The organism is Paraburkholderia sp., assembly GCF_024281035.1.
Classification (GTDB): Bacteria; Pseudomonadota; Gammaproteobacteria; order Burkholderiales; family Burkholderiaceae; genus Paraburkholderia.
Genome location: NZ_JAMXLH010000016.1, coordinates 1 through 184,159 on the forward strand (window position 1 = coordinate 1; position 184,159 = coordinate 184,159).

147 protein-coding genes, 5 pseudogenes and 1 riboswitch are annotated in these 184,159 nt (G+C 61.2%); of the genes and pseudogenes, 85 read left to right on the top strand and 67 right to left on the bottom strand.

The features are described from left to right. The 3 genes and pseudogenes from Q0L30_RS03555 to folE2 all read left to right on the top strand — a co-directional run. Window positions 1-126 (top strand): annotated as a pseudogene (locus Q0L30_RS03555) (geranyl transferase); the annotation flags it as partial. Window positions 127-210: 84 nt separating this feature from the next. Beyond that, window positions 211-2,118, top strand: a complete 1,908-nt coding sequence (gene dxs, locus Q0L30_RS03560) for a 1-deoxy-D-xylulose-5-phosphate synthase (RefSeq protein WP_296651256.1) — start codon at window positions 211-213, stop codon at window positions 2,116-2,118. Window positions 2,119-2,289: 171 nt separating this feature from the next. Next, window positions 2,290-3,099 (top strand): GTP cyclohydrolase FolE2, encoded by an 810-nt coding sequence (gene folE2 / locus Q0L30_RS03565; protein ID WP_296651259.1) that lies wholly within the window; start codon window positions 2,290-2,292, stop codon window positions 3,097-3,099. A gap of 101 nt (window positions 3,100-3,200) precedes the next feature. Here the strand turns inward: folE2 and tsaD are convergent, their stop codons facing one another. Beyond that, window positions 3,201-4,226 (bottom strand): tRNA (adenosine(37)-N6)-threonylcarbamoyltransferase complex transferase subunit TsaD, encoded by a 1,026-nt coding sequence (gene tsaD / locus Q0L30_RS03570; protein WP_296651262.1) that lies wholly within the window; start codon window positions 4,224-4,226, stop codon window positions 3,201-3,203. Between the two features lie 174 nt (window positions 4,227-4,400). Here tsaD and Q0L30_RS03575 point away from each other — a divergent pair, with 174 nt between their 5' ends. The 5 genes from Q0L30_RS03575 (at window position 4,401) to rpoD (ending at window position 11,136) form a co-directional block, all read left to right on the top strand. Further along, entirely contained in the window at window positions 4,401-5,630 is a 1,230-nt protein-coding gene (locus tag Q0L30_RS03575) for an NAD(P)/FAD-dependent oxidoreductase (RefSeq protein WP_296651264.1), read from the top strand. 69 nt (window positions 5,631-5,699) lie between these two features. Then, window positions 5,700-5,912 carry a 30S ribosomal protein S21 gene (rpsU, locus tag Q0L30_RS03580; RefSeq protein WP_296651267.1) on the top strand — a complete coding sequence of 71 codons (213 nt, stop codon included), beginning with the start codon at window positions 5,700-5,702 and terminating at the stop codon, window positions 5,910-5,912. A gap of 331 nt (window positions 5,913-6,243) precedes the next feature. Next, window positions 6,244-6,690, top strand: coding sequence for a GatB/YqeY domain-containing protein (locus Q0L30_RS03585; protein ID WP_296651270.1), 447 nt, complete (start codon window positions 6,244-6,246; stop codon window positions 6,688-6,690). A 67-nt stretch (window positions 6,691-6,757) separates the two neighbouring features. Then, entirely contained in the window at window positions 6,758-8,632 is a 1,875-nt protein-coding gene (dnaG, locus tag Q0L30_RS03590) for a DNA primase (RefSeq protein WP_296651273.1), read from the top strand. 113 nt (window positions 8,633-8,745) lie between these two features. Further along, window positions 8,746-11,136, top strand: a complete 2,391-nt coding sequence (gene rpoD / locus Q0L30_RS03595; RefSeq protein ID WP_296651275.1) for an RNA polymerase sigma factor RpoD — start codon at window positions 8,746-8,748, stop codon at window positions 11,134-11,136. Between the two features lie 931 nt (window positions 11,137-12,067). Here rpoD and Q0L30_RS03600 read toward each other — a convergent pair. Continuing rightward, the gene (locus Q0L30_RS03600; protein WP_296651278.1) at window positions 12,068-12,310 is read right to left on the bottom strand and encodes a gamma-glutamylcyclotransferase; all 243 of its coding nucleotides are present in this window, start codon (window positions 12,308-12,310) and stop codon (window positions 12,068-12,070) included. Window positions 12,311-12,952: 642 nt separating this feature from the next. Here Q0L30_RS03600 and Q0L30_RS03605 point away from each other — a divergent pair. From Q0L30_RS03605 to Q0L30_RS03620, 4 genes are all read left to right on the top strand, one after another. Continuing rightward, window positions 12,953-15,043, top strand: coding sequence for a filamentous hemagglutinin N-terminal domain-containing protein (locus Q0L30_RS03605; RefSeq protein ID WP_296651282.1), 2,091 nt, complete (start codon window positions 12,953-12,955; stop codon window positions 15,041-15,043). Window positions 15,044-15,060: 17 nt separating this feature from the next. Then, window positions 15,061-16,845: a ShlB/FhaC/HecB family hemolysin secretion/activation protein gene (locus Q0L30_RS03610; RefSeq protein WP_296651619.1), complete on the top strand. Its 1,785-nt coding sequence runs from the start codon at window positions 15,061-15,063 to the stop codon at window positions 16,843-16,845. Window positions 16,846-16,929: 84 nt separating this feature from the next. Then, window positions 16,930-17,826, top strand: coding sequence for a peptidyl-prolyl cis-trans isomerase (locus Q0L30_RS03615; RefSeq protein WP_296651286.1), 897 nt, complete (start codon window positions 16,930-16,932; stop codon window positions 17,824-17,826). Between the two features lie 124 nt (window positions 17,827-17,950). Next, window positions 17,951-29,422 (top strand): filamentous hemagglutinin N-terminal domain-containing protein, encoded by an 11,472-nt coding sequence (locus Q0L30_RS03620; protein WP_296651289.1) that lies wholly within the window; start codon window positions 17,951-17,953, stop codon window positions 29,420-29,422. A 453-nt stretch (window positions 29,423-29,875) separates the two neighbouring features. On the opposite strand, the gene Q0L30_RS03625 is transcribed toward Q0L30_RS03620, so the two are convergent. Next, window positions 29,876-30,091 (bottom strand): hypothetical protein, encoded by a 216-nt coding sequence (locus tag Q0L30_RS03625; protein WP_296651292.1) that lies wholly within the window; start codon window positions 30,089-30,091, stop codon window positions 29,876-29,878. A gap of 224 nt (window positions 30,092-30,315) precedes the next feature. Between Q0L30_RS03625 and Q0L30_RS03630 the strand changes: the two genes are divergently transcribed. Then, on the top strand, window positions 30,316-30,633 hold the full coding sequence (locus Q0L30_RS03630; protein ID WP_296651294.1) for a hypothetical protein: 318 nt from the start codon (window positions 30,316-30,318) through the stop codon (window positions 30,631-30,633). A gap of 241 nt (window positions 30,634-30,874) precedes the next feature. On the opposite strand, the gene Q0L30_RS03635 is transcribed toward Q0L30_RS03630, so the two are convergent. Then, complete coding sequence (locus Q0L30_RS03635; protein ID WP_296651297.1) at window positions 30,875-31,666, bottom strand: hypothetical protein; 792 nt, start codon at window positions 31,664-31,666, stop codon at window positions 30,875-30,877. Between the two features lie 124 nt (window positions 31,667-31,790). Here Q0L30_RS03635 and Q0L30_RS03640 point away from each other — a divergent pair, with 124 nt between their 5' ends. After that, window positions 31,791-32,009, top strand: a complete 219-nt coding sequence (locus Q0L30_RS03640; protein WP_296651300.1) for a helix-turn-helix domain-containing protein — start codon at window positions 31,791-31,793, stop codon at window positions 32,007-32,009. A gap of 83 nt (window positions 32,010-32,092) precedes the next feature. On the opposite strand, the gene Q0L30_RS03645 is transcribed toward Q0L30_RS03640, so the two are convergent. From Q0L30_RS03645 to Q0L30_RS03670, 6 genes are all read right to left on the bottom strand, one after another. Beyond that, on the bottom strand, window positions 32,093-33,391 hold the full coding sequence (locus Q0L30_RS03645) for a TniQ family protein (RefSeq protein WP_296651304.1): 1,299 nt from the start codon (window positions 33,389-33,391) through the stop codon (window positions 32,093-32,095). Beyond that, on the bottom strand, window positions 33,388-34,428 hold the full coding sequence (locus tag Q0L30_RS03650; protein WP_296651306.1) for an ATP-binding protein: 1,041 nt from the start codon (window positions 34,426-34,428) through the stop codon (window positions 33,388-33,390). The genes Q0L30_RS03645 and Q0L30_RS03650 overlap by 4 nt, the downstream gene beginning before the upstream one ends. Before the next feature lie 8 nt (window positions 34,429-34,436). Continuing rightward, complete coding sequence (locus Q0L30_RS03655; RefSeq protein ID WP_296651309.1) at window positions 34,437-37,136, bottom strand: DDE-type integrase/transposase/recombinase; 2,700 nt, start codon at window positions 37,134-37,136, stop codon at window positions 34,437-34,439. A gap of 287 nt (window positions 37,137-37,423) precedes the next feature. Next, window positions 37,424-37,678 carry a hypothetical protein gene (locus tag Q0L30_RS03660; RefSeq protein WP_296651312.1) on the bottom strand — a complete coding sequence of 85 codons (255 nt, stop codon included), beginning with the start codon at window positions 37,676-37,678 and terminating at the stop codon, window positions 37,424-37,426. Window positions 37,679-37,762: 84 nt separating this feature from the next. Then, a complete protein-coding gene (locus Q0L30_RS03665) occupies window positions 37,763-38,749 on the bottom strand; it encodes an AAA family ATPase (protein ID WP_296651315.1) in 987 nt (328 codons plus the stop codon). A 580-nt stretch (window positions 38,750-39,329) separates the two neighbouring features. Further along, window positions 39,330-39,659 (bottom strand): hypothetical protein, encoded by a 330-nt coding sequence (locus Q0L30_RS03670; protein WP_296651318.1) that lies wholly within the window; start codon window positions 39,657-39,659, stop codon window positions 39,330-39,332. Between Q0L30_RS03670 and Q0L30_RS03675 the strand changes: the two genes are divergently transcribed. From Q0L30_RS03675 to Q0L30_RS03700, 6 genes are all read left to right on the top strand, one after another. Further along, window positions 39,658-40,563 (top strand): DUF4007 family protein, encoded by a 906-nt coding sequence (locus Q0L30_RS03675; RefSeq protein ID WP_296651321.1) that lies wholly within the window; start codon window positions 39,658-39,660, stop codon window positions 40,561-40,563. The two genes, Q0L30_RS03670 and Q0L30_RS03675, sit on opposite strands and share 2 nt — an antisense overlap. After that, a complete protein-coding gene (locus Q0L30_RS03680) occupies window positions 40,556-43,987 on the top strand; it encodes a hypothetical protein (RefSeq protein WP_296651324.1) in 3,432 nt (1,143 codons plus the stop codon). Before Q0L30_RS03675 ends, Q0L30_RS03680 begins: the two co-directional genes overlap by 8 nt. Beyond that, the gene (locus Q0L30_RS03685) at window positions 43,980-44,816 is read left to right on the top strand and encodes a phosphoadenosine phosphosulfate reductase family protein (RefSeq protein WP_296651327.1); all 837 of its coding nucleotides are present in this window, start codon (window positions 43,980-43,982) and stop codon (window positions 44,814-44,816) included. Before Q0L30_RS03680 ends, Q0L30_RS03685 begins: the two co-directional genes overlap by 8 nt. 8 nt (window positions 44,817-44,824) lie before the next feature. Continuing rightward, window positions 44,825-47,197, top strand: a complete 2,373-nt coding sequence (locus tag Q0L30_RS03690) for an ATP-binding protein (protein WP_296651330.1) — start codon at window positions 44,825-44,827, stop codon at window positions 47,195-47,197. Continuing rightward, window positions 47,194-49,158 carry a hypothetical protein gene (locus tag Q0L30_RS03695; protein ID WP_296651333.1) on the top strand — a complete coding sequence of 655 codons (1,965 nt, stop codon included), beginning with the start codon at window positions 47,194-47,196 and terminating at the stop codon, window positions 49,156-49,158. The genes Q0L30_RS03690 and Q0L30_RS03695 overlap by 4 nt, the downstream gene beginning before the upstream one ends. A gap of 156 nt (window positions 49,159-49,314) precedes the next feature. Next, on the top strand, window positions 49,315-49,863 hold the full coding sequence (locus tag Q0L30_RS03700; protein WP_296651335.1) for a hypothetical protein: 549 nt from the start codon (window positions 49,315-49,317) through the stop codon (window positions 49,861-49,863). 556 nt (window positions 49,864-50,419) lie between these two features. On the opposite strand, the gene nhaA is transcribed toward Q0L30_RS03700, so the two are convergent. Then, a complete protein-coding gene (gene nhaA, locus Q0L30_RS03705; RefSeq protein WP_296651338.1) occupies window positions 50,420-51,652 on the bottom strand; it encodes a Na+/H+ antiporter NhaA in 1,233 nt (410 codons plus the stop codon). A 137-nt stretch (window positions 51,653-51,789) separates the two neighbouring features. On the opposite strand from nhaA, the gene Q0L30_RS03710 reads away from it, so the two are divergent. Beyond that, window positions 51,790-52,209, top strand: coding sequence for a MarR family winged helix-turn-helix transcriptional regulator (locus tag Q0L30_RS03710; protein WP_296651339.1), 420 nt, complete (start codon window positions 51,790-51,792; stop codon window positions 52,207-52,209). A gap of 139 nt (window positions 52,210-52,348) precedes the next feature. Next, window positions 52,349-53,587: a chloride channel protein gene (locus Q0L30_RS03715; RefSeq protein WP_296651621.1), complete on the top strand. Its 1,239-nt coding sequence runs from the start codon at window positions 52,349-52,351 to the stop codon at window positions 53,585-53,587. 1 nt (window position 53,588) lies between these two features. Here Q0L30_RS03715 and Q0L30_RS03720 read toward each other — a convergent pair. Continuing rightward, a pseudogene (locus Q0L30_RS03720) lies at window positions 53,589-53,840 on the bottom strand (NrsF family protein); the annotation flags it as partial. Window positions 53,841-54,190: 350 nt separating this feature from the next. Here Q0L30_RS03720 and Q0L30_RS03725 point away from each other — a divergent pair. After that, entirely contained in the window at window positions 54,191-54,694 is a 504-nt protein-coding gene (locus tag Q0L30_RS03725; protein ID WP_296651342.1) for a DUF4262 domain-containing protein, read from the top strand. Between the two features lie 174 nt (window positions 54,695-54,868). Here the strand turns inward: Q0L30_RS03725 and Q0L30_RS03730 are convergent, their stop codons facing one another. Next, window positions 54,869-55,246 carry a hypothetical protein gene (locus Q0L30_RS03730; RefSeq protein ID WP_296651346.1) on the bottom strand — a complete coding sequence of 126 codons (378 nt, stop codon included), beginning with the start codon at window positions 55,244-55,246 and terminating at the stop codon, window positions 54,869-54,871. A gap of 501 nt (window positions 55,247-55,747) precedes the next feature. Between Q0L30_RS03730 and Q0L30_RS03735 the strand changes: the two genes are divergently transcribed. Continuing rightward, window positions 55,748-56,002: a hypothetical protein gene (locus Q0L30_RS03735; RefSeq protein WP_296651348.1), complete on the top strand. Its 255-nt coding sequence runs from the start codon at window positions 55,748-55,750 to the stop codon at window positions 56,000-56,002. 98 nt (window positions 56,003-56,100) lie between these two features. On the opposite strand, the gene Q0L30_RS03740 is transcribed toward Q0L30_RS03735, so the two are convergent. Continuing rightward, window positions 56,101-56,607 (bottom strand): hypothetical protein, encoded by a 507-nt coding sequence (locus tag Q0L30_RS03740; protein WP_296651351.1) that lies wholly within the window; start codon window positions 56,605-56,607, stop codon window positions 56,101-56,103. A gap of 299 nt (window positions 56,608-56,906) precedes the next feature. Between Q0L30_RS03740 and Q0L30_RS03745 the strand changes: the two genes are divergently transcribed. Both Q0L30_RS03745 and Q0L30_RS03750 read left to right on the top strand, forming a co-directional pair. After that, a complete protein-coding gene (locus Q0L30_RS03745; RefSeq protein ID WP_296651354.1) occupies window positions 56,907-57,725 on the top strand; it encodes a hypothetical protein in 819 nt (272 codons plus the stop codon). 82 nt (window positions 57,726-57,807) lie between these two features. Continuing rightward, window positions 57,808-57,942 (top strand): annotated as a pseudogene (locus tag Q0L30_RS03750) (integrase core domain-containing protein); the annotation flags it as partial. Between the two features lie 60 nt (window positions 57,943-58,002). Here Q0L30_RS03750 and Q0L30_RS03755 read toward each other — a convergent pair. Continuing rightward, window positions 58,003-58,263, bottom strand: coding sequence for an AbrB/MazE/SpoVT family DNA-binding domain-containing protein (locus tag Q0L30_RS03755; RefSeq protein ID WP_296651357.1), 261 nt, complete (start codon window positions 58,261-58,263; stop codon window positions 58,003-58,005). Window positions 58,264-58,569: 306 nt separating this feature from the next. On the opposite strand from Q0L30_RS03755, the gene Q0L30_RS25745 reads away from it, so the two are divergent. Continuing rightward, complete coding sequence (locus Q0L30_RS25745; RefSeq protein WP_367277767.1) at window positions 58,570-58,977, top strand: Arm DNA-binding domain-containing protein; 408 nt, start codon at window positions 58,570-58,572, stop codon at window positions 58,975-58,977. Between the two features lie 53 nt (window positions 58,978-59,030). On the opposite strand, the gene pqqD is transcribed toward Q0L30_RS25745, so the two are convergent. Together pqqD and pqqA (Q0L30_RS25750) are read right to left on the bottom strand one after the other, a co-directional pair. Further along, complete coding sequence (pqqD, locus tag Q0L30_RS03765; protein ID WP_296651359.1) at window positions 59,031-59,321, bottom strand: pyrroloquinoline quinone biosynthesis peptide chaperone PqqD; 291 nt, start codon at window positions 59,319-59,321, stop codon at window positions 59,031-59,033. 69 nt (window positions 59,322-59,390) lie between these two features. Then, entirely contained in the window at window positions 59,391-59,465 is a 75-nt protein-coding gene (gene pqqA / locus Q0L30_RS25750; RefSeq protein WP_085228737.1) for a pyrroloquinoline quinone precursor peptide PqqA, read from the bottom strand. Window positions 59,466-59,849: 384 nt separating this feature from the next. Between pqqA (Q0L30_RS25750) and Q0L30_RS03770 the strand changes: the two genes are divergently transcribed. The 6 genes from Q0L30_RS03770 to Q0L30_RS03795 all read left to right on the top strand — a co-directional run bounded on the left by Q0L30_RS03770 (window position 59,850) and on the right by Q0L30_RS03795 (window position 65,732). Beyond that, complete coding sequence (locus Q0L30_RS03770) at window positions 59,850-61,289, top strand: HAMP domain-containing protein (RefSeq protein WP_296651361.1); 1,440 nt, start codon at window positions 59,850-59,852, stop codon at window positions 61,287-61,289. Beyond that, window positions 61,286-61,933: a response regulator transcription factor gene (locus Q0L30_RS03775; RefSeq protein ID WP_296651364.1), complete on the top strand. Its 648-nt coding sequence runs from the start codon at window positions 61,286-61,288 to the stop codon at window positions 61,931-61,933. The genes Q0L30_RS03770 and Q0L30_RS03775 overlap by 4 nt, the downstream gene beginning before the upstream one ends. A gap of 166 nt (window positions 61,934-62,099) precedes the next feature. Next, on the top strand, window positions 62,100-63,245 hold the full coding sequence (pqqE, locus tag Q0L30_RS03780) for a pyrroloquinoline quinone biosynthesis protein PqqE (RefSeq protein WP_296651367.1): 1,146 nt from the start codon (window positions 62,100-62,102) through the stop codon (window positions 63,243-63,245). Between the two features lie 104 nt (window positions 63,246-63,349). Next, window positions 63,350-63,859 carry a urate hydroxylase PuuD gene (locus Q0L30_RS03785; protein ID WP_296651368.1) on the top strand — a complete coding sequence of 170 codons (510 nt, stop codon included), beginning with the start codon at window positions 63,350-63,352 and terminating at the stop codon, window positions 63,857-63,859. Next, the gene (gene serC / locus Q0L30_RS03790; RefSeq protein ID WP_296651371.1) at window positions 63,856-64,992 is read left to right on the top strand and encodes a 3-phosphoserine/phosphohydroxythreonine transaminase; all 1,137 of its coding nucleotides are present in this window, start codon (window positions 63,856-63,858) and stop codon (window positions 64,990-64,992) included. Before Q0L30_RS03785 ends, serC begins: the two co-directional genes overlap by 4 nt. Beyond that, window positions 64,989-65,732 (top strand): hypothetical protein, encoded by a 744-nt coding sequence (locus Q0L30_RS03795; protein WP_296651373.1) that lies wholly within the window; start codon window positions 64,989-64,991, stop codon window positions 65,730-65,732. The genes serC and Q0L30_RS03795 overlap by 4 nt, the downstream gene beginning before the upstream one ends. 241 nt (window positions 65,733-65,973) lie before the next feature. On the opposite strand, the gene pqqC is transcribed toward Q0L30_RS03795, so the two are convergent. The 3 genes from pqqC to pqqA (Q0L30_RS25755) form a co-directional block, all read right to left on the bottom strand. Then, on the bottom strand, window positions 65,974-66,699 hold the full coding sequence (gene pqqC / locus Q0L30_RS03800; protein ID WP_296651376.1) for a pyrroloquinoline-quinone synthase PqqC: 726 nt from the start codon (window positions 66,697-66,699) through the stop codon (window positions 65,974-65,976). A gap of 2 nt (window positions 66,700-66,701) precedes the next feature. Then, entirely contained in the window at window positions 66,702-67,625 is a 924-nt protein-coding gene (pqqB, locus tag Q0L30_RS03805; RefSeq protein WP_296651378.1) for a pyrroloquinoline quinone biosynthesis protein PqqB, read from the bottom strand. 66 nt (window positions 67,626-67,691) lie between these two features. Next, on the bottom strand, window positions 67,692-67,853 hold the full coding sequence (pqqA, locus tag Q0L30_RS25755) for a pyrroloquinoline quinone precursor peptide PqqA (protein WP_367277769.1): 162 nt from the start codon (window positions 67,851-67,853) through the stop codon (window positions 67,692-67,694). A gap of 484 nt (window positions 67,854-68,337) precedes the next feature. Here pqqA (Q0L30_RS25755) and Q0L30_RS03810 point away from each other — a divergent pair, with 484 nt between their 5' ends. Continuing rightward, the gene (locus Q0L30_RS03810) at window positions 68,338-69,336 is read left to right on the top strand and encodes an alpha/beta fold hydrolase (RefSeq protein ID WP_296651381.1); all 999 of its coding nucleotides are present in this window, start codon (window positions 68,338-68,340) and stop codon (window positions 69,334-69,336) included. Window positions 69,337-69,370: 34 nt separating this feature from the next. Here the strand turns inward: Q0L30_RS03810 and Q0L30_RS03815 are convergent, their stop codons facing one another. From Q0L30_RS03815 to Q0L30_RS03845, 7 genes are all read right to left on the bottom strand, one after another. Then, window positions 69,371-69,586 (bottom strand): YXWGXW repeat-containing protein, encoded by a 216-nt coding sequence (locus Q0L30_RS03815; protein WP_296651383.1) that lies wholly within the window; start codon window positions 69,584-69,586, stop codon window positions 69,371-69,373. An 88-nt stretch (window positions 69,587-69,674) separates the two neighbouring features. Beyond that, window positions 69,675-70,832, bottom strand: coding sequence for a DUF1501 domain-containing protein (locus tag Q0L30_RS03820; protein WP_296651386.1), 1,158 nt, complete (start codon window positions 70,830-70,832; stop codon window positions 69,675-69,677). A gap of 3 nt (window positions 70,833-70,835) precedes the next feature. Then, window positions 70,836-72,386: a DUF1800 domain-containing protein gene (locus tag Q0L30_RS03825; RefSeq protein ID WP_296651388.1), complete on the bottom strand. Its 1,551-nt coding sequence runs from the start codon at window positions 72,384-72,386 to the stop codon at window positions 70,836-70,838. A gap of 117 nt (window positions 72,387-72,503) precedes the next feature. Next, window positions 72,504-73,043, bottom strand: coding sequence for a periplasmic heavy metal sensor (locus Q0L30_RS03830; protein ID WP_296651393.1), 540 nt, complete (start codon window positions 73,041-73,043; stop codon window positions 72,504-72,506). After that, complete coding sequence (locus Q0L30_RS03835; protein ID WP_296651396.1) at window positions 73,040-73,528, bottom strand: hypothetical protein; 489 nt, start codon at window positions 73,526-73,528, stop codon at window positions 73,040-73,042. The genes Q0L30_RS03830 and Q0L30_RS03835 overlap by 4 nt, the downstream gene beginning before the upstream one ends. Next, the gene (locus Q0L30_RS03840; protein ID WP_296651398.1) at window positions 73,525-74,379 is read right to left on the bottom strand and encodes an RNA polymerase sigma factor; all 855 of its coding nucleotides are present in this window, start codon (window positions 74,377-74,379) and stop codon (window positions 73,525-73,527) included. The genes Q0L30_RS03835 and Q0L30_RS03840 overlap by 4 nt, the downstream gene beginning before the upstream one ends. Window positions 74,380-74,522: 143 nt before the next feature. After that, window positions 74,523-74,822 carry a YXWGXW repeat-containing protein gene (locus Q0L30_RS03845; RefSeq protein WP_296651399.1) on the bottom strand — a complete coding sequence of 100 codons (300 nt, stop codon included), beginning with the start codon at window positions 74,820-74,822 and terminating at the stop codon, window positions 74,523-74,525. Between the two features lie 365 nt (window positions 74,823-75,187). Here Q0L30_RS03845 and Q0L30_RS03850 point away from each other — a divergent pair, with 365 nt between their 5' ends. Then, complete coding sequence (locus Q0L30_RS03850) at window positions 75,188-75,667, top strand: carboxymuconolactone decarboxylase family protein (RefSeq protein WP_296651401.1); 480 nt, start codon at window positions 75,188-75,190, stop codon at window positions 75,665-75,667. A 4-nt stretch (window positions 75,668-75,671) separates the two neighbouring features. Further along, window positions 75,672-76,076, top strand: coding sequence for a cupin domain-containing protein (locus Q0L30_RS03855; protein ID WP_296651404.1), 405 nt, complete (start codon window positions 75,672-75,674; stop codon window positions 76,074-76,076). A 96-nt stretch (window positions 76,077-76,172) separates the two neighbouring features. Here the strand turns inward: Q0L30_RS03855 and Q0L30_RS03860 are convergent, their stop codons facing one another. Further along, the gene (locus Q0L30_RS03860) at window positions 76,173-76,673 is read right to left on the bottom strand and encodes an Ohr family peroxiredoxin (RefSeq protein ID WP_296651407.1); all 501 of its coding nucleotides are present in this window, start codon (window positions 76,671-76,673) and stop codon (window positions 76,173-76,175) included. A gap of 339 nt (window positions 76,674-77,012) precedes the next feature. Next, window positions 77,013-78,498: pseudogene (locus Q0L30_RS03865) on the bottom strand (PLP-dependent aminotransferase family protein). Between the two features lie 192 nt (window positions 78,499-78,690). Between Q0L30_RS03865 and Q0L30_RS03870 the strand changes: the two are divergent. The 5 genes and pseudogenes from Q0L30_RS03870 (at window position 78,691) to Q0L30_RS03890 (ending at window position 83,034) form a co-directional block, all read left to right on the top strand. Beyond that, a complete protein-coding gene (locus tag Q0L30_RS03870) occupies window positions 78,691-79,434 on the top strand; it encodes an SDR family oxidoreductase (RefSeq protein ID WP_296651409.1) in 744 nt (247 codons plus the stop codon). 82 nt (window positions 79,435-79,516) lie between these two features. After that, complete coding sequence (locus tag Q0L30_RS03875; RefSeq protein WP_296651412.1) at window positions 79,517-80,554, top strand: LysR family transcriptional regulator; 1,038 nt, start codon at window positions 79,517-79,519, stop codon at window positions 80,552-80,554. Between the two features lie 47 nt (window positions 80,555-80,601). Next, window positions 80,602-80,772, top strand: a pseudogene (locus tag Q0L30_RS03880) (transposase); the annotation flags it as partial. Window positions 80,773-81,100: 328 nt separating this feature from the next. Continuing rightward, a complete protein-coding gene (locus Q0L30_RS03885; protein WP_296651413.1) occupies window positions 81,101-82,177 on the top strand; it encodes a DedA family protein in 1,077 nt (358 codons plus the stop codon). Window positions 82,178-82,599: 422 nt separating this feature from the next. Further along, on the top strand, window positions 82,600-83,034 hold the full coding sequence (locus tag Q0L30_RS03890) for a hypothetical protein (protein WP_296651416.1): 435 nt from the start codon (window positions 82,600-82,602) through the stop codon (window positions 83,032-83,034). A 127-nt stretch (window positions 83,035-83,161) separates the two neighbouring features. Here Q0L30_RS03890 and Q0L30_RS03895 read toward each other — a convergent pair whose 3' ends face one another. The 4 genes from Q0L30_RS03895 to Q0L30_RS03910 all read right to left on the bottom strand — a co-directional run bounded on the left by Q0L30_RS03895 (window position 83,162) and on the right by Q0L30_RS03910 (window position 85,032). Further along, entirely contained in the window at window positions 83,162-83,368 is a 207-nt protein-coding gene (locus Q0L30_RS03895) for a hypothetical protein (protein ID WP_296651420.1), read from the bottom strand. A 184-nt stretch (window positions 83,369-83,552) separates the two neighbouring features. After that, window positions 83,553-83,960: a carboxymuconolactone decarboxylase family protein gene (locus tag Q0L30_RS03900; protein WP_296651422.1), complete on the bottom strand. Its 408-nt coding sequence runs from the start codon at window positions 83,958-83,960 to the stop codon at window positions 83,553-83,555. Then, on the bottom strand, window positions 83,894-84,379 hold the full coding sequence (locus tag Q0L30_RS03905; protein ID WP_296651425.1) for a MerR family transcriptional regulator: 486 nt from the start codon (window positions 84,377-84,379) through the stop codon (window positions 83,894-83,896). Before Q0L30_RS03905 ends, Q0L30_RS03900 begins: the two co-directional genes overlap by 67 nt. A gap of 365 nt (window positions 84,380-84,744) precedes the next feature. Then, window positions 84,745-85,032: a YciI family protein gene (locus tag Q0L30_RS03910; protein ID WP_296651427.1), complete on the bottom strand. Its 288-nt coding sequence runs from the start codon at window positions 85,030-85,032 to the stop codon at window positions 84,745-84,747. Between the two features lie 312 nt (window positions 85,033-85,344). Here Q0L30_RS03910 and motB point away from each other — a divergent pair, with 312 nt between their 5' ends. The 8 genes from motB (at window position 85,345) to Q0L30_RS03950 (ending at window position 95,729) form a co-directional block, all read left to right on the top strand. After that, the gene (gene motB / locus Q0L30_RS03915) at window positions 85,345-86,334 is read left to right on the top strand and encodes a flagellar motor protein MotB (RefSeq protein ID WP_296651428.1); all 990 of its coding nucleotides are present in this window, start codon (window positions 85,345-85,347) and stop codon (window positions 86,332-86,334) included. Between the two features lie 245 nt (window positions 86,335-86,579). After that, window positions 86,580-87,269 carry a response regulator transcription factor gene (locus Q0L30_RS03920; protein WP_296651624.1) on the top strand — a complete coding sequence of 230 codons (690 nt, stop codon included), beginning with the start codon at window positions 86,580-86,582 and terminating at the stop codon, window positions 87,267-87,269. Then, window positions 87,259-88,539 (top strand): HAMP domain-containing sensor histidine kinase, encoded by a 1,281-nt coding sequence (locus Q0L30_RS03925; protein ID WP_296651626.1) that lies wholly within the window; start codon window positions 87,259-87,261, stop codon window positions 88,537-88,539. The genes Q0L30_RS03920 and Q0L30_RS03925 overlap by 11 nt, the downstream gene beginning before the upstream one ends. Window positions 88,540-88,674: 135 nt before the next feature. After that, on the top strand, window positions 88,675-90,075 hold the full coding sequence (locus Q0L30_RS03930; RefSeq protein ID WP_296651431.1) for a TolC family protein: 1,401 nt from the start codon (window positions 88,675-88,677) through the stop codon (window positions 90,073-90,075). Next, window positions 90,072-91,136 (top strand): metal transporter, encoded by a 1,065-nt coding sequence (locus Q0L30_RS03935; RefSeq protein ID WP_296651433.1) that lies wholly within the window; start codon window positions 90,072-90,074, stop codon window positions 91,134-91,136. The genes Q0L30_RS03930 and Q0L30_RS03935 overlap by 4 nt, the downstream gene beginning before the upstream one ends. A 41-nt stretch (window positions 91,137-91,177) precedes the next feature. Beyond that, window positions 91,178-94,291 carry an efflux RND transporter permease subunit gene (locus Q0L30_RS03940; protein ID WP_296651435.1) on the top strand — a complete coding sequence of 1,038 codons (3,114 nt, stop codon included), beginning with the start codon at window positions 91,178-91,180 and terminating at the stop codon, window positions 94,289-94,291. Between the two features lie 239 nt (window positions 94,292-94,530). Further along, entirely contained in the window at window positions 94,531-94,893 is a 363-nt protein-coding gene (locus Q0L30_RS03945) for a hypothetical protein (protein ID WP_296651437.1), read from the top strand. A 259-nt stretch (window positions 94,894-95,152) separates the two neighbouring features. After that, window positions 95,153-95,220, top strand: a riboswitch (Fluoride riboswitch). A gap of 170 nt (window positions 95,221-95,390) precedes the next feature. Further along, the gene (locus Q0L30_RS03950; protein WP_296651439.1) at window positions 95,391-95,729 is read left to right on the top strand and encodes a DUF190 domain-containing protein; all 339 of its coding nucleotides are present in this window, start codon (window positions 95,391-95,393) and stop codon (window positions 95,727-95,729) included. A gap of 147 nt (window positions 95,730-95,876) precedes the next feature. Here Q0L30_RS03950 and Q0L30_RS03955 read toward each other — a convergent pair whose 3' ends face one another. After that, on the bottom strand, window positions 95,877-96,047 hold the full coding sequence (locus tag Q0L30_RS03955) for a hypothetical protein (protein ID WP_296651442.1): 171 nt from the start codon (window positions 96,045-96,047) through the stop codon (window positions 95,877-95,879). 352 nt (window positions 96,048-96,399) lie between these two features. Between Q0L30_RS03955 and Q0L30_RS03960 the strand changes: the two genes are divergently transcribed. After that, window positions 96,400-97,926 (top strand): PocR ligand-binding domain-containing protein, encoded by a 1,527-nt coding sequence (locus Q0L30_RS03960; protein ID WP_296651444.1) that lies wholly within the window; start codon window positions 96,400-96,402, stop codon window positions 97,924-97,926. Window positions 97,927-98,078: 152 nt separating this feature from the next. On the opposite strand, the gene Q0L30_RS03965 is transcribed toward Q0L30_RS03960, so the two are convergent. The 5 genes from Q0L30_RS03965 to Q0L30_RS03985 form a co-directional block, all read right to left on the bottom strand. Further along, on the bottom strand, window positions 98,079-99,782 hold the full coding sequence (locus Q0L30_RS03965) for a bifunctional diguanylate cyclase/phosphodiesterase (protein WP_296651447.1): 1,704 nt from the start codon (window positions 99,780-99,782) through the stop codon (window positions 98,079-98,081). A 287-nt stretch (window positions 99,783-100,069) separates the two neighbouring features. Continuing rightward, on the bottom strand, window positions 100,070-100,795 hold the full coding sequence (locus tag Q0L30_RS03970) for a GGDEF domain-containing protein (protein ID WP_296651450.1): 726 nt from the start codon (window positions 100,793-100,795) through the stop codon (window positions 100,070-100,072). 2 nt (window positions 100,796-100,797) lie between these two features. After that, a complete protein-coding gene (locus tag Q0L30_RS03975) occupies window positions 100,798-101,193 on the bottom strand; it encodes a DUF1987 domain-containing protein (RefSeq protein ID WP_296651452.1) in 396 nt (131 codons plus the stop codon). A gap of 19 nt (window positions 101,194-101,212) precedes the next feature. Then, a complete protein-coding gene (locus Q0L30_RS03980; protein WP_296651455.1) occupies window positions 101,213-101,776 on the bottom strand; it encodes a SiaB family protein kinase in 564 nt (187 codons plus the stop codon). Window positions 101,777-101,788: 12 nt separating this feature from the next. Further along, on the bottom strand, window positions 101,789-102,904 hold the full coding sequence (locus Q0L30_RS03985) for a SpoIIE family protein phosphatase (protein ID WP_296651628.1): 1,116 nt from the start codon (window positions 102,902-102,904) through the stop codon (window positions 101,789-101,791). Window positions 102,905-103,081: 177 nt separating this feature from the next. Here Q0L30_RS03985 and Q0L30_RS03990 point away from each other — a divergent pair, with 177 nt between their 5' ends. Next, complete coding sequence (locus tag Q0L30_RS03990) at window positions 103,082-103,750, top strand: hypothetical protein (RefSeq protein ID WP_296651458.1); 669 nt, start codon at window positions 103,082-103,084, stop codon at window positions 103,748-103,750. Window positions 103,751-103,792: 42 nt separating this feature from the next. Here the strand turns inward: Q0L30_RS03990 and Q0L30_RS03995 are convergent, their stop codons facing one another. The 10 genes from Q0L30_RS03995 to bcsB all read right to left on the bottom strand — a co-directional run bounded on the left by Q0L30_RS03995 (window position 103,793) and on the right by bcsB (window position 121,916). Next, window positions 103,793-106,537 (bottom strand): EAL domain-containing protein, encoded by a 2,745-nt coding sequence (locus Q0L30_RS03995; RefSeq protein WP_296651461.1) that lies wholly within the window; start codon window positions 106,535-106,537, stop codon window positions 103,793-103,795. Between the two features lie 329 nt (window positions 106,538-106,866). Continuing rightward, on the bottom strand, window positions 106,867-107,661 hold the full coding sequence (locus Q0L30_RS04000; RefSeq protein ID WP_296651464.1) for a hypothetical protein: 795 nt from the start codon (window positions 107,659-107,661) through the stop codon (window positions 106,867-106,869). A gap of 500 nt (window positions 107,662-108,161) precedes the next feature. Beyond that, entirely contained in the window at window positions 108,162-108,377 is a 216-nt protein-coding gene (locus tag Q0L30_RS04005; protein ID WP_296651467.1) for a hypothetical protein, read from the bottom strand. 33 nt (window positions 108,378-108,410) lie between these two features. Then, a complete protein-coding gene (bcsG, locus tag Q0L30_RS04010) occupies window positions 108,411-109,994 on the bottom strand; it encodes a cellulose biosynthesis protein BcsG (protein ID WP_296651470.1) in 1,584 nt (527 codons plus the stop codon). Between the two features lie 22 nt (window positions 109,995-110,016). After that, window positions 110,017-112,602 (bottom strand): UDP-forming cellulose synthase catalytic subunit, encoded by a 2,586-nt coding sequence (bcsA, locus tag Q0L30_RS04015; protein WP_296651474.1) that lies wholly within the window; start codon window positions 112,600-112,602, stop codon window positions 110,017-110,019. Beyond that, a complete protein-coding gene (gene bcsQ, locus Q0L30_RS04020) occupies window positions 112,599-113,405 on the bottom strand; it encodes a cellulose biosynthesis protein BcsQ (protein WP_296651477.1) in 807 nt (268 codons plus the stop codon). The genes bcsA and bcsQ overlap by 4 nt, the downstream gene beginning before the upstream one ends. Then, entirely contained in the window at window positions 113,402-113,605 is a 204-nt protein-coding gene (locus Q0L30_RS04025; protein ID WP_296651479.1) for a hypothetical protein, read from the bottom strand. The genes bcsQ and Q0L30_RS04025 overlap by 4 nt, the downstream gene beginning before the upstream one ends. 224 nt (window positions 113,606-113,829) lie before the next feature. After that, window positions 113,830-115,407, bottom strand: coding sequence for a cellulose biosynthesis protein BcsE (gene bcsE / locus Q0L30_RS04030; protein WP_296651482.1), 1,578 nt, complete (start codon window positions 115,405-115,407; stop codon window positions 113,830-113,832). A gap of 69 nt (window positions 115,408-115,476) precedes the next feature. Then, on the bottom strand, window positions 115,477-119,544 hold the full coding sequence (locus tag Q0L30_RS04035) for a cellulose synthase subunit BcsC-related outer membrane protein (RefSeq protein ID WP_296651484.1): 4,068 nt from the start codon (window positions 119,542-119,544) through the stop codon (window positions 115,477-115,479). 2 nt (window positions 119,545-119,546) lie between these two features. Beyond that, a complete protein-coding gene (bcsB, locus tag Q0L30_RS04040) occupies window positions 119,547-121,916 on the bottom strand; it encodes a cellulose biosynthesis cyclic di-GMP-binding regulatory protein BcsB (RefSeq protein ID WP_296651487.1) in 2,370 nt (789 codons plus the stop codon). A gap of 1,415 nt (window positions 121,917-123,331) precedes the next feature. On the opposite strand from bcsB, the gene acpS reads away from it, so the two are divergent. The 18 genes from acpS to Q0L30_RS04130 all read left to right on the top strand — a co-directional run bounded on the left by acpS (window position 123,332) and on the right by Q0L30_RS04130 (window position 142,108). Continuing rightward, complete coding sequence (gene acpS, locus Q0L30_RS04045) at window positions 123,332-123,700, top strand: holo-ACP synthase (protein WP_296651490.1); 369 nt, start codon at window positions 123,332-123,334, stop codon at window positions 123,698-123,700. A 28-nt stretch (window positions 123,701-123,728) separates the two neighbouring features. Continuing rightward, window positions 123,729-124,484 (top strand): 3-oxoacyl-ACP reductase FabG, encoded by a 756-nt coding sequence (gene fabG, locus Q0L30_RS04050; protein ID WP_296651492.1) that lies wholly within the window; start codon window positions 123,729-123,731, stop codon window positions 124,482-124,484. 16 nt (window positions 124,485-124,500) lie between these two features. Then, window positions 124,501-125,097, top strand: a complete 597-nt coding sequence (locus Q0L30_RS04055) for a 3-hydroxyacyl-ACP dehydratase FabZ family protein (protein ID WP_296651494.1) — start codon at window positions 124,501-124,503, stop codon at window positions 125,095-125,097. Window positions 125,098-125,120: 23 nt separating this feature from the next. Next, complete coding sequence (locus tag Q0L30_RS04060) at window positions 125,121-125,459, top strand: acyl carrier protein (RefSeq protein WP_296651497.1); 339 nt, start codon at window positions 125,121-125,123, stop codon at window positions 125,457-125,459. Window positions 125,460-125,508: 49 nt separating this feature from the next. Further along, complete coding sequence (locus Q0L30_RS04065; protein ID WP_296651499.1) at window positions 125,509-126,786, top strand: glycine cleavage T C-terminal barrel domain-containing protein; 1,278 nt, start codon at window positions 125,509-125,511, stop codon at window positions 126,784-126,786. A gap of 161 nt (window positions 126,787-126,947) precedes the next feature. Beyond that, entirely contained in the window at window positions 126,948-129,512 is a 2,565-nt protein-coding gene (locus tag Q0L30_RS04070) for a beta-ketoacyl-[acyl-carrier-protein] synthase family protein (protein ID WP_296651503.1), read from the top strand. Further along, complete coding sequence (locus tag Q0L30_RS04075; protein ID WP_296651505.1) at window positions 129,512-130,768, top strand: beta-ketoacyl synthase N-terminal-like domain-containing protein; 1,257 nt, start codon at window positions 129,512-129,514, stop codon at window positions 130,766-130,768. Before Q0L30_RS04070 ends, Q0L30_RS04075 begins: the two co-directional genes overlap by 1 nt. 32 nt (window positions 130,769-130,800) lie before the next feature. Next, window positions 130,801-131,883, top strand: coding sequence for a hypothetical protein (locus tag Q0L30_RS04080; RefSeq protein WP_296651508.1), 1,083 nt, complete (start codon window positions 130,801-130,803; stop codon window positions 131,881-131,883). Next, complete coding sequence (locus tag Q0L30_RS04085; protein ID WP_296651511.1) at window positions 131,876-132,643, top strand: hypothetical protein; 768 nt, start codon at window positions 131,876-131,878, stop codon at window positions 132,641-132,643. Before Q0L30_RS04080 ends, Q0L30_RS04085 begins: the two co-directional genes overlap by 8 nt. Further along, complete coding sequence (locus Q0L30_RS04090; protein ID WP_296651514.1) at window positions 132,640-133,350, top strand: ABC transporter ATP-binding protein; 711 nt, start codon at window positions 132,640-132,642, stop codon at window positions 133,348-133,350. Before Q0L30_RS04085 ends, Q0L30_RS04090 begins: the two co-directional genes overlap by 4 nt. A gap of 19 nt (window positions 133,351-133,369) precedes the next feature. Next, window positions 133,370-134,020 carry a hypothetical protein gene (locus Q0L30_RS04095; RefSeq protein WP_296651516.1) on the top strand — a complete coding sequence of 217 codons (651 nt, stop codon included), beginning with the start codon at window positions 133,370-133,372 and terminating at the stop codon, window positions 134,018-134,020. Then, complete coding sequence (locus tag Q0L30_RS04100; protein WP_296651519.1) at window positions 134,017-135,345, top strand: ABC transporter permease; 1,329 nt, start codon at window positions 134,017-134,019, stop codon at window positions 135,343-135,345. The genes Q0L30_RS04095 and Q0L30_RS04100 overlap by 4 nt, the downstream gene beginning before the upstream one ends. Before the next feature lie 14 nt (window positions 135,346-135,359). Then, entirely contained in the window at window positions 135,360-136,118 is a 759-nt protein-coding gene (locus Q0L30_RS04105; RefSeq protein WP_296651521.1) for an SDR family oxidoreductase, read from the top strand. A gap of 61 nt (window positions 136,119-136,179) precedes the next feature. Beyond that, window positions 136,180-137,001 (top strand): outer membrane lipoprotein-sorting protein, encoded by an 822-nt coding sequence (locus Q0L30_RS04110; protein ID WP_296651524.1) that lies wholly within the window; start codon window positions 136,180-136,182, stop codon window positions 136,999-137,001. A 53-nt stretch (window positions 137,002-137,054) separates the two neighbouring features. Beyond that, entirely contained in the window at window positions 137,055-138,455 is a 1,401-nt protein-coding gene (locus tag Q0L30_RS04115; protein WP_296651526.1) for a hypothetical protein, read from the top strand. Further along, window positions 138,430-139,371 carry an ACP S-malonyltransferase gene (locus Q0L30_RS04120; RefSeq protein ID WP_296651529.1) on the top strand — a complete coding sequence of 314 codons (942 nt, stop codon included), beginning with the start codon at window positions 138,430-138,432 and terminating at the stop codon, window positions 139,369-139,371. The genes Q0L30_RS04115 and Q0L30_RS04120 overlap by 26 nt, the downstream gene beginning before the upstream one ends. Before the next feature lie 55 nt (window positions 139,372-139,426). Further along, window positions 139,427-140,482, top strand: a complete 1,056-nt coding sequence (locus Q0L30_RS04125; RefSeq protein ID WP_296651532.1) for a hypothetical protein — start codon at window positions 139,427-139,429, stop codon at window positions 140,480-140,482. Window positions 140,483-140,506: 24 nt separating this feature from the next. Then, a complete protein-coding gene (locus Q0L30_RS04130; RefSeq protein WP_296651535.1) occupies window positions 140,507-142,108 on the top strand; it encodes a fimbrial protein in 1,602 nt (533 codons plus the stop codon). A 132-nt stretch (window positions 142,109-142,240) separates the two neighbouring features. Here the strand turns inward: Q0L30_RS04130 and Q0L30_RS04135 are convergent, their stop codons facing one another. Both Q0L30_RS04135 and Q0L30_RS04140 read right to left on the bottom strand, forming a co-directional pair. Next, entirely contained in the window at window positions 142,241-142,657 is a 417-nt protein-coding gene (locus Q0L30_RS04135) for an organic hydroperoxide resistance protein (protein WP_296651538.1), read from the bottom strand. 105 nt (window positions 142,658-142,762) lie between these two features. Continuing rightward, window positions 142,763-143,803, bottom strand: a complete 1,041-nt coding sequence (locus Q0L30_RS04140; protein WP_296651541.1) for an alpha/beta hydrolase — start codon at window positions 143,801-143,803, stop codon at window positions 142,763-142,765. A 149-nt stretch (window positions 143,804-143,952) separates the two neighbouring features. Here Q0L30_RS04140 and Q0L30_RS04145 point away from each other — a divergent pair, with 149 nt between their 5' ends. Together Q0L30_RS04145 and Q0L30_RS04150 are read left to right on the top strand one after the other, a co-directional pair. Next, on the top strand, window positions 143,953-144,444 hold the full coding sequence (locus tag Q0L30_RS04145; protein ID WP_296651544.1) for a MarR family winged helix-turn-helix transcriptional regulator: 492 nt from the start codon (window positions 143,953-143,955) through the stop codon (window positions 144,442-144,444). Window positions 144,445-144,568: 124 nt separating this feature from the next. Continuing rightward, window positions 144,569-145,717 carry a hypothetical protein gene (locus Q0L30_RS04150; RefSeq protein WP_296651546.1) on the top strand — a complete coding sequence of 383 codons (1,149 nt, stop codon included), beginning with the start codon at window positions 144,569-144,571 and terminating at the stop codon, window positions 145,715-145,717. 20 nt (window positions 145,718-145,737) lie between these two features. Here Q0L30_RS04150 and arsB read toward each other — a convergent pair whose 3' ends face one another. Genes arsB through Q0L30_RS04170 form a run of 4 tightly spaced genes read right to left on the bottom strand, consistent with a single transcriptional unit; the run spans window position 145,738 to window position 148,106 of the window. Further along, on the bottom strand, window positions 145,738-146,817 hold the full coding sequence (gene arsB / locus Q0L30_RS04155; RefSeq protein WP_296651548.1) for an ACR3 family arsenite efflux transporter: 1,080 nt from the start codon (window positions 146,815-146,817) through the stop codon (window positions 145,738-145,740). Further along, entirely contained in the window at window positions 146,804-147,325 is a 522-nt protein-coding gene (locus Q0L30_RS04160) for an arsenate reductase ArsC (RefSeq protein WP_296651549.1), read from the bottom strand. The genes arsB and Q0L30_RS04160 overlap by 14 nt, the downstream gene beginning before the upstream one ends. After that, entirely contained in the window at window positions 147,322-147,777 is a 456-nt protein-coding gene (locus Q0L30_RS04165) for an ArsI/CadI family heavy metal resistance metalloenzyme (protein ID WP_296651551.1), read from the bottom strand. Before Q0L30_RS04165 ends, Q0L30_RS04160 begins: the two co-directional genes overlap by 4 nt. Next, entirely contained in the window at window positions 147,774-148,106 is a 333-nt protein-coding gene (locus tag Q0L30_RS04170) for a helix-turn-helix transcriptional regulator (RefSeq protein ID WP_296651554.1), read from the bottom strand. Before Q0L30_RS04170 ends, Q0L30_RS04165 begins: the two co-directional genes overlap by 4 nt. A 140-nt stretch (window positions 148,107-148,246) precedes the next feature. Here Q0L30_RS04170 and Q0L30_RS04175 point away from each other — a divergent pair, with 140 nt between their 5' ends. Then, a complete protein-coding gene (locus Q0L30_RS04175; protein WP_296651555.1) occupies window positions 148,247-148,894 on the top strand; it encodes a hypothetical protein in 648 nt (215 codons plus the stop codon). Between the two features lie 43 nt (window positions 148,895-148,937). On the opposite strand, the gene glcC is transcribed toward Q0L30_RS04175, so the two are convergent. After that, window positions 148,938-149,702: a transcriptional regulator GlcC gene (gene glcC, locus Q0L30_RS04180; RefSeq protein ID WP_296651558.1), complete on the bottom strand. Its 765-nt coding sequence runs from the start codon at window positions 149,700-149,702 to the stop codon at window positions 148,938-148,940. Between the two features lie 221 nt (window positions 149,703-149,923). Between glcC and glcD the strand changes: the two genes are divergently transcribed. The 5 genes from glcD to Q0L30_RS04205 are packed head-to-tail and all read left to right on the top strand — an operon-like array spanning window position 149,924 to window position 156,373. Further along, window positions 149,924-151,423 (top strand): glycolate oxidase subunit GlcD, encoded by a 1,500-nt coding sequence (glcD, locus tag Q0L30_RS04185; protein ID WP_296651561.1) that lies wholly within the window; start codon window positions 149,924-149,926, stop codon window positions 151,421-151,423. Continuing rightward, complete coding sequence (glcE, locus tag Q0L30_RS04190) at window positions 151,423-152,490, top strand: glycolate oxidase subunit GlcE (protein WP_296651562.1); 1,068 nt, start codon at window positions 151,423-151,425, stop codon at window positions 152,488-152,490. The genes glcD and glcE overlap by 1 nt, the downstream gene beginning before the upstream one ends. Before the next feature lie 18 nt (window positions 152,491-152,508). Continuing rightward, window positions 152,509-153,765 (top strand): glycolate oxidase subunit GlcF, encoded by a 1,257-nt coding sequence (gene glcF, locus Q0L30_RS04195; protein WP_296651565.1) that lies wholly within the window; start codon window positions 152,509-152,511, stop codon window positions 153,763-153,765. Window position 153,766: 1 nt separating this feature from the next. Continuing rightward, window positions 153,767-154,171: a heme-binding protein gene (locus tag Q0L30_RS04200; RefSeq protein ID WP_296651567.1), complete on the top strand. Its 405-nt coding sequence runs from the start codon at window positions 153,767-153,769 to the stop codon at window positions 154,169-154,171. Between the two features lie 39 nt (window positions 154,172-154,210). Then, entirely contained in the window at window positions 154,211-156,373 is a 2,163-nt protein-coding gene (locus Q0L30_RS04205; RefSeq protein WP_296651570.1) for a malate synthase G, read from the top strand. 148 nt (window positions 156,374-156,521) lie between these two features. On the opposite strand, the gene Q0L30_RS04210 is transcribed toward Q0L30_RS04205, so the two are convergent. Then, window positions 156,522-156,788, bottom strand: a complete 267-nt coding sequence (locus tag Q0L30_RS04210; RefSeq protein WP_296651639.1) for a hypothetical protein — start codon at window positions 156,786-156,788, stop codon at window positions 156,522-156,524. On the opposite strand from Q0L30_RS04210, the gene Q0L30_RS04215 reads away from it, so the two are divergent. Continuing rightward, entirely contained in the window at window positions 156,754-156,987 is a 234-nt protein-coding gene (locus tag Q0L30_RS04215; protein ID WP_296651631.1) for a BON domain-containing protein, read from the top strand. The genes Q0L30_RS04210 and Q0L30_RS04215 overlap by 35 nt on opposite strands. A gap of 109 nt (window positions 156,988-157,096) precedes the next feature. Here the strand turns inward: Q0L30_RS04215 and Q0L30_RS04220 are convergent, their stop codons facing one another. Continuing rightward, window positions 157,097-158,326, bottom strand: coding sequence for an MFS transporter (locus Q0L30_RS04220; RefSeq protein ID WP_296651572.1), 1,230 nt, complete (start codon window positions 158,324-158,326; stop codon window positions 157,097-157,099). Window positions 158,327-159,146: 820 nt separating this feature from the next. Here Q0L30_RS04220 and Q0L30_RS04225 point away from each other — a divergent pair. Continuing rightward, the gene (locus tag Q0L30_RS04225; protein WP_296651575.1) at window positions 159,147-161,321 is read left to right on the top strand and encodes an EAL domain-containing protein; all 2,175 of its coding nucleotides are present in this window, start codon (window positions 159,147-159,149) and stop codon (window positions 161,319-161,321) included. A 389-nt stretch (window positions 161,322-161,710) separates the two neighbouring features. After that, window positions 161,711-163,555 (top strand): methyl-accepting chemotaxis protein, encoded by a 1,845-nt coding sequence (locus tag Q0L30_RS04230; protein WP_296651578.1) that lies wholly within the window; start codon window positions 161,711-161,713, stop codon window positions 163,553-163,555. Between the two features lie 110 nt (window positions 163,556-163,665). Here the strand turns inward: Q0L30_RS04230 and Q0L30_RS04235 are convergent, their stop codons facing one another. After that, window positions 163,666-164,172: a hypothetical protein gene (locus Q0L30_RS04235; protein ID WP_296651581.1), complete on the bottom strand. Its 507-nt coding sequence runs from the start codon at window positions 164,170-164,172 to the stop codon at window positions 163,666-163,668. Between Q0L30_RS04235 and Q0L30_RS04240 the strand changes: the two genes are divergently transcribed. Further along, window positions 164,171-165,739, top strand: coding sequence for a PAS domain-containing methyl-accepting chemotaxis protein (locus Q0L30_RS04240; protein ID WP_296651583.1), 1,569 nt, complete (start codon window positions 164,171-164,173; stop codon window positions 165,737-165,739). The two genes, Q0L30_RS04235 and Q0L30_RS04240, sit on opposite strands and share 2 nt — an antisense overlap. Before the next feature lie 558 nt (window positions 165,740-166,297). Further along, on the top strand, window positions 166,298-167,794 hold the full coding sequence (locus Q0L30_RS04245; RefSeq protein ID WP_296651585.1) for a methyl-accepting chemotaxis protein: 1,497 nt from the start codon (window positions 166,298-166,300) through the stop codon (window positions 167,792-167,794). 147 nt (window positions 167,795-167,941) lie between these two features. Here Q0L30_RS04245 and katG read toward each other — a convergent pair whose 3' ends face one another. The 8 genes from katG to tssK form a co-directional block, all read right to left on the bottom strand. Next, a complete protein-coding gene (gene katG / locus Q0L30_RS04250) occupies window positions 167,942-170,107 on the bottom strand; it encodes a catalase/peroxidase HPI (protein WP_296651588.1) in 2,166 nt (721 codons plus the stop codon). A gap of 614 nt (window positions 170,108-170,721) precedes the next feature. Then, a complete protein-coding gene (locus Q0L30_RS04255; protein WP_296651590.1) occupies window positions 170,722-171,999 on the bottom strand; it encodes an MFS transporter in 1,278 nt (425 codons plus the stop codon). Window positions 172,000-172,281: 282 nt separating this feature from the next. Next, on the bottom strand, window positions 172,282-172,713 hold the full coding sequence (gene tssE / locus Q0L30_RS04260; RefSeq protein WP_296651595.1) for a type VI secretion system baseplate subunit TssE: 432 nt from the start codon (window positions 172,711-172,713) through the stop codon (window positions 172,282-172,284). Window positions 172,714-172,726: 13 nt separating this feature from the next. After that, window positions 172,727-175,453 carry a type VI secretion system ATPase TssH gene (gene tssH / locus Q0L30_RS04265; RefSeq protein ID WP_296651598.1) on the bottom strand — a complete coding sequence of 909 codons (2,727 nt, stop codon included), beginning with the start codon at window positions 175,451-175,453 and terminating at the stop codon, window positions 172,727-172,729. Between the two features lie 162 nt (window positions 175,454-175,615). Then, window positions 175,616-176,101 carry an Hcp family type VI secretion system effector gene (locus Q0L30_RS04270; protein WP_296651603.1) on the bottom strand — a complete coding sequence of 162 codons (486 nt, stop codon included), beginning with the start codon at window positions 176,099-176,101 and terminating at the stop codon, window positions 175,616-175,618. A 69-nt stretch (window positions 176,102-176,170) separates the two neighbouring features. Further along, window positions 176,171-177,901, bottom strand: a complete 1,731-nt coding sequence (locus tag Q0L30_RS04275; protein WP_296651634.1) for an OmpA family protein — start codon at window positions 177,899-177,901, stop codon at window positions 176,171-176,173. 83 nt (window positions 177,902-177,984) lie between these two features. Continuing rightward, entirely contained in the window at window positions 177,985-178,716 is a 732-nt protein-coding gene (locus Q0L30_RS04280; RefSeq protein WP_296651605.1) for a DotU family type IV/VI secretion system protein, read from the bottom strand. After that, window positions 178,713-180,065: a type VI secretion system baseplate subunit TssK gene (tssK, locus tag Q0L30_RS04285; RefSeq protein ID WP_296651608.1), complete on the bottom strand. Its 1,353-nt coding sequence runs from the start codon at window positions 180,063-180,065 to the stop codon at window positions 178,713-178,715. Before tssK ends, Q0L30_RS04280 begins: the two co-directional genes overlap by 4 nt. A gap of 571 nt (window positions 180,066-180,636) precedes the next feature. Here tssK and tssB point away from each other — a divergent pair. From tssB to Q0L30_RS04300, 3 genes are all read left to right on the top strand, one after another. Further along, window positions 180,637-181,149 (top strand): type VI secretion system contractile sheath small subunit, encoded by a 513-nt coding sequence (gene tssB, locus Q0L30_RS04290; protein WP_296651611.1) that lies wholly within the window; start codon window positions 180,637-180,639, stop codon window positions 181,147-181,149. 73 nt (window positions 181,150-181,222) lie between these two features. After that, a complete protein-coding gene (gene tssC, locus Q0L30_RS04295) occupies window positions 181,223-182,782 on the top strand; it encodes a type VI secretion system contractile sheath large subunit (RefSeq protein WP_296651613.1) in 1,560 nt (519 codons plus the stop codon). An 89-nt stretch (window positions 182,783-182,871) separates the two neighbouring features. After that, the coding region (locus Q0L30_RS04300; RefSeq protein WP_296651616.1) for a type VI secretion system Vgr family protein at window positions 182,872-184,159 on the top strand (1,288 nt) is incomplete at its 3' end.

The window sequence follows — 184,159 nt, forward strand, 5'->3', positions numbered from 1 at the left end:
CTTGATGCCTCGCGAGCGCTCGCGCAGCAGTTGCGCGCAGACGCGCACGCGGCGCTCGAACCGTTTGGCGCGCGCGCTCAGCGCCTCGCCGAACTCGCTGACCTGGTGGTGAACCGGGTGAGCTGACCGCGCAACCCGCCCACGCGCATGAAACGGAAGTAATGCGCAGAAAAAGTGCGGGAGCGCCAGTTTTCCTACAATGGAACGACGATGTACGACTTGCTGAAAACCATTGACGACCCGGCGGATTTGCGCCGCCTTGATCGCCGCCAGTTGCAACCGCTTGCCGACGAACTGCGTGCCTTCGTTCTCGAGAGCGTCTCGCAAACGGGCGGCCACCTGTCGTCCAACCTCGGTACGGTCGAACTGACGATCGCGCTGCACTACGTGTTCGACACGCCGCGCGATCGCATCGTCTGGGACGTCGGTCATCAGACCTACCCGCACAAGATCCTGACCGGCCGCCGCGACCAGATGCACTCGCTGCGTCAGTTCGGCGGCATCTCGGGTTTCCCGCGTCGCGACGAGTCGGAATACGACACGTTCGGCACCGCGCACTCGAGCACGTCGATTTCGGCGGCGCTCGGCATGGCCATCGCGAGCAAGCTCAAGGGCGAGAACCACCTGGGCATCGCCGTGATCGGCGACGGCGCGATGACGGCCGGCATGGCCTTCGAGGCGCTGAACAACGCGGGCGTCGAAGACGATGTGCCGCTGCTCGTTATTCTCAACGACAACGACATGTCGATCTCGCCGCCGGTCGGCGCGCTGAACCGTCACCTCGCGCGACTGATGTCGGGCCGCTTCTACGCCGCCGCGCGCGCGGGCGTGGAGCGCGTGCTGCGCCATGCGCCGCCGGTGCTCGACCTCGCGCGCAGGCTCGAAGAGCACGCGAAGGGCATGATCGTGCCGGCCACGCTGTTCGAGGAGTTCGGCTTCAACTACATCGGGCCGATCGACGGTCACGATCTCGATTCGCTGATCCCGACGCTGCAAAACATCAAGGAACTGCGCGGCCCGCAGTTCCTGCACGTCGTGACGAAGAAAGGCCAGGGCTACAAGCTCGCCGAAGCCGACCCGGTTCTCTACCACGGCCCCGGCAAGTTCAACCCGGCCGAGGGCATCAAGCCGTCGACGACGCCTTCCAAGAAGACCTATACGCAGGTCTTCGGCGAATGGCTGTGCGATGCGGCCGAGCTGGATGCGCGCGTGGTCGGCATCACGCCGGCGATGCGCGAAGGCTCGGGTCTCGTCGAGTTCGAAAAGCGCTTCCCGGATCGCTACTACGACGTCGGCATCGCCGAGCAGCATGCGGTGACGTTCGCGGGCGGTCTCGCGGCTGAAGGCCTCAAGCCCGTCGTCGCGATCTACTCGACCTTCCTGCAGCGCGCCTACGACCAGCTGATCCACGATGTGGCGCTGCAGAACCTGCCGGTCGTGTTCGCGATCGACCGCGCGGGCCTCGTCGGCGCGGACGGCGCGACGCATGCGGGCGCCTACGATCTCGCGTTCATGCGCTGCATCCCGAACATGATGATCATGTGCGCGTCGGATGAAAACGAGTGCCGCCAGATGCTCTACACGGGGCTGCAGCAGGATTGCCCCACGGCCGTGCGTTATCCGCGCGGCGCAGGCACGGGCGTCGCAACCGTCAAGCAGATGGCCGCGCTGCCGGTCGGCAAGGGCGAAATCCGCCGCGAGAGCAACGCAGCAGCAGGCAAGCGCATTGCGATCCTCGCGTTCGGCACGATGGTGCCGCCGTCGCTCGCCGCCGCCGAGGAGCTCGACGCCACGGTCGCGAACATGCGCTTTGTGAAGCCGCTCGACGCCGAACTCGTACGCGAGCTGGCGGCAACCCACGACTACCTCGTGACCGTCGAGGAAGGCTGCATCATGGGCGGCGCGGGCTCGGCCTGCGTGGAAGCCCTGCTTGCCAGCGGGGTTATCAAGCCCGTACTACAATTGGGCCTCCCCGACCGCTTCATCGACCACGGCGACCCGGCAAAATTGCTGGCGCTTGCCGGGCTCGACGCGGCAGGGATTGCGAAGTCGATTCGCGAGCGCTTCCTCGATCACGTGACGAACGCGTCCGGCAAGTCGGTGATGCGCGTCGCGTAAGCGCCTCGCGGCGCACGGCCCGGTGTCGTTGGCGGCACCGGCTGCCACGATTGCCCACTTTCCGTATGAACCGGCGGCCGGGTTTTCGGACCTGGAACCGCCAGCCTGCGCCGGCTTTTGCCGGCGCTTGTCATTGCGCGCTACGTTGTGTGCAGCCCAAAGGATAAGAACATGAACCAGATGAGCACGGATTTCCTGATGCCGGACGTGCAAAGCTCCGTCGATCTCCGCCAGATCCCGATCCAGCGCGTGGGCGTGAAGTCCGTTCGTCATCCGCTGCTCGTGAAGACCGGCAGCGGCGACGTGCAGCCGACGGTCGGCACGTGGAACCTCGACGTTCATCTGCCCGCCAACCAGAAGGGCACGCACATGTCGCGCTTCGTTGCGCTGCTCGAAGGCAACAAGGCGCCGCTCGAGCCCGCGACGTTCCGCACGATGCTGGCCGCGATGCTCGACAAGCTCGAATCGCAGGCAGGCCGTATCGAGGTGTCGTTCCCGTACTTCGTGAAGAAGGTTGCGCCGGTATCGGGTGTCGAAAGTCTGATGGACTACGAAGTGACGCTCGTGGGCGACATGCGCGAGGGCGCGGCGCGCCTGTTCCTGAAGGTGGTCGTGCCGGTGACGAGCCTGTGCCCGTGCTCGAAGAAAATCTCGCAGTACGGTGCGCACAACCAGCGCTCGCATGTGACGATCGATGCCGAACTCGCGGACGATCTGCCGGTGGAAGACCTGATCCGGATCGCCGAGGAAGAGGCTTCGTGCGAGCTGTGGGGACTGCTCAAGCGTCCGGACGAGAAGTTCGTGACCGAGCGTGCGTATGAAAATCCGAAGTTCGTCGAGGATCTCGTACGCGACGTGGCCGTTCGCCTGAACAACGATCGCCGCATCGTCGCGTATGTGCTCGAAGCCGAGAACTTCGAGTCGATCCACAATCACAGCGCGTATGCCGTCATCGAGCACGACAAGCGCATGCAGGGCTGATTGCTGCTGGAATCGGCGCAATGAAAAGCCGCCCGGAGGGGCGGCTTTTTTACGTCGTCAAACCGCCGATGCGGCAACGGAAACTACAGCGGCAGCGACCGTCAGCGCGCGAGCGACGATAAGTCCCAGCGAGGCTTGACCGTGAAGGCGTAATCGCGCGTAGCCTGCTCGGGCCAGCGTTGGAGCCGCATCGCGCCCGCGAGCGCGATCATCGCGCCGTTGTCGGTGCACAACTGCAGGTCCGGGTAATGCACTTCGAAGCCGCGCTTTTGCGCCGCTGCCGACAGCGTCTCGCGCAACTGCCGGTTCGCGCCTACGCCGCCCGCCACCACGAGCCGATTGAGTTTCGTTCGCTTGAGCGCGGTGATGGACTTCGCAGCCAGCACCTCGACGGCCGCATCGACAAACCCGAGCGCGATGTCGGCCTTGCCCTGTTCGCAGATGTTCGTGCCGATCCGCTTCACGTGCGTGAGCACGGCGGTCTTGAGTCCGCTGAAGCTGAAGTCGAGGTCGCCCGAGTGCAGCATCGGCCGTGGCAATTCGATGGCGCCGGGCACGCCGAATTCGGCGAGCCGCGATACTTCCGGCCCGCCAGGATAGCCGAGTCCGAGCAGCTTGGCGGTTTTGTCGAAGGCTTCGCCGGCGGCGTCGTCGAGCGTTTCGCCGAGTGTTTCGTAGACGCCGACGTCGGTCACGCGCATCAGTTGCGTGTGGCCGCCCGAAACGAGCAGCGCGACGAACGGAAACGGCGGCGGCGCATCGACGAGCAGCGGCGAGAGCAGATGCCCTTCGAGGTGATGGATGCCGATGGTCGGCAGATCCCATGCCATCGCGAGCGCATTGGCGATGCTCGCACCGACCAGCAGCGCGCCCGCGAGACCCGGGCCCTGCGTGTAGGCGATGGCGTCGATGTCGCTGCGCGCGGCGCCGCTCTTGTCGAGCACCTCTTCGAGCAGCGGCAGCGCGCGGCGGATATGGTCGCGCGACGCGAGTTCGGGCACGACGCCGCCGTACTCGCGGTGCATGGCGATCTGGGAATGCAGTGCGTGGGCGAGCAGGCCGCGCTCGGTGTCGTAGAGCGCGAGGCCGGTTTCGTCGCAGGAGCTTTCGATGCCAAGAACGAGCATGGTGGGGCGTGCAACGGTGCCGGTTGGGTACGAAACCACCACCGAAAACCGTTGTAAATTCGAAATGTAAAAGTAGCTTGGGAGTATAGCAGTGCGGGCGATGGGCGGCTGACGGGCCCAGGGGCTGGAGTCAAGCGCAGCGGCGTGCCGCCGCGCGCAGGTAGAATGCGCGCCATGGAATCATTCGACATCGCCGTGATCGGCGCAGGCGCGGCCGGCATGATGTGCGCGGCGGTCGCTGGGCAGCAGGGACGCCGCGTGGCGCTGATCGATCATGCGCCGCGGCTCGCGGAAAAGATCCGCATTTCGGGCGGTGGGCGCTGCAACTTCACGAATCTGCACGCGAGCCCGGCCAACTATCTCTCGAACAATCCGCACTTTTGCCGCTCGGCGCTCGCGCGCTACACGCCGCGCGATTTTCTCGCGCTGCTGCGTCAGCATCGCGTGACCTGGCACGAAAAGCACAAGGGCCAGCTGTTCTGCGACCAGTCGAGCGACGCGATCATCGACGTCTTGCGCGCCGAGTGCGACGCCGGGCGCGTCGCATGGCGCAGGCCGCTGCCGGTCGAAACGGTGAGCCATGCGGACGGCGCCGGCTTCACCCTTGGCACGCCGCACGGGACGATTGGCGCACGCGCGCTCGTGATCGCGACCGGCGGACTGTCGATTCCGGCGATCGGCGCGACCGATTTTGCGTACCGCGTCGCGAAGCAGTTCGGCCACAAGCTCGTCGACACGCGTCCGGCTCTCGTGCCGCTCACCTTCGCGCAGCAGGACTGGGCGCCCTATGTGCCGCTCTCCGGCGTGTCGCTCGGGGTCAACGTGGCGACCGGCGAGCGCAAGACGGGCGGCGCATTCGACGAAGACCTTCTGTTCACCCATCGCGGGCTGTCCGGCCCGGGCGTACTGCAGATTTCGAGCTACTGGCAGCCGGGGCAGCCGATCCGCGTGAACCTGCTGCCGGAGCACGATGCCGCGGCTGCGCTGGTCGAAGCCAAGAGCACGACGAAACGCCAGATCGGCAATCTGCTCGCCGATTGGGTGCCCGCGCGGCTTGCACACGCCTGGCTGGAGGCCCACCAGGTGCCGATCGACACACGCCTCGCGGATCTGCCGGACAAGACCTTGCGCCGCGTGGGCGAAGGTCTCTCGCAATGGACGCTCACGCCCACCGGCACCGAAGGCTACAAGAAGGCCGAGGTGACGCGCGGCGGCGTCGATACCCGCGAGCTTTCGTCGTCCACGATGATGAGCCAGCGCGTGCCGGGGCTGTATTTCATCGGCGAGGCCGTGGACGTGACGGGCTGGCTCGGCGGCTACAATTTTCAGTGGGCCTGGGCCTCCGGCGTGGCGGCGGGCGAGGCCGCTTCGGCGTTCGCTCTGGCGGGCTTCGGCCGGGCTTGACCGGTTCCTTTATTTGTGAATTAGCTCTGCTATACTCAGTTTTCTTTAGCCCAGATCCGTTATTGGAAAATGACGACCATCCGCTTAAAAGAAAATGAACCCTTTGAAGTGGCCATGCGCCGCTTCAAGCGCACGATCGAAAAGAATGGTCTTCTGACCGAGCTTCGCGCGCGTGAGTTTTACGAGAAACCGACGGCTGAACGCAAGCGGAAGAAGGCGGCAGCGGTCAAGCGCCACTTCAAGCGCCTGCGCAGCCAGATGCTGCCGAAGAAGCTGTACTGATTCTGGCGGCGCCGCGGCTCGCGCCCCCGGGCGCCACGGCGGCCAGGCCTGTCCACCAGTCGGCAGCGCCGCCGCGGCTAGTTAAGCTGGGTAAAAGCGCTGAAAAAAGCGCTGAAAAAAGCGCTGGGTAAGGCGCCGGGTAAAGCGGCTGTTGCTGCCTCTCTGGTGTGGTCGCCACCGTCAAGCATTTGCGCCGACCCGCCTGGAAGCGTTTCCAGGCGGGTTTTTGCATTTGATATGATGTTTGCTCGCGCACGCTGAGCGAGGCATGCAGCCCCAGCGTCTGGGTTTGCCCAGGTATTCGAAACCCTCAACGTATTTCAGGTGAGTAATGAGCCTCAAGGACCGAATCAACGACGACATGAAAGCCGCGATGCGCGCGCGCGAAACCGGGCGCCTCGCCACGATTCGTCTGCTGCTCGCCGCGATCAAGCAACGTGAAGTCGACGAGCGCGTGACGCTCGACGACGCCGCCATCACGGCGGTCATCGACAAGATGATCAAGCAACGCAAGGATTCGATCAGCCAGTTCGAGGCGGCCGGCCGCACGGACCTCGTCGATAACGAAACGGCTGAGCTGAAGGTGCTCGCCGGCTACATGCCCGAGCAGCTCTCGGAGGCCGAGATCGCCGCCGAGGTGCAGGCCGCCGTGGCCCAGTCCGGCGCCGCCGGCCCACAGGACATGGGCAAGGTGATGGGCGTACTCAAGCCGAAGCTCGCCGGCCGCGCCGATATGACGGCCGTGTCCGCGCTGGTCAAGGCAGCGCTCGCGAAGTAACGGGGCGCGGCCCGGCAACGGGCAACGCCCATCGTGCCCCTCGCGCAGCCGGAGTGCCTCTGTCCCGATGATTCCGCATTCGTTTTTGCAGGATCTGCTGAACCGCGTCGATATCGTCGACGTGGTGGGACGTTACGTGCAGCTCAAGAAGGGCGGCGCGAACTTCATGGGCCTGTGCCCGTTCCACAACGAAAAGAGCCCTTCATTTACCGTTAGTCCAACGAAGCAGTTCTATCACTGCTTCGGCTGCGGCGCGCACGGTACCGCCATCGGCTTCCTGATGGAGCATGCCGGTTTCACGTTCCCCGAGGCCGTCAACGAACTCGCGCAATCGGTTGGACTCACGGTGCCGCAGGAGCCGTCGCCGATCCGTGGCGGCGGCGCAGGCGCAGCGGGCGGCTACGCGCCGGGTCCGTCGAAGGCCGTGGCGACCGCTTTGTCCGACGTCATGCAGACGGCGTGCGATTACTACCGCAAGCAGTTGCGCGGCGCCCCGAATGCGATCCAGTACCTGAAAAAACGCGGTCTCACCGGTGAGATCGCGGCGCGCTTCGGCCTGGGTTACGCACCCGATGGTTGGCAGAACCTCGAATCCGCATTTTCCGACTATCGCGACGAGTCGCTTGTTGAAGCGGGGCTCGTGATCGTCAGCGAAAAGCAGGACGCCCAGGGACAGGCGCGCCGCTACGACCGCTTCCGCGACCGGGTCATGTTTCCGATCCGTAATGTCAAGGGCCAGGTGATCGGCTTCGGCGGGCGGGTGCTGGACGGCGGCGAACCCAAGTATTTGAATTCGCCGGAAACGCCACTATTTAACAAGGGCAGCGAATTGTATGGGCTGTTCGAGGCGCGTCTTGCGATCCGCGAGCAGCAATATGTGCTGGTGGTCGAAGGGTATATGGACGTGGTGGCGCTCGCGCAACTCGGGTTCCAGAACGCCGTGGCGACGCTCGGCACCGCGTGCACGCCGATCCACGTGCAGAAGCTCCTTCGTCAGACCGATACGGTGATCTTCAGCTTCGACGGCGATGCGGCGGGCCGCCGTGCGGCGCGCCGGGCGCTCGACGCGTGCCTGCCCCATGCCGCCGACAACCGCACCATCCGGTTCCTGTTCCTGCCCACGGAGCACGACCCGGACAGCTACGTCCGCGAGTTCGGCGCCGAGGCATTCAAGGAGCAGGTCGACCGGGCGATGCCGCTGTCGCAATTCATGCTGAATGAAGTGCTGACGGGCAAGGAGCTGGATCAGCCGGAGGGGCGCGCCCGCGCGCTCTTCGATGCCAAGCCGCTCATGCAGGCGCTGCCGGCGAACGCGTTGCGTGCGCAGATCATGCATATGTTCGCGGACCGGCTCGACGTGCCGTTCGAGGAAGTGGCGGCGCTGTGCGAGGTCGACGCGCGGATCGCCCGGGCGGTGCGTGGGGCGCCCGCCCGCAAGGACCGGCATCTCGTGACCGGGATCGAGCGCAAGGCGCTGCGCAACCTCGTGATGCACCCGCGGATCGTGGTGCAGCTCGGCGAGGAGGCCGAACAGGCGCTGATCGCGCTCACCCGGCACGGCGAACTGTTCGAGGAAGTCACGACGCATGCCCGCGCGCTGGGCGATGCGGCGGAATTTCAACTGCTTTCAGACCTCTTGCGAAACGGGGTCAATGCCCCGACCTTTGAAGAGATTTTTCGTGAAATTCTGGACTATGATGAAAACGTCCGGGATTTACTGATGAAAAATCCAGAAGATGGCGCGGTGGTGGAGGAGCGGCGCGAGCAGGAGCGGCTGGTTGGCGAGGAGCTGATGGCGGCGATCCTCAAGATGCGTTACGACGCGTGCTGCGACCGGCTCGATGTGCTGTCGCGTCAATCGCGGCATACGCCTGAAGAACTGGCGGAACTGATGAGACTGAATCAGACACGGGCTGACATGAAACGTCAGCTCGGTTTGTAAGGAGGACCGCGCGGAAGGGCTGGTGCCCCACGTGCTATAATAAAAGGTTCTCAGCGGTTTGTTTTTGTTTTTTTCCGGGCGGTTACCCAGCTTCCTGCAAGGACGGAATGGCAATGGCAAAGACTACAGGCGAAAAGAAGGCGACGGTCACGGGCTCGACGGAGCCGTCCACGAAGGTCACAGAGACCAGTGCCGCCCGTTCCGCCAGAACGACGTCCGCTACCAGCACCGACCCTGCTGCCCCAAAGAAAACCAGGTCTGCTTCGGCCGGGCGAGCGGCGCCGACACGCGCGGCGAAAGCTGCAACGCCGGCCACGAAGCGATCCGGTTCGAGTAGTGCAGCGCAAGCGCCCGCCGACGCGGACGATTCGGTCGAGCGCGAGGCTCCAGTATCCACGGTTCAAGAGGCTGTTGTCCCACAGCCGCGAGTCGAGACTAAAGCCGGTACGGCCACCTCCATGACGAAAAAGCTGAACGAAGTATCCGTCGATGACGACGCGAGCCAGAGCGAAGAAAGCGCGCCCGTCACGGGCAAGGTCGAAAAGGCCCGCGCGCGCGACCGGCGAGCGAAGGAAAAGGCGCTGCTGAAAGACGCGTTCGCGTCGTCGCAGCCCGGCACCGTCGAAGAACTCGAGGAGCGCCGCTCGAAGCTGCGCGCGCTCATCAAGCTGGGCAAGGAGCGCGGCTTCCTCACGTATGCCGAAATCAACGATCACCTGCCGGACAACTTCACCGAAACCGAGGCGATCGAAGGCATCATCAGCACCTTCAACGACATGGGCGTGGCCGTGTACGAGCAGGCGCCCGATGCCGAAACGCTGCTGCTCAACGACAACGCGCCGAACGCTTCTTCGGATGACGAAGTAGAAGAAGAAGCCGAAGTCGCGCTTTCAACTGTCGATTCCGAATTTGGCCGCACGACCGATCCGGTGCGCATGTATATGCGCGAAATGGGCACGGTCGAACTGCTCACGCGCGAAGGCGAAATCGAAATCGCCAAGCGCATCGAGGACGGCCTCAAGCACATGGTCATGGCGATCTCCGCGTGCCCGACCACGATCGCCGACATCCTCGCGATGGCCGAGCGCGTGGCGAACGACGAGATTCGCGTCGACGAACTCGTCGACGGTCTGATCGATCCGAACGCCGAAGACACCGACGGCTTCTCCGCGCAGGAAGCGGAAGAAATCGAGAACGAGGCCGAAGAAGCCGAAGAGGAAGAAGAAGAGGAAGAGGAAGAGGAAGAAGACGAGGGCACGGCGCAGGCGACGGCCAACGCAGCCCAGCTCGAAGCGCTCAAGCGTGCGTCGCTCGAAAAATTCGCGCTCATCAGCGAATGGTTCGACAAGATGCGCCGTGCGTTCGAGAAGGAAGGCTACAAGTCGAAGTCCTACCTCAAGGCGCAGGAAACGATCCAGAACGAACTGATGTCGATTCGCTTCACGGCGCGCACCGTCGAACGTCTGTGCGACACGTTGCGTGCGCAAGTAGATGAAGTGCGCCAGGTCGAGCGCCAGATCCTGCACACCGTCGTGGACAAGTGCGGCATGCCGCGTTCGGAGTTTATCGCGCGCTTCCCGGGCAACGAGACGGACCTCGACTGGAGCGACAAGATCGTCTCCGAGAGCCACGCGTATAGCGGAATTCTTTCGCGCAATATCCCGGCGATTCGCGAGCAGCAGCAACGTCTGCTCGACCTGCAGGCGCGCGTGGTGCTGCCGCTGAAGGATCTGAAGGAAACCAACCGCCAGATGGCGGCCGGCGAACTGAAGGCGCGCCAGGCGAAGCGCGAGATGACCGAGGCCAACCTGCGTCTCGTGATCTCGATTGCGAAGAAGTACACGAATCGCGGCCTGCAGTTCCTCGACCTGATCCAGGAAGGCAACATTGGCCTGATGAAGGCGGTGGACAAGTTCGAATATCGTCGCGGCTACAAGTTCTCGACGTACGCGACATGGTGGATCCGCCAGGCCATCACGCGCTCGATCGCGGACCAGGCGCGCACGATCCGCATTCCGGTTCACATGATCGAGACGATCAACAAGATGAACCGCATTTCGCGGCAGATTCTGCAGGAAACCGGCCTCGAGCCGGATCCGGCGACGCTGGCCGAGAAGATGGAAATGCCCGAGGACAAGATCCGCAAGATCATGAAGATCGCAAAGGAACCGATCTCCATGGAAACGCCGATCGGCGACGACGACGATTCGCATCTGGGCGACTTCATCGAGGATACGAACACGGTTGCGCCCGCGGACGCCGCGCTGCATGCGTCGATGCGCGACGTCGTGAAGGACGTGCTCGATTCGCTCACGCCGCGCGAGGCGAAGGTATTGCGCATGCGCTTCGGCATCGAGATGAGCACCGATCACACGCTTGAGGAAGTGGGCAAGCAGTTCGACGTCACGCGTGAACGGATTCGCCAGATCGAGGCGAAGGCGCTGCGCAAGCTGCGCCACCCGAGCCGCTCGGACAAGCTGAAGTCGTTCCTCGAAGGCAATTGATGTGCATCCGGTGCACGCACTCTAAGCGTGTGCCGTGACCGGGCCGGCGTTGTTTCGCGCTGTTTCGTATATGATGTCGGCCGGTCGTCGCAGTCGTCAGTCGAATAAGGCCCGGCCTTTTGATAGACCGGGCTTTTTTGTCGATCAGGGCGGCCAGGACGATGCACAGGTAGCAAGCTGGCTGCAAGTCGGCTACAAGCTAGCCTTGGTCGCATATGGCCAAATGCAGTAAAATCGCAGGTTTTGGGCCTCTAGCTCATGCTTGGTTAGAGCAGCGGACTTGGCAAGTGTCATCCTGCAACTCGCAAGAGGATGGACGGCACTGATTGGGTTGCCTTGGGGTAAGTTCGCTCTGCCCCCTGGTAGAACTGCTCAAATTCGGGGAAACCTCTGCTGCCTCGGTAGCGTGGCAATCCCGAGCGAAGCTCTCTTTGAGAGAACGTGTAGAGACTGTACGGGCAGGTCGTAAAGACAAGAGACAGTCCAGACCACAAACCCGAAAGGGGTGGCGAAAGCCATAGCTGGTACGCATAATCCGTTGGTGCCGGGTTCGACTCCCGGGGGGCCCACCAGAATTCTGTCCGAGGAAATCCTCTGAAGTTGTGCCGTTAAGCATAACGTGTCGTAAACGACAGGTTATGCTTGATTGCACGATGCGCCATCTTATGGTTGATTGCCCGTTTGGCGGGCTTTTCGGCCAATCAGTGTAATTAACTTCCTCAATCTTGCTGCTAAATAGGCTGCTTCTCCGGACAGGTTATGCTTGATTTTGAGTCGTTGCGACAGGTTATGCTTTACGGCTTCTAATGAGGTCGTTGGGACGGCGTGGCTGCGGACGGCCGCGTCGGGCCGCAGTCGGTCATGAAGCCATTCACTGTTCGTTTGCAAGTGACTGTTGACCAGCCGGGAGCGGCCAGTTGCGGTTCTCTTGTCAGCCTTGGCGCGGCGATTCCACGTCCACATACACCCATGTCGAGACACCCGAAGCGAACCCGAGGCTGTCACGCCGGTATGCGTCGACTTTGCAATCGTCCGCATGCTCAAACTCTTTTGGCGTGATCGCGAACACCATTCCGGTTACCTGGCCGCCGGGATTGCCGGTATAGGTGACAACGGGGTGATGTGTTTGCCCGCTCGTCACGATGACTTTGAGGTCGTTAATATTCAGTATCACTGAGCGAATAGCTAGGCATGGTCTCGGCGTGGACGTCGAGCTTTGACTCTCCGCCGGTTTTAGCGCGAATCGCAGTTAGAGCACGGGGTCAAAAATTCCTTTGCTTCGTGCGCCTGCACGAACTGCACCGACACCAATTAGCCGGGCGAGCTGTGGGGCTCCTCGGTGTTGTACTCGATACGCGATTCGGCAAACAAACGCCTGGCATGGTGTACAGAAACGAATCAGTGCTCGTTCAAGCATTCGTCGCAGAATCGACCGTTGAAGTGCCCCAGCTCCTTCCGATGCTGTGCGTCCGAAACTCATGCTGGCCAGACTTCACCTTCCACTTGAAGTACGTGGCATGCGTCGATCGCTATCTCTGGAATTTCGATCTGTGCACGCCATTTTCTTTCGATATCCTTTCGTTATCCCGCTGTGCGTTGCCACGTGATTGCCCGTGACTGGCCGCGCCAGTCGGGACTGACTGGCGCGCAAACGTTTTCGGCTATGCGGGATAAATTAACTGGGGCCAATACCTAAAGATTTCTCCCGATGGGCCGACATGCTTCTGGTGAACGGCGCGCGGGGACATCAACGCGCCGCAGAAGAACAGCTGCAATGCGAACGGTCGGCGACCGGATCGCCGATCCATAACAACAAATGAAAACCCGCGTTTTTCCGTACCGCGCCGGCGAGCGATCTCGGCGCGTTGAGATTCTGTTTGTCTGCATCGTTGCACTGGTACCCCTCTGCGTACGGGCGGCAGGCGTCGTGCCGGACGGTGGCACGGCGACCACGGTCACGACCGCATCGAACGGCCAGCAGAGCGTCAACATCGCACCGGCGTTCGGCGGCGTATCACACAACACCTACAGCTCCTTTAACGTCGGGGCGGCTGGCGTCGCGCTGAACAACAACGGCATCAACGCAAGAACGATCGTCAACCAGGTCACCAGCACGAACCCCAGTCTCATCGAAGGGGCCCTGTCGGTCAGCGGTCCACGCGCCAACGTCGTGCTGGCCAATCCGAACGGCATCACCGTCAACGGCGGTTCATTCATCAACACCGGCCGGGTTGCACTGACGACCGGCACAGTGAGTTTCACCGACCTGCAGATTGCGCCCGGCGACGTCCAGCGCAACGTCAACCTCAACACGACGGGCGGCACGATCATCGTCGGCCCGCAGGGGTTATCGAGCGCGCTGGTGGACCTCGATCTCATCGCCAAAAACATCCAGATCAACGGGCCGCTCGAGAATACCTTTACGTCCGCCACGGCCATCACGCGGGCCGTTGCCGGCACGAGCGCGGTAACGCTCAATACGGGCCTCTCGCCCACGGACAATGCGAATGACTGGCTCTCCGTTCAGGCCGGGCAGCCGGCGTCGACGGCCACGTCCTTCGCGCTCGACATCACTGCGGCCGGCAGCATCACCAGCGGCCGGGTCGAGCTGATCGTCACCGACAAGGGGCCCGGGGTGCGTAGCGCCGGGCCGATGAATGCTTCACTCGGGGACTTCACGCTTGCGTCGAACGGCAGTGTCGTCTTCTCCGATGCGAGCGTGAGCGCTGCGGGCCGCGTGAATTTCCAGGTGCAGGATGCGATCACCCTCACCGGAAGCAGCATCATCGGGAACGGGGGCGTCACCCTGAGCGCTGCGGGCATCACGCTCAATCCCGACAGCAACGCAACCGGATCGACAATCGCATCGTCGGCAGCTGGCGTGGTGCTTGTGAGTAGCGCCGGTATCACCAATATCGGGTCCCTCATCCAGGGACAGGCGCGAACAGCCGGCGATCCAGCCTCCCTGGGGGCGGTTACGCTGTACGCCGCGGGCACGATCCTGAACCAGACGCTGCCTGGCACGGGACTCGGGGTGCTCTTCGGCGTAGCCGACGACGTCGTGCTGGGCGCAGGTGGCAATGTGGTCAACGAGAACGCGCGCATTCTCTCCAATACCAACGTGAGCATCGCGGCTGCGGGTGACGTCGACAACATCATCGACCGGACCGGCGTGGTCAACAATGGTATCGCGTCGAGCTACGCCGACAGCCATCTCACGCTGCTGCTGTTCTCGCGGCGCGAGAGCGGGTTCTCCGTGAACTATGGAGAACTGACCAACCCGGCCGCGCTGTCGTACATCACCGCAGAGGCGGGCAACGTGTCGATCAGCGCGAACAACGTGTCGAACGTGGGCGGTTCGATCCTTTCCAACGACGGCGCGATCGATATTGCCGCGCGAGGCGCACTCCTGACGCAGGGTGTACCCACTGGCCAGGCCGAGTTCCATGAGTCGTGTTTTATCTTCTGTCGTGCCAGTGCGTCGAGCAACGTACAGATCTACGGCGGGGCGATTGAGGCCGGCACCGACATCGCGCTGTCGGCAGGTACGCAGATCACCAATCGCGGTGGCATGGTGCTCGCAGAGGGCAACCTGAGTCTGAGCGCGCCCAGGGTGCTCGCGCAGGGTGTGCCCGGCTACAGCGCGGTGAATGAGGATCACAACTTCAAGGCGTGGTTCGGCAACGCGTGGGCGGCGATCTACGCCGCGGACATGGGCGGGGCATTCGAGGGTGGGTCCGGCGAAGTCCAGATCGCAGGCGAGGGCGATATCGACGGGGGCACGTTCAGCGCGCCCGGTGGCGTTCATGCGACCAACGGCATCGTCACCATCCGCTCGCCCAACCTGGGACGGGTCACCAGCGGTTTCCACAACAGCATCGGGCTCATCTCATGGATGGGTCTGTGAGACGGCCCGTGACGCTCATGCGGGAAGTGACACGCCTGGCCGCACTGATGGCGGGCGCTGCCGTATTGCCCGTATACGCCCAGTCTGTGGCAGGACTTCCCGTGGCGGTGCCCGACCTTCCCCGGCCGACGCAGGACCCCGGCCAGCGCCTGCTGCAGAACCAGCGCGACCAGCAACGCAGCAACGAAATCGGGCAGGCGCCGGCGCAGATTGGCGGTGCGCCGTCTGCCGTGGCGCCGAACCTGCCTGAAGGGGCGGACGTCGAATCGCTTCCCGACGTGGCGCCGATGTTCCGCATCACGCGCATCGAGTTTACGGGCGACACGGTACTGAGCCGCCGTCAGCTGGATGCGCTCGCCCAGCCGTTCCTTGGCAGGGAACTGGGCCGCAACCGTATCAACCTGCTGCTCAGGCGTGTGACTGAAGCATTCATCGCGCACGGCTATATCACGACGCGCGCCTATCTCGGCGCCCAGAACCTGTCTTCAGGCACGCTCACGATCCGGGTGGTAGCCGGGCACGTCGCGGCGTTCACGCTCAATGGCAAGCCGCTGCGGCCGGGCGACCCGAAGGCCGGACCGTTCGGGACACACGGCGGCGGCCTGCTCACGGATGCCGGCACCGCGTGGGCATTTGGCGAGCGTCAGGGCGACGTGCTGCGCCTGCCGGACCTCGAGCAGGGCGTGGACCAGATCAACCGGCTACGCCGCAATCAGGCCGAAATCCAGATCATGCCAGGCGAAGCGGCCGGAGATTCGATCGTCGCCATCACGAATCACTACGGCGACCGGCTCTCCTACAACCTCGGCATCGACAACTACGGCAGCCCGCAGACGGGCACGGTGCGCTATCGCGCGGGGGTGGAAGCGGACAACGTGATCGGCCTGCAGGAGTCGCTGCTACTGAACTACGTGGGCAGCCAGAACAGCAATGCGCTCGTGTTTTCGGCGGCGGTCCCGTTCGGTTACCAGACGTTCAGTTACACGACGTCGGTCTCGGAGTACCAGCAGACGATCGACGACACCGCGCTGCTCGACGGACGCACCTTCAGCCAGATCCTCGGCTGGAACAGCGTCCTGACCCGCTCGGCTTCAGGACGGCTGAGCGTCGATGTGACGCTCACAAAAATGCGCACCGAGCGCAGCATCAACGGCATCTTCCTGTCGCCGGAGGACCTGACCGTGCTGCGCGCAGGCGTGAACGGCCTGCGCCGCTTCACGGCGGACGGCCAGCCGGCTGCCGCGACCTGGGACGTCGGCATCTCCGAGGGCGTGCCTTGGCTTTCGGCAAGCCGCAACGCACCGGACATCGACAGCACCGAGGCACACAGCCAGTTCACGATGGCCGATGCGACCGGCACGCTCCAGTGCCAGATCGGTCAGCTGGGCCCCACCACGTGGCGCTATCAGGGGACCCTGCGTGCTCAGTACAGCCCGGTCGCCCTCTTCAACAACGACCAGATCTTCCTCGGCGGGATGGACACCGTGCGCGGCTTCACCGAAGGCGGGGTGAGCGGCGACAGCGGCCTGTACCTGCGCAACGAGGCCGTCTGGGCAAACGTGCCGGTCTGGCACGACGCACGGCTTGAGCCCTACGTGTTTCTCGACGGCGGCAAGGCGCATCTCGTGGCCCAGTCCGGCTGGCCCACGCTCATCGGCACGGGCGCAGGCGTTCGTGCCGCGTGGAAATTCAGGACGCAGACCATCTCGAGCGAAGTCCTGCTCGGTCGTGCGCTTGTACAACCGGCGGCACTGGGCAGGAAGGCCACAGTGCTGCTCGCAACACTTAACTGGTCTGAATAGGGAGGTGCAATGAAGATGCAGTCGAAACCCGCACATATCGGGCTTTACCCATCCGCTGCCGGTCGCAGGGCCGCTCGCGTCAGAATGCGCGCTGCCGTGGCGCTGGTGGCACTGTGCTCGATGCTCGGCGTTGCTCACGCGTCCGACGCGGCTGTGAAAAAGAAAAGCCAGCAGGTCAAGGCTGCAGTGGCCAGTACCGCGTCTGGCACACAGGCCAATGCGGGACCGTTGCCTGCCGGCACGATCGCGCGGGTCAATGGCGTAGCCATCACCCAGGAGCAGCTGGATCAGGTGGTGCTGGCCACGAAGGCGCCCGACACGCCCGCGTTGCGCGCCACGCTCAAGAACGAGCTGATCGCGCGCGAGCTGTTTCGTCAGGCGGCCGAGCAGGGGCACTACGCGTCCCATCCGGATGTGGTGGCTGCGCTCGATCAGTGGCGTACCAACGTGATCGTGCAGGCGTACCTGCGTGACCAGATCAAACCCGCGCCTGTAACCGATGCGGACGTGAAGGCGGAGTACGACCGTGTCATCGCGACCCTCGGCGAGAACGAATACCAGCCCAGCGTCATCGCGGTCAAGGATGCGGACACGGCGCAAAAGATTCTCGACCAGCTGAAGAAGGGCGGAGACTTCGCCGCACTCGCGAAGCAGTACAGCACCGGACCCGATGCCGCACAGGGCGGCAAGCTCGGCTGGATCTCGTTCAAGACGCCGATCGAGCCGGGCCACACGCAGAACTGGCCGCAGCCGCTGGCTGAAGCACTCGTGAAACTGCCGCAGGGCGGGGTATCTGCGCAGCCCGTGCAGATCAACGACGCGTTCTGGATTCTGCGCGTCGACCAGAAGCGCCCGACCCAGATTCCGCCGTTCGAGCAGACGAAGGCAGCGCTGCGCCAGCAGCTCGAAAAGGTGGCTGCCACCCGGGCGACGACCGAACTCGTGGCGAACCTCGTGCGCAACGCACACATCCAGCAGTAACGCTTCATGCAGTAGCGACTCACGCAGTACGCGTACGCGAGGGGCAATGACCCCTTGCGACGCCATTCCGGCAGGCCACCGGAACGCGATCGCGCAGTGAACACCAAGAAAGATCGGATGCGATATGAACACGTCAAAACGGGAACTGGCACGACGACTGGAACGTGCACACGCGCTGCGGGATGAATTCCGCAGCCGGCAGCGCACGCCGGTGTGGCTGACGCTTCACCGACCATTGCGTTCATATCGCGTCTGGCAGCGCGCGCTCGCAGCACTGGTCGCAGTGACGCTCTTTACCGGCCCGCTGACCGTGACGTTCGAGCAGGGCGAATCGGCTGCGGGGGTGCTGGCTGCCGGAAGCCGCCGCCTTGACGACGAGGCGTGGCAGGTCATGCGCGACCTGGCTTCGGTCAGGGTGAGCTTTGCGATGGAGCTTGCGCACGCCACCCCGATCGTGGACCCCACCGCACCGATCTCGTTCCAGCCGAAAGTCACGCAGTCCACCGGCGCCGGAGGCGGCGTGCCCGTGGTGAACATCACGGCGCCGAATGCGGCGGGCATCTCGCTGAACCAGTACCAGAGCTTCAACATCGATCCAGTCGGGCTGATCCTGAACAACAGCCTGATGGCGGGCACGTCGCTCACGGGTGGCAACGTGCAGGCCAATCCGAATCTGGCGGGCCGCGCGGCGGGCGTGATCGTCAACCAGGTCACGTCGACCGGCACCGCGAATGCGAGCCTGCTCAACGGTCCGCTCGAGGTGTTTGGTGCGCCCGCAACGGTCATCATCGCGAACCCGAACGGGATTACGACGCAGGGTACGAGCTTCACCAACACGATCGGTGTCACGCTCACGACCGGCACGCCGCAGTTTCTCGATGGAGTCGGCGGCGCACCGACGGGATTCGCGGGTGCGCAGGCGATCGGCTTTAACGTCACGGGCGGACACATCCAGATTGAAGGCGACCCGGGCGTGAACGGCCCCGGTGCGGGTATCGAAGGCACCGTCGGCAGCATCGACCTCATCGGTGAAACGATTGGCGTGAACGCGCCGCTCTATGCCGGTACGCGCATCAACGCGATCGCGGGTGACCAGTTCGCGATGCCGTCCCGGCTGGATGCGACTGGCACCACGTATGCGACATCGTCGAACGGTACCGCCAACACGGCGGCGGCGATCAACGCAGCGAACGGCAGCGCGAACAACGGTCTCGCGATCGACGCGACGGCTTTCGGTGCGATGACTGCCGGCCAGATCCAGGTGGTCGCGACCGCCGCGGGCATGGGCGTGCGCTCGGACGCGCAGCTTGCCGCGAATGTGGGCGACCTCACGCTCTCGGCCAACGGCGACGTGACGGTCGCCGGCAGCGCGGCCCAGCAGCAGGCGAGCGTGAGCTCGGGCGGCAACGTGTCATTCACGGGCATGCACATCGGGGTGGGCGGCTATTCGATCAGCGCAAACGGCGATGTCACGTCCACGGGGAGTATCCAGTCCGGCGCGAACCTGTCGATCAACGCGGGCGGCAACATCAATGTCGCCGATACCCAGTCCGCAGGCGACACGACCATGGTCGCCTCGTCGAACGTATCCACCGGGAGCGTCCAGAGCGGTGGTGCGCTCTCGCTTACCGCACAGGGCAATGACGGCACGGGTGACGTGACGCTTGCCGGACCCACCGTGGTGACCGGCGCGACCACGCTTGCGGCCGTGCGCGACATCAACGTGAATGCCGCCCTCAGCAGTGGCACGCTGCAGGCGGGTGCAGGGCGTGACGTCAATGTGAATGCGGCCATTCAGGGCGCGGGCGACATTGCCCTGAGCGCCGCGAACGGCAACCTCACGACAGGCGCGAGCGTGAATAGCGGCGGCAATCTCGCCCTGTCGTCCGGGCTGGCCACGACGATTGCCAACCAGGCAACGGCCCAGGGTACGGTGACGGTGAACGCGGGCCAGGGCATTGCGGTGAGTGGGTCGCTCGCGAGCGGCACGAGCCTCGCTGCCACGACACAGGGGGTACTCAGTGTCACGGGCTCGATGCTGGTCGGCACGGATGTCTCGGTCAACGCCGCCGGCATTGACGTGCCGGGCGTGCTGATCGCGCAGAACAACGGGACGCTGAACGCGGGCGTCGACATCACCAGCAGCGGCTCGATGGCGTTCGGGCAGAACGGCACGCTCACCGCAGGGCACGACGTATCGCTCACCGGACAACTGCTTGCCAACGGTCTGCAGGTGAGTGCCGCCAACAGCGTCACGCTTGCGGATGTACAGGCGGGCGGTGCGTTTGCGGTCATGGCCAGCGGCAGCGCCGGCAACGGCAACGTCACGTTCAATGGCAACGCTGCCGTGGTCGGCGCGACGGGCGTGCAGGCCGCGGGCGACGTGATCGTGAACGGCACGCTTGCCGGGGGCGCGCAGGTCGCGCTTGCGGCACAGGGCAATGTGACGGTGGCCGCGACGGCCACCGTGCAGTCGGTCGGGGATCTGTCGCTCGCAGCGGCGAACGGCAGTGTCACCTCGACTGGCACCCTTGCCAGCGCAGGGAAGCTCAGTGCAAACGCGGCGCAGGACGTCGCGCTGACGGGCTCGACCAGTGCGGCGGGCGATATGACGCTCACCACGGGCAACGATCTCACCCTGGGTGGCACGGTAGCGGGGCAGGGCAATGCCACGCTTACGGCCGGTCATGACGTGAACCTCGGCGGTACCAGCGGCTTTACGATTGATGCGAACGTGACCTCCGGCCACGACATCGTGATGACGGGGGCGCTGCAGGCGAACAACGTGACGTTGAACGCGGGCAACTCGGCGACCCTTCAGGACGTGCAGGCCAATGCGGCCCTTGCGGTCATCGCGAACGGCGCGGCCGGTGGCGGCGACATCACGGTCAACGGGACGGTTGCCTCGCTCACGACTGGCGCCCTGAACGCGGCGCACTCGGTGAGCGTGAACGGCACGCTCCAGACGGCTTCCACGCTCGACGTGACGGCCGAAGCAGACACCACGGTTGCCGGCACGGTCCAGTCCAATGGCGACATGACGCTCACGAACCAGGCCGGTTCGCTCACGAGCACCGGCCAGATCGCCTCGGGCGGGAAGCTCACGATCAACGCAGCGCAGTCGGTCGATCTCGGCACCAGTGCCACACCTGCGACGACCTCCGTGCTGGGCGACCTGTCGGTGAACGCTGGCCAGAATCTCACCCTGAACGGCACCGTTGTTGGCCAGGGCAACGGTACGCTCGTCGCAGGCGGAGCGATTTCCGGTGCAGCGTCGATTGCATTCGGTCTTGCGGCCAGTCTCACTTCGGGCAGCGATACGACGCTGACCGGGTCGCTGCGCGGTGCCACGATCCAGACGAACGCCGGCGGATCGGGCACGTTCGCCGACGTACAGGCCGGCTCGACCATTGCACTTGCGGCGAACAACGACCTTAACCTGACCGGAACGCTCGCAGGCGGCTCGAGCGTGACGTTCACGGCCGGCCATGACATCAACGTCAGCGGCTCGCTGCAGTCGGCGAGCGATACCAGTCTCACCGCGCGCGCCGGCAACGTCGGCGTGACGGGCACGATCAACAGCAACGGCGCGCTGAACGTTCTGGCCGGGACCGACATCAATCTCGGCGGCACGACCACCGTGGCGCTCGATACGACGCTCGAGGGCGGGCGCGACACCAACGTCACGGGCACGGTCAACGGCCAGGGTAACGGCTTCGTGATTGCCGGCAGGAATATCGGCGGCGCGGGAACGCTCGCATTTGCGCAGTCGGCGGTGCTCAATGCGGCGGCGAACATCGATCAGGCGGGCCTCGTCCAGGGCCAGACGGTGCGGGTCTCGGCGAGCGGCGACGCTGCGCTGAACAATGTCGAGTCGGCAACGACCCTCGCGCTTGCCGCGGGCACCTCGGGCAGCGGCAGTCTGAGCGTGAACGGTGCAGCGGCCGCCGCGGGCGCGATAACTGCCACCGCTTATGGCGACGTGACGGTCGCTGCTACCGGCCAGCTGGCTGCGGGCACAACGGTCGGCGTTGCGGCGCTGAACAGCATCAATGTCGCCGGTGCGATCGAGTCGAACAGCGACGCGGTGCTCAACGCGCAACTGGGCAGTCTGAACGCGACGGGGGGCATCAACAGCGGCGGCAACCTGACCATCACGACGGGCCAGGATCTGTCGCTGGGCGCGAGCACCAGCGCAGTGGGGGACGTGACGCTGACAGCCGGAGGCAGCATCGGCCTGAACGGCGTGCTGGTAGGCACCAACGGCTACGTGAGTGCCGGACAGGATATCGGCGGGCCCGGCACGCAGGCGTTCTCCGGAGCGGCGCTGCTGGCTGCGCAGGGCAGCATCGCGCTCGCCGGTACGCTTGAAGCCAACGTTGTGCAGGCGGGCGGGGGCGATAACGCCGCGCTCAATAACGTCGTGTCGAACACGACGATCGCGCTGGTGGCCAACGGCAACGCCGGCAATGGCGATGCGTCCGTGACCGGCACCGCAACGGCACAGGGCGCCATCACGGTGACTGCGGCGCGTGATGTGCTCGTCAGCGGCACGCTCGGCTCGGGCGATGCGGTGACGCTCACCGCACAACGCAACGTGTCGGCAACGGGGGGCGTGCAGTCGGTTGGGGACCTCGATGTGACGGCCACGGGCGGCACGGCGACGCTGGGCGGCACGACCGCGACGCTCGCGGCGCTGAATGTCGTTTCCGGACTGGATACCCGGTTGGGTGGCCAGATTGCCGCCCAGGGCAACGTCAATGTCCAGGCAGGCACAGGCATAGAACTGGACGGCACGCTGGCCGGGCAGATGGCGGGGACCTTCGCTGCCGGGCAGGACATCAGCGGCGCGGGATCGGCGGCCTTCGCCCAGACCGCGGTCCTGACGGCAGCGCACGATCTGGCGCTCACCGGCGCCTTGCAGGCAACGGGCGTCACCGTGACGGCCGGCAACACTGCCGGGCTCGGGTCGGTGCAGGCGGTCAGCGGGGATCTGGACGTTACCGCGCAGGGCAATGCGGGCGGAGGCGATGTCACCTTCACGGGTACAGCCATCGCGGCAGGCAACGTGAACCTGGTTGCCGCGCGCGATGTCAGTGCAGGTGGCGCAATCGGCAGCGGCGGAACGACCACCGTGACGGCCGCCCGCAACATGACGCTCGCGGAGGTGAATTCGACGGGGGACCTCGTTCTCAACGCGACGGGCGGCATCGTCACCGGCAACGCGACGACCAACGGCAACCTGACGGTGAGCGCAGGCAACAGCCTCGCGATGGGCTCGGCGCTCGCGAGCGGCACGGTGAGTCTCGCGGCGTCTGGCCACGACGGCACCGGCGACGTCACGCTCGCCGCCGAGCTTGGTTCGGGTGGCGTCATGGCCGTTACGGCCGCGCGCGACATCACGGTCGGCGCCGGTGTGCAGAGCGGTGATGCCCTTGCGTTGAGCGCAACGCGCAGTCTGGGTGTTGGCGGCAATCTGGTGGCGAATGGCAACGCGGCGCTGGTCGCGACGAATGGCAACCTCTCGGTGGGGGGCACAACCGTCGCCGTGGGCAGTCTGGCGGCGAATGCCGGTGGCGCGCTTGCGCTGAACGGTGGACTGGTCAACGGAGTCACGACACTGGGTGCGGGTGGGGCGATGACGCTCACCGGCGCCCTCTACGGGCTGGGGGCCGCGACGATCACGGTCGGCGGGTCGATTGACGGCGGTGGTGCGCTCACCTTCGGCCAGGATATCAATGTCAGCTCGGGCGGTAGCGTGGTGCTTGGTGGCGTTCAGGGCGCGGGACAGCTTACTGCGAACTCGGTGGGCGACATGTCGTTCGGTGCGACGACGACCGTGGGCAACGTCAGCGCGACCTCGACGCTCGGCAGTGTGTCCTTTAACGGTGCGCTGACGTCGGGCGGGAACGTCCAGATCCAGGCGGCCAATGGTGCAGCGGTAACGGGTGGCATCGCGTCGATGGGGACGGTGAATGTCACCGGCACGAATGGCAACGTGACGGTGGGCGGCGTGTCGTCCAACGGCGATGCAACGCTCACCGCGGGCCAGACGCTCACGCTCAACGGCAGCAGCACCGTGGCTGGCGAGTTCACGCTCGCGGGCGGCAACGTTACGGTCAGCGGCACGCAGGCGGGCTCGAAGGATATTGCCGCTACGGCTCAGGGCACCCTGGATGCAGGCCAGGCGTCGTTCATTTCGACCGGGAACCTGCAGCTTGCCGGCGCGGACGTGGTGGTGGGCAGTGCGCTTGTGGGCGGTGTGCTTAACGTGCAGGCGTCGGACCACATCGCGACTGCTGCGGGCGGCCAGGTGGACGTGGTGGGTGCAGCGTCGTTCACTGCGCAGAATGGATTTACCAATGCCGCGAGCGTTCTTGCGGGCGGCAACCTGCTGGTGTCGGCAGCGAATGTGACGAACACGGCGACGGGCTCGCTCGTGTCGACCGCCACGACGACGATCGACGGGACGAACTTTGCAAACGCGGGTCTCGTGAACGGCACGGACACCGTCGTCAACCTTGCCGGCAGCCTGACGAATGCCGGCGGTGCGCTGATGGGCCTGAATACGCTCACGATCAGCACCGCAAGCCTGAACAACCAGAACGGGCTGCTCTTTGCGGGGAACTCGTCAGGGACAACTACCGCGGCCGGCAATCTGTCGCTGGCGATCACGGGCGGCGCTGGGTCCTTCAGTGACACTGGTGGCCAGATACTCGCGCAGGGTAACCTCACGATCAATGCGCCGAACACGTCGGTCGACATGTCGCAGGGGACCATCAGTCAGGCGGGGCTGCTCTCGCTGACGGTCGGCACGCTCGACGTGGCAGGGACGTGGAACTACGGCGGCACGGGCGTCACGGTCGATGCGCTGAACGGGATGACGAACAACGGCACCATCACGGGCACCACACCGTTCACGGTCACGACCGGCGGAATCTTCACGAACAATGGTCAGGTGATCGGCAATGACGTGACGTTCACCGGCTCACTGATCAATCAGGCAGGGGCACTCCTGCATGCGTCGGATACGCTCAGCATCACCGGCGATACGATCAATCGCGGCACGGTCGAGGCGGGCAATGTACTGAACGTGTCGGGTGGCAACTACGACAATCAGGGAGCCACGACGCAGTCGCAGGGGGACGTTAACTTCAACCTGGGCGGCGTACTGCAGAATACCGGCGGGTCGATCTTTGCTGGCAACAACATCAATATTTCCGCGGGCGCGGTCGTCAATGACCAGACGGCACCCAGCAGCGCAACGGCCACCACGACGATCAGTGATCCGTCGCTGCTCCTTTCCGGTGTAATCGGTTCGGAAACCGAGTATTGGGAGAAAGCCTCGCGAGGTGACGAGGATTTTCACGACTACACAACAACATTGACTGCTACGCTGCAATCACTCCCGGGTGTTGATGGTACCAGTGGATCGGCTATCGGCTTCGTGGTGGACACGAACGGGCGCTGGTTACCCGTCGCTGCTACCAGTTATGGCGTCCAAGCCACGATTGGCCTCCCCACCGTGTACGAGACCATAACCACTGAGGTATCGGGCAAGGCCGGGATAATTTCCGCGGGCAATTCGATTCAGCTTGTTACGAACTCCCTTTCGAACCAGGGCGGTGAAATTGCTGCGGCCGGCAGCATTTCCCTGAATATCGGTTCGCTAAGCAACGGCGCAACTGCGCCGACGTTGACTGCGACAACAACGCAATACGTCAATCAAAGCGATTACACGGCTTTTCTCAATCAACTGAAGTCGCTAGGGGTGATAGAAGGAGTTGCGGCCGACACGATATGCGTGTTAACGCAATCCTGCCAAACTAACGGTACTTACTATACTTCTCCGCCGACGATCTCCATCAATACAAGTGAGCCTGCGCCTTCCGCGATATCGTCTATAACAACCTTCGGCCCGACCGGAATGATCGCTGCCGGCGATAACATCAGCATTTCCAGCGGAGGAAGCCTTGTAAACGCTGGTCTGATCTACGCGGGCAACAACGTTATCGTCCAATCCGGAATCCTGACAAATCAGGGGGGTAATTCGCAGAACTATTCGTCATCGGTGGGCTGTGCATCAGGCGTACCGAATTCGGCGTGCGGAAATGGCGGTTCTCCGCGCGGCAACAACCCGAACACCACGACCTTCAGCTACAGCCAGAATGACGCGACGATCTACGCAGGCAACGACCTTGTGATCGCGGCCGGCCAGGTCGATAACACCTTCGGCAACCTGCTGGCCGGGCATGACATTGTCATTGGCGGAGTGGGCACGACGGCGACCTCGACCACGCCCGCGCAGAGCCTGAACAACACCTCCGGGAACATCGTTGCAGGCAACGACATCACGCTGAATGTCTCGGGCGCAATCACGAACAACCTGCCTCCGCCCGTACCAGTCCACCAGAACTACGGCACCAAGCAGGAATACGCAGGCTGCATGACCGCCGGGGGCTACAAGGAAAGCTACTGCGAAGCGTACGTCGACCAGCAGTCGGGCAGCTCGTCGGTGATCAGCGCAGGCAGCAATCTGCAGATCACCGCAGGCAGCCTGACCAACATCGGCAGCCTGATCTCGGCCGGCACGAGCGCGACGATCAATGTGGCCGGACCGGTTGTCAACGAGGCACAGACGCTCAATGCCTACTGGCACTCCGAATGGGTGCAGGAAACGGGGATGTTCAGTAGTGACATCCGGCACAACACGTGGGCATGCGGTTCGCCCGCGGAATGCACGGCGCTCTATGGCAACGCGTATACGCGCGTGGGCGGGGCGATTGACCCGCCCACGCCTGTCGGCAATATCGCAGCGACCATCCAGGCGCCGAACCTGACGATCAGCTCGGGCGGCCAGATCCAGAACGTGGGCAATGTGGTCGGTACAACGGTGTCGCTCACGGGACAAAGCCTCATCAACGGGATCACCACGGCCAATACCTACACCCCGCTGGTGAACGCACCGTCGCAGGTGATCTCGCTGAGTCCGGTGAATCAGCCGGGGTTGAACCTGTCGACACCGAGATCGGTCGGCACGCCGTTGCCGACAGCGGTGGCAGGTACGGCGTCCTACGTGGACGGGGTACTCGGCAGCACGCATACGGCAAGGCTCGGGCCACAGCAACTGATCGACAACCTGCCGGCGAGCCTGCAGCCCGGCTCGACACTGTTCTATTACAACCCGCAGGAAGAGAACCTGCTGCTGCAGCAGGCAGCGCTCGCGCAAACGGGGAAAGCCAGCTTCGTGAGCGGTCTGTCGCCTGACAGCACAACCGGATTGTCGGTTGCCGACCAGGAGAAGGCCGTCCTGTACGGGAACGCGGTCAACTACGCGGAGCAGAACAACATCCAGCTGGGCACGGCGCTCACGCAGACGCAGATCAATGCGCTCACGGCGCCGATGCTCTGGTATGTCGAGCAGACGGTGCCTGACCCGGAATGCAAGGCGACCGGGACTGCGACGTGTCCGACGATCACGGCGCTCATGCCGCAGGTGTACCTGCCGGCAAATTCGAGCGCCCTGTCGGCCGGGGGCAACATCGAGGCGTCCAGCAGCCTGACGCTGGACTTCGGCAGTGCCGCCACGGGCGGCAGCATCACCAACACGGGCAACATCACCTCGGGCGGCTCGCTCACGGTCAATACCGGTACGCTGACCAACGAGGCGAACCAGGTCAACGTTGGGCAGATCTGGAACAGCGTGAAGGGCGGCTACACCGACACGACGGGCACGGTGGTGCAGCCCGGCGGGTTCATGAGCGCGGCGGACATGAGCCTGAACGTTGCGACTCTGCAGCAGATTGGTGGTGCGTTGCAGGAACTGGGCAGTAATGGGTCGGTGGATCAAGCCGGCACGCAGCAGTTGATCGCGCAGTTGCAGCAGCAACTGGGCAGCGATTTCACGCAGACCTCGGTGAGCGACAACCTCCATACCGGCTTTACGAAGCAGGGCGGAGGGTTGCCCACCTTCATGGTCATGGCAATTGCGCTTGCCGCATCCATTGTTACTGCAGGTGCTGCTGCGGCGGCTATGGGGGCGACCTTGGCCACCATGACGCTGGGCGAATCTATTGTGGTCGGCGCGGTTTCGGGTATGGCTGGAAGCGCGGCTAGCCAGCTCGCGTCTGGCAACGGACTCGATCTGGGCGCAATCCTGGAGGCCGGGGCGGTCGGGGCCATTACTGCGGGCCTGACAAACGGCATCACCTATAACAGCACGACGGGTGAGCTGGGTATTGGTAACCTGGATCAGGGGCTGAACAGTCTTCCCCAGAACGTGAGCACGCTGGGACAACTGGCGGGACTGGGGAACCTGGGCAATACGCTCGGGCAGGTGGCGCAGGCCGGTTCGGGCGCGGCAAGCGCCTTGCAGGGTGAGCTGGTTGCGCTGGGCGCGACTGCGACGATCAATGCCGGAGTAACGACGGCGATCGAGGGCGGCAGTTTCCTGAACAACCTCGAATCGGTCGGCACGAGCGATCTGGCTGCTGTTGGGGCGAACTTTATCGGCAGTGAGCAATCGTCCGTGACGCAAGGGTTGACGCAGGACCTGGGGCCGGGTTTGGGGCAAGCAGCAGGTGAGCTCGCGTATCTAGCGGAGCACGCAGCGTTGGGGTGCGCGGCTAGTTCGGCGGAGGGAACCGGATGCACTGGAGGGGCCATTGGCGGGGCGGTATCGGCAGCAGCGACGCCGTACATCGGAGCTGCGATCGTAGGGAGCGATGGCGCGGCTTCGCCGGATCAAGGTGCGGCGATTGCCGGGATCTCGATGTTGTTGAGCGGTGCGGCGGCGGGTGCCTTGGGGCAGAACGTTACCGGCGCGGCGACGTCCGCGGAAAACGAGGCGCTGAACAACTGTAACCTGCACGATTGCTGGCAGAAGGTGGTAGATGCGTGGAATAGCGCCAGCAGTACAGCGACGAATGCATTAAACAGCGCCGGGAGCGATGTCGCGGCGTGGATCGCTTCGCCAGCGGGTATGACGACGCTGGCCATGATGTCGACGAATGCCGATATTGGAGGTGTGGCGGGCGAGGAAGGGGGGGCCATCGAAGGGGCCGAGGGTGCGTTTGCTGCCGAGGAAACTTCGCTCTTGACGAACGCGGCCACTGCCACAGGTAGCGCAACGGAAGGTACGGCTCTTTTTAGAGGGACTACTGACGGATATCCAGGAAGTCCAGGCTTACAACAAATCGGCATCACTCCGACGTCGACGAGTCCGGTCATCGCAACGGTATTTGCCACAGGGAGCGGCACAGCATACGGCAACGGAGTGCTGCAAATTGCTCTGCCATCCGATCTGGCTGGTATCGAGGTGTCTTCGCTAGGAAACGCAAGTACGCCGTCGCTTGCCCAAATCGAAAATGAATTTGCTGTTTCGGTTGCGCCGACTCAGTTCGCGAATCTGGCGTCAACAACTATCACGGCGTCTCAAGCTCGATCAATCTTGTCTGGCATGGGCATCAATATTCCGAATACCATTACTTTGCAAGGATCGGAACTTACGGAATATCTAAGCACACTGCCGACAATGAGCCAGGCTCAGATAAGCACGTTCTTGCAGAAAGCGGCTCAAATTGCGAGTGGGAAATAGCTATGGTCGAGTTTGGGGTTGCGCACGAGCCTTTAAAGGTTGGCGAAGAATGGCACGTGATTGGCCGATGCGTGACTGACATCCATGTGGGGGCACGATTCACGGAATTCGTTCCGCATCATAAGAGGGCGGGGGGCGAAGTCGGGTCCGAATACGTTTGTGATGATGCGAGTCCTGTCGATCTGACGATTGTGCGTATCTTGGCCTACGGAAAAGAGCTGGAATCTTGGTCGGCCGGGCTGACGGCAAAGCTTGTGTTACGTGGAAGCGGGGATAACTTGGGTACGTTTGGATCGCTTTGCGGATAGCTTGTGCACAAGAATCGAGTGGCAGTTGCAGTAACTCAAACCTGGCCTGAGCGCTGGGTTTGTGCTTTATAGCGTCGGCGAGTGCTGCGGCGTCGCTGATCGATTTGCTGCGCTCGTCGTCGGCCGCGTGCTCGATGCGCGCTCGCTAGAAAAGCCCCTTCGCGACCTTGCGGCGGAAGGCTTCGTCGCGGTGCATCTGCGTCGAAGCCAGCGTCGCGCGCTGTATCCAGCTGGAGCCGAAATCCTGCCTGATGTCCTGCTGCGGATCGGGTGGCGGCGCCGTGGAAATCCCCGAAATGCCGTCCGGCCTGGAGCCGTCGCGAACCGGCTCAATTGCCGCTGAGTCGTCATTACCTGACATCAAAGCCGCCCCCGTAGAAGAGCACACACATGACGCACGCTCGCGTGCAACGCCGAAACCGCCCGTAAACCTACGCCCGGCAAGGGTTTCGGGCGTATCACAAAGTCGATTCGTTTTGGTGCCCGGTTGCGCTCCATAGTGCGCTTCGCCCAGACTGGGCAGGGATTTGGGCGTGTGGCACAAAGTCCACGAATCATTCTAGCGGCGCTTTTGGGGAAGAGAAATTGAATAAGGACAGAACGATCAGGACCCGGGTCGATCAGGCGACCATGGAGGCGCTCGCGGAACGGCTCAATATTTCTGTGAGTGCGGCAGTCAGAAGCCTGATTGAAGGCCGGATGGCGAGCGACGATTACCGCTTCGACATGCTGACGGAGCGGCTGGAGTGGATGGAGCAAATTCACGAGTACTACTTCGCCGAGCTACGTGAGCGTCTGGGGCCGTTGGGGGCGGCCGGACCACTCCTAAATACGACCGTAGACGCGAACCGGAATATCCCTGCGCCTCTCGACGTTGCCATGACCCGTTGGAGAGCGGGCTGATCGCCGGGGCTTTAGGGGCCAATGCACAAGGTGTCGTGACGGCAGCAGAGAATGAGATGCTGAATAACTGGCTGAATCACGTTTCGCAAAACCCGATGCTCCGGTCGAAACAGCAGCAATTCGACAATGCGGTTGCTGAGGGAGCATGCGTCAGCTGCCCGGCGATTCCATGCGCTGGCGCTACTGACTAGTCTGATTGCCGATCGGGCCACTTGACGTGTCACGTTGCGCGCGCTCGTGGTTATCGCGTGTCTTTGAGCGTGCCAATGACGCTTTGTTGGGCATCGAGTACGTCCATCCGCACCATCTGCATTTTCACGAGATGGGAGTCGGCATCTGTGCCTTGAGCGAAAAGATACATATCGGCCGAGAACGGGTGCATCTGTGAAATCGCATTTTCAATTTTCCGGGCTGTGGCCTGGTCGGTGATTTTGAGTGCCGAATACGGTGCGCTATTCGTGATGGAGTACGAGTACTGGGTGCCGTCCATCCATCTACCAGTCTGGCTCCCCAATGGAAGGTTGTTCAACGGGAATGACTGGCTCGTCATGTCGTAGTGCCCCGGAACGAGACTGGTCCAATGAACCTTGAGGTACGGACTCATTCGGAAGGCCGATATCTGAGCATCGATTTTCGGTTTCAGCGAATCGACAATATCCTTGCGCTTGAATGCGTCGGACGTGGTCCTGTATGCGGCCGACATGTGCTGGGTGAGCTGCTCGTAGTCGACGGGCGTATCAGACACGGCGTAGTACACCAGTGCTAGTTCCGCACCCGAATTGATGCTTCGATACTGGCTGAACGGGGTATTGATGTTCGCTTGAGGCAGGCTGGATGCCTGGGATGTCGGCGTCGAATCGGGTTGTGATGCGGAGGGATCGGACTGGGGCACAGGCGATACAGTGCCGATCTCACTGATCTTCGGGGAATAGATTGCGCTATTATTGACTGGTGATGGTTCTTCTTTTTTCCCGCACGCTGAAAGCGAAAGAATCGAAATCGCTGCAATGAGAGGCAATCTGAATTTCTGCATTACTTCCCCGAATTGAATATGTTGGTCAACGGCTGAAACCGTGTTTGTGCAGGCCCGTTCTTTGGACGGCCTTCACAGATTAGTCTCAAATCGAATATTCCGGAGTGGAATATAGCATGGGCCGATGCTATATGCCCAACGGTACGAAGCCTTGCGCAAGGTGCTGCGAGATACGCGACGCAAGGCGGGTCTTACGCAGGTTGGACTTGCCCAGAAACTGGGCAAGGGGCAGAGCTATGTCTCCAAGATCGAGCGGGGTGAGCAGTACTTGGACGTACTGGAATTCATATTGTGGTGCGAGGCATGCGGTACGCCGTCTGGCAGGGTGATTGCCAAGGTGTGACGTTTTTTTTTCGATAGTGCCGAGAGTTATAAAGCCGACCTCGCGGCCGGCTTTGACGGATACATAAGTCCTGCGCTACAACCTCACCCGAGGCTGCCTTTCGCTTCCTGCATCAGGCCGATAACTTTCCTTACACCCCCGAGAATCTCTGGCGATATGCGTTGCGTGACCTCGCGCAGATTGATGCCCTTTCCGTCGGATACGATGGCGTGGCAGGCCGTCTCAATGGCTTGTGTTGCGATCTCCCGATGGTGCTCGCTTCGGTCGCGCATATGTTGCCTCCAGCGCTCGGCCAGTACACGTGTTTCGGTGTTCGCGTTCTGGTAGAGCAGCCGGGGATCGATATCGAGCTGCCGGGCCGCTTCCAGCACGCTAACAATCTGCGGCGTGTGGGCCATATTCGAGAGATCCTGCCGGATACGGATCCAGTCATGCGTGCGCGGCGTCGCGCGTTTGCCGCGATCTGGAAACAGCAACGCCAGCTGACCCAATTCGACGGAGTCCCGCGACCAGCCCGTCAGGTCTCCTGTTAGCAATCTGGGTAATGCGAGTCCCGTTTGCGAGGCGATATGCAGATGAGCCGTCAGCGTTGGTAGCCCGCCTTCCTTTAGCCAGTGGTGGACGGTCGTCTTGCTCAGGCCGATACGGCGTGCGAATACAGCACTCTTTCCGTGATCGAGCCGGGTGATTAGTGTCCGGATGGCGTCGTGCAGAACATCGCGGGTTGGCAAGGGGCCGAGTGTTTGCTGTGCTGCCATCATCGCGGCAACCTGATCCGCCTTCCAGAGTTCTCCCGGTGCTGGGGAAGCCTGCTTCTCGACGTCCCCAAGAAATGCACCACAGCGCACATGAGTGCACCACCCGGGGATGACATACGCCGATTTATGACGTGTGTTGGCGCGCCCGCACCCCGGGCAGGCATTGATCAGCTTTACCCGATGCCGGACGCAGGCGGACACGGCACCAATGTCCCAGGCGAGCCGGAAGTATGGGACACCGGTGGCTTTCAGGTCTTCCCGCAGACATGCCGGACACCAGCGAGAGGATGTTGCGGCGAGGCCGGTCTGGGCGATGACTCCGCGCCACGGCAGCAGCGCCAGTCGATCCAGCTGCGGGACGCCCGTAAGTGCCGACAGCGCGGCAGTCCAGGTATGCGCAGCTTCGCCGATGCCATTGATGCTGGCCAGGTGCCAGTCATACTTTTCGGAGAACTCGTACCCGGCCATGGTCGCAATGCTGCGTGAGAATGACGACAGGGAAATGCTGTGCGAGACTGCTAGCCTGCAAAGATAGCTGAGCAGGCTCTCGACCTGGGATGTTCCGGTGCCGATCGGAGGTAGCGCATGCAGCGTCGATCGCGGATTCGATAGTCGCCAGTTCATGCGGCACTCCTGGGACGGGTCGATTCCGTACGTCGGCGCGGTTCCCAAACGCGCGTCTGACTTGGGCCGATGGCTGCTTCGCCGTCGTTGATTTCTGACAGGATTGGCAGGCGCTGGGCTTCGCTTAACAGTGCGCGTTTCAGCGCACTGTCGTCCCATTTCCCGGTGGTTTCGGCATAGTGTGCTGCACGCGTCAGTACGCCGCTCAGCGTACCGATACAACCCAGCGTATTGTGATGAAGGGCATCGGTGTGCCTCATTAATTTTCCGTCCCAAAGCTCCGGCAGCGCTCGCTCAAACGCCCGGACACATGTGGCGAATGCTTCGAGGTCTTCCGGAACATCCACTCGATACCGCTCGAAGTGCAGCACGTGAATGCGCCGTGCGAGCTGGCCGGATAGCGACACGAGCGGGTAGAGATCGTAGGCTCCGACGAGGACTATCTGCGTGCCGCATTCGTTGGCAAGCGATTTAAGCGTATCCAGCTGGGCCTGGAGCCTGCCTCTGCTGTGAGCATGGCGAATGATCTGTGCCGCCTCATCGATAACGAGAAATCGAACCCACCTTGCACGCAAGCCGCGCTCGACAGCGGTACGCAACGAGGCCAGATTATTTCGGCCAGCGCCGTACGGGCGTACCATGCGGCTGGATTCCGGATCGATACCGTACACCGACCTGGGCGTGTCGAGGTGGTCGCCAAGTGCATCGAGAATCCGCTCATAGAGCAGTCGCCACGAGAACTCGTTCTCCCCGGAATTGGGGGCTTCGACATAGACTGCAGGAAGCAGGCCTGGATTGGCTTCCATCTGGTCGGCTGCCTGCTCGTTTTCCGTTTCGACGATGCGTCTCGCCAGCGTGGATTTTCCTGTTCCGGTCGGTCCGCAGATCATCGGGACACTGGTCTGGCTGCCGGGATAGATCAGGTATTTCAGTTCCCTCTCGATCTGGTCGACGCGCGGATGCCTGAAGCACCGGGTATGCAGTGTCGAGGAGGATGGGTTGACCGGCGACGTGCGTGTTTTATTTTTTTCTTGCATGCCTGACCTCAGAATTCTTCGAGATTGGGGAGGTTGTTCCATGTCACCTGGCTGCACAGCAGCTCAGCCCGGTTGAACGCTTCAGCTTCGACTGGTGCGTCGAACGCCTGGACCTTTTCAGGGTTGAGGCTGAGATACGGATCCGGTGGTGTGACGGGTGTGACACTTGTGCATTGCAGACGTGTATAGAGCGCACGGTTTTCGGCGTGCCTTTCCATATCCGTGGCGATTGCGCCTTCTGGCGTGAACGTCTGCATGAACTCGGCAAGTCGTTGATCAGCACGTGCGTCGTTGATCGGTGTGCGGAATCGTCCGGCGTACTCGGCGCTCAGGGCTTTGCGTTCCGCATGTGTTATCTGACCGAGTGCAGCCAAAGTGCGGCAGATGGCATGAAGCCATTCGCTGTTTACGCGGACATAGACTGACGATGCGTCCCACGGGTCGTAACGGACGGACAGATGCCGTCCGGCAATCAGTGGAGAGGCGAATTCCGGATGCCAGTAGAAGAGGTCGTGGACCTTGACGCCGCGCTGGCCGTCAACCTGCCTCGTGCCTTTCCGGTCTGCCGGTGGACAGGTCGCGATCAGGAAATCCTGATTGAATTGCAGATGGACGTGCGCGCGCGCTCCACTTTGCTGGAGACCTCGCCGGAAGGCATCGCGTGGTGCCTCGTCGAGTGCCGGATGTGGCAACTGGTCGTAGTACTCCGTTGCCCAGAACTGGATCCCGTAGTACAGCGGCTCGAGCGTCCATCTGGCCAGTTTTTTCGGGAGATGGGATCCTGAGACCATCCGGACGTGCTTCATGACCTTGGTATTGCCATCCAGATTGTGGATGTAATCGAGGTTCAGACGCCCGAACATCCGCTCAAGCACGGCTCCGTGACGTGGCCGGCCAGCCGGCCGGAAGCGCAGATGTGTTCCCATTGTCATCAGGAACGACTCGAAGGCCTCGGACATGAAATCCCGGCCGTTGTCGACGACGATGAATTCTGGAAGCCGGTGATGACGGCGCACCATATCGCGCACAACCATCATGACCGAGCAGTACGAAGGCGGGTCGTAGGTCAGGTAGAACCCGACAATGCGTCGTGACCACGCATCGACGGCGAGAGACAGCCACGGCTTGCCAAGGTTGCTGCCGTTCCGGCTGGACACGAGCTCGATATCGAGTTGTGTGTGATCAATGTGGACGTATTGGAGCGGCCGGCTACCATGCACCTTGGTGTCGTAGTGGAGCGTATCGACGAAGGTGTTCTGCTGGTAGGCCATGCGCTTGCCGAATCGTGTGCGCACGTCGCGGTTTGTTTCCTGGGCCTTGATGTGGGTGATCAGGGTTGGATAGGACGGCGCCTTGATGTCCTCTTCCAGACAGGTGTCCCGCAGCTTCCTGTAACACGCGCTGTAGCTGATGGCCTTGCTGTTGCGCCAGTGTTCGTTGATGGTGCGGTCCATCACGTCAATCTGGCACTGGTCCAGTCTGGCAGTGCGGTTGCCGCGTGCACTGATACGCGGTACCAGCGCCAGGATCTCATGACCGCCGTTTTCCCTGATAACGTGTTGCCGCGTCGTCCAGCGTTGCAGGGTGCGTTTCGATAAGATGTCGTTCGCCGGTTGTGAGTCAAGAATCGACTGCCGCCGGAGTGCCTCCCTGTACTGCTCGGTGGTGTATCTGCTCAGATGTAGACATGGCGTGTCAGGTGTTTCCACGATTTTGATCTGTCCGCTTTCATGCGCGTTGACCAGCCACTCCCGCTCAAGGCGGACGGTCTTTCCCCGCGGGTCATTGCAGACGACCGTTTGTTCTCCGGGCACTTCGACGGTCAGTTCTTCCCCTTCGAATTCGAATCGGGTGCCGACAGCAATGGTGAAGGCAAAACGGTCTACGCCTGGTACCCTGCAGATGCGGTGGTGCGAAAGGGTGAAATCGCGCAGATGCCTGTCGCGGTAGAGGCGGAATTTGCGCGGCTCGGTGAGCAATTCCTGATCGAGTGCGGTCACGATCCGATGATCGGCAATCGCCTGGTTAAGCTGGTCGGCGGTGAAATCGTAGGGCTCTTCAAGCAGCTCGGTAAAGAACAATGCGCCATGCTCTTCCAGGGCGGAGCGAAGCCGGGTGATCACGCCGTCCGGGCAGGGTTCGGCTTCCGGGCGAAAATAGTCGGCGAGATACAGCAGGTTTTCGACGCGGCATCGCGGAATCGTTGCGTCGGTATGAATCCGGTAGCGGATGCCGAGGTCAAGGATCTGTTTTTCGATCTGGGGTGCGTGCCACAGGCCGTTACGGTCCCTCGAGTACCGGTACGGATATTTCTCGGCAAGGCCGGTCAGCTTCTGGTCGGACTTCCACTCTTCGAGCGTGATGTCACCCTCGCGGATGACGAGGAAATCCGGCGTGTGGCGGATTTCCTGGACTTTTTGCCTGGCCGGATCAAACAGCTCGAGCTTCAGCTCGCAGGGTTGCGGGTAGTACTCAAGCACGTCCGGATCGAATTCGTGGTCGATCGCCGCCGGGAATTCAATATGGCGGCTCTCGGTCGCGATATCGCAGCCCATCTTCCGGCTGGCGACGATAGTGATGACGTTTCCGCCTCTGGATTTGACATCGCGTACAGGTGCCGCGATGCGTGCCTTCCGGATGAGCTGACGCCCCCCGGGTGGTGTTCCCAGACGGTCGAACAGGTCCGTCAATGTTGGTGTGTCCAGCATGGTGTTCCGATCTCCAACTGGCCATCGCAGGGCGATGGCCGTCCTGCCGCAAATTTGCGGCAAAAATCGGAAAAAGCACTCCCCCAACGACCTTGAAGAAGGTTGTTGACACGTGGGGTCACGGGGAAGATACTGTGTACATCAAGGGCGTCTCAAAGCCTCGATGCACACCGATAAAGCCTGACTTCCGCGCCAACGGAATTCAGGCTTTTGTGCTTTTCCCGGACGAATTTCGACCTACTTCACGATTTCACAGGTACATCGGGATCTCCTTTTCTGGTTGGTGATTAGGTGCGTCGTTCCCACACGGGAACCATGGAATTCACCCACGCCTGCCAGTCCTCACGAGATGCCAGCAGCAGCCTCGATCTGGTGAGGCAGGCAGAACTGCGGAACGTCAACAGGTACTCGCGGCGCATGACGGCGGGGATTGCGGCGAGCAGTACGAACTCCTCATCGTCGCCGAGGTGCACGATGGCTTCGTCGATTGCGACCAGAGATTCAGGTCCGTCAAGCAACGCATTGATCACGACTTGCTTCATGGATGCGATCGATGAGAGCGATGGCTCACTCCTTTCCCTGCGTGTGCGAACTGATTCCATCAGATCCTTCATCGCGATCTCCAGTTAAACGAAACCAACGGTTGAGTGGCGACGACTCGGGATGGCCGGTAGATGCTGGGCCGTGATCGTTGACTGCCCTGTCTTGAGCGCGTGGCCGATCAGCATTCTCAGTAGCCGGTCGACGTCACGGCCGTTCTCCAGCAATCCAAGTAGCACGTGCGTTGCGTGATCCGGCAGTTCGACGTCCATGCGAGCCCTTACCGCTGGATGTGCGTCGAGTAGTTCCCGGTACATGCGCGAGATCATCGCGGCCATCTCGTCGCGATTCAGCTTGCGCACGGAAAACACAGTAAAGCGCGACGTCAGTGGTGTACCCAGCATGTCCATCGAATTGGCCGTAGCGATCCAGTTCACGCGCGATGCGTTGAAGTGAACATCAGGCAGCGCCGTATCGGCAAATCTCTGCGCCGTGCGTCGTTCCAGCAACGTGTACAGTGCATTCAACGGATCACGTCCGCTGTAGCCCTGTACCTTGTCTATCTCGTCCAGCACCATGACCGGATTAATGACCGGGCTGCGGGCGAGTAGCCGAAACACTGCTCCGGGTTCGCTGTTTGCCCAATGTCGCTCGGTTCCGGCCAATGCCGCTGCCGTCTGCAGGTTGTTCATGCAGATGACTTCGGCGGGCAGCGACAATACCTTCGCGAGCTCAAGGCTGAATGTCGTCTTGCCGGTGCCAGCCGCGCCGACTAACATCGCGCGGACAAACGACAGTCCTTCGCCTGCGGCGTGAGCGAACGCCAGCTCCGCCGAGATCCAGTCGATCACTTCGGCGAAGTTTGGGTGGCGTTCGGCCAGCGTCTGCAGGCGCTCGTCGATCAAGTGGGGCTGATGGGCTCCGAACCGCTTGACTGAATGTTCAAGCAGGAGCGAAGCCCAACGCTGAATCTTCTGCCGGTCGTCCCTCGCCGGACTGCTGCGTTTAGCCAGTCCGAGAAACTCGCCGATATTCAGGAATGGAACGACCCGTGCGTGAGGTAAGGCAGACATGATGTACTCCGGCTGGATCTTCGTGCGTTCGCACGAGGAGGCAATGCCGGGTACAGCGTCGTGGTCAACACGCGAGCACAGTTCCGCTCGTCCCGGCGCTCAATGGGCGCGGGTAGCGGTATGTGCAGTCAGCAGTGAAGACGGATGGGTTCATGTCGTTACCTTAGCATGGCTTTACAGCAAATCAAGCGGACATATATTGCGAATTCAGGTTCGACAGTAGCTGTTTGTTGCATTGTTGGTTACGAGCCCAGTAAAGCACGACAGAATCACCTCACGCCACAAATTCTAGAAAAAACTCAAGCCATCGCTGCCCGTGTCCGCGACATGACATCGACTAGCCCGCCGGGGTACGCGCGGTAGATTAGTTTGGTGGTGGCGAGGTTCTTCGCCAGGTAGGCATTCGTTGCCGCATTTGGGGGGGCACCGGTCATCCCATGGGCCACCTCTGAAGTGTGCTGCGAACGATTAAGGCAGCCGAAAAGATCCCTGAAAATTCTTACCTTGGGTCGCTGTGCTCTCCAGCCCCGCCATTGGGGATGGATGCAAGCGAAAAATTTGGTCTGAAATTGGTTTTGATTTACCTTACAAAAGGTAATTTTTTGGGCATTTTTTGACAAAAAGACGCCAAAAACATGCCAAATTTCTGCGCGATATGCTCTTGAAAGCGGCGTTTGCAGGTATCATGCGTGCCATGGCTGCGTATCTCGACAAAATCAAAGTTACCTCCAATGGGCGCATTTCCCTTGGGGGAGCTGCTATGCGGAACCTTGGGTTGCAAGAGGGGGATCTGCTTGAGGTATTTTTTGATGAGCGAGACATGAGCCTCGTCATCAAGAAGTCGCTGAAAGAGCCAGAGTCGGCTAAGCCAGACATAAACAAGCCAGTACGCAGAAGGAAGAAAGATCATGGCGCTCGATGAAATTAGAACGGAACGCTTTTCGGGCCATGAGTCGTTTTCATGCCGTTACGGTTGGTTGCCCAAAATCTACGAGGCAGTGACTAATTCTCCCGCTCAGCTCGAGACCGATGACCTGGCAACTCAGTGGTTGGGGATCGGGCGCAACATGGTCCGCTCAATCTGGTTCTGGGCTGAAGCGACAGAGATCATCAACATCGACGGCCAAAAGCGAACGCCAGGCCGGTTAGGGCGCCGCCTTTTGGATCCCAAACGAGGTTGGGATAAGTATCTCGAAAGGCTGGAGTCGACGTGGATGCTGCACTGGGCATTGTCTTTTGGTGCGAACCTGGCAGCTTGGAACTGCGTTTTCGGGACTCGCCGTTTGACTTATTTCACGCGCAGCAGCCTGAGGGGCGAAATTCGGCATCGAGCACGGTCGTTGGGAAAGACATTGGTTGACTCGACCATCGATCAGCATATTGCAGTGTTCTTGTCTTCATACGTCGCGCAGCCGGACGATGGCAAAGGCAGCGACGATAGTGTGTGGAGTCCTTTCCAGGAATTGAACCTGATCCAGCAGCGTGGTTCCGATAACGGTGAAATTATTTATAGTGCTGAAGACACGAGTCCGCTTGGCCTGACTGCGCGGGCCTACCTGTACTGCGTCCGTGATTATTGGTTGAGGCATTTCCTTGGGCAGCGGGTTGTGGCGATGTCTGCACTGACCTCAGTCGATGGAAGCCCTGGGTGTATTTTCAGATTATCGGATGAGGATTCTCGGCAATTGCTGTACGGTGCATCTGCGCTGACGGGCGGAGAAGTGGCATTGCAGGACACAATGGATACCCAGAACGTAATTGCAGATTGGAGCAACCCCGAAGTTACGGCACTCATCGGAGTTTGCCATGACTAATAAGTCGAAAATGCTGTCTGATGTTGTCCACGCGGCTGGTCGATATACGCGATCTGTTTCGATCGTCCGCGACTACTTTGACCCGTCCGCTTTGAATGGCTACATTGTTACGCCGACGGTAAACGAGGTTCTGGCGCGAGTCGGTGAGTCGCTTCGGGGCAAGGCTGTCCAGCGGGCATGGAAAATTATCGGCCCTTACGGGTCAGGAAAGTCGGCGCTTGGCCTGTTTATCGCTCATTTGGTTAACGGTAAGACCAGGGAGGCCAAGCAGGCACTGCAGATTTTGCGGGCGGCAAACGCATCTACGGCGTCCATTTACAGCCCTTCGCTTAATCTTCTGCCCATTTTTGTATCGGGCACGCGCGGAGCTTTTGTATATGAGGTGGCCAAGGCACTGTCAGCGACAGGAGCGCGAGTGTCTTCCTTGGGAAAACTTGACTTACAGGCCGGCACGTACAGAAAGGAAAGCCTGGCTGTGGCATTTCCCCGTTTGGTGGCAGACTTTGCAGCGGACGTGCAGAAGGCTGGCTATGCCGGAACGCTCTTCGTCGTCGACGAAATGGGTAAATTCATTGAGTACGCCTCCCTTAATCCTGAGGCCGGTGATCTGTATGCTTTCCAGCAGCTCGCCGAAATGACTTGTGGCACCGGCACGGAGAATATCTCTGTCTTGGCCATGCAGCATCAGCAATTCGAGGATTACGCGAATGCAGTTGGTCGTACCCTGTCGGATGAATGGGGCAAGGTGTCGTCCCGGTTCGAAGACATTGTATTTGAAGAGCCACTGGAGCAATGTGCCACGCTGATGGCTGACACTTTGATCCAGGATGTTTCCTCCCTAACGAAGTTGGGCATTCCAGCGGCATCCAAGTTACTTTACAAGGAATACTTCAAGCGTCAACGTATCGGTGGCGTTTCCGATGAGGCGGCTGAAACACTGGGACCGCGTCTGTATCCGCTCCATCCGGCAGCATTGATTGCAATTGCCTATATCTCAAAGCGCCTAGGCCAGAGCGAGCGCTCAATTTTCGCCTTCCTGAACGGCTCAGAGCCCTTCGGCTTCGGTGACTTCACTCGACATACCACGGCAAGCAAGGACAACTGGTTCCGCTTGTCCAATCTCTTCGACTATTTGGTGAGTGGGGGAGCGCTTCGCTTCCGGCATTTAGAGGCTAGTCGTCGTTGGGAATACACCCTAGCTCGCATTCATGCTTCGGTGTCCTTGTCAGAACGTCAAATTGACGTTGTTAAGACTATTGCCTTGGAGGAGTGCTTCGGGCCGTTCTCCCAATCCGGCTTGACGGCTGAAGGGTTGATGCTGACCATCGGCGCCGCGAACGGTGGCGCGATGGCCGAGGAGTTGGATGCACTGGTCGACATGGGTATTCTTCTGCGTCGCCAGTCCACCGGTGAATACGTACTACAGACGGATCGTGAGCTCAACATCGAGGCCCTGTATCAGGAAGCCATGCATAGCGTGAACCGCCATGCAGCCGCTATCAATGGTCTCCGGGATATCATCGCTCGCGCACGGACGGTGGCACATCGCCATTACCAGTCGACCGGCACTCTGCGCACGGCTCGTACCACTATTTGCCAGTTCGGCGACGTGGATTCGCTCCCCAATGTCGCCGATACGTCTGATGCAGATGGCGAGGTTGTACTCATACTATGCGACTCCAAACAGTTCTGTGCCAACCCTGAAAAGGCACTCAAGAAGCCTCAACTGCAGGATCGATTCCGCATGGTCCGGTTCGTTCTGGCTGATGAGAAGACGATGGAGCATTTGTTCCAGTTTGCATGCTGGAACTCCGTGTATGCCGGGATTTCCCGGCGCCAAGTGGATCCATGGGGGATCCGTTTTGTGGAGCAGCAACTTTCTGCCGCACGTCGTTATATTGAAGTGACTTTGGTATCCCAGCTTGAAGCCGATTCGTTCAAGATTTGCTCCCCTTGGTACTACGGAGGCGAGGAGATCAAGAGTTCGGACGCCCTGAATGCCAGCCAAGTTTGCTCCATTGTTTTTGATAAGCTCTATAGCGATACACCTGTTCTTAAGAACGAGTTAATCAACCGCAGGAAGCTATCCTCGGCAATCGTATTGGCTCGGCAGCGCCTGATCGAGATGGCTTTGGCAAATCCGAAGGATGCCATCTTCAGCATTGATGGCTATCCGCCTGAGCGGTTGATTTATGCATCTATCGCAGCCGCATCAGGATTGCACAGGGGAGGCGATGGATTTCAGTCTCTCGATGCGATAGACAAGTCTTGGAAGCCGGTTTTCTCGCTAATTTATGAGCGCCTCCAAGGTCTGGGTCGTGTAAATGTACAAGACTTGATCGCCGAATTGGCGGCACCGCCTATTGGTCTCAGAAATGGTCCTGCGGCCGTTGTGATCTCGTTATATATCGTGGGGTTCCAGCAGTCGATTGCGCTATTTGAGCGCAACACTTTCATCGCTGTGGTCACCATCGAGCATTTCACACGTATGTTCCGGAATCCAAAAAATTTTGAATTCCGACAGTTCTCGGCTGATCATAAAATCACTTCTATGCTGCAGACTTATGCGGCTATGCTGAATTCGGTGGGAGTTCAGACCACGGATGACATCGGCACTGCGGCGATCGCTCGAGAAGTCGTTCGTTGGTATTTGCGTCTACCTCAGTACGCCAAGGTGACCTCTTCCGCGTCACCATTGGCGAAGGATATTCGGGATGTAATTCGTAAGGCCGCCGATCCATCGGTCCTCCTCTTTGAGTCACTTCCAGATGTGGCTAAGCAACATGCGTCTACCGGTGTGGCTGATCCTATGCGGGCGATTCGTCAGGCCATGGCTGAGCTATCTACTACAGAGCGTCATCTAAGGAATCGCATCGTTGGCATGCTGGGTGTGGCGTTCTCCATCTCGGGGGATTTGGTCGCCGTACGACACCAGTTGATGCGGGAGTGCTCGGACAGAACCAATGAGCTGATTGACTTCAAACTCAAAGCCTTTGTGCTTCGTTGTGCAGATGCGGGACTGACCGATGAGCGCTGGCTTGAGTCCATTGCCAGCTTGCTGACCCAAAAGCCTCTGGATTCGTGGGAAGATACGACGCCTACGCTTTTCGAGAGTGAGGCTCGTGCCATGGCGACCCGCTTCCGCAAATGGGTCGGTTTGATGCTGCATAAGGGAAAGCAAAATGCGGCACCGTTTGCCCGCTTCCTGAGTGTAAGTGTTCTTGATGGCTCTGGGCAGGACAGGACCGAGATCGTTCCGACGACACCTCAGCTCGTAGAGGAAAGTGCCATCTTGGCGAAAGCAGTTCTCTCTCAGGCCCATGGAGATCCGGAGCGGGCGGTTGCGTTGCTGGCTACTGCACTGGCAGCTTTGGCAGAGGAAACTGACAAGTCTATGGATCAGGGGAAACTTAAACATGCCTGATACGCCCGAAGAAAAACCGGCACGCCACATTTTGAGTTTATCGGGTGGGAAAGACAGCGCGGCGTTGGCTATCTATCTGCGCGACCGAGTCGAGAACATGGAATACATGTTCAGCGATACGCAGAAAGAGCTCCCCGAAACCTATGAATACTTGGATCGGATCGAGGCATATCTGGGCAAGCCGATTGTCAGGCTGAACGCACTCGTTGGTTTCGATCATTGGTATGAGATGTATGGAGGCATGATCCCGTCCAATCACCGCCGGTGGTGCACTAGGGCATTGAAGCTGAAACCCTTCGAGGATTATGTCGGAGAAGACCAAGTGTTCAACTATGTTGGCCTTCGTGCTGACGAGGATCGTCAAGGCTACATTAGTCACAAGCCGAACATCACGCCTGTTTACCCATTTCGCGAGCATGGACTGAAGCTGAAAGACATTGAGGGAATTCTCCGCGATTCGGGTATCGGCATGCCCCCATATACGAAATGGGGACGCACTCGATCGGGATGCTACTTCTGCTTTTACCAGCAGAAAATCGAATGGGTTCGGCTGAAGGAAACGCACCCCGGCCTCTACGAGCAGGCGAAAGCGTATGAGCGCCCCTATGAAAAGACCGGTAATTTTTTTACCTGGAGCAATGGCGAGAGCCTTGCCGAGCTAGAGCAACCGATCCGGATGGAGCAGATTAAACGCGAGCATGCTATTCGCATTGAGCGAAATTTGCAGCGACGAGAGAATGCTACGCTTCTGGAGGTTTTTGGGGAGCACGAGTCTGTGGATCAGCCGGATGATGACGAAGATCAAGGCTGTCTTGTTTGCCAACTTTAGAGGGAAAAATGGCATTTAAGATAACAGCTAGAACCATATTGCACCTTGGGGCCGATTTAATATCTTCCGATGCGGTAGCTCTCTACGAGCTTATTAAGAATGCAATTGATGCAAAATCGAAGAATGGCGTTGATATTTCATTTGAAATCCTAATCAAAGAATCTGATTTTTCAGCTTTTATAGCGAAAGCTGAAGATGCTGCGGATGAGGACATTCCGCAATTGAAATTAGAACTCTTCGATCAGTTACTGCCTGATGCGCCTGATGAGTTGATCAGCCAATTCTCAGAGATTGTAAGCAAAGCAAGAACCACAGAGGAATTTATTTCGGCCGCACGAGTCGGATACCGGGATTGCAACCGAATTATTGTTTCTGACACTGGTCACGGCATGACCTTGGATGAGTTGTCAGATATTTATCTGACCATCGGGACGACTCACCGTACCAACGAAGTCAAAAAAGCCCTTGCTTCAAGCATGGAGAAAACCCCTTATCTAGGCGAGAAAGGAGTCGGTCGGCTTTCCGTGATGCGATTGGGCCGCTGTGTGCGGATTGAAACGTGTTCGGAACGCGATGACCGTTGGAATATTCTCGATATAGATTGGGATCGATTCGCGGATGCATACGATAAGCCCGCGAGCAGCGTTGAGCTGGTGCCTACTAAAGGACAGAAGAAAACCATTAGTTCTGGAACTCGGATCATTATCACGAATCTCAGTTCTTCTTGGACGCAGCAGCGTCTTGCAGGCATCGCTCAAGAGCAGATATCCAAGATTGCGGATCCTTTTTCCATAGCCGAGAAACGTAAATTCAGCATTCGGTTGAAGTTCAATGGAATGCCTATTGACCAGTCGCGGAACATCGCAGATCTGTTCCTCAAGAGTGCCCATGCCGTTTGTACTGGCGATTACACATTGCAAAATGGTATTCCCCAGTTGAGAATCACGATGAATTCGGACTTGTACGAGGGGCCGCCGACAGAATATATTTTTGATCTCAACGATCTTAAAGGTATGGCTGGTTTGAGAGATTTGGGCCAACCAAGTTCAGTTCTTCGCAGTCTTGGTCCTTTTAAATTTCAGCTCTACTGGTTTAATCGACAACGCCTGAAGGCAGTTCCTGATCTGGGGGAGCGTGAAGCAGTCCGCAAACTTGTGAAGGCTTGGGCAGGTATTTGTTTATTCCGAGATGGTTATCGTGTGCTCCCATACGGCGATGAGGGAGATGATTGGCTGGGATTGGACCGAGAGGCGCTGGCGGCGGGGGGATACAAGCTTAATACCAAGCAGCTAATCGGTCGTGTCCAAATCGGTCGCATTACCAATCCTGCTCTTTTGGATCAGACAAATCGTCAAGGTCTTACTGATTGCCCTGAGAAATCGGCGCTTATCAAATTACTGTGGGATGTGATTTCAGAAAAATGGCATACCTACTTAAATGATTCTGGTGCTGCCCAAAAGATGAAGGATGCCTTGGGTTTCGATCCCCAGAAGGAATCTGCGGTAGTTTCGTCGCTGGAATCCAGAACGAAAGTTGCATTAAAGGCAATACGGAAGAATTTCTCTGGCGATACTGCGCTTCTCCAGCAAGTTACGGAGGCTTTAACCGAGATCAAGGATGCACATGAGAAAGCCGTTGCTCGAATAGGCGCGATAGAGGAAGAAAAGGAGCGTCTCACGCAACTGGCAGGCATTGGTTTGATGATCGAAGTAATTGCCCATGAGTTAGCTCGTTCAACGGAGTTAACCCAGAAGACATTGAAATCGGTCAAGCGTCGAAAAGTGGATTCAGAGACAGCATCGGCGTTTCAAGTGTTGAGCACGCAAATCAAGATCATTCAGAAACGCCTGCAAACGCTGGAACCCCTTTCTATCACTGCTCGCCAAAGACGAAGTGAGCATCGCCTTTCCGCCATCGTGTCGTATGTGCTGGAAGCGCATAACGCGCAGTTCGAACGTCATGCAATCGACGGTTCGATCATGCACGATAGTGATTTAAGTGCAGAGGCCTTTGTGATAGAAGGTAACGTTGTCCAGATTATTGAGAATTTGATACATAACTCCGTCTACTGGTTGGAAATGAAGAAGGATGAACATGTTTCTTTCGAGAAGCGTATCGAAATAAAAATTCTTTCATCTCCCCCCAGAATTCAGTATTTTGATAATGGACCAGGTATTCCTGTGCAACGTGCTCAGTCGGTGTTCGAGCCATTTTTCTCAACAAAATCAGGCACTCCGTCAAGACGAAAGGGTCTGGGTTTATATATCGCGCGCCAGAATGCCGAGTTGCTGGGAGGGACACTTGAGCTCATAGAGGAGGGAAACGTGCATCCTAACCGCTTCAATACGTTTGAGCTTAGCTTGGTGGAGAAACCCGAGTGAGTCTGCAACAAATTCTGCAAAGAGCCAATATCACGTGTGCCCACATTATCGATGATGCTTTTGATAGTGCGCCGACCGAGCCATTTGGGAGCGACGAGGCGCAAACATTGATTGATAATTTGGTAGATGACCATTTCGACGAAATCGTTCAGTTCTTGAATTGTCAAAACGAGGCGGGTCTTCTGGCAGCCCTGCAGGATATCGAAGAGGTACAACGCCTATTCAAGAATCGCCGTAATTTGAGTCCTCACTGTGATGGATGGTTTGAGGAATTTTTGACTGATCGGAAAGAGAAGAAAACGATGCTCCGACCACTGATCAGGCTGCTTCAAAAGAGCGGTGTGAAATGTGTCAAATTTGGGGCAGATTATCGTGTTCACCGTCAGAGTCCTGAGCCGCAGCTTGTATTTGTTGATTTGCGGCTGATCAATAATGTTGTGAGGGTTAACGCAGATGCTGCTATCCAAATCTATAAAAAACTAAAACATCGATTTAAAGATTGCATCCCATTTGTTTTTCTTATGTCGAGCTTGGAGTCGCTGGGTGACCATAGGGATCAATTTTGGAAAGAGGCCGGCGTTTTTCTTACTCAATTTGATTCCATACAAAAAGATATTTTCAAGCACAGGGCTGAACTGACATCTATTATCGGCTCATATTCGAGCGCCCTACCACGCATACGTGCGTTACATCAGCATATTGATCAGCTTGAAAGTTCTATTGCAACCGCTGGTAAGCGTATCAGGGAAAAAGTCCGCTCGCTAGATATGGCAGACTATTTTGTGTTGCATAGAAATACGATCGCTGCTGAAAAAACTGACCTCGGGACGTACGTGTCAGGGCTTTTGCTTGAATATACATTATTCGAGATCGAAGGCTCTGAAGAAATTTGGAAATTTGCGAAAGATCTTGAAGGGTGGGAGTTGAAGGATCTGCCGCGGTCACGGTTCAGCTTAAAGCCTGCTGCATTAGATATTTATAGCGGGAACATCGTCCATGCCAATGCTCTGTTGACGTGGGAGGAGACGAGGGAGAAGGGACCTAAGCAGGGATACTTCCATTTGGGAGATATTTTTTTCAAGGCTGAGGAGATGAAAAATTCTCAGGCTACGCCCAAGTCTGCTCTCGTTCTTTTAACACCTGCTTGCGATTTGGCTAGACCGGAAGATCTACGCGGTCGATCTATGTTTCTTTGTGAAGGCGCAGTGGAAAAAATTAAGCCAGCGAGTAAGCTAACTGCCCATGATGGATTGCCAAATACCATCCTCGTCCATCCGAATAAACCGGATGAGAAGCTGCAAATTCTCTGGAATAAGCAGAAAGTTCAGGTTTGGAGTGTGAGCGGAATTGATTCGTTCAAGGGGGATAATCCACCTTGGCTGAGAGTTGGTCGATTGAGGCCAATCTATGCACATCAATTGCAGCACACCCTGATGAACAATATGAGTCGCATAGGGACTCAGCGTGCTCCAGACAGGCTCAATCCTCATGGCATTGAGGTACTGGTTGCTAAGGGTAATAAATGGCATGCGCTTGATAGCAAGAGCCTGAAAGATTCCGCAGCAGCGGCAACTGCCCTGAGCGGAGATGGAAGTCATATTCTTTATATTATCGATGATGCTGTTGTTGGGAGAGTTCGGCGCCACTTGGAAAAGTGGATAAAGAATAACGGCAAAGAGGTGGCTGCCGTAGTTTTAAAGGAGATATTAAAGCAGCCTAGTTGGTCAAAAGCACTGCTCTACTGTGACCATCCAATTCAGCAGAATGAATCCAAGAACCCTGCGGGGAAAGATGCATTCCCAATTGCAGATTTGAATGGTATTCAAGATTCTTGCAAGAATGCGATCGTGATTACTACAAGTAATCATCAGTCACCCTATAGTTCTGCGACAGGCGGTGGTGGCCGAGATGCCACTACTCAACCTGCCGTTCTCGTCTTCAAATTTGTCCGGCCGACCTAGTTATGTTTTATCAATTGGCTGATCGATGGAACAACGCTGCTATACAGCGGACGACCAATGTGATAATCGCAGGGTGGAGCTGTCGCAGAGGTCAATCGAGGCGATTGAATGCGTTATGTATAGACTTTGATCAACTTCTCGTTCAGATTTACCGGTTTGGACAAGGTTGCCGATAATAATGAGTCGGCCGGTGACGGCAAGCTAGTAAAACATTCGGTGCGAAAACGCCCTGCGCCGTCCTGTAACAGGAAGGCACACTACACATACGGGGTTCAAATGCTGGTAATTAAATTGATATTGGTAGTTTCGGTGCTCGTAGCTTTTTTCTTGAGTATCGCAAAGTTCAACAATCACTGCGCATCGAAATTTGGCCATGCTTTTTTTACCAAGCGTGCCTTTTATATTACCGCAGCTGCAATCGGAGTGTATGCAGTTGGCGAACTGTGGCGGAATTCAGCGCAGCAGTCTCACGCAGATACTTTGAACGGAATAGTGCTAATGATTGTCGGTGGCTTGATCGCTGCGTGGTTGGTGTTTGATAACGTAAGGCGAACTGACCCGCTGTATGGGATTGCAGGTTCAGCAGCGTCGCTAGGCCTGTTCTCCGTACTTGCCTGGGTCTGGCTGCCGTTGATGGCGATTGGCCTCATTTGCTACTTCCTGATGCTGATGTCAGCTAAACCGGTTTACGTCGTGAACCGTTGATCAAGGGATCGACGTATATCGGAAAGCGACAGGTACCGCGGCAAGTTTGCGGTCCGCAGCAGATGCTAGCCACGGCGGGGAGGCGACGTCGTGACAACTTATGCTTTATTCTGCGGTCAGGATATGCTTGACGGCACAGAAGTTGTGCCGTCAAGCATAACCTGTCGTTTACGACAGGTTATGCTTGATTGCTCGATGCGCCATCTTATGGTTGACTGCCCGTTTGGCGGGCTTTTCGGCCAATCAGTGTAGTTATCTTCTTCAATCCCGCCGCTAAATAGCCTGCTTCTCCGGACAGGTTATGCTTGATTTTGATCCGTTGCGACAGGTTATGCCTTACGGCTTCTTGTGAGGTCGTTAGGGCGGCGTGATTGCGGCCGACCGCGTCGGGCAGTAGTCGGCTATCAGCCGACATCTACCTGATATCGGAAGATTCCATATGTCGGACCGCTCCTGACCGGTTTACGGCCTGTCCTTGCGTGCCAGTTCGGGGGCGACTGGTGGCGGCGGATAACACGCAGTGTCGATGTCTGATCACTCTTCATCCAGAGAGCCGTCACACTTTCGTGCGTAGAAGACCCCAGGCGATTCCGAGCCCGCCCGAAATCCCCGAGCCTAGCAACACGCCGAATCGGGCGACGTCGACCATGGCTTCATCAGAAAATGCGAGCATCGCAACAAAGACCGACAGCGTGAAGCCAATGCCGGCCAGTAAAGCCGCAAGTCCGATGCCTCGCCACGAAACGCCGCACGGCAGTCGGCATGCACCGAGCCGGACCAGTAGCCAGCTCACGCCGAATACACCGAGCGGCTTGCCGGCCACGAGCGCCAACACGATTCCGGTCAGGACCCACGGCGCGGGTCCGGTTCCGACATTCAGTTTTGCGAAGCTCACTCCCGCGTTGGCGAGCGCAAACAACGGCACGATGGCGTAGGCAACCCACGGATGTAGCGCCCACTCGATTCGCAGTGCTGGTGGCAAGTACTCGCGCTGCCCCACGCGGCGCTGGATCGGTACCACTGGCATCAGCAACCCGAGCACCACGCCGGCCAGCGTCGGGTGCGCGCCGCTCACGAACAATCCGAACCAGACTACCGCGCCGGGAATGACGTAAGCTGGCGCTGATCCGACGCCGAGTCGCTGCAACGCAATGACGATGACGATACCCGCGGCAGCGACCGCAAAACCGGAGTAATGCAGACCGGACGAGTAGCAGAACGCAATGACGAGTACGGCAATGATGTCGTCGACTATCGCAAGCGTCAGCAGAAAGACCCGCACGTTACCCGGGATGGAGCGGCCGAGCAGCGCGAGCACTCCGACGGCGAAGGCGATGTCGGTTGCGGTGGGGACTGCCCAGTCACTGATATCGCCCGATCGACGGTTCACCGCGAAGTAGATGAGCGCTGGAACCGTGACACCGCCGATGGCGGCGGCCAGCGGTAGCATGGCCTGCCGGACATCGCTCAGTGCGCCGTCATGAATTTCGCGGCGAATCTCGACGCCTGCCACGAGGAAGAAAACTGTCATCAGCCCATCGTTGATCCAGAAGTGCAACGGGCGACCGAATGAGTAACGGCCGGCGCTGAAGGTGACAGGCGTTTCCCAGAGCGCGTGGTAGCTGTGCGCGAGCGGGGAGTTGGCCCAGATGAGCGCAGCGAGGGTGGCGACCAGCAGCACGATTCCGCTGGCTGCTTCGACGTGAAGATAGTATTCGAGCGCTGTGAAAGCCTTGCGGGCGATGCGCCCGGCGCGCAGCGGCTGCGGGGGTGTCGGATTCTGTTGCATGGGCGTGAGATATCCTGCGTGGCGGCGCGACCATCGCAGAGACCTGTCCCGCCGCGGAATGCAGCCGACACCCAATTGCCCTACAGTCTATCAACGCGCCCGCAATGGAAAGACCAGCAATTCACAAAGGACAAAATATGGGTTCACACAAGCCTTCGAAGCGCGCGCCAGTGGACAAATGCGATCTCGAAGCGATGTCAGCTTTCCGTCACGACCTCCGCAAGTTTCTGCGAGCGTCCGAGGAGATCGCGAATGCGGCAGGGATCACGACGCTCCAGTATCAGCTGCTGTTGCACGTACGCGGCTTTCCCGATCGGCAATGGGCGACTGTCGGTGAACTCGCGGAAAGGCTGCAGGCCGCACCCAACGGCACGGCATCGCTCGTCTCGCGCTGCGAATCGGCTGGGCTCGTGACGCGCAGGACCGATTCTTCCGATCGTCGCCAGGTGCAGGTGCATCTCACGCCGAAGGGCGAGGCACTGCTGCTTGAACTCGCGGCGGAGCACAAGGCGATCTACGGCGCGTTCGACTGGGTGTTCGCCAACGCGGCCGAATAGGCGTCATTCAGCGTCGGCAGGTGCAGTTATGTCACAATGTGCCTCAACACACATTTCCAGCCTGCATTCCGTGCGTTTTTCCTCCATTTTCAGTCGATCCCGGTTGCTGCGCCATCAGCGCCGCTGGCTCTATTTCGGTATGTTCTGGCTTGGCGCCATTGCCACCGGGCTCGTTGCGGTCCTGTATGCAAGGCTGATCGATGTTGGTTACGACACATTCATGCAGGTGGCGGCCCGCTATCCGTGGCTGCCGCTCATCGTGACGCCCGCCGTCGCGGCACTCGGAGTCTGGATGACGCGGCGATGGTTTCCGGGTTCGGAAGGCAGCGGCATTCCGCAGGTCATCGCCACGCTGCACGACACGCGCGAGTTTGGTCCGCGTCTGCTGACCCTGCGTATTCTCGTCGGCAAGATCGCGCTGTCGTTCCTCGCGATTCTCGGCGGCTTCACGATCGGGCGCGAGGGGCCGACCATCCATGTCGGCGCCGCGCTCATGTACTCGCTTCGGCGCCTTTATCCGACGCGCCTCCTTAGTGTGCATCGCGTCGGGCTCGAGCACCGGCTTGCGCTTGCGGGCGCCGCTGCGGGTTTGTCGGCGGCATTCAATGCGCCGCTCGCGGGTGTCGTGTTCGCGATCGAGGAACTCACGCGCAGCTTCGAGGCAAAGACCAGCGGCGTCATCATCACGGCAATCATCTTTGCCGGCGTCGTTTCGCTAGGGCTGCAAGGCAATTACGTCTATTTCGGCACGATCGTCATTGGCGGCAAACTGCCCGATCTGCTTGTCGTGGCGGTCGTGCTGGTGGGCGTGATTTCCGGTATCGCGGGCGGCGTTTTCTGCTGGCTGCTGCTCAACACTGCACGCTGGATGCCGGCGTGGCTGTTCGCGCTGAGGAAAGACCGGCCGGTCGCGTTCGGCGCGGCGTGTGGCCTGTTTATCGCCGTTATTGGCGTCGCGAGCGGCGGGCACCTTTTCGGCAGCGGCTACACCGAAGCGCGAGCCATGCTCGAAGGCCGGGCGCAGCTCGGTGCGGCTTATCCGCTGCTAAAGATGGCGTCGATGGTCGGCTCGTATCTGCCGGGCACGCCTGGCGGCCTCTTCGCACCGTCGCTCGCGATCGGAGCCGGCATTGGCAACGCGCTGCACATGGTGTTCGGGCAAATGCAGTTGCCGATGCTGATCGCGCTCGGCATGGTCGGCTATCTCGCCGCCGTGACGCAAAGCCCGATTACGGCGTTCGTTATCGTCATCGAAATGATCAACGGGCACGCGCTGGTGATCTCACTGATGGCCACTGCGCTGGTGTCGAGTCAGGTTTCGAAGCTCTTCGCGCCGCCGCTTTACGAGGCGTTGGCGCAACGCTATCTCATGCACTGACTCACCATGGCAGCAGTCGTGGCCCTGGCCTCGCGCCAATGGCGGCGGGCAGCAACATACCGATCACGTACCGCATGCTCCAGAACGCCGGGCTCATCTCAGGACAATGGATACAGTACGCGACGGTCGCGAGCGCGCTCCACAGCAGCACCGCCGCGGTGCCGGCTGTACGCGGCCGGGTGGGCGCGAGACCGCTCACCGCCCAGAATACGGCTGGAGAAACGGGCACTGAAAGCAGGACAATATTGAGGGGGGCAGGTCCGTAGGAATGTATCGTCGTTGATCATTTCACTGAAATCGACGCGAAAAATTGGTCTCGACATCGTGCCAGCGCCACTTACTGTTCGAGGCGAAGTGGCCATTCTACGTTTATCGCGACGGCCATTTGAGCGATTCTCCTAAGAATTGCCTGCGGCCTATGGGAAGCATCGATCGCCGTATGAACGATCGGCCGCCGGGTAACACCTTATGCCAATAGAATAGATGCGCCCTGTGGCAACTGGACGAGTGCGAACTATCGGTCGGCGTACGGCCAGGAGCGGTCAGTCGACATACCTGCGCAGATCGTCGACCATCTGCCGATCGAAGCCGGGGTTCCAACCTATGCGACCAGACATTGCAACTGCCTTAGACGCACCCGATTCGGTGCTTGACGAACAAGAACAAAGCTTTGTTCAAAGCATCCGGCAACATGGATGGTTTCGCACGCAAATTTTTGCAGAATCCAACTATCCCGAGTTCTCTTTCACAACGGGGTTCTGGGTAGGACACGGGTTCCCGGAGGTCATAGTATTCTCGATGCCATCAAACATTGCTCACGATGTCCTTTGGCAAATCTACCGGATGATCTCCACCGGATCACCGCCACCCATTGGCGAGCTGACATCGACGATATATGCCAATTCGGATGCGTTGCTGCTGCCCGTAGCCAGGAAGCACTACCAAGATCATCTTGGATGGAATCGTTGGTTTTATGGGAGTGACGAATTTCCATGCCTGCAACTGCTCTGGCCGAGCAAGGAGGGGATATTTCCCCGACATCCCGATGCAGGCGAAGCTTTGAATCTTGCTCAACCTGATCTGTCGTGCAGTTCATCATTCAGTTGATATTCGGCGCGGCCATGCGGGTTGCAAGACGGTGGTCGTCGGCATTGGGACAGAGGTCGGCCAGGAAGAGACATTCGACATAGCCACCGAGATCGCCAACGACCATCTTACTGAAGTCTTGAGCCCTGCCGACGGCGAATATCGCAGTTGGCAGGGCTCAATGCTACTGCGACATTACACCTGACGGAGGCGCATTTCTTCCAGTCTCGATGTCAAGAGTTCATATTTCTGTTGAGAGGTATCTGCCAACGCCTCATCGCGAGTAGACAGAGTGTCGTCATATGGTATCGGTTCAGCAAACTGGCGTACCGTTAAATCCCACTTCTTTCCGTCGATCAGATTGTAGAAGTGCTTACCACCGGATGTCCGTGTAGTGAGAATCTGACCGCCGAAATAGTCATGGACGACGAGCGAGGTAATGCTGCAATGATTCTGCGCCGGATTCGATGGTGACCAAGCGTCGGTTGGACTTGATGTGTCTCCCGCCCAGATGCGTGAAATCGCCCTGTACAAGTCAATGGGTGTCGCAAAAGTTTTCGATACAGTAGTCATCTGATTTTGCTCTCTCAGTAAACCGACAACCGATGGAACGCTCAAAAGCAAAAAGCCCCATCGTTGCCGACGGGGCTTCGAAGCGCATGTCGCTACGAATTTTTAGCGCATGCACGTCCCCATCGGCAGTCCTGAATGGGAATGCGAATGATGGTGAATCGCGAGGGCGATGGACGTGAAGGCTTGCATGGGTAAAGAGTCTGCCTCCAATTATTAAACCCGTCAATGGAATGTTTTATATGCTGTTGACTTCGCAAAGTGGCCTAATCATTGATTGAGATCCGTCTACCGTGCTTTCCTGTACGTGATATACAGGGCACTGATGTCCGCTTCGGACCGTACTGGATGTCGCGTATGGGTCGTTTTATGCCTTTCACATAGTTCGCTGTCTATCGGTCCAAGTCAAAGCGGCGTGAGGCGCATTTCGGCCAGAAGCAGTCGCTCGACCTCGGCGGCCAGTCCGTTGACAATGCGGCTGTGGAGGACGTCGAGAGCGGAGATATGGACAAAAATCGAGAGTTTTTGCTGCCGTTCGGAATCGACCTCAGGGTTGAGGGCGGTATCGCAAGTATCGAATCCCACTTGCCGGAATCGCTTCCTAGTTATAGCGACCCCGTTGAAAACGGGCGCATCGTTGGGGTCGTCGAAGGCGTCGAGCAATTGTTGCTTTCGCTCGCGCGCGTCGGTATCGATTTATCCAATCCACAGTTCACGCAGGCAATCCATGACTGCGTAGCCAACTTGCAATCTGGCTGATCGGCAGACGGTGATGTTCGGCCATAAGGGGAAGCTCACAGCGAGGGCCTTGATCGTCAACAATCACCCGCTCGACTTAACACAGACTCCACCAATCTCTAACGGGCGAGCAGACCGGCGTCTTGCCAAACGTCCTCGTAACCTTCGGCGATAAGGAATCGCCATCCGGCTGGAAGTGCAAGGTATGGCAGGACAAGCGGGGCCCATTGCTTGAGATGCGCTCCGTGCAGCGGTACGAAGAAATCTGGGTCTTCGGAAAATGTCTCACCTCCCCAGATGAACCAGCCAGTGGTCCCCGGGTCCGAATCGATTCGCAAGCCGTTCAGCGGACGAACTCCGCTTTTCACGTTCAATGACACACTCACTTTCAGATGCATGTCGCATTCGGTGAACTGGGTGTTGAATCGATCACATACGGCGTGTTGTTCTTCGGTTAATGTCGGGTACATTTTAAAATATCCGCCCTTCGAGAAGGGCTGCTCGCTCCCAGCAGGAGCGTAGTATCTCAGAAGCCCGGCGCGGGTCTCCACCGAACAAACGTCGGAAACGAAACGCCCTTCAAAAAGGCCGCAAAAATCTCGATGACCTGCGTCGACATGAACCATTCATCGGAACGCATCGGAATGTTTCCCGCCCGAAACGCCAATATGGTTCCGTCCGGGAAAACCGGATTGGGCTTGTCGTGGAAGGCTCTTGAACGCGTCCTCGTGCCGGCATCAAAATGTTCGACCATGCAAGTGACACCGCCTCCTGCAATCTGCACGTAACTTCCGCTTTCATTCGTCAGAGAGGAGTACGAAGACGGCCCGTAAGTGTGCTTGCTGTTTCTCGATATCTAAATGGGTGTAATTTTATTTATTTCGCCGTGAAGGTATTGCGTTATAATTACTCGGTTTGAAGGAATATGAAGAACGAGAAAATCGAAGAAGAACTCGTGAGAAAAACTGCATTGGATTGGCCTTGGGCAGTCATTGTCTCCATTGTTGGTTTATTTCTCGCTGGTGTTGCTTACTCACTCGGTGATGCGTATTACAATGCCTATCTTAAGGCGTTTTCTGTCGATCCGGGCGGCTTCCCTGCGGACCATCCTACCCATTTTGTGCTTGCGGTTTGGGGTGCACTTAACGCGACCATCGCGCTAGAAAAGTGGATGCATGATAAAGGGCTGGTGTTAGCTGAATTTTTCGTCTTTATTGTTGTCTATCTCGCACTGGTGTATTCTGGATTAAAAGTTTTGTCTATTTTAAATCCACTTCGTGCTGTAACTGATGGGCGCGTGCAGAATTTCGTCAAAAAATATCCATATTTTAGGCGATTCATAAATACGGTGGTTATTGTAATTCTTTTGATTTTAGGGGTGTTTCTCGCTGCTATTGGTATCCCTCCAGTGATCTCAATTCCATCGGCGGTCGGTGAGGCAGCGGGTGAGGTCGTTGCAAATAACGACAAGCATGACCTCAATCGAGACTGCGGTAAGTCGACTGCAAAATGCTACCGCGTCGAAAAGAATGGGGTGCAATTGGGGCAAGGATATGTCATTGCGCAGTCAGCAGACCGAGTCGCTCTGTACTACAAGGGCGCTACGACTCAGGTTTCGCTGAAGGATGCTGTGGTGCGAACGATCGATGGCTTTGCGACCACCGCTCCTGTCGCGTCGGCGGTTGCCGCTGTATCGGCGTCGGTAGCATCGCCGGCATCCGGAACCGCGACCGTACGGCGCTAGAGACGTTTGCCGGCGAAACCTGTGGCTCGTGTGGAGCGCCACGTTAGTGAAGGCGGCTGCAGTTGAGTCAAGGAAGATGGCAGTGCTGCTAAGTCCCGCCGACCTCAAACAGGCGGCAAAGTTGGTCGAACAATCAGTGCGCATCTACAACTACGAGCGGCCACATACCGCCCTCAAATGCAAAGCGCCCGATGCGGTGCATCGGGCGTTTCCTTGAAAACTACTGTCAACTTATTCCAGGACAGGTCAACAAAATTTGCTTAACGGCACAACTTGTCTATCGTTGTGTGGAGAATCCTTGCTCGGCGATGGTTCGATTCATGTCATCGATCGACACCATTTGGGTGCTCTTCTTAACTATGCCCTTGAGCAACGAGAGTGAGCGCGTGATCGGATACACCTCGTATCGACCCGTTGCGTCGTTAAAGCTGAATTCGATCCTGTCGCCGGGCTTGAGGCCAAGGCGGTTACACATTTCCACTGGAATCGCTACCTGGCTCTTCGATGTGACGGTTGCTGCTTCATCGTGCCGCTCCATTTTTCTACTTTAGTGTAAGGGAGATAGGGCAGCAAAGGCTAAGTGAAACGTGTCACTCCACCGACGACATCAGTAGGAAAGCGCGAGGTATGGGACCATAGGTGCTGTCACGACAACTTATGCTTTATTCCGCGGACAAGTTATGCTTAACGGCACAGAAGTCCGAAAACCCGCATCGCGTAAGGCGTTGCGGGTTTTTTGTTGTCCGCCGTAATTCGATTCCATCCGTCGTCACTCGACACGAGTGGGGGTACTTTCCGGGGGTACGTGAGAACTCCCAGCAGAATTAGCCCGGAGATACCCCCAATGCCACTGACAAACGTCCAGCCAAAGCAAGCCAGGCCTGGCTCCAGGCCACTGCATCTGTTCGATGGCGCTGGATTATTTCTGTTGATCACCCCGGCGGGGCAGCGCTACTGGCGGCTCAAGTATCGATTTACCGGGAAAGAAAAACTGCCGACACCTGGTGTGTGCCCTGAAGTTGCCTTGCTGAAGGCGCGGAAGCTGAGAGAGGACGCTCGTGAGAAGCTGCGCGACGCGCGTATCGGGAGAATGTATGTTCGGTCTCGCAGCGAGGCCGTGCAAAGCGGCCTCGGGCTTGTTCGGTCGGCCGGCGTGGATGTCCGTCGATCGCCGTTGGCGGTTCACGCTGGCCTGGTGCGGCTCCGATGCGCGGCGCCGCCTTCCTGGTCTGGATACGCAGAGCGGGGTTGAAAACGGTGTTCAACAGCCAGGTGACAGGTGGCTTCGCCCTCAAGGACTCCGCCTCAACACCTCAACCAGCCCCTTCCGCGCGCAGTATCGATAAACGACCGCGCCCCATCGGCGATCTGCTCTTCATCGGCGCCGGAATACGCTGCCTGAAGCTCCGCGACAATGTCCGAAACGCTGCGCTGTCCGTCGCAACGCTTCAAGATCTCACCCGCGCTCATATTGAGCTTGATAAGCCCTTCCGGATAAAGGATGACGTAGGCATCCTGACTGGCTTCCCAGCGGAAAACGAAATGCGGTGCGAGGCGCGGGCAGGCCTCGAGGGAGACGGCGAATTCGGTGGTCATGGCTGGATGCGGCGCTGGCGCCGGGCGGTGGTCCGTACTGCTACTGCTGTACGGCCGCCCGGCGTCGGCTTACCGGACGTAGACGTAAGCGGTAACCTCGAAGCCGAGGCGGATGTCACAAAAAGCCGGATTTTCCCAGGTCATGTCGAGTCTCCATTCATCGAGTTATGCGATGGCATCCTGTCATCGCGTGATTGATTATCGGCACGACGTTCACGCGAGAGCTAGCGATGTTTCACGAAAAGCACCTCATGAAAATCTGGACTCGTCGAGCATCGTCCCGTTTTGGAACAGTGCGCACCGCGATGTGTCCCGTAACGGCGCATTGACGCAGGCGCATTTGTCGCGATCGGCCGCGCGTCCGCCTCAACGCGGATATCCGCCTCCATTGATCGCTCCCCCACAGGCCAACGATTTCCTTTCCTCGCGCGGCGCACAGCCATGCACCTCGTTAAGGTGGTATTGAACTTGCGTCTTCTCGGCCGGAGGCAGCAGGCGCTCGCCTTCCACGAAAGAGGGCATGAGGAGATGACAACACAATCACAACGGGTGAAGTTGAGCCTGTCCACGCGCATCGGACTCGTGCTGACGGCGCTTGCCGCAGTGCTCGTCGCGGCGCTGGGCGCGATCTGGGTGCAGCAAACGCGCGACTCGATCCACGAGGAAATCACGGCCGCCACGCGCGTCGCCGAGCAATGGCTCGAGGTCTCCGCGCGTGAGTTGCAGGCGTATCCGACGGATTCGAACCGCGCGCGGCTGCTCGCGCACATCGTTGCGGTCGGCCGGATTCGCGCCAACGCGCTCGAAGTCATCGACGCGCACGGACAGCGACGCTATCTGTCGCCGCCGCCGACGTACAAGGCCGGTCGTTGGGCGCCTGCCTGGTTCACCGCGCTCGTCGAGCCCCGGTTTGCGCCGTGGCGCGCGCAAGCGGCGGACCTTACGCTTGTCCTTTACCCGGATGCGTCGCGCTCCACGCTCGATGCCTGGGACAACCTGTGCGCCATGACCGGCTGGGCCGCGCTTCTGCTCGCGGCGCTGTTTCTGGCCGCGCGCTTTGCGCTCAAGCGTGCGCTGTGCCCGCTTGGCCACGTGATGACGGCGCTCGACCGCACGGGCCAAGGCCACTTCGACACGCGCCTGCCCGTGTTTCCGATCCCCGAGCTGGGCCGCCTCGCCAGAGCGTTCAACGGCATGGCCGACCGGCTTGCGCAAGCAGTCGACGACAACATCCAGCTCGAAGCCGAGCGCGAATTGAGTGTCCGCGTGCAGGCGAGTCTCGAAGCCGAGCGGCGGCATATCGCGCGCGAGCTGCACGATGAACTGGCGCAAGGCATCACCGCTGTGCGCGCGCTTGCCGGTGTTGTCGCCCAGCATGGCGAAACGATACCCGCGCTGTGCCGGCCGGCCGAAAGCATCATCGTGGTGACGGGCCAGATGCAGGACGGCGTGCGCTCGATTCTCCATCGCCTGCGCGAAAACCCCGACAACGATCCGCTCTGCACCGACGAACCACTGCGCCGCCACGTCGACATCTGGCGGCAGAACTATCCCGACATCGTTCTCAGCGCGACCTTCGCCATCGGACCCGAACCGTCCGGCACGGCTTCGATGCACACCTTCCTGCGCGTCGTCCAGGAAGGGTTGACGAACGTCGTCCGCCATGCCCGCGCGACGCGCGTGGACCTCGCCTTGCGGCGCTCGCCGGATGGCGGCTGGCTGGAGCTCATTCTTGCCGACAATGGCGTCGGCTACCCCGGGCGCTCGCCGGCCGCCGGTTGCGGACTGGGGATGGCCGGCATGCGCGAGCGTGTGCGCGCGCTTGGCGGCGAGTTCGCGTTCGAGGCCATCGCGGGCCGCGGCGCCCGCCTTGCCGTGCGGCTGCCCGCCTTCGCCACACCTGCCGCAGTTACCGCAGTTGCCGCTGCCGCCGCTGCCGTTACGCCTTTGGAGGACCTGCGAGCATGAGCACACCACTTGCCGGCTATCGAATCTTGCTTGCGGATGACCACGCGATGGTCCGCACCGGCTTTCGCTTATTGCTCGAAGGCGCCGGTGCGACGGTCGTGGCCGAAGCCGAGAGCGGTGAAGAGGCCTTGCGCTTCTACGCGGAGTGCGCGCCTGACATCCTTGTCATGGACGTGTCGATGCCGGGCATCGGCGGACTGGCCGCGCTCGAACGGCTGCGCGCGCGCCATGCCGAGGCCCGCGTGCTGATGCTGTCGGCCCACCAGGACGCGATGATCCCGATCCGCGCGTTGAAGGCCGGCGCCACGGGTTACCTCAGCAAGCGCTGTCTGCCGCAAGCGTTGATTCAGGCCGTGCATCAGGTTGCGCAAGGCCAGCGTTATCTCGACCCCGAGCTTGCGCAGCAAGTGGCGCTCGCCCAGATCTCGGGTTCTGCGGATCCGGCGCAGGCGTTGACGGACAAGGAATTCGCGGTCTTCCTGCAATTGGCGCGCGGGCGCAGCGTCAACGAAGTGGCAAGAGACTTCCATTTGAGCGGCAGTACGGTCGGCACGCATCTTTATCACATCAAGCAAAAGCTCAACGCGGGCAACGCCGCCGAGCTTGCCGTCATCGCCATGCGCGCCGGCCTGCTCGAAGTGTGAAGGGCGGCCCGAACAGCGTGCTCTCATGAAATTCACGAGGCCGGTTTACTGGAAAGGCTGAGCGCACGTTCCATCGGATTGCGTTGCCGCCTCCTGGAACGGCGGTCAAGAATATGACAAAACGGCGGGCATTCAGCACCGCCAATAGAGCAGAAAGGAGACGGCGATGCCGAAGGAATCTCAAGGAGTCAGCCTCGACGGCCAGGGCAAGCCACTGTGGCTGACGCTCGAACTCACCTATCGCTGCCCGTTGAAATGCACGTGGTGCAACAACCCGCTCAACTTCAAAGACTACGAAAAGCGCGAGTTGTCCACGCAGGAGTGGAAAGACGTTCTGCGCGATGGGCGCGCGCTCGGTGCATTGCAGCTTGGGTTCTCGGGCGGCGAGCCGCTCGAGCGCGACGATCTCGAAGAACTCGTCGCGTATGCCGACGAGATCGGCTACTACACGAACCTGATCACTTCCGGCATTGGCCTGACCGAACAGCGGATGGCCGCGTTGAAGCAGGCCGGGCTCAAGCAGGTGCAGTTGTCGCTGCAATCGATGCATCCCGAACTGACGGACGAACTCGTCGGTGCGAAGGCGCACGCGCGCAAGCTCGAGGCCGCGCGTCTCATCAAGTCCCACGGTTTGCCGATGGTGCTCAACATGCCGGTGTGCCGCCAGAACATCGGCCAGATCGAAGCGGTCTGCGAGTTTGCCGCCGGCATTGGCATCGAGTACATCGAGTTCGCCAATATTCAGTACTACAACTGGGCGTTGCTCAACCGCGATGAACTGATGCCCACGCGCGATCAGGTGCGCGAAGCCGAAGCGGTGGTCGAGCGCTGGCGTCGCAAGCAGGGCGAGGACATGACGATCTACTTCGTCGTTCCCGACTATTACGAGAGCCGGCCGAAAGCGTGCATGAACGGCTGGGGCGCGATCCATCTGACGATCGCACCCGACGGCGTGGCCATGCCTTGCCAGGAAGCGCGTGTGATTCCGGGCCTCGAATTCGAGTCGGTCCGCGATAAACCGCTGTCGTGGCTGTGGCACGAATCACCGCTGTTCCGCAAGTATCGCGGTCTCGACTGGATGCCCGAGCCGTGCCGCTCATGCCCCGAGAAAGAGAAGGACTTCGGCGGTTGCCGCTGCCAGGCGTTCCTCCTCACCGGCGATGCGGCCAATACCGACCCGGCATGCAGCCGCTCGCCGCATCATCACCTGGTGACGCAGGCGGTAAGCCAGGCCGGGTCGCCGGTGCGCTTTCGCAAGCCGCTCATCAAACGCTGGGACAACGGCGTCTCGACCGCCTTCATGGAGGACTGAATGGCCCATCCCTATGACTCGGCGAGAGGCACGGTTGTGCTCGGCCTGCTGCTGACGGTGGCGCTCGTCGCGCTCGCGCAGCTTCTGATGGTGTGAGGCGCGTCATGACCAGTTTCGTCACCGTCGATCTCTTGTTGCGCTGGACGCATTTTCTTGCCGGCATCATCTGGGTTGGCCACAACTACGCCAACGTGATCCAGCGTCCGAACTGGCGTCCGCTGACGAGCGCCGATCTCGTCAACGATCAAAGCCCGCGTTTTCAGGCGTTGCTGAACCGGGAGCACGGCGTGTTCCGCTGGGCTTCGGTCGTCGCGTGGTCGGCGGGCATGCTGATGCTCTGGCGCTACGGCGCGCTCGTCGGCGCGCTTACGCTGCACGGCGCATTCGTGCCGATCGGCATCGGCGCTTACATCGGCACGCTGATGATGTGCAACGTATGGTTCGTGCTCTGGCCGCATCAGCAAAAGGTGCTCGGGTTCAAGCCCGCGTCGGTCGAAGAGCGCGTTCGCTGTGCGCGCATCACGCACTTGTCGTCGCGCACCAATACGATGCTGTCGATTCCGTTGCTGCTGTTTATGGCGATCGGCGTGCACGGCGGCCTTGTGCTGCGATGAACGCCGACACGCTCGCCCAGTCGCGCCCGGCCACCCGAAGCGGTACGCCATGGAACTTCGGCGCCGGCCCTTCGCGCCTGCCCGATGCCGTACTCGCGCGAGCCGGTGACGGCCTGCTTCGGCGCGCGGCCGACGGCATGGCGGCAATCGAGCGCCCGTTCGCGGGCACTGCGTTCCGCGAAATCCTGGCAGCCGCGCGCGAGCGGCTTGCCCGGCTGCTCGGCGTGCCCGATCACTATCGCGTGCTGTTTCTCTCGGGCGGTGCGACGCATCAATTTTCCGCAGTGCCGATGAATCTGCTCGATCCGTCGTCCGGATTGCGCCGTGCCGCCTATGCGGACTCGGGCTACTGGTCGCGCCGGGCGATTGCCGAAGCAAGCCGCTTTGCGGAAACAACCGTCATTGCGCGTCACGCGGGCGATACGCCGCTCGCTGTGCCGCCGCTCGGCGAGTGGACGCTGCCGCCCGACACGGCCTATTGCCACATCACGGCCAACGAAACGGCCGATGGCGTGGCCTGGCCGGCATGGCCCGAGACGGGCCCGGTTCCGCTCGTGGCCGATGCGAGCTCCTGCCTGCTCAGCGCGCCGATGGATGTCTCCCGCTTCGGACTCATTTACGCGAGCGCGCAAAAGAACATCGGGCCGTCCGGGCTCACGATCGTCATCGTGCGTGAAGACTTGCTGCATCGCCCTGCGTCGATGGCGCCCTTGCCGTTTCAATATCGGCTCCAGGCGGCCGAAGAAAGCTGTGCGAACACGCCGCCGATGCTGGCCGTTCACCTGGCTGCGCTCGTCTTCGAGTGGATCGAGGCATGCGGCGGCTTGACGGCGATGGCAGCCGCCAACGCGCGCAAGGCGTCGTTGCTGTATCGGGCAATCGACGAAAGCGGCGGCTTTTATGTCGCGCCCGTGGAACCCGGCCATCGCTCGCTGACCAACGCCCGCTTCCATCTGGGGCAGGCGTGCCTCACGGAACGTTTTCTCGATGAGGCCGAGGCTGCAGGGTTTATGCATTTGCGTGGCCATCGTCAGCTCGGCGGCGTGCGTGCGAGCCTCTACAACGCGATGCCGGAGGCCGGCGTCGAGGCGCTCGTCGGCTTCATGGCCGATTTCGCGGAGCAACACCGATGAGCGACGGCAGATGGCCTGCTCGCCTCGGGTTGGCCGGCGGTATCGACAAGGACGGCAGCCGGGCCGCCGAGTTGCTCGGGGCGGGATTCGACAGCGTCGAGTTCGGCACCGTGGCACCTGAAGCCGGACCGGACGGGCACCCCGGTGTTCGTGTGCTCGCCGCGCGCCTCGCCGCGTTGGCGCCCGCCGAACGCGCGAGAGCACGTGTGGGCGTCGGGTTGGGCATGAGCGCCGACGCGCCTGCATCCACGTTGCCAGGCGAATGGGCGCGTGGGCTGCACGAAGCCTGGGCCGTTGCCGACTACCTGAGCTTCAATCTGAGTGCGCGGCGTTATCGGCCTTTGTTGAATGCCGATTACGCGGCACTGCTCTTGCGCGCTTTTGCGAGCGTGGCCGCCGAGCGTGATCGACGCACACGCGAAAGCGGCCGCCACGTTGCAATTGCGCTGAAGGTGCCGCTTGCAGGTGACGATCCGTTTGCGCTCGCGGTGGCCGAAGGCGCCGCCGATGCCGGCTTCGATGCGGCAATTGGTGTTCTGCCCGAGGACGCCGGGCGACTCGGGCAGTTGGGCTTGCTTGCCGGCCGGTTGCGCGGCAAGGCTGCGGTGCTCGCCGTGGGCGGCGTGCGCACGGCAGCCGATGTGCGCGCCGCGCTGGAGGCCGGGGCCAGCGGCGTGCAGGTCCATACGGCCTTCACGCAGCTTGGCGGGCGCTGCCTTGCCGTGCTTCGCGGAGAATGAAAACCGGCCGGAAAAATTGAGGCATCGCATCCGCAAAGGCCGGTTCAACCTCGCACGGTTGAACCGCAAAGACACCATTACGCCCGCTGTCTGGAAGGCAGTCCTTTCAGCACGATGATGCAAGGGTGAATCCACCGGTTTTCACTCGCGCCCGGATCTGCACCGCAGCCCTTGCCGCTACCCCGAAGACGCCGCCGCAGGCGGGGGCGCAGCAGCATGCCGCTGTCTGCGCCACGCGTGTTCACAGGGGCCAGGCCTTTTCAACTCCATCGAGGATCGACCAGAGAATATCGAGCTTGAACTGGAGAATATCGAGCGCGCGCTGCTGCGCCTCGGGCGTGCGGAAGTGGTTCAGCGTGACTTCGAGACCGTGTTCGACATCGCGCTGGGCGAGCGGCACGCGGCTGCGGAAATAGTGCAGCCCGTCCGGTTCGATCCACGGATAGTGCGATGGCCAGCCAGCGAGACGATCGAGATGGATCTGCGGCGCGAACATTTCCGTGAGAGACGAGCACACCGCTTCCTGCCACGGCGCGCGGCGCGCGAAATTCACGTAGGCATCCACAGCGAAGCGGACCGAGGGCAGTACGAGCGACTGCGACCAGATCGTCGCGGAATCGATGCCCACCGCTTCGCCGAGGCGCACCCACGCCTCGATCCCGCCCGCGCCCCCACCATCGGCCTGGCCGTCGTGGTCCACGAGTCGCTGAATCCAGCGCCGGCGTGTGGCGCGGTCCGGGCAGTTCGACAGGATCGCTGCATCCTTGAGCGGAATGTTGATTTGATAGTAGAAACGGTTCGCCACCCAGCCGCGGATCTGCTCGCGCGAACACTGGCCGCTATTGAGCCGCTGATTGAACGGGTGATGGATGTGATAGTGCGACTCCAGCGCGCGCAGCCGCGCCTCGAATTGCTCTGGTGTCCACGGCGCGTCGTGCAATACCTGTGTGGGGAGCTGTGCGTTCATCTTCATACCTCGAGAACCATGCCGTCGTACGCCACATCGATGCCGCGAGCGCGCAGTTGCGCGTGCTCGTCGGAATGCGGGTCGAGAATCGGATTGGTGTTGTTAATGTGCGTGAGAACCTTGCGCGTGCCGCGCGGCAATGCTTCGAGCCAGTCGATCATGCCGCGGCGATCACCCTCGGCGCATTGCGCCAGATGTCCCATTTCGTCCGCGTGCTTGGTCGAGATACCCAGATCGATCATCTCCGTGGCAGTCCAGAACGTGCCGTCAACGAGCACGAGATCGGAACCGCGCATCATGGCATGGATCTCGTCCTGCATCTCCGCCAGGCCCGGTGCGTAGAAGGCCCGAGTACCGTTGATCAGATCCTCGATCAGAAGGGCGATGTTCGTGCCGTCGATGCTGCTCTGGCGAAATGGCGAATAGGGGGGCGCCTTGCCGTCGACGGCAATGGGCGTAAAGCGCAAGCCTTTGCATGCGGGAATCGTAAAGTGCTCGCCAGGCTGTATCTCATGCGTTCGCACGCCGCAGTAATGGCCGAGCAGCGGCACAAGCGGCAACCCCGTCGAGAGATCTTCCAGCACGGGCGCACACGCGTAGAGCGGCAGTGGTGCGGTGCGCTCGCGCAGCATCAGCAACCCGGTCACGTGATCGATCTGCGCGTCGCTCAGCACGACCGCCGCGATTCCGCTGTCGCGTAGTGTCCGCGCGGGCTGCATGTCAGGATGCGCGCGCAACTGTGTGAGCACGTCGGGAGACGCGTTGACGAGAATCCAGTCGACACCGTTATCGCTGACCGCAATCGACGATTGCGTGCGTGGCAGCACATCGCCGCGGCCGTGGCGCGCGCGGCGACAGTTCGCGCAGTTGCAGTTCCATTGCGGCAGGCCGCCGCCCGCGCCCGAACCCAGTATTTTGATTTTCATGGTCGTTGCTTCCGGTCGCCGCCCGCAACGCCGTTCGGGCGCTGTGGGCGGCGGGTCCCGGCCCGCTTAGCGATTGGCGACATACATCGTGATTTCAAAGCCGAAACGCAGGTCGGTGTACGACGGCGGGGGCCATTGCATGGCATGTCTCCTTGTGTGCAAATGAATTGCTATTGGATGGAAGAACCACACTGGATGCGCGGCCGTTTCCTTTGAAGCAAGAGGCATGCCGATGCCGATACACGAAGCGCGCAAGACGCGCGAGCGGGACTTCGCGCGATGGCCGGCAAGGACACTCTGGTTTTGCAGACGCAAGCGGGCCGAACGTGTCGCTGCCCGACGCGTTCGGGAAATGCGCGGTGTTGATTTTTGGAACACTGGTGCCGCAGGATGCAACACCGGTGTGACAACGCGCCCGGGAAAAAGCGTGGCGAAGACGGTGGAGATAAAGCAAGCTCCAAGCTCTGCGCCATCTATTCATTGGTTCGGCTCAGGCGGGGTGTACCAAATGCGTGCGCAACGGGCAACATGTCCTACCGGCGCCATGCGGGCTGACGTCACGCGCTCGCAGGCCTGACCGTGTCTTACCGCAAATGAGCCAGGATACGATTTGCGGACTCACCCCAGGTTGTACCAATTCGTACATCGTGTGCGATTCTTGCTTGGTTGCACCCCTCTTCTCCACTACGCGCTCGTGACGAGCGGCCCATTCATGAGCAGACAAACTTCCGGCTGGCCAACTTCGTGCGGCCCGCTGCGCCACCTGCGCCTGAGTAGGGATGGACATTCAATCGCGTTCACGGTTGCGGGCGAGAGCACGGCGCAGACAGTCGTCGTGCTGCATGGCGGCCCGGGCAGCGCAAGTCAGCCCGGCATGCTGGCCTTGTTTGACCTGACGAAAACGCGTGTCGTACTCGTCGATCAACGTGGCGCGGGCGAGTCGCGTCCACGCGGCGGGTTGCGCGGCAACCGCACGGACCGCCTCGTTGCGGATCTCGAGGCGATTCGCCGCGCGCTCGGCATCGCGCGCTGGGGTGTCGTCGGCGGTTCCTGGGGCGCCGCGCTTGCGCTCGCGTATGCAGGTCAGCATCCCGCAAGTGTGCTGGGCGTCGTGCTGCGCGGCCTCTTTCTGACCTCGCGACATGAAGTACGGCACCTGTTCGTGACATCGCGCCACAAAGCGCCACGCGCCTGGCGGCGCCTGTACGCCGCGGCGGGATGCACCCGCGCGAGCGCCTTGCTCGCATGCTGTGGGAAGCGATTACAGCCTGGCGCGGCATACGCGCGCCAACGTGAGGTCGCGCTCGCATGGCGCGCGTACGAAGAGGCGATACTCGCCTCGTCGCGGCCCGGCCGTGCTACGGCCTCTCGTCCACGCCGCGCAAACGCGCCGAAGGCCATGCGCACGCTCATCGCCAAGTACCGGGTCCAGACGCATTACCTGTTGCGCGACTGCTGGCTCGGCGAGCGGCGCTTGCTCGCTTTCGCACGCAACGCACAGCACGCAGGCGTACCGATCCATGCCGTGCACGGCCTGCGCGATCCCGTATGCCCGGTCCGCAACGTCGATCGTCTTGCGAAAGCAACGCCTGGCGCGCACATCACGCGCGTACCCGGCGGACATCTCGCCAGCGATCCCGCACTGAAGCGCGGTGTCACGCAGGCGATACGGGCCATGTTCGCCAGCGCGCCGCAGTACCGATCGAACTAATTCGAACTGCTGGCAATTTCCGGCGCCACGGAAATCAGTAAGCCCCGACCCAGTGCCCAGGCACCCACGCCCAGTGATTGCCTTCCCAGCGGTAGTGTCCCTTCACCCAGCGATAGCCTGGCGACGGCGCGGGCGGCATGACTTCGACGCGCGGCGCAGGTGCGGGCGGCCGCGCGGGTTCCACCACGCAGGCAGAAAGCAGGGTGGCGCCCGCGAGCAGGGCGGTGAGAAGCATCGGCTTCGTCTTCACGATTCAGGTCCTCCTTGATGTGCGGATTTATGGTTGGTTCGACGGCGTTGTGACCGGCCGTTCAGGTCTCTTCGCGCCGGACCCGCGGTCATGTGCGTATCAGGCCCGTGATGGGTCTTGTCGTGCCTGCACCAGCAAACAGCGCGGCGGCCGTGCGTTGCGGATCGAGGCCGAGGCTTTCCGCGGCGGCGCCCGCGATGAGCGCATCGAGCGAAGCGGTCGGCTTGAGGTCGCGTCCCTCGTAGAGATCGGCGCTGCGCAGGCCAGGCCAGTCGGCGATCACGCGTGCGCCCGCGACCGCGCCGCCCGCGAGCATCGCTACCGACCCCTGGCCGTGGTCGGTGCCGCCCGTACCGTTGGCGGCGGCCGTGCGCCCGAACTCGGTCGCGACGAGCACGGTGGTCTGCTTCCACACCGGCCCGAGCCCGTCGCGCAGCGCGGCGAGCATCGTGTCGAGCGCCTTCAGTTGATTCGCGAGGCGCGCGTTCTGCGCGCTGTGCGTGTCCCAGCCGCCCGTTTCGATCATCGCGATGCGCGGGCCATCGGGACGCGCGAGAAAATCCGCAGCGAGCTTGCCGAGGCTTGCGGGGTCCTGCTTCGCGCTCGCGTCGCCGGCGAGTCCACGCGCGTTCATCGCCGATGTCCAGAGTCCGTGCAGTTGCGCATCGCTCTCGTAGAGCGCCGATACGCGCGTGAGCAAATCGTCCGAAGCGGCGGGCAGCGCGGACGGCGCATACGACGTCGCGCGCGCCGGGCCGCGCAATGCGAGCGGCACCGTGGGCGCGAGCGCGATGGCGCCGTCGCCGTCGCCGTGCATCGGCCCCACTTGCGCGACGAGCCGGTTGAGCCAGCCGTCCTTCACCTGGTACGGCGCGCGGCCGCCCGTTTCCAGCACGTTCTGACCGTCGAAGTGCGAGCGGTCGCGATACGGCGAAGCGATCGCATGCACGAAGAGCGCCTCGCCCGAGCGATACATCTGCGCGGTATGCGCGAGCGAAGGATGCAGCGCGAACGTGCCGTCGAGCCTGGCGGCGTTTGCGGTGTCGATGGCGAGTTCGCCGCGCAGCCCCGCATACGCGGGATCGGCGTATGGCACGACGATGTTCAGGCCGTCGGCGGCGCCGCGCTGGATCACGAAAACGAAGCGCCGGTCGGTGGCGGCGTGCGCGAAGACGAGTTGCGGTGCGACGAGCATCGCGCCCGCACCGGCGGCGGCGACGCGCAGAAAGCGGCGGCGGGAGAGCATGCGTTATCTCCTCAGGAAGTCGGGCGAGACGAGCAGCAGGGCGACGGCGGTCTGGGCGCTTTCGGCGTGCGCGACGGCAGTGGCCGTGGGTGCGCCGAGGGTGCCGGGCAGCACGCTCTGGCCGAGCGTGCGCGGATCGAGCCGGTCGCCGACGAGCGCGGCGAGGCGCTGCGCGACCTCGACGCGGCGCACGAGCGCATCGGGCGCGGCCCAGCTCGCGGCGATGTCGTCGTAACCCGCGGGCGAACCGGGGCGCCAGACGGGCTGGCCTAGTTGCGTGAGCAACGGTGCGGCGTTCAGGTCGCCGCGATCGCGCCAGCCGAGCGCGCGCATCGACGAAACGGTCCAATCCCACGGCGTCTTGAACTTCGCATGGGCGCCGGCCCACGTTTGCGGCGATTCCACGAGCGCGCGATACACGGCCGGCAGATCGCCGCCGCTTCGTTCGAACGTCTGCGCGAGATGCGCGGTGAGCGCGGGCGGCGGGTTGTCGGCCACGAAATGACGCGCGAGCTGAAACGCAATGTGGCGGCTTGTGGCGGGCGCCTGCGCGAGGTCGCGCAGGACGGCGAGCGCCTGTCGTTCGCCATCCTGACCATATTGACGGCCCATCACCGTGCGCGTGCCGGGTTCGTGTAGCGCGGGGCGAAACACGAACGCGCCGGGTGCCGCATTGCCCGGCTGCGGTCCGCGCACGCCCGCCACGCTCCAGCCCGTGAGCGCACGCGCGAATTCGGTGACGTCCGCCTGCGTGTAGCCGGTGCGCACGCCCAGCGTGTGCAGCTCCATGATTTCGCGCGCGAGATTCTCGTTGAGGCCGCGCCTGTGTACGGGATCGCGCGCGTCGGCGCGCAGCGCGGCGCGGCTGTCCGGGCCCATGGAGCGGATCTGGTCGAGAAAGATCTGCATCGCGGCATGTTGCTCGACGGCCACCAGCAAGTCGGCGAATTTGCCGAGCACGTGCGGGCGGATCGCCTCCATCTCGAACGATCCCGCGAGTCCCGCGAGCGCCGGTTTGTCGACCGAGACCGCGAAGTGATTCGACCAGAAATGCACGAGGCGCTCGACGAAAGGCGTGTCCGTTTGCAGCGCGCTCGTGAGGCGCGCGTTCACGGCGCCGCGGTAGACCTCGACGCTTTCGCGCCGGATCGCGCGGTTCACGGCCTGGTTCACGGCCTGGTTCACTGCCTGGCGCGCGGCCTGGGCTGTGGCCTGGCTTGCCGACTGAGTCGTGGCCGGCCGGGTCGCGGCCGGATTCGTCGCGGCGGGCGAGGCGTTGCCGGCGGTGTTGTTCGTGGCGCTTGCCGGTGTGTCGTTGCCGGGGCCGCGGAGCGCGCCGCCGCTCATCCCCTGCAGACGCTCTTCGCCGAAGCGCGTCGTGAGCGCGATGGCGCCGGGCTGGCCGCGCCAGGCGTCGGGCAGCGGCTCGTAACGGGCGAACTGATCGAGCAGCCAATGTTGCGGATTGGCGGGCGGCGCCTCGTCGGGGCGCGCGCCGAGGCCGAAGCGATTCATGGCGATCGCGGCGGCGGGGGCGGTGTGCAGGCTGTCCATGCGCGGTCCTCGTGGCTTCTCGTGGCGTGATGTACTTCACTTAAACGCCGTGAAGTCGAGAATCCGTCGCAGGGACGCCGATTTTTTGGGCGCTTTCCGTTCGCGCGCGGTGCCGGTTCAGTTCGCCGCGCCGGCTTCGCTGGCCGTGCTCGCGGCGCGCGCCGCCTTGCGTGACGCAGGCAGACGCCATTGGCCGCTGCGCTTCAGGCCATCGGCGAACTTGAGGCGCTCGTCGGGCGTGAGCGTGGCCGCATAGTCGGCGACGCCGCTTTCCACCTTCGCGCGCAACGCGCTGTCGGCTTCGCGCGTGTGCGCGAGCGCGGCGTCGAGCGCGGCACGGTCGAGTTGCGGCGCGGCGAGCAGGTCGAGCACCTCGCGGCGGTCTTCGCGGGCCGCGCGCGCGTCGTCACGGCCTTCGCGTCGCGCGGCCCTGAGCGCATCGAGGAACTGCTGCTGACGCTCGGGCGTCAGGCCGCTGGTGGCGAAACGCAGCGCGACGCGCGGCGCGGGCGGCGTCTGGGCTTGCGACAACACTTGCGTTTCGGTCGCGCCGCGCGCGGCGAACCAGCGCCACGCGCCGCCCGCGATCGCGCCGAGCAAAAAGACGTTGAGCAGCACCGAGCCCACCATCAGCGCTTTCCAGGAGCGGCCGTTCATTCGTCGCTCCAGTCGGCGCTCGAACCGCCGAAGCTCGTGCCCAGATAGCTGCTTTCGTGGGCGTATTCATGCGTCGGGTCTTGCGATGCTTCGTGCGCGTCGAACGTCCCGTAGACGGCGGGCGCCGGACTGCCGAGCAGCATGAGCGACATGGCGAGCGCGCCGGCCAGCGCGCCCGCGAGCCCCGCGCCCGCGAAGGCCGCGCCGGACCACCAGAAGCGGCGGCGATTCGACGGCGTTTGGGCGCGTACCGGCACCGGCACGGGCGCACTCGCCATGATCTGCTCGATGAGCGCGTGCGAAGGCGGTGCGACCCGGTCGCGCGCGAGCCAGGCATCCAGCTCGAGCGCGGCCTTAAGCGTGGTTTCGGCTTCGGCGCGATGCGCGCGCGCCCAGGCGAGCGCATCGGCGCGTTCCTGCTCGGGCCAGCGCCGCGGGTCGGCGCCCCAGGCTTCGACGAGGGTGTGGAATCGTTCGGGTGTCATGCGGAGTCCTTGCCGGCGCTTTCACCGGCCAGTTGTGTGCGCAACGTGCGCCGGGCGCGCGCCAGCAGGCTTTCGAGCGCGTCGGCCGAAATGCCCATCAGGTCGGCCGCTTCCAGGTTCGAAAGCTCCTGATAATAAGTGAGCACGAGGGCTTCGCGTTGCCGCACGGGAAGCGCGGCCAGCGCCGCGCGCACGCGTTCGTCGCGCGTGCGGGCCTCGATGCGCTGATCGGGCGCGGCGGCGGGATCGGGTTCGTCGGGCAGCGTGTCGGCGGGCTCTTCGCGGCGTCCGCGCAAACGGTCGAAGCACAGGTTGAGCGCCACGCGATGCAGCCAGGTGTCGAATTTCGCTTCGCCGGTGCGCCAGTGCGGCGCCTGCTTCCAGATGCGCACGAAGGCCTCCTGGGCGATGTCTTCCGCTTCCATGCGGTCGCCGAGCATGCGCGTGGCGAGCGCGAGCAGGCGCGGCAGCTTGCTCAGCACGAGCGTACGCACCGCGCCCGCGTCGCGCGCGCCCACTCGCGCGATGAGTTCCGCGTCGGGGTCGCGCTCGCTCAAGGCGCGGCACCGTGGCGCGGACGGCGCATCCGTTGCGCTCGCATCGTTTGCGGCGTGCGCTGCATTTGCCGCATTTGCCGCATTCGCAGCATTCGCAGCATTCGCTGCATTCGCAGCATTCGCAGCATTCGCAGCATTCGCAGCATTCGCTGCGACGGTTGCGCTCGCCGCGGGCCGGGGTGCGGCGGTGCAGGGTCGTGCCGCACGAGTCTCATCGTGGTCCCCTCCCAGGGCGTGCGCCGGTTCGGGATGCGCCGCCCGGGCGGCAGCGTCATCCGGTTCGCGAACGTTCAATATACGACGACCGCGGGCCGGTAGTGGACCGGACGGGCCGGTACCACGACGCAGCCCGTCATGATGGCCGTGGCGAGCGTGAGCAGGATGAGCGTCTTCATGGTCGTGCGCCGTGTCGGTCGGAATCATTCGCCTGAGCCGGCTCAGGCCCAGTGGCCCGGCACCCAGCGCCAGTTGGGGCCGCGCTCGACCCAGTGCCCCGGCATCCAGCGGTACCCGACGCGAATGACCCGCCAGTGGCCCGGACGCCAGACGTAATCGCCGTGGGCCCAATGCCAGTGGCCGGGGTCCCAGGCGTAGCCCGCGCGCGGCGGCGGCACGGTTTCGACGCGCAACGGAGGCGGCGCGTGCGGCGCGACGATGATGGTCTGCGAGAACGCGGACACGCTGGCGAGCGCCAGGACGGCGGCGCTCACCAGCGCGCGAAGCGGCTTGACTGGCATGGAAACTCTCCCGTGGTTCGTGGCAGGCGCGGTGCTGACATGGCCCTTGTGCGAATTAAACGGAACGGCGCGCGGAAATCCGTCGCGGGAGAGGCAAATATTTTTCTTCGCTGAATCGCTTCTTCACTACCGTCCCGCTCCGGAACGAACGCTACACCGTCACCGGACGAATCGCGGGGAGCGGGTCGCGCACGCGCAGTCGATACGCGACCGGCGATTGGTGCCGAAGCGACAACAGAGTGCGCACTCCGCCGGTACTACTGGCCTGTGAGCCCCGGGTTTACGATGCTTGCGAGCCTGGTCCTGCGAAAGATCGTTCGATGCAGGCTCAACAAGCGCCCCCGAACCGGTCAGGAGAATCGAGCATGACGCAACGCCTCAACTACTTTCAGCAATCGCCGGAACTGTCCAAAAAGCTCGGCGAGCTTGGCGAACTTGTTCACAAAATGACAATAGAAGCGCCCATTCGCGAACTCGTCGAAATCAGGGCGTCGCAAATCAATGGCTGCGCGTTCTGCGTGGACATGCACGTCAAGATGGCGAAGATCCACGGAGAGCGCGAATTGCGCCTGCATCACGTGGCGATCTGGCGCGAGTCGCCGCTGTTCTCGCCGCGCGAGCGTGCCGCGCTGGCGTGGACCGAAGTTCTGACCCGCCTTCCGGCCGATGGCGTACCGGACGATCTCTACGAACACGTACTCGAACACTATTCCGCGCAGGAGTTATCGGATCTCACGTTTGTCGTGGGCTTGATCAATAGCTGGAACAGGCTGAGTGTCGCATTCCGCAGCGTGCCGGGCTCGCTCGACAGGTTGTTCGGACTCGACAAGGCCAATCTGGAGTGACGCCATGAAACGCACCATGCTTGCGCTGGCTGCCGTGATGTACTCGTGCATGCTGGCCGCGCTGCCGGCGAGCGCCGCGCCCACCGCCAAAGTCACGCCGCTCGGCACGCAAACCTTGCCCGAATATCCGGGCAAGGAAGTCCAGATGATCGTCGTGGACTATCCGCCGGGCAGTGTCGATCCAGTCCATCGTCACGATGCGCACGCATTTGTCTACGTGCTCGACGGCAGCATCGTGATGGGCCTGAACGGCGGCAAGGAAGTCACGCTCCATAAGGGCGATACCTTCCACGAAGGACCAGACGATATCCACACGGTCGGGCGAAATGCCAGCAAAACGAAGCCGGCAAAATTCCTGGTGCTCCTGATCAAGAATCAGGGTGCGCCGGTCCTCACGCCCGTAAAGTAGTGCCCTCGTCGATCGAGGCCCGGTCACGCCGGGCCGCGTCCGCCAGGTTCGACCGTCGACTGGCCTGTCGGCGTCCCGCACGTGTCGCGCGTTGAATCAGTCAACGACGGTCACGATATTGACGGTGCCTTGTTTGGCCATCTTTGCATACGGGCAGAAGCGCTCCGCGGTTCGAACCATCTCTTGCGCGATGCTTCGATCGACGCCAGGCATGCGGACCCGGACGTCGACGAGCAATGCATAGCCTCCATCCATGGGATCGCGGGCGAACGAAACCTGCACCTCCACGACTGTGTCGGAGATGTTCATGTCGGCACGTTTCCCGAGCAGGTTCAGCGCACCGTGGAAGCACGCGGCGAAGCCCGCCGCGAACAGTTGCTCCGGATTGGTCCCGTTGCCGGGCCCGCCGAACTCGGTGGGCAGGCGCAGATCGACAGCGAGATTTCCGTCGTCGGAGCGCACGACCCCGGATGCGCGCCCGTGGCCCGTCTCGCCGCCGGACACCGTGACGGTCGTGGTGTAAAGCGGTTGAAAATCCCGGCCCCGATATCTGTCGAGGAGGGAAAGCGGAGGGGCTTGCAGCTTCTTGTCGTTCATGGTGCGTGCTCGAGTTCAAAGACGCGCTCCGACGCTTGGTCGTTCATTCGTCGAAGCGTCTTGCGAAAGCTGCCCGGGCCGATTGCGTGTTCAAGCAATCATGGGGAGCGGTCTATCGTATGAGGAATGCGTCGATCTTCCGGTGCAGCCCGATTCCTGGTTCGTCCACCGGGAAAGATGCCTCGATGCTAGAGGAGCCCCAATGACGCCGGTATAGCCGTCCAGGGCGATTGTCTGTTTCCCGCCAGACACCAATAGACACCAATCGAAGCCCTGACACGATGTACGCCGCCATGAACTTTCACGAGACGCCTGGCGTCGGGTGCGGCGTGCCGCACGTCAGCGGTCCAGGCAGGCACGCAGTGTTTGTGCGAGACGGTGCGCTTCGTGCGCATCGGCGACGTTCGCGAACCCGATGATGAGGCCGCGCGGCGTTTGCTGCGTGCGGTTGCTCGCATACCAGATCGACAGCGGCAAGACCGCGAGTCCGGCGTCGCGGGCGCGGGCAGCGACGGCGACGTCGTCGACCGGCCCTTCGGGCCCCTTTGTGAACCGCACTGCGAACTGGATGCCGCCTAGCGGCAATTCGACGATCAGCCGTTCGCCGAACGCCTGCCGCAATGCGTGCACGATCAGCGTGCGCCGCTCGCCGTACAGCGTACGCATCCGCTTCAGATGCCGGGCAAAGTGCCCCTGTTCGATGAAATCGGCCAGGGCCGCCTGCAGGAGCGCCGGCGAGCCGGCATTCATGCTGCACGCCACGCGTTCGACGCGCTCCACGGCGCGCTCCGGCACGACCGCGTACGCAAGCCGCAAACCGGGGTACATCGCCTTGCTGAAGGTACTGCAATAGATCACGTGATCCCGCCGGTCGAGACTCTTCAAAGCAGGCAGCGGGCGGCCGAGATAGCGGAACTCGCTGTCGTAGTCGTCCTCGACGATCCAGCCCGACATTTTTTCGGCCCAATCGAGCAGTGCGATGCGACGGGAAAGCGACAGCGTGTGCCCGAGCGGGCTCTGATGCGACGGCGTCACCAGCGCGAAGCGTGCCTGCGCGTCCAGTTGCATGCCGCGCTCGACGTCGATCCCGTCGACGTCCACCGGCACCGGGACGAGTTGCACGCCGGTCTCGGACAGGAAGCTGCGCGCGAGCAGATAGCCGGGATCCTCGAACCACACACGGTCGTTCGGACGCGCGAGACTGCGCAGCACGAGTTCCAGCGTCGAGCGGTAGCCGCCGGTGACGAACACCTGTTCCGGCACGCAGGTGACGCCGCGCAATAGCGTCAGATAAGTGGCGATGTGTTCGCGCAGCGGCCGGTAGCCGGCCGGATTCGGGTAGCCCAGCAGTGCGCGTTCGCTGCTGCGCGCCCGCTGCGACACGAGCCGGTGCCATACCTTGCGCGGAAATGCATCGAGCGCCGGGATCCCGGGCTGCAGCGGGCGCGGCTCGCCGCTCATCGCGACGGCGATTGGCTGAGGGCGCCGTGGAGGCTGACTGTCGTGCGGCATGCCGCGCGTGTTCGCCGGCACGCGCGGGCGACGAGCGCGTGTGCGATTCCGGCAGGGACGGCGATACGAACGTGCCTGCCGCGCCGCGCATTTGCAGATATCCCTCGTCCACCAGGATCGTGTAAGCCTGCTCCACGGTGCCGCGCGCCGTGTTCAGTTGCGTTGCCAGACCGCGCAGCGCGGGCACGCGATCGCCGGGACGCAGATGACCCGCGGCAATCGCGGTTCTGAACCGCTCGCAAATCTGCAGATAGACCGGCAACTGGTGCTGCCGGTCGATTTCGATGGTCAGTGCGGGTGTTTGCGCAGACATGGCGGTCTCGTGCGTGACGGGAGCAGGTGCGACTTGGACTAGTCCAGTCGACGATTCTTGGCACTTATGGCCAGGACATGATTCTTTCACAATTGCGACACGCGATGCGGCCGTTGTAAGCGTTTCGTCGGATACGGCACTCGTCACGTGCCCACGCGTTCAAATCGAATCCTTGTGTCAGGAGAGTTTGCGATGAAGATCGTTGTCATCGGCGGTTCGGGCCTGATCGGCTCGCGTGTCGTCACGCTGCTCGGCGAAGCGGGCCATCAAGCGCTAGCCGCATCGCCGCGCACCGGCGTCAATACCATCACGGGCGAAGGCCTGACCGACGCATTGACGGACGCGGACGTCGTCGTGGACGTGGCGAATGCGCCGTCATGGGAACCGCAGGCGGTACTGGACTTCTTCCGCACGTCCGCACGCAATCTCGGCAAGGCCGAAGTGGCCGCAGGCGTGCGCCATCACGTTGCGCTGTCGATCGTCGGCTGCGACCGGATGCCGGAGAACGGCTATTTCGCGGCCAAGGTCGCGCAGGAACAGGCGATCGAAGCGGCGGGCGTTCCGTACACGGTTGTGCGCGCAACGCAATTCATGGAATTCATCGGCGGTATTGCGGATTTCGGCACGGAAGGCGGCACGGTGCGCATCGGCGACGGACTGTTTCAGCCGATCGCGGCAGAAGACGTCGCGGCACTCATCGCGCAATTCGCACTCGCCGGGCCGCTGAACGGCACGGTCGAGATCGCGGGCCCGGATCGCGCGCCGTTCGCGGAGATCGTCGCGCGCTATCTGAAGTCGGCCGGCGACACGCGCGCGGTTGTGACCGATCGCGACGCCCGCTACTACGGCGGCCGTGTCGAGGAAAAGTCGCTCGTGCCGCTCGGGCCCGCGCGACTCGGCCGCATCCGTCTCGACGAGTGGCTTGCACGAGGCTGATTCGCGTTCGCACTTGTGGCGGTTCGCCGGCGTGGGCCGGCGACGGGCAATCGGGATGAGCGGTATGTCTGGGGCGGCGGAAATGAATCAATCGGATACATCGGAGCATGGCGCTCGCCGCGACCTGGCCAGTCGCGCCGATGCATTGTCGGCAAGCTTTGGTGCGAGCTATGCGGGCATCCTTGCATTCGTCGCCGTGGCGAGCGAGGGGAGCTTTACCAAGGCCGCCGAACGTCTCGGAGTCGGCCGGCCGGCCGTGAGCCGGAACGTCCAGAAGCTGGAAACGCAGTTGAGTACGCGGTTGTTCCAGCGGACCACGCGCACGACCGAACTGACGCGCGAAGGCCAACGATTCTTCGAGAACTGCCATCAGGGCGTTGCGCAGATCGTGGAGGCCATGAACGACATGCTGGAACTGCGGCAGGGGCCGCCGCGCGGCCTCATTCGTATCAGTTCCGCGGTGGGATTTGGCAGGAGAGTCGTTGCGCCGCTGCTGGAAACGTTTGCTCAGGCTTACCCCGACATCTTGATCGATCTGCTGCTCGACGACCGGCCGATCGATCTGGTGTCGGAGCGGATCGACGTCTCGTTCCGCAATGGACGCATCGAGGACTCCAGCATCATTGCCCGGCAACTGATTCCGATGCAGATGGCGCTCTGCGCGGCGCCGTCGTATGCGGCGAGGCATGGCCTCCCGCAGAGTCTGGAGGATCTGCGCCGGCACGAGTGCATCAATTTCCGTTTTGCCAGCGGACGCATATTCGAATGGGAATTCAATGTCGATGGCCGAGTGCAAAAGTACCTGCCGACGTCCCGCCTCACGTTCAACGACGCGGATCTGGTGTTGCGCTCGGTTCTGAACGGATCGGGCATTGCGCAGATGGCGGGCTATCAGATTCGCGACCATATCGCATCGAACGAACTCGTCGTCGCAATGGCGAAGCATGTGCCGGAAGATCGCGGCCACTATATCTGCTATCTCAGCCGGCAACATCTTCCGGCGCGCATCCGGATCTTCGTCGACTTCATGACCGAACAGATACGCGCACTCGACTTGAACTGCATGACCCGATTTAATCCGGATATCGCCGATGCTTCATCGGCGGGATTGGCTGCTTGAGGAATCCGTGAAGAAAAACACCGAGGGCCCACGGTAAAACCGTCGAGCATCAGTCACGGGCCACGCCGCTTTGCGATGTCTTGCACGAATGGCCGATTGTGCAGCGCAAGCTTGTTTCCGAAGGCTTCGCCGTTGCGAAAATTCTCGACTACAGCCTCCAGCGTTGGGAAGCGCTTTCGCGCTATCTCGACGACAGGCGCGCGTCCATCGATAGCAACCAGGTTCATGCCGCTATGGCGCATGACAGCGATTGTTGCCGCCCGGGCAACATGGTGAACGCATTCGCGATGCTACTGCCGCGCGATGCACCGACCTACAATCCGTTTCGACGATGGCCGCATAAACGGTAGCGGCATTTTGATGGCCACCGGCAGCCAGCTGTTCCGTGCTGACGCGCATCTGCGCCCCCCCATTGAAACGAAACGGACTTCGCGCCAGTTCCGCGCGGCCAGCATATGTTCGACCGTACGCCTTCGTATCGCCGTCGAATCCAGCATCTTGTCGAGGCTTTGCTGCATCGAATCCCGCGGGAGAAAGGAGAACATCATGTTGTTATCCGAATTAATCGCCCGGTACGGCGTGCTGATCGTTTTCCTGAATGTGTTTGGGTCTTCCGTCGGCTTGCCGCTACCGGCCTCGCCAACGTTAATTATGGTCGGTGCCAGCATGTCGCTTGCAACGGGCGGGTTGTCGTCGACCTTCACGCAATTGGGCGAGGTGGTGGGGGCTGCCGTCATTGGCGGAGTACTCGGTGATCTGGTCTGGTTTCAGTGCGGCAAGCGTTACGGCGTTCGCACGCTTTACAGCGTCTGCAAACTGCTGATGGCACGGCAGACCTGCATCGGGCCAATGCAGCGCTTCTTCGGGCGTTGGGGCGTTCGTGTTCTTGTCGTCGCCCGGTTCGTTCCTGGGCTCTCGTTCGTTTCGGTGCTGTTATGCGGGGTTATGGCGATCCCGTTGCGCTCGTTCATTCTGCAGGATGGCGCGGGCCTTGCGCTTTGGGCGTCGGTGGCCGTGGTCGCTGGCGCGATGTTCGCGGCGACGATCGAGCGGACTGTCGCGCTTATCTGGCGTTTCGGCTGGCAGGCTTCGATTGCATTCGGGTTCGCGTGCGTACTGTATGGGCTATACCGGCGCTTGCGCGCCGCCCGTCATGAAGGGACGAACATGAAAGCCCGGATCGGCGCAGGCGCTGCGAGTGTGCGGTTGTCCAAAAACGTTGCGTTATCCTCGAATTTGACGCCGCTCGGCGAGGACCGAGCCCTCCCTTTGTCGTTGGCGGCGCCGTGCATGACAACGAACGCTGCCGACGGGAAAACGAGGGGCGCGTTCGCGCGAGCCGGACGACCATTTGACGCCGTTTCGGCGCGCGGGTACATGCGAGGGTGGAACATCAACTGCCTGAGGTATTTTTCCGTTCCATATATTCGCGCATGCCAAAAGAAGCAAAGAAGGTGGCCGCGGAAAACCGGGCGAACCCGACCGTTGTGGCCACAAAGAGAGCTACGGATAAAGAGATCCTGGCGACGGCGTTACCTTTCGGGATGCGTGCCATCGAGGGCGGAGCCAGACGCCATGCGCAGGTGTCCCCAGGGCGATTCCGGTCTGTTCAGTTGGCTTTAAGGTGACCGGCTCGCGCTTTGAAAAATGGTTCATCGAGGACTACCGGGAACGCGGCGCGTATTCGTCCTGCGCGCAGTCTGCCGTGGCGAGGTGCACGATCCCAGGCGAGCGCATCCGGCTGACTCGCTCGATAACGTTGCTTGCCTCCGTTGCGCTGCAGCGCGCGGCTAATCGTGGAAGGAGTTCGTGCCAGTCTGGCCGCAATAGACCGGATCGACCATCGGGCCATCGGGCCACCAGACAGCGAGAAATTTCCTCGCGTTCCACCAGCATTTCGTCGGGCCATTGGCCACTTTCGCTTGTGTTCGTAACCTTCCTGGCTAGAGTGAAAAGTACCGTAGGTACCTGCTTGAGGGCAGTCGGCCGTCGCAAATTGCGCGAGCGGCCTGCGGGCGCGTAAGTTGCGCCGACCAGGAGGTAACATGAAACGCTTCATTGCGAGGCTCGGAACGAGCATTACCCCGGCGCTAATGCGGGGCACCGCGGCAGGCGCGGTTTTGCTGGCGTCCTCCGTCTTTTTCGCATCAGCGTTTGCCCAGCCCGTTACCACGGGGCCTCTCAGCATCACCGGGTCGGCCGTCGTGCGCGGGCCGTTGACCGTCGATGGCTCGCTCACAGTCGCCGGTGACATCTACGCCCGCGGGCCGATCACGGCGGACTGGATCGAACGGATTCCGTTCAACGATCCCGCCGTACGCAGGCGCCGGGGAGAAAACCTGTTCGATGGCCCGCTCACCGTGCACGGCCCGCTGATCGTGCACGGCGATCTGGAAGTGGACGGCCCGATTACCGTCGGCGGCCCTGCCGGTGCTGTCGGGCGCGTGAATGCCGAGGGGCCGATTACCGAGCGCCGTTGAATCTGCGCCGGACGAGATGTCTGCAGGTCTGTAGCGTTTGGCAGCTTGTCGCCGGTTGAATTCGTCGTCGCGAACGGTCGATCCCGGAAGCGCGGCGGCTGACCGGTACGTTCTTATCAAATCGAGGCTAGCGCCGCCCGCTGCGGCCCCATACGTAGCGCACCCAACGCTGCCACCGGCTTTGCGGCGGGGCGGGCGTGTGCGCAGCCTGTGCTTCGCGGTCGCGCTGGACGGACTTCTGCACCTGTTCATGAATCTGCCGCAACGTCATGCCGCCTGGGCCCTTCAGCTTATCGGGATCCGAAGCAGGATCGAGATCAGGATCGTCTGTCATGGGAGTCGCTCGTTTCTGATGCTGCGATTCGATCTTGATACAGATGCCCCGTTGCAGCAAGCATGCGGACGCGGCGTAGTCCAATCCACATGAAGACACGATCGACGTCGCCCAATCTCCGGACCCGCAGTACATGTTTCGCCAAGGTCGGGGACACGGCGCACGCGTCGTGCGCCGACCGGCTCTACTGCACGCCCTTCGCGGAAAACACTTCCTGGGCAGCAAACAACGCATTCAGGGCTGCGGGGAAGCCAGCGTAAACCGCCATCTGCATGAACACCTCCACGATTTCCTCACACGTACAGCCCACATTCAGCGCTGCTTCGATATGAACCTTCAGTTGTGGCTGGGCATTGCCGAGTGCGGCAAGAGCCGCGATCGTCGCAATCTCGCGAGCACGCAGGTCGAGTTGAGGCCGGCTGTAGATATCGCCAAAACCGAATTCAATTAGCATGCGACTGAAGTCGGGAGCGATAGGCGCAAGCGCCGCGACAACCTTCTCCCCAACTTCGCCGTCGATCTCCCTTAATTTTTTCCAGCCCCGCTCGTATCGGTCCTGACTCGTGTTCGCTGTGTTGAATCCTCTGTCCATGACGGGTCCTCGTTGCGTTGATGTGGTCGAAAACTGCCGTCATGCCGTACCGCGTTCGCTACTGCCGACTCGTACCAGGCGATCTTGTCCTCGATCGCCGCAAGACTGGTCTGCAGTTCGGCGAGATGCCGCAGGGCCGTAACACGATGCGTAGCGAGCATTTCGCGTCGCGCGCCGTAGGTCGAGTCGCCCTGCGCGCGAAGGTCGGAAAACGCCTTTATCGACGCTATCGGCATACCTGTCGCTTTCAGGCGCATGACGAATTGCAGCCAGTCCAGATCGGACGGCGAGTACAGCCGATGTCCGGCGGCAGTCCGTCCTGTCGGGCGCAGCAGGCCCGCCTGCTCGTAATAACGCAAGGTATGCGCGGAGACACCAGTGGCTGCGGCCACCTGACCGATAGTTAGCGATTTCGACATGACGAACCCGAGGTTAGGACTTCGAGTGCACTCTAAGTCAAGCGCTACGCTGTGTCATCGGTATCGGGGTGTCGTTGCACTGGGCACACCCATCTCCGGGGGGCGCACGGCGGTTCCGGAACTTCCGTATTCGGCTGCGGCCAGCGGCACCTTTCGCGGGTTTCGACGGTACTGGCATGGACCGATGAGACGTTTGCCCGTGGCGAAGTTTGGAATCGTTAGTCGACGGGAGAATGATTGCTTTAGGCAGGCTGGAACGTCGAAGGCGGGCAACGACGACTGACTGCATCGGCCGACGATTGCCCAACTCCAGGCAGTCCATGCCACCGCCTGATTTCCAGGTAATCGAATTCATCGAGAAATTGCTACAGAATGCCGTTCAGCATGGGATGGGACTTCACCGGAGCGAATTCCGTTATGCGGTAAGCCGCTAAGCCATGCTGATAAAACGGGTCGCGCGCAAGAATCGCATCCAGTTCCGCGCGGCTGACGCGGCCACTCACAAGAATGACGCCTCCATCGCGCGGGTTTTTGGGCCCGGACGCGAGGAACACTTCATTGGCATATTGCTCATCGAGAAAACTACGATGTGCTTCCAACTGGATTTCAATGGCGTTAAGGGGCTTCAGATACGAGAGTTCTACGATATACATCGCCATAACCTATAAAAGCGTTTTAAAAATTGTTTCGCCCAAATCGTACATTACAAAAGCCGGGTCTCGCGCTGAATGGGGCGGTCTCTACCGCGTTCGTCAATCAGCGTTTACAAGGGGTGGTGCTGCACGGCAAGCGCGACAGGAAAATGACGATAGCGATTTGCGCGGCGTTGGTTTGTCGAATGACAAACTCCGGCAATCAAGGCGACCTGAGATCTTGCCGTAATTCAGTTATCCGGCGGCGCGGACCAATATTCATGTAAGAAACAAGGGAGTCGGGCGCAGTCGACCAGCCTGGGAGAATCGGTGATGCGGAGGAGGGACAGGGATCGAAGGATTGTCGTGAGACACGTCACGTCCGACCGCAAGGTCTATCGCACTGGTGCGTGGAAGCTCGCTTACGCGGACTTCATGACCGCGATGATGGCCTTTTTCCTGCTGATGTGGCTGGTGAGCATGGAGTCCAGGGTTCAGATTCAGGGCGTCGCCGACTTCTTCAAGCAGCCCCTGAAACTCACGCTGTGGGGCGGGGAGCGCAGCGCGGTGGATTCGGGCGTCCTGAAGGCGGGAGGCCGGGACGTTGCCACTGACCGCCACGGCGACACGCAGCAAACGGATGGTCACCTCGACCGGGGCGAGCACTCGGCGCAGCGGGCGAATGACAACACCGGCAAACTGCAGAGCCGCGATGTTGCATTGCGGGAACAGGTCCGATTGCATGACCTTCAGATCAGGTTGATGGCGGCGTTGCAGGCCAATCCGGATCTGCGGCAATTCAGACAACAGATCCGGATCGACTCGACGCTCATGGGGCTGCGTATCGAGATCGTGGATTCGCAGAAGCGCCCGATGTTCGCAACCGCGCGGGACACGGTCGAGCCGTATATGCACGACATCCTCAGGGCGATTGGAGGCACGCTCAACGGCGTGCCCAACCGGATCATTGTTCAGGGACACACTGACGCCGTTCCCTACCCGCATGGCGAGAAGGGCTACAGCAACTGGGAACTCTCCACCGACCGCGCAAACGCATCGCGCCGCGAGTTGATTGCAGGCGGCCTCGATACTGGCAAGGTTATGCGTGTCATTGGGCTCGCTGCGACGCAGAATTTGAACAAGGCAGATCCGCTCGATCCGGAGAATCGACGCATCAGCATCATCGTCCTCAACAAGAAGTCGGAAGAGGCGCTCATGCAGGACAACACATCAACGACAACCGTTCCCAATGATGCGGCTGGCGCAGGAAAGTCACCGCTGCCGGGTCTCTCCGGACCCGCAGCCACTACGGCGCCCCGATAGCCAGGTGCCGATCGTCAACGCGGCCCAGGATTGGCGCTCGACTTCATTGCAACTCCACTCGCGCAATTGCGTGACGATCCGGCGATCGCGAAGCCTCAGGACGACTCACCACACAATACGTTCCTGACAACGGTACGCACACGCTAGACGGCTCGACGAATTCACCGGACTTACGCCATCGCGACGCGCGGAGTTCTACGGTAGCATCGGCTATCATGCTGCCCGAGAGCGATGAAGGGATGTCCATGAAGGTGCTTATTGTCGAAGACGACTCCGCGATAGCCGCGAACCTCTACGACTATCTTGAGGCAAGCGGCTATGCGGTCGATGTGGCCTCCAATGGCAACGCCGGGCTGCAGATGGCGCTTGCGGATGCGTGGGATGCCATCCTGCTCGATCTGTCGCTGCCTGGTATGGACGGTCTCACGCTCTGTCGCAGGCTGCGCGAAGAGGCATGCCGCGACACACCGGTGCTGATGCTGACCGCAAGGGACGCACTTGACGACAAGCTGAAGGGGTTCGCGCACGGCGCGGACGATTACCTGGTCAAACCGTTTTCCCTGAAGGAAGTGGGGGCGCGTCTTGGCGCCATGGTCAAGCGCTATCGCGGCCAGGTTGCCAGCATGGATCTTCGATTTGCGGACGTGCGCCTCGACCTGTCGACGATGACCGTCGAACGCGCCGGGCGGCCGGTCAAGCTGCCTCCCAAATGTCTTCAGTTGCTGCGCATCATGATGCAGTCGCCGCACCGCACCTTTAGCCGCGCCGAGCTTGAATCCGAAGTCTGGGGCGACGAGTTGCCGGATAGCGACACGTTGCGCACACATGTCTACACGCTTCGCCGGGCACTGTGCGGACCCGGCGAGCCGGACGTTATCGAAACGCTCCATGGCGTCGGCTACCGACTCGCGGCGACCCGTCATGATACGAAATAGCCTGCGCTTCAAGGTCGCGCTTTTCTTCTCGGTGCTGGGCATCGCGCTGCTGCTGGCACAGGCGTTTGGCGTTAAAGCGCTGGCCGAAAACCAGGAAGAAAAACTGATCGCGGCGCTTGTCCATGATGACATGGCGAGCGTGCTCAAGAATTACGAAGCCGATCCGTCTTTGCTGCCGCCATTCGATGCACGGATGGGCGGCTATGTATCGGGCGCGAACCGCGAGTCGGTTACGTTGCCCGAGTCGGTCAGGGGCCTGCCTTTCGGCACGCACGAGATCATCATCGACGGGCGGGAGATTCATGTCGCGATTGCGCCGCTCGGCACGGCGCGCCTGTACCGGGTGTACAACTTCAACATCTACGAAAAGCACTTCAAGCAGGTTATTAATGTGCTGATGGCGGGTACGGGCATCTTCGCGCTTCTCACGATCTGGCTGTCCTTCGGTTTGTCGGGTCTGCTGGTGCGGCAGGTGGCGGGGCTCGCGCGACAGGTGAAAGAACTACGGCTCGGCGAATCCGCCCCGATTCAGCCCGGCAGATATGACGAGACCGAACTCGTCGGACTCGTGGAGGCATTCAACGACTATCACCAGCGTATGGCCGACATGATTGCGCGTGAGAAGGAATTCACGGGCAATGTCAGCCACGAGCTTCGCACGCCGCTCACGGCCATCAAGACAAGCTGCGAACTGCTTGAACAGGATGCGGCGATCAGTGGCAAGTCTCGCGCGCGTTTGCAGCAGATCGAGCGAGCGGCCGACAACATGCGCGAACTCACCAGCGCGCTGCTGATGCTTGCGAGGGAGGATTCGGCGCGCGATGTCGAACCGGTCGCAATGGCGAAGATGATTGAAACCGCGCTGGCACCATTCGCTGATCAGCTCGCGCAAAAGGGACTCGACACCGTTATCGACGTGGACCGCGAACTGCGGGTCGCAGCAAACCGGCCTGCGCTCGCAATCGTGCTCGCCAACATCGTTGACAACGCGGTACGGCATACGGACCGCGGACGTCTTCACTTTCGCTATGTCGATGGCTGGTTGTGCATCGAAGATACGGGGCCGGGTATTCCGGCCCAGGCGCTCCCGCATGTCTTTGAGCGGTTCTATCAGACAGGCTCGTCACACAGTGCGATGCAGGGTGTCGGGATCGGGCTGTCTATCGTCAGGAAGCTGTGCGATCGCTACGGGTGGTCCATCGAGATCGGCAGCGAGCCAGGCATTGGCACCCGCGTTTCGCTTCGCCTGCCGGCGGCGAACGAAGCATGAGCCGACTTCACGAGAACCGCTCAGTTTCCTGATGGGTTCTTGTCAGGTTCTTGACGAAAACTTCACAAGCACTGGCGTAGCATCCGCCCCGGAAGCTGCCCGTTCGGGCGGCACAACGTCCGATGGGATGCCAGCATGCGCCGCGCGCTTTCACTTGCATCATTGATTGCCTTGATTGGCATCGGCGGCTGTGCGACCTTTCATCCCCAGCCGATCGCCCCCGACGAGCTTGCCCGGCAATTCGAGCAGCGCTCACTGGCGAGCGAGGAACTGCACGCGTGCGTCGCGCGCGAAGCGGGGCACGATGTTGCACCGTGGCCGCCTGCGGTCTGGAACCGCGCGTTGCTCACTCTGGCGGCGTTCTGCTACAGCCCCGCGCTCGACCTCGCGCGCGCGCAATGGGACACGGCCAAAGCCGGCATCGACGTCGCCAACGCGATTCCCAACCCTGTTCTGCAGTTGCCGTTCCAGTACGACACGCCCAACCCCGGGCCTGGCGCGCCCTTCACCTGGGGGCCTGCGCTCGACATCCCGATCGAAACCGCACACAAGCGCGGCTATCGCGTCGATCAGGCCGCTCACCTGTCCGAGGCAGCACGGCTAAACATCCTGAGTGCGGCGTGGGCCGTCCGTGCGCAGGTTCGTGACGCCATGCTCGCGCTGTACGCGGCCCGCAGCCGCATCGCATTCCTGTCCGCAAAGGCGGAAGCCGAGCGGCAGATCACGGTGATGAGCCGCCACCGTCTCGCAGTCGGCCAGTTTTCGCAACCCGACGTCAACGCCGCCGTGCTGGCCGATACCCAGGCCCAGAGCGATCTGGCCGCCGCGCGCAGTGCGGAACAGGATGCGCGCGCGCAATTGAGCGCCGCCATCGGCGTGCCGGTCGCCGCACTCGACAATGTGACGCTCGACATCAGCGCTTTTGGCACGGCTGCGCCTGCACCACCGGCAGCGGATGCGCAGCGCGCCGCCATTTTCCATCGTGCCGATCTGCGCGCCTCGCTGGCCGACTACGCTGCGGCTGAATCGGCGCTCCAGCTCGAGATCGCGAAACAGTATCCGGACATCCATCTCGGCCCTGGCTACACGTACGACACTGGCACCAACAAGTTCGCATTCGGGTTGGCCGGTATCGCGCTGCCGATCTTCGACCAGAACCAGGGCGGCATTAAACAGGCCGAGGCCAGACGCAAGGAGGCGGCAATCCGCACCGGCGCGCTGCAAGACAAGATCATTGGCGATCTCGCGCACGCACTGGCGCGCTACCAGGCGAGCATCGACGCATTGCGGATCTCCGATGACCATCTGACGAACGCCCGCCGTCAACTCGACAGTGAGGCTGCTGCGTTCTCAAGCGGCGATGCGGACCGGCTGACTTACACCCAGGCGAAAGCCGATTATCAGACGAGCGAAACCTCCCATCTCGATGCCGAAGTTGTCGTCCAGCAGGCTGCTGGCGCACTCGAAGATGCGATGCAGTTGCCCCTCGCGCATGAAACGGCGACTCACACCCTCAGTGAGGGGGCAACACGATGAAACTCCCGCTCATTCTTCCTGGTGTCGTTTCGCTCGCCCTGTGCGCGGGTGCGGGCTGGTACATCATCAACCAGATGTTCGACGCGCCCGGTGCATCGACCGCCGCGGCGCAGTCGGCGCCGCCGTCCGCCGTGCAGACCGTCAACGGTGAAACAGTCGTGGTCTTGAGCGCCGACGCGCAAAGCGCCAGTCATATCGAAGTCGCGCCGCTTGCTGCCGTCACGAGCCAGTCGCGCATCAGTGCCGACGCCACGGTCATCGATCTGCAGCCGCTCTTCGATCTGCGCAACCGCTTTGCCACCGCACGCGCGGACGTCGATACATTCGCCGCGCAGGCGGCCAGCTCGCGAATGCAGTACGCAAGCAGCCGCACGCTGTTCGCCGACGACCGCAATATTTCCCAGAAGAGCCTGTTGGCTGCGCAGTCAACGATGCAAGGCGATGAGGCGAAACTGCAATCGGCCCGGGTCACGCTGGCAGGCCTCGACGGCACGATGCGCCAGCAGTTCGGCGACGCGCTCGCGAACGCCGCTGCAGCACCGGTCTCGAAGCTGTTCCAGCGTCTCCAGTCGGGCCAGTCGATTGTGCTGCGCGTCACGTTGCCTTCCGGCTTCGCCGCAACGCCGCCTGTGCAGATCGCGGTCGACACACCCGGCGGCCGCACGTTGCCTGCTCAACGGCTTTCCGCGTCGCCGCTCGCCGATCCGGCCGTGCAGGGCACGCCGTGGCTATACGTCGCCGACGCCCCGCTGCCGGCCAACCTGCGCACGAGCGCGCGCGTGCCGACGTCGAGCGAGGCGCTGTCCGGGCTGCTGATTCCCGAGCATGCGGTGGTGTGGTACGGCGGCCAGACATGGGCCTACGTACGTACTGCGCCTGGGCACTTCACGCGCCGCTACGTGCCTGCGGGTAACGAGGGCGAGCACGGTTTCGTGGTGACGTCCGGCTTCAACGCTGGCGATGACATCGTGACGCAGGGCGCGCAACTGCTGCTCTCCGAAGAGCTCAAGCCGCAGGGCATCGCCACCGCCTGCAAGGACCCGCCCGAGTGCGACGACTGACCTGCGCATGACCTGCCCGAAACAACACGACAACACGCCCCATGCTTAGCGCGATCATCCGCTTTTCGCTGCGCTTTCGCGGCGTCATTTTTTCGCTGGCCGTCATGGTGGCCGGCTACGGGCTGTTTACGCTGACGCGCGCGCGGCTCGACGTCTTTCCGGAATTCGCGCCGCCGATGAGCATCGTGCAGACGGCCGCGCCGGGCATGAGCAGCGAGCAGGTGGAAGCCCTCGTCACACAGCCGGTTGAAAATGCCCTCGGCGGCATGACCGGCCTGCAGTCGATTCGCTCGCGGTCCATGCAGGGCCTGTCCTCGGTCACGCTCGTGTTCGACGACCATGCAAACGTGATGCAGGTCAGGCAGCTCGTCAACGAGCGCGTCAGCGGACTCGCGGGCGCGCTGCCGGCGGGCGTCGCGTCGCCCCAGCTTTTGCCGCTCACGACGACGACCAGCGTCGTGCGCACGATCGGCCTCACTTCGAAGACGCGTTCGCTCGCGGACCTCTACGACATCGCCCAGTGGACGATCAAACCTCAGCTGCTGAGCACGTCAGGCGTTGCCGACGTGATCGTGTTCGGCGGCGAGACGCGCGAGTTGCAGATCCAGGTCGACCCCGCGAAGCTGATGCGCCACGGCCTGTCGATCCAGGATGTGATGGCCGCGGCGCGCCAGGCTACGGGCGTACGCGGCGCCGGATTCATCGAAAACCGCAACCAGCGCATTGCTGTCAATGCCGATGGCCAGATCGCGACACCGCAAAAACTCGCCGGTGTCGTGCTGCGTTCCAGCAACGGCGCGGCGGTTCGGCTCGGCGACGTCGCCAGCGTGACCTGGGGCAGTGCACCGCCCGTGGGCGCGGCGTCGATCATGGGCAAGCCCGGTGTGATGGTCGTCATGGAAAGCCAGTACGGGACCAACACGATGGCCGTCACGCGCGGCATCGAAAAGACACTCGCCGGGCTCGCGCCAGCGCTCGCTCGCCAGGGCGTGGACGTGAATACCAACGTGTTCCGGCCTGCCAACTTCATCGACGCTTCCATCGGTCACCTGCGCACGGCACTGATCGTCGGCGCCGTGCTGGTCATCGCCGTGCTGTTCCTGTTCCTGCTCAACGTGCGCACCGCGGTGATTTCCGCAGCCGCCATTCCGCTGTCGCTGCTGGTCGCGATCATTGTGCTCACATCGTTCGGCGTCAGCCTGAACACGATGACACTGGGCGGGCTTGCCATCGCGCTCGGTGAGGTGGTCGACGACGCCATCATCGACGTCGAGAACATCTACCGGCGTCTGCGCGAGAACCGCGCACTGGCCCAGCCGCTTCCAGCGTATCGCGTCGTGCTGCGCGCTTCGCTCGAAGTCCGCAGCGCTGTTGTGTTCGCAACATTCATCGTGATGCTGATCTTCCTGCCCGTGATCACGCTCCCGGGTCTGGGTGGGCGGCTCTTTGCCCCGCTGGGCATCGCATACATCCTCGCCGTGCTCGCGTCGCTTGGCGTCGCGCTGACGCTCACGCCTGCGATGGCGCTCGCACTGCTGGCGAAAGGACCCTTGCCCGAGCGGGAGCCACGCCTGATCGGGCGTCTAAAGACGCGTTACGTCGCGTTGCTGACCACGGTCGAGCAGCACGTGAAAGTGGTCATGGCGATCGTCGCGGTGATGTGCGCCGCAGCGCTCGCGGCGCTGCCGTTCATGAGCGGGAGTTTTATTCCGCAACTGCGCGAAGGTCATTACACGGTACACATGGGACTCGCGCCGGGCACGTCGCTCGCCGAATCGATGCGCATCGGCACGCAGGTTTCGAACGCGCTGATGCAGGTGCCGGGCGTGCGTCTCGTGGCCCAGCGCGCAGGCCGTGCAAACGGCGTGGTCGATCCGACCGGCGTGCAGCTTTCCGAGTTCGAGGTCGACCTCAAGCCGATGGGTGCATCGGGACAGAGCTGGGCGCTTTACCGGATTCGCCAGGCGATGGCGGGCTTTCCGGGGCTTTCCACCTCGGTCAACACGTTTCTGGAGGAACGCATCGACGAAACCATTTCGGGTACGACCGCCCCCGTGGTGGTGAACGTCTTCGGCAACAACCTCGATGTCATCGACCGCACGGCACAGCAGATCGCCCAACTGATCGGCACGATCCACGGCGTTGCCAGTGTGCGGGTGGATTCTCCGCCCGGGATTCCCGAACTGGATGTGAGGCTGAACCCCGACGCACTGAGTCGCTGGGGCTTTCGCCCGGTGGAGGTGCTCGATGCGATTCAGGCCGCGTACGCGGGCGTGAGCGTTTCGCAGATTTACGAGGGCAGTCGCACATACGACGTCGCAGTCGTGCTCGCTCCTGCGCAACGCCGCTCGGTGAGCGACGTGGGCAAACTCATGGTGCGCAATGCCGATGGCTTCGCCGTGCCCCTCATTGCGCTCGCAACGATCCGGCAGGTTGCCGGCCGTTACCAGATCACGCACGACGGTGGCCAGCGTGTGCAAACGGTGTCGGTGAATCTCGGCAACCGGGCGGTCAGTGACTTCGTGAAGGAAGCGCAGGCGCGTGTGAATCGCGAGATCAGGATGCCGCCGGACACCTATGCCGTCTTCAGCGGGGAGAGCGAAGCGCGTGCGCAATCGCAGCGCGACCTGCTTGCGTATGGTGGGATTGCGCTGGTGGGCATTGCACTGCTGCTGTTCCTGGCGATGAAGAACCGGCGCGCCGTGCTGCTCGTGATGATCAACCTGCCATTCGCGCTGGTGGGCGGCGTCCTGGGCGTAGTGCTGACCGGCGCGAACCTGTCGCTTGGCAGCATGGTGGGTTTCGTCACGCTGCTCGGCATATCGCTGCGCAATTCGATCATGCTGATCAGCCACTATGAGCATCTCGTGCTCGTCGACGGGCTGACCTGGAATATGGACACCGCGGTGCGCGGCGCGTCGGAGCGGCTGGTGCCAATCCTCATGACCGCGCTGGTTACCGCGCTCGCGCTGGCGCCGCTCGCCGTGACGAGCGGCGCGCCGGGCAACGAAATCGAGGGCCCAATGGCGATCGTCATTCTTGGCGGCTTGATTACCTCGACCGCACTGAACCTGATCGTCCTGCCTACATTGGCCTTGCGTTATGGGCGCTTTGTGCGCGACGAAGCCGCAGAACCGGGGACAGCGAATGCGTGAGCCGGGCTGGGCGATATCGCCAGGTCATTGCATCGACGGGTTGAACCCGCATCGGCAAGCAGCCGCTTTACGCGGTAGCGGCTAAAGCGCAGCCCGTGCGCGTTCTGCGTGGCCGTCCTTCATTGTTGCAGGTTGAAATCGTGAACACATTACGTTACGAATGTTTACATGGTGTAGCGATCTTCCGGCATCGCATTCGTACAATTCATTTACCTGAAGACGCTCGAAGGGAGCATCAAATGAACAAGCGACACTACGTAACCACGCTGGCTGCGGCGCTCTTTGCGCTTGGTACGACGACGGCAATGGCGGCAGCCGGCGGTCACGGTGGGGGCGGCATGGGCGGTGCCGGCGGTGGCATGGGTGGCGCCGGTGGCGTCGGTGGCAACTCCGCCGGCCATATGAGCGCGTCGGCACAGGCTCATTCGAACGGCTTCAACTCTGGCGACCGCGACGCAGGTCTCGCGCGCGCCGCTGACCGCTCCGACACGATCGCAGACCGTGCAGGCATTCAGCCGGGCAAGGGCCACAGGCACGGCAGATCGCACACTATGACCGCGTCGAAGCGCGAAGCGTTCGGGCACCTGGAAAGCAAGCCGTAAGCGCGTGGCGCGCACATTGCAGCTGGGGGCAGACGTGTCCCCAGTGATCGAGCACGCGGCCGGCTTTGACCGCGCCGATCGTTGATCGTCAGTGGAGTGCCAGGCGATCCACACCATTGCGTGGCATTGGCGGGCTGGCTATTGCGTTGCAGCATGACGTCGTCGCGCGAAGCGAGCCGGAGCAGGGGCCGCGCTTGTGCGGTTCGTGCGGTTCGTACGGTTCGTACGGTTCGTACGTAATGGCGGCTGCGCGTATGATTTCCGCTATGGAGGTGGCATGCCTCCGATAACCGCCGCCCACAAGCGGCCGATGATGCCTGCGAATGCCTGAACGGAAAGCGCCGATCCAGCCGGTCGCGCCGGAACAGGCTACGTCGGCATATTGCAGTTCCCGTCCGGACAGAAGTACAAGCAAAAAGGACGCTGCACGCACGATGTAGAAACCCATCCTCGCCATTTCTCCGGGCGCGTTCAACGCTCGCTGAGGGAGCATTGCCATGAAGGGCTTTCAACTTACATTCTTTACTCAGCAGGATCGCCGCCATCATGGCAAGCCGGTTGCCGACTGGCTTATTCATCTCGCCAGGGAGATGGGGCTGCACGGCGCGACCGTGCAGGCCGCAGCCGAGGGCATTGGGCACCATCATCGCATCCACTCGGCGGGTTTCTTCGAGTTAGCCGATCAACCCCTCTCGATCGTCATGGCGCTCACAACCGATGAGACCGATCGGCTGTTCGAACGCTTGCGTGCGGAGGGTGTACATCTCTTTTACGTGAAGACGCCCGTCGAGTTTGGCGTTCTAGGCGAGGAGGACGGGGAATCCGGCGGAGCATAGGCCGGCCGGGATGGCGGCGCAATTCGCGGTTATCGATGCCCGTTTTCGAATCGGGGAACAGGTCGGGCGCTGCCGAACAACCGGCATGTCGATGCGATGAAAAGACCGGTGCGCTGCAGAAGAACAGCGACCGGCATAACGACGTCTTCAGATGGCTTGTGCTTCGCTCAGGGTCGGATAGCCGGTATAGAACTTCTCCGTACCGCCAAAGAAACCCTCCCGGTGCGGCTCGTTCATCGCTGCATTGGCCTTGCGCCGTTCGACGAAATCCGGGTAAATCGGCCATTCGCCGATCCTGGCGGACCAACTGCAATACACGATAATGCGTCAAAGCATCAATTTATAAACTGTGAATTGAAATCGATTTCACCCATGGTAATGGGGGAATTTCATTTGTCATTGATTTTAGTTTTGTGTGACCCGTCACAGGATTTTAATATTGATCGCAAACGTTATCGGTGTTTCGTATGATATGAAAATTGTGCTTTGGTTCGCGTGCGGGGCTTGACGTCGAATGCGGATTTTATCTACTATAACGCTGGCCATTTTTGCGCCTCGCACTATGGCTTGAGCGGGTGCGCGGGTGCAAAAAGGCGGCAACATAACTATCTCGGATGTGTCACTGATTTTCCGGGTGGCTGTCCTCGCGAATGAGACCGCTTGTAATACAATGAAATTCAATAAAGAAGAAAAGCCTATTCTCTTCGTTCGCAACCCAAAATTAAAGAAGATGCGTGACCCGCTCTTCGCGAAGTGGAATCTGGAATTGGCATCCCAACGGAATATTCATAATGAGGCATTCAATCTGGCTGAATTGGTGGATTTCAGTTTGATGAATGACGTGTTTGCCAGTTTCCTCGAGGTTGTTGGGCTGCCTGTTGCGATTATTGATTTTAATGGCCTGGTGCTTGCTTCTTCACCCTGGCAGAGAATCTGTATTGAATTTCATCGGATGAATTCCGGCACGCTATCGCGCTGTTTGGAGAGCGATAGAAGTCTTTCTACGCAGATGCAGAACGGGCATAACCATGCAATCTATAAATGCCACAATGGATTGATGGATTGTGCCGCCCCGATCGTCATTGAAGGGCAGCATATCGCCAATATTTTCATAGGGCAGTTTTTCGTAGTCCCTCCAGATGAAACGTACTTTGAGGCTCAGTGCGCAGAATATGGCTTTAATCGGGATGCGTATTTCAAGGCGTTGTCCGAGGTCCCAATTATCGCGGAAGAAAAAATTCCGGACATTTTAAAAATGCTGGTTGGCCTCGCGACCATTATCGCGAAGCAAAGCATTGCTGAACACCGTGCAAGAATCGCCTGGGAAAACGTCGAGAAGCAGGTTATTCAGAGAACGAAAGCGCTCGCAGATGCCAAGGAGCGTCTTGAAGCTGCTGCATCAGCCGGCATTGTTGGCGTTTGGGATTGGGATATCGCAAACAACAGCCTGGTCTGGGATAAGGTGATGTACAAGCTCTACGGCGTCCGGGAAGAAGATTTTAGCGGGGCGTATGAGTTATGGATTAGTGCAATTCACCCTGGCGATATGAAGAGGATGGAGGGCGAGATACACGCTGCACTCAATGGTGAGAAGCAATTTACGGCGGAGTTTAGAATTATCTGGCCGGATAAATCAATTCACTATATTAAAGCAATCGCGCAAACGACATTCGATATGGCTGGATCTCCTGTGCGCATGGTTGGCGTCAACTATGACGTGACGGAGCAAAAAGATATTCAGCGCAGGCTGGATTATCTTGCATTCCATGACGAACTTACGAGTCTGCCAAATCGGAGATTACTGTACGACCGTGCCGATCAAGCCATTGGTCTGGCCAGGCGTGAGAATCGAAAGGTTGCGCTTTTATTCCTGGACCTGGATCGATTCAAGCAGGTTAACGATGCTTATGGGCATGAGATTGGTGATTGGCTGCTGGTTGAGGCTGCAAATCGTATCAAGGAGTGTGTGAGATCTTCCGATACGGTTGCCCGTATTGGCGGGGATGAATTTGTCGTGTTGCTGCCGTATGTTTCGGACGTACATGGCGCGGTAAGTGTGGCGGAGAAAATCCGGGCTTCAGTGAGTCATCCCTTTGCGATTGATGATGCGCTTGTTTTCAATATATCGTCGAGTATCGGGATTGCTTTATATCCTGATCATGCGGCGGAAACTTCGGATCTGATTCGCATCTTGTGATGCGGCGATGTATAAGGCGAAGAAAGCCGATCGTAATTCGGTGGTGGTTTTCGATCACGCGCTATAGCGCGTGATTTTTTGCGGCTTATCAATGCGCTATCGCATTCCGATACCGGGGACGCTCACGAATTGCGGCACGACGTTCAACGCGCCTACGAAGACGATGAAAGCGATGGGGCCATCCGCGACTCGAGGAAGTGCCGGAACTCGGGTTCTGGCGAGGGGCGATGAATCGCATAGCCCTGTCCATAATCGCAACCCCATTCGCGTAGCAGCGACAGGGAGACCGGATCCTCGATGCCCTCGGCCACCGTCTCCAATCCCAGAGACCTGGCCAGCAGCAAGATGGCGCGGACGATCTTCTGATTGTTGGGATCCACGGCCAGCGTCCTGATAAACATCTGATCGATCTTCAGGGCCGAAGCGCGCATTTTTTGCAGGTAGGCCAGCGAAGAGTGACCCACCCCGAAGTCGTCTATGGCCACGCGATATCCGCGCTCGCGCAGCTCCGAAATGACGCGGATGCCATGGTCGACATCCATCATGACCGCGCTCTCGGTGATTTCCAGTTCGATGTCGTCCGGCATCAGGCCGCAGTGCCTGGCATTGAGGTCAATCGCATCGAGCAGCCCATGGTCGCGCAAATTGCGCACTGAAATATTCACCGCCACCCGCTGCGGGTATCCCGCTGCACGCCAGGCTGCGGCATCGGCGAATGTCGTGGCGATCACGTTACGCGTAACCCGGTCGATCAGCATCGTCTCTTCGACCTGTGGGATGAACAGACCTGGAGTGATCAAACCGCGCTGCGGGTGAAGCCAGCGCACCAGGGCCTCGCTGCCAGCCACATCGTTGGTGGACAGCGCAACTTTGGCCTGGTACCAGACCGACAACTCGCCGCGGGCGATGGCTCCAGGCAGCGCTCCGAGCAGACTCAGGTTTTCCTTGCTGGTGCGGTCGTTTGCAATGTTGTAGAGCGCGCTGGGGGATTTGCCCAGATTCGCCGAATACATGGCAACGCATGCTTTTTGCAGCAGACCCTCGGCCGTCCGCGCGTGATCCGGAAAATGCGCCACACCGATGCTCGCGTCCACGTGAATGGGGACGTCATCCACGATGTACGACTCGTCGAAGATCCCCTCAATGCGAGCGAGCGCCAACTGGCGCGACTCGACGTCATCGGCCACGATCGCCAGCCGGTCATCCTGAATCAGCGCAAGCAGGGACCTGGGCGGCACGATTTGCTTGGTGCGATCGATGATCTGTGCCAGCAGGCGCGTGCTGAAACTGGATCCGAAGGTATTCTGGATGTCGAGAAAGGCATTAAGCTGGATCACCGAGACGATTAGCGTGATCCCTTTGGGCGTTTTGCGTATTTTTGCGTCGAGCGCCTGGGTCAGTCCCGAAAGATTGAGTACGTCTGCACCCTCGTGATGGGTGCGCAGCCATTCCAGCTTGTGCAGGTATCGGCGATACAAGTGCGACAAGGCGCCGACCAGCGCACCGTTGATACACAGGAAGATCAGGCGGTAGATCCAGTTCACGAACGTCTGCATCTCGCCCGTGAGCGTGTTGATCGGCATGAGCGGCCCGAGGGCCAGGCCACTGGCGATGCCCGTGAGTATGCCGCCCCGAATGCCAAACGCGAAGCCGCCCAGCACGACCGGAATGTATATCAGGTGCGACCAGGAATAGCGGATTCCTCCCATCGCATAGACCAGCCATGCTGAAGCCAGCACGAGGCCGATGATCACGACGGCCGCTATCAATTTCACCGTCGCAGGCATGGTGATGAGAGCCGCCCCGATCGGCCGGAGCAACTTCGCGTTGATTTTCTCTCTATGCCATGTGTACATGAGTGCAGCCGTCCCCTTGCCAGTGGAGCGCCCGATTGCATGGCTGCATTCGCTTTAACGGCTCAAGATAACGGCTCAAGATTCGTTACGAATGCAATGCGCATGTTCAAGCGGCTTCGATGACTTTGGCTTGTGCCTTGATTTGCCGGTCGCGCCGCAAGGCCTTCTTTAGTCGCTTTGCAACTGTATCGTAACGTAACGCCTGGCGTCGTCCTCCTCAATCCTGAATTCTCCCAACGTGCACGGGATGACCGCCCCGGCTGGGTGTGCCAGGCGGTAGAACCGGCCTATTGATCGGCAAACTCCACGCGGTTGCGCCCCCCGCGCTTGGCGCGGTACAGCGCCGCGTCGGCCAGGCAGTATGCTGTATCGAAGCCGGTTCCGATTTCGTTGACGCTGACACCAAAGCTGGCGGAAATGCGACGATTTACCGGTGGAACGATCAGCGTATCGCTGATGGCGACGCGCATGCGCTCGGCAAGAAGCGCTGCACTGGCCGATTCATGACCGGGCAACAGCACGGTGAACTCTTCGCCGCCCACGCGCCCAACAAAGCCCTGTTCACCGACAATTCGCCGGAGACAATCGACGACACCCAGGATCACCGCGTCTCCCGTGGGATGGCCGTAATCGTCGTTGATCCGTTTGAACTCGTCGATGTCGAGGACGATCATCACTGCGCTGTTAAAGCGCAAAGTCCTGGTGGCCCGTTCGATTACAGCACTGCGGTTCAGCACGCCGGTCAACGCATCGTGCGACGCCCGATGCAGTAGCTGTTGAGCGAGCGATTGCATTTCACGCTCGGCGCGATCGCTGCGTCCAATCAGACGCCGTGTCTCGCGCATCAGACGTTCGAAGTGTTCGATGAGTTCACCCAATGACCGGCGATAGTCGGTGGCATCAGCATCGGTAGCGGCGTGCGTCGCTCGAGCGTGCTCCAGTGCGGCGCTCTCGTTCTGGAACAGATCGGGCGTGGCGCCCGGGATTAATTCGCGCAAGGATATCGAAGGCATCCTCATCGTCCCTCGTCCGCGATGGGACGATCCGTGAACTCGATTGCGCAGAAATCGGCCCGCAGTTCTTCGCCGAACTCGGCGATCGTCTCATCTTCCTCGTCGCGGTACCAGTTCATCAACACGCGGGTTCCCGACTGCGCCGCCTGATCCAGTGTGTCGAACATGCTGAACAGCATCTTGGTGCTCGAACTGTTGAAGTAGGTCAGAGCGACGTCGATGGTGATCACGGCCCCGGCGTTCTCAGTCAGATACCTGCGCAACTGCTCGATGACGGGAGCATAAAACGCTGCCGCATTCTCGGGATATGACTCGCCTTTGATCGACAACGCGTGCTGATGAAAGCGGAAATCGACCTCGGGCGAGGTCGTCGTAGCGGCAATGTGTAGATTATCCATGGCTCGTATGCCTCCTTGATCAGATAATGGCCATGAGGCAAAACAGCGTGGTGCCGGGTTCGTCGGCACGCGAATGAAAAGCGAATTCAAGGGGCGCACTCGCATCGCGCGCCATGGTCAGAAAACCCAGACCTGCGCCTTTGCTATTCGCCGGCGTGTCGGCGCGCAACGTTACCTTGTACGCCTGCCGGATCTCTTCAAGCGACATGTTGCGCAGCGGTTCCAGCTTGTTCCGCAAGCTCTCGACCTCGTCGGTCGCCATTGGATTGACGCACAACATCGCATAATGCTCGCCGTCCCTGGAAATGCACACCGCTCCCTCGCGTATCGCACCTCCGCCTTCGTCAGCCGGCTGAAGCGCATTCGATGAGTAATGGACGATGTTCTGCGACAGCTCGATAAAGGACGAGAAGAGTTTGCGGCGGGTCGGACCGCTTACCCCGGCGACTTCCAGCTGCAGCTTGACAACCTCGCCCATCGCTGCGACGACGTTATGGGAGAAGTAGCCCTTGTGGTAGAAGAGCACGTTGCGTCGCTGCGCGAGTTCGAAAAAAGCGCTGTCTTGATCGGGTAGTTGAGACATTCTTGGACTTGACTAGATACGGGCACAAAAAAGCGTGACGTCATCGCGGCGTGGTTGCGCACCTTGCCATTCGGCGAGCGCCAGCCGAAGGTGCTCGCAGATTGTCGATGGCGGTTCTGTTCGATGATCGAGAATCATGTCCAGCGCGCGGCGTCGGCCGAAAGCGATGTTTCGCGGGCCTCCGATCTGATCGGTCAGGCCATCCGTGCAAATGAACAGCAGGCTGCCAGCCGTTACCGGAGTCGAGTGCAGGCTCCATGCATAGTCCGCGCCGCTGTCGACATAACCCACGCCCATTCGGTCTGCCGTAATCGTCTCGAACTGTACGGCGTCGGGTGACAGGATGTGCAGCGAGACCCTTGCCCCTGCGAAATGCAGCACGCTCTCCTTGGGATCGAACCAGAAGAATGCGGCATCGAGGCCGTCGTTGGACTGGCTCCCTTCGTCCGCATCGTTCACCTGCCCCAACAGGCCTTTGACATTCCGGTTGACCGCTGCCAGCAGGGCGGCCGGGTCGCGCGGACCCATCTGTTCGAGCGCCTTCGACAAGGACGCCGAAGCAAGCAAGGTCATGAAAGCGCCAGGAACGCCATGACCGGTGCAATCGGCTACAGCGCCAAACCAGCCGTACGGAAAGGCGGCAAAGTGATAAAAATCGCCGCCGACCACGTCACGCGGTTCCCAGACCATCGCGCCGTCGCGAAGCCTTGTCGACAGCGTCTCACTGGAAGTACGCAACATGGCGCGCTGAATCACGCTGGCGTATTCGATGCTCTGCATGAGCTGATGGTTTTTCTCCGCCTGCATTTCTGCAACCGCGCTTACCAGTTGAAGACCGCTGCCCAAGCCGAGGAAGCGTCCGTCGCGCGTCACGATGAAACCGTCGACGAGCGCCTTTTCTCCGGCCTCGACGGCCCTGAATGCCAGCGCTTCGATATTGACGTTGGCATCGACGACGAGCGGCTCTTTGTCCATGAACGCGATGCAGCTTTTCTTGTCGTAGAGTTCGCGATGAAAAGGCTTACTCATTTGCGACATGAAAATATCGCGATTGATCAGACCAATTGGGCGGTGATCGTCGATTACCGCCAGGCTCCCCATGTCGCGCCGCGCCGAGAAAATCTCCATGACCAGGGCGTTGGTGTCCTCGGCGTCTACGGATGGAACTTCCTGGCACAAATCTGCCGCAGTGGACAGATTTCTCTGCGCGGAAGAGCGGCGAAACCCCGAGAACGCTGGATGCATGGCAACGCCAGTCGATGTATGCGGAAACATCGCAAGCTAAGGTGTCTCCGTGTACTTCTTGTGACAAAAGAAGGCGGATTTGATTCAATAATGCGAAATCGTAAATACGCCATTGCGAAAACGTTTGCGTTTCAGGCGGGAATCAAAAGCCGGTCTCTGCTGATTTGCGCGAATGCAACATCCAGAAATTCGAATGCTTCTACTCACGCCTGGTTGATGACTCATGTTGGCGAGCCTAAAGAAAATATCCTGGAGGTCGATATTTACAGTCAGGGCAATGCAAACCGGGAATTGCACATGCAGGTGAACAGCACTGTTTCGGGGCAGGTTTCGCAAGCCGGAACCTCGGCTAGCTCCACCGACGCGGATTCGCCGTCCACCACCACGGCGCCTGCCCACGCGAGTTCCTCGACAACGCATGGCGGCGCCCATTCCGGCGCTGCTGCGGGCGCTTCGTCGAACGGCACGAGCGCGGAGAGTCCCGCTATCCGGCAACTGAAGGCGTTTATCCAGAGTCTTCGCGCGCAATTGGCAAAAACGCAGGAAGCGATCGCGCATGACATGGCGCTGGCGAAGCACGACCCGAGCGGCGTGGCGAGCGGTGGCGCCATGAGCCTGACCGGTGAGCTCATGACCCTCGAATCGGCATTGCAGACGGCGACCGCCGAACTCGCACAGCTCATGCTGGCGAGCGGCGAGACGACCGGCATGGTGAGCGATACGGCTTGATCGCCAGGTCGAGCATGTTCCCTCGACCCGGGCAATTGCGGATCAGATCACAATTTCCCGCTCCATGTTCTGGTCATCCGCACCACGGTGCAGCGTCTGCTGCGCATTCAGATAGTGCATCAGCTCGGCGTTCGTCACGAAGCTTGCGGCCGAGTCGTTCGCGAGAATGGCCCCGGCCTCTTGTGGTCTCGCGATTGCGAAGCCTTGCACGTAATCGACGCCTAGTTCGTTCAGCGCACGCAAGGTGTCGAGATCTTCGACCCATTCGGCGATGCTGCGCATGCCGAGGTTGCGTGCGAGGGTGATGATCGCCTCGACAATCGCAATATCGGCGGGATGGTTACACATCGTGCGCACAAACTCGCCATCGATCTTCAGCGCGTCGGCCGACAGCTTCTTCAAGTACCGCAACGATGTGTGGCCTGCGCCGAAATCGTCGATTGCGATCTTCGCGCCCATTTCGTGCACGCGAGCGATGAAGCGTTCCGTGTGCTCAAGATCGTGCAGCGCGACGCTTTCGGTGATTTCGATGCACAGGTAATGAACGACGTCTTTGTGACGCGCGAACAATGCGAACAGCTCGTCGACAAAGTGCTCGTCATTGAGCGATCCACCGCTCAGGTTCACGCACACGAAGCACGTGGTGGCGAGCATTGCACGGTTCTCGCTGAGCCATGCGAGCGTGGTCGAGAGCACCCAGCGGTCGATCTCGACGATGGTGCCGGTGTCCTCGGCGGCGGCAATCAACTTCGCGGCGGTCGCCACCGAGCCGTCCGCCATGCGCAGGCGCAGCAGCACCTCGAAGTCGAGCGATTCTGCCGGTGCGCGCATCGACATGATCGGTTGCATCACGAGGAATAGTCCCTCGGGCAGGCGGCTTTGACCCAGCGCCTCGATCAGATTGATCTCGGCGGCACGCTCCTCGAACGCCGGTGCGCCTTTGCGCAGTGTGACAAGCCGCGCGCTGCCGCTGCGTTTCGCGGCGCGACACGCGCGGTCTGCATGGGCGAGGGCGTCAAGGACCCGCTCGCCTGGCGAGCACTCGACGACACCAATCGATCCCCTGACCTGGAACGCGCGTGTATCGACGTGAATCGGTGCGGAATTCAGCGCGACGACAAGTTCGCGACAGTGCGCTGCTGCGTCGTTGATCGCCGCATTCGCGAGCACCCACACGAATTCGTCACCGCCAATTCGCCCGATAGGGACGTGCGAGCCGAAACACTCGACGAGACGCGTTGCGACGTGCCGCAATATTTCGTCGCCGGTTCCGTGACCGAACAGATCGTTGAACTGCTTGAACCTGTCGAGATCGAGATATGCGAGTGCCCACGATCCGCTTTCGCCGCATTGCCGGCCAATGGCTTGCTCGATGCCGCGCCGGTTCAGGAGTCCGGTGAGGGGGTCGTGCTCGGCCAGGAAGTGCAGGCGCTCCACCGCTTTCGAGTGGTCCGTCACGTCCTCGAGCGAGCCTTCGATGAAGCCGTTTGATCGAATCGCCCGCAGCGAGTAGCGCCGCGCATCTGTCTGTGTGCCGGCTGCGCCCTCGATTTCGATCGAAGCAGAGTCTTCGCGCTCCAGGAGCTCGGCGAGGGCGCGCTCGGCGCCAGGGGCGAAATAGTTGGCCCACCGATGCGTGCCGTCGTGCTCGTCAGGCAGGCACAGCATCGAGCGCAGCGCCGGATTGACACGGACGAAGCAGTTCTCTGCGTCCAGCGTGAAAAGGCCGATTGGCGTCACGTCGTACGTCTTGCGCAGTTCGGTCTCCGCTTGCTGGCGGCGTTCGCGCTCTTCGCGCACACGTTCCGCAATGGCGACCGCACAAAGCATGCTTGACGACAGCGCCGTCACGACGGGACTCAACCCGCCAGCCAGCGCTTTCACTCCGAGCGCGGCAGCGAGCACTTCTGATAGCGACGCGACCAGGACAATGGCCATCGACGCGGCATACCAAAGCACGGCGCGCGAACGCGCCTTGGAGACCAACTGCACCAGGAAGTGAGTGAGTACCAGTATGCCGAAGCAGGCGATCGTCCACAGCACTGGAATGAAGTGCGCGTAATCCAGCGTGAGTGCGGCGGCCAGCATCAGGCAGCCGCTGTACTGCACCGCGCGAACGCTCCAGCGTGGGGTGATTACCTTCAGCTCGCGCCGAAACACCTCCAGAAAGAGCGTAAAGAAGAGCGCGTAATAGCTGGCGAACGCTAATCTGCGCAACAGCGGAATAAGATCGGGCGGGATGAGTCGACCCATCCATTCGGTATCGAAGCCCATTGCATTTCCGCTCAACCGCAGATTGAGGACGAGCCAGGCGCCGAAGACCACGTAAGTCCACTCGCGATTAATGATTGCCGTAACAAATGCGAACATCGCGAGCGTCAGCAGGCCGCCGGTGACGAGCGACGCGCTTTGCTGGAATTCGAGGGATGATGCCTCAAGACTTTCGCGCGTCGATGCGGAAGCGGTGATATAGGCGGGTCCGGAGAAGAGGCCTCGGCACAGGATCTGCACGTCTTGGGCTCGCGCGTCGAGTTTGAGCGCAAAGCCGGCCTTGTTGAAGCGCATCGCGCCGCTCGTGCCGTGGCGGTCGCCTGCGCCGAGCAGTGCGAGAACGGGGCCCGTTTGCCAACAGGACAGCGCCCGTGCGTGCCTCGAAGGCAGATCGATGAACGTGACGGCTCCACGGCCCAGGACCGGCGCAGTGAGCGTGAACCAGAACGGCGTTTCCGCGAGATGGGTACTGAAGCGTCCAGTGGGCTCCGCATCGCGCAGGCGGGCGATGGCCATGGTGGGTGGCAGTGTCGCCGACGGATCTGCAATCACGCGTAAGCCGAGCGGGACTATTCCCGTCGTGTCGAACTGGCGTGGCGCCCAGAGCAAGACTGCGATGGTGCCAAGCGCTAACAGAAATGGCGCCACGTACGCTGAGAACCGCCACGCCCAGTTGGTCAGTCGGTCCCGAAACGGCCACTTAACGCTTGTCATTTGCTGCCTTTCCCCAATGACTTCATTCTCGATTTCATGGCAATGCTGCGATGGTCGGTAACGACAGCCCGGCTGCCGCTACCGCCACCGATATTTCGCCCGCCCGGATGCCTTCGGGCGGGTATCCAGCCTTATGCTACGTTCTGCGACTGCAGACGGTCTGAGGTGTTGCTCGCACAACCTCCGCACCCAGTGCCGTGGCTGGTTTCGCTTTGCTTCGGCGCGACGCTAACATCGATATCCGGGTGATACGTCTCAACCATGAATCCGAATAACGGATGATTGGCCTGCGTCCAGCGTTGACGGGCTAAAGCAACTGGTTTCGCCATCAACCGATGTGGCAACCCGCCAACGTGCGCCATCGGCAGGTATTCGTTTTTCCCGTACACATCGTCGAACAACATCGCCTCATATTCCCGATCGAGCGGCGATCGTGCCGTAATCAACATCCAGTCGACTCCATTCTGCGCGCAGTACATGTAATAAGCCTTGCACAGCGCAACCTTCACCAGCCGGCCGATCGTCCCGCGCGCGACGCCAAGTCGCGTCGCCTCGGCAAGGCGCGTCTGGCCCAGCCAGTCCGGCAGGACGACCGATTGCTCGACGGCAAGCGGTCCGAACTCGTTCGTCTGGACCCGCATGGTGCCGAGCGGGCCGCCATCCAGCCGCGACTGCGCGAGCAGCACCACAGTACCGGGCGCAGCATCCATCGCCTCGATACCCATAGTTTCGGCGAATTCCGGAACGTGACGCCGATAAGCGGCGCGGCGCATCTCGACGGCCTTGTCGAGATCCGCCACGCTGCTTACCACCTTTATCGTAAACGGCAACGTCTCCGTTTTCTTTACGGCACTCTGATTGAAGCTCTCGCCGAGCGACGTGTATTCCGAATTTTGCGTTAAAAGCACTGACTCAATGCGGTCCATATCAACCCCGTAGAAAAATGTGAAAGGAATTTGTCGCGTTCGAAGCAGCAGAGTCGCTTCTGACGCGACAAACCAGATTCTCATCCACGCAAACGGGGTGATATGCGTAACAGGAAACAGACGGGAGTCAGTCTTGAAGACAGCGTTTCGCACCGCAGATCAAGAATTGGCGTTTCGACGGTGATGTCGCGCGTAAAGGCGCGTTGGAGGGAAGATGGGAGCGATGCTTTGCGGGTGACGGTAAGCTCGGCAGGCACCGGCTTTATGCAGCCTGAATCGATTCAGGCTTCGCGGCCCCGCACGATCCCGGCACGGCGCGAATTGCGGCAATTAACGCTTCATCAGGCAGGGCTATTTATCGTTGCTTCGAATGCCGCGTTAATTCCGTTGCGGTATTCGGTTGCGACATCTATTGCGCAATCAACGATTAATCGTTTCTTTGTCGCAGATCATGCTTTATGGATCGATATGCGAATTGGTAAGCCAGCCGTGCATCGATATCAAGCCGCCGAACCGTCCTCATTACGCTGCAGGTCCGTGCCGTGCGATCCGCCGTCGAACGTGAGTTCCAGCACGGCGGCAACCAGCGGCCAGCGCCGCGCCGCGTCGTGCCACGCGTCCTGCGCCTGCACGTCGAAATAAGCGTCGCGCTCCACGCCTTCCACCAGCCGGGCAAGCCCGTCGATATCGCTCGGCAGCCGCGGCGCGCGGCTCACCGGCTGTCCTTTACGCCATCGCCGCAACGGCATCTATCGGCCCTCCACCCACACGCCGTCCGGCGTGTGAATCACATAGCCCGTGGACGTCGTCATCGTGACGGTCTGTTCGTTCTCTCCGATCATGCGTGTTTGCGGCAGGTTCTGCGCGTACTGCGAAAGCGGTGGCGCGCCGGTAACGAACGGGCTTTTCGCAACCAGGTTCGAGAGCAGTTGTGCGAGTGCGAGGTAACTCGTGGGCGTATCGATCGTCACCGCGCCGCCTGCCGTCTCCGAACCTTCGGGCAGCCCCACGAGTTTCACGCCCACCGGAACGTGGATGATGTTTGGCGTGGGAATCTCGCGCATGCCCGCGATCTGGTTCTGCTCTCCGCGCAGCGCGGCACCATGCTCGGGTACGAACACGATGACTGCCTTGTGGCCCGATTGCGCGATGAGGTCGATCAGTCTGTTGATGTCGCCGAGCAATTGCTGAAGCCGGATCGGATAGGACTGGAGGCTCGACAGCCTGCTGTTGGGCAGCCGGTTGCCGTCATGCAACGACACCGTGTTGTAGTAAAGCGCAACTGGCCCGCCGCCCGCGGCAAGGCGCTGCTTGTACCAGCGCGCGAGGACGTCGTAGTCGCCCACGAGCGGCGAGCCGTCGAACTCGCGCATGGCGATGGGCAGGCCGTCGTTGGACGGTATCGTTACGCCCGGCACGCCGATCGCGCGTATCACGGTGCTGCCGAAATCGTCGAAGCGGCCGTTGTGGTTCAACAGTGCATTCGGGGTAAAGCCCGCTTGGGCGAGTTCGGCGAACAGGTGACATTCGGGTGGCGCCGGGTCGTACAGGGTCTTGTGCGGCTCTTGACCACATGAGGCGCGCATCACGCGAATGGCCGCCGGGCCGCTGTAGCTCGCGGCCGAACTGAAATTCTGGAAGATGTAGTCAAAGCGTGAGAAGAGCGGATTGGTGCGGTATTTCGCGACGTCGAGGTCATCCCACGAAAGCGAGCAGATGTGCACCACGATGATGTCGAACTGCCCGGCCGGTTCGCTCGTGAGCGCGGTGAAGCTGACGTGGCGTCCCTGCTCGTTACTGCGGAATGCCGCGAGTTGCTGGTCGTAGCTGCCCGAGCGCTCGTCGCGCGTCGTATTGCGATTGTCGTTGCCGTTGTCGACGGTATCGGCGAGCGACGTGCTGCTGGTTGCGTGAGCAACCAGCGTGCCGACGCCTTGCCAAAGCGGCGCAACGATCAGCGCAATCAACACGAAGGTCGTCACGCGTATCCACCGGTTGAGCACGATGTAGGCGAGCACGGCCGCGACGACGGCGACGATCATCGAGGGCGAGATCACGCGGCCCGCCAGTTCGAGCATGTACGAAGGCGTGAAGGTGGCCAGCACGGGAAGCTGCGACATCACGCGGTCGAGCGCGGGCAGGCTCGATTCACGATAGACGAGCGCGATGCCCGCGACGATGGCGAGCATGTGGCGCACGATGCGCAGCCACCGCATGCGCACCGGGACAAGCAGCCCGGCGGCGAAGAGCAGGTTCAGCCACCAGTCGGGGCTCAGTTTGCCTGCGTAGAACAGATACAGCTTGGCGGCGAAGTAGAGGTTCCAGAGTCCCATGATCAGTCGCGTGTTCCCGGTGTCAGGACTGGCGGGGCGAGCGTGCCCGGCGCCGCGTGAGGAAGTTTTCGAGCGCGTCGACAATGGCATCGGCGAGGCGCAGGTAACCTTGCCAGCTCAGTTCGATCAACTGGATCAGGCTGTGCAGCGGCGCGTCGGGGGCGGGCACGTCCTCCCATTCGAGCCATGCGTCGGCGCGGCCGAACGTGCATTCCACGAGCCGCCGCTCATCCTCCGGGCTCAAGGCCTCGAAGCGCACGCCAAGACGGCGGCTCGCGCAGCGTGCGACGGTGGCGGCAAACGCGTGCTCGACGATGCCGCGCGAGAGGCACACATTGATGCGCTCGCCCGGTTTGAGCCGCACGTCGACGGGCAACCGCAGGCCGAGCCCGCCCATCGAATAGTTTTCGGTCCTGCATGCCAGCGTGCGGCCATCGGGCAGCGTCAGCATGGCGGGCACGCGCAGCGGGATGCGGTGCGCCACGCGCACCTGGCGCGCCTCCGTCGCGACGCCCACGGCTAGGCCGAGCACCGTGAGGTTCACACCGGCCCAGAAGAGGTTCATGAACACCGTGGATGGTTCTTCGCTGCGCCAGATCGTGAGCCGGCCGATGCCCGCGAGAAAGGCGACCAGGTTGACCGCGAGCAGTACGAGATAGGGCCGTGAGATGGTCCAGTCGAGATACTCGTTTTCGATGTGGCCGCCCTTGGACGTCACGTTGAACTTGCCGAGCTTCGGATTCACGAACGCGATGGTCGTGGGCAGCACGATGTACCACGCGAGCACGGCTTCGTACGCCTCGGCCCAGAACGAGCCTCGATAACGTCCCTGGATGCGTGAATTGGCGATCTGGGCGATCAGCAGATAGGGCAGCACGTAGGCCAGGATCACAAGTGCGGGCGTATTGATCACGTGCAGCCCGAAGAACAGGTACGCACCCGGCATCACGAGGAAGATGAGGCGCGGAAAGCCGTAGAAAAAGTGCAGCATGGCGTTGCTGTAGCACAGGCGCTGGAAGAACGAGAGGCCCTTGCCGAACCACGGATTGTCGACGCGGAAGATCTGCGTCATGCCGCGCGCCCAGCGGATGCGCTGGCCGACGTGGTCGGCGAGGCTGTCCGTGGCGAGGCCCGCGGCCTGGACCGTGCGCAGGTATGCCGACGTGTAGCCATGTCGATGCAGCCGCAACGAAGTGTGTGCGTCCTCGGTGACCGTTTCCACCGCAATACCGCCGATGCGCTCCAGCGGCCCGCGTTTGATGATCGCGCACGAACCGCAGAAAAACGCCGCGTCCCAGAAGTCGTTGCCGTCCTGGATCAGCCCATAGAACAGGCTGCCTTCGTTGGGCACGCGGTGGAACGTGTCGAAGTTGCGTTCGAACGGATCGGGCGAGAAGAAGTGGTGCGGCGTCTGCAGCATCGCGCACTTCGGATCGGCGAGAAAAACGCCCATCGTCGTCTGCAGGAAGCTGCGCGTGGGCACGTGATCGCAGTCGAAGATGGCGATGTATTCGCCATGCGTCAGCGGCAGCGCGTGATTGATGTTGCCCGCCTTCGCGTGCGTGTGCTCCTTGCGGACGATATAGCCCACGCCCGCCTCTTGCGCGAACGCGCGGAATTCGTCGCGGGTGCCGTCATCGAGGATATAGACGCGCAGTTTGTCGCGCGGCCAGTCGATCGAGCTTGCCGCGAACACCGTGGGGCGCACGACCGAAAGCGGTTCGTTGTAGGTCGGGATGTAGACGTCGACGCTCGGCCATTGCGCGGGATCGTCGGGCAGCGGCTCCGACTTGCGATTGAGCGGCCACGCGGTCTGCACGTAGCCGAAGATCAGCACGATCCACGTATAGAGTTCGGCGGCGTAAAGAATGTAGCCGACCACCGCTTCGGCGGGACTCCCGAGATGCAGCGTCTGTGTCGAGCGCCACCAGACATAACGGCCCGTCATCAGGAGCGAGAGCATCATGATCAGCATTGTGGCGAGGCGGCCCGGCACGCGGCGCACGATCAGCACCACGACGCACACGACGAGGAACAGCAGGAACTGGTGGCCGAGCGGCAGCGGCGTCGTGCACACGGCGATGGCGGCAATGAACGCGAGCCACAGCAGGGCCTGGCGCAGGTAAGGCACGCGGTCGAGCGCTTCGGAAAGGACTTCGAGGCGTGCGCGTATGCCGTCCCAGTCGATGGCAGGCAGGCGCGCGGCGATCGTTGCGCGCGCAATCGCCGCGCGCCGGTAGAGCGGTGCGAGGAGGCGGTCGAGCCACGCGCGCAGCATGACGCGGCGCGGGTGCGGCTGCTTGCGTAGCCGCCGCAGATCGGCGGCAAAGCGGCGGCGCCTTCTGCGCGGGCGCAACAAGAGGCGCACGAGCCACGCGCGCAGGCTGCGGTCGCGGCCCATGTCGAGCCGGTTGGCGGCGTCGCGGCCGACCGCCGCGAAGAACAGCGCGGGCAGGTCGCGCTTGCCGGGGCCCGGCGGCCGGAAGAAAACGCGCAGCAGCCATCGGCTGCCTGGCGCGTCGGGCGCGACGTTCAGTTCGGGCGCCACGATGCCGCGCAGCGCGGACCAGAGCGCGCCCCAAAGTGCGATCAGCTTCGCGCGGATCATGGGGCCGCTCCTTGTGCGCGCTGGACGGGCTGTGCGGGCATAGAGGCGTCTTCGGCGGGGGGATTGGCCCAGTGCAAAAGCCACGACGCAATGCCGTTCAGGTCGTGCGCCGCCTGTGACTCCGGCGTGTTGAGACAGAAGCCTTCGCCGCTCGCGAGCGCCGCCGGTACGCCGGTATCGGCATGAATGACGTACGGCAGCATCGCGGCGCCGAGCCGCGCGCGCAGCAGCGCGACGATGTCGGTATGCAACGCGCGGGCGGGCACGACTGCGTTCGTCACGAACGCGCTGTGCCTGCCTGCGCGCCGGAGTGCGGCTTGCAGGCGCGGCAGCGTCGCGCAGGCCGTGGCGTCGGGTGTGACGACGGCAAGCACGAATTCGGCGGCGTCGATGGCCTGGCGCGCGTGCGGTGATGGCCATGCCGTGCAGTCGATCAGTGCAATCGCTTCGCGCGGCAGGTCAACGCGGGCGAGCAGATCGTGCAGCCAGTGCGGGCGGGCATCGAGCGCGGCGCTGGTTGCCGCATCGGTCGTACCGTCTTCGCTGCCCCAGGGCAGCACGAGCACACCGTCGTCGCTTTGCAGCGCGGCGTTCGCCCACGCGTCGGCGTGCCCGGCGAGGTGCGAGACGAGCCCGTCGCGCGCGCTTTCACGCAAACCGAAGTGCAGCGCCAGCACGTTGCGCGGATCGCATTCGACGGCAAGCACGCGCTGTCCGCGTGCGGCGAGCAGGCTCGCGAGTTCGGCGGTCAGCGTCGTGCGGCCTGCGCCGCCCGTGGCGGAGACGATCGCGATGGTTCTCATCGGCGCGCCTCCCCGGTGCCTGCGCGGCGCTTGCCGCGCACCACGAGCGCGTCCAGTTGCGGCGGCAGCACGACGGGACGGCTACGCGCGGGCAGTGCCCAGCGCGGCAGCCAGCGCGAGAGATTGAAGCGCCACCAGATCCACCAGAGCGGCGCGGCGAGGATCAAGCCCCAGACGAAGTAGCCGAGAAAGATGTTCATGGGCGCTCCCCGGTTTTGAGCGGCAACGGCGCACGGCGCGGTGCGGCGCGCGGCTTTGGCGCGGCGTGGCCGGCTCGCGCCGAAGCGGCGTCGAGCGCGGGCAGCAGGCCGCTTTCCAGTGCCGCGGGCGCAGCGGGTGTTTCGCTGGCGGCCCGAGCGCCGTTTGCGGCTTCCGCGCGGGCGGCTTGCAGCGCGGCGGGCTGCTGAAGCGCCAGCCAGCCGGATTAGTCGGGCGGGGTTTCGTCGTCGATCTCATCGGAAAGCGCGTCGAGCAGCGCGGTGATGGCCTGCGGATCGCCGCAGCGCTGCTCGCCCTCGAACAGTTCCGCGAGCGGGCGCGCGAACACGCGCTGACACACAGCGTCCGCGTCGCTCAGGCGGCACGCGAAGAAAAACACGTAGAGGCTGTCGCCGCTCGCCGTCACAATGTCGCCCGCGCGCCGCAAATGGCACGCCTTGAGGGCGTCGACGTGCGCCACTTCCGGCATCAGTGCAAGCCGGATCAGCACGCTCGGCAACTGGATCACGCGGCTGCGATCGACGGCTTCGCGCACGAGTTCGATGAAATGCGCCGCGTTGACATAGCCGGTTTCGTCGCCGTGCATCACGGCGGCGATGGCCGCGCGAAAGTCCGCAGGCATGGGCCGCGAGTAGACCTGCCCCTGCAGGCTTTCGACGATGGCCTCGACTTGCGAAAGCGGTGTATTGCGGTGAATCACGCGGTTCACGCCCAGCGTGAGCATCAGCGATTCGTAACGCAGGGCCACGCCGTCTTCGCGCACGATGAGCTTGAGCGCTTCGCCGCATTGCAGCCGCACTGTATGGACCTGTTCCGCGAGCGTTTCAAGCTGGCCGCGCGCGCCGAAGTCGAGGATCACCGTCGCGGCGACCGCGAGATGCGCGGCGGCAACGGCGGCCTCGTTGTTGTCGACGATCTCCCACGCGGGCGGAAGCAGCCGTTCGTTCAACACGGCGTCGCGCGAGACGATCACTCGGCCTTCGTCGGGGGCGAGCAGGCCCGCTTCGTCGATGGTCGTGTCGAAGGTGCCGCCTGCCACCGTGAGCCGATGCTCCGCGGCGGAAAAGCGCAGCGGCAGCGACTGGCTGCCGTGCACCGCGTCGCCCGCGCGCCAGAACGCGATTTCCCAGTGATATTGGCCTTGCGCGTGAAGCAGCTGCGCCGCGCCCGCGAAGCGGGACTGGAATGCGTTGAGTTCGGCGTGGCCGCGCTCTTCCGTCAAATCCGGCGGTGCGGCGACGATCAGGATGCCGTAGCGGTGCTGCGCGCACCATGCCGCCAGGTCCGCACCCTGCCGCGCGAGCGTGGCCGCGTCGCCCCAGGCGAAGAACGCCTCGGCGCCTTCGATCAGGAACTGGCTGCCTGGCGCCGCGCATTGGTCCGCGAGCGCCTGCAGCGCCTCGATCAGCACCTGCGTGCCGTCACGCCCGGGCAGCGGGCGCAGCGCGCAGACGTTCGACCAGGCGCCCGTCGCGCCGGGCCGGTCGATGTCGACGCCGTGCTCGCGCAGCGTTGCCGCGAGGCTCGCGGCGTCGCGCGTCGAGAGAACAGTCGCCGGGCCGCGCAGCGCCGCGGCGGCGGTTTGCCAGAAGAGCGCGTCGCGCGCGGGCGAAGCGCTCGCATAGACGATATGCACCTGGCCCGCGCCGAGCGACGCGAGCGCGCCCGGCAGGCCGTCGATCGCGATCGGCTCGCGCGGCGCAAGGCGCGCCAGCAGCGAGTAGCGCGCGTCGCGGCTGACGGCGCGCACGGACGCTGATGCAGCGGGGGCGGGTTGGGTCATCGTATCGCTCCGGTCGCGGCGTTCCACCCTGCGGCAGTACTGCCGCCAATACTGCCGTCAGCACTGCCGTCAATATTGTGAGTACGGCGTGACGGGCCGCGGCGGGTAGGGCACCGGGCCGTGCTGCTTCGAGAGGAAATACCGCAGGTAGACCATGCCGACGTTCGGCGCGTAGTCGCGCGACCGGTCGATTGAAACGCGTCCGCCCGCCACCCAGTGCGGCGTAATGCGATATTCGAGTGCGGCGAGCAGCGTGTAGCTGAAGCCGCCGCCCGAGCCGCCGCCGAAAAACGGCGAGCCGAGTCTCGCGGCCGAAAGGCGCTCGACGGCCTGCTGCTGCAAATCGGGGCGCGTCGGGAAATACGGCGACTCGTTCTCGTTGGTGAACGATAGGCCGACGGATGCCCCCAGCTCCCACGAAAGCTTCCTGTAGCGCCCGATCCAGTTGAACGGAATGCTGAACGAAAGATAGCTTTGCGGGCTGTAGTAGCCGCCGTTTCCGAATGTATAGAAGTGCTCATTTTTCGAGTACTCCCAGTAGTTGATGGTGAGCCCGCTCGAAATAACCTGGTTGGGGCGCTTGAAAAACGGCCAGTCGTAGCCGCTGCGCACCCGCAATTCCTGGTTGGTCCGCACGTTCGTGCCGGTGAGCAGCCCGAACGAGACGCTCGTGAACACCGTGCCGGGGCCGAAGTCTTGCGCGCCGCGCACGGTCGCGCTGTTGCGCACGACGCCGCCCCACGTCTCGCCCGTAACGGGATCGCGTCCGCCCGCATAGGAGACGAGGCTGCTCGTCATCGCGCGCCGCGACAGGTCGAAGCTCAGCGATGCGCGCGAGAATTCGTGCCGGTACTGCAGGCCGCCCAGCACGCTTGTAATCGGAAAGCCGATTGGCGTGCTGCCGATATCCGCACGCCAGCTGTCATTGGCGCCGCTGAACTCGTAGCCGGCTGCGAGCGCGACGCCGGTCGCGGTGTTGTCGACCGGCCCGAGCACCTGATTGCCGAGCGCCGCGATCTTGCCGTACTGGTATGCGTCGTCGAAGCTGTTGGCAGGTAACGTACCGGCGTCGAGAAAGACCGTGTCGGCATGGAAGAAGTAGTGGCCCGTGTAGCCGTTCGGAATCCGGACGTAGAGCGGAATTTCGGTGGCGTTCATCTGCGAGATGCCTGGGGTGCCGGAAAGGTTCGACTGGTACCACTCCGTCGCAACCTGCCCCTGGCGGCGGTCTTCGAGCCCCTGAAGCGCGCGGCTCGCGGAGGTCGTGCCGTCCGCATCGGGCTGCACGCCCTCGGCCTGCTCCTGCGTGCGCGAGGTGCGAAAGAGGCTGGCCGCCTCGTTGTAGTGGCCGCGCGCCTGCGCGACGCGCCCGGCCTGCACCGTGATGTCCGAGCGCTCGGGGTAGCGCTCGCGCAACGAATCGACGACACCCTGCGCCTCGTCGTTCAGGCCGAGCGACGTGAAGCGCCGCGCGACGGACAGGCGCGTATCGATGTCGTCCCCGGGGGTGTCGGCCAATACTGCGCGCACCATGTCGGCGGCCTCCCGCTCCTCGCCCATGCGCTCCAGCATACGCGCAACCGTGAGCCGCGCATCGGCGTCGTCGGGCTGTGTCGCGAGCACCTGCCGGGCCGATGCCATCGCGCCCTTGTAGTCGCCCTTCGCGTCGAGCAGGTCGGCCTGCGCGAGCAGCCAGCGGCGGTTCGACTTGAGCGCGTCCGGAACTGCGGCCAGCGTGCGTTCAGCGGCCCGGTAGTCGCCCGCCTCCATCTGCCGGCCCGATTCGCGCGCGGCGAGCCGCAGCAACTGGTCGTCGAGGGCGGCGCGCTGTTCATCGGTGATGCCCGCCCGTGCGCGGGTGCTGGCGAGCCACTGCGCGAGCGCTTCGTCGCGCTCCGCCGCCGCGAGCAGTTCGCCGTAACGCACGCGCGCGCCGTTCGCCGCCGGGTCGTCCGGATGCGCATCGAGCCAGTCCGTCACGAGCTTGAGCCCCTTGTCGGGCTGGCCGATGGCGATCCACTCGCGTCCGACCGTTGCGAGCATCTGCGGATCGTTGGGCACGTCGGCTGCTGCGGCGTCGAGCACGGCCTGTGCTTCCTGCTCCTTGCCTTGCGCGATGAGTTGGCGGGCCTGCGCCACCTTCTTTTGCGCCGCGAGATTACCCATCAGGTCGCGCATGCCCTGGCTGCGGTCGGCGGGTGCGATGGCGTCGAGCAGCGCCGCCGCCGCGTCGACGTCGTCCACGGAGTTCAGGTAGAGCGCGCTCGCGTAGCGCATGTCGGGCGCCGCCGAGACCTTCAGCCCGTCCTCCATCACCTGGCGCCCCAGCGCGGGCAGGCCAAGATCGCGGTACTGGCGCGCGAGCGTGAAGCGCGTCCAGGCGTTGTCCGGCGTGAGCTGCACGGCCTCTTCGAGCTTCGCAATGGCCGGGCTCTTGCGATTTTCGGCGATCAGCGCGTCGGCCTGGATCGACAGCAGTTCGGCGCGCAGGCGATTGAGTTCGGCTGTCGATCCGCTCATTGATCCGCTCACGCGCGGCGCCGTCGACGCGATAAGCGGCTCGATTTCGTCCTCGCGATGCGTTTCGCGCAGCACCGTGACGAGGCTGCGCAGCGCATCCATGTCGGGCTTCGGGGCATCGACCAGCGGACGCAGCACGCTTTCCGCTTCCGGATATTTTTGCTGCGCGATCAGCGCGTCGGCGAGGATGCCGAGCGCGCTGGTGTTGCCCGGGTCGAGCTTGAGCGCGTCGCGCGCGAGCGATTCGCCTTCCTCCGGTTTGCCTTGCTGGTTCGCCGCGCGCGCCCGCGCGATGGTGCCCCAGAGGGTGGCCGTCTGGAGCAGGCTGCGCCATTTGCCGGCGTTGCTGCGGTCGAGTCTGAGCGCGCGCGCGAACAGTTCGCGCGCTTCGTCGTGACGGCCCTCGCGCAACCGCACGAGACCGAGCGCGCCGATCGTCGCACCGTCGTTGGGGTTCGCGCGCGACGCGCTCTGCAACGAGGCTTCGGCGCCGCGCAGATCACCGCGGTCGAGTTGGGCGAGTCCGCGTGCGCGCGCCTGCGCTCCAGGGCTCGGGCGACGTGGGGCTGCCGCAGCCGGTTTGCCCGTTCCGCCCGTGCCTGCCGTGCCCCCGGTGCCCCCGGTGCTGCCGGTGCCCCCCGTGGCGGCCAGGTTCTGCGCCCCGGCGAGCGCCTGCGCCTGGCCCGTCGGACCGAGGCGCTTGCCCAGTTCGGCGACGACCTGCTGCACATCGGTGTCGTCGGGCACTTCCTGGAGGTAGCGGTAATACCAGATGAAATAGTTCGGATCGTCGCGGGTCCCGCTGCCGAGCGCACGCCGCCAGAGCTGGAGCGCTTGGGCATGGTTGGCGTCCTGTCGCCGGTACGCGCGATAGATGAGGTTGAGGCCTTCCATGCGCGTCTCGACGCGGTCGGTCAGCAGGTCGCCGAGGATCAGGGCGACACGCGGATCGTTCGGGTTCTGGCGCACACGTACGCGCAGTTCGTCGATGGCGCGCGCGCGGCCCGCGGGCGTGCCCGCGAGGATGCGGTAATAGTCGCTCGCCAGGTCGCCTGCGGGCGCGCCGTTCGGAAACAGCGCCAGCAGACGCTGCGATGCTTCCTCCGCCTTGCCCGCGTTCGCCAGCAGGCGGATCTGCGCCATCTCGACCTTGCCGCTCGTGGCGATGCGATACGCGTCCGCGAGTTCCTGCGTGGCGGGCGCGTTCGGTTGTTGCTTGCGCAACCGCGCGAGGATTTTCGCGGCTTCGGCGGGCCGGTTCGAGCGCAATTCGACCAGACCGAGAAGCGCCAGCGCGTCGGGCTGGTTCGGGTCGATCAGCAGCGCTTTCTGCACGATGCCGCGCGCCATGTCCGGGCGGTTTTTCGCTTCCCACATGCGCGCCGCCGAAAGCAGCTGCGCGATCTGCGCGTTCGGCTGTGCCGGACTCGCGGGTGCGGGAGCAGCAGGACTGGCGGGCGTCTGCGCCCAGGCGAGGCACGGCGACGCCGCCATCAGCAGCGCGAGCAGCCGCGCGAGTCTCGCCGCCAGCGGCGCTTCGCCCTCGGGCGCCGCGCTGAACGGCACGGATGCGAAGGAGGTCAGCGTGCGGCCCACGCGAACGAAGACCGGCGGCATGCTCAGCCCCCGATACGGCGGGCGGCGATGCGGCCCAGCGCCCAGAACACGGTCAGCGCGACGACAAGCCCGGCGAGGATGCCCGCGAGCGCCATCAGAGCCGGATAGCGCGAGATGAAAATCCAGGCGCGCGCATACCACGGCAGGTCGCCGACGAAGTAGCGTTCGCCCACGCGCAGGCCCTCTACTTCCCCCTGGCGCACGACGGTCAGATCGCCGTGAATGAGCGCGACCTTCTCGCCGTTCTCGAAGGCGTCGAGCACGTCGCCGAGCTGCGCCGACGAGGTCGTTGCCAGCGCCACGACACTTTTGCCCGCCGCGAGCGGCGACTGAAAGCCGATCAGCGCCGCCATCGGCCCGCCGAGCGTCACGATCGAGCGGCCGCGCGGGGCGTTGTCTGCATCGTCCGTGCCGCCGAGCCAGTCCGGCCAGCCGCCTCGCTGCTGGCGCGTCGTCACGGCGGTTTTGCCTTGCTCGATCAAGAGCGGCAGCGACTTGCCCCACTTCGCGAGCAGGTCGGCGGCGGAGCCCGAGCCGATCACGAGCAGATCGCGGTTGCGCACGCTGTCGATCTGGCTCGCGGGCGTGAGCGTCACGCGCAGCGTGGGCAGGCCGGTCCATTCGCCCATGTAGCCGAGCATCGTCAGCACGGCTTCCTCATCCTTCGTGTCGCGCTGGTCCGGGATCACGACCGCCGTGCCCGCGAGGTCGGCGAGCCGCGTGAACGGGAAGCCGCTGTTGGCGAAGTACGCGAGATTCGGCAGTCCCGTGTAGTGCGCGAAGGCGCTGAAGTCGACGGACGAATCGGGATCGATGGCCGCACGCGCGACATCGGCGGCTGTCGCGGTGCACAGGCCGGTCTTCTGCGAATCGATGTGAAAGAGGAACTGGAACTGGTTGTTGCTGCCGACGCGAAACGCGGGGATGTCCACTTCGTTCGTCGCGCGTGCTTCTGTGCCGGAGAGCAGCGGCACGCTGATGCGCGCCTCGTTCAGCCGCCGCGTGACCGGTTTGAGCCGCTCCGAGCGCACGAGCTGATCGTTGATGCTGACGTTGAGCACGGAGTCGTTGTAGGTGGACGGCGCCGTATAGCGGTAGCGCAGATCGAGCGCGACGTTACGCTGGGCCCACGCATAGAGATCGGCGGGCACGCGCAGGTTTACGCGGATCGCAGGCGGGTTGTAGCCCGACACCTGAAGCTGCTGCGGATCGCTCACGAGCTGCCGGAACAGCACGGGGCGATCGGTCGGTACCCAGCTCGGCGCGTCGTAAGGCTTGCGGGCAGGGCCGGGATCGACGGATTTCACGGTCACGCTGCTGCCCGCCATGCCCGCCTGGCCGAGTACGAGCGCGTAGGCGGCGGTCTGCAGCTCGTCGGGCGTGCGGCCCGCGAGCACCAGCAGCTTGCGGCCGGAGTGCGGATCGGCGGCCGGATTGGGCATCACGGACACCGTCGGGCCCTTGATTTCCGGCAGCGTCAGTCCTTCGGGCATCTGACCCGGCAGCACGAGCGCGATGGCGTTGGCGTCGGGCGGGGCCGTGCGCACCACCGGGAAACGCACGCCGCGATAGCTCGCCAGCACGCCGAGCCACGACGCGACGACGCCCGCCGCGCGCAGCGTGGGCACGCCTGCGTTGCCGGCCAGCACGAACGGCACGCGCACGAGGCTGTTGTCGTGGCGGTCGAAGAACGGCACCGGAAGCAATGAGAGACTGTCCGGCAGGACGACGCGCGCCGTCTGAAGCGTAAGCGTGGTGGCGGTGCTCACGTCGGTCCAGAGGCTGGAATGATAGGGGTCTTCGCAATGATCGAGCGTGTAGTGCGCGATCATCTGCACGCTGATCCGGTTGAAATCGGTGAAAAGGCGCGGGTCGAGGTCGATTTCGCTCGTCACGGGACGGCCCGCGAGTTCTTTCACGAGCGGAATCGTCGCCACGACTTCGTCGTTCACGAAAATTCGCAAATGCGACAGCGAATAAATCAGCGACGGGGAGTAGGTGTAAACGAGCTTGAGCTTTGCGCCGGTCACGATTTCGTCGGTGCGCACGCCGACGTTCATCGTGTCCCTCGGGTCGAGGCCGCGCAACAGCATCGGCCCGTAGCGGCCCATCTGGCGCAGCGTGTAGACGCGCTCGCGGGTTGGACCGGGCGGCGTCGGCTCGCCCGCTTCCGCAACCGCCGTGGCAGGCGCGGTCTGGATGACCGCCGGGCCAGTGGGCGCTCCGGTGGCCGAAACAGGGGCCGATGCAGGTGCCGATGCAGTGATCGGCGCAGGCGTGCTGGCGGCGGGCGCAGTGGCCGCCAACAGGCTCGAGGCCAGAAGCAGACCGGCGACGAGGGCGCCGGAACCAATGTGAACAGAAACTCGCATTGCAACCAGCCCCTTCTTGTCGATATGGCGGCGGCGAATTGCTCCGGGGTAGCGAGCGTCTGGAATACGGGTTGCGCGACGTTTTCTACCCTGATCCTGATCGTGGTCCTGCCTGAATCCTCAGGGGAGTGTATCGGAGAGCGTCGATACGCGATTTTCTTGTGCACGGGCGACCGGGGCTAACGTTGGCTGCGCAGTCATCGAAGAGAAATCGCGCGTTTGGACGCGAGGCGGCATGGCAATTGCTGGAGAAGCGTAGCGTTCGAATTACGTCACCCACGGTGCGTGCGCGAACGTGTCGGGCGATTCCCTACTCGATCCCATCAGCCTGAAACGTTGCGCGCGCATCGTCGTAAATCCCATCCGTTGCGCGCGGACTTTGGCAATTTGCTAATGATCCAGATGATTGCCATGTTTGATTGGCGGCGATCCGGTCGCCAGCGTGTTGAGTCGTCTACCTGAACATGTTCAAAGAACCATCTCCGACGCGGGCAGCGCCACGGCCCCGTAACTGCAAACGTTGCGCGTGTCCGGGGCGTCATGCCAAAACGCGGCACTTTTCGGCAGCCCGCTAGAACGGGCCGGACCGGGCGCGTTATGCTCATGCCGGCCCACACAACCACAAGAATGATGAGAACGGGTAGAGCGCGATAGATCCCGCGGCTTTGGCGTCGAGTCGACTGGATTGCGCAATTTTTCTAAATTAACAATAGTTAAGATTTGTCTGGTGGTTGAAATCAACGCGCTCTGGTAACCTCTTTTTACTCAGTACCCACAAACAATTCGAAGGGCAGCGCCAAATCGATCATCACGGTTTGGCGTCGTTGTTGAAATATTGAACGCCGTTGCATTGCGCGGGGCATCACCAGGCATCTGAGGTACAAGAAATAAATGAATAGCGTCACCGAACAGAATCACCTTGGGCGCAATACCAGAATGGCCGGCTCGGCCAGCCCACTTGAAGCGAGTCGCAATGTCACCGCAATGGCAGGCGCAGGGCCTGCTTCATCCACAGGTGAACAATCTCATTCGATATTTCATAGGCGATCGCACTGTCATGCACGGTCGCCAGAATAACGGCAATTGCCAGAGCACCGTCGTCCGTTGACGAAAGGACGTTTCGGCGGTCAGGCTTCGCCGGGTATGTCCGCCGGGTACGTTAATACGCAGACGCATGAAGATTGCCTCGAGTTGTAATCGGAATAATAAGGAATGCAGAAAACGTAATGAACTGGCAAGCCGCTTGCCCGGTCCGAGAGCGACGCCTCGTGTGCGCCGCCTCCAGCGTGCGTCCGCCGGTTGACGGCTGATCAATGCCCTGAACTTGCGGATATCCGGATTGCGTGCCCTGATGGTGAAAGCCCGAGCTTTCGCCGGGAATCCTGCGACCTTGAATCGAGTGAACTGAGAAGAGCATGCATATAGGCATAGATATTGTGGAAAACGAGCGGATTAGCCGTGCTCTGAATAGAAGCGGACAAGCCTTCTTTGAAAAGTTCACGTCCCAGGAGGAAAGGCTGCAGGAGTCAATGAGCGATAGCAACATTGAACGCCTGGTGGGCATCTGGGCAAGCAAGGAAGCCGCGGTCAAGGCTTTGGGCACGGGTTTTCGGAATGGAATCGTGTTTCACGACATCAGGATATGCCACGGCTCTCTGGGTGAGCCGTACTACACGTTTCACGGTGAATTTAAAAAAATCATGGCCAGTAAGGGGTTAAACAGTGCAACTTTGAGCATCTCCCATTGCGGAACGCACACGGTCGCTGTTGCCATATTGAGCTGATCAATAGTGCTTTTGTTCTGGAATTCATATGGGTTTTTATTCAGATCTTTCCGGTAAGAATGTCGTTGTAACCGGCGCGAGCGGAGATATCGGACTGGCTGTCTGCAGGAAGTATCTCGATCTTTCCAGCCGGGTTTTCGCCATTTACAACAGCTCGCCAGGCGGGCTCGAAAAACTCGCCAGCGAGCATGAAAACGGCGCGCTGTTGAGCATGGAGCAATGCGACGTGTCGGATCAGGGCGATGTCGAGCGTCTGGCGAAAAAACTGGAGAGAGAGGCAGGCAAGGTGGACGTGCTCGTGAACAACGCGGGCATCTGCAAGGACAACCTGTTCTCGGTGATGAGCTACGAAGATTTCGACAACGTCGTCAAAGTCAATCTTTACGGAACGTTCAATCTCTGCAGATCGTTGCTGCGTCTGTTGCGGTCCTCGGGCCAGGCGAGCGTCGTCAACGTGGCGTCCGTCTCGGGCGTCACCTCGAGTTTTGGCCAGTCGAACTACAGCGCGGCCAAGGCAGGCGTGATCGGTTTTACCCGCACGATTGCGAGCGAATTCGCATCTAAAGGCATTCGCATCAATGCGGTGGCGCCCGGCATGATCGAGTCGCGGATGGTCAAGAAAGTGCCCCGGCAGATCGTGCGCGCCATTGTCGACGCGATTCCGGTGAAGCGGATGGGGCGTGTGGACGAGGTTGCGAACATCGTGGCTTTCCTCAGTTCCGATTCGGCGAGCTATATCGTCGGTCAGACCCTGGTGGCCGACGGCGGACTGGTAATGCGTTAAGGCTGGAGAGGAAATTATGTCGAGATCGGAAAGAAGTATTACCACGGCGCAATTGCTGCAAAAAATCGGGGCGTGGCGCTCCCCCATCTTCATGGTTGACCGTATTGAAGAGTTTGCTCCGGGGGAGAAGGGGCATATCGTTGTCGCCAAGCACGTTACGTTCAACGAACCCTATATCGAGGCTCATTTTCCCGGCAATCCGGTCATGCCCGGCGTGATGATTGCCGAAATCTTCGGGCAGGCGAGCGAGTATTTCAGCCTGCTCGACGACTTTTGCCGTGCCTACGCACAGGCATCGAACCAGGCGTTGAAAAAGGGCGATGACGTTAGCCGTGCATTGAACACGCCGGAAGGCGAGAAGATCATCTTGCAGGAACGCGAGCGGATTGCCGGCTTTCTCGCCGCACAGGACCTGAAGTTCAAGAAAGTGGTCTATCCGGGCGACACGATCCACGTTGAGAGCGCACTCAGTTTTTCGGACGTGCACGGGTTCCATCACTACAAGGTGGAAGCGCGAGTCGGACGACATGTCGTAGCGGAAGGAAAGGTCATCAACTTCCGGGCTGAGCGGGAAGCGATCATCGCCAAGAAGAATTCGGGTGTTTCAAGGTAACAGTGCTGAAGGGAAGCAGAACAATGAACGACGCAATTGAAGGAAAAGTGAACGAGGCAATTGAACAGCGCAAGATCGTGCTGGAAAAGATCAAGTCGGGCCTGATTCACCGTTTGAATCTCCACCAGACGGTCGACCAGATCGATGACGACACGCCTTTGTTCGGCAGCGGGCTCAAGCTGGATTCCGTCGACGCAACCGAAATCATCGTGTTGCTCGATGAGGCATTCGGCATTCGCGTCTCGGAAGGCGACGACCCGTCCTATATGCGCAACATCAATACGCTCGCGGCGTTTGTCCTGAGCCGGCAGCGCGAACAGGAAGCGGCTGCAGCGGACGAAGCGGACGAAGCGGATGCATAAGTCAGGCGCCTGACGAACAAACAGAAACAACCAGAGTTGAGGAATCGAAATGAGTGCGTTGGAAAGCCTGCATATCAAGAACGGCGCCGCGATGGGCACCCGCAATGGCGTGAGCGTGCCGCTGAATTACAACCAGCCGGAAGCGGAACGTGTCGCAATGCGCAAGACTATTCTGCTGACCGATTATTCGCATCTGGGGATGGCCGAGATCTCCGGGGAAGGCGCGTATGAACTGCTGAACCTGATGGTTGCGGGCGATGTGGGCTCGATTCGCGACGAACAGGGCATGTACACGATCATCCTGAACAACGAGGGAGAAATTATCTCCGACGTGTATATCCTGTGCGACGACGAGCGTTTCATCGTGATGTCCGAATGGCTTACGGGCGACGCAATCAGCGAAATGATGAAGCACCTGCTCGAACAGCACGGGAGTGAATTCGAGGAAATCGGGCACATCGGTTCGCTGGGCGACAGCCTGGGCGTGCTTCATTTCGAAGGGCCCTATAGCTGGGAATTGCTGGCGGAAATGTACGGCATGGACGTGCTGGGCCTGCCGTTTCAGGAACACATGCACGTCGGCGACGATGAAATCCTGTTCCGCGCGGGGGAGCATGGCGAGTACTCGTACAAGCTGATCGCAAACAACGACCGCCTGGAAGCGATCTGGGAACAGGCAGTACAAGCGGGTGAGAAATATGACATGGCGGTGGGCGGTCTGGATTATCAACGCGATGTGCGTTTGGAGAACCCCTGCTGGGAACCGGACGTGTTCAATGAATTTTCGCGTTGCCCGATTCAATTGCAGATGCAATGGACGGTGCGCTACGACAAGGATCAATTCAAGGGCAAGGACGCGCTGAATTCGGTTCTCGGGCGAGGCGTGGAGCGGCGTGCGGTCGGTTTCTCGATCGAGGGCGCAGCCCCGGCGGATGTCGCGCGCGGCGACAAGGTTTATGTGGGCGAGAGCGAGATCGGCGTGGTCATCACGTGTGGCTACTCGAAAGACATCGGGGCGACGGTCGGTCGACTGCTGCTGGATGCAGCCTACGCTTACGCCGACCTCGACCAATACGAGGTGCAAACCTGTTCGGGCCGCCTGAACCTCAAAACGACGGCGGTGCCGATCTATCGGAACTTCAGTTTCCTGATCAATCCGTCTGAGCATAGCTACGTGGATAGCTCCCGCCCCAAACATCTGCTTGAGCAGCTGGAGTGGCAGGCCGCGGCAAAAGCGAAGGCCGAAAAAGAACTGGCCGATAAGGAACTAGCCGATAAGGAACTGGCAGAGGCGCAGCAGGCTGAGGCGCAGCGGGTTCAGGCTTGAGGCCTGGCATTCCTGGATGAGGGCATGAGAGACCGGTTCGGGATGTTCGTCCCGGACCGCTGTGGGAAGTACACCTCTTCCCCCGAATACCCCTGAAAGCGCCGCTCTCGCAAGGTGACACTCCAATCTGTCACACCCTTATCGTTAGCTAAACCAAGATTATGATCGTCCAGAGAAAACGCGTGGTTGTGACTGGAATGGGACATCTTTCGTCCATTGCCAGCAATGTGCCGGAATTCAAACAGGCGCTTTTGAACAAGGTCTGCGGAATCAAGCCCAGCGAAAGATTTGCAGCCTATTTCGAGCACGCGAACGCGTCCGAAGTGCTGCAGGATGTCACGTACGAAAACCTGACTCCCGAGGTGGAAGCCTCGCTCGACAAGGCTGCGTTGTGGGCCTATAAGGTCGGCTACGAAGCGCTGTCTCAGGCGAAGGCGGACGACCTTGCGTTCCGCGAGAAAACCGGACTGATTATCGGCGTGTCGTCGGCCGGTACGGAAGCGTATATGCCGGTTATCGAAGGGGACTACGAGAAATTCTCGCTGCAAAAGACGATGATTTCCGGCAGCTTTGCTTCGTCCAGCGCGATCGTCTCGGGGCTGCTCGGTCTCAAGGGCGGCTTTGAACTGGTCGCCACGGCCTGTACGGCGAGTACGAATGCCGTCGGCATGGGCTTCGATCAGATCCAGAACGGCAAGAACCCGGCCGTGCTGGTGGTCGGCACGGAACCGCTTTATCTGCCCACCTTCGCGGGATTTTATGCGCTTCACGCCATGAAGCCGGAGCCTGCGAGTCCCTTTTCCGGTAATCCCGGCATGTCGATCGGCGAAGGCGCGGGCGCCATCCTGATCGAGGAGTACGAGCACGCCGTCGCACGCGGTGCGACGATACTCGGCGAAATCGTGTCTTACGCGACATCGGGCGACGGATATCACGAGACCGCACCCGATCCCCGGGCGGAAGGGGCCGTGCAGGTGATGCGCGCTGCGCTGGCGAATGCGCAGATCGGTCCGCAGGACATTCAGTACGTGAACGCGCACGGCACGGGAACGGAAGCGAATGACCGGTGCGAGACCCTCGCGATGAAGAAGGTGTTTCCGGATATCGCGGATATTCGCGTCAGTTCCACCAAGGCTTATGTCGGACATAACATCGGGTCCGCCGGCATTATCGAGCTCGTGGCATGTTTTCTGACGTTGCCGGAAGGCAAGGTGCTGCCCACGCTTAATTTCACGACACCACGTGCGAATTTCGATCTGAATTACGTTCCTAACGAGTTTCAGGAAGCGCGGGTCGATCTGTTCATGAAGAACAACTACGCGTTTGGCGGCAACAACTGCTGCATCGTTGCCAGCACGCGCGCCGAGGCCAGTCCGGCAACGCACTACGAGCCCAAGCGCGTCGCGATTACCGGTATCGGCGCCGTTTCTTCGTTGGGCCACGATTTTCAGAGCATCGTGGCCGGCGTTTGGGAGGCGCGGTCCGCTGGCGAGGTGAGCAAGCTGATTGGCGAAAACGATGTCGGCTTCAAGGAGGCGGCCCGCACGCTGCTCGAAAGTTTCTCCGCCAACGAGGACGTGTCCAACTATCTGCGCAGCAAATGCGGTGACGGTGGCATCGAAGAATTGCTCGAACAGTCCGTCTGGTTGCATTCGGTGCAGGATCTCGATCCGAGAAAATATCTGCGCCGTTTCGATTCGCGCAAGGCCAACGCGATTTGCACGTTCGCCTTGCTGGCGATCACACAGGCCATGAAGCAGGCCGATCGCAAGATCAAACGCGATGGTCACGATCTTGGCCTTATCCTGGGTATGGCGAAGGGGCCGCAGACGACTGTGGATCGCTATCTGAAGAGCCTGTTTCCCGAGCCGACCAAGGTGCGCACCTCGGAGTTTCCTGGCGCGCTGATGAATGCGATTTCCACGTTCTGCTCGATTACGGAAGGCATCAAAGGCTACAACACGACGCTTGCCACCGGCGCCAATGCCGCGCTCGGCGCGCTCAGTTACGCGTATGAGCTGGTGCGCCAGGATCTGCAGCCGCAGGTGCTCGCGGGGGGTTCCGACGAGAATTTTTCGAAGTTCTGGGCCTATCTGCAGGCGATGGAGGAGGGCCTGCAGCTCACCACCAGGCCAGAGGATTTCCAGGTCTATAGCGAAGAGGGGCGAGGCTTTCTGCCGGGCGAAGGGGCGGGCATTCTGTTCCTCGAGGACTACCAGCACGCAAAGAACCGCGGGGTACCGGTACTCGCTGAAATCGTTGGATACGGGAAAGCGAGCGATGGATGCTATTTCGACGGCGACAATTGGAGTGCGCGCAGCGCGTCGATGGCCGGCGCTATCCGCCAGGCGATGGACGAAGCGGGCATTACGCCCCATGACGTCGATCTGATTTGCGGCAGCAGCAAAGGCACGCAACGAAGCGACCACATTGAACTCGACGCGATTCGCAGCATATGGGGCGACCGTACGAACCAGGTGCCGCTGGTGAACTACACCGCGTGCTTCGGCATGGTCGATTCGTGCGTGAGCATTCTGAATATGGCCGTGGTCATCGAGATCATGAAACGCGGAGAAATTCCGCCGATCCCGTACACGAAGAAGTTCTGCTCGAATGAGTTCGGCTTTGTGGTCGAACCGCTCAGGAAACAGGTTGGCACGGCGCTTGTCCTGGGTTCGACCGAAGGCGGAAATCACTACGCATTTCTGCTGAAGCAAGGTGCGTGATGAGTGTAGGCAAATCCCGCACGGTGGTCAGGGGATACAGCATACAAAGTCTGTTCGCCGACAGCACGGATGGGCTGATTGCAGGGCTGTCCGAGGGACGCCATGTTGCCAGCACGCCTTATTTCGCCACGGATGAAGAAGTCGAACGGTTACGTCTGCCCGTCAATCCGAGCCATGTGCCGTTTTTGCGCATGTCGAAGAAGGTCAGAACGCTGGGCGTCGACTATCTCCAGAAAACGATTGAAAAGGTCATTGCGCGGACACTTCAGATGTCGGGCCTCGACGAAGCGTGTCTGCGCGGAAAGGACGTGCGCGTTTATCTGCCGGGGCATGGGGCGCGCGTGGATCTCCTGGATTGCGCGGGGTATCGGGATCGTAACGACGAAGAAGATCTGCTGTTCTTTCCTTCCATCAAGCAGTTGAGCGCGGCCAGCTATGGGCAGGACGTGCTCGCTCACGGTCTGGTGCGCCGGTACGGGTTGTCCTGGCCTCCCGTGCCGGTCAATAGCGCCAGTTCATCGTCGAGTTCGGCGGTTCATCTGGCGCATCAGGCAATCCGCAGCGGAGAGATCCGTCTTGCACTGGTGGTTGGCTGGATGCAGTACACGATGCAGGACATGCTGTCGCTCGGCGCTCAAGGCTTGCTCGCCTGCTCCGGTGTGAACCCGCCTCAGCCGTTTTCCATGAAAGGCGGCGGCATTCTGCCGGCGGACAATGTCGTCGGTATGCTGCTGCAAAAGGAAGACGAGGCTGTGCGGAGCGGCTTGAACGAGTATGTCGTTCTGAACAGCACGACGTCATGGCAAAGCAGTGGAACGGCCGGTGGTAATTCCTTTTCCGCCGATTTTCGCGCTGTCGCCGCGACCATAGAAACCGCGATGATCCAGGCCGACTTGTCTGCGGACCAGATCAAATGCGTGTTTCCGCACGGCAATGGCGTCTATGCGAACGACAAGGCCGAAGCCATGGCAATCCGGCGAGTCTGGGGCGAGAAAGGCATCCCCGTCGTGACTTACAAGGCGCAGACAGGCTATTTCTCGGTGTGCAGCGGCGTGGCCGATCTCATCATTGCGGCCGAGTCGCTCAAGAGAAAAGAACTGATTCCGTTCTCGGCGCACTACGAACTGGACGAATCCTTACAACTGGATTTTCATGCGAACCGTGCAACGTTGCCGGTCAAGTCCGGCGCTATTCTGAAGACGTCGCTCGGGCTCGACGGGTCGGTTGTTGCGCTAACGCTTTCTCATCATGAATAAGCCAGGTTTTCCTGAAACAGGACGCTTGCTAATTGACGAAGACTGCCGTGGAAAAAATGGAAAAACTGGGCCCTCCGGACACTGCGATCAGCATGATCGGACTTGGAGTGGTTGAAAGCGATGCCGGGTTCGTCGATTTCAAGCCGAGCTGGGTTAACGTCAGGGAAGCACAATTTCACAAACTTGCGCAGCGTCGTCAGGGAAAAGAGACCTGGACGTTCAAGCGCTTTGGCATGAAGCCCGAATCCCGGTCGCCGGAGGATCTGCGCCGGGCGCATTACCGCGAGGCCCTCAACAGTCTGAGCACCGCGTGTAAAAAGGCTTTCGACTGTCTGAGCCGAAAGATGGAGAACCAGATTCGCAGGCAGCGGTCAGCATTGGTCTATTTCGATGCGTGGGGGGAGAGCTCCATCTTCGAGACGCCGAATAGCTGGCGCGATGCCGTTAGTCTGGATCTGTTGCCGAAGGCAATCGCGCGGGAATATGGGGTGAGCGCGTTTTCGTGCAAGCTGCGTGGCGAACGAAGTGGCTTTCTGCAAGGCCTGCGCGTGGCGGCTGATGTGCTGAACTCCGGTGAAGTCGATACCGTGCTGTTATTCGGGATCTTCCGTGCCTTTCCCGGCATGGTGCTCTCCGAGGCGTCGAGCGCCAACGAGCTGCACGGGCGAGCAAAGACCCATCTGAATAGCACGATCAACTACTCCATCGAGCGGTCGGGGTGTGTGATTTTGCGCAAGGATCCCGGCGCAGGCATCTCCCTCAACGTCTCCGACTACTTCCTGCTACCGGAAAATACTCGCCGGGCGCGAAAGGAATTGACAGAGCGTTGGCGCGTCTCGACAGGCGAAGACACGGCAAGCGTATATGCCGGCATGCATCCCAGCAGCGAAATGCAGGCGTTGGAGAGCGATGCGTTTGATCGGCTTGAGCAGAACGCGAACTATTTTTCCATCTGCGATATGTACGGCGACAGCGCATGCCTGAATCCGATGCTCGCGTTATCTCATCTTCATTCGACTGGACCGCTGCAGCAACGGCGCCATGCGCTCATCAGCGCCGATGACGGACAGGCAGGAATCTGGCTGATCGAGTGCTGGAGTGGCGCAGATGGTTAAGTTCGTGCGACCTGGATTGCAATCTACTGTGGCGACAATGCTTGGTTTATTGGCGGTGAATTGTGTGGCTGAGCCCGCGTACGAAAACTACCGGGCCGTGTATCGCGTCTACGCACCCGGTAGCAGCAGGGAGATCGGAAGCTATCAGGTCCGGCTGAACTGGGTTCCCGAGAAGCAGCTGTACCGGCTTGCGGGCGAGATCAATTTCGACTATCGGGCTTTCCTTTCACGGATTAAATATGACTATACCGATGTAGTCTGGTTTGATTCCCGGGACGATGTTGCCTTCGAGGCACAGGAAGTCAACAACGGGAGAAAGCGGCTGATCAACGGGCAGCGCGACCCGCTGAACGGTGGATTGCTGTTGAAGATAGAGGACGGGAGTGCTGCCGATCGCACTTCCCGGTTTGCCGCGGCCGACTACGATTTCACCACTTTTGCGTTGCGGTTTCCAAAGGCATGCGGACCGGCGTCGGTCGGCGAGAAACTCGACAAGCGCATGCTCGATCCGATTACTGAACGGATCGACCGGGTGTCCAGCGAGTACGTCAGCTATGGCAGCGCGCGGCTGCCGAACCTCGCGAGTTCGACATCCCCGTTGTGTCTGGTTCAGACCCACAGCACCAGAGACGCGTTAAACCGCCGTTCGTGGATTTCCCCGGACGGATATCTGGTTTATGAAGAATCGCCCGCGTACACGTTGGCGCTGGATTCAAGTCGATCCGTATTACCGCCGCAACGGCGGAAAGGAACACCATGAGCAGCAGGATTGCAGAGCCATTGCCCATTGTTTCGCTGCAGGGCGCAAGCAAGCGTTATGGACGAGAGCGCAACGCCGTTCATGCACTGAAGGACGTCACCGCGACAGTGAGCCGGGGCGAGTTCATCGCCCTTTGCGGACCGTCCGGCAGCGGCAAGAGCACGTTGTTGAATCTGATGGCGGGGATCGACAGCCCGACGGAAGGCAAGGTCTTCCTGATGAATCACGACCTGTCCGCCTTGAACGATCTACAGGCGGCCAAACTGCGGGCCGATTCGGTCGGGTTTGTCTTCCAGTTTTTTAATCTGCTGCCGGTCCTGAGCGTTTTCGACAATGTCTATTACCCGCTGATGCTGAACGGCCGCAGTCGTAGCGCCGCTCGCGAAGATGTGATGGAGATGATCGAAAAGGTCGGCCTGATACGGCACTACACCCGGCGGCCGGACGAACTGTCCGGCGGGCAGCAGCAGCGTGTCGCAATCGCGCGCGCATTGGTCAAGCGTCCGGCGCTCGTGGTTGCGGACGAGCCCACTGGCAATCTCGATACCCGAACGGGTCACGAAATCATCGAGCTGCTGCTCGAAATGAACCAGGCGCTGCAAACGACGTTTGTGATATCCACGCATTCACCGCAGCTTAGAGATATGGCAAGGCGCGTGATCGAAATTGAGGACGGGAGGTTGAAGGATGGTCACGTCGAGGCTTAAGCGCATCGCGGGAATACTATTGGTGATGCTGCTTTCAACACGGCTCACGCTCGCGTATGCCGACGCGCATACGGATGAAGCGGCGGCAGTGCGGCAGACGATAGCCGGGATGGTCGAGCAGAACCGGGGCAATGCACGCAACGAGGCGATCTTGCAGATCGCCGGACCGACGTCGCCATCGGACGTCAGGAATGCAGTTGGGGTACTGGAATCGTATATCGGCGCCAACCCGGACGACCGGTATGCCGAGATGTATTACGGCTACGGCTTACTGTTTCTCGCCGGCGATTATCTGAAAAACAAGAATTACATCAAGGCGGCAGAGTTGTCGAAAGAGGGCTTTTTCTACATTGACGAGGCGGCGGAGAGTTCGCCGGACAACTGGCGGTTGCGCTATTTGCGCACACGTATGGATGCATTCGTGCCGGCAAGAAATGGCCGCTGCGTCGTTGCGCTCAAAGACATCGACTTTATGACGCAAAACGGCAGGGCGCCGGCGTCGCTGGATACGATGATCTCGATGATGAAAGCGCGCGCCCAGAAGTCTTGCGGCGTAGCGGACCACGCCGCACCCGATCAGACGAAACAATCTGGCCGTGCAGCCGTGCCGTTCCTGACGCAGACGGAAATCAGCGAAGTTTTGCAAGCCGCCGTGGGAGGTGAGGCATGACGAAAGCATTGTTTTACGTGTCCAACGTAATCATGATTTATGCGTTGGTTGTGGTGATTGGTGCGCTCATTTTTCGTCGGACAGATATTCAGTACACCTTTTTGAATCTCCTGCGTCATCGCCGACGCTCAGGTATCACGCTGCTGGCGATCGTGTTGGGTGGGATATCGGTATTCATATTCGGCGGCTTTGTCGACTACTCGTACTGGGCGTTGCGCGAGCAGACTATCCGAACCAATCTTGGGCATATCCAGCTCTACAAGAAGGGCTATCTGGAAAGCGGCGCGGCAACCGGAACCATGACGTACAGCATCTCGAACTATGACGAGGTGAAAAATCTTCTGCTTTCCGATCCGGAGATCGGATCGAAGATCAACACGATTACCGGTCAGGTGGAATTTTCCGGGATCATCTCCCACTACGAGAGCGGGGTGTCGACGTTCTTCTCGGGTGTAGGGATTGACCCGAAGACGTCGCTGATGCTCGGTTCATTCGATCAGATCGTTTCGGGCAGCGATCTGTCGCGCGTGGCGTTGAATGGCGCGACGATCGGTTCGGGTATTTCGTCCGCCCTGAAGGCCGGATATGACGAATGGGCCGACATGCTCGTCGTCACGCCGGGCGGCGGTCAGAATGCGATGTCGGCTCAGATTCGCGGAGTGTTCCAGTCCGGAATCAAGCAATACGACGACACGACAATCAAGCTTCCGTTGCAGACAGCCCAGCAGCTTTTGCAGACGTCGAACGTCAGCAAAATCATCGTTCTGTTGCACGACACGGATCAGACGGACAGCGTGATGAAACGCGTCAACCAGTTGATCGCGGATCACGATCTGTCGCTGGAAACCCGTTCATGGAGTGATCTGGCGGTGTTCTATCACCAGGTCGTCAATCTGTTCGAGGGAATTTTCTTCTTCGTCAAAGCGTTGGTGAGCGTGATCGTGGTGTTTATGATCGGCAATACGTTGATGATGAGCGTGGTCGAGAGAACGCGCGAGATTGCCACGCTGCGCGCACTCGGGCTCAAGAAGCGTCATATCGGGCGATTGTTCATGCTCGAGGGCATCATGATCGGCATTCTCGGCGCCGTGATTAGTGTGGTGCTGGGTATCGGTATTGCGGAGCTCATCAACATTAACGGCATTCCGATGCCGCCCTCTCCCGGCTATACCCAAGGCTATCTGGCTTTCGTTTTGTGGAACAGCGATTACCACCTGTTCTGGTTCGCCTGCGCATTGCCGCTTGTGACGGCTGTGATCGCCTCGATCATTCCGTCTCGTCGCGCAGCCAATCTTGTGATCGCAGAAGCGTTCCGGTTTGTTTAATCCAAGGTATGAAGATGAAAAAGAATCAGCGGGTTTTGATCACAGGTGCGGGCCGCGGTATCGGACTCGCGATTGCGCAAAAGCTTGCCGCGCAAGGCTACGACCTGATCCTCAACTATCGTTCGGACCAGGGCAAGAGCATTGCCAATCTGAAGCAGTTCGAGCAAGGCGACGAGGCGAAAGGGATCGAGGTTACGCTAGTCAAGGCGGACATTGCAGAAACGCGTGACGTCGAGAACATGTACAAGAGCCTTCGTAATCAGGGTATCGACAGAATCGATCACCTGGTGCTGAACGCCGCTAGCGCGCCTTTCAAGCATTTCTCGGACATGAACCGCTTCGACTGGAAGCTGCTGTTGAACAGCAATCTGGTTGGAAACGTGGCGTGCGTGAACGAAACCGTTCCCTTCATGACTCAAGGCGGCACGATCTGCGCAATCTCCAGCCTTGGAAGCCAGCGCGTTCTTGATAAGTATCCGCTCGGGATCATGAAATCCGCGCTCGAAAACCTGGTGCGATACCTTGAGGTCGAGCTTTATGACGAGAACGTCAGGGTCAACGGGATTTGCGCAGGCGTGGTCAACACGGACATGTTTCCGTTCCTCAAGGAAATGTGGCCGGACATGTGCGCGAAAAGCGATCAGGAAAAGCGCCGCTGGCTGGTCGAGCCGGACGAAGTGGCCAATATCGTGTCGTTCCTCATTTCGCCGGAATCCTCGGCGATTCGAGGCGAGATTCTGCAGGCCGATCTTGGCACAGCACTGCGGGCGTGAAGACGGTTGTTGCACAGGCAATCTTCAGGTGACGTCTGTCATTCCATGCAGGAAATGAGATTTGAAACTCAACCACAGGTTTTTTGCGGCGCTACTGATCGCGGTGACCGCTTGTGCCTCGGCGGCTCAGTCGGCCGTCAATGCCGACACGGCGGCTTCCGACGTTGGCGTTCAGCAGGACGCGCGAGCCCAGGAGATCATTCGCAATGCAGATCGCGTCCGCGCGCCGGATCAGCCGTTTCGCTATACATTGCGGCTCGATGCATTCAGGCAAAGTCAGAGTGCCTCGCAGCAACAATTAGACGTATCGATGCGCTTCTACAAGCCCGGTCCGGGTCACGAACAAGGCGATGCCAGGGCGCTGGTGCGCTTTGTGTCGCCCGCGAGCGATAAAGGAAAGGCCATGTTTTCCGATTTCGAGAAGATGTGGTATTACGCGCCTGATCTGCGACGGCCCATTCCTATTTCGAAGCAGCAGCGTCTGATCGGACAGATTTCCAATGGCGACGTTGTCGCCGCTGATTTCGACTACTCGTACATTTCTCAATTGCAGGGCGAGGAGCCTTGCGGCGACAAGAAATGCTACCGGTTGCAACTGGTTCGACGCTGGCCGCACGTGACCTATCCGAAGATCACATACTGGGTCGAGAAGGATACCTACTATCCTTACCGTGCCGATTTCATGTCGGATTCCAACCTGGTGATGAAGCGTTCTTATTATAAAAATTACCAGATGGCCGCGGGCAGGGTGAGGCCGCTTCAGATCGTCGTGGAAGACGCGCTGCAGAAAGGCAATTACACGACGATGAATTATTCGGACGTTCGTCTTGAGTCGCTTCCGGAAAGCTATTTTCAGAAAGACTACCTGATGCGGCTGAACTGACGTGCTGGACGACTACGTTCAGCATGGTGACCATTTGACAAGACCGATAGTTCATGAATAACAGACTCAGCCTCACGGTGTGTGCCGTGTTGATTGCCCACGGCTATATGTCGCCCGCGCACGCCATGTCATGCAATTCCGGGCGTGGCTATGTCGGCACGGAGGGAGTCGGCGCACTTAAGAGCCAGGGGCTTTGGCATCCGAATGGCGAGGCGTTTCGTGACAACTTCACGATCAACACATACGCGGCGGCCAGCGGAAGCTGCATGCTGGCCGGCAACCTGAAGGCAACCGCAAGCGGTGTCCTGCAATACGCCAGCTCGGTGCGTGAGCCCGGTGTGCTCGACGGAAAGCAGAACAGCGCGTTGGCGATCGTAACCGAGGCTTACCTGACCTATACGCCGTCCGAAAAGGTGTTCATCGACATCGGGAAAATCAAGCGCAGTAATGGCTTCATGTTCTCGATGAATCCGCTGGACCTGCTGCGCAATACATCGGGCCATCCGCGTTCCGCCACGGTGAATGCCGATAGCAACAATCCCAATAGCTTTTATGACGAGGGATCGATCGGAGTTGGCGGCACGGTGTATGCCGATTCAGGCACGTTCGAACTGGCGGCACTTCCCAAGCTGACGACTAACGATTCGTTTCGGGAGTCGGCGGAGAAATGGAGCATGCTCGAGCGCACGAATTCGACCAACCGGTTCTACGGTGCGTTTACCACCAGCAAATTCAGCGACTTCAATCCCACCGTCAATATGGTGGCCGGGTCGTCGTACAACGCGTTGGGTTTGGGCGTTAGTGGATATGTCAACGACAACCTGATCCTGAGTATGGAGTCCTCGGTTGCACGAGGTGAGCGCTGGCGTCATCTGAATATGGAGGCGGCAAGCGCCATTCAGCAATATGGCAATGTCGGCGATCCGTTTGGGCAGGACAGCCGGAGACTGACCGCGAACCTCGCCGTCGGGCTGCGATATACCGACTCCAGTCGTACGGAATACGGCATCGAGTACTTCGGACAAACCGAGGGCTATAGCCGCAGCGAATGGCGGAATTACTTCAAGACGGTCGGATTCGTCAACGGCGGATTTGCGGCCGGTCTTCCGGCCGGGGTGGGGGCGTCGCTGGTGCCGCTTTATGGGCAATACGCAAACCTGTTGGCGGTGGAGACTGACAACGCCAATCGGGGCAGCAATTTTCTCGGCAAGCACTACATCACGCTGTTCGCAAGTTCGAAGACGGAGCAGCTTCGCAAAGTGGGCTGGAGCGTCTCTTCCACAACCAGTCTGGTCGATGGAGGCACGGTGTTGAAGGCAAACCTGAGCACCAGCGTATCGAAGAACACCGTGCTACATGCAGGCACCTCATTTAGCTTTGGGTCGCAGCAATCTGAATTTGGTCAATTTGGGCAGAGGAAAACAATCTATGCAGGCGTTCGGTTTGTCATCTGATCGCGTGATCCGGAATCACGTGTTCCTGTTCCAGGGGCAAGGTATGCCGGCAGTCGGCATGGGCGCCGAAGTGCGCGGCGTTTCTCCCCGCAGCGAAGCGGTATGGGACTGTGCCAGCGACGTATCGGGAATCGATGTGCGCAAACTTTGCCAGAAAGGCCCGATGTCCCGGCTGACGCAGACGCGTTTCCAGCAATTGGCTGTAACGACCGTCAGTGTTGCGATGTTCGAAAAGCTTCAGGATTCGGTGCATATCGAGAACGCGGTGTTCGCCGGCCATAGCGCGGGAGAATATGCCGCGCTGTATGCAGCCGGGGCATTCGATCTCGAAACGCTGTTTAGAAGTATCGTCATCCGCGCGACGCTGATGCAGGAGATGGCGGAAAACAGCGATGGTGCAATGTACGTAATCAAGTCGATCGATCGCACGACCTTGCAGCGCTATATCGACGGGCAAACGTGGCACGGCCCGGTACAGATTGCAAACGATAACTCGCCGAGTCAGCAGGTTTTGTCCGGTAATGCGGACGACGTGCGTGCACTGGCTGCGCAGTTGCAACGCGATGGCTATGGCACGCTCAAACTGCCGGTCAATGGAGCGTGGCACAGCGATCTGATGGTGCCGGCACGCTCGCGACTCTATGAGGCGTTGAAAGTTTTGCCGATCAGGGCGCCAGAAAGGCCCATTTACATGAACCTCACGGCGGCTCCCGTCGATGAGGTCGGGCAGATCGTGGACAACCTCTCTGACCACCTGACGCGGACGGTGCGTTGGCGCGAAACGATGGAAGCGGTCTATCGCGAGGGCTATAGCGAGTTCGTCGAGATGAGTACGCGCAAGGTTATGGGCGGCATGCTCGCGCACTACGAGATGGGGGATCGGATGAAGGTCTCGTGTTTCCCTGACTGGTGTTGAGACCGATGGTTCGGCCATCCGGTGCGTTTTCGGACGCGTTCAATGAGTGAAATCGATGATTCCGAGTTTTGAAATTTATCTGCGCAAGCATCTTTTCTCCGTATTCGTTTTTATTCTGCCGATGACGGCATTTTTTGCCGCATCGATCACGCGGAATATTCTGGATATCTCGCTTGCCGAACTGATTGTGTCGCTCGGCGTAATGAGTGCGTCACTGATTTATGCGTTGTTACGCGATAGCCGTGGTTACTGGTTCTATGTGATGTGCTCGGTGAAGATATTTGATTCGAAGGAGCGCCGCAAGCAGTACATGGAAGAAAGCGTTCCGCCGATTCTGGCCAAATTCTTGCCGTATCCCGTGAGGGGGGCGTTGTTGGGGTTTGTGTTGACGGCCCTTGTCTGCATTCCGGCGTACGCCTTGTTCCAGTCGAACATTTATATCTTCATATTTTTATTCTGCCTGACATTGCAGCCCAAACTGGTGCAGTTCATTGCCAAAATGGCCGCGAAGATGCAGGTGAAAAGAGTGATCGAGAGTGTGGAAAATCCCGCCATGCATGAAGAGCGGTCCAGAGTCAGGATGCTTGAAATCATCGGCATGGACCTTCTTTTTACGATGCTGATCAATCTGTCCTTGGTGCTGCCGATTGCGCGCAAGCCGGCATTCGATCTGCAGCATGGCTACGGGAACCCGGCTTTCATCGTGGCGTTCCTGATTCTGATGTCGATCGTGCATGTGCTTCTGCTACTGTTCGCCGGCAAGTCCAGGCGCTTTGCAATGACCGGGGAACTGATGCTGGGGATACTCGATAAACGCTTTATGAAGCTTTCCCCCAGCGGCGGCGCTTTCTTCAAATTGAGCAAATTGCGTCGTTGCGTGTGCTATTTCATGGCGATGACTGTCTGGAGCATCGTGTTGTGCGTGGGCTTCGACGTGCTCGATGTGCAGCGCAACTTTGCGTTGATTTATCTCGTCGGACTCGCTCCGCTTATGCTGTGCTACGTCGTTGAGCGCTTCGATGTACTGCGACGAGACTTCCTGGCGGCACAGGATACCCACCAGCGGCTGGTGGCGATTGGCGAGAACCAGCCGGCGATCGCCGAGTTGTAGTGGCAATGCGCGGGTCCGGCATGAATGCAGGACCCGCGTGCGTTTACTGAGTCGGCACTGAACCTGATCCCGAGGAAGCTGCGGCTTCTTTGTGTCTTTGTTCTCGCGGCCCTGTTTAACTGCCGCACTGACACCGACGGCACGATAACCAAATTGCTCAGAACGACTAAATATATCCAACTGTTGGCTCATGGAGCGAGGCGAGGCTACTCATTTCGCCGCTTATTCAGCATTTTTAAAGGTAACGTAAAAATTAATATGATATCGAAAACAATGCGCACGCGGCAAAGTACCTGCGCGGCAACACTGGCATTTCTGGCAATGGCACTCGTACCAGGTTCGGTGCTGGCTGCATCGCATGAGAAGGGCTGCTGGAAGATCGAAACCGAAACGAAAAAGAAGAACTCGCCGAAGTATACGCAACCGGGCTTGTACTATAAACCCTGGGCTGGTGCCGCTGACGCCGCGGGGCAAGGCGCGTATCCCATGACGGTCCAGATAACCGGTTTCTCCAACGACGGCGACTTGATCGGAAGCAGCACCGCCTCGCTCGACGATATGGGACGCGAAGGCGTCGGTAGCTACCGAGGCGAACAGGTATTGTTCCGGTGCTCTCCCGATGCAGGCGACCTGCAAGAATTCTTCTCGACGAACGGAGACAATCCGAATGCCGGCAAGGACGATATTAGCCACATTTCCGGCATCCCTGGTACCTACCGCTTCCCGGAGGAGAACATCATATCGCGCGTAACTAACCTGGACACGAATCAGGTGGTGACGCGCTACTGGCTGGCGCGGCAGATGAAGAACCTGGATAAGGATGAGCAGGGCTGGACGCTCGTGAAAGTGAAGAATTTCAGCCGGTACAAGGTCGATCTGTATCAATGCAAGGCCTGTGGTTCAGAAACGGATTCCTGGATGCAGCCGATTGCGTACGTCGCGTTCAAGGGGGGGGCAGGCCTCAACTCCATGAGCCCGAACCTCTCCGTTGGCGCCGATCACAACAACAACTGGTCGGGCTGGCATAACGACTGGCCCGGCGCGATTAACCCGAAGCCGAATCTCAACGTGCGAACCGGAAAGGTGACCTGCGCCGTGCGCAATACGACGCCGGTGGTTAATTTTCCGCCGATGTCGGTGGCGGAGCTCGAGGGCGGCAAGAAGGCCACGATGCCGATCACAATCGACATTCAATGCGAAAGCGGATTCGGCAAACTCAGTAGCGGAACGGGTGCCAATCAGACCGCAATGGGCATCATGGCTCGGGATGAGAACGCTGCGTACGCGAGACCACTTGGACTCGTAACGGGCGGAAGCGCCGTGACGGATCTGCTGTCTGACGGCTACGGCGGGAAGAATGTGGCACAGGGCGTTAGCGTCGTGCTGTACGAATCGAACGGCACGACGCCGATATATTTCCTCACCAGCCGTTACCTCACGATGGGCGGCGCCAAGGACGGCTGGTATCCAGTGCTACAGGATGCAACGCAAACCGGCTCGGACATCAACTGGGACTACTACACGCGCACGGTCAATGCGACCTTCGAGGCATTTCATCCGGGGAAAGGGGAGGTCTCCGCGGGAAAATACAAAGCAACAGCGGAAGTCGTCATCGCGATCCAGTGATGTGATGTCGATGTCTGAACGCCGTACACCTGTGCACCGTCGTGGACCAGGTTGACAGTCGTATTCAAGGAAACGCCCGATGCGCCGCATCGGGCGTTTGCGTATTTGAGGGCGGTATGTTGCGCCAGCAACTTACGCCAGCGTGATGCTCACGTCGATGTTGCCGCGCGACATCTTCGAATACGGGCAGATCTGGTGCGCGGTATCGATCAGTGCGTGCGCAACCTCGCGCGGCAGGCCGGGCAGGCTCACACGCAGGCGTGCTTGCAGGAAGAAGCCGCCTTCTCCCGTGCCGAGATCGACTTCTGCGTCGACGGCAACGTCGGCGGGCAGGGCGACATGCTTTTCACTGGCGGCGCGTCCCATTGCACCGATGAAGCAGGCCGACCAGCCAGCCGCGAAGAGCTGCTCAGGATTGGTTCCCGCGCCGCGGCTGCCGGGGGAAGAGAGCTTGATGTCGAGACGGCCGTCGTCGCTTTGCGCCGCACCATCACGGCCGACCGTGGTGTGAGTCTTTCCGGTGTAGAGAACCTTTTCGATTTTGCTCATGATGTTTCCTTTTTGGGGTAGAGAGATTAAAGGTTACGCTTCGTATAACTAAGTGGAATTCGTTTTAAAGCGCTTCCGGGATACGAAGCGCTGTTCAATGCGTCATCAGAGATGGCCGACTTCGATCACGGCATGAGCAAAGGCTTGCGGCGCTTCCTGCGGCAGGTCGTGGCCGATGCCGCCGGTGACGAGTTCATGCTTGTACTTGCCTGTGAAACGGCTGGCATAGGCCTGCGGTTCGGGATGCGGTGCGCCGTTAGCGTCGCCTTCCATGGTGATCGTCGGCACGGTGATCGCAGGGAGTTTCGCGAGCCGCGCTTCCAGTGCGCCGTATTTTGGTTCGCCTTGCTCCAGACCGAGACGCCAGCGGTAATTGGAAACGGTGATGGCGACCTGATCCGGATTTTCCAAAGCCGCAGCACTGCGCTCGAAGGTGGCGTTATCGAAGTGCCATTGCGGCGAAGCGGTTTGCCAGATCAGCTTCGCGAAGTCGTGATGATTCTTTTCGTAACCCACACGGCCGCGCTCGGTGGCGAAGTAGAACTGGTACCACCACTGCAGTTCCGCATTAGGCGGCAACGGCTGCCGGCCCGCTTCCTGGCTGCCGATCAAATAGCCGCTGACCGAAACCAGGCCCGTGACCCGCTGCGGCCACAATGCCGCCACGATATCGGCGGTACGCGCGCCCCAGTCGTAACCGGCAAGGGTGGCCTTGTCGATCTTCAAGGCGTCCATCAGGGCGATAACGTCCGTGGCGAGTGCAGCTGGCTCGCCGTTGCGCGGCGTGCTTGCGTCGAGAAAGCGTGTCGTGCCATAGCCGCGCAGATACGGCACGATCACGCGGTAGCCCGCCTTCGTCAGCACGGGCACGACGTTATCAAAGCTGTGAATGTCGTAGGGCCAGCCGTGCAGGAGAATGACCACGGGGCCGTTGGCGGGGCCTTCGTCGGCGTACCCGACATTCAGCACGCCAGCGTTGATCTGCTTGATCGACTTGAAAGGCGCCGGCGATTGAATTGCCGATGTGCTTACGCTCGATTCAGCGCTTGCCTCTTGTGCGTGCGTCGCGCCCGACAAGGCGAACTGCGCACCCGCAAGGACGCATGCGGCGATGACACGGCGATTGAAGTAGCTCAGTTTGCTCACGGTTTGCTCCGGTGGTGTGAAGAATCTTTCCGCAGGTTGGTACGGCATTTAGTTATCGAGATAACGATTGTTGAGCGAACTATACTCAGCCTCGCGGCGAAATTCAACTACCATAATGATTATTTCGATAAATATTTATGGAGGGCCAGATGAACAGGAAAACGGCCAAAGAAGCTGACCCCGGCAAGAATGCAGCCAGGCTGGGCGATTTCATGTGCTTCGCCATCTATTCGACCAACCTCGCGTACTCGCGCGTCTACAAGCCCGTGCTGGAAAAGCTGGGCCTCACTTACCCGCAATACGTCACGATCATTTGTCTGTGGGAAGAGGACGACCAGACCGTCAAGGGCCTGAGCGAAAAGCTGTTCCTGGAGCCAAGCACGATGACGCCCATGCTGAAGCGTCTTGAGGCGATGGGTTATGTGCGGCGCGAGCGCGACAGCGAGGACGAACGCAGCGTGCGCGTTTCCTTGACTGACGCTGGTCGGGAATTGCGCGTCAAGGCTTTTGCTTTCCGCGAGGTGACGGCGAAAGCGGCAGGGCTGGCGCCAGAGGAATTCCGCGTTTTGCAGAAAGCCATTGTCAATCTGCGCAGCAATCTGATTCGCGCCTCGGAGAGTATTGTTTTGCCCGATGTGTAAGCGAAAAGGTGCTGCGCAAGTGAAGTGGTGTATAAATTCGCTGGCCGGCTTATCCCAACGTGCCCGCAAGAGACGCTGACCTTGCGGGCACGCCTGCTTGTCTAGAGTGATTTCGTAGAAGACGATGACCACGACGCATTTGAATACATTCGCTTCCGCAACCAACGCGACGGACGCAGCCACGGTTTTGCCCGATCAGCAAGGCACTATTGAAGCGAAAACGCAGTCGGCGCAGGGAATTTTCTTGCACGCCGGATGGAGGACTGCGGGAACGTGGTTGTGGTCGCGATTGCGCGCGCTGGATTCGGTCAATGCGTTCTACGAGCCGCTGAGTACCCTTGTCGGCGAACTGACCTCTGCCGATATTCCCGATATCCGCCCCAGCTACAACTCCGGCCACCCGCCTTTGAATTCGGCTTACTACGAAGAATACCGGCCGCTCCTGCAAGCGAGCGCGCGCGGCGTGCAGGGATACCGGAGAAGCTTTGCAGCCGATCGATTCGGGGAACAGCCCGATAGCGAGTTTCCGGCATTACAAACGTATTTGAACAGTCTTTGCGAGACTTCTGCCGGTCAAGGCAAGATCGCGGTGCTCAAATTCTGCCGATCCCAGGGGCGTGCGCCATGGCTTAAAGCAGCTTTTCCAGATGTCATGCATGTGGGAATTCTCCGCAACCCGGCTTCGCAATTCGCATCGGGCTGGTTGCTCAGGCAACAATGGCGAAACGCGTTCTTCGTTGCCGCACCGTTTCGTGTGCTGGGCTTTCAACAGAACGAGCCGATCGTCAGGCAGGTGATTGCCGAGTGTGGCGTGAAATTGCCGCCGGTTGCGCCGACTTCGTACGATACCTACGCCGCCGCGTGCGACCAGTATGCGCAAACGGTCGAGGGTAGCGACGCCTGGCGGGCATTTATCGCTCTTTGGATGCTTTGCGTCTGGAGGACGCTGAAGAGCGCGGATCTTGTCGTCGACTCGGATCTGCTTGGACAGTCTCCCGATTACGCGGCCGAACTTGGCGCGCGATTTCGGGCGAGCACTGGCCTGATGCCCGACCTCAGCGCGACACGAGATCTTGTTGGTGAAGCGAAGCGCAACGTACGACGCATGTCGGCCATCGACGGCCGCGTGTTGCGTCCCATCAATTCCGCTGCGCTGAAATTCCTGTTCAAGCAGCTAGATAAAGCGGACCCTTTGCAGGCCGACATCGCCGAAACAGTTCGAAAGAAAGTCGCGCTCGCCAACGAAATCGCCGACGAGTGGCGCTACTACTGATGCCGTGAGATTGCACGGCATCAGGCCACCGAAACACGGCGTCGGCGCTCGTACCAGTGTTGCGAACGGTTGACGACGCCGACGACGAACAGCATGACCGGCACCTCGATTAGTACGCCAACGACGGTTGCCAGCGCGGCACCGGAATGAAATCCGAACAGGCTGATCGCAGTCGCGACGGCCAACTCGAAGAAATTGCTCGCGCCGATCAGACTTGAAGGACCGGCTACGCAATGCGCGACGCCGAGCCGGCGATTGAGCAGATACGCGAGTCCGGAGTTGAGCAGCACCTGAATCAGGATCGGTACGGCCAGCATGACGATCACGAGCGGCTCGCTCACGATCGCCTGTCCCTGGAACGCGAACAGCAGCACGAGCGTGGCCAGCAACGCGCCGATCGACCACGGGCCAAAGCGCGCGACCGTTCGCTGAAAATGGGCTTCGCCCTTTGCGAGCAGGTGCCGTCGCACCAGTTGCGCGATGGCGACCGGAATCAGGATGTAAAGCGCGACCGAAATCAGCAGCGTATTCCACGGCACGGTTATGGATGACAAGCCGAGCAGCAGCGCGACCAGCGGCGCGAACGCAATGACCATGATCGTATCGTTCAGCGCGACCTGCGATAGCGTGAAATAGGGATCGCCTTTACACAGTTGCGACCACACGAACACCATCGCGGTACACGGCGCGGCGGCAAGAAGAATCAGTCCGGCGATGTAACTGTCCAGTTGCCCGGCGGGCAGCCACGGCGCAAACACGTGCCGGATGAAGATCCAGCCGAGCAGCGCCATCGAAAACGGCTTGATGAGCCAGTTCACGAAGAGCGTTACGCCGATCCCGCGCCACTGGCGGCCAACCTGTCCCATCGCTGCGAAGTCGATCTTCACCAACATCGGTACGATCATTACCCAGATCAGCGCGCCGACCGGCAGGTTCACGTGCGCGACTTCCATCCGGCCAATGGTCTGAAACACCTCGGGCAGCACCTGCCCGAGCACGATTCCGGCGACGATGCACAGCGCGACCCAGACGGTCAGATAACGCTCGAAAAATCCAATCGCCGGGCGATTGCCGGAGACGGCCGTATCAGTGCTGGCCATTGGCGATCTCCGGTGCACGCTCGCCGATTGCCCGCATTTCACGGTGGATCGCTGCATGGTCGAGCATGTGCAGCGGCAGATTCACGAATTGCATTACGTGGCTCATGATTTGCCGGAACACCTTGTCGAATTCGTGGCGTTTCGCTTCGTCCGATCCAACGAATGCCGCCGGATCCTCGAAGCCCCAATGCGCAGTCAGCGGCGTGCCGGGCCAGAACGGACAGGTCTCGCCGGCCGCCTGATCGCAGACGGTGATCACGAAATCCATCTGCGGCGCTTCGGGGCTCGCGAACTCGTCCCAGCTCTTGCTGCGCAGGTTCGAGGTGTCGTAACCGAACGCCGCGCAGCGTTCCGCCGCGAACGGATTCACCTTGCCAGTCGGATGACTGCCCGCGCTATACGCGCGGAATCGCCCTTTGCCGAGGATGTTGAACAGCGCTTCAGCCATGATGCTGCGCGCGCTGTTGCCCGTGCAGAGGATCAGTACCGAGTAGACCTTGTCGCTCATCCACGGCTCCGCAACGTTGCGAGTGATTCGACCGGCGCACAGCATGCAGCCGATGTCACAGCCGGTTCGTGCGACGTGCCAAAAACCGGCGCGGCTTCAAGCGTGCGAAACGTCTCCCACGCGACGCCTTGCGGATCGACGGTCCACGCCTTGTCCGACTTCGCATAGCAGCACGTCGTGCCAATCTGCTCGTCAACCGGCAAATTCGCCGCCGCGAAACGCGCATTCATCTCGGCCAGTTCGCTATCGGTTTCGACTTGAACGCCGATGTGATCGACGCCGGTTTTTGCGCCACGCTTCGAAATCGCGAAGTTGACGGACGGGTCGGTCAGCTCCCATTTGCAGTAGTCAGGCTTCAACACGGTCGGCTCGGCATTGCCGAACATCGCGCGATAAAAGCGGATGCTGTCGTCGAGATTCTCGACCGACACGTGAATGTGCATGCGTTTCATTGCTTGCCTCCGCAGGCGTTGGAGAGATCGCTCGCGGTGCACGTCGCCCCGGAGCAGCAATTCTCGGTGAGAAAACCGATCAAGCCCGTCATTGCGTCGAAGTTCGCTGTGTAGATGACGAAGCGCCCGTCCTGCCGCGACTTCACGAGTTCTGCGTGGGACAGGTCTTTCAGATGAAACGACAGACTCGACGGGGCGAGCCCCAGTTGCTGCGCGATTTCTCCGGCTGGCATGCCGTCAGCACCGGCGACGACGAGGGCGCGGAATATCGCGAGACGCGAATCGTGGGCAAGCGCACCGAGGGCGCGCACGGCGAGGTTGGAATCCATGCGCGAGAGGATAGACGAAACATTTCAATATTTCAAGCATCGTGGAAATAATGCCGGGAACCGCGGACCCGGTTTTAAAGGGCGCTATAGTTTGAACTGCCGGCGTATCCACAGTAGATAAACGAGAAAACGATACTGCAATGAAACTCGCTCATACACTCAAAGTTCTGGTTGTAACGGTTGGCCTGACCGCACTCGGTGCGCAGGCCGCGGATGAAACCCAGGTGCTGCAGTTTGAAACCCATGCCGCGTTCTTCTCCAAGGAGACCGGGCAAAACACACCGCTGGATCCGCAGGTGTTCGTCGAGCAAGAGGGCGCGCCCGCCGCGACCGGACCGCAGGGGATCAAGCGCAGTGCCGGCCTTCGCAATGCGTTGGTTGCCGACGCACCGACCCTGCCGCTGATGAACGCCATCGGCCAGCCGATGAATCTGACCGCGGGTGCCTGGTTTGGCGCGCATGGGCAAGCGATTTTGACGTCGCAGCCGGACGGGCGCGAGAAGGTGACCGTCGTGCTGCATGGCCTCAAGCCCAACGGACACTACAGCCTGTTTGAAAACCACTTCAACGAGAAGCCGATTGGCTTTACGCCGCTCGACGGTCGTGGTCAGGACAACAATCTGGCGGCCGACGCCGAGGGCAACGCGGTGCTCACCACGATCGCCCCGGCGCCGCTCACGCACGACAACGCCGTGCTGGTGGTCTACCACTCGGATGGGAAATCGCACGGCAAGCTGCGCGGCGATATCGGCGTGACGGCGCACCACCAGCTCATCGCGAGGCCGTAAGAGGCTCGACGCTATCGGTCGCCAGGGCACGCCGTGCGCGTGCCTACTTCCATCCTTCGAGCCGAAGCGTGGCCCGCACGAGCCGCTGCTCCTCGCTTTCGATCTCGCGCAGATAGTCGATGACGTTGCGGATATGCTCGCTCGCGGCCTTGCGCGCCTGCTCGGGCAGTCTGCCCGTGACCGCGTTGTAAAGGCGGGCATGCTGGCGGTCGATCTGCTTCTTGAGCGGCTCGCGGTGGTAGAGATTGTTGACGGACGCAAACACCGAACTCAGCAGCAGATCGGTCAGCGACTGCAGCGTGTTGACGAGCACCGGGTTGTGCGACGCTTCGCAGATCGCGCGATGAAATGCGTGATCGAGCTTCGCGCGTTCGTCCGGCCTCAAATCCTGAGCCTGTGGCGCAATCATCTCCTCGTAGCGCCGCGTGATCAGGATGAAATCGGCCTGGGTCCCACGTCGCGCCGCGAGCCGCGCAGCCTCCGCTTCGAGCATCTCGCGCACCTCGAACAGGTCGTAGAGCGTGCGCGGCTGCGACGCGAGCAGGTGCATCATCGGCGTGATCTGCTTTTGTTCGCTCAGGTTCGCGACGAATGAGCCCTTGCCGTGGAGCGTCTCGATGATGCCGCGTGCGCGCAGCAACTTCATCCCTTCGCGTAGCGCGGTGCGCGATACGCCGAGTTTTTCCGTGAGGCGCCGCTCGGACGGCAGCGCCTGACCGGCCTTGAGTATGCCCTCGACAATCAGCTTCTCGATACGCTCGGCCACGACGTCGGCGACGCGCCGGGTGACAGCCGTTTCTTCCTTCATCGTCACTGGTATGACCACTTTGAGTTAACGGACGCAATTTTGGCATAAATCAAGTTGTTGCTGGTTTTGAGGGCCATGCGGAGGCGCTGCGGCGAGACGCCGTGAAAAAACTGGTATGACCACTGCTGCGGGCTCTGGACAGCGGGGCGCGTACCCAGAAGAATCGGCGGAATTCAAAATCAGGCGCGGCCTGCGCCGGGCACGTGACGGAGACACCGGAAATGAGCTTCATGTATGACGAGTCGATCGACGGCCCGCTGCCGACGGTCGATCGCGCCGAACTCGTGGCGGCGCTGCGCGCGCGTGCGCCCGAAATGGAAATCCTGACCGAGCGCGAGGATTTGCGGCCGTTCGAATGCGACGGCCTCGCCGCGTATCGCACCGTTCCGCTCCTCGTCGTGTTGCCGTCGACTGTCGAGGAAGTGCAGACCGTGTTGCAAACCGCGGCCGCGCGCGGCGTGCCGGTTGTGGCGCGCGGCGCGGGCACGGGTCTTTCGGGTGGCGCGATGCCGCTCGAAAAGGGCATCCTGCTCGTGATGTCGAAGTTCAACCGGATCCTCGATATCGATCTCGAAGCGTGCGTCGCGCGCGTGCAGCCCGGCGTGCGCAACCTCGCGATCTCGCAGGCGGCCGAGCCGTACGGTCTCCATTACGCGCCCGACCCGTCGTCGCAGATTGCCTGCTCGATCGGCGGCAATGTCGCCGAGAACGCCGGAGGCGTGCATTGCCTCAAGTACGGCCTGACCGTCCACAACGTTCTGAAGGTCGAGATGCTGACCATCGACGGCGAACCGGTCACGCTCGGTTCCGATGCGCTCGACAGCCCCGGCTTCGATCTGCTCGCGCTCTTCACGGGCTCGGAGGGGACGCTCGGCATCGTCGTCGAAGTGACGGTCAAACTGTTGCCGAAGCCGACGAGCGTCAAGACGCTGCTCGCGAGCTTCGACGACGTCACCTGCGCGGGCGCGGCCGTGGCGAAAATCATCGGTGAGGGCGTGATTCCCGGCGGCCTCGAAATGATGGACAACCTGTCGATCCGTGCGGCCGAAGACTTCGTGCACGCGGGCTACCCCGTCGACGCCGAAGCGATCCTGCTGTGCGAGCTCGATGGCGCGCGCGATGACGTTGAGGAAGACACTGAACGCGTCGGTGCATTGCTGCGCGAGGCCGGTGCGGTGGAGTTGCGCGTCGCGCGCGACGAGGCCGAGCGCCTGCGTTTCTGGGCGGGCCGCAAGAACGCATTCGGGGCCGTAGGCCGCATTTCGCCCGATTACTACTGCATGGACGGCACGATTCCGCGCCGCGAGTTGCCGCGCGTGCTCAAAGGCATCGCCGCGCTGGCCGACGAGTTCGGCTTGCGGGTGGCGAATGTGTTCCATGCGGGCGATGGCAACATGCACCCGCTCATTTTGTTCGACGCAAACCAGCCCGGCGAAATGGACCGCGCCGAGGCGCTCGGCGGCCGGATTCTCGAACTGTGCGTCGAAGTAGGCGGCAGTATCACGGGCGAGCACGGCGTCGGGCGCGAAAAAATCAACCAGATGTGCGTGCAGTTCAAGCACACCGAGATCGAGTATTTCCACGCGGTCAAGGGCGCATTCGATCCGTCGCGCCTGCTCAATCCCGGCAAGAACATCCCGACGCTGCATCGCTGTGCCGAGTTCGGAAAGATGCACGTTCACGGCGGTCAACTTCTGTTTCCTGGACTGGAGCGGTTTTAATGCAACGCGAACTGAATTCGATGGACGACAGCGCTGCATTGATTGCACAGGTCGAAGCGGCGCGCGCGGCGGGCACGCCGCTGCGCATTCGCGGTGGCGACAGCAAGGCATTTCTCGGGCGAACGGTCGATGCACCGACCATCGACACACGCGGGCATCGCGGGATCGTGACCTACGACCCGACCGAACTCGTCGTGACGGTGCGTGCGGGCACACCTTTCTCCGAAGTCGAGGCCGCGCTCGATGCAGCCGGCCAGATGCTGCCGTTCGAGGCGCCCGCGTTCGGCGGCGCAGCGACGGTGGGCGGCGTGTTTGCGACCGGCCTGTCCGGGCCGCGGCGTCCATGGGCGGGCTCGGTGCGCGACTTCGTGCTCGGCTGCCGCATCATTTCGAGCGACGGCAACCCGCTGCGTTTTGGCGGCGAGGTCATGAAGAACGTCGCGGGTTTTGACGTGTCGCGCTTGATGACGGGGAGTTTCGGCTGCCTCGGGCTCGTGACCGAAGTGTCGTTCAAGGTGCTGCCCAAACCGCGTGCGACACGCTACGTCGCGCTCGAACTCGCACCGGAGGAGGCGCGCGAGCGTATCGCGGGCTGGCGCCGCGTGGGACTGCCCGTCACCGGCGCATGCCACGCCAACGGCGTGCTGCAAGTGCGTCTGGAAGGCGGCGTCGGCTCGGTGCGCGGCGCGCGAGAAACGATTGGCGGCGTCGAGGCGCACGAATCGTTCTGGACGCAATTGCGCGACTTCGCACTGCCGTTCTTCGACGATGCGCGCCCGCTGTGGCGTCTGTCGCTGCCCGTTGCGGCGCCGAATGTGGCGTTGCCGGGCGACGCGCTGCTCGACTGGGGCGGCGCGCAGCGCTGGCTCAAGAGCGATGCCGACGCAAACGAAGTGCGCCGCATCGCGCGCGAACTGGGCGGCCATGCCACCGCGTTTGCGCGGGGCGTCACCGACGCGCCGTTCCAGCCGCTGCCGGGGCCGCTCATGCAATTGCACAAGCGCCTGAAAACGCAGCTCGACCCGCTGGGGATCTTCAACCCGGGCCGCATGTACGCGGATCTGTGAACCCGAGAATTCTGTCCGATGCAAACCAATCTGAGCGAAGCGGCGCAGGCTCTCGAGCGCGCCGAAGAGGCGGAATCGATCCTGCGCGCGTGCGTGCACTGCGGGTTCTGCAACGCGACCTGCCCGACCTACCAGTTGCTCGGCAACGAGCTTGACGGGCCGCGCGGCCGCATTTATCTGATCAAACAGCTGCTCGAAGGAGAGCCCGTCACCGAGAAGACGCAACTGCATCTCGACCGCTGTCTGAGCTGCCGCAACTGCGAAACGACGTGCCCTTCGGGCGTGCGCTATCACGCGCTGCTCGACATCGGCCGGGCCGAGGTCGCGCGCCGCACGGTGCGTCCGCTGCGCGAGCGCTGGCTGCGGGCGGGGCTGCGTCATGCCGTGTCGCGGCCTGCCTTGTTTGCCGCGCTGCTGGGCGCGGGCCGCGTGGCGCGCGCTGCATTGCCCGAAACGCTGCGTGACAAGATTCCCGCACAGGCGCCCGTGGCGAGCCCGCGGCCGACTATGCAGCAGACGGCGCGCCATACGCGCCGCGTGCTGATGCTCGAAGGCTGCGTGCAGCCGTCGCTTGCGCCGAACACGAACGCCGCTGCCGAACGCGTGTTCGACCGGCTCGGGATCGGCGTGACGCCCGCGCCACAGGCCGGTTGCTGCGGTGCAAACGACTACCACATGGACGCGCAGGAGGCGGGCCTTCAGCGCGCGCGGCGCAATATCGACGCATGGTGGCCCGCGATCGAGGCGGGCGCCGAGGCGATCGTCATGACGGCAAGCGGATGCGGTGCATTCGTGAAGGAGTACGGCGATCTGCTGCGTTTCGATCCGGCTTACGCGGACAAGGCGCGGCGCGTGAGCGCGCTGGCGCGCGACCTCGTCGAGGTGATCGCCGCCGAGCCGCTTGAACAGCTCAATGCGCTCGCGCCTGCCGCCGCAAAGAAGATCGCGTTCCATTGCCCGTGCACGCTGCAGCACGCACAGCGGCTGGGCGGCAAGGTCGAAGCCGTGCTCGCGCGGCTCGGCTTCGGGCTGACTGGCGTGGCGAACGCCCATCTGTGCTGTGGCTCGGCCGGAACGTATTCGCTCACGCAACCGGAAATCGCGAAGCAATTGCGCGACAATAAGCTCGACGCGCTCGAAGCCGGACGGCCGGATGCGGTCGTTACGGCCAACGTCGGCTGCCAGACGCACCTGAACAGCGCGGGCCGCGCCAACGTCACGCACTGGATCGAACTTGTCGATTCGCTGTTGACACCAGACCAGGAGATGAATTGAGATGCAGATGAAACCCGCACTCGGCATTGCCGAAGCAAACCGGATCCTCGAAGCGGCGCGCGACGAAGCGCAGCGCAATGGCTGGGCCGTCGCAATCGCGGTGGTCGACGACGGCGGGCACCCAATCGCGCTCGCGCGTCTCGACGGCACGGCGCCGGTGAGCGCGTACATGGCGCAGGAAAAGGCGCGCACGGCGGCCCTTGGCCGTCGCGAGTCGAAGCTCTACGAGGACATGATCAACGGCGGGCGCACGGCGTTCCTGAGCGCGCCGCTCGTGGCGACGCTCGAAGGCGGCGTGCCGGTCATCGTCGATGGACAGGTGGCCGGCGCGGTCGGCGTCTCGGGCGTGAAATCCGACCAGGACGCGCAGATCGCCAAGGCTGGCGTGCGAAGCATCGCAGCCTGAGCGCCGCAGCATTTTCAGTTGAGTCAGGAAGAGAGCGAAATGATTGATCATCACGGACTTCAGGTCGACGAAGCGTTCGGCCGGTTTATCGAAACGGAAGCGCTGCCGGGTACGGGCGTCGAAGCCGACGCGTTCTGGAGCGGCTTCTCCGCGCTCGTGCACGAGCTTGCACCGCGCAACCGCGCCCTGCTTGCCGAGCGCGACCGGCTGCAGCGCGAACTGGACGGCTGGCACCGCGCGCACCCGGGGCCGGTGCGCGATCCGCGCGCCTACCGCGAATTTCTGGCGAAAATCGGCTATATCGTGCCGGTGCCCGCGAGCGTGGCCGCAACGACTGCAAACGTCGATAGCGAGATTTCGTTGCAAGCAGGCCCGCAGCTCGTCGTGCCGCTGTCGAACGCGCGCTATGCGCTGAACGCGGCGAACGCGCGCTGGGGCAGCCTGTACGACGCGCTGTACGGCACCGATGCGCTGCCCGAGGACGGCGGCGCCACGCGCGAAGGCGCGTACAACCCGGTGCGCGGCAAGCGTGTGATTGATTTCGCACGCAACTTCCTCGATCGCGCCGCGCCGCTTGCGAGCGGCTCGCACAGCGATGCGACGGGCTACGCGGTGGCGGGCGGCCAGTTGTCGGTGAAGACCGGTGCGGGCGCGACGGGCCTCGCAGATCCGGCGCAGTTCGCCGGTTTCCAGGGCGACGCCGCTGCGCCGGGCGCGATCCTGCTCAAGCACCATGGTCTGCACATCGAAATCCAGATCGATGCATCGACACCGATCGGCGCGAGCGATCCGGCCCACGTGAAAGATGTGGTGATCGAGGCGGCGGTCAGCACGATCATCGACTGCGAGGATTCGGTCGCGGCTGTCGACGCCGGCGACAAGATCGAGCTTTACCGCAACTGGCTCGGGCTCATGCAGGGCACGCTGCAGGAGGAAGTTGCGAAGGGCGGGCGCACGTTCACGCGGCGCCTGAACGCCGATCGCGCGTACCACACGCCGGACGGCTCGACGCTGACGCTGCATGGCCGCTCGCTGCTCTTCGTGCGCAACGTCGGGCACCTGATGACCACGGGCGCGGTGCTCGACCGCGACGGCAACGAGATCCCGGAAGGCATTCTCGACGGCGTCGTGACGACGCTGTGCGCGATGCACGACCTGAAAGCGAAGCGCAATTCGCGCACGGGCTCGATCTACATCGTGAAGCCGAAAATGCACGGTCCGGCCGAAGTCGCATTCTCCGACGCGATTTTCTCGCGCGTCGAAGACATGCTCGGCCTGCCGCGCAACACGATCAAGATGGGGATCATGGACGAAGAGCGCCGCACGAGCGTGAACCTCTCGGCGTGTATCGCAGCGGCGGCTTCGCGTGTCGCGTTCATCAACACGGGCTTTCTCGACCGCACCGGCGACGAGATGCATACCGCCTTCGAAGCGGGCCCGATGATCCGCAAGGGCGACATGAAGTCGTCGGCGTGGATCGCCGCGTATGAGCGCAACAATGTGCTGGCGGGTCTTGCTGGCGGGCTGCGCGGCCGTGCGCAGATCGGCAAGGGCATGTGGGCCATGCCCGACCTGATGCACGCGATGCTCGAACAGAAGATCGCGCATCCGCGCGCGGGCGCGAACACCGCCTGGGTGCCGTCGCCGACTGCGGCGACGCTGCACGCGCTGCATTATCACGAGGTCGACGTTCAGGCTGTCCAGCAGGAACTCGAACAGATTGATTACGCAACGGAGCACGGCGCGTTGCTCGACGGGCTGCTCACGGTTCCGGTTGTCGAGCGTGCGCAGTGGAGTGACGAGGAAATCCGCCGCGAAGTCGAGAACAACGCGCAGGGCATTCTTGGCTACGTCGTGCGCTGGGTCGAACAGGGCGTGGGTTGCTCGAAGGTGCCGGATATCAACAACGTCGGCCTGATGGAAGACCGCGCAACGTTGCGCATTTCGAGCCAGCACATCGCGAACTGGCTGCGGCACGGCGTCGTCACGCGCGAGTTCGTGCTCGACGTGTTCCGCCGCATGGCGGCGGTGGTCGATCGCCAGAATGCGGGCGACGCGAATTACCGCCCGATGGCGCCGAACTTCGGCACGTCGTATGCGTTCAAGGCTGCGTGTGCGCTCGCGCTCGAAGGCAAGGACCAGCCGAGCGGTTACACGGAGCCGCTGCTGCATCAGTACCGGCTCGCGTTCAAGCAGCAATAAAGCAGCAAAAAACACCAGCAAAAAACACCAGCAATAAACGCGTGTGATTGTCCCCGGAACGGGCGCTGCGGCGCCCGTTTTTTTTAGTCTGTGCCATCTGGGATTGTCACGTTGACGGAGTTGCGTAAGATAAGGAAAGCGAGCGGCGTCAGCTGCGCAAAAAACGGTAGGGCTGCGGCCAACTCGTTTGTTTTTTCACTGCCACGCGAACAGAACCCAAAGGAGGCAGCATGAACAAAAACGGTGCGAGCAGAATAATCGGCGCAATGCTGGTTGCGGCTATCGCGAGCTCGGCGGCTGGTGTGAGTGCGAGCGCGAGCGCGCAAACGGATGTAACTGCGCCGCTTGGCGCGGTCGTGGAACGGGTAGCGGTCCCCGGGGTGCCGCCTCGAAACAGGCCGGATACTTCGATCATTCGCGATGTTCGCCGCGCCTTCAGGCGCGTACCGGGGCTCGACGATTCAAGAATTCACATCAGGGTGCGCTTCGGCGTCGTGACGCTCACAGGCACGGTGCCGGAGAGCTGGCAGATCTCGCGCGCGGGTATCGCGGCAAGATCGGTGCTCGGCGTGAGGTCGGTGTCGAACAGATTGACCGTGAGGAGAAAGCGGTAGCGGTTATCGAGGCTGTTGAGCCCATGTCTCGCGGCATCGCTCGGCAGCGATGCGCCGTCATTTGCCGCGAGCACGGCTCGTCCCAGTTCGATACACGGAAACGAAGCGGTCACCGAATGCGGCTGTTTCCCAAAGAGCGCTCTCGGGGCGTGGAGCGTGCCGTCAACCGGCTCAGAAACACGGCAGCCGCGCAGGCTGCCAGGCCCCCGGCGGCAAGCGTTGCATAGGCCGAGGCCCATTGATGGGTTGCGTCGAAGGCCGCACCGAACGCTGCGGGCGCCAATGCGCCGGAGCCGAAACCAAGTACGGATCGAACGCCCATGACGCGGCCAAGGCTCGCGGGCGGCACTTCATCCGTCATGGCGGCGGAAAGCACGCCCGAGTCGCCGAGGATGAAGAAACTGCCGATCGCTGCGATCACAACGGTCCACGCAGGGCCCCAGTGAATCGACCAGCCCATCAGCAACGAGCAGGCCGCGCCCGCGGCGCCCACAAAGACGAGGACTTTCGCGCGATCCAGTCTGTCCGACAAGGCACCGATTACGGTTGTGGCCAGCATGCCGGACAGGTGCACGACCGCGCCCACGATTAATGCACTCGTTACGGCTTTTAGATGGAGCGGTTCGAGTGCGGCCGCGAGCAATGAAGGCGTCCACGCATAGTGGCCGAGCAGTTCCCAGCAGTGCGCGATGTATCCGATCAAAAGGCAAACCGCGACGGGCGTGAAGGTCGAACGCCAGCGAAATGCAGAAGCATTCGCTTTGCCCGAGTCATGCTTCGCGTGTTCTACGGGCTGCATGCCGGCCAGGCTCAATTGACCGGTCGCGGTGCCCGCGAATACACCAACGGCACACACACCGAAGCCCGCTGCGACGCCGAATGTTTGCGTGGCCCACAACGAAAAGAACACGGAAAGCAGATAGCCGAATGAACCGGCAGCCAGCATCATCCCCATCGCCCGTCCGCGCTTCGACGGCAAGCTCAGGTCCGCCGCGAGCATCAGCGCGGGGGCGTATGAGCCACCTTGCGTGAGTCCAACGAAGATGATTAATACGAGCGCCGTTTCGGGAGAGCGCGCAAATAGCGCGAAGCACGCAAGGGCGATCGTCCCGGCCCACGTACACCAAAGGTAGACGCGCTTCGCACCGAAACTATCGGATAGCCAGGCTGCGGCGAGCAGCGCGATGGCGTTCGAAAGATTGAACGCAGTCTGGATCGTGCCCGCCGTTCCAGCGCTCATATGCCAGGTGTGCCGGAGAACAGGCAGTGCGCCTGCAAACGCCATCGTCCCCATGCACGCGCCGGTGCGCCCGATGCAAAGCCATACCAGACGATTCACGCGTTGCCTCGCAGCGAACGATGCGTCGTTTCCCAGGCCGTCGATTGCTCCGAGTCGTCGATACGTTTCATATTGTCAAGCAGCTTGAGCGATGGCGCACTCGGGATATGACCGTCGCATTCCATCCGGCTAATCAGATTCGAAGGATTCTGCCAGTTCTCCACCAGGCAGTGCATGCTTTTTCCATATCCATCCCGCTCAATTATCGCGCTGGAATTTAAAACGCCAGAAAGCGATTTGCTTTTGCATTTCTGTGATATTTATCATGGTGCATTCCATTCCACTCGGATTTATATCATCGAGCGGTCGTGATTGACGATCCGGCTTGTCAATAATTTGTCTGGCTCATTGTTCGCTCCCTGTTTTAAGCTAAACTTCTCCGCCTGGCTATCCAACATATCGCGGCGAGGCTCCGTTAACCTGAAAGGGACGGGCGCCCGAAGCTTCGCTCGATCATGTGGCTGCACATGCAACGATGGCATTTTTGCCATCTACGAGGCGCGCGGGCACATGAGGTGACACACGTCATATGGCGGTCGCAAACTGCTCGATACGCCGAATCGGATTGGCCGTACTCCGGGCGCGCGCCGGGTGATGAAGCGGGTCAGCATGGAAAACGGGTATCACCGACGCCGTCCGGCAAATCACTTAACTGAATTGAAAAGCGTTCCGCCCGTCGCAGCATGGTCGAAAGGAGCGCAGTCATCGGGAATATGCAGAACGAGGCAATAACGCTCAACAGGTCCGTATTGTGGATGATGGCCCATCAGATACTTTTCAAAGCCTGTGAGGCGGTTGATACCGAGCGAGACCGGGCGAAATGGAATTGAACCCGCTGGCGTTGCAGGACGTCCTGCTGTCCGCGTTGACGAGCAACCTGCCCCTGTCCGAAAACCCCCACGACGTATCGTCTGTCGCGTCCGGCGCGGACGGATCCGCCGCTGGTTTGCCGACATCGGAAGGAATCGAACCGGAAGAGCCGGCGCAGCTTTACGGCGATGATGTAGCGCCAGAGATGGCGGCGCTCACGGACGTTCTGAAGTCCGTCGCCGCTACCCTCATCGAGGAGCTTCACGGGCATTTTGGCCGGTTAGAGGGCGCTGGAACGCTGCTGAGGAGTCTTGCGCAATCCGAGTTGCATCGCCTGAAACAGCGTCATATCGAGTATCTGCTCCTGTTGGTTTCGCCCGGCTTGACCGCTGCGAAGCATCGAGAAATCAGCCTTGAATCTGGACGGATTCAGACGATTTTCGGTCTGGGTTTCCGTGAACTGGCGCATGGGCATGAACTCCTGAATGCCGTAGTGAGCCGTCGTATCGATGCCAGCGTGCATCACGTTGCGCTGGCAACACTCTCGCGTCGTCTGGACCGCGATCTGATCTGGCAGATCGAAGCATCGAGACTCGTGCTGGACAGCTATCAGGATGTTCTGCTTCGCATTACCGAGCTTGCGTGGCACGCAGCGAGCCACGACGATCTCGTCGGCAAGGCCGCTGTCATTCTTGGCGCGCTGGACGGTAGTGTTGGCTGCTCGTTTGGCCGTCCGGGCGTCGAGGGCATTTTCCGCTTCGAGGCCGTTTCGGGCGAACGGATGAAGGCCTATCTCGCCGACCTGGAGGCCACGGATTCCAGCGTGGTCATGAAAGGCGCGAGACCGCAGGGGCAGGGGCCGATCGGGCGAGCGTGGATGGATGGACAGGTCGAGCGCTGCATCAATATCGAAACCGACCGGAGGATGGGGCCATGGCGCGAAATCGCGCGGCGACACGGCATTCGCTCCAGTGCGGCGATTCCGCTGTCACCGCCCGATCGCACGCCGAGCGCGGTGCTGACGTTGTACAGCACGTTGCCGGGGGGCTATTCGTCCGCCGAGCAGATCGCGTTTATTCGCCAGGCGCAGGCGGTGCTGACGTTTGCGATTGCGCGCGTCGAGAGCGGCTCGCGCCCCTCGCCTGTACTGCCGTGGTCCACGCGGCAGCGATGGGCGGGCCTCATCGGGACACCGGCGCTCGAAATGCACTATCAGCCGATCCTGGATCTGGCATCGGGGCGCGTGATGTGTGCCGAAGCACTGGTGCGGTTGCGCGACGGCGACGACATATTGACACCGGGCAGGTTCTTTCCGTGTCTGGTGCGGGAAGATTTTGTCGTGGTCTATACGCAGGGGCTGCATCAGGCGCTGGATCAGCAGAATCGCTGGTTGCGCGACGGACCCGACATTCTGGTATCCGTGAACCTGCCGGCCGAGGCGCTCAACGATCCGCGCTTTTACGACATTACCCGTGAAGCGCTGCGCCGATACGGCATCCGGCCGCAGCGGCTGATGCTGGAAGTGTTGGAGACATCGGATGCGGCTTCGCGCGATAGCGAACGCCGCGGGCTGGAGCGATTCAGGGCGCTTGGCATCAAGCTTGCCGAGGACGATCTCGGTGCCGGACACAGCAGCCTGGATCGTCTGTGCGCATTGCCATTCGACGTGATCAAGCTCGACCGCAGCTTGATTCAGGGGATTGAACGCACGCCAATCGACGTGCTGAGTTCGATCTACCAGCTCGCCAATCTGTGTCATGCGCTTGGCAAGACCGTCGTGGTGGAAGGCGTCGAGAGCGTCGATCTGATCGACGCTGTGGCGCTGCTCGGGGCCGATGCGGTTCAGGGCTACGCCGTTGCGCGCCCGATGCCTGCCGCGCAGTTCACGGACTGGATGCGAAGGCATGGGGACGCTTACGAGGCGCCCGACCGGATGTACCCGAAGGGGTTTCTCGCGAGGCTCGCGAAGCTGCTGATCTGGGAGTTTCATGTGCGGCTGCTGTTCGGCACATCGCTTTCACGGGTGGTTGAACTTCCGGTGGATTACACGCCGATACCGCCGTTCAGATCCGTCGATCCGGGGTTGCAGACCGCGCTGCTGGATGCCGCGATGAAGCACGGTATTGCAGGCCCGCAATATCTGGCCGCTCGCGAGCGGTTGATCGCGGCGTTGAGCAGGGGGTGATGTTGGAGGCTCGGGCGCGTGATCCGCGTTTGCCAGGCTGATTGCAGTTGGAGAAATCCCGTTGTATGGATCGACGCTTTCACCGACATCGTGGAAGCATTTTGTAATACGTGTTCGTCAAAGAAATATTCAAGATGCAACGGCAATTGCCGTTAGTCAGTTATGCGCGGAAGGTACGTGAACCGCGCTACGTGAACCGCCGGAAGTGAACGGCGCGATTCACACTAACAAGCTGTTGGCGCTCGTCGCTGAAGACCGACGAAGCACAGGTTTGAGGATCACCTGACCTGAATCCGGGAGACAGTCTGGAGACCGCCGCGAGGGCGGGCGTCTGGATGAGGCAAGTTCGCAATAATTTTTGAGCAGGCTGTCAACCAAAGGAGTTGCAGATGGGGTTAGGTCTTAACGGCATGCGCATCGGCGTGCGGCTAGGTGTCGGCTTTGGAATCCTGCTGATGCTGCTATGCGCGGTCGGCGGTTTTGCGACCTGGCAGGCATCGCGCATTAATGCCAGCACGGTCGATATTGCCGATAACTGGCTGGCCGGCGTGCGTACGCTGGGAAGCGCGCGTACTGCCGCGAATGGCGTGCGCCGCGCGTCCTTGCGTGCCGTGCTGGAGAGCGACGCCGCGAAGAAGCAGACGCAGCGCGCCGAGCATGACGCGCAGCTGAAGCTGTATGACCAGGCCATGGGTGCGTACGAAAAGACCGTTTCGGGCGCGGAGGAGACTGCGCTCGCTCAGCGCATCAAGTCGGCCTGGTCCGACTATCTGGCAGTCGACAAGCAACTGCTCGAACTTTCCGATGCGAATAACGACGCAGCAGCCCATACGTTGGCAACTGGCGAATCGTCGGCTACGTTCCAGGCGCTAAACGAGGCAATCGCGAACGACGTCGCGTTCCAGAAGAAGGGTTCGGACGAAGCGCGCAATAGCGCCGAATCGACCTACGAAGCCGCGCTTTGGGCGACTGTTTCGCTGATCGTGATTGCTGGCGTGGTGGGTGTCGGCATGGCTGTCATCATCACGCGATCGATTACCCGTCCGCTCAATCAAGCGGTCAAAATCGCGGAAACTGTCGCGAACGGCGATCTGACCTCGCAAATCGATGTATCGGGCCGCGACGAAACTGCGCAGTTGCTCGGCGCATTGCGCAACATGAACGGCAACCTTGCCAGGCTGATCGGTCAGGTGCGCCATGGTGGCGAAAGCATTGCGACCGGCGCATCGCAGATCGCGGCAGGCAATACCGATCTCAGTGCGCGCACCGAGGAACAGGCCGCGTCGCTCGAAGAAACCGCATCGAGCATGGAAGAATTGACGGCCACGGTTCGCCAGAATGCGGAAAGCGCGAAGCAGGGCAACATGCTGGCGGCAAACGCATCGGAAGTTGCCGTTCGCGGCGGCGACGTGGTGGGGCGCGTTGTGCACACCATGCAGGAGATCGCGGACAGCTCGATCAAAGTGGCCGATATTATCGGCACGATCGAAAGCATCGCATTCCAGACCAATATTCTTGCGCTCAATGCTGCGGTGGAAGCGGCGCGCGCCGGCGAACAGGGCCGTGGTTTTGCCGTCGTTGCAGGCGAGGTGCGCGCACTGGCGCAGCGTTCGGCGACCGCTGCGAAGGAAATCAAGGATCTGATTAACGAGTCGGTGAACCGTGTCAGGACGGGTACGGCACAGGTGGATGAAGCGGGACGTACGATCGACGAGGTCGTGTCGGCCGTGCGCCGCATGACCGATCTGATGGGCGAGATCGCCGCGGCTTCGGACGAACAGCACCGTGGCATCGAGCAGGTCAATCAGGCTGTGGTGCAGATGGATCAAGTCACGCAGCAGAACGCGGCATTGGTGGAAGAGGCGTCGGCTGCGGCGCAGTCGATGGCCAACCAGGCGCTCGGCTTGCGGGATGCGGTGTCGGTGTTCAAGGTATCGGGTACGCAGGTGGCGGCAGCCAGGACGGCTGCATCTGCCGGGCAAACGCCGCGCCGGGCAGTGACGCCGAAATCGACGGCGCGGCCCGCAAAAAACGCGGTTTCCCGGTGGTCCAGTTCGGCTGCTGCAACACACGGTAAAGCGGCAGTTGTCGAGGCGCAGCAGACGCCGGTCGCTGGAGCCGCTGGCGCGTCAGGCAAATCAACCGTTGCCGACGCACCGAAGTCGACGCCGCAGTCGTCTCTTTTGACAGCGGCTGTTGCACACGACAGCGCTTCGGATTGGGAAACCTTCTGAAGCTTCAGTTGCCGATGGCGTTCGACGTGCGGACGCCATCGGCCACCCATATCTGAAGGGAAATTCGCGATCCGGCGCGGTGGCGGCCCGGTCGGTGAATCGCCTCTGCCTCACGCGGGCAAGCGAAAACCCCTGCGGCTCTTTTCAATTTTCCGAGTGCGTAATTGCAACGCGCTGCACCGCGAATCGGCAAGGCACTCTCGAATAACCAGTCTGACGCGCAAGCGTTGCATGTTGTACGACGCGGATTGCATATGACACGCGTTCGAAAAACGCTCATGTGTTGTCGTTTTTTCTAACTTCTGGATAATCTGGACTGGAATGACTTCCAGATCGAATTTCGCCTCGGCGATCCGTAAATCCATTGGAACATTTGCGTAATATATCGATTTGTCTGATGTAATTCGAGTTAGTTGTTTTTTAATGATTAAAAAACCGAATTGATTTGCGTCAGCTTGATTTGTAGGGGAATACGGTAAACTCGCCTGCGCGAATACTTGTGTTCGCGCAGGCGGTCTGCGGCGTGTTGAAGCGTTGTCAGGATGAGAACGCCACACGTCCAGTGCCGCTTCTTTACTGAAGCGGAGAGTCCGAAAAAATAGTGTAGATTGAATCATGCGTATTAACCAGCCAGTCACGAATGACGAGTATGTATTGCCGCAGGACGAGGTCATTATTACCCGTACTGACCTGAAAGGCAGAATCGAATACGCCAATGATGCATTTCTTCGCTCGTGTGGGTTTTCGCGCGAAGAGGTGTTGGGCAAAGCACAGAATATCGTCCGGCATCCCGATATGCCGCCGTGCGCTTTTGAAGACCTGTGGGTGACGATCAAGAGTGGCCGTCCGTGGACCGGAGTCGTCAAGAACTGGCGCAAAAATGGTGGGTTCTACTGGGTGCTCGCCAATGTCACGCCCTCTGTACGTAACGGCAAGGTCACCGGATACATCTCCGTGCGCACGCGTCCGACCGAGGCGGAGATCGCCGCGGCCGAACGCCTGTATGCAGACCTCAAGCAGGAGCAAGGGTCCAGGTGGCGTCTGAAAGGCGGGCGCGCTATCCGCAAGGGTATTGCCGGCATTCCGCAGCGACTGCTGAGCCTTCCGGCCAGCGTGCGCCTCGACGCATTAATGGCGCTTCAGGCAGTGCTGATCCTGCTGGTGCCGATTTGCACGGCAACCGGGTTTCTCGCGCATACGGCGGGGGTGCAGCTTGGATGGTCGTTTGCCATCGCAGCCGCATTGTTGTGCGGGGTGATGGCCGTCTACTTGTCCCGCAATATTTTCGTTCCGCTCGCCGAGATGAACGCAAGCGCGCTCAAGGTTCTCGCGGGCGACCTGCATCATCGCTTTCTGGAGCGGGGCGACACGAACACGCAGCGTCTCGGGCGCGTGCTGAACCAGATGAACGGCAAGTACATCGGCGTATTGATGGACACGCGCGTATCGATCGACAGAGTGCGCGACGCCTCCTCGGGGCTCGCCACCGGAAATGCCAATCTGTCCGCGCGCACGGAGCAGCAGGCGAGCGCCATCGAACAAACCACAGCAACGCTGAGTCAGATCACCGATACGGCGAAGCACAACGCTCAATCGGCGAAGCTGGCCAGCTCCGAAGGGGAGCGCACGGCCGAGGCAGCCTCGGCTGCCGCGGAGGCTGTCCGCCGCTCGGCACGGCTCACGGACGAACTGGCGGGCCATTCGCGGCGAATTTCCGAAATTACGGCCACTATTGACGGCATCGCGTTCCAGACGAACCTGCTTGCCTTGAATGCAGCAGTCGAAGCCGCTCGGGCAGGGCAGAACGGACGCGGATTTGCCGTCGTGGCCGGCGAGGTGCGTACGCTCGCGAAGCAGTCGGAGGCTGCAGCGCAAGAAATCAAGTCGCTGATCGACAACTCGCTCGAACTGATGACGGCAAGTGCCCAGGCGGCGGCGAGCGCCGGGGGCGATATGGGGAAGGTCGAGCAATCCATTGCTGAACTGACGCGAACCATTTCAGACATTGCACACGCAAGCAGCGGACAAAGCGTCGAGATCGGCGAGTCGCAGATTGCCGTGGAGCAGCTTGCGCAGATCACGCAGATGAACGCGGCGCTCGTCGACGAATCCACGGCCGCGTCCGCCGCGCTCAACCAGCAGGCCCAGGCGCTTGAAGACGCCGTGAACGTGCTAATGGGCTAATGATTTCGCGGCTCGCGCCGGTTGAACAACGAAGAAATCAACGCGCACCGCACTCCAACAGTTGGGGCTCACATTGCGTGACGCCCCTGGCCATCGCTCCAGTTCAGTCGTAAATCTTGCAGTCATTCCCCGATGGAACGCGCCGATGAGATCGGCAAGCTCAGGAAAATCAGCCTGAAGCTACTCATCGAATAATTCGCACATCATATAAACAGAGCGGAAAATTCATAAAGCTGCATCGCGTCGTTTTCACGGACTTGCGCGATTGCCTGCTCAACGCATATTTATAACGTTCGCCCGACCGCCACGGTCTGGGCTGACGCCCCGGCGTAGAGGGACGACTTCACACGACAGCATTACGCATCCGATGCGTGCGCAACGAAATAGAAGATTACGCGGCTATGTTTGGCGCTTCCTGCATCGACAATTTTTTCGTTAAAGACATAAAGATATGCACGGCCGTGCCGTAAATACGCGTAACTTTGATCGGCCGATGGAGTTGCTGTGAAATTGACCTTCAGTCAGAAACTGTGGACCCCGCTATTTCTGAGCCTTTTGATGTTTGCCGTTTTGTCTGTCGTCGATACCTACCGCGCGCGCGAGGTTCGCTACGAAGAGCGCAAGACCGATCTGATCCATGCGACGGAACTTGCACTCACGATGACCAGGTCTTTTGCCGACCAGGCCGCAGCCGGGACGATCACCGTTGATGAAGCGAAGAAGAAGGCACTAGAGGCAATCAAGGCCTTGCGGTACGGAGAAGGTGGCACGGGCTATTTCACGTTGTTAAATTCCGAGCCGACCATCCTGATGCACCCGATGCATCCGGAAATGGATGGGCGCAACGTCAACGACTATAAGGATCCCAACGGCGTCGCACTGTACCGCGATACGGTGGATGTGATCCGGCGGGAAGGCCACGGGTTCGTCAGCTACTCGTTCTCGAAGCCGGGTACCAACGATATTGCACCGAAGGTGTCGTATGCGGCGCCTTATGCGCCATGGGACTGGATTCTGCAGACCGGCGCGTATATCGACGACATCGATGCGGATTTTCATAAATCGCTCTTTCAGAGCCTCGGACTGCTCGTCGTCGCCGCCGGACTGCTGGCCTCCGTCATCATCTGGGTTAACCGGAGCATCATGCGCTCACTGGGCGGCGATCCGGCGCACGCGGTCGAAATCGCGAGCCGCATCGCGGATAACGACTTGACCGTTGTTGTCGACACGGCCGCGCACGACCGCAGCAGCCTGTTGCATTCGATGAAGCGCATGCAGGAACAGTTGAGCACGATGGTCAAGTCCATGCGTGCATCCAGTGAATCGATCTCTTCCGCGACGGGACAGATTGCTGCCGGGAATCAGGATCTTTCGCAACGGACCGAAGAACAGGCTGCGTCGCTGGAAGAAACGGCCGCGAGCATGGAGGAGCTGACCTCCACGGTCAATCACAACGCGGATAACGCGCGTCAGGCCAGCCATATCGCATCCGTGGCCATGGAGGCTGCGCAGCGTGGCGGCGGTGTCGTGCAGCAGGTGGTCGAAACCATGAGCGGCATCAACGCAAGCTCCGACCAGATTGCAAGCATCGTGGGCACGATCGAGAGCATTGCGTTCCAGACGAACATCCTGGCGCTGAATGCCGCCGTGGAAGCGGCGCGTGCCGGAGAACAGGGGCGCGGATTCGCGGTTGTCGCAGCCGAGGTGCGCTCGCTTGCACAGCGCGCGGCGGCGGCATCGCGGGAAATCAAGGATCTGATTCAGGATTCGGTCGATCGCGTGAAAACCGGCGCGGCATTCGTGGATACGGCCGGTGCGACGATGGACGAAATCGTCCTGTCGGTGAAGCGCGTCACGGACATCGTGAACGAGATTGCGGCGGCGTCGTCCGAACAGAGCAAGGGGATTGGGCAGGTAAGCGAAGCGGTGAACCAGATGGACACCATGACCCAGCAAAATGCGGCGCTCGTCGAACAGGCTGCTGCTGCTGCGATGTCGCTGAAATCGCAGGCCGACGACCTTCGGTCGAATATCGATCAATTCAGACTCGCATAGTTTCGATCGGCCTTTCCACTGCACTTATCGGATAGATAAAGCGACAAGTACAAAAGCCGCACGGCACGAAGCCGCGCGGCTTTTGTTTTTGCAGAGGCCAGCTACCGCTTCCAGCAGATGGTTCTTTGCGATCGGGCGATCAGGCGATCAGGCGAGATCGAAGCGGTCGAGGTTCATGACCTTGACCCACGCGGCGACAAAGTCGTTCACGAGGCGCTCGCGGCCATCGGCGCTGCCATAGACTTCGGCGAGTGCGCGCAGGATCGTGTTCGAGCCGAACACGATGTCGACACGCGTGCCGGTCCACTTGACCTTGCCCGTCTTCCGGTCGCAGCCCTCGTAGATGTCGCCTGCCGGCTTCCACTCGGTGCCCATGTCGAGCAGGTTGACGAAGTAGTCATTGGTCAGTGCGCCCGGCGTGGCCGTGAATACACCGTGCTGGCTGCCGTCGGCGTTGATGTTGATCGCACGCAGGCCGCCAATCAGCGCAGTCATTTCGGGCGCGGTCAGCATCAGCAACTTGGCCTTGTCGATCAGCAGCGCCTCGTCGCGAACCGCGGGCTTGCTCTTCACGAAGTTGCGGAAACCGTCGGCAAGCGGCTCGAGTACTGCGAAAGTCGTCGGATCGGTCTGTTCAGCCGAGGCATCGACACGGCCCGGTGCGAACGGCACCTTGACGTTGATGCCTGCGGCTTTCGCGGCCATTTCGATACCGACGCCGCCGGCCAGCACGATCACGTCGGCGAGCGACGCCTTGCCGGAAGCCTTCTGGATTTTCTCCAGCGTGGCCAGCGTGCCCGCAACCGGCTTGTTGATTTCCCAGTCCTTCTGCGGTGCGAGGCGAATGCGTGCGCCGTTGGCGCCGCCGCGCTTGTCCGAACCGCGGAACGTCGAGGCCGAAGCCCATGCGAGCGCAACGAGTTCCGAAGCCGACAGGCCCGATGCGGCGATGGTGGTCTTGAGCGCGTCGAGGTCGGCATCGCTCGGCTTGAACGTTGCAGCCGGGATCGGATCTTGCCAGAGCAAATCCTGCTTCGGCACTTCCGGGCCGAGATAGCGCGCCTTCGGACCCATGTCGCGATGCGTGAGCTTGTACCACGCAAGCGCGAACGCATCGGCGAAGGCTTGCGGGTTGTCGAGGAAGCGGCGCGAGATTTTCTCGTAGGCCGGATCGAAACGCATTGAGAGGTCGATCGTGAGCATGGTCGGCTTGCGCTTGGCAGAACCGGCTGCCGGGCCCGGAATCACATCGTCCGCATCCTTTGCCACCCACTGGATTGCGCCTGCCGGGCTCTTTTCCTGGACCCATTCGTAATTGAAGAGGTTTTCGAAGAAGAAGTTGCTCCATTGCGCCGGCGTCTGCGTCCAGGTCACTTCGAGACCCGAGGTGATCGCGTCGGCACCCTTGCCGGACTTGTAGCTGCTTGCCCAGCCGAGACCCTGCTGTTCGAGCGGCGAGGCTTCGACATCGGGCCCGAGACTGCTTGCGGGGCCCGCACCGTGGGTTTTTCCGAACGTATGTCCGCCTGCGATCAGCGCGACCGTTTCCTCGTCGTTCATCGCCATGCGAGCGAAGGTCTCGCGAATGTCGTGTGCGGCCGCAACGGGATCGGGGTTGCCGTCCGGGCCTTCCGGGTTCACGTAGATCAGGCCCATCTGCACGGCGGCGAGCGGATTGTCGAGATCGCGCTCGCCCGAGTAGCGGCTGTCCGGCTTGTCGCTGGTGGCCAGCCACTCCTTCTCGGCGCCCCAGTAGACATCGTTATCCGGTTCCCAGGTATCTTCGCGGCCGCCCGCATAACCAAAGGTGCGAAAGCCCATGGATTCGAGCGCCACATTGCCGGTCAGAATGAACAGGTCGGCCCACGAGATCTTCTGGCCGTACTTCTGTTTGATTGGCCAAAGCAGACGGCGCGATTTGTCGATGTTGACGTTGTCGGGCCACGAGTTCACAGGTGCGAAGCGCTGCTGCCCGCGTCCGGCGCCGCCACGGCCGTCACCGCTGCGATAGGTGCCGGCGCCGTGCCACGCCATGCGAATGAATTGCGGGCCGTAGTGGCCGAAGTCGGCCGGCCACCAGTCCTGCGAGTCGGTCATGAGCTTGCGCAGGTCGGCCTTGAGGGCTTCGTAATCGAGCTTTTTGAATTCCTCGCGATAGTTGAACTTCTTGCCGAGCGGATCCGATTTTTCGGAATGCTGATTGAGAAGATCGACGCGGAGTTGGTTCGGCCACCAGTCTTTGCTGGTTGCGCCGCCGCCGATGGCCTGGGCGGCGGCATGGCTGGTAAATGGGCACTTGGCTTCAGATGACATGTCGCTCTCACTTGGTTGATAGACATCGTGAAATCCACAGCTTGCGCAGCCTGCGGGGGGATAGCCGATCATGCCGGAACGCATCTGGCACGAACAATTGAATTTCTTTATGAAGGCGATTCGAAAAGCATTGTGAACAGGTTGGTGATGTGTCGGATCTTTGACAACGCGTCGGCATGGACGTGTTGTTCATGGCCTGGAACGGATGATCTGTCGCCTATGAATCTGACCGATGCCTGCGAGCAGATCGTATAGGAATTCTGATTATTGAGGGTGTAGCGTGTGCGGGCTCATATCCGGCGCCGGTCGACGTATGCGAATGGAGTGAATGGGAAAACGATTTGGGGCGATGCGTCGATGGCTCGATGCCGAACGCGTATGTGAAATCGTTTAGCGGATCATTCGCGACGCATTCTCTGGGGCGAGAGGAAGAATTCGCAAAATTTGGCTCGGAATTCCGTGCCGTATCCATTGGGCAGATTATCCCGCTCCGCATCGGTCCGCTAGCGGGCCGAAATCTGCGGCACGGGATACTAGCTCAAGCCGGGCTTCGCACAGACGTAACCCGGATCGGCAAGCATTACGCTCGACGTCTGACGCCGAATGACAATGACTTATTCTTCTCCGACACTGATCGCGCGCCTCCGCTCCCCCACAGCGTGACAAGTCGTGGCGTATTTCTGGCGGTCCAGACGCCACGACAGTACGGTGATCGCGAGGCTTACGACAGCCAACGCGCAAGCTGCCAAAGGTACAGCCCGTACACCGAACCCGTGGTCAATCACCGTACCGCCCAACCAGGCGCCCAAACCGTTTCCCAGGTTGAACGCCGACACATTAACCGAAAGTGCGAGCGTCGGCGCCGCCACCGCCACGGCTTGAATGCGGGCCTGCAGCGAAGGAATGATTGAGAACCCGATAGCGCCGAAGAAGAACAGGGTGATGGCGGAAAACGTAGGCACGATGCTGGTCATCCAGAAGACGGCGAGGACCAGGACCAGGCTACTCAACACCGTAGTAACGCCGCGCATGACATGTCCGTCTGCCAGCCGGCCACCAACAAAGTTACCGATTACTGCGCCGATACCGAACACCATCAGTAGTGCCGCGACCGCACTGGGGCCAAACCCGCTCACATCCATCAGCAACGGGACAACATAGGTGGATGTAGTGAACACCGCGCCCTGCGCCAGCACTGTGGTTACCACTGCGAGTTGAAGGTTGCGATGAGTCAACACGCTGAGTTCTCGACGCAGAGCACCAGATGTCGTCTGCTCAGCATAGGGCAGTTTCGATGGCGTGAACGCGGCAATCAGGATGATGGTGAGCACGGCAACCACGACGATGGCCACGAACGGCGCGCGCCACCCGAGATGCTGGCCGATGAACGTCCCCAATGGTGCTCCTAGCGCGTTGGCCAGGTTGAAGCCCAGAGCAATCTTGGCCATCGCGGAACCTTGTCTGTCGACTGGCGATAGCAGTGCCGCCAGATTAAAAGCAACAGCGACGAACGTTCCGTGACTGAGCGACGTGAATACCCGCGCGGCCATCAACATTCGGTAATCAGGCGCGAACACAGCTCCGATGTTGCCAAGCACGAAAAGCGCCATGAGCCCCAACACCAGTTTCTTGCGTGACAGGCGAGTGGTCAGCAGAGTGACAATCGGGCCGACGATGGTGACTCCGAGGGCGTAGCCGGTGACCAGCAGGCCCGCCTCCGGCACCGACACGGAGAGATCGGCGGCAACTACCGGCAGCAGCCCGGAAATGATGATCTCTGTGGTGCCAACGCAGAACACGCCAAGCATTAGAGAAAACAGGATTATAGGCATGAAGATATCTTTGAAATTAACGTGAATAAATAGATTGCACTGCAAAATATTAGGCAACACACTGGCTTTATCTTGTTACCGCCAGATTTCACGTATCGAAATTCCACGTTGAACTATGATGTTGGATCAACCTTCCTCACGCGCATTAGATAGCAAAAGCGTAGATTTTGATTTTGAATCAGATCGCAGGTGAGAAACCTGCTTGATAGTCGCATTGTGCCCATGCCAAACAAAGACATATAGGACCGGGACGAGGATGGCAGGCGACATATTGGACACTCATCGTTCGCTAACACTTAGCGATGCTCGCACGCGCAGGGGGCTCATCCCTGTGCCGCTCCATTACCTGCCGTGATCTGCGCTGATCAGCCGCTCGATGCGCATTTTGCGGGGAGGCTCGAAATACGTCCCGAAACGCACAAGCCCCGCATGTTTCAGCGTGCAGACCATGGTGAAGCTCACGAGCACACCCGGGTCCGGTTTGTCGTCGATTTCAACTTCAACCGACCGCAACCGCGGTTCGAACTTCAGCAAGGTCGCCTCCAGTTGTTTGCGCAGATCGTGAACCGACGCGGGCAGGTTCCGGTAGACGTCAGTCAGATCGGGCAGCCCGTAGTCAGGGATGTGCTTTAGCGCACCCACACGCGTATTGAGGATGCGACGGATGTTCGCCTGGACGCTCAGGATTTCGAGGGTGTTGTGGTCGTGATCATCGAGTTCCTCGCCATCGATGTGACCGAGCAGCACGTCGTAAAGGGATGGACCGGCGGGCATAACATGGCTCCCCTCAGATAATCGACGCCTGTGACGATGCGGTGGCGATAGCCGGTTCGCCGCGGTCGACAAAATGGAGTGTCAGAGTGCCGTCGGCGGAACTGGACAGCAGAATTTGCGCTGTTGGGGTTCCGCTTGCCATCCGCGCAAGCAGTTCGCGCGAAACGGCGGGCAGGACACGCCGGTTGAGGAATGCATCTACATTGCGCGCGCCGGATTCGCGCGAGACGCAGCGTGCGGTCATGGCATCGATCAGTGAATCGTCGCATGACAGTTGGGCTCCGTGCAGCCGATGCAGGCGCTCGGCCACTTTCGCCATTTTCATGCGCGCGATGGCTGCCAGTGCATTCGCGTCGAGTGGCCGATAAATCAGCGTCTGAAAGCGCGCTAGCAAGGCTGGCTGAAAGTGCGATACGAACTGCGGATGAACCGCTTCGAGCAGGGCGCTGTGAGCGATAGCAGGATTGTCGGCGGTAGCTTCGTCGATTTGTGCGCTGCCGAGGTTGGATGTCATCAAGATCACGCAGTTGCGAAAATCTATTTCACGTCCTTCTCCATCGCGCATTGTGCCGCGATCGAAGACCTGATAGAACAGGTCCAGCACGTCGCGGTGGGCTTTTTCTACCTCGTCGAGCAGTATGACACTGTACGGACGCTGGCGAACCGCCTCGGTGAGGATGCCGCCGCGGCCATAGCCGACATAGCCCGGAGGCGCTCCCTTGAGTTGAGAAACCGTGTGGGATTCCTGGTACTCCGACATGTTGATCGTAGTCAGGGCCGCCTCGCCGCCGAAGAGCAAATCGGCAAGCGCGAGCGCCGTTTCGGTTTTGCCCACGCCGGAAGGACCTGCCAGCAGGAATACGCCGAGTGGCGCATGCTCGTTCTTCAAACCTGCCTTTGCCGTGCGCAGGCTTTGCGCGAGTGCAGCCAGTGCGTCGTCCTGCGCAACCACCCGCTTTGCGAGCTGTGCCTCGAGCGTGAGCAGGCTTTGCAGCTCGTCGTCGAGGAGATTGCCGACCGGCACGCCCGTCCATTCGGCGACGACGCGTGCAACCACCTGAGCATCGACATCGGCGAAGATGAGCGGCGTCTTGCCTTGTGCGCGTGCAAGTGCGTTGCGCGCTTCAATTACTGTGTTTTCGGCGCAATCGGGGTTGGCATCGTCGCGTTGCTCGAGCAGCGCCTGCACGTGCCCCAGTTCTTCATCGTAGCGTTGCTGCAGACTGTCGAGCCGCGCCGTGGCAGCCGCGAGCGCAGTGTGGAGTGCGGCGCGTCGCGCGTCGGTGCCCGCGACGCCGGCGCGCCCATCGTCTTCCACCATGGCGATCTCGAGATTGAGCGCAGAAATGGCGGCGCGTGCGTGCTGCAGTTCCGCTGGAGGTGATTCGAGGCCCATGCGCACGCGGGCCGCCGCGGTGTCGATGAGATCTACCGCCTTGTCCGGCAACTGCCGGGCAGGAATATAGCGGCGGGAGAGCGTGACTGCGGCCAGGAGCGCCTCGTCGCGGATATGAACGTTGTGGTACGCCGCATATCGGCTCTTGAGGCCGCGCAGCATCAGGCAGGCTGCTTCATCGTTGGGCTCGTCGACCTTGATCATCTGGAAACGCCGTTCGAGCGCCGCATCGCGCTCGAAGTATTCCTTGTACTCGGACCACGTAGTCGCGGCGATCGTGCGCAGTTCGCCGCGCGCGAGTGCGGGCTTGAGCAGGTTAGCTGCGTCGGCACCGCCTGCTGCATTGCCCGCACCGATCAGCGTATGAGCCTCGTCGATGAAAAGCAGGATCGGTACGGACGAGGTCTGTACTTCATCGATCACATTTTTCAGGCGCTGTTCGAATTCGCCCTTGATGCCCGCGCCAGCCTGCAGCCGACCGAGATCGAGCGTGAGGATGCGTACGTCGCGGATCGTATTCGGCACCATGCCTTCCGCCACCCGCAGCGCCAGGCCTTCGACGAGTGCGGTCTTGCCCACGCCCGGTTCCCCGACGAGGATCGGATTGTTCTTGCGGCGGCGTGCGAGTATCTCGATCATTTGCCGGATTTCACGATCGCGGCCAAACACGGGGTCGATCTCGCCGCGATGAGCTTTTTCCGTCAAGTCGATCGTGAAACGGCCGAGCGCCGCGCTTTCCATGCTGCGCGTCGTCTGCACCGCTTTCGCTTGCGGTACTGCATGGGCTGCACGGGTTTGCTCAGCGAGCGCGATTGCGTTCGCTGTGGCGTGCGGTTCGATGGGGGTGTTTTCGCAGGATCGCAGTCCGAGACGCGGCAAGAGCCGCTGGATCTGAGCGCTACCGACGGACAGGAGCGGCCAGGCATGGGGTGCACGCAGGACGTGCGGCGCGTCGACAATGGCTTCAAGCAGGTTGCCGGAACGGATCGGTGCATCGTCGGCCAGAGCCGACGCATGAAACCACGCATCGTTCAGTACCACGGCCAGCTGTGGCGAAAGGCTCGGGCGGCCCCGCAGCGTGCGCGGTGTATGTTCGATGGCCGCGAGCAGAGCATCCCACACGGCGTCCGCATTCATATCGTAGTGGTTCAGGATGGCCGGAATGTCGCCGTCTCCGGCTTCGATCAGTTTGAGCAGCCAGTGCTCGACCGAAATCTCGTCCGCTAACCGCATCTGGCACAGGCTCGCCGCCGCTTCGAGTGCCTTCGTGCAGTGTGGATTGAGACGGCGCAGAAGTGCGTTGATATCCCGCAAGGCGGTGCTTCGGTCGTGGCGCAGGGTCATGGTCGGGTTGCTCGCGCAAGAGCGCATCAGGCAGGAGGAGGGGGCGCGGATGGCGGCTGCCCCGTGCAGCAAGGTTGCCAGCCCGCGCAGGCGGGCTGGCAGATGGATCCGCAAAACGAGGCCGTCATGCGAAACCGGACTCGGGACCATCGTCGGCGAGGATCAGGAACGCTCGTTCCAGGTGTCCTTGTGGATGATGTTCCCGTCCTTGTACGACCAGGTGATCGTTTCGTAGCGCAGTTCGACTTCTTCAAGATGGTTGTGCTTCTCGAAGTCGGGGTTCTTGATGTCCCACATCTTCGGGCGTACGGCCACGATTTTGACGTTGTCGAGTTTCGTGTTGAAGTACTCTTTTTCCTTGCCGGCGTCGTCGATCTTGTACCACTTGATCTCGGCGGCATCGAGTGTCTGGCCACTCGTGACCGCCTTGTAAAGATACGGCGTCGAGGAATCGGTTTCCTTCGTCAGGGTGATCGAGTTGTGCACGCGCGTGCCGGTGAGCTTGCCGGTATTGCCGTCGGTAGGGATGTACACGCTGTGATCGAAGGCCACGATCTCGACGCTGCCCTCACGGCCCTGGACCGTCACCGATCCCTTGATTTCGGCGCCGCCATCGTCCTTGAGCCACAAATAAGCCGGAATTGCCATTGCTTTACTCCATTCTTCGTACTGCGACAATTGCCCGGAGCGAGTGACCGGGCTTCAAGATCCCGAAGCTCAGACTTCGGGGGCAAAAATTTGCCTGACTGCTTCGTTTGTGTCCGCGCGCGCTGCGTTGCTCAAGGGGACACTGCTATTCATGGGCATATCGTGAGCGGCGTCGGGCACGAGCGTGATCTCGACGCGGCGGTTCTTCGCGCGCCCGGCTTCGGTCTCGTTGTCCGCAACCGGATGCGTGTCGCCATAACCTTGAATCGCAAAGTGCGTGGACGCCATGCCGGAAGCCTCGATCAGCCAGGCGCGCACGGCTTCGGCGCGCGCCGTCGACAATTTCAGATTGCTTGACGGGGTGCCCACGTTGTCGGTGTGTCCCGCCACGAGAATCCGCTTGCCGGGATGCTGTTTGATCATGTCGAGCGCTTCGACCATTGCGCGCGTCGAGCCGTCTTTCAGCTGTGCCTTGCCGCTGTCGAAGAGCGACATGCTGTCGAGTGTCACGACTGCTGGCAGCGGAGGCGGCGGCGCGTAGGAGGCAATTGCGTCGTTGAGCGCCGGGATCATTTGGGCGCCCCGGTACATGCCGAACGAGAGGCGCAGCGGAATGCCGGTTCGTGCGTAGCGGTCGAGTTCGTCGCGGTCGGTGACGAGCGTGTGCAGTGCATCGCGTCTTGCGGCGTCACGGGCGGCGGGGATTGACGCGTAACGGGCGAGATCGGCGTCGACACGTGCGAGCAGCGCCGCGTTGTTTCGTGCCGAACCGACGAATGCAACGGCCGCTGCGCAGGCTAGCAGTACGATGGCGTGCGCGAGTGCCGCCATCCGCGGGGGCATCCAGAGCCGTACGGGCAGCGCCCCGATCAGCGGCTGCGGCAAGGGCCATGGCGTGGGCGATGCGGTGGCTGCCGCACGCGTGACGCATGTCTGCATTTGGACGTCTCGCTCCCACGGGTTCGCGACGCCACTGGCGGGGCCGCAGTCGATCCACCCGGCGCCGAACAGCGCCCATGGCGCAGCGGGTTGCCGCTGGTCCGCGAGGGGTGCGATCACGACACGCTGTGTCCAGCCCGCGATTGAGGCGAGGGCCGCCGCGCGCGTGGCCGCCACACGGTTATCCGTCGCATGGCGGACTTCGTTCTCGGCTGCCCGGATCACCGTATCGAAACGCTGCGAGTCCGTCATGTGCACGGCCGACGAAACGCCATACCACTGCGGCGGCGTTGCCGGACTGGCTGGCTCGGTCGACAGGCGCTGATAGACGGCGATATAACCCGGAAAATGGCGTGTTCCCAGCAGGCGTGCCGCATCGCTGGCCGCCTGGCGAACCACGCGCAACGACTGTGCCAGCATCTCCGTATCGGCATGGAAGGCTGGTGCCACGGCGAGCACGATGCCGTCGGGCGCCCGGCCATCGCGCCATTGTTTGACGGCGACGGCAAGGCGCGGCAGATCGTTTGGCCGCTCGGCGCGCAGCCAGATCGCACCGGCGCCGACATGCACGAAGCGTGCTGCTTCGCCCCGGTCGAACAGCGCGGCAAGCGCGTCGCCCGTGACCAGCACGAGCGGCATGCGTGTGCGCAGCCTGACCGGGATGTCCACGGTTGCCGCGCCTAGCGCCGTCATGATGTGCGCGCTCCCGTTTCGTGCGCGCGACAACTGCCGCGTGCGCCAAAGCATGAGCAGTACGGCGGCGATAACGATCGCGCAGGTGAGCATAGAGGCAACGCTGGCGCCCGGTTGCACCACGAGCCAGATGATGGCGAGCGCCAGTGCAGCGGCGAACGCCGCCATCAGGCGGACGGGATAGCCGAGTCCTTCCTGGCCGTACGCTCGCGCGTGGCCGGGTTCGGAGGTCAGCACAGCCGGACTGGATTTCACGGACGGTCAACCTTCGCTGGTGCGATGTGTGCAAGCTGGTTATCGAGCGCAACGCTCCATATGCCCCAGACGATCGCGGCGGCGGCGCACGACACGCCTGCAATGGCCCACGGCGATAGCCGGTAGAACCAGTCGGAAATCCGGCGCGCTGCGCGGTCCGTCATGAACGGCTGCTCTACCGGCGGGCGAATTTTTTCCAGGCGCGTATTGAGTGCGGCGACCAGTGCTGCACGGCGTGCTTCACCATCGCGTGCGTAACGCCCCATGAATCCCATGCCGAGAATCGCCGAATAGCATTCGAGCAGGTCCGCATCGGGCGGCGTCTCACGCAGGCGCGCTTCGATGCGCTCGATTACGTGCTCGCCAGCGTCGTGCACCTTGAACCACTCGACCTGCAGCGGTGTCAGCTCCCAGCTGGCGCGGCTTTCAGCGGACAAGTGGCGCAACGCCGTTTCGTCGAGCAGGCCGCACTGGGCAACCAGCACTTCCCGCCGCACGTCTTCAGAATAGCCGCGCCGCGCGAGTGCATTTGAGAAGTCCTGGATTGCCTGTCTGCAGCGCTCACGAAATTGCGCCGCGTCCGGCGCCGTCGCAGTCGGGCCGAGTGAAGTCACGAGCAGTGCGGTGTCGCGCAGCAGATCCCGGATGCCTTTGCCGTCGAAACGGCTGGTACCGCCGGCGGCGTCCACGAGCGGTACGAAATTGCGAGCGTGAGTCTGGAGGGTCATGAGCGCAGCACCGCATAGAGTTCAAGCGAGGCGTCGGGAATCGACGCGGGCAGATAGATCTGGCAAGCACGCGCGGCGAGCATTCTCTCGTGCGCGGTATTCGTGGAGTCGAGCGCGAAGTACTGATTGTCGAGGCGCACAGGAATGGCAGCGGGTACGCGCGGCACGGCTTTGAGCGGAATGCCCGGCAGTGCGGAATTGATGACGTGCCCGATATCGTCCGGCGAGCCGATCTTGCACAGCCGGGGGAATTGCTCGGCAAGTTCGAATGCGGGCACGCGCGCGTTGACCGACAGGTACCAGTCTGCTGCGCCGTCCACGATGCGCTCGTCGAGGAACGAGCCCAGCCACGTCGTCGGGCTCTTTCGCGACAGTCCGATTGACACGACACGCGATGGAATGATGGCGTCGAGCAGTTCGCGGATCATGGCCTCCAGCTTCGCGAATACCTCATCGGCACGCGCGTGGTCCCACACGGGAATGTCCGCAAGCTGTGTTGTGGTCGAGAACGTCGTGAGTACGCTGGCAAGCTGGACCAGTGCGACATACAGGTGTTCGGGCGCGCGGGAAGGGTGCGACGCAAAAAGACGCAGTTGCGGCCACGCCGCGTGAATACAGTGCAGCAGCCAGAAGAGCTGCACGTCGGCGACGCCATATTCGGCGACCTGCTCCATCCGCTCGCTGCGGCGGGCGCCGAGCGCGAGACTCTTCGCCTGAAGAATGTCGGCGAGACGGTTGATCCGCTCGATATGAAGCGGGTGGCTGCCCAGCGTGAGGCAAGGCGGCACGAAACGGCGATCGACCTGGAACTGCCCGTTCGCTGCACGGGTGATCTGTGCAACCGCACATACCGTGTCGTCGGCATGAGACTCGAAATCGAAGAGCAGGCGAATCGCGTGACGCTCGACTGCGATCTCCGCCGCGTCGGCGCCGTACAGGTCTACGACCTTTACGAATTCGCGGTAAGAACGCCGCGGGCGCACGAGCGACGCCTCGTCGAAGCGACAGTTGTTGCCATTCGCATCTGGAAGCACCAGCGCGGCGAACACCACGACGCTCTGGCGCTCGACGGGCATGCCCCGGGTCAGGTCGCGCGCGGCAGGCAGTGCGTCGGCCACGGTCGTGTCGAAAGGCGTTCCATCCGGGAAACGCCCCCTCAGTTGCGTGAATTTCAGTCGCCCTGTTGCGAGTGCTTCCTCATCGATGTCGATGCCGAGCGTTCCCCACGGCTCGGCTTGCGTGGCGCACGCAAACTGCTGCAGTGCGAATCCCGACCACCGGTCCTGCTGCTGGAAGTGCTGCTGCGTGAGAATCAGGCCGTCGTGCCAAAGAGGTTTGTCGATCCGCATGTATTTCGGCATCCTGTGCTTTGGTTGATTCGGGACGGTGGATTCTAAACGCGATATCTTGCTGCTGTATAGCCAGGGACAAGATATTTATTGTGCCTTCGAGATAAAGGCCAACAGTTTCTGATGATTTGTAAATTCTCCGTGCGAATCGAGAATCTCGATAAGTTGAGGATGAGAATTGACAAAGTAAATTTTTGATAAAAAGTTGTGAAATTTACGGACTGGAGGTTATGTGTGTAGCTTCTTTGTGCTTGCAGACCGTCGGGTCGAATCGTCTATTTCGGGGTTTTTTGTGAATTTTTCGGCGAGGTAAATTATTTGGAGATGGCTTTGTGGCAGATTTTTGTTGACTAATGAAAATAGTGTTTTGACGAGCTATTAATAATCTTGTTTAATACGCCGTCGCGAATCAATCACACAAAAATTCGGGCGTTGCCATATTTGTCGTGTGGTGCTGTCAGTGCAAATCCGTAATTCCATGATCCTCCATGTGGTGACGGACTGTGCGTGCATCGTGCGAGACACCGTACGGCAACAGATTTACTTTTTGCTCACTTTAATGAGGATAACTATGGATAGCTTCCAGCGAGAAATTCCGAAGAGTCGCGTTTCAATTACGCTGGACCTGCACACGGGTGGCGCGCAGAAGAAGGTCGAGCTGCCGCTCAAGCTGCTGGTTGCGGGTGATTTCAGCGCGGGACGCGAACAGGCACCGCTCGCCGAGCGCAAGAAAGTCAATCTTGACAAGAATAACTTCAATGCCGTGCTGGCTGACTACGCGCCGGACCTGAAGTTCGCCGCCGAAAACACGCTCGCCGCCGACGGCTCCGAACTGCCGGTGAACCTGTCGTTCCGGTCGATGAAGGATTTCGAGCCCGAGCAAGTGGCGCGCCAGATTCCGGAGCTTCAGGCGCTGCTTGCAATGCGCAACCTGCTGCGCGATCTGAAATCGAATCTGCTCGACAACGTCACGTTCCGGCGCGAGTTCGAGAAGATCCTCAAGGACAAACGTCTGTCCGACACGCTGCGCGGCGAGCTGGCACAGCTTGTAACGGCTGCGACGCAGCCAGAAGGACATGCCTGAGCGCGGCCGGACCAAAGCGGCGTTTACTGCCTTTCGCAACCAGGTTGCGTTTCAATCTCAGACAGGAACAGCAATGAACCAGAACGAATCCCGCCAGGCCACGCATGAAGCCATTGTGCGCGATGCCGCGCCCGAAGCCTTCGCGGATGGAAGTGACAGCGTGTACGCGGCGCTGTGCAACAAGATCAATCTCGAGCCGGTCGCCGAGGTGCGCCCGCTTGAGTCGTTCCGCGACAGCGACATGCTCTCCGAAGCGTCTGCTGGCGAGCGGATCGCGCGTGGCATGGAGGCATTTCTCGAACTGGTCGCCCGGTCGAACCAGCCTGTCGATCGTCTCGACAAGTCGCTACTCGATTTTCACATCGGGCAACTCGACCGCCAGATCGGCCGACAACTCGACGCTGTGATGCACGCCGCCGAGTTTCAGGCGCTGGAGGGGCGCTGGCGCGGTCTGAAGATGCTCGTGTCGCGCACCGATTTTCGCCGCAACGCACGGGTCGAAGTGCTAGACGTCTCGAAGGAAGCGCTGCAACGCGACTTCGACGACACGCCGGAGCTGATTCAGAGCGGGATTTACCGGCTCGCGTATATCGAGGAATACGACACGCCGGGCGGCCAGCCGATCAGCGCGATGATCAGCGATTTCGAGTTCGACAACTCGCCCCAGGACATCGCGCTACTGCGCAATATTTCAAAAGTAGCCGCTGCGGCGCACATGCCGTTCATCGGCTCGGTGGGCGCGGCGTTCTTCGGCAAAAAGTCGATGGAAGAGGTGGCGGCCATTCAGGACATCGGCAACTATTTCGATCGCGCCGAGTACATCAAGTGGAAGAGCTTCCGCGACACGGACGACGCACGTTACGTCGGGCTGACGATGCCGCGCGTGCTGGGTCGCCTGCCGTACGGCAAGGATACGGTGCCCGTGCGTGCATTCAACTACGAAGAGGCGGTGAAGGGCCCCGACCACGACAAATACCTGTGGGTGAATGCATCCTTCGCGTTCGCGGCCAACATGGCCCGCAGCTTTGTGAACAACGGCTGGTGTGTGCAGATTCGCGGCCCGCAGGCAGGCGGCAGGGTGGAGGACCTGCCGGTTCACCTGTACGACCTCGGTACTGGCGTGCAGCCAAAAATCCCGACAGAAGTGCTGATTCCCGAAACACGCGAGTTCGAGTTCGCGAACCTCGGATTCATTCCGCTCTCGTTTTACAAGAACCATGACTTCGCGTGCTTCTTCTCGGCTAACTCGACACAAAAGCCCGCGCTGTACGAAACCAAAGAGGCCAGCGCCAACAGCCGTATCAACGCGCGGCTGCCGTACATCTTCCTGCTTTCGCGTATCGCCCACTACCTGAAGCTGATCCAGCGCGAGAACATCGGCACGACGAAGGACCGGCGTCTGCTCGAACTCGAACTGAACGGCTGGATCAAGAGTCTCGTGACGGAGATGAAGGATCCGGGGGACGAATTGCAGGCGTCCCACCCGTTGCGCGAAGCGAAGGTGACGGTCGAAGACATCGAGGACAACCCGGGTTTCTTCCGCATCAAGCTCTTCATCATCCCGCACTTCCAGGTTGAGGGTATGGACATCGGGCTTTCGCTCGTGTCGCAGATGCCGAAGGCCAAGAGCTGATCTGAAATTTTCTGTGCACGGTACAGGCCGCCGGGGCCGCCCATGGCTGCCCCGGCGCGTTGCTGTGAACGCGTACCCGGAGGAATGCCATGTCGATGGTCATGCCATTGCAGGCGTATGAATTGAAGCTGGCGCCGCACCCTGCGCCGTTCTCGGTCGTGAAATTTGCTGGCGTCGACCGGATCAGCCAGTTGTACCGTTACGAGATCGAATTCACGAGCCCGATGGCGGGCATTGCGATGGATCAGGTGCTGGGGCGCCCGGCACGGTTCATCGTCGATCCCATCGACCCGGACATGGGCCGACTGCGCAGACTGTTTGGCAGCAACGCGGAACAGTTCAGCAACAAACCGCCCGCGCAAACCGTGCACGGCATCATCACAACATTCGACGAAATCGAAACTTCGGCCGATGAAACACGTTACCGGGTGATGCTCGAACCCAGACTGGCCGACCTCAATCGCGGCGTCGCGAGCCGCCTGTTTCAGAAGCAGTCGGTTGAAGAGATCATTACTGGCACGCTGCGGCACTTCGGTTACCGTGCCGGGGTTGACTTCGTGTTCGCGCTGCGGGGAGAGTACAGACGGCACGAATACGTCACCCAGTATCACGAGACAACATTCGCGTTTATTCAGCGGATCTGTGCGGAAGAAGGCATGTGGTTCCGCTGGGAGCAAAAGAAGGACTACGCGGCGATCGTATTCGGCGACGATCTCGATGCGTACGCACGCAAACAGCGCAGGGTGCCGTTACGTAGCGATTCCGGGCTTGAAAGCGTCGGGGCCGACGCGATCAAGACGCTCAGGCGGCGAACCCGGCGCGTGCCGGAGGGCGTGCGCCTGCACGACTACAACCACCGGCAGGCAGATGTGTCGCTGCTTGTCGACGACAACGCGGCACGCGGCGACAAGACCACCAATGCCATCGACTATCGATGGGGCGAGCACTACGGGACGCCAGCGGAAGGCAAACGTATTGCGCGTTTACGGCACGAAGCTTATCTGGCTGGCCAGACAAGTTTCGTGGGCACCGGCAATCCGTTCTGGCTCGAAGCTGGGGAGGTCATGCTGGTCGAACCGGCTCCGGCCAGCGCGAGGCACGGGATCTTCGTTACGTCCGTGCGTTCGCACGGTGCGCGCAACAAATCGTATCGGGTGACGTTCGAGGGCATTCCATCGGATCGGGTCTGGCGCACGTCGATGGCGTCGATCCAGCGGCCTGTAATCGAAGGCATTCTGCCCGCGCGTATCACGTCCCCCGGAAACTACAAATACGCGTACCTGACCGAGCAGGGCTGGTATGTGATCAGGCTGCCGTTCGATCTCGACGAATGGAGCCCGGGCGGCACAAGCCGGCCCGTGCGTTTCGCCAGGCCTT

Bases quoted from the DNA above. Each gene is read 5' to 3' on its own strand.
- dxs (WP_296651256.1), top strand. From the start codon at position 211: ATGTACGACTTGCTGAAAACCATTGACGACCCGGCGGATTTGCGCCGC.
- folE2 (WP_296651259.1), top strand. From the start codon at position 2,290: ATGAACCAGATGAGCACGGATTTCCTGATGCCGGACGTGCAAAGCTCC.
- tsaD (WP_296651262.1), bottom strand. From the start codon at position 4,226: ATGCTCGTTCTTGGCATCGAAAGCTCCTGCGACGAAACCGGCCTCGCG.
- Q0L30_RS03575 (WP_296651264.1), top strand. From the start codon at position 4,401: ATGGAATCATTCGACATCGCCGTGATCGGCGCAGGCGCGGCCGGCATG.
- rpsU (WP_296651267.1), top strand. From the start codon at position 5,700: ATGACGACCATCCGCTTAAAAGAAAATGAACCCTTTGAAGTGGCCATG.
- Q0L30_RS03585 (WP_296651270.1), top strand. From the start codon at position 6,244: ATGAGCCTCAAGGACCGAATCAACGACGACATGAAAGCCGCGATGCGC.
- dnaG (WP_296651273.1), top strand. From the start codon at position 6,758: ATGATTCCGCATTCGTTTTTGCAGGATCTGCTGAACCGCGTCGATATC.
- rpoD (WP_296651275.1), top strand. From the start codon at position 8,746: ATGGCAAAGACTACAGGCGAAAAGAAGGCGACGGTCACGGGCTCGACG.
- Q0L30_RS03605 (WP_296651282.1), top strand. From the start codon at position 12,953: ATGAAAACCCGCGTTTTTCCGTACCGCGCCGGCGAGCGATCTCGGCGC.
- Q0L30_RS03610 (WP_296651619.1), top strand. From the start codon at position 15,061: ATGCGGGAAGTGACACGCCTGGCCGCACTGATGGCGGGCGCTGCCGTA.
- Q0L30_RS03615 (WP_296651286.1), top strand. From the start codon at position 16,930: ATGCGCGCTGCCGTGGCGCTGGTGGCACTGTGCTCGATGCTCGGCGTT.
- Q0L30_RS03620 (WP_296651289.1), top strand. From the start codon at position 17,951: ATGAACACGTCAAAACGGGAACTGGCACGACGACTGGAACGTGCACAC.
- Q0L30_RS03625 (WP_296651292.1), bottom strand. From the start codon at position 30,091: ATGTCAGGTAATGACGACTCAGCGGCAATTGAGCCGGTTCGCGACGGC.
- Q0L30_RS03635 (WP_296651297.1), bottom strand. From the start codon at position 31,666: ATGCAGAAATTCAGATTGCCTCTCATTGCAGCGATTTCGATTCTTTCG.
- Q0L30_RS03640 (WP_296651300.1), top strand. From the start codon at position 31,791: ATGCTATATGCCCAACGGTACGAAGCCTTGCGCAAGGTGCTGCGAGAT.
- Q0L30_RS03645 (WP_296651304.1), bottom strand. From the start codon at position 33,391: ATGAACTGGCGACTATCGAATCCGCGATCGACGCTGCATGCGCTACCT.
- Q0L30_RS03650 (WP_296651306.1), bottom strand. From the start codon at position 34,428: ATGCAAGAAAAAAATAAAACACGCACGTCGCCGGTCAACCCATCCTCC.
- Q0L30_RS03655 (WP_296651309.1), bottom strand. From the start codon at position 37,136: ATGCTGGACACACCAACATTGACGGACCTGTTCGACCGTCTGGGAACA.
- Q0L30_RS03660 (WP_296651312.1), bottom strand. From the start codon at position 37,678: ATGAAGCAAGTCGTGATCAATGCGTTGCTTGACGGACCTGAATCTCTG.
- Q0L30_RS03665 (WP_296651315.1), bottom strand. From the start codon at position 38,749: ATGTCTGCCTTACCTCACGCACGGGTCGTTCCATTCCTGAATATCGGC.
- Q0L30_RS03675 (WP_296651321.1), top strand. From the start codon at position 39,658: ATGGCGCTCGATGAAATTAGAACGGAACGCTTTTCGGGCCATGAGTCG.
- Q0L30_RS03670 (WP_296651318.1), bottom strand. From the start codon at position 39,659: ATGATCTTTCTTCCTTCTGCGTACTGGCTTGTTTATGTCTGGCTTAGC.
- Q0L30_RS03680 (WP_296651324.1), top strand. From the start codon at position 40,556: ATGACTAATAAGTCGAAAATGCTGTCTGATGTTGTCCACGCGGCTGGT.
- Q0L30_RS03685 (WP_296651327.1), top strand. From the start codon at position 43,980: ATGCCTGATACGCCCGAAGAAAAACCGGCACGCCACATTTTGAGTTTA.
- Q0L30_RS03690 (WP_296651330.1), top strand. From the start codon at position 44,825: ATGGCATTTAAGATAACAGCTAGAACCATATTGCACCTTGGGGCCGAT.
- nhaA (WP_296651338.1), bottom strand. From the start codon at position 51,652: ATGCAACAGAATCCGACACCCCCGCAGCCGCTGCGCGCCGGGCGCATC.
- Q0L30_RS03710 (WP_296651339.1), top strand. From the start codon at position 51,790: ATGGGTTCACACAAGCCTTCGAAGCGCGCGCCAGTGGACAAATGCGAT.
- Q0L30_RS03715 (WP_296651621.1), top strand. From the start codon at position 52,349: ATGTTCTGGCTTGGCGCCATTGCCACCGGGCTCGTTGCGGTCCTGTAT.
- Q0L30_RS03725 (WP_296651342.1), top strand. From the start codon at position 54,191: ATGCGACCAGACATTGCAACTGCCTTAGACGCACCCGATTCGGTGCTT.
- Q0L30_RS03730 (WP_296651346.1), bottom strand. From the start codon at position 55,246: ATGACTACTGTATCGAAAACTTTTGCGACACCCATTGACTTGTACAGG.
- Q0L30_RS03735 (WP_296651348.1), top strand. From the start codon at position 55,748: ATGGACAAAAATCGAGAGTTTTTGCTGCCGTTCGGAATCGACCTCAGG.
- Q0L30_RS03740 (WP_296651351.1), bottom strand. From the start codon at position 56,607: ATGGTTCATGTCGACGCAGGTCATCGAGATTTTTGCGGCCTTTTTGAA.
- Q0L30_RS03745 (WP_296651354.1), top strand. From the start codon at position 56,907: ATGAAGAACGAGAAAATCGAAGAAGAACTCGTGAGAAAAACTGCATTG.
- Q0L30_RS03755 (WP_296651357.1), bottom strand. From the start codon at position 58,263: ATGGAGCGGCACGATGAAGCAGCAACCGTCACATCGAAGAGCCAGGTA.
- Q0L30_RS25745 (WP_367277767.1), top strand. From the start codon at position 58,570: ATGCCACTGACAAACGTCCAGCCAAAGCAAGCCAGGCCTGGCTCCAGG.
- pqqD (WP_296651359.1), bottom strand. From the start codon at position 59,321: ATGACCACCGAATTCGCCGTCTCCCTCGAGGCCTGCCCGCGCCTCGCA.
- Q0L30_RS03770 (WP_296651361.1), top strand. From the start codon at position 59,850: ATGACAACACAATCACAACGGGTGAAGTTGAGCCTGTCCACGCGCATC.
- Q0L30_RS03775 (WP_296651364.1), top strand. From the start codon at position 61,286: ATGAGCACACCACTTGCCGGCTATCGAATCTTGCTTGCGGATGACCAC.
- pqqE (WP_296651367.1), top strand. From the start codon at position 62,100: ATGCCGAAGGAATCTCAAGGAGTCAGCCTCGACGGCCAGGGCAAGCCA.
- Q0L30_RS03785 (WP_296651368.1), top strand. From the start codon at position 63,350: ATGACCAGTTTCGTCACCGTCGATCTCTTGTTGCGCTGGACGCATTTT.
- serC (WP_296651371.1), top strand. From the start codon at position 63,856: ATGAACGCCGACACGCTCGCCCAGTCGCGCCCGGCCACCCGAAGCGGT.
- Q0L30_RS03795 (WP_296651373.1), top strand. From the start codon at position 64,989: ATGAGCGACGGCAGATGGCCTGCTCGCCTCGGGTTGGCCGGCGGTATC.
- pqqC (WP_296651376.1), bottom strand. From the start codon at position 66,699: ATGAACGCACAGCTCCCCACACAGGTATTGCACGACGCGCCGTGGACA.
- pqqB (WP_296651378.1), bottom strand. From the start codon at position 67,625: ATGAAAATCAAAATACTGGGTTCGGGCGCGGGCGGCGGCCTGCCGCAA.
- pqqA (WP_367277769.1), bottom strand. From the start codon at position 67,853: ATGCCTCTTGCTTCAAAGGAAACGGCCGCGCATCCAGTGTGGTTCTTC.
- Q0L30_RS03810 (WP_296651381.1), top strand. From the start codon at position 68,338: ATGAGCAGACAAACTTCCGGCTGGCCAACTTCGTGCGGCCCGCTGCGC.
- Q0L30_RS03820 (WP_296651386.1), bottom strand. From the start codon at position 70,832: ATGCTCTCCCGCCGCCGCTTTCTGCGCGTCGCCGCCGCCGGTGCGGGC.
- Q0L30_RS03825 (WP_296651388.1), bottom strand. From the start codon at position 72,386: ATGGACAGCCTGCACACCGCCCCCGCCGCCGCGATCGCCATGAATCGC.
- Q0L30_RS03830 (WP_296651393.1), bottom strand. From the start codon at position 73,043: ATGAACGGCCGCTCCTGGAAAGCGCTGATGGTGGGCTCGGTGCTGCTC.
- Q0L30_RS03835 (WP_296651396.1), bottom strand. From the start codon at position 73,528: ATGACACCCGAACGATTCCACACCCTCGTCGAAGCCTGGGGCGCCGAC.
- Q0L30_RS03845 (WP_296651399.1), bottom strand. From the start codon at position 74,822: ATGCCAGTCAAGCCGCTTCGCGCGCTGGTGAGCGCCGCCGTCCTGGCG.
- Q0L30_RS03850 (WP_296651401.1), top strand. From the start codon at position 75,188: ATGACGCAACGCCTCAACTACTTTCAGCAATCGCCGGAACTGTCCAAA.
- Q0L30_RS03855 (WP_296651404.1), top strand. From the start codon at position 75,672: ATGAAACGCACCATGCTTGCGCTGGCTGCCGTGATGTACTCGTGCATG.
- Q0L30_RS03860 (WP_296651407.1), bottom strand. From the start codon at position 76,673: ATGAACGACAAGAAGCTGCAAGCCCCTCCGCTTTCCCTCCTCGACAGA.
- Q0L30_RS03870 (WP_296651409.1), top strand. From the start codon at position 78,691: ATGAAGATCGTTGTCATCGGCGGTTCGGGCCTGATCGGCTCGCGTGTC.
- Q0L30_RS03875 (WP_296651412.1), top strand. From the start codon at position 79,517: ATGAATCAATCGGATACATCGGAGCATGGCGCTCGCCGCGACCTGGCC.
- Q0L30_RS03885 (WP_296651413.1), top strand. From the start codon at position 81,101: ATGTTGTTATCCGAATTAATCGCCCGGTACGGCGTGCTGATCGTTTTC.
- Q0L30_RS03890 (WP_296651416.1), top strand. From the start codon at position 82,600: ATGAAACGCTTCATTGCGAGGCTCGGAACGAGCATTACCCCGGCGCTA.
- Q0L30_RS03895 (WP_296651420.1), bottom strand. From the start codon at position 83,368: ATGACAGACGATCCTGATCTCGATCCTGCTTCGGATCCCGATAAGCTG.
- Q0L30_RS03900 (WP_296651422.1), bottom strand. From the start codon at position 83,960: ATGGACAGAGGATTCAACACAGCGAACACGAGTCAGGACCGATACGAG.
- Q0L30_RS03905 (WP_296651425.1), bottom strand. From the start codon at position 84,379: ATGTCGAAATCGCTAACTATCGGTCAGGTGGCCGCAGCCACTGGTGTC.
- Q0L30_RS03910 (WP_296651427.1), bottom strand. From the start codon at position 85,032: ATGTATATCGTAGAACTCTCGTATCTGAAGCCCCTTAACGCCATTGAA.
- motB (WP_296651428.1), top strand. From the start codon at position 85,345: ATGCGGAGGAGGGACAGGGATCGAAGGATTGTCGTGAGACACGTCACG.
- Q0L30_RS03920 (WP_296651624.1), top strand. From the start codon at position 86,580: ATGAAGGTGCTTATTGTCGAAGACGACTCCGCGATAGCCGCGAACCTC.
- Q0L30_RS03930 (WP_296651431.1), top strand. From the start codon at position 88,675: ATGCGCCGCGCGCTTTCACTTGCATCATTGATTGCCTTGATTGGCATC.
- Q0L30_RS03935 (WP_296651433.1), top strand. From the start codon at position 90,072: ATGAAACTCCCGCTCATTCTTCCTGGTGTCGTTTCGCTCGCCCTGTGC.
- Q0L30_RS03940 (WP_296651435.1), top strand. From the start codon at position 91,178: ATGCTTAGCGCGATCATCCGCTTTTCGCTGCGCTTTCGCGGCGTCATT.
- Q0L30_RS03945 (WP_296651437.1), top strand. From the start codon at position 94,531: ATGAACAAGCGACACTACGTAACCACGCTGGCTGCGGCGCTCTTTGCG.
- Q0L30_RS03950 (WP_296651439.1), top strand. From the start codon at position 95,391: ATGAAGGGCTTTCAACTTACATTCTTTACTCAGCAGGATCGCCGCCAT.
- Q0L30_RS03960 (WP_296651444.1), top strand. From the start codon at position 96,400: ATGAAATTCAATAAAGAAGAAAAGCCTATTCTCTTCGTTCGCAACCCA.
- Q0L30_RS03965 (WP_296651447.1), bottom strand. From the start codon at position 99,782: ATGTACACATGGCATAGAGAGAAAATCAACGCGAAGTTGCTCCGGCCG.
- Q0L30_RS03970 (WP_296651450.1), bottom strand. From the start codon at position 100,795: ATGCCTTCGATATCCTTGCGCGAATTAATCCCGGGCGCCACGCCCGAT.
- Q0L30_RS03975 (WP_296651452.1), bottom strand. From the start codon at position 101,193: ATGGATAATCTACACATTGCCGCTACGACGACCTCGCCCGAGGTCGAT.
- Q0L30_RS03980 (WP_296651455.1), bottom strand. From the start codon at position 101,776: ATGTCTCAACTACCCGATCAAGACAGCGCTTTTTTCGAACTCGCGCAG.
- Q0L30_RS03985 (WP_296651628.1), bottom strand. From the start codon at position 102,904: ATGGAGATTTTCTCGGCGCGGCGCGACATGGGGAGCCTGGCGGTAATC.
- Q0L30_RS03995 (WP_296651461.1), bottom strand. From the start codon at position 106,537: ATGGCCATCGCCCGCCTGCGCGATGCGGAGCCCACTGGACGCTTCAGT.
- Q0L30_RS04000 (WP_296651464.1), bottom strand. From the start codon at position 107,661: ATGGACCGCATTGAGTCAGTGCTTTTAACGCAAAATTCGGAATACACG.
- bcsG (WP_296651470.1), bottom strand. From the start codon at position 109,994: ATGGGACTCTGGAACCTCTACTTCGCCGCCAAGCTGTATCTGTTCTAC.
- bcsA (WP_296651474.1), bottom strand. From the start codon at position 112,602: ATGATCCGCGCGAAGCTGATCGCACTTTGGGGCGCGCTCTGGTCCGCG.
- bcsQ (WP_296651477.1), bottom strand. From the start codon at position 113,405: ATGAGAACCATCGCGATCGTCTCCGCCACGGGCGGCGCAGGCCGCACG.
- Q0L30_RS04025 (WP_296651479.1), bottom strand. From the start codon at position 113,605: ATGAACATCTTTCTCGGCTACTTCGTCTGGGGCTTGATCCTCGCCGCG.
- bcsE (WP_296651482.1), bottom strand. From the start codon at position 115,407: ATGACCCAACCCGCCCCCGCTGCATCAGCGTCCGTGCGCGCCGTCAGC.
- Q0L30_RS04035 (WP_296651484.1), bottom strand. From the start codon at position 119,544: ATGCCGCCGGTCTTCGTTCGCGTGGGCCGCACGCTGACCTCCTTCGCA.
- bcsB (WP_296651487.1), bottom strand. From the start codon at position 121,916: ATGCGAGTTTCTGTTCACATTGGTTCCGGCGCCCTCGTCGCCGGTCTG.
- acpS (WP_296651490.1), top strand. From the start codon at position 123,332: ATGCATATAGGCATAGATATTGTGGAAAACGAGCGGATTAGCCGTGCT.
- fabG (WP_296651492.1), top strand. From the start codon at position 123,729: ATGGGTTTTTATTCAGATCTTTCCGGTAAGAATGTCGTTGTAACCGGC.
- Q0L30_RS04055 (WP_296651494.1), top strand. From the start codon at position 124,501: ATGTCGAGATCGGAAAGAAGTATTACCACGGCGCAATTGCTGCAAAAA.
- Q0L30_RS04060 (WP_296651497.1), top strand. From the start codon at position 125,121: ATGAACGACGCAATTGAAGGAAAAGTGAACGAGGCAATTGAACAGCGC.
- Q0L30_RS04065 (WP_296651499.1), top strand. From the start codon at position 125,509: ATGAGTGCGTTGGAAAGCCTGCATATCAAGAACGGCGCCGCGATGGGC.
- Q0L30_RS04070 (WP_296651503.1), top strand. From the start codon at position 126,948: ATGATCGTCCAGAGAAAACGCGTGGTTGTGACTGGAATGGGACATCTT.
- Q0L30_RS04075 (WP_296651505.1), top strand. From the start codon at position 129,512: ATGAGTGTAGGCAAATCCCGCACGGTGGTCAGGGGATACAGCATACAA.
- Q0L30_RS04085 (WP_296651511.1), top strand. From the start codon at position 131,876: ATGGTTAAGTTCGTGCGACCTGGATTGCAATCTACTGTGGCGACAATG.
- Q0L30_RS04090 (WP_296651514.1), top strand. From the start codon at position 132,640: ATGAGCAGCAGGATTGCAGAGCCATTGCCCATTGTTTCGCTGCAGGGC.
- Q0L30_RS04100 (WP_296651519.1), top strand. From the start codon at position 134,017: ATGACGAAAGCATTGTTTTACGTGTCCAACGTAATCATGATTTATGCG.
- Q0L30_RS04105 (WP_296651521.1), top strand. From the start codon at position 135,360: ATGAAAAAGAATCAGCGGGTTTTGATCACAGGTGCGGGCCGCGGTATC.
- Q0L30_RS04115 (WP_296651526.1), top strand. From the start codon at position 137,055: ATGAATAACAGACTCAGCCTCACGGTGTGTGCCGTGTTGATTGCCCAC.
- Q0L30_RS04120 (WP_296651529.1), top strand. From the start codon at position 138,430: ATGCAGGCGTTCGGTTTGTCATCTGATCGCGTGATCCGGAATCACGTG.
- Q0L30_RS04125 (WP_296651532.1), top strand. From the start codon at position 139,427: ATGATTCCGAGTTTTGAAATTTATCTGCGCAAGCATCTTTTCTCCGTA.
- Q0L30_RS04130 (WP_296651535.1), top strand. From the start codon at position 140,507: ATGCAGGACCCGCGTGCGTTTACTGAGTCGGCACTGAACCTGATCCCG.
- Q0L30_RS04135 (WP_296651538.1), bottom strand. From the start codon at position 142,657: ATGAGCAAAATCGAAAAGGTTCTCTACACCGGAAAGACTCACACCACG.
- Q0L30_RS04145 (WP_296651544.1), top strand. From the start codon at position 143,953: ATGAACAGGAAAACGGCCAAAGAAGCTGACCCCGGCAAGAATGCAGCC.
- Q0L30_RS04150 (WP_296651546.1), top strand. From the start codon at position 144,569: ATGACCACGACGCATTTGAATACATTCGCTTCCGCAACCAACGCGACG.
- arsB (WP_296651548.1), bottom strand. From the start codon at position 146,817: ATGGCCAGCACTGATACGGCCGTCTCCGGCAATCGCCCGGCGATTGGA.
- Q0L30_RS04160 (WP_296651549.1), bottom strand. From the start codon at position 147,325: ATGAGCGACAAGGTCTACTCGGTACTGATCCTCTGCACGGGCAACAGC.
- Q0L30_RS04165 (WP_296651551.1), bottom strand. From the start codon at position 147,777: ATGAAACGCATGCACATTCACGTGTCGGTCGAGAATCTCGACGACAGC.
- Q0L30_RS04170 (WP_296651554.1), bottom strand. From the start codon at position 148,106: ATGGATTCCAACCTCGCCGTGCGCGCCCTCGGTGCGCTTGCCCACGAT.
- Q0L30_RS04175 (WP_296651555.1), top strand. From the start codon at position 148,247: ATGAAACTCGCTCATACACTCAAAGTTCTGGTTGTAACGGTTGGCCTG.
- glcC (WP_296651558.1), bottom strand. From the start codon at position 149,702: ATGAAGGAAGAAACGGCTGTCACCCGGCGCGTCGCCGACGTCGTGGCC.
- glcD (WP_296651561.1), top strand. From the start codon at position 149,924: ATGAGCTTCATGTATGACGAGTCGATCGACGGCCCGCTGCCGACGGTC.
- glcE (WP_296651562.1), top strand. From the start codon at position 151,423: ATGCAACGCGAACTGAATTCGATGGACGACAGCGCTGCATTGATTGCA.
- glcF (WP_296651565.1), top strand. From the start codon at position 152,509: ATGCAAACCAATCTGAGCGAAGCGGCGCAGGCTCTCGAGCGCGCCGAA.
- Q0L30_RS04200 (WP_296651567.1), top strand. From the start codon at position 153,767: ATGCAGATGAAACCCGCACTCGGCATTGCCGAAGCAAACCGGATCCTC.
- Q0L30_RS04205 (WP_296651570.1), top strand. From the start codon at position 154,211: ATGATTGATCATCACGGACTTCAGGTCGACGAAGCGTTCGGCCGGTTT.
- Q0L30_RS04210 (WP_296651639.1), bottom strand. From the start codon at position 156,788: ATGATCGAAGTATCCGGCCTGTTTCGAGGCGGCACCCCGGGGACCGCT.
- Q0L30_RS04225 (WP_296651575.1), top strand. From the start codon at position 159,147: ATGGAATTGAACCCGCTGGCGTTGCAGGACGTCCTGCTGTCCGCGTTG.
- Q0L30_RS04230 (WP_296651578.1), top strand. From the start codon at position 161,711: ATGGGGTTAGGTCTTAACGGCATGCGCATCGGCGTGCGGCTAGGTGTC.
- Q0L30_RS04240 (WP_296651583.1), top strand. From the start codon at position 164,171: ATGCGTATTAACCAGCCAGTCACGAATGACGAGTATGTATTGCCGCAG.
- Q0L30_RS04235 (WP_296651581.1), bottom strand. From the start codon at position 164,172: ATGATTCAATCTACACTATTTTTTCGGACTCTCCGCTTCAGTAAAGAA.
- Q0L30_RS04245 (WP_296651585.1), top strand. From the start codon at position 166,298: ATGTTTGCCGTTTTGTCTGTCGTCGATACCTACCGCGCGCGCGAGGTT.
- katG (WP_296651588.1), bottom strand. From the start codon at position 170,107: ATGTCATCTGAAGCCAAGTGCCCATTTACCAGCCATGCCGCCGCCCAG.
- tssE (WP_296651595.1), bottom strand. From the start codon at position 172,713: ATGCCCGCCGGTCCATCCCTTTACGACGTGCTGCTCGGTCACATCGAT.
- tssH (WP_296651598.1), bottom strand. From the start codon at position 175,453: ATGACCCTGCGCCACGACCGAAGCACCGCCTTGCGGGATATCAACGCA.
- Q0L30_RS04270 (WP_296651603.1), bottom strand. From the start codon at position 176,101: ATGGCAATTCCGGCTTATTTGTGGCTCAAGGACGATGGCGGCGCCGAA.
- Q0L30_RS04275 (WP_296651634.1), bottom strand. From the start codon at position 177,901: ATGGCGGCGTTCGCCGCTGCACTGGCGCTCGCCATCATCTGGCTCGTG.
- Q0L30_RS04280 (WP_296651605.1), bottom strand. From the start codon at position 178,716: ATGACCCTCCAGACTCACGCTCGCAATTTCGTACCGCTCGTGGACGCC.
- tssK (WP_296651608.1), bottom strand. From the start codon at position 180,065: ATGCGGATCGACAAACCTCTTTGGCACGACGGCCTGATTCTCACGCAG.
- tssB (WP_296651611.1), top strand. From the start codon at position 180,637: ATGGATAGCTTCCAGCGAGAAATTCCGAAGAGTCGCGTTTCAATTACG.
- tssC (WP_296651613.1), top strand. From the start codon at position 181,223: ATGAACCAGAACGAATCCCGCCAGGCCACGCATGAAGCCATTGTGCGC.